Annotated in this window: 198 protein-coding genes, 2 tRNA genes and 2 pseudogenes (2 of these 202 only partly in view); 85 read left to right on the top strand and 117 right to left on the bottom strand. The window is 71.3% G+C overall.

Annotated elements, in window-relative coordinates; translation table 11 throughout:
• From ACH4RC_RS09750 to ACH4RC_RS09740, 3 genes are all read left to right on the top strand, one after another.
• Positions 1-230: the 3' portion of a carbohydrate ABC transporter permease gene (locus ACH4RC_RS09750; RefSeq protein WP_398197533.1), read on the top strand. 640 nt of this gene lie to the left of the window's left edge; only the last 230 of its 870 coding nucleotides appear in the window; its start codon lies beyond the left edge, outside the window; it ends in the stop codon at positions 228-230.
• Positions 227-1,216 carry a zinc-dependent alcohol dehydrogenase family protein gene (locus tag ACH4RC_RS09745; protein ID WP_398197531.1) on the top strand — a complete coding sequence of 330 codons (990 nt, stop codon included), beginning with the start codon at positions 227-229 and terminating at the stop codon, positions 1,214-1,216. The genes ACH4RC_RS09750 and ACH4RC_RS09745 overlap by 4 nt, the downstream gene beginning before the upstream one ends.
• Before the next feature lie 61 nt (positions 1,217-1,277).
• Positions 1,278-1,499: a hypothetical protein gene (locus ACH4RC_RS09740; protein ID WP_398197528.1), complete on the top strand. Its 222-nt coding sequence runs from the start codon at positions 1,278-1,280 to the stop codon at positions 1,497-1,499.
• Positions 1,500-1,514: 15 nt separating this feature from the next.
• On the opposite strand, the gene ACH4RC_RS09735 is transcribed toward ACH4RC_RS09740, so the two are convergent.
• Complete coding sequence (locus tag ACH4RC_RS09735; RefSeq protein ID WP_398197526.1) at positions 1,515-2,780, bottom strand: TerD family protein; 1,266 nt, start codon at positions 2,778-2,780, stop codon at positions 1,515-1,517.
• Positions 2,781-2,957: 177 nt separating this feature from the next.
• Here ACH4RC_RS09735 and ACH4RC_RS09730 point away from each other — a divergent pair, with 177 nt between their 5' ends.
• Positions 2,958-4,433 (top strand): amino acid permease, encoded by a 1,476-nt coding sequence (locus tag ACH4RC_RS09730; RefSeq protein ID WP_398197895.1) that lies wholly within the window; start codon positions 2,958-2,960, stop codon positions 4,431-4,433.
• A gap of 50 nt (positions 4,434-4,483) precedes the next feature.
• On the opposite strand, the gene ACH4RC_RS09725 is transcribed toward ACH4RC_RS09730, so the two are convergent.
• Positions 4,484-5,944 (bottom strand): alkaline phosphatase PhoX, encoded by a 1,461-nt coding sequence (locus ACH4RC_RS09725; RefSeq protein WP_398197523.1) that lies wholly within the window; start codon positions 5,942-5,944, stop codon positions 4,484-4,486.
• Between the two features lie 312 nt (positions 5,945-6,256).
• On the opposite strand from ACH4RC_RS09725, the gene ACH4RC_RS09720 reads away from it, so the two are divergent.
• The 3 genes from ACH4RC_RS09720 to ACH4RC_RS09710 all read left to right on the top strand — a co-directional run bounded on the left by ACH4RC_RS09720 (position 6,257) and on the right by ACH4RC_RS09710 (position 8,183).
• Positions 6,257-6,505 (top strand): hypothetical protein, encoded by a 249-nt coding sequence (locus ACH4RC_RS09720; protein WP_398197521.1) that lies wholly within the window; start codon positions 6,257-6,259, stop codon positions 6,503-6,505.
• A gap of 62 nt (positions 6,506-6,567) precedes the next feature.
• A complete protein-coding gene (locus tag ACH4RC_RS09715; protein ID WP_398197892.1) occupies positions 6,568-7,707 on the top strand; it encodes a hypothetical protein in 1,140 nt (379 codons plus the stop codon).
• 29 nt (positions 7,708-7,736) lie between these two features.
• Entirely contained in the window at positions 7,737-8,183 is a 447-nt protein-coding gene (locus tag ACH4RC_RS09710) for a hypothetical protein (protein ID WP_398197518.1), read from the top strand.
• A gap of 306 nt (positions 8,184-8,489) precedes the next feature.
• Here ACH4RC_RS09710 and ACH4RC_RS09705 read toward each other — a convergent pair whose 3' ends face one another.
• A complete protein-coding gene (locus ACH4RC_RS09705) occupies positions 8,490-9,926 on the bottom strand; it encodes a hypothetical protein (protein WP_398197515.1) in 1,437 nt (478 codons plus the stop codon).
• Positions 9,927-10,199: 273 nt separating this feature from the next.
• On the opposite strand from ACH4RC_RS09705, the gene ACH4RC_RS09700 reads away from it, so the two are divergent.
• Complete coding sequence (locus ACH4RC_RS09700; RefSeq protein WP_398197512.1) at positions 10,200-12,053, top strand: endonuclease/exonuclease/phosphatase family protein; 1,854 nt, start codon at positions 10,200-10,202, stop codon at positions 12,051-12,053.
• Here ACH4RC_RS09700 and ACH4RC_RS09695 read toward each other — a convergent pair.
• Together ACH4RC_RS09695 and ACH4RC_RS09690 are read right to left on the bottom strand one after the other, a co-directional pair.
• Positions 12,050-12,739 (bottom strand): hypothetical protein, encoded by a 690-nt coding sequence (locus tag ACH4RC_RS09695; protein WP_398197509.1) that lies wholly within the window; start codon positions 12,737-12,739, stop codon positions 12,050-12,052. The two genes, ACH4RC_RS09700 and ACH4RC_RS09695, sit on opposite strands and share 4 nt — an antisense overlap.
• Positions 12,736-12,876, bottom strand: coding sequence for a hypothetical protein (locus ACH4RC_RS09690; protein ID WP_398197508.1), 141 nt, complete (start codon positions 12,874-12,876; stop codon positions 12,736-12,738). The genes ACH4RC_RS09695 and ACH4RC_RS09690 overlap by 4 nt, the downstream gene beginning before the upstream one ends.
• A gap of 179 nt (positions 12,877-13,055) precedes the next feature.
• Between ACH4RC_RS09690 and dapA the strand changes: the two genes are divergently transcribed.
• Positions 13,056-13,958 (top strand): 4-hydroxy-tetrahydrodipicolinate synthase, encoded by a 903-nt coding sequence (dapA, locus tag ACH4RC_RS09685; protein WP_398197506.1) that lies wholly within the window; start codon positions 13,056-13,058, stop codon positions 13,956-13,958.
• A 47-nt stretch (positions 13,959-14,005) separates the two neighbouring features.
• Here the strand turns inward: dapA and dapD are convergent, their stop codons facing one another.
• From dapD to ACH4RC_RS09625, 12 genes and pseudogenes are all read right to left on the bottom strand, one after another.
• Positions 14,006-14,995, bottom strand: a complete 990-nt coding sequence (dapD, locus tag ACH4RC_RS09680) for a 2,3,4,5-tetrahydropyridine-2,6-dicarboxylate N-succinyltransferase (protein ID WP_398197504.1) — start codon at positions 14,993-14,995, stop codon at positions 14,006-14,008.
• A 59-nt stretch (positions 14,996-15,054) separates the two neighbouring features.
• Complete coding sequence (locus tag ACH4RC_RS09675; RefSeq protein WP_398197501.1) at positions 15,055-15,630, bottom strand: TetR/AcrR family transcriptional regulator; 576 nt, start codon at positions 15,628-15,630, stop codon at positions 15,055-15,057.
• Entirely contained in the window at positions 15,630-15,950 is a 321-nt protein-coding gene (locus tag ACH4RC_RS09670; RefSeq protein WP_398197499.1) for a DMT family transporter, read from the bottom strand. Before ACH4RC_RS09670 ends, ACH4RC_RS09675 begins: the two co-directional genes overlap by 1 nt.
• Before the next feature lie 57 nt (positions 15,951-16,007).
• A pseudogene (locus ACH4RC_RS09665) lies at positions 16,008-16,288 on the bottom strand (hypothetical protein); the annotation flags it as partial.
• 129 nt (positions 16,289-16,417) lie between these two features.
• Complete coding sequence (locus ACH4RC_RS09660) at positions 16,418-16,756, bottom strand: metal-sulfur cluster assembly factor (protein ID WP_361081375.1); 339 nt, start codon at positions 16,754-16,756, stop codon at positions 16,418-16,420.
• The gene (sufU, locus tag ACH4RC_RS09655) at positions 16,753-17,211 is read right to left on the bottom strand and encodes a Fe-S cluster assembly sulfur transfer protein SufU (RefSeq protein ID WP_398197497.1); all 459 of its coding nucleotides are present in this window, start codon (positions 17,209-17,211) and stop codon (positions 16,753-16,755) included. The genes ACH4RC_RS09660 and sufU overlap by 4 nt, the downstream gene beginning before the upstream one ends.
• 19 nt (positions 17,212-17,230) lie before the next feature.
• Complete coding sequence (locus tag ACH4RC_RS09650) at positions 17,231-18,499, bottom strand: cysteine desulfurase (RefSeq protein ID WP_398197494.1); 1,269 nt, start codon at positions 18,497-18,499, stop codon at positions 17,231-17,233.
• Complete coding sequence (gene sufC / locus ACH4RC_RS09645; protein ID WP_398197491.1) at positions 18,496-19,260, bottom strand: Fe-S cluster assembly ATPase SufC; 765 nt, start codon at positions 19,258-19,260, stop codon at positions 18,496-18,498. The genes ACH4RC_RS09650 and sufC overlap by 4 nt, the downstream gene beginning before the upstream one ends.
• A 7-nt stretch (positions 19,261-19,267) precedes the next feature.
• The gene (locus tag ACH4RC_RS09640) at positions 19,268-19,594 is read right to left on the bottom strand and encodes a non-heme iron oxygenase ferredoxin subunit (RefSeq protein ID WP_398197489.1); all 327 of its coding nucleotides are present in this window, start codon (positions 19,592-19,594) and stop codon (positions 19,268-19,270) included.
• A complete protein-coding gene (sufD, locus tag ACH4RC_RS09635; RefSeq protein WP_398197486.1) occupies positions 19,594-20,775 on the bottom strand; it encodes a Fe-S cluster assembly protein SufD in 1,182 nt (393 codons plus the stop codon). Before sufD ends, ACH4RC_RS09640 begins: the two co-directional genes overlap by 1 nt.
• Positions 20,776-20,836: 61 nt before the next feature.
• Positions 20,837-22,261 carry a Fe-S cluster assembly protein SufB gene (sufB, locus tag ACH4RC_RS09630; protein ID WP_353941863.1) on the bottom strand — a complete coding sequence of 475 codons (1,425 nt, stop codon included), beginning with the start codon at positions 22,259-22,261 and terminating at the stop codon, positions 20,837-20,839.
• Positions 22,258-23,034 carry a helix-turn-helix transcriptional regulator gene (locus ACH4RC_RS09625; RefSeq protein ID WP_398197482.1) on the bottom strand — a complete coding sequence of 259 codons (777 nt, stop codon included), beginning with the start codon at positions 23,032-23,034 and terminating at the stop codon, positions 22,258-22,260. The genes sufB and ACH4RC_RS09625 overlap by 4 nt, the downstream gene beginning before the upstream one ends.
• Before the next feature lie 532 nt (positions 23,035-23,566).
• On the opposite strand from ACH4RC_RS09625, the gene ACH4RC_RS09620 reads away from it, so the two are divergent.
• From ACH4RC_RS09620 to ACH4RC_RS09610, 3 genes are all read left to right on the top strand, one after another.
• Positions 23,567-24,490, top strand: coding sequence for an ABC transporter ATP-binding protein (locus tag ACH4RC_RS09620; protein WP_398197479.1), 924 nt, complete (start codon positions 23,567-23,569; stop codon positions 24,488-24,490).
• A complete protein-coding gene (locus tag ACH4RC_RS09615) occupies positions 24,487-25,254 on the top strand; it encodes an ABC transporter permease (RefSeq protein ID WP_398197476.1) in 768 nt (255 codons plus the stop codon). The genes ACH4RC_RS09620 and ACH4RC_RS09615 overlap by 4 nt, the downstream gene beginning before the upstream one ends.
• A 78-nt stretch (positions 25,255-25,332) precedes the next feature.
• On the top strand, positions 25,333-26,337 hold the full coding sequence (locus ACH4RC_RS09610) for a heme A synthase (RefSeq protein WP_398197475.1): 1,005 nt from the start codon (positions 25,333-25,335) through the stop codon (positions 26,335-26,337).
• Between the two features lie 10 nt (positions 26,338-26,347).
• On the opposite strand, the gene ACH4RC_RS09605 is transcribed toward ACH4RC_RS09610, so the two are convergent.
• From ACH4RC_RS09605 to ACH4RC_RS09595, 3 genes are all read right to left on the bottom strand, one after another.
• Positions 26,348-27,469 (bottom strand): amidohydrolase family protein, encoded by a 1,122-nt coding sequence (locus ACH4RC_RS09605; protein WP_398197472.1) that lies wholly within the window; start codon positions 27,467-27,469, stop codon positions 26,348-26,350.
• Positions 27,470-27,584: 115 nt separating this feature from the next.
• A complete protein-coding gene (locus ACH4RC_RS09600; RefSeq protein ID WP_398197470.1) occupies positions 27,585-27,920 on the bottom strand; it encodes a hypothetical protein in 336 nt (111 codons plus the stop codon).
• 104 nt (positions 27,921-28,024) lie between these two features.
• A complete protein-coding gene (locus ACH4RC_RS09595; protein WP_361081180.1) occupies positions 28,025-28,882 on the bottom strand; it encodes a heme o synthase in 858 nt (285 codons plus the stop codon).
• A gap of 451 nt (positions 28,883-29,333) precedes the next feature.
• Between ACH4RC_RS09595 and tkt the strand changes: the two genes are divergently transcribed.
• Genes tkt through pgl form a run of 5 tightly spaced genes read left to right on the top strand, consistent with a single transcriptional unit; the run spans position 29,334 to position 36,035 of the window.
• Positions 29,334-31,421, top strand: coding sequence for a transketolase (gene tkt, locus ACH4RC_RS09590; protein ID WP_398197467.1), 2,088 nt, complete (start codon positions 29,334-29,336; stop codon positions 31,419-31,421).
• A gap of 34 nt (positions 31,422-31,455) precedes the next feature.
• The gene (gene tal / locus ACH4RC_RS09585; RefSeq protein WP_398197464.1) at positions 31,456-32,574 is read left to right on the top strand and encodes a transaldolase; all 1,119 of its coding nucleotides are present in this window, start codon (positions 31,456-31,458) and stop codon (positions 32,572-32,574) included.
• Positions 32,575-32,578: 4 nt separating this feature from the next.
• The gene (gene zwf, locus ACH4RC_RS09580) at positions 32,579-34,108 is read left to right on the top strand and encodes a glucose-6-phosphate dehydrogenase (RefSeq protein ID WP_398197463.1); all 1,530 of its coding nucleotides are present in this window, start codon (positions 32,579-32,581) and stop codon (positions 34,106-34,108) included.
• Positions 34,105-35,259 (top strand): glucose-6-phosphate dehydrogenase assembly protein OpcA, encoded by a 1,155-nt coding sequence (opcA, locus tag ACH4RC_RS09575; protein ID WP_398197460.1) that lies wholly within the window; start codon positions 34,105-34,107, stop codon positions 35,257-35,259. The genes zwf and opcA overlap by 4 nt, the downstream gene beginning before the upstream one ends.
• Positions 35,256-36,035, top strand: coding sequence for a 6-phosphogluconolactonase (gene pgl, locus ACH4RC_RS09570; protein ID WP_398197457.1), 780 nt, complete (start codon positions 35,256-35,258; stop codon positions 36,033-36,035). Before opcA ends, pgl begins: the two co-directional genes overlap by 4 nt.
• A 44-nt stretch (positions 36,036-36,079) precedes the next feature.
• Here pgl and ACH4RC_RS09565 read toward each other — a convergent pair whose 3' ends face one another.
• The 4 genes from ACH4RC_RS09565 to ACH4RC_RS09550 form a co-directional block, all read right to left on the bottom strand.
• Positions 36,080-36,586, bottom strand: a complete 507-nt coding sequence (locus ACH4RC_RS09565) for a DUF2087 domain-containing protein (RefSeq protein ID WP_398197456.1) — start codon at positions 36,584-36,586, stop codon at positions 36,080-36,082.
• A 73-nt stretch (positions 36,587-36,659) separates the two neighbouring features.
• The gene (gene pgi / locus ACH4RC_RS09560) at positions 36,660-38,327 is read right to left on the bottom strand and encodes a glucose-6-phosphate isomerase (protein ID WP_398197453.1); all 1,668 of its coding nucleotides are present in this window, start codon (positions 38,325-38,327) and stop codon (positions 36,660-36,662) included.
• 117 nt (positions 38,328-38,444) lie between these two features.
• Positions 38,445-39,209: a sugar isomerase domain-containing protein gene (locus ACH4RC_RS09555; RefSeq protein WP_398197452.1), complete on the bottom strand. Its 765-nt coding sequence runs from the start codon at positions 39,207-39,209 to the stop codon at positions 38,445-38,447.
• Positions 39,210-39,284: 75 nt separating this feature from the next.
• The gene (locus ACH4RC_RS09550) at positions 39,285-40,295 is read right to left on the bottom strand and encodes an N-acetylglucosamine kinase (RefSeq protein ID WP_398197451.1); all 1,011 of its coding nucleotides are present in this window, start codon (positions 40,293-40,295) and stop codon (positions 39,285-39,287) included.
• An 83-nt stretch (positions 40,296-40,378) separates the two neighbouring features.
• Here ACH4RC_RS09550 and ACH4RC_RS09545 point away from each other — a divergent pair, with 83 nt between their 5' ends.
• A complete protein-coding gene (locus tag ACH4RC_RS09545) occupies positions 40,379-41,260 on the top strand; it encodes a MurR/RpiR family transcriptional regulator (RefSeq protein WP_398197449.1) in 882 nt (293 codons plus the stop codon).
• A 58-nt stretch (positions 41,261-41,318) separates the two neighbouring features.
• On the opposite strand, the gene ACH4RC_RS09540 is transcribed toward ACH4RC_RS09545, so the two are convergent.
• The 10 genes from ACH4RC_RS09540 to uvrC form a co-directional block, all read right to left on the bottom strand.
• Positions 41,319-41,654 carry an RNA polymerase-binding protein RbpA gene (locus ACH4RC_RS09540; protein WP_003976875.1) on the bottom strand — a complete coding sequence of 112 codons (336 nt, stop codon included), beginning with the start codon at positions 41,652-41,654 and terminating at the stop codon, positions 41,319-41,321.
• 245 nt (positions 41,655-41,899) lie between these two features.
• Positions 41,900-42,130: a preprotein translocase subunit SecG gene (gene secG / locus ACH4RC_RS09535; protein WP_324766249.1), complete on the bottom strand. Its 231-nt coding sequence runs from the start codon at positions 42,128-42,130 to the stop codon at positions 41,900-41,902.
• 146 nt (positions 42,131-42,276) lie between these two features.
• Positions 42,277-43,053, bottom strand: coding sequence for a triose-phosphate isomerase (gene tpiA / locus ACH4RC_RS09530; RefSeq protein ID WP_398197446.1), 777 nt, complete (start codon positions 43,051-43,053; stop codon positions 42,277-42,279).
• Positions 43,054-43,059: 6 nt separating this feature from the next.
• Entirely contained in the window at positions 43,060-44,271 is a 1,212-nt protein-coding gene (locus ACH4RC_RS09525; RefSeq protein WP_398197444.1) for a phosphoglycerate kinase, read from the bottom strand.
• Positions 44,272-44,423: 152 nt separating this feature from the next.
• Positions 44,424-45,434: a type I glyceraldehyde-3-phosphate dehydrogenase gene (gene gap, locus ACH4RC_RS09520; RefSeq protein ID WP_398197441.1), complete on the bottom strand. Its 1,011-nt coding sequence runs from the start codon at positions 45,432-45,434 to the stop codon at positions 44,424-44,426.
• 189 nt (positions 45,435-45,623) lie between these two features.
• Positions 45,624-48,557 (bottom strand): M14 family zinc carboxypeptidase, encoded by a 2,934-nt coding sequence (locus tag ACH4RC_RS09515; RefSeq protein WP_398197439.1) that lies wholly within the window; start codon positions 48,555-48,557, stop codon positions 45,624-45,626.
• A gap of 202 nt (positions 48,558-48,759) precedes the next feature.
• A complete protein-coding gene (gene whiA, locus ACH4RC_RS09510; RefSeq protein ID WP_398197437.1) occupies positions 48,760-49,797 on the bottom strand; it encodes a DNA-binding protein WhiA in 1,038 nt (345 codons plus the stop codon).
• Positions 49,788-50,825 (bottom strand): uridine diphosphate-N-acetylglucosamine-binding protein YvcK, encoded by a 1,038-nt coding sequence (gene yvcK / locus ACH4RC_RS09505; protein WP_398197434.1) that lies wholly within the window; start codon positions 50,823-50,825, stop codon positions 49,788-49,790. Before yvcK ends, whiA begins: the two co-directional genes overlap by 10 nt.
• On the bottom strand, positions 50,822-51,892 hold the full coding sequence (gene rapZ, locus ACH4RC_RS09500) for an RNase adapter RapZ (protein WP_398197432.1): 1,071 nt from the start codon (positions 51,890-51,892) through the stop codon (positions 50,822-50,824). Before rapZ ends, yvcK begins: the two co-directional genes overlap by 4 nt.
• On the bottom strand, positions 51,889-54,282 hold the full coding sequence (uvrC, locus tag ACH4RC_RS09495; protein WP_398197429.1) for an excinuclease ABC subunit UvrC: 2,394 nt from the start codon (positions 54,280-54,282) through the stop codon (positions 51,889-51,891). The genes rapZ and uvrC overlap by 4 nt, the downstream gene beginning before the upstream one ends.
• A gap of 143 nt (positions 54,283-54,425) precedes the next feature.
• Here uvrC and ACH4RC_RS09490 point away from each other — a divergent pair, with 143 nt between their 5' ends.
• Positions 54,426-55,457 (top strand): hypothetical protein, encoded by a 1,032-nt coding sequence (locus ACH4RC_RS09490; RefSeq protein WP_398197426.1) that lies wholly within the window; start codon positions 54,426-54,428, stop codon positions 55,455-55,457.
• A gap of 124 nt (positions 55,458-55,581) precedes the next feature.
• Here the strand turns inward: ACH4RC_RS09490 and ACH4RC_RS09485 are convergent, their stop codons facing one another.
• Positions 55,582-56,013 carry a Rieske (2Fe-2S) protein gene (locus ACH4RC_RS09485; RefSeq protein WP_398197425.1) on the bottom strand — a complete coding sequence of 144 codons (432 nt, stop codon included), beginning with the start codon at positions 56,011-56,013 and terminating at the stop codon, positions 55,582-55,584.
• Positions 56,014-56,292: 279 nt separating this feature from the next.
• On the opposite strand from ACH4RC_RS09485, the gene ACH4RC_RS09480 reads away from it, so the two are divergent.
• The gene (locus ACH4RC_RS09480) at positions 56,293-57,222 is read left to right on the top strand and encodes a carbohydrate kinase (protein ID WP_398197422.1); all 930 of its coding nucleotides are present in this window, start codon (positions 56,293-56,295) and stop codon (positions 57,220-57,222) included.
• 81 nt (positions 57,223-57,303) lie between these two features.
• On the opposite strand, the gene uvrA is transcribed toward ACH4RC_RS09480, so the two are convergent.
• Positions 57,304-60,375, bottom strand: a complete 3,072-nt coding sequence (gene uvrA / locus ACH4RC_RS09475) for an excinuclease ABC subunit UvrA (protein ID WP_398197420.1) — start codon at positions 60,373-60,375, stop codon at positions 57,304-57,306.
• Positions 60,376-60,636: 261 nt separating this feature from the next.
• Here uvrA and ACH4RC_RS09470 point away from each other — a divergent pair, with 261 nt between their 5' ends.
• Both ACH4RC_RS09470 and ACH4RC_RS09465 read left to right on the top strand, forming a co-directional pair.
• The gene (locus ACH4RC_RS09470; RefSeq protein WP_398197419.1) at positions 60,637-61,371 is read left to right on the top strand and encodes a maleylpyruvate isomerase family mycothiol-dependent enzyme; all 735 of its coding nucleotides are present in this window, start codon (positions 60,637-60,639) and stop codon (positions 61,369-61,371) included.
• Positions 61,372-61,380: 9 nt separating this feature from the next.
• Complete coding sequence (locus tag ACH4RC_RS09465) at positions 61,381-62,037, top strand: MBL fold metallo-hydrolase (protein ID WP_398197417.1); 657 nt, start codon at positions 61,381-61,383, stop codon at positions 62,035-62,037.
• 13 nt (positions 62,038-62,050) lie between these two features.
• On the opposite strand, the gene aroQ is transcribed toward ACH4RC_RS09465, so the two are convergent.
• The 6 genes from aroQ to ACH4RC_RS09435 form a co-directional block, all read right to left on the bottom strand.
• Positions 62,051-62,524 (bottom strand): type II 3-dehydroquinate dehydratase, encoded by a 474-nt coding sequence (gene aroQ / locus ACH4RC_RS09460; RefSeq protein WP_398197416.1) that lies wholly within the window; start codon positions 62,522-62,524, stop codon positions 62,051-62,053.
• Positions 62,525-62,833: 309 nt separating this feature from the next.
• Entirely contained in the window at positions 62,834-63,829 is a 996-nt protein-coding gene (locus ACH4RC_RS09455) for a TerC family protein (RefSeq protein ID WP_398197414.1), read from the bottom strand.
• Positions 63,830-64,093: 264 nt separating this feature from the next.
• Positions 64,094-65,995 (bottom strand): TerD family protein, encoded by a 1,902-nt coding sequence (locus ACH4RC_RS09450; protein ID WP_398197412.1) that lies wholly within the window; start codon positions 65,993-65,995, stop codon positions 64,094-64,096.
• Between the two features lie 10 nt (positions 65,996-66,005).
• Positions 66,006-66,572, bottom strand: coding sequence for a TerD family protein (locus ACH4RC_RS09445; RefSeq protein ID WP_398197410.1), 567 nt, complete (start codon positions 66,570-66,572; stop codon positions 66,006-66,008).
• A gap of 189 nt (positions 66,573-66,761) precedes the next feature.
• Complete coding sequence (gene uvrB, locus ACH4RC_RS09440; protein WP_398197407.1) at positions 66,762-68,897, bottom strand: excinuclease ABC subunit UvrB; 2,136 nt, start codon at positions 68,895-68,897, stop codon at positions 66,762-66,764.
• Between the two features lie 60 nt (positions 68,898-68,957).
• Entirely contained in the window at positions 68,958-69,806 is an 849-nt protein-coding gene (locus tag ACH4RC_RS09435; RefSeq protein ID WP_398197404.1) for an MHYT domain-containing protein, read from the bottom strand.
• 270 nt (positions 69,807-70,076) lie between these two features.
• Here ACH4RC_RS09435 and ACH4RC_RS09430 point away from each other — a divergent pair, with 270 nt between their 5' ends.
• The 3 genes and pseudogenes from ACH4RC_RS09430 (at position 70,077) to ACH4RC_RS09420 (ending at position 73,095) form a co-directional block, all read left to right on the top strand.
• Entirely contained in the window at positions 70,077-70,952 is an 876-nt protein-coding gene (locus ACH4RC_RS09430) for a glycerophosphodiester phosphodiesterase (protein ID WP_398197402.1), read from the top strand.
• Between the two features lie 105 nt (positions 70,953-71,057).
• Positions 71,058-71,669 carry a methylated-DNA--[protein]-cysteine S-methyltransferase gene (locus ACH4RC_RS09425; RefSeq protein ID WP_398197399.1) on the top strand — a complete coding sequence of 204 codons (612 nt, stop codon included), beginning with the start codon at positions 71,058-71,060 and terminating at the stop codon, positions 71,667-71,669.
• 128 nt (positions 71,670-71,797) lie between these two features.
• Positions 71,798-73,095 (top strand): annotated as a pseudogene (locus ACH4RC_RS09420) (MFS transporter).
• Here ACH4RC_RS09420 and ACH4RC_RS09415 read toward each other — a convergent pair.
• Positions 73,087-73,491, bottom strand: coding sequence for a cupin domain-containing protein (locus ACH4RC_RS09415; RefSeq protein WP_398197397.1), 405 nt, complete (start codon positions 73,489-73,491; stop codon positions 73,087-73,089). The pseudogene ACH4RC_RS09420 and the gene ACH4RC_RS09415 overlap by 9 nt on opposite strands.
• A gap of 147 nt (positions 73,492-73,638) precedes the next feature.
• Here ACH4RC_RS09415 and ACH4RC_RS09410 point away from each other — a divergent pair, with 147 nt between their 5' ends.
• Both ACH4RC_RS09410 and fdhA read left to right on the top strand, forming a co-directional pair.
• Positions 73,639-73,911, top strand: coding sequence for a GlsB/YeaQ/YmgE family stress response membrane protein (locus ACH4RC_RS09410; RefSeq protein WP_398197394.1), 273 nt, complete (start codon positions 73,639-73,641; stop codon positions 73,909-73,911).
• A gap of 197 nt (positions 73,912-74,108) precedes the next feature.
• Entirely contained in the window at positions 74,109-75,335 is a 1,227-nt protein-coding gene (gene fdhA / locus ACH4RC_RS09405) for a formaldehyde dehydrogenase, glutathione-independent (RefSeq protein ID WP_398197391.1), read from the top strand.
• Positions 75,336-75,408: 73 nt separating this feature from the next.
• Here fdhA and ACH4RC_RS09400 read toward each other — a convergent pair whose 3' ends face one another.
• Positions 75,409-76,248, bottom strand: a complete 840-nt coding sequence (locus tag ACH4RC_RS09400) for a class I SAM-dependent methyltransferase (protein ID WP_398197388.1) — start codon at positions 76,246-76,248, stop codon at positions 75,409-75,411.
• Positions 76,249-76,376: 128 nt separating this feature from the next.
• Between ACH4RC_RS09400 and ACH4RC_RS09395 the strand changes: the two genes are divergently transcribed.
• Positions 76,377-77,504, top strand: coding sequence for a magnesium and cobalt transport protein CorA (locus ACH4RC_RS09395; RefSeq protein WP_398197385.1), 1,128 nt, complete (start codon positions 76,377-76,379; stop codon positions 77,502-77,504).
• An 18-nt stretch (positions 77,505-77,522) separates the two neighbouring features.
• Here ACH4RC_RS09395 and ACH4RC_RS09390 read toward each other — a convergent pair whose 3' ends face one another.
• Positions 77,523-78,167, bottom strand: coding sequence for a uridine kinase (locus tag ACH4RC_RS09390; RefSeq protein WP_398197382.1), 645 nt, complete (start codon positions 78,165-78,167; stop codon positions 77,523-77,525).
• Between the two features lie 254 nt (positions 78,168-78,421).
• Here ACH4RC_RS09390 and ACH4RC_RS09385 point away from each other — a divergent pair, with 254 nt between their 5' ends.
• Positions 78,422-79,108 carry a DUF2293 domain-containing protein gene (locus tag ACH4RC_RS09385; RefSeq protein ID WP_398197889.1) on the top strand — a complete coding sequence of 229 codons (687 nt, stop codon included), beginning with the start codon at positions 78,422-78,424 and terminating at the stop codon, positions 79,106-79,108.
• A gap of 121 nt (positions 79,109-79,229) precedes the next feature.
• On the top strand, positions 79,230-79,715 hold the full coding sequence (locus tag ACH4RC_RS09380) for a DUF1772 domain-containing protein (protein ID WP_398197379.1): 486 nt from the start codon (positions 79,230-79,232) through the stop codon (positions 79,713-79,715).
• Positions 79,716-79,855: 140 nt separating this feature from the next.
• On the opposite strand, the gene ACH4RC_RS09375 is transcribed toward ACH4RC_RS09380, so the two are convergent.
• Both ACH4RC_RS09375 and ACH4RC_RS09370 read right to left on the bottom strand, forming a co-directional pair.
• A complete protein-coding gene (locus ACH4RC_RS09375) occupies positions 79,856-80,128 on the bottom strand; it encodes a DUF397 domain-containing protein (protein ID WP_398197377.1) in 273 nt (90 codons plus the stop codon).
• Complete coding sequence (locus ACH4RC_RS09370; protein ID WP_398197374.1) at positions 80,129-80,998, bottom strand: helix-turn-helix domain-containing protein; 870 nt, start codon at positions 80,996-80,998, stop codon at positions 80,129-80,131.
• A gap of 292 nt (positions 80,999-81,290) precedes the next feature.
• Here ACH4RC_RS09370 and ACH4RC_RS09365 point away from each other — a divergent pair, with 292 nt between their 5' ends.
• The 3 genes from ACH4RC_RS09365 (at position 81,291) to ACH4RC_RS09355 (ending at position 84,355) form a co-directional block, all read left to right on the top strand.
• Positions 81,291-81,761, top strand: coding sequence for an ATP-binding protein (locus ACH4RC_RS09365; RefSeq protein WP_398197371.1), 471 nt, complete (start codon positions 81,291-81,293; stop codon positions 81,759-81,761).
• Between the two features lie 88 nt (positions 81,762-81,849).
• Entirely contained in the window at positions 81,850-82,266 is a 417-nt protein-coding gene (locus tag ACH4RC_RS09360; RefSeq protein WP_398197887.1) for a hypothetical protein, read from the top strand.
• Positions 82,267-82,348: 82 nt separating this feature from the next.
• Positions 82,349-84,355 carry an ABC transporter ATP-binding protein gene (locus ACH4RC_RS09355; RefSeq protein ID WP_398197369.1) on the top strand — a complete coding sequence of 669 codons (2,007 nt, stop codon included), beginning with the start codon at positions 82,349-82,351 and terminating at the stop codon, positions 84,353-84,355.
• Here ACH4RC_RS09355 and ACH4RC_RS09350 read toward each other — a convergent pair.
• Both ACH4RC_RS09350 and ACH4RC_RS09345 read right to left on the bottom strand, forming a co-directional pair.
• Complete coding sequence (locus ACH4RC_RS09350; RefSeq protein WP_398197367.1) at positions 84,276-84,470, bottom strand: hypothetical protein; 195 nt, start codon at positions 84,468-84,470, stop codon at positions 84,276-84,278. The two genes, ACH4RC_RS09355 and ACH4RC_RS09350, sit on opposite strands and share 80 nt — an antisense overlap.
• Before the next feature lie 227 nt (positions 84,471-84,697).
• Positions 84,698-85,387 carry a DUF899 domain-containing protein gene (locus tag ACH4RC_RS09345; protein ID WP_398197364.1) on the bottom strand — a complete coding sequence of 230 codons (690 nt, stop codon included), beginning with the start codon at positions 85,385-85,387 and terminating at the stop codon, positions 84,698-84,700.
• Between the two features lie 656 nt (positions 85,388-86,043).
• Here ACH4RC_RS09345 and ACH4RC_RS09340 point away from each other — a divergent pair.
• Both ACH4RC_RS09340 and ACH4RC_RS09335 read left to right on the top strand, forming a co-directional pair.
• Positions 86,044-86,994: an endonuclease/exonuclease/phosphatase family protein gene (locus ACH4RC_RS09340; protein WP_398197884.1), complete on the top strand. Its 951-nt coding sequence runs from the start codon at positions 86,044-86,046 to the stop codon at positions 86,992-86,994.
• A gap of 171 nt (positions 86,995-87,165) precedes the next feature.
• Positions 87,166-88,053, top strand: a complete 888-nt coding sequence (locus ACH4RC_RS09335) for a serine protease (protein ID WP_398197882.1) — start codon at positions 87,166-87,168, stop codon at positions 88,051-88,053.
• Between the two features lie 233 nt (positions 88,054-88,286).
• On the opposite strand, the gene ACH4RC_RS09330 is transcribed toward ACH4RC_RS09335, so the two are convergent.
• On the bottom strand, positions 88,287-90,062 hold the full coding sequence (locus ACH4RC_RS09330) for an FUSC family protein (protein ID WP_398197362.1): 1,776 nt from the start codon (positions 90,060-90,062) through the stop codon (positions 88,287-88,289).
• Positions 90,063-90,260: 198 nt separating this feature from the next.
• Between ACH4RC_RS09330 and ACH4RC_RS09325 the strand changes: the two genes are divergently transcribed.
• From ACH4RC_RS09325 to ACH4RC_RS09305, 5 genes are all read left to right on the top strand, one after another.
• Positions 90,261-90,797: a 2'-5' RNA ligase family protein gene (locus tag ACH4RC_RS09325; protein ID WP_398197360.1), complete on the top strand. Its 537-nt coding sequence runs from the start codon at positions 90,261-90,263 to the stop codon at positions 90,795-90,797.
• A 118-nt stretch (positions 90,798-90,915) separates the two neighbouring features.
• A complete protein-coding gene (locus ACH4RC_RS09320) occupies positions 90,916-91,266 on the top strand; it encodes a type II toxin-antitoxin system Phd/YefM family antitoxin (protein ID WP_398197357.1) in 351 nt (116 codons plus the stop codon).
• Positions 91,266-91,787 (top strand): type II toxin-antitoxin system RelE/ParE family toxin, encoded by a 522-nt coding sequence (locus tag ACH4RC_RS09315; RefSeq protein ID WP_398197356.1) that lies wholly within the window; start codon positions 91,266-91,268, stop codon positions 91,785-91,787. Before ACH4RC_RS09320 ends, ACH4RC_RS09315 begins: the two co-directional genes overlap by 1 nt.
• Before the next feature lie 66 nt (positions 91,788-91,853).
• Positions 91,854-92,510 carry a GntR family transcriptional regulator gene (locus tag ACH4RC_RS09310; RefSeq protein WP_398197354.1) on the top strand — a complete coding sequence of 219 codons (657 nt, stop codon included), beginning with the start codon at positions 91,854-91,856 and terminating at the stop codon, positions 92,508-92,510.
• A gap of 19 nt (positions 92,511-92,529) precedes the next feature.
• A complete protein-coding gene (locus ACH4RC_RS09305; protein ID WP_398197353.1) occupies positions 92,530-92,940 on the top strand; it encodes a (2Fe-2S) ferredoxin domain-containing protein in 411 nt (136 codons plus the stop codon).
• 9 nt (positions 92,941-92,949) lie between these two features.
• Here ACH4RC_RS09305 and ACH4RC_RS09300 read toward each other — a convergent pair whose 3' ends face one another.
• Together ACH4RC_RS09300 and ACH4RC_RS09295 are read right to left on the bottom strand one after the other, a co-directional pair.
• Positions 92,950-94,092, bottom strand: coding sequence for a nitrate/nitrite transporter (locus ACH4RC_RS09300; protein ID WP_398197880.1), 1,143 nt, complete (start codon positions 94,090-94,092; stop codon positions 92,950-92,952).
• A 103-nt stretch (positions 94,093-94,195) separates the two neighbouring features.
• Positions 94,196-94,948, bottom strand: coding sequence for a uracil-DNA glycosylase (locus ACH4RC_RS09295; protein ID WP_398197350.1), 753 nt, complete (start codon positions 94,946-94,948; stop codon positions 94,196-94,198).
• A 42-nt stretch (positions 94,949-94,990) separates the two neighbouring features.
• Here ACH4RC_RS09295 and ACH4RC_RS09290 point away from each other — a divergent pair, with 42 nt between their 5' ends.
• Positions 94,991-95,449: an RNA-binding S4 domain-containing protein gene (locus ACH4RC_RS09290; protein ID WP_398197349.1), complete on the top strand. Its 459-nt coding sequence runs from the start codon at positions 94,991-94,993 to the stop codon at positions 95,447-95,449.
• A gap of 56 nt (positions 95,450-95,505) precedes the next feature.
• On the opposite strand, the gene ACH4RC_RS09285 is transcribed toward ACH4RC_RS09290, so the two are convergent.
• The 3 genes from ACH4RC_RS09285 to ACH4RC_RS09275 form a co-directional block, all read right to left on the bottom strand.
• Entirely contained in the window at positions 95,506-95,967 is a 462-nt protein-coding gene (locus ACH4RC_RS09285) for a DoxX family protein (protein ID WP_398197346.1), read from the bottom strand.
• A gap of 111 nt (positions 95,968-96,078) precedes the next feature.
• The gene (locus ACH4RC_RS09280; RefSeq protein WP_398197878.1) at positions 96,079-96,759 is read right to left on the bottom strand and encodes a class I SAM-dependent methyltransferase; all 681 of its coding nucleotides are present in this window, start codon (positions 96,757-96,759) and stop codon (positions 96,079-96,081) included.
• An 87-nt stretch (positions 96,760-96,846) separates the two neighbouring features.
• Entirely contained in the window at positions 96,847-97,830 is a 984-nt protein-coding gene (locus ACH4RC_RS09275) for an acyltransferase domain-containing protein (protein ID WP_398197344.1), read from the bottom strand.
• A 68-nt stretch (positions 97,831-97,898) separates the two neighbouring features.
• Between ACH4RC_RS09275 and ACH4RC_RS09270 the strand changes: the two genes are divergently transcribed.
• On the top strand, positions 97,899-98,180 hold the full coding sequence (locus ACH4RC_RS09270) for a DUF6343 family protein (protein WP_398197341.1): 282 nt from the start codon (positions 97,899-97,901) through the stop codon (positions 98,178-98,180).
• Between the two features lie 40 nt (positions 98,181-98,220).
• Here ACH4RC_RS09270 and ACH4RC_RS09265 read toward each other — a convergent pair whose 3' ends face one another.
• From ACH4RC_RS09265 to rpsA, 5 genes are all read right to left on the bottom strand, one after another.
• Positions 98,221-98,583, bottom strand: a complete 363-nt coding sequence (locus ACH4RC_RS09265; RefSeq protein ID WP_398197339.1) for a tetratricopeptide repeat protein — start codon at positions 98,581-98,583, stop codon at positions 98,221-98,223.
• Positions 98,584-98,671: 88 nt separating this feature from the next.
• The gene (gene coaE, locus ACH4RC_RS09260) at positions 98,672-99,271 is read right to left on the bottom strand and encodes a dephospho-CoA kinase (RefSeq protein WP_398197336.1); all 600 of its coding nucleotides are present in this window, start codon (positions 99,269-99,271) and stop codon (positions 98,672-98,674) included.
• Positions 99,272-99,350: 79 nt separating this feature from the next.
• Positions 99,351-100,289 (bottom strand): PAC2 family protein, encoded by a 939-nt coding sequence (locus ACH4RC_RS09255; RefSeq protein ID WP_398197334.1) that lies wholly within the window; start codon positions 100,287-100,289, stop codon positions 99,351-99,353.
• A gap of 102 nt (positions 100,290-100,391) precedes the next feature.
• The gene (locus ACH4RC_RS09250; protein WP_398197875.1) at positions 100,392-101,918 is read right to left on the bottom strand and encodes a flavin monoamine oxidase family protein; all 1,527 of its coding nucleotides are present in this window, start codon (positions 101,916-101,918) and stop codon (positions 100,392-100,394) included.
• Between the two features lie 313 nt (positions 101,919-102,231).
• The gene (gene rpsA / locus ACH4RC_RS09245; RefSeq protein WP_398197332.1) at positions 102,232-103,746 is read right to left on the bottom strand and encodes a 30S ribosomal protein S1; all 1,515 of its coding nucleotides are present in this window, start codon (positions 103,744-103,746) and stop codon (positions 102,232-102,234) included.
• A 402-nt stretch (positions 103,747-104,148) separates the two neighbouring features.
• Here rpsA and ACH4RC_RS09240 point away from each other — a divergent pair, with 402 nt between their 5' ends.
• Entirely contained in the window at positions 104,149-105,015 is an 867-nt protein-coding gene (locus ACH4RC_RS09240; RefSeq protein WP_398197329.1) for a class I SAM-dependent methyltransferase, read from the top strand.
• 4 nt (positions 105,016-105,019) lie between these two features.
• Entirely contained in the window at positions 105,020-107,536 is a 2,517-nt protein-coding gene (gene hrpB, locus ACH4RC_RS09235) for an ATP-dependent helicase HrpB (RefSeq protein ID WP_398197326.1), read from the top strand.
• On the opposite strand, the gene ACH4RC_RS09230 is transcribed toward hrpB, so the two are convergent.
• From ACH4RC_RS09230 to ACH4RC_RS09220, 3 genes are all read right to left on the bottom strand, one after another.
• Positions 107,526-108,518 (bottom strand): DUF3068 domain-containing protein, encoded by a 993-nt coding sequence (locus ACH4RC_RS09230; RefSeq protein WP_398197324.1) that lies wholly within the window; start codon positions 108,516-108,518, stop codon positions 107,526-107,528. The two genes, hrpB and ACH4RC_RS09230, sit on opposite strands and share 11 nt — an antisense overlap.
• A gap of 15 nt (positions 108,519-108,533) precedes the next feature.
• Entirely contained in the window at positions 108,534-108,668 is a 135-nt protein-coding gene (locus ACH4RC_RS09225; protein ID WP_398197322.1) for an SPW_0924 family protein, read from the bottom strand.
• A 170-nt stretch (positions 108,669-108,838) separates the two neighbouring features.
• Complete coding sequence (locus tag ACH4RC_RS09220) at positions 108,839-110,602, bottom strand: lytic transglycosylase domain-containing protein (RefSeq protein ID WP_398197320.1); 1,764 nt, start codon at positions 110,600-110,602, stop codon at positions 108,839-108,841.
• A gap of 226 nt (positions 110,603-110,828) precedes the next feature.
• On the opposite strand from ACH4RC_RS09220, the gene ACH4RC_RS09215 reads away from it, so the two are divergent.
• Positions 110,829-111,650 (top strand): DUF4184 family protein, encoded by an 822-nt coding sequence (locus ACH4RC_RS09215; RefSeq protein WP_398197317.1) that lies wholly within the window; start codon positions 110,829-110,831, stop codon positions 111,648-111,650.
• Positions 111,651-112,108: 458 nt separating this feature from the next.
• Here ACH4RC_RS09215 and polA read toward each other — a convergent pair whose 3' ends face one another.
• Positions 112,109-114,784 (bottom strand): DNA polymerase I, encoded by a 2,676-nt coding sequence (polA, locus tag ACH4RC_RS09210; RefSeq protein WP_398197873.1) that lies wholly within the window; start codon positions 114,782-114,784, stop codon positions 112,109-112,111.
• 259 nt (positions 114,785-115,043) lie between these two features.
• Between polA and ACH4RC_RS09205 the strand changes: the two genes are divergently transcribed.
• Together ACH4RC_RS09205 and ACH4RC_RS09200 are read left to right on the top strand one after the other, a co-directional pair.
• Positions 115,044-117,323, top strand: coding sequence for an FdhF/YdeP family oxidoreductase (locus tag ACH4RC_RS09205; protein ID WP_398197314.1), 2,280 nt, complete (start codon positions 115,044-115,046; stop codon positions 117,321-117,323).
• 83 nt (positions 117,324-117,406) lie between these two features.
• A complete protein-coding gene (locus ACH4RC_RS09200; protein WP_398197312.1) occupies positions 117,407-117,898 on the top strand; it encodes a PaaI family thioesterase in 492 nt (163 codons plus the stop codon).
• Here ACH4RC_RS09200 and ACH4RC_RS09195 read toward each other — a convergent pair.
• A complete protein-coding gene (locus ACH4RC_RS09195) occupies positions 117,876-119,786 on the bottom strand; it encodes a Xaa-Pro dipeptidyl-peptidase (protein WP_398197310.1) in 1,911 nt (636 codons plus the stop codon). The two genes, ACH4RC_RS09200 and ACH4RC_RS09195, sit on opposite strands and share 23 nt — an antisense overlap.
• Before the next feature lie 164 nt (positions 119,787-119,950).
• Here ACH4RC_RS09195 and ACH4RC_RS09190 point away from each other — a divergent pair, with 164 nt between their 5' ends.
• The 6 genes from ACH4RC_RS09190 (at position 119,951) to ACH4RC_RS09165 (ending at position 126,745) form a co-directional block, all read left to right on the top strand.
• Positions 119,951-120,649, top strand: a complete 699-nt coding sequence (locus ACH4RC_RS09190) for a hypothetical protein (protein WP_398197308.1) — start codon at positions 119,951-119,953, stop codon at positions 120,647-120,649.
• A 391-nt stretch (positions 120,650-121,040) separates the two neighbouring features.
• Positions 121,041-122,276 carry a branched-chain amino acid ABC transporter substrate-binding protein gene (locus ACH4RC_RS09185; protein WP_398197305.1) on the top strand — a complete coding sequence of 412 codons (1,236 nt, stop codon included), beginning with the start codon at positions 121,041-121,043 and terminating at the stop codon, positions 122,274-122,276.
• Between the two features lie 137 nt (positions 122,277-122,413).
• Entirely contained in the window at positions 122,414-123,346 is a 933-nt protein-coding gene (locus ACH4RC_RS09180) for a branched-chain amino acid ABC transporter permease (protein ID WP_398197302.1), read from the top strand.
• Positions 123,347-123,351: 5 nt separating this feature from the next.
• Complete coding sequence (locus ACH4RC_RS09175; RefSeq protein WP_398197299.1) at positions 123,352-125,139, top strand: branched-chain amino acid ABC transporter permease; 1,788 nt, start codon at positions 123,352-123,354, stop codon at positions 125,137-125,139.
• 5 nt (positions 125,140-125,144) lie between these two features.
• The gene (locus ACH4RC_RS09170; protein ID WP_398197295.1) at positions 125,145-126,032 is read left to right on the top strand and encodes an ABC transporter ATP-binding protein; all 888 of its coding nucleotides are present in this window, start codon (positions 125,145-125,147) and stop codon (positions 126,030-126,032) included.
• Positions 126,029-126,745 carry an ABC transporter ATP-binding protein gene (locus ACH4RC_RS09165; RefSeq protein WP_398197294.1) on the top strand — a complete coding sequence of 239 codons (717 nt, stop codon included), beginning with the start codon at positions 126,029-126,031 and terminating at the stop codon, positions 126,743-126,745. The genes ACH4RC_RS09170 and ACH4RC_RS09165 overlap by 4 nt, the downstream gene beginning before the upstream one ends.
• 99 nt (positions 126,746-126,844) lie before the next feature.
• Here ACH4RC_RS09165 and ACH4RC_RS09160 read toward each other — a convergent pair whose 3' ends face one another.
• On the bottom strand, positions 126,845-127,501 hold the full coding sequence (locus ACH4RC_RS09160) for an ANTAR domain-containing response regulator (protein WP_398197292.1): 657 nt from the start codon (positions 127,499-127,501) through the stop codon (positions 126,845-126,847).
• A gap of 98 nt (positions 127,502-127,599) precedes the next feature.
• On the opposite strand from ACH4RC_RS09160, the gene ACH4RC_RS09155 reads away from it, so the two are divergent.
• Positions 127,600-127,682 (top strand) — tRNA-Leu (locus tag ACH4RC_RS09155).
• Positions 127,683-127,768: 86 nt separating this feature from the next.
• The gene (locus ACH4RC_RS09150; RefSeq protein ID WP_398197289.1) at positions 127,769-128,545 is read left to right on the top strand and encodes a transcriptional regulator; all 777 of its coding nucleotides are present in this window, start codon (positions 127,769-127,771) and stop codon (positions 128,543-128,545) included.
• 8 nt (positions 128,546-128,553) lie between these two features.
• Here ACH4RC_RS09150 and pyk read toward each other — a convergent pair whose 3' ends face one another.
• On the bottom strand, positions 128,554-129,990 hold the full coding sequence (gene pyk, locus ACH4RC_RS09145) for a pyruvate kinase (protein ID WP_398197287.1): 1,437 nt from the start codon (positions 129,988-129,990) through the stop codon (positions 128,554-128,556).
• 152 nt (positions 129,991-130,142) lie between these two features.
• On the bottom strand, positions 130,143-130,865 hold the full coding sequence (locus ACH4RC_RS09140; RefSeq protein ID WP_398197284.1) for an SIMPL domain-containing protein: 723 nt from the start codon (positions 130,863-130,865) through the stop codon (positions 130,143-130,145).
• A 198-nt stretch (positions 130,866-131,063) separates the two neighbouring features.
• On the opposite strand from ACH4RC_RS09140, the gene ACH4RC_RS09135 reads away from it, so the two are divergent.
• Entirely contained in the window at positions 131,064-132,884 is a 1,821-nt protein-coding gene (locus ACH4RC_RS09135; RefSeq protein WP_398197282.1) for a bifunctional metallophosphatase/5'-nucleotidase, read from the top strand.
• A gap of 13 nt (positions 132,885-132,897) precedes the next feature.
• On the opposite strand, the gene ACH4RC_RS09130 is transcribed toward ACH4RC_RS09135, so the two are convergent.
• The 5 genes from ACH4RC_RS09130 to ACH4RC_RS09110 all read right to left on the bottom strand — a co-directional run bounded on the left by ACH4RC_RS09130 (position 132,898) and on the right by ACH4RC_RS09110 (position 140,043).
• Positions 132,898-134,322, bottom strand: a complete 1,425-nt coding sequence (locus ACH4RC_RS09130) for a lysine N(6)-hydroxylase/L-ornithine N(5)-oxygenase family protein (RefSeq protein WP_398197279.1) — start codon at positions 134,320-134,322, stop codon at positions 132,898-132,900.
• A gap of 276 nt (positions 134,323-134,598) precedes the next feature.
• Positions 134,599-136,029 carry a pyridoxal phosphate-dependent decarboxylase family protein gene (locus tag ACH4RC_RS09125; RefSeq protein WP_398197277.1) on the bottom strand — a complete coding sequence of 477 codons (1,431 nt, stop codon included), beginning with the start codon at positions 136,027-136,029 and terminating at the stop codon, positions 134,599-134,601.
• Positions 136,030-136,212: 183 nt separating this feature from the next.
• Complete coding sequence (gene pepN / locus ACH4RC_RS09120; RefSeq protein ID WP_398197274.1) at positions 136,213-138,750, bottom strand: aminopeptidase N; 2,538 nt, start codon at positions 138,748-138,750, stop codon at positions 136,213-136,215.
• Positions 138,751-138,816: 66 nt separating this feature from the next.
• The gene (locus ACH4RC_RS09115) at positions 138,817-139,149 is read right to left on the bottom strand and encodes a chorismate mutase (RefSeq protein ID WP_398197271.1); all 333 of its coding nucleotides are present in this window, start codon (positions 139,147-139,149) and stop codon (positions 138,817-138,819) included.
• Positions 139,150-139,155: 6 nt separating this feature from the next.
• On the bottom strand, positions 139,156-140,043 hold the full coding sequence (locus tag ACH4RC_RS09110) for a helix-turn-helix domain-containing protein (RefSeq protein ID WP_398197268.1): 888 nt from the start codon (positions 140,041-140,043) through the stop codon (positions 139,156-139,158).
• Positions 140,044-140,590: 547 nt separating this feature from the next.
• Here ACH4RC_RS09110 and ACH4RC_RS09105 point away from each other — a divergent pair.
• Positions 140,591-142,360, top strand: a complete 1,770-nt coding sequence (locus ACH4RC_RS09105) for a beta-galactosidase family protein (RefSeq protein WP_398197266.1) — start codon at positions 140,591-140,593, stop codon at positions 142,358-142,360.
• 344 nt (positions 142,361-142,704) lie between these two features.
• On the opposite strand, the gene ACH4RC_RS09100 is transcribed toward ACH4RC_RS09105, so the two are convergent.
• A complete protein-coding gene (locus tag ACH4RC_RS09100) occupies positions 142,705-145,833 on the bottom strand; it encodes an endo-alpha-N-acetylgalactosaminidase family protein (protein ID WP_398197264.1) in 3,129 nt (1,042 codons plus the stop codon).
• Between the two features lie 238 nt (positions 145,834-146,071).
• On the opposite strand from ACH4RC_RS09100, the gene ACH4RC_RS09095 reads away from it, so the two are divergent.
• Positions 146,072-146,974 (top strand): hypothetical protein, encoded by a 903-nt coding sequence (locus ACH4RC_RS09095; protein ID WP_398197261.1) that lies wholly within the window; start codon positions 146,072-146,074, stop codon positions 146,972-146,974.
• Between the two features lie 14 nt (positions 146,975-146,988).
• Here ACH4RC_RS09095 and ACH4RC_RS09090 read toward each other — a convergent pair whose 3' ends face one another.
• The 6 genes from ACH4RC_RS09090 to ACH4RC_RS09065 all read right to left on the bottom strand — a co-directional run bounded on the left by ACH4RC_RS09090 (position 146,989) and on the right by ACH4RC_RS09065 (position 152,127).
• The gene (locus tag ACH4RC_RS09090; protein WP_398197259.1) at positions 146,989-147,924 is read right to left on the bottom strand and encodes an SDR family oxidoreductase; all 936 of its coding nucleotides are present in this window, start codon (positions 147,922-147,924) and stop codon (positions 146,989-146,991) included.
• Positions 147,921-148,721: an SDR family oxidoreductase gene (locus ACH4RC_RS09085; protein ID WP_398197257.1), complete on the bottom strand. Its 801-nt coding sequence runs from the start codon at positions 148,719-148,721 to the stop codon at positions 147,921-147,923. The genes ACH4RC_RS09090 and ACH4RC_RS09085 overlap by 4 nt, the downstream gene beginning before the upstream one ends.
• 105 nt (positions 148,722-148,826) lie before the next feature.
• Positions 148,827-150,458, bottom strand: a complete 1,632-nt coding sequence (locus ACH4RC_RS09080) for a DEAD/DEAH box helicase (RefSeq protein ID WP_398197254.1) — start codon at positions 150,456-150,458, stop codon at positions 148,827-148,829.
• Between the two features lie 103 nt (positions 150,459-150,561).
• Entirely contained in the window at positions 150,562-150,765 is a 204-nt protein-coding gene (locus ACH4RC_RS09075) for a cold-shock protein (protein WP_005318814.1), read from the bottom strand.
• A gap of 143 nt (positions 150,766-150,908) precedes the next feature.
• Positions 150,909-151,514, bottom strand: a complete 606-nt coding sequence (locus tag ACH4RC_RS09070) for a TetR/AcrR family transcriptional regulator (RefSeq protein WP_398197252.1) — start codon at positions 151,512-151,514, stop codon at positions 150,909-150,911.
• 34 nt (positions 151,515-151,548) lie between these two features.
• Positions 151,549-152,127: a HutD family protein gene (locus tag ACH4RC_RS09065; protein ID WP_398197249.1), complete on the bottom strand. Its 579-nt coding sequence runs from the start codon at positions 152,125-152,127 to the stop codon at positions 151,549-151,551.
• Positions 152,128-152,221: 94 nt separating this feature from the next.
• Between ACH4RC_RS09065 and ACH4RC_RS09060 the strand changes: the two genes are divergently transcribed.
• The 5 genes from ACH4RC_RS09060 (at position 152,222) to ACH4RC_RS09040 (ending at position 159,991) form a co-directional block, all read left to right on the top strand.
• Positions 152,222-153,133, top strand: coding sequence for a rhomboid family intramembrane serine protease (locus tag ACH4RC_RS09060; RefSeq protein ID WP_398197246.1), 912 nt, complete (start codon positions 152,222-152,224; stop codon positions 153,131-153,133).
• A gap of 58 nt (positions 153,134-153,191) precedes the next feature.
• Positions 153,192-153,998, top strand: coding sequence for a chitosanase (locus ACH4RC_RS09055; protein ID WP_398197244.1), 807 nt, complete (start codon positions 153,192-153,194; stop codon positions 153,996-153,998).
• A gap of 76 nt (positions 153,999-154,074) precedes the next feature.
• Positions 154,075-159,204 carry a caspase family protein gene (locus tag ACH4RC_RS09050; protein WP_398197242.1) on the top strand — a complete coding sequence of 1,710 codons (5,130 nt, stop codon included), beginning with the start codon at positions 154,075-154,077 and terminating at the stop codon, positions 159,202-159,204.
• Positions 159,201-159,542 (top strand): hypothetical protein, encoded by a 342-nt coding sequence (locus ACH4RC_RS09045; RefSeq protein ID WP_398197240.1) that lies wholly within the window; start codon positions 159,201-159,203, stop codon positions 159,540-159,542. Before ACH4RC_RS09050 ends, ACH4RC_RS09045 begins: the two co-directional genes overlap by 4 nt.
• Positions 159,539-159,991, top strand: a complete 453-nt coding sequence (locus ACH4RC_RS09040) for a hypothetical protein (protein WP_398197237.1) — start codon at positions 159,539-159,541, stop codon at positions 159,989-159,991. The genes ACH4RC_RS09045 and ACH4RC_RS09040 overlap by 4 nt, the downstream gene beginning before the upstream one ends.
• A 136-nt stretch (positions 159,992-160,127) precedes the next feature.
• Here ACH4RC_RS09040 and ACH4RC_RS09035 read toward each other — a convergent pair whose 3' ends face one another.
• The 3 genes from ACH4RC_RS09035 to ACH4RC_RS09025 form a co-directional block, all read right to left on the bottom strand.
• The gene (locus ACH4RC_RS09035) at positions 160,128-161,588 is read right to left on the bottom strand and encodes a glutamate synthase subunit beta (RefSeq protein ID WP_398197235.1); all 1,461 of its coding nucleotides are present in this window, start codon (positions 161,586-161,588) and stop codon (positions 160,128-160,130) included.
• Positions 161,581-166,194: a glutamate synthase large subunit gene (gene gltB, locus ACH4RC_RS09030; RefSeq protein WP_398197232.1), complete on the bottom strand. Its 4,614-nt coding sequence runs from the start codon at positions 166,192-166,194 to the stop codon at positions 161,581-161,583. Before gltB ends, ACH4RC_RS09035 begins: the two co-directional genes overlap by 8 nt.
• A gap of 340 nt (positions 166,195-166,534) precedes the next feature.
• Positions 166,535-167,266, bottom strand: coding sequence for a VIT1/CCC1 transporter family protein (locus tag ACH4RC_RS09025; protein WP_398197230.1), 732 nt, complete (start codon positions 167,264-167,266; stop codon positions 166,535-166,537).
• 267 nt (positions 167,267-167,533) lie between these two features.
• On the opposite strand from ACH4RC_RS09025, the gene ACH4RC_RS09020 reads away from it, so the two are divergent.
• From ACH4RC_RS09020 to ACH4RC_RS08975, 10 genes are all read left to right on the top strand, one after another.
• Entirely contained in the window at positions 167,534-168,583 is a 1,050-nt protein-coding gene (locus ACH4RC_RS09020) for a LacI family DNA-binding transcriptional regulator (RefSeq protein WP_398197228.1), read from the top strand.
• Positions 168,584-168,602: 19 nt separating this feature from the next.
• Positions 168,603-169,562, top strand: coding sequence for a carbohydrate ABC transporter permease (locus tag ACH4RC_RS09015; protein ID WP_398197225.1), 960 nt, complete (start codon positions 168,603-168,605; stop codon positions 169,560-169,562).
• Positions 169,559-170,407: a carbohydrate ABC transporter permease gene (locus tag ACH4RC_RS09010; RefSeq protein ID WP_398197222.1), complete on the top strand. Its 849-nt coding sequence runs from the start codon at positions 169,559-169,561 to the stop codon at positions 170,405-170,407. Before ACH4RC_RS09015 ends, ACH4RC_RS09010 begins: the two co-directional genes overlap by 4 nt.
• Positions 170,407-171,723 carry an ABC transporter substrate-binding protein gene (locus ACH4RC_RS09005; protein ID WP_398197219.1) on the top strand — a complete coding sequence of 439 codons (1,317 nt, stop codon included), beginning with the start codon at positions 170,407-170,409 and terminating at the stop codon, positions 171,721-171,723. Before ACH4RC_RS09010 ends, ACH4RC_RS09005 begins: the two co-directional genes overlap by 1 nt.
• A gap of 74 nt (positions 171,724-171,797) precedes the next feature.
• Complete coding sequence (locus ACH4RC_RS09000; protein WP_398197216.1) at positions 171,798-172,889, top strand: ADP-ribosylglycohydrolase family protein; 1,092 nt, start codon at positions 171,798-171,800, stop codon at positions 172,887-172,889.
• A 444-nt stretch (positions 172,890-173,333) separates the two neighbouring features.
• Positions 173,334-174,548 carry an ADP-ribosylglycohydrolase family protein gene (locus tag ACH4RC_RS08995; RefSeq protein WP_398197213.1) on the top strand — a complete coding sequence of 405 codons (1,215 nt, stop codon included), beginning with the start codon at positions 173,334-173,336 and terminating at the stop codon, positions 174,546-174,548.
• Complete coding sequence (locus tag ACH4RC_RS08990; protein ID WP_398197211.1) at positions 174,545-175,729, top strand: ADP-ribosylglycohydrolase family protein; 1,185 nt, start codon at positions 174,545-174,547, stop codon at positions 175,727-175,729. Before ACH4RC_RS08995 ends, ACH4RC_RS08990 begins: the two co-directional genes overlap by 4 nt.
• A gap of 8 nt (positions 175,730-175,737) precedes the next feature.
• Positions 175,738-177,090, top strand: coding sequence for an ADP-ribosylglycohydrolase family protein (locus ACH4RC_RS08985; protein WP_398197209.1), 1,353 nt, complete (start codon positions 175,738-175,740; stop codon positions 177,088-177,090).
• Positions 177,087-178,367, top strand: coding sequence for a CaiB/BaiF CoA transferase family protein (locus ACH4RC_RS08980; RefSeq protein WP_398197207.1), 1,281 nt, complete (start codon positions 177,087-177,089; stop codon positions 178,365-178,367). The genes ACH4RC_RS08985 and ACH4RC_RS08980 overlap by 4 nt, the downstream gene beginning before the upstream one ends.
• Positions 178,364-179,200 (top strand): HpcH/HpaI aldolase/citrate lyase family protein, encoded by an 837-nt coding sequence (locus tag ACH4RC_RS08975; protein ID WP_398197204.1) that lies wholly within the window; start codon positions 178,364-178,366, stop codon positions 179,198-179,200. The genes ACH4RC_RS08980 and ACH4RC_RS08975 overlap by 4 nt, the downstream gene beginning before the upstream one ends.
• Before the next feature lie 69 nt (positions 179,201-179,269).
• Here ACH4RC_RS08975 and lgt read toward each other — a convergent pair whose 3' ends face one another.
• The 10 genes from lgt to hisI form a co-directional block, all read right to left on the bottom strand.
• Positions 179,270-180,217 (bottom strand): prolipoprotein diacylglyceryl transferase, encoded by a 948-nt coding sequence (gene lgt / locus ACH4RC_RS08970; protein ID WP_398197201.1) that lies wholly within the window; start codon positions 180,215-180,217, stop codon positions 179,270-179,272.
• Between the two features lie 86 nt (positions 180,218-180,303).
• Complete coding sequence (locus tag ACH4RC_RS08965) at positions 180,304-181,077, bottom strand: DsbA family protein (RefSeq protein ID WP_398197199.1); 774 nt, start codon at positions 181,075-181,077, stop codon at positions 180,304-180,306.
• 101 nt (positions 181,078-181,178) lie between these two features.
• Entirely contained in the window at positions 181,179-181,994 is an 816-nt protein-coding gene (trpA, locus tag ACH4RC_RS08960; protein ID WP_398197198.1) for a tryptophan synthase subunit alpha, read from the bottom strand.
• Positions 181,991-183,280, bottom strand: coding sequence for a tryptophan synthase subunit beta (gene trpB / locus ACH4RC_RS08955; RefSeq protein WP_398197195.1), 1,290 nt, complete (start codon positions 183,278-183,280; stop codon positions 181,991-181,993). The genes trpA and trpB overlap by 4 nt, the downstream gene beginning before the upstream one ends.
• A gap of 331 nt (positions 183,281-183,611) precedes the next feature.
• A complete protein-coding gene (gene trpC, locus ACH4RC_RS08950) occupies positions 183,612-184,421 on the bottom strand; it encodes an indole-3-glycerol phosphate synthase TrpC (protein WP_398197194.1) in 810 nt (269 codons plus the stop codon).
• Between the two features lie 130 nt (positions 184,422-184,551).
• Positions 184,552-184,980: a DUF2752 domain-containing protein gene (locus ACH4RC_RS08945; protein ID WP_398197192.1), complete on the bottom strand. Its 429-nt coding sequence runs from the start codon at positions 184,978-184,980 to the stop codon at positions 184,552-184,554.
• Between the two features lie 121 nt (positions 184,981-185,101).
• Entirely contained in the window at positions 185,102-185,341 is a 240-nt protein-coding gene (locus ACH4RC_RS08940) for an HGxxPAAW family protein (RefSeq protein WP_398197190.1), read from the bottom strand.
• A 101-nt stretch (positions 185,342-185,442) separates the two neighbouring features.
• Positions 185,443-186,093, bottom strand: coding sequence for a TIGR02234 family membrane protein (locus ACH4RC_RS08935; protein ID WP_398197188.1), 651 nt, complete (start codon positions 186,091-186,093; stop codon positions 185,443-185,445).
• Positions 186,094-186,142: 49 nt separating this feature from the next.
• Positions 186,143-187,639: an anthranilate synthase component I gene (locus ACH4RC_RS08930; RefSeq protein WP_398197186.1), complete on the bottom strand. Its 1,497-nt coding sequence runs from the start codon at positions 187,637-187,639 to the stop codon at positions 186,143-186,145.
• 16 nt (positions 187,640-187,655) lie between these two features.
• The gene (gene hisI / locus ACH4RC_RS08925) at positions 187,656-188,030 is read right to left on the bottom strand and encodes a phosphoribosyl-AMP cyclohydrolase (protein ID WP_398197184.1); all 375 of its coding nucleotides are present in this window, start codon (positions 188,028-188,030) and stop codon (positions 187,656-187,658) included.
• Positions 188,031-188,112: 82 nt separating this feature from the next.
• Here hisI and ACH4RC_RS08920 point away from each other — a divergent pair, with 82 nt between their 5' ends.
• Complete coding sequence (locus ACH4RC_RS08920; RefSeq protein ID WP_398197182.1) at positions 188,113-188,748, top strand: TIGR03085 family metal-binding protein; 636 nt, start codon at positions 188,113-188,115, stop codon at positions 188,746-188,748.
• Here ACH4RC_RS08920 and ACH4RC_RS08915 read toward each other — a convergent pair.
• The 11 genes from ACH4RC_RS08915 to hisD form a co-directional block, all read right to left on the bottom strand.
• Positions 188,711-189,985, bottom strand: coding sequence for a PucR family transcriptional regulator (locus ACH4RC_RS08915; RefSeq protein WP_398197179.1), 1,275 nt, complete (start codon positions 189,983-189,985; stop codon positions 188,711-188,713). The two genes, ACH4RC_RS08920 and ACH4RC_RS08915, sit on opposite strands and share 38 nt — an antisense overlap.
• Before the next feature lie 389 nt (positions 189,986-190,374).
• Positions 190,375-192,336: a LuxR C-terminal-related transcriptional regulator gene (locus ACH4RC_RS08910; protein ID WP_398197177.1), complete on the bottom strand. Its 1,962-nt coding sequence runs from the start codon at positions 192,334-192,336 to the stop codon at positions 190,375-190,377.
• Between the two features lie 102 nt (positions 192,337-192,438).
• Positions 192,439-193,323 (bottom strand): alpha/beta hydrolase family protein, encoded by an 885-nt coding sequence (locus tag ACH4RC_RS08905; protein WP_398197174.1) that lies wholly within the window; start codon positions 193,321-193,323, stop codon positions 192,439-192,441.
• A 414-nt stretch (positions 193,324-193,737) separates the two neighbouring features.
• Positions 193,738-194,493: an imidazole glycerol phosphate synthase subunit HisF gene (gene hisF, locus ACH4RC_RS08900; protein ID WP_398197171.1), complete on the bottom strand. Its 756-nt coding sequence runs from the start codon at positions 194,491-194,493 to the stop codon at positions 193,738-193,740.
• The gene (locus tag ACH4RC_RS08895; protein WP_398197169.1) at positions 194,490-194,894 is read right to left on the bottom strand and encodes a RidA family protein; all 405 of its coding nucleotides are present in this window, start codon (positions 194,892-194,894) and stop codon (positions 194,490-194,492) included. Before ACH4RC_RS08895 ends, hisF begins: the two co-directional genes overlap by 4 nt.
• Positions 194,891-195,622: a bifunctional 1-(5-phosphoribosyl)-5-((5-phosphoribosylamino)methylideneamino)imidazole-4-carboxamide isomerase/phosphoribosylanthranilate isomerase PriA gene (priA, locus tag ACH4RC_RS08890; RefSeq protein ID WP_398197166.1), complete on the bottom strand. Its 732-nt coding sequence runs from the start codon at positions 195,620-195,622 to the stop codon at positions 194,891-194,893. The genes ACH4RC_RS08895 and priA overlap by 4 nt, the downstream gene beginning before the upstream one ends.
• Positions 195,622-196,317: an imidazole glycerol phosphate synthase subunit HisH gene (hisH, locus tag ACH4RC_RS08885; RefSeq protein ID WP_398197163.1), complete on the bottom strand. Its 696-nt coding sequence runs from the start codon at positions 196,315-196,317 to the stop codon at positions 195,622-195,624. The genes priA and hisH overlap by 1 nt, the downstream gene beginning before the upstream one ends.
• Positions 196,318-196,325: 8 nt before the next feature.
• Positions 196,326-196,490: a hypothetical protein gene (locus ACH4RC_RS08880; protein WP_398197161.1), complete on the bottom strand. Its 165-nt coding sequence runs from the start codon at positions 196,488-196,490 to the stop codon at positions 196,326-196,328.
• Between the two features lie 2 nt (positions 196,491-196,492).
• Positions 196,493-197,086, bottom strand: coding sequence for an imidazoleglycerol-phosphate dehydratase HisB (hisB, locus tag ACH4RC_RS08875; RefSeq protein ID WP_398197159.1), 594 nt, complete (start codon positions 197,084-197,086; stop codon positions 196,493-196,495).
• Positions 197,083-198,183 (bottom strand): histidinol-phosphate transaminase, encoded by a 1,101-nt coding sequence (locus ACH4RC_RS08870; protein WP_398197156.1) that lies wholly within the window; start codon positions 198,181-198,183, stop codon positions 197,083-197,085. The genes hisB and ACH4RC_RS08870 overlap by 4 nt, the downstream gene beginning before the upstream one ends.
• On the bottom strand, positions 198,180-199,505 hold the full coding sequence (gene hisD / locus ACH4RC_RS08865) for a histidinol dehydrogenase (RefSeq protein ID WP_398197153.1): 1,326 nt from the start codon (positions 199,503-199,505) through the stop codon (positions 198,180-198,182). Before hisD ends, ACH4RC_RS08870 begins: the two co-directional genes overlap by 4 nt.
• 272 nt (positions 199,506-199,777) lie before the next feature.
• On the opposite strand from hisD, the gene ACH4RC_RS08860 reads away from it, so the two are divergent.
• The 5 genes from ACH4RC_RS08860 (at position 199,778) to ACH4RC_RS08840 (ending at position 205,044) form a co-directional block, all read left to right on the top strand.
• Complete coding sequence (locus tag ACH4RC_RS08860) at positions 199,778-201,289, top strand: oxidoreductase (protein ID WP_398197871.1); 1,512 nt, start codon at positions 199,778-199,780, stop codon at positions 201,287-201,289.
• Positions 201,290-201,482: 193 nt separating this feature from the next.
• Entirely contained in the window at positions 201,483-202,457 is a 975-nt protein-coding gene (locus ACH4RC_RS08855) for a hypothetical protein (protein WP_398197868.1), read from the top strand.
• Between the two features lie 5 nt (positions 202,458-202,462).
• Complete coding sequence (locus ACH4RC_RS08850) at positions 202,463-203,257, top strand: LON peptidase substrate-binding domain-containing protein (protein ID WP_398197150.1); 795 nt, start codon at positions 202,463-202,465, stop codon at positions 203,255-203,257.
• A gap of 40 nt (positions 203,258-203,297) precedes the next feature.
• Positions 203,298-203,801: a Cys-tRNA(Pro) deacylase gene (ybaK, locus tag ACH4RC_RS08845; RefSeq protein WP_398197148.1), complete on the top strand. Its 504-nt coding sequence runs from the start codon at positions 203,298-203,300 to the stop codon at positions 203,799-203,801.
• A 268-nt stretch (positions 203,802-204,069) separates the two neighbouring features.
• Positions 204,070-205,044: a dihydrodipicolinate synthase family protein gene (locus tag ACH4RC_RS08840; RefSeq protein ID WP_398197146.1), complete on the top strand. Its 975-nt coding sequence runs from the start codon at positions 204,070-204,072 to the stop codon at positions 205,042-205,044.
• On the opposite strand, the gene ACH4RC_RS08835 is transcribed toward ACH4RC_RS08840, so the two are convergent.
• From ACH4RC_RS08835 to ACH4RC_RS08820, 4 genes are all read right to left on the bottom strand, one after another.
• A complete protein-coding gene (locus ACH4RC_RS08835) occupies positions 205,024-205,710 on the bottom strand; it encodes an SLC41A family transporter (protein ID WP_398197143.1) in 687 nt (228 codons plus the stop codon). The genes ACH4RC_RS08840 and ACH4RC_RS08835 overlap by 21 nt on opposite strands.
• Before the next feature lie 34 nt (positions 205,711-205,744).
• Positions 205,745-206,590 carry an ABC transporter permease gene (locus tag ACH4RC_RS08830; RefSeq protein ID WP_398197141.1) on the bottom strand — a complete coding sequence of 282 codons (846 nt, stop codon included), beginning with the start codon at positions 206,588-206,590 and terminating at the stop codon, positions 205,745-205,747.
• On the bottom strand, positions 206,587-207,567 hold the full coding sequence (locus tag ACH4RC_RS08825) for an ABC transporter ATP-binding protein (RefSeq protein ID WP_398197867.1): 981 nt from the start codon (positions 207,565-207,567) through the stop codon (positions 206,587-206,589). Before ACH4RC_RS08825 ends, ACH4RC_RS08830 begins: the two co-directional genes overlap by 4 nt.
• 139 nt (positions 207,568-207,706) lie before the next feature.
• Positions 207,707-208,945, bottom strand: coding sequence for an NYN domain-containing protein (locus ACH4RC_RS08820; protein ID WP_398197138.1), 1,239 nt, complete (start codon positions 208,943-208,945; stop codon positions 207,707-207,709).
• Positions 208,946-209,229: 284 nt separating this feature from the next.
• Here ACH4RC_RS08820 and ACH4RC_RS08815 point away from each other — a divergent pair, with 284 nt between their 5' ends.
• A complete protein-coding gene (locus ACH4RC_RS08815) occupies positions 209,230-209,406 on the top strand; it encodes a hypothetical protein (protein WP_398197135.1) in 177 nt (58 codons plus the stop codon).
• Between the two features lie 90 nt (positions 209,407-209,496).
• Here ACH4RC_RS08815 and dnaE read toward each other — a convergent pair whose 3' ends face one another.
• Complete coding sequence (gene dnaE, locus ACH4RC_RS08810) at positions 209,497-213,036, bottom strand: DNA polymerase III subunit alpha (RefSeq protein ID WP_398197132.1); 3,540 nt, start codon at positions 213,034-213,036, stop codon at positions 209,497-209,499.
• A gap of 180 nt (positions 213,037-213,216) precedes the next feature.
• Here dnaE and ACH4RC_RS08805 point away from each other — a divergent pair, with 180 nt between their 5' ends.
• The 3 genes from ACH4RC_RS08805 (at position 213,217) to ACH4RC_RS08795 (ending at position 216,201) form a co-directional block, all read left to right on the top strand.
• Complete coding sequence (locus tag ACH4RC_RS08805; protein ID WP_398197129.1) at positions 213,217-214,548, top strand: DUF2252 domain-containing protein; 1,332 nt, start codon at positions 213,217-213,219, stop codon at positions 214,546-214,548.
• 85 nt (positions 214,549-214,633) lie between these two features.
• Positions 214,634-215,314: a hypothetical protein gene (locus ACH4RC_RS08800; protein ID WP_398197126.1), complete on the top strand. Its 681-nt coding sequence runs from the start codon at positions 214,634-214,636 to the stop codon at positions 215,312-215,314.
• A gap of 68 nt (positions 215,315-215,382) precedes the next feature.
• The gene (locus ACH4RC_RS08795; RefSeq protein WP_398197124.1) at positions 215,383-216,201 is read left to right on the top strand and encodes a thioredoxin domain-containing protein; all 819 of its coding nucleotides are present in this window, start codon (positions 215,383-215,385) and stop codon (positions 216,199-216,201) included.
• A 21-nt stretch (positions 216,202-216,222) separates the two neighbouring features.
• On the opposite strand, the gene ACH4RC_RS08790 is transcribed toward ACH4RC_RS08795, so the two are convergent.
• Positions 216,223-216,792, bottom strand: coding sequence for a dienelactone hydrolase family protein (locus ACH4RC_RS08790; RefSeq protein ID WP_398197121.1), 570 nt, complete (start codon positions 216,790-216,792; stop codon positions 216,223-216,225).
• A gap of 62 nt (positions 216,793-216,854) precedes the next feature.
• Between ACH4RC_RS08790 and ACH4RC_RS08785 the strand changes: the two genes are divergently transcribed.
• Positions 216,855-217,967 carry a mechanosensitive ion channel family protein gene (locus tag ACH4RC_RS08785; RefSeq protein WP_398197119.1) on the top strand — a complete coding sequence of 371 codons (1,113 nt, stop codon included), beginning with the start codon at positions 216,855-216,857 and terminating at the stop codon, positions 217,965-217,967.
• Between the two features lie 19 nt (positions 217,968-217,986).
• Here the strand turns inward: ACH4RC_RS08785 and ACH4RC_RS08780 are convergent, their stop codons facing one another.
• The 5 genes from ACH4RC_RS08780 to ACH4RC_RS08760 all read right to left on the bottom strand — a co-directional run bounded on the left by ACH4RC_RS08780 (position 217,987) and on the right by ACH4RC_RS08760 (position 222,873).
• Positions 217,987-219,573, bottom strand: coding sequence for a Na+/H+ antiporter (locus ACH4RC_RS08780; RefSeq protein WP_398197116.1), 1,587 nt, complete (start codon positions 219,571-219,573; stop codon positions 217,987-217,989).
• 403 nt (positions 219,574-219,976) lie between these two features.
• Positions 219,977-220,456 carry a GNAT family N-acetyltransferase gene (locus tag ACH4RC_RS08775; RefSeq protein ID WP_398197115.1) on the bottom strand — a complete coding sequence of 160 codons (480 nt, stop codon included), beginning with the start codon at positions 220,454-220,456 and terminating at the stop codon, positions 219,977-219,979.
• Complete coding sequence (locus tag ACH4RC_RS08770; RefSeq protein ID WP_398197112.1) at positions 220,453-221,394, bottom strand: RluA family pseudouridine synthase; 942 nt, start codon at positions 221,392-221,394, stop codon at positions 220,453-220,455. The genes ACH4RC_RS08775 and ACH4RC_RS08770 overlap by 4 nt, the downstream gene beginning before the upstream one ends.
• 73 nt (positions 221,395-221,467) lie before the next feature.
• Entirely contained in the window at positions 221,468-222,046 is a 579-nt protein-coding gene (gene lspA, locus ACH4RC_RS08765) for a signal peptidase II (RefSeq protein WP_398197110.1), read from the bottom strand.
• 95 nt (positions 222,047-222,141) lie between these two features.
• A complete protein-coding gene (locus tag ACH4RC_RS08760) occupies positions 222,142-222,873 on the bottom strand; it encodes a TraR/DksA C4-type zinc finger protein (protein ID WP_398197107.1) in 732 nt (243 codons plus the stop codon).
• A 614-nt stretch (positions 222,874-223,487) separates the two neighbouring features.
• Between ACH4RC_RS08760 and ileS the strand changes: the two genes are divergently transcribed.
• Positions 223,488-226,625: an isoleucine--tRNA ligase gene (gene ileS, locus ACH4RC_RS08755; RefSeq protein WP_398197105.1), complete on the top strand. Its 3,138-nt coding sequence runs from the start codon at positions 223,488-223,490 to the stop codon at positions 226,623-226,625.
• A gap of 261 nt (positions 226,626-226,886) precedes the next feature.
• Here ileS and ACH4RC_RS08750 read toward each other — a convergent pair.
• Together ACH4RC_RS08750 and ACH4RC_RS08745 are read right to left on the bottom strand one after the other, a co-directional pair.
• Positions 226,887-226,961, bottom strand: a tRNA-Ala gene (locus tag ACH4RC_RS08750).
• 143 nt (positions 226,962-227,104) lie between these two features.
• A protein-coding gene (locus ACH4RC_RS08745) for a DivIVA domain-containing protein (RefSeq protein ID WP_398197103.1) crosses the window boundary here: on the bottom strand, positions 227,105-227,758 show its 3' portion. 561 nt of this gene lie beyond the right edge of the window; 654 of the gene's 1,215 nt are visible here — the last part of the coding sequence; the start codon falls outside the window, past its right edge — the gene reads right to left on this strand; the stop codon is at positions 227,105-227,107.

Here is a 227,758-nt window from a genome sequence, read left to right as displayed (position 1 = left end):
CGCTGATCTGCTTCATCTTCAGCTGGAACGAACTCCTCTTCGCACGGGTGCTGACCGGCGTCGTCGCCGAGACCGCCCCCGTCTTCCTGACCGGCTTCATCACCAGCCAGGGCCTGTTCCTGGCGAAGGTGTGCGCCGCGTCGCTCGTCATCTCCCTGCCGGTGCTCGCCGCGGGGTTCGCCGCCCAGGACAAGCTGGTCCAGGGCCTGTCGTTGGGAGCTGTGAAATGAAGGCCGCGATCGTCGAGTCGGTGGGCAAGGTCGTCGTCGGCGAGGTGCCGGACCCCACACCGGGGCCCCGGGACGTCGTCGTGGAGGTGGCGGCCTGCGGCCTGTGCGGAACCGATCTGCACATCCGGCAGGGCGAGTTCGCCCCTACGCTGCCGGTCGTGCCGGGCCACGAGTTCGCGGGCACGGTGGCCGAGGTCGGCAGCGCCGTCACCGAGGTGCGGGTCGGCGACCGGGTCGCGGTCGACCCCTCGCTGCACTGCCACGAGTGCCGCTTCTGCCGCGCCGGACGCGGCAACCTCTGCGAGCGCTGGGCCGCCATCGGCGTGACCACGGCGGGCGGCGCGGCACAGTACGCGCTGGCCCCCGTCGCCAACTGCGTCCGCCTCCCCGACCACGTACGCACCCAGGACGCGGCCCTCATCGAACCGCTGTCCTGCGCGGTGCGCGGCTACGACGTGCTCCGCTCCCGCCTCGCCTCGCACGTGCTGATCTACGGGTCCGGGACCATGGGGCTGATGATGCTGGAGCTGGCCAAGCGGACCGGCGCCGCGAGCGTCGACGTCGTCGACCTGAACCCGGAGCGGCTCGCCACCGCCAAGCAGCTCGGTGTCTCGGCCTCCGCCGCGAACCCGGACGAGCTGGACCGGCCGGAAGGCTGGGACGTGGTGATCGACGCGACGGGCAACGCGGCGGCGATCCAGGACGGCCTCGGCCGCGTCGCCAAGGCCGGCACGTTCCTCCAGTTCGGCGTCGCGGACTACGCGACCCGGGTGGAGATCGACCCGTACCGGATCTACAACCAGGAGATCACCATCACCGGCTCGATGGCCGTCCTGCACAGCTACGAGCGGGCCGCCGAGCTGTTCGCGGGCGGGGTCCTCGACCCGGAGGTCTTCATCAGCGACCGGCTGCCGCTCGACCAGTACCCGCAGGCGCTCGACCAGTTCGCGTCCGGGGTGGGCCGCAAGATCGTCGTCGTGCCGTAGCCGGTGGGCGTGCCGTAAATCCGGTGTCCGGTCCCGGCACGGCCGGGCTACTCTCCCGACCGTGCCGAGACCTCACGGATTCACGTACACCGAACGCGCCGACGGCAGCGTCACGATCACCCACTCCGGGCGCGACGCGGGCGTGCTGCGTGGCGCGCGGGCCGAGCGGTTCATCGCCGAGGTCACGTCCGGCGACGAGCAGCTGGTCATGGCCCGCTGGACCGGCAACTACCGCAGGGGCAACGAGCGGCAGGCCCGCGACCACCCGCGCAACCAGCGGTAACCGGTCCGAGGAGCCTCAGAGCGCCTGGGCCGCCGGCTTCACCATGCCGCGCACGGTGCGCGACTTCACGAAGTCGCCCATCGCGGTCATCTCCCACTCGCCGGAGAACTGCTTGATGAGCTTCGCCATCATGACGCCGGTCTGCGCCTCCGCGTTCGTCAGGTCGAAGCGGACCAGCTCCTCGCCGCTCGCCGCGTCGAGCAGACGGCAGTACGCCTTGGCGACGTCGGTGAACTTCTGGCCCGTGAACGAGTTCACCGTGAAGACCAGGCCCGTGACCTCCTGCGGCAGCCGGCCCAGGTCGACGACGATCACCTCGTCGTCGCCCGCGCCCTCGCCCGTGAGGTTGTCGCCGGAGTGCTTGATCGCGCCGTTCACGATCGACAGCTTGCCGAAGTAACAGCTGTCGACGTGGTTGCGCTGCGGCCCGTACGCGATGACCGACGCGTCCAGGTCGATGTCCTTGCCGCGGAACGCGGGCTCCCAGCCGAGGCCCATCTTGACCTGGCTGAGGAGCGGCTTGCCGCCCTTGACCAGGGACACCGTCTGGTTCTTCTGGAGGGAGACACGGCCCTTGTCGAGGTTGATCTTTCCCGAGCCGGGCGCGGGCGCGGCCGGGGCCGCGGCGGGCGGCGGGGGCGGCGCGATGCGCGGGTCGACCGGCGGGGTGGTCGGCGCGGGCATGGCGGCGGCCGGACTGGCGGCGGGGGCCGCGACGGGCGGGGCGGCGGGCGCGGGCGTGACGGGCGCGGCAGCAGGCGGCGCGGCGGGTGCCGCGGGCTCCTCGACCGAGACCCCGAAGTCGGTGGCGATCCCGGCCAGGCCGTTGGCGTAGCCCTGGCCGACGGCCCGGGCCTTCCACGCCCCGTTGCGCAGATAGACCTCCATGACGACGAGGGCCGTCTCCGTGCCGAGCTGCGGCGGCGTGAACGTGGCCAGGACCGAGCCGTCGTCCGCACTGCGGATCGTGGCGGTCGGCTCGACGCCCTGGAACGTCTGGCCCGCGGCGTCGGGGCTCGCGGTGACGACGATCTTCTCGATGCCGGGCGGGACGGCGGCCGTGTCGACCGTGATCGAGTCGGGGCTCGCGCCGCCGCCCGACGTGTACGTGACACCGGGGCCCGCGGGCTGGTTGTAGAAGATGAAGTCGTCGTCCGAGCGCACCTTGCCGTCGGCGGTGAGCAGCAGGCCCGACACGTCGAGCCGCACGGGGGCCGAGACGTCCACCGCCACACGCTGCGCCGTGAGCGGGATGTTCGAACCTGGGGTCATTGCTGTCATGCCGGGGATAACGAGCGACTCCGCTTTACCGTTCCCTTACCGAAGGTCTTTTTGCCCGGCCCCTCCCCCGTACGGAGCGCACCCTCCCCCGTACGGACGATACGGACGACACGGCACGGGACCGGTTGCGTAAGCCACCGATCGGCGCCGCACAATGCGAGAGTTCCCGGCGTGAACCTGCACAAAGACTCCGACCCAGGACATTTGCCGGACGATCCCACGGCCGCCGAGGGCGTCGCCGACGCGGGCGACCTCGGCTACAGCAAGGCCCTGAAACCCCGGCACATCAGCATGATCGCGATCGGCGGCGCGATCGGCACGGGGCTCTTCCTCGGCGCGGGCGGCAACCTCGCCAAGGCCGGCCCCGCGCTGGCCTTCGCCTACGCGGTGAGCGGCGTCTTCGCGTTCTGCGTCGTCCGGGCGCTCGGCGAGATGGTCGTGCACCGGCCGTCATCGGGCTCGTTCGTCAGCTACGCGCGCGAGTTCCTGGGCGAGCAGGGCGCGTACATCGCGGGCTGGATGTACGTCCTGAACTGGTCGACCACCGGCATGGCCGACATCACGGCCATCGCGCTCTACGTGCACTACTGGTCGATGTTCACCTCCGTACCGCAGTGGGTGCTCGCGGCGATCGCCCTCGCCATCGTGCTCACGGTGAACCTGATCTCGGTCAAGAGCTTCGGCGAGATGGAGTTCTGGTTCGCCATCGTCAAGGTCGCCGCGATCGTGGTGTTCCTGCTGATCGGAATCTTCTTCCTGGCGTCGCGCCAGGAGATCGAGAGCCATGCGGCGGGGCTCTCGCTGATCAGTGACAACGGCGGATGGTTCCCGATGGGCGTGCTGCCCGTCATCCTCATCACGCAGACGGTGATCTTCGCGTACTCGGCGGTCGAGATGGTCGGCGTGACGGCGGGCGAGACCGCCGATCCGGAGACGATCGTGCCGAAGGCGGTGAACTCGATCATGTGGCGCGTGGCCATCTTCTACGTCGGCTCGGTCGTCATGCTGACGCTGCTGCTGCCGTGGACGGCGTACTCGGCGGGCGAGAGCCCGTTCGTGACGGTCCTGTCGAAGATCGGCGTCCCGGCGGCGGGCGGCATCATGAACCTGGTCGTGCTCACGGCCGCGATGTCGTCCCTCAATTCGGGCCTCTACACGACGGGGCGCATCCTGCGCTCGATGGCGATGGCCGGTTCCGCGCCGTCCTTCACCGCGCGGATGAGCCGCAGCCACGTCCCGTACGCGGGCATCCTGCTGACGTCGACGGTGGCCTTGTTCGGCGTCGCGCTCAACGCATGGCTGCCCGAAGACGCGTTCGGGATCGTCACCAACGTGGCCTCGCTCGGCGTCATCTCCACCTGGTGCATGATCATGCTCTGCCATCTGGTGTTCGTGCGCCGCGCGAGGCAGGGGCTCGTGCGGCGGCCCGCGTTCCGGCTGTGGGGCTCGCCGTGGACCGAGCTGGTGACGATCGCGTTCCTGCTCGCGGTGCTCGTGATGATGTGGTTCGACACGGACGGCCCGGGCCGCGACACCATCCTGCTGCTCGTCCCGATCGCGCTCGCGCTCGTGGGCGGCTGGTTCGCGGTACGGCGAAGGGTCCACCGGATCGCCTCGGAACGGGAGGCGCCTCCGGTGGACCCACTGGGCTGAGGGACCGGACCGAGGGACTGGGCCGACTGGGCCGAGAGCCCGTCCCCGGATCAGCGCTGGCGCTTCCAGGGACCGGTGATCGCCAGCATGATGCCCGGCGTCTGGATGTTGGCGTACAGGGTGCGCCCGTCGGGCGAGAACGTGACGCCGGTGAACTCGCTGTACTCCGGGTCCTCCGCGGAGCCGATGTTCAGCTCGTTGCGCGCGATCGGGTACGTGTTGCCGCGCTCGGTCGCGCCGAACAGGTGCTGGACGCCCTCGCCGTCCTCGGCGATGACCAGACCGCCGTACGGGGAGACGGTGATGTTGTCCGGGCCGTCGAAGGCCCCGTCGACGGACGGGTCCGGGTTGACGCCGAGCAGCACCTTCAGCGTGATCGTGCGGCGCTTCGGGTCGTAGAACCAGACCTGGCCGTCGTGGGCGACGGGGCTCTCGTCACGGGCGAACGAGGCGACGACGTAGGCGCCGCCGTCCGCCCACCACATGCCCTCCAGCTTGCGGGCGCGGGTGATCTCGCCGTCCTTGAACTGCTTGCGGGTCGAGACTGTCTTGGCGTCACGGTCGGGCACGTCCACCCAGTCGACGCCGTAGACCGTGCCGGTCTTCGTGGCACGCGACAGGTCGTCGACGAACCGGCCGCCGGAGTCGAAGCACTTGAACGCCTGGAGGACGCCCGCGTCGTCGGCGAGCGTACGGAGCTTGCCGCGGCCGTGGTGGAAGCCGTGCGGCGGCACCCAGCGGTAGAGCAGGCCGTTGGGGCCCGAGGCGTCCTCGGTCAGGTACGCGTGGCCGCGCTTGGGGTCGATGACGACCGCCTCGTGCGCGTAGCGGCCGAACGCCTTGACGGGCTTCGGGGAGCGGTTGGCGCGGCGGTCGGCCGGGTCGACCTCGAAGACGTAGCCGTGGTCCTTGGTGAAACCGTTCTTGCCGGCCTTGTCCTCGGTCTCCTCGCAGGTCAGCCAGGTGTTCCAGGGGGTGGAGCCGCCCGCGCAGTTGGTGGCGGTGCCCGCGATGCCGACCCACTCGGCGACCTCGCCGCCGCGGCGGACCTCGACGACCGTGCAGCCGCCGGCCGCCATCGGGTCGTAGACCAGGCCGTCGGTGAGCGGCACCGGGTGCGGCCAGCTCGCGCGGGCGCCCGCCAGCTCGTGGTTGTTGACGAGGAGGGTGGCGCCGCGCGGGCCCTCGAAGGCGGCGGTGCCGTCGTGGTTGGACGGCGTGAACTCGCCGGACTCCAGCTTCGTCTTCCCGCAGTAGGTGACGATCTTGTACGAGAACCCGGCGGGCAGCGCGAGGATGCCCTTGGGGTCGGAGCGCAGCGGACCGTACCCGGCGCCGTGGTGGCCATGGTCGTGGCCGTGGCCCTTGCCGGCGAGCGCGGCGTCGTCGGCGTCGTCCGTGGCGGCGAGCGCGCCGGGCGCCGTGGCGAGCGCGCCGACGGACCCGGCCAGGGCGACGCCCGCGCCGGTGGCCGCCGAGCGTACGGCGAAGTCCCTGCGAGTGAGTGACATGTGACTGTCTCCTGCTGACGGTGAACGGGGGCGGGGCCGGGTGGGGTCACGGACCCTGTTTCCGGCCACACGTTCCCGTCCGCGTCTGAACGGAGGTTGAACGCGGCGCTACGTCCCGGGGCCCGCTTCGCCGACTTCCGTGAACGTCCGGGGCGTAGGAAGAATCTTCGTAAAGAAGGTCAACAGGAGCACTTCGGGAGAGAAGCGAAGATTTCACGCGGAACGCCTTGACCCCTTTCCCGAACGGCAATAGACAGGCCCTACCTGCATCACCGCATCACCGCATCACCCGTCTAGGGGGTGGCGAGCCGAGTGGACGCACGCCAGGCACGCGACCTCCATGCCGACCGGCTGCTGCAGCTGGCCAATGTCAATGGGGTCGCCACCGGGAAGGACGAGCACTCGGGCGCGGACGTCATCGTCGTCTTCGTCGTCCGGAAAGTGCCCCGCGACCGGCTCCGTGCGCACGACGTGATCCCCGATGAGCTCGAAGGCGTGCCGGTCCGCGTGCTCGCGGTCGGCGGGCTCGACGCCCAGGACGCAGAGGGCGACGAGCCGTAGGGACCACGTACTCAGGCAAAAGTCAGGGGAAGAGGTGGTCTGGCGTGAGCCAGCCCGAATTGATGCGAGGACCCGCCGGCGGTCAGCTCAGCGACAGCTCCCGCCAGCAGGCGACCAGTGACTTCCTGCGGCGCGAGGCGCCGCTCGCCAACGTCGTCGGCTTCGGCCACGGCGTGAAATGGATCGACGGCAGGCCGACGGGTGAACCGGCCGTCCTCGTCTTCGTGACCCAGAAGGTGCCCGAGTCGCTGCTGCCCGAGCGCGACGTGATCCCGCGCCAGATGGACGACGGCACCCCCACCGACATCGTGGCCGTCGGTCAGATCTCCGCCCAGCGGCGCCAGTCGAGGCCGTCAGGCGCCCGCTCCGAGGAGCCCTTCTCCTACGGGCCCGACGGCGGCGCCTCCCAGCAGTTCGGCCAGTACGGGCCGGCGCTGCACGAGGAGTACGGCTCCATGGCGACGTACGAGCCGCAGCTCCTCGTCCGCCGCATGCGGCCCGCCCCCTCGGGGTTCTCCGTCGGCAACGTGACCGTCACCGCGGGCACCCTCGGCAGCGTCGTCTACGACTTCCTGCCGGGCGCCACCGTCGACCCGCCCGGCGCCGGGCTCGGCACCCCGTCCAAGTTCTACATCCTCTCCAACAACCACGTCCTCGCCGACTCCAACCGGGCTCAGCTCGGCAGCGCCATCGTGCAGCCGGGCACCTTCGACGGCGGCACGAACCCCGCCGACCGGATCGCGACCCTGTCCCGGTTCATCACCATCCAGTTCGCCCCGCAGACCCCGCTCGACCAGCAGAACAACGTGGTCGACTGCGCGCTCGGCGAGGTCCAGTTCCAGGACGCGACCCGCGAGCAGTACTTCAGCGGAGCGCCGCGCGCCTGGCGCCGCAAGGCGAACGTCTCGGTCGGCGACCTCGTCAAGAAGTCCGGCCGCACGACGAACATCTCCTTCGGCCGCATCATCGCGACCGACGCGACGGTGGACGTCAGCTACGGCACGGCCGGCACGGCCCGGTTCAAGGACCAGGTCATGACCACGAACATGTCGGCGGGCGGCGACTCCGGTTCGCTGGTGACCTCCCTCGACAACGTGGCCGTCGGTCTGCTCTACGCCGGCTCGTCGCAGGTCACCATCGCCAACCACATCGAGAACGTACGCGCGCTGCTGCGCGTCGAGATCTCCGAACTGCTCGCCTGACCACCACACCCCCGAAAGGAGGCCGGTCCATGACCACTCAGGCACGCAAGCAGAAGGGCCAGACCCGCGGCGAGCACCGCTTCCACAATCCGCAGGGCGCGGAGGTCAAGACGCGCGACGAGGCGTTCGCCGCGCAGCAGGACGTGTCCGCGGAGGCCGTGTCGGTCGACTGCAAGCTGGAGCTCAACAACGGTGCCGTCACCTTCGCCGTCACCGCGAAGATCGACCCGAACACGCACCCCTACGTGGTGACCGGCGGTCAGATCACCTCCGGCATCTGCGGGGCCCCGTGGGACATCACCGGTGGCTTCATCGGTGACACGATCCGGCTCGACGCGAAGCGCACCGGGCAGGGCTCCTGCGCCAACACGATCACCGTGGTCGGGGAGTACCAGAACCCTCCGGCGTACCGGGGGACGTACGGGTTCGACGGGGCGACGTCGAGCTTCAAGCACACGACGCGCTATCTCTGCTAGCGGGTGTCGGGCGGGCCGGTGAGGGTCTGTGCAGGCCCTCACCGGCCCCGCCAGGGGCGCGGGGAACTGCGCGACCAGCCACGACGAGGCCGGCGGTCGCGCACGCACGCGTGAGGGCAGACGCGTCGGCGTGCAGGTGAACCCAGGGCGAGCTGTGCCCCGCCAGGGGCGCGGGGAACTGCGCGACCAGCCACGTACGGGCCGCACGCGCCGTAACACCTCGCACGGCAGACGCGTCCGCGGCCTTCGTCGTGGCTGGTCGCGCAGTTCCCCGCGCCCCCCAGGGGGGCTGAGCTCAGGGCCCGGTCAACCGGCGGACGCCGACCTCGCCTTGAAGGCGGCTTTGCGCGCTTCCTTCGCCACCTTCTTGTCCGGGTGGAGGCGGCCCATGGCCTCCAGGACCTCTGCCGTGGAGGGGTGGTCGACGCGCCAGGCCGTCGAGAAGAAGCCGCTGTGCTGTGCGGCGAGGCCCTCGACCAGGGACTGGAGTTCGTCGGAGTTGCCCTCCAGGGAGAGCTGCGCGGCGATCGTGTCGATGGTCAGCCAGAAGACGAGGGCCTCGGAGGGCGGGGGCACGTCCGTCGCGCCGTGCTCGGCGAGCCAGACCCGGGCGAGGCCGCCCAGTTCGGCGTCGTCGAGGACCTCGCGGAGCGCGGGCTCGGCCTCGGTGCCGACGAGGGACAGGGCCTGCTGGCAGCGGAGCCGGCGAAGGGGCGCACCCTGGTCGGCACCGCGCGCGGCCGCGAGCAGCTCCCCCGCCGCGCCGAGCGGTTCGCGCCGGGCGAGCCACTGCTCGATCTCGGCCTGCGCGGCGGCCTGCGGGAACGCCGACGTGCTGTCGAGGAGCGTGTCGGCCCCCTTGCCGACGAGGTCGCCGACGGCGGGCGCCGCGACACCCGCCTCCAGCATCCGGGAGCGAATGCCGTACAGGCCGAGCGGAGTGAGCCGCACCATGCCGTACCGGGCGACGTCCGCTTCGTCGACCGGCTCGGCCACCGGCTCGTCCGCGTCGACCTCCGCCATCAGCGCCTCGTCGACCGGCTGGAACTCCACGAGCCCGACCGGTTCGAGCAGCCGGAACTGGTCGTCGAGGCGCATCATCGCGTCCGACACCTGCTCAAGGACGTCGTCGGTGGGCTCCCCCATGTCGTCGGGGACGATCATCGACGCGGCGAGCGCGGGCAGCGGCACGGGCCCGTCCCCGGCGCCCTCGGAGACGGTCAGCAGATACAGATTGCCGAGCACGCCCTCCAGGAACTCGGCCTCCGCCTCGGGGTCCCAGTCGAGCTGCGAGAAGTCGATCTCGCCGCCGCCCTCCTCCAGGGCGCCCATGATGTCGTCGAGGTCGGGCACGCTCGCGTCGGCGAGCACCGTGTCGAGCGCCCCGAGCCACAGCGCGAGCACGTCGGACGGCCCGCCGGAGGCGAGCGTCGCCAGCTCCTCGCCGGCGGTGACGGTGCCCTCCTCCTCGTCGACGACCTCGACGAGCCCTGTGTCGACGGCGGCGTTCCACGCCTCGCTCGCGTACGCGATCCCCTCCTCGTCGTCGCCGAGCCCCAGCTCGGCCGCGGCGGCGGGCAGCTGCTCCTCGACGAGTTCGCCGCCCGCGCCGACGCGCGTGCCGGGCCCGGCCCAGCGGGCGAGCCGCACGGCGCGGGAGAGCAGGGGGGTGGCGAGGGCGTCCCGCGCCAGCTCCGCTTCGGCGGGCAGCCGGACCGGCGGCAGGGGGGAGCTGTCTGACATCGGTTGGTTCTCCTTGGAGGCGTACGGTGCGACCGCTCAGCCTAGACGGATTTGACCCTTTGCTGTCGGGTTCATGTACTCGTCAGATTCCGGCCGCCCCCTATCCATCCGCGGAACCTTGACAACTGCCGGGCGCAGGAAAGAGATTGACGCGCGTAGAAAGCCGCATGAGGTCATTGTCGTCCCGGACCGCGTGCGGCCACCGTCGTCCCGGCTGTATCCAGCCACCCTCGTCCCGGCGCTCGCCACTCGCACGTCCCCGGAGGGATCCCCTTGCCGAGCAAGACCGCGTACCCCCTGCTCTCTGTGTTCTCCCGCTCCCGCCTCGCCGCCCTCGCCGTGACGACCGCCTGCTGCGCGTCGTACGCCGTGGTCACCGCGGGCCCGGCGGACGCGGCCACGACCGCCGCCATCCACGACATCCAGGGCACCACCCGGATATCCCCGCTCGCCGGCCAGCAGGTGACGGGCGTGACCGGTGTGGTGACCGGGGTCAGAACGTACGGCTCGTCCCGCGGCTTCTGGTTCCAGGACACGAAGCCCGACAACGACCCGGCCACCAGCGAGGGCGTCTTCGTCTTCACCAGCTCCACGCCGACCGTGCGGACGGGCGACGCGGTGACGGTCTCGGGCACGGTGACCGAGTACGTGCCCGGCGGCGCCTCGTCCGGCAACCAGTCGCTCACCGAGATCACGAAGCCGACGGTGACCGTGGACTCGTCCGGCAACGCGGTGCCCGTGACGACGATCAGCGCGAAGTCGGTCCCGGCCGCGTACACCCCGGCCGGCGACCCGGCGGCGAACGGCTCGGTCAACGCTCTGACCCTGCGCCCGAAGAAGTACGCCCTCGACCACTACGAGTCCCTGGAGGGCCAGAACGTCCGGATCGGGTCGTCCCGCGTCGTCACCGCCTCCGACCCGTACGCGGAGCTGTGGGTCACGGTGAAGCCCCGTGAGAACACGACCGAGCGCGGCGGCGCCCGCTACGGCTCGTACACCTCGCAGAACACCGGCCGCCTGCAGATCCAGTCGCTCGGCGCGGTCGCCGACTTCCCCGTGGCGAACGTCGGCGACGTCCTGTCGGGCACCACCGAGGGCCCGCTCGACTTCAACCAGTACGGCGGATACACGCTGGTCGCGCGGGAGATGGGCACGCTGAGGCAGGGCGGTCTCCAGCGTGAGACAACCCGGGCCCAGGCGTCGGGCGAGCTGGCGGTGGCGACGTACAACGTCGAGAACCTCGACCCGGCCGACGCCACCTTCGAGGAGCACGCGGCGGCGATCGTGACGAATCTGAAGTCGCCCGACATCGTCTCCCTGGAAGAGATCCAGGACGACAACGGCGCGAAGGACGACGGCACGGTCGCCGCCGACGTCACGGTGAACAAGCTGATCGACGCGATCGTCGCGGCGGGCGGCCCCCGCTACGACTGGCGCTCGATCGACCCGGTCGACAAGCAGGACGGCGGCGAGCCCGGCGGCAACATACGCCAGGTCTTCCTCTTCAACCCGGAGCGCGTGGCGTTCACGGACCGCGCGGGCGGCGACGCCACCACGCCCGTCGGCGTCGTCCGCAGCCACGGCAAGGCCGCGCTCACCGCGTCGCCCGGCCGTATCGACCCCGCGAACGAGGCGTGGAAGAACAGCCGCAAGCCGCTCGCCGGCGAGTTCACCTTCCGCGGCAAGCCGGTCATCGTCATCGCCAACCACTTCGCGTCGAAGGGCGGCGACCAGCCTCTGACCGCACAGTTCCAGCCGCCGGTCCGCAGCTCGGAGACGCAGCGCCACGCGCAGGCGGAGTCCGTGAACGCGTTCGTGAAGGACGTCCTCAAGGTCCAGCGCAACGCCGACGTCATCGCGCTCGGCGACATCAACGACTTCGAGTTCTCCGGCACCACGCAGCGCCTGGAGGACGGCGGAGCGCTCTGGTCGGCGATCAAGTCGCTGCCGCGCGACGAGCGGTACACGTACGACTACCAGGGCAACAGCCAGGTCCTCGACCAGATCCTGGTCAGCCCGTCGATCCGGAAGAAGGGCGCCTTCCGGTACGACAGCGTGCACATCAACAGCGAGTTCCACGACCAGATCAGCGACCACGACCCGCAGATCCTGCGCGTCCGCCCCTAATCGCTGACGCCTGAGGGCCCGTCCCTGCCGCCGATCACGCGGCCGAGGCGGGCCAACTGGTTCTGGAACCAGTCGAGCCGGGCCTGCAACAGGGCGGCCTCGGCGGCCAGTTCCGGTACCCCGGCCGCCGGGGGACCCACGGCCTCGGTGCCGGGCGCGGCGCACACGGCGAGCCCTTCCCCGCCGAGCCGCGCGAACGCGTCGAGGGTCCACCGCCGCCGCCCGCCGACACACCCGGCACAGGCCGCTTCGAGGACCCTCCGCCCGTCCCGCCCCCAGCCGGCGTCGGCGAGGACGGAGGCTGTGGCACCGCACGGGCACGGCCCGACGGTGGCGACCCGCACCCGCTGGCGCGCGTACCGGAAGCCGCGCTCGAACCGGATGTAGGCCCCGAGGACGGCGACCTCCAGCAACACGGCCCTACGGTGCTCGGCGTGCACCAGCAGCCCCTCCGCCGTGCGGCGCTCGTACACGCAGTGGAACCCGCAGTCGCAGCGCCGGTGCGGGGCGCGGTGCCGGCGCCCGTAGACGCAGCGCGCCTCGTCGAGCACGCGGTACGGCGCCGCCGCACCGAGGGAGACCCCGAGGAATCCGGCGCGCCCGCCGTCCGCGTCGAGCACGGGGTGCGCGATCTTGTACCCGGTGGGCGGCTCCGCAGGACGTTCCTCGGGGAGCCGCGCCCTCATCGGACGGCCGGGGCCTCGACGGGTTCGGGCAGCGGCTCCACAACGGCGTCGACCGGCTCCCGATCCGTACGGGCGGCCTCCGTCTCCTGCGGGGCTTCTTCGGCGATCCCGGTGGCGAGTGCTTTGCCGAGCCTCATTGGTGCCTCCCCTGAACGGCCTGCGGTCCGTCCCATGGTGGCGCAGGCGGAATCGCCCAGAAAGACCGGAACGAGCCGTTCGCTTCCCCGGTCACGCAGCCACCTTTCAGCACCGCTCCGCTCGACCTCGTAGCAGATTTAAGTGGAGCTTCACGATGGGTGCGGCCGACACTGCCTCCATGAGCGACACGAGCGACACTCCGCCCTTCGGCCGCGCCCTGTGCGCCATGGTCACGCCCTTCACCCCGGCCGGAGCGCTGGACCTGAACGCCGCCCGGAAGCTGGCCGACCGCCTGGTCACCGAGGGCTGCGAGGGCCTCGTCCTGTCCGGCACGAGCGGCGAGTCCCCGACGACGACGGACGCGGAGAAGGCGGATCTCGTCCGGGCGGTGCGCGAGGCGGTCGACGGCCGGGCGAGCGTCCTCACCGGCGTCAGCACGGCGGACACCCGCCACACCCTGCGCCTGGCCCGCGAGGCCGAACGGGCGGGCGCCGACGGGCTGTTGGCGACGCCCCCGTACTACAGCCGCCCGCCCCAGGCCGCGGTCGAGGCCCACTTCCGCGCTCTCGCGGACGCGACGGACCTCCCGGTGATGCTGTACGACATCCCGGCCCGCACCGGCACCCGGATCGAGCCGGACACCCTCCTGCGCCTCGCGGAGCACCCGCGCGTCGTCGCCGTGAAGGACTGCGCCTACGACCTCCTCTCCACCCAGAAGGTCATGGCCACGACGGATCTCGCCTACTACACCGGCTGCGACGAGTACGTCCTCGCGCTGTACGCCCTCGGCGGCACCGGCTACGTCTCGACGGTCGCGAACGTCGTCCCCGCCGCGTTCCGGGCGATCGTCGACGCCTACGACAAGGGTGAGACGTCGGAGGCGGCCCGCCTCCAGCGACGCACCGTCCCGCTCACCGATCTGATGATGAACGCGGGCCTCCCGGGCGCGGTGACGGCGAAGGCGCTGCTCAGCGAGGTCGGCCTCCCCGGCGGCGGCCCGGTCCGCGCACCACTGCAGCCCGCCGACAGGGATGCGGTCGACGGGCTGCGGGTGGCGTACGAGAAGCTGCTGAGCGCCTAGTCGTGGCGTCAGGCGTGGCTGTCGGGTGTAGCTGTCGGGTGTAGCTGTCAGTTGTGGCTGTGCAGGACCTCGTTGAGGCCGCCCCACACCGCGTTGTTCGGGCGGGCCTCGACCGTGCCCGTCACCGAGTTGCGGCGGAAGAGGATGTTCGAGGCGCCGGAGAGTTCGCGGGCCTTGACGATCTGGCCGTCGGGCATCGTCACGCGGGTGCCGGCGGTGACGTACAGACCGGCCTCGACCACGCACTCGTCGCCGAGCGCGATGCCGACGCCCGCCTCGGCGCCGATGAGGCAGCGCTCGCCGATGACGATGCGGACGTTGCCGCCGCCGGAGAGGGTGCCCATGGTGGAGGCGCCGCCGCCGATGTCGGAACCGTCGCCGACGACGACGCCCGCGGAGATGCGGCCCTCGACCATCGACGTGCCGAGCGTGCCCGCGTTGAAGTTGACGAAGCCCTCGTGCATGACCGTGGTGCCCTCGGCGAGGTGCGCGCCGAGCCGGACCCGGTCGGCGTCGGCGATGCGGACGCCCTTGGGGACGACGTAGTCGGTCATGCGGGGGAACTTGTCGACCGACGTCACGGCCAGGTGCAGGCCCTCGGCGCGCGCGTTGAGCCGCGCCGTCTCGATGCTGTCCACGGCGACCGGGCCGAGCGAGGTCCAGGCGACATTGGCGAGGAAGCCGAACTGGCCGTCGAGGTTCACACCGTGCGGCTTGACCAGGCGGTGCGAGAGGAGGTGCAGGCGCAGGTAGACGTCGTGGGCGTCGAGCGGCTTGTCGTCCACGGAGGCGATGACCGTACGTACGGCGATGATCTCCACGCCGCGCCGCGCGTCCGGGCCGATGGCCTTCGCGGCGCCTTCGCCGAGCAGCTCGACGGCCTTGTCGGCGGAGAGCTTCTCGGTGCCGGCCGGGCCGGGCTCTTCCGTCAGAGCGGGCGCGGGGAACCAGGTGTCGAGAACGGTGCCGTCGGCGGCCACGGTGGCGAGGCCCGCGGCGACGGCGCCGGTGGAACGAGTAGCAGTCGTGTCGGTCATGAGGGAAACCTAACCGGCCCGGGGTTCCCGAGGCCAACCCGCCCCGGCCGCGTCTCGGGCTACGGGATGAGCCGGGCCAGCATCTCGCGCGCGTACGCGGCGTCGTACTCCCCGCCCGTGAGCAGCGCCTGGAGGCAGATCCCGTCCATCAGGGCGACGAGGGCGCGGGCCGTCACCGGGTCCGTGCGCTCGGCCAGCGCAGCGGCCAGGTCCTGGCACCATTCGGCGGCGACGGGGCGCAGCGCGGGGCGGCGCAGGGCCGCCAGATACAGCTCGTACTCCAGCTCCGCCCCTACGCTCCCCCAGCCTTCGGCCGGGGGGACCCCCGTCTCGCCACGCCCGCCGCCCAGCCACTCGCCCAGCAGGCCCGCCAGCTCGTCGGCGAGGTCGAGCGTCGGGTCCTGGAAGGCGGCGCGCGCCGCGACGGCCTTCGCGAACCCCTCGTTCGCCTGCCGCAGCGCGGCCACCATCAGCTCGTCGAGCGTCGCGAAGTGGTACGTGGTCGAGCCCAGCGGCACACCGGCCTCGGCGGCGACCGTGCGGTGGCTGAGCCCGGCTATGCCCTTCTCCCCCACGACCCGGATCGCCGCGTCGATGATCCGCTGCCGCCGCTCGGGGTCGTAGCGGCGCGGCATCAGTGCGCCCCGCCCAGATTCAGCAGCACGACGCCGCCGATGACGAAGACGATCCCGGCGACCTTGGCGAGGCTCAGCCCCTCGCCGAGGAAGATCATGCCGATCGCGGCGATGACGGCGGTTCCGGCGCCCGCCCAGATCGCGTACGCGGTCCCGATCTGCACGGTCTTCAGCGTCTGAGCGAGCAGCGCGAACGCGATCACGTACCCGGTCACGGTGATCAGCGAGGGCCACAGCCTGCTGAAGCCCTCGCTGTACTTCATGGCGGTCGTGGCGGCCACCTCCGCGGCGATGGCCCCCGCAAGCAGCACATATCCCATGCGTACGAGTGTACATATCGCATATCGTTGCGTACGCCCGTACATGACGGACCTCTACGACACGCCGAACCACGCGTACAGGGCGTACGGGTCCGAGTTGTCGTCGGCCGCCCAGCTCCCGGCCACGATCAGGTACTGGTTCGCCGTGTTCTTGCGGATGTCGCGCACGGCGAGGCCGCCCAGGTCCAGCTCGATGGGCGTACCGAAGACGCGAACTCCAGACCCTCGACGTTGAACCCGTCTATCTGCTTGGGCGCCTCGCCGTCCTCGGTCCCGGCGGCGAACCCGTAGCGGTCGCCGTTGCCCTCGTCCCAGTCGACCAGCTCGTCGCGGAGCTCGGCTCCGCAGCGCGGGCGCGACCAGCCACGACAAAAGCCGCGGACGCGTCTGCTCGGTACATGAGCAGACGCGTCCGCGGCTTTTCGCCGGCTGAGCGCGCAGTTCCCCGCGCCCCTGGCAGCGCTGGATCAGACGTTGAACCCAAGCGCGCGCAGCTGCTCGCGGCCGTCGTCGGTGATCTTGTCCGGGCCCCACGGCGGCATCCAGACCCAGTTGATCCGCAGCTCGTTGACGATGCCGTCGGTGGCGGACTTCGCCTGGTCCTCGATGACGTCGGTCAGCGGGCAGGCCGCGGACGTCAGCGTCATGTCGATCGTCGCGATGTTCGCGTCGTCGATGTGGATGCCGTAGATCAGGCCGAGGTTGACGACGTCGATGCCCAGCTCGGGGTCGACGACGTCGTACAGCGCCTCGCGGACCTCCTCCTCGGAGGCCGGCTTCATCTCCACTGCCGTGCTGTCACTCATGCGGTCTTCGCCTCCTCCGCGAAAGCCTGCGCTGTCGCGTCCTTCCACGCCATCCAGCTCAGGAGAGCGCACTTCACCCGGGCCGGGTACTTGGAGACCCCGGCGAACGCGACCGCGTCCTCCAGGATGTCCTCCATCGACTCGTCCGGCTCGATCTGGCCCTTGGACTGCATCAGCTCCAGGAACGTCTCCTGGACCTTCCGCGCGTCCGCCAGCTCCTTGCCGACCAGGAGGTCGTTCAGTACGGAGGCCGACGCCTGGCTGATCGAACAGCCCTGCCCCTCGTAGCTGACGTCCTCGATGGTCTCGCCGTCGTACTTCACGCGCAGCGTGATCTCGTCGCCGCACGTGGGGTTCACGTGGTGCACCTCGGCGTCGCCGTCCCGCAAGCCCCGGCCGTGCGGGTGCTTGTAGTGGTCCAGGATGACTTCCTGGTACATGGAATCCAGCTTCATCAGTCGACCGTCCTGCCCGCTACCCGAAGAAGTTCCGTACGTGCTCCAGGCCGTCGACCAGAGCGTCGATCTCGCCGGGCGTGGAGTACAGATAGAACGACGCTCGCGTGGTCGCAGGAATTCCGTACCGCAGGCAGACCGGCCGCGCGCAGTGGTGGCCGACCCGGACCGCGATGCCCTGCTCGTCGAGGACCTGGCCCACGTCGTGCGGGTGGATGTCGCCGAGCGTGAAGGAGATCGCCGCGCCGCGCTCCTCGGCCGTCGTCGGACCGATGATGCGCAGGTCCTGGACGTCCTGGAGCCGCTTCACGGCGTACTCGGTGAGCGCCTGCTCGTGGCGCAGGACGTTCTCCATGCCGATGGCGCTGAGGTAGTCGATCGCCGCGCCGAGGCCGATGGCCTGCGAGATCGGCGGCGTGCCGGCCTCGAACTTGTGCGGCGCGGGAGCGTACGTCGACGAGTGCATCGACACCGTCTCGATCATCTCGCCGCCGCCGAGGAACGGCGGCAGGTCCTCGAGCAGCTCCTGGCGTCCCCACAGCACGCCGATGCCGGTCGGGCCGCACATCTTGTGGCCGGTGAAGGCCACGAAGTCGGCCTGGAGCGCCTGCACGTCGAGCGGCATGTGCGGCGCGGCCTGCGAGGCGTCGACGAGGACGAGCGCGCCCACCTCCTGGGCGCGGCGCACGATGGCCTCGACCGGGTTGTGGGTGCCCAGGATGTTCGAGACGAGCACGAAGGAGACGATCTTCGTCTTCTCGGTGATGACCTCGTTGATGTTGCTCAGGTCGAGGCGGCCGTCGTCGGTGAGGCCGAACCACTTCAGCTTCGCGCCGGTGCGCTGCGAGAGCAGCTGCCACGGCACGATGTTGGAGTGGTGCTCCATCTCCGTGATGACGATCTCGGTCTCGTGGTCGACCTTGTACGGCTCGTCCGCCCAGCCCAGCATGTTGGCGACGAGGTTCAGCGACTCCGAGGCGTTCTTCGTGAAGATGACCTCGTCGCGGCTGGGCGCGTTGATGAACGCCGCCACCTTGTCGCGGGCGCCCTCGTAGAGCGCCGTGGCCTCCTCGGCGAGGACGTGCACGCCGCGGTGGACGTTGGCGTTGTGCTGCTCGTAGTACTCGTTGAGCACGTCGAGCACCTGGCGCGGCGTCTGCGAGGTCGCCGCGTTGTCCAGGTACACGAGCTTCTTGCCGTCGTGGATCGTGCGATCCAGGATCGGGAAGTCCTTGCGGATCGCCTCGGTGTCGAGGAGGCCGGTGAGCCCCTGGTGGGCCACTGTCACGCGGATACGCCGCCCTTCGTGTACTTCTCGTAGCCCTCGGCCTCGAGGGTGTCGGCCAGCTCGGGACCACCGGACTCGACGATCTTGCCCGCCGAGAAGACGTGCACGAAGTCCGGCTTGATGTAACGCAGGATGCGCGTGTAGTGCGTGATCAGCAGGGTGCCGACCTCACCGGTGTCACGGACGCGGTTGACGCCGTCCGACACCTGGCGCAGGGCGTCCACGTCGAGGCCGGAGTCGGTCTCGTCGAGGATCGCGATCTTCGGCTTGAGGAGCTCCATCTGGAGGATCTCGTGGCGCTTCTTCTCACCGCCGGAGAAGCCCTCGTTGACATTGCGCTCGGCGAAGGCCGGGTCCATCTGGAGCTGCTCCATCGCGGACTTGACCTCCTTCACCCAGGTGCGCAGCTTGGGGGCCTCGCCGCGGATGGCGGTGGCCGAGGAGCGCAGGAAGTTGGAGACGGAGACGCCGGGGACCTCGACCGGGTACTGCATGGCGAGGAACATGCCGGCGCGGGCGCGCTCGTCGACGGACATCTCCAGGACGTCCTCGCCGTCGAGGGTGACGGTGCCCTGCGTGATCGTGTACTTGGGGTGACCCGCGATGGAGTAGGCGAGGGTCGACTTGCCGGAGCCGTTCGGGCCCATGATGGCGTGCGTCTCGCCCTGCTTCACGGTGAGATCGACGCCCTTGAGGATCTCCTTCGTGGCGTTGTCGGCCTCGACGGTGACGTGCAGGTCTCGGATTTCAAGCGTTGCCATGGGTGCCTCAGGACTCCTGGGAGAGGGAGACGAGCACGTCGTCCCCTTCGATCTTTACGGGGTATACGGGGACGGGGCGCGTCGCGGGAAGGCCGGACGGCTTGCCGGTGCGGAGGTCGAAGGCGGAGCCGTGCAGCCAGCACTCGATCTGGCACTCCTCCACCTCGCCCTCGGAGAGCGACACATTCGCGTGGCTGCAGATGTCGTTGATCGCGAACACCTCGCCCTCGGTGCGGACGACCGCGACCGGCGTGCCGTCGAGCTCCACCCGCTTGGGGGTGGAGTCCTCCAGCTCGCTCAGCCCGCAGGCGCGCACGAACGTCGGGTCAGTCATCAGACCGACGCCTCCAGCTCGGTGGCGATCTTGGCGAGCAGGCGCTCCTCGATGTCCGGGACACCGATCTGCTGGACCAGCTCGGCGAAGAAGCCGCGCACGACGAGGCGGCGCGCCTCGTCCGCGGGGATGCCGCGGGCCATCAGGTAGAAGAGCTGCTCGTCGTCGAAGCGGCCGGTCGCGGAGGCGTGGCCGGCGCCGACGATCTCACCGGTCTCGATCTCCAGGTTCGGCACGGAGTCGACGCGGGCACCGTCGGTCAGAACCAGGTTCCGGTTCATCTCGTAGGTGTCCGTGCCCTCGGCGGCGGCCTCGATGAGGACGTCACCGATCCAGACGGCGTGCGCGTCGTCGCCCTGGAGCGCGCCCTTGTAGACGACATTGGACTTGCAGTGCGGGGTGTTGTGGTCGACCAGGAGGCGGTGCTCCTGGTGCTGGCCCGCGTCGGTGAAGTAGAGGCCGAACAGCTCGGCCTCGCCGCCGGTGGCCGCGTAGGTCACGCGCGGGTGCAGGCGGACCACGTCACCGCCGAAGGTGACGACGACGGACTTGAAGGTGGCGTCGCGGCCGACCAGCGCGTTGTGCTGGGCGACGTGGACGGCCTTGTCGTCCCAGTCCTGGACGGAGACGACGGTCAGCTTCGCGCCGTCGCCGAGCAGGTAGTCGACGTTGGCGGCGAGCACCGCGTCACCGGTGTGGTCGATGACGACGACGGCCTCGGCGAAGGCGCCCAGCTCGATGACCTGGTGGCCGTAGGCGGTACCGCCCTCGCCGTGCACGCGGATACGGATCGGCTCGCTCAGCACCGTCTCCTTGGGCACGGAGACGACGGAGGCCTGCTCGAACGACGAGTACGCCTGGGCGGCGACGCGGTCGACGGGCTTGCCGGCCTTGCCGATGCGGGCGTCGTCCCGGCCGACGGCGGCGACGGTGACGCCGGCCGGCGCCTCCACGTCGACCTTGACGCCGGTGCCGGTGGCGGCGGCGGTGCCGTCGTGCAGGCCGCGCAGCCGCTCCAGCGGCGTGAACCGCCACTCCTCCTCGCGGCCGTGCGGGACCGGGAAGTCCTGCACGTCGAAAGAGGGGGGCGCGCTCATGCGCGTGGCGACGGTCGACTCGGCGGCCACCGCGATGGTTCCGGCGGTGGTGGAGCCCACCGGGATGTTCTGAGCCTCAGCCATGGCTGTCGTAGCGCTCGCTTTCATACGTAAGGGGCTTGACGGGTGGGTCGGACGGCTGGGGTCAGCCGACCGAGCCCTCCATCTGCAGCTCGATCAGCCGGTTGAGCTCAAGGGCGTACTCCATGGGCAGCTCCTTGGCGATCGGCTCGACGAAGCCGCGCACGATCATCGCCATGGCCTCGAACTCGCTCAGGCCGCGGCTCATCAGGTAGAAGAGCTGGTCCTCGGAGACCTTGGAGACGGTCGCCTCGTGGCCCATCGATACGTCGTCCTCGCGGACGTCGACGTACGGGTACGTGTCCGAGCGGGAGATCGTGTCGACGAGCAGCGCGTCGCACAGCACGTTCGACTTCGAACCGGCGGCGCCCTCGCCGATCTCGACCAGACCGCGGTAGGAGGTGCGGCCACCGCCGCGCGCCACGGACTTCGAGACGATGTTGGACGACGTGTTCGGCGCCATGTGGACCATCTTGGAGCCGGCGTCCTGGTGCTGGCCCTCGCCCGCGAAGGCGATGGAGAGCGTCTCGCCCTTGGCGTGCTCGCCCATCAGGTAGACGGCCGGGTACTTCATGGTGACCTTGGAGCCGATGTTGCCGTCGATCCACTCCATGGTCGCGCCCTCGTACGCCACGGCGCGCTTGGTGACCAGGTTGTAGACGTTGTTCGACCAGTTCTGGATGGTCGTGTAACGGCAGCGGGCGCCCTTCTTGACGATGATCTCGACGACGGCGCTGTGCAGCGAGTCCGACTTGTAGATCGGGGCGGTGCAGCCCTCGACGTAGTGGACGTAGGCGTCCTCGTCGACGATGATCAGCGTCCGCTCGAACTGGCCCATGTTCTCCGTGTTGATACGGAAGTAGGCCTGGAGCGGGATCTCGACGTGCACGCCCTTCGGCACGTAGATGAAGGAGCCACCCGACCACACGGCGGTGTTCAGCGCGGCGAACTTGTTGTCACCGGCCGGGATGACGGTCCCGAAGTACTCCTTGAAGAGCTCCGGGTGCTCCTTCAGGGCGGTGTCGGTGTCGAGGAAGATGACGCCCTGCTCCTCCAGGTCCTCGCGGATCTGGTGGTAGACGACCTCGGACTCGTACTGGGCCGCGACACCGGCGACGAGGCGCTGCTTCTCCGCCTCCGGGATGCCGAGCTTGTCGTACGTGTTCTTGATGTCCTCGGGCAGGTCCTCCCAGGACTCCGCCTGCTTCTCCGTGGAGCGCACGAAGTACTTGATGTTGTCGAAGTCGATGCCCGACAGGTCCGAGCCCCAGTTCGGCATGGGCTTCTTGCCGAACAGCTTGAGGCCCTTGAGACGGAGCTTGGTCATCCACTCCGGCTCGGACTTCTTGGCGGAGATGTCCTTGACGACGTCCTCGTTGATGCCGCGCTTGGCAGAGGCACCGGCCGCGTCGGAGTCTGCCCAGCCGTATTCGTACTTGCCCAGGCCCTCGAGCTCGGGGTGGGCAGTCTCCTCGATGGGGAGAGTCATGCGGGGTTCCTCCCGGCGGTGCGTGCAGATGCGTTGGTATCGGTCTTCGGGGTGTTCTTGCTGTACTTCACATTGCTCTGCGGGATGAACGTCGTGCAGACGCCGTCGCCGTGAGCGATGGTGGCCAGCCGCTGTACGTGCGTGCCGAGGAGCTGCGAGAACATCTCCGTCTCGGCCTCGCACAGCTGCGGGAACTGCTCGGCGACATGGGCGACCGGGCAGTGGTGCTGGCAGAGCTGCTCGCCCTGTTGCGGGAGGGGCGCGCTGCGGGCCGTAGCAGCGTACCCGTCCGCGCTCAGCGCCTTCGCCAGCGCCGCAGCGCGGTCACCGGCCGGGGCGCCCTCCACCGCCGCGCGGTAGGCCTCGGCCTGCGCGGCGAGCCGGGCGCGGGCGAAGGCGACGACCGCCTCGTCCCCGCCGGGCTGGGACTGGATCCAGCGGAGCGCGTCCGCGGCGAGCTTGTCGTAGGACTGGTCGAAGGCGTCCCGGCCGCAGTCGGTCAGGGCGAACACCTTCGCGGGCCGCCCGCGCGTACGCGCGCCGTAGACCCGCTGCTCGCGCGCCTCGACCACGTCGTCGGCCGCGAGGGCGTCGAGGTGGCGGCGGACGGCGGCCTGGGTGAGGCCGAGGCGTCCCGCCAGATCGGCGACGGTCGACGGGCCGTGGTCCAGGATGGAGCGCGCGACCCGGTTCCGCGTCGAACGCTCCCCGGTCGCGAGCTCTTCCTGAGGGGCCCCCGTGGGTGCCTCCTGAGCCTCGCCGACGTTTTTCACAACGCCATTGTTGCGTAATTCCTCAGACCCTGACAAGCGGAGTCCTCGGCGGATGGCGGTGCGGTACATCACTTAGGCAAGCCTAAGTGGACACGCCGCGTGACCTGGGCAAACGATCTTTGATCGATCATCGCAGGTGGGCGGGGTACGGCCGGAAGGTGCAGGCGAGCCGCGCAGCGCGAAGAGTGACAAACCGTCCCGGGCCACCCAATCAGGCATCGGCCCGACCCCATCGACCGTCCGGCCGTACGGCGGCCCCGGCCTCACCCTTCGATACGGCAGCAACGGCCGACCACGTCGGCCACGGAGCGGGCCCCACCCGTGATCCGACCCTCTCCGGCCACCGCCCATGCACGACCCCCTGCGGACCGGACGGCCAGCCGCCAGGCGGTCCCCGCCCCGGCCGGACCCTCGACCACCGTGTGGTCTCCCGCCCGCTCCAAGCCAGACCACCGCCCGCTCCAGGCCGGGACCCGGTGCCCCCTCCACCCGCGCGCCGAGTGCCGGCGCGGCCTCCCTAGACTTGCTCACCATGCGAAGCGACCCCGTCGTCCGGATCTCGAGTCTGGTCAAGCGGTACGGAGACAAGACCGCGGTCGACGGCCTCGACCTGGAGACCGGCCCCGGCATCACGGCCGTCCTCGGCCCCAACGGCGCCGGCAAGACCACCACCGTCGAGACCTGCGAGGGGTACCGCAGGCCGGACTCCGGCACCGTCCGCGTCCTCGGGCTCGACCCCGTCAAGCAGGCGGCACAGCTGCGTCCCCGCATCGGAGTGATGCTGCAGTCCGGCGGCGTCTACTCCGGCGCCCGCGCCGACGAGATGCTGCGCCACGTCGCCAAGCTGCACGCCCACCCCCTCGACGTGGACGCCCTCATCGAGCGGCTCGGGCTCGAAAGCTGCGGCCGTACGACGTACCGACGGCTCTCCGGCGGCCAGCAGCAGCGGCTCGCCCTCGCCATGGCCGTCGTCGGCCGGCCCGAACTGGTCTTCCTGGACGAGCCGACCGCGGGGCTCGACCCGCAGGCCCGGCGCGCCACCTGGGACCTGGTCCGCGACCTGCGCACGGACGGCGTCTCGGTCATCCTCACCACGCACCACATGGACGAGGCCGAGCAGCTCTCCGACGACGTGGCGATCGTCGCCGCGGGCAAGGTCATCGCCCACGGATCCCCCGAGCAGCTGTGCCGCGGCGGCGCCGAGAACACCCTGCGCTTCTCCGGCCGCCCCGGCCTGGACGTGGCCTCGCTCCTCAAGGCGCTGCCCACCGACTCCGCCGCGGCCGAGCTGACCCCGGGCTCCTACCGCGTGACCGGCAAGATCGACCCGCAGCTTCTGGCGACAGTTACTTCCTGGTGCGCGCAGCACGGCGTGATGCCGGACAGGATCTCCGTCGAGCGCCACACCCTCGAAGACGTATTCCTCGAACTGACCGGCAAGGAGCTGCGCGGATGAGCGCCGGTACGTACACCCCGAGGCCGGGCGCGGCGCCGCTGCCCCGCATGATCGCCGCACAGGCCGTCCTCGAGACGAAGATGCTGCTCCGCAACGGCGAGCAGCTCCTGCTCACGGTCGTCATCCCGACACTCCTCCTTGTGCTGTTCTCCTCGGTCGACATCGTCGACACCGGTGCGGGCAAGGCGGTCGACTTCCTGACCCCGGGCATCCTGGCGCTCGCCGTCATGTCGACGGCGTTCACCGGCCAGGCCATCGCGACGGGCTTCGAGCGCCGCTACGGAGTCCTCAAGCGGCTCGGCGCGTCACCCCTGCCCCGCTGGGCCCTGATGACGGCCAAGACCCTCTCCGTACTCGTCACGGAGGTGCTCCAGGTCGTCCTGCTGACGGTCATCGCGTTCGCGCTGGGCTGGTCGCCGCACGGCAACCCGTTCGCCGTGCTGCTGCTCCTGGTCCTCGGCACCGCCGCCTTCTCCGGGCTCGGCCTCCTCATGGCGGGCACGCTCAAGGCGGAGGCCACGCTCGCCGCCGCCAACCTGGTCTTCCTGCTCCTGCTGGTCGGCGGCGGCGTCATCGTGCCGCTCGACAAGTTCCCGGAGGCCGCCCAGTCGGTGCTCGGCCTGCTGCCCATCTCGGCGCTCTCCGACGGCCTGCGCGACGTCCTGCGCGACGGTGCCGCGATGCCCTGGGGCGATCTGGGCATCCTCGCGGTGTGGGCGGTCGTGGGGCTCGGCGCGGCGGGCCGCTTCTTCCGCTGGGAGTGAGCGCCGAGGCCGTAACGCGCGTCACAGATGGCCCGGATACGTCCCCCTCGTGAAGCCGTGCACAAGCGGCCCCCTACGATGGTGCGCGTGCCCAACGTGACCCGCGCCGACGCCGCCCAGGCGATCCGCAACCCGCTTCGCTTCATCGCCGAGCGCTGGACCCCCACGCAGCGGACGGTCCGGCGAGCGGCCATGTCCGCCGTCCTGATGACCGTGGTGATCGTCGTGACCGGCGGCGCCGTGCGCCTGACCGGATCGGGCCTCGGCTGCCCGACCTGGCCCAAGTGCACCGATCAGTCACTGACCACGACGAGCGAGATGGGCTTCCACGGAGTCATCGAGTTCGGCAACCGCATGCTCACGTACGTGCTGTGTGCCGCGGTCGGCTGGGCGATCATCGCCGCCCGTTCCCGGAAGCCGTGGCGGCGCCCGCTGACCCGGCTCGGCTGGACCCAGTTCTGGATCGTCATGGGCAACGCGGTGCTCGGCGGCATCGTCGTCCTGGTCGGCCTCAACCCGTACACGGTCGCGGCCCACTTCATCCTGACGACCGCGCTCCTCACCGTCGCCGTGCTGATGTGGCAGCGCACCCGTGAGGGCGACGCCGAGGCGCGTCCGCTGGTCGGCGCCGCGATCAAGCAGCTCGTGTGGGTCCTGGTCGTGGTGACGGGGCTGCTCGTCGCGGTCGGCACGGTCGTGACCGGCGCCGGGCCGCACGCGGGTGACTCCAGCGACGTGCACCGGATGCCGCTGGACTGGGAGACGGTCGCCAAGGGCCACGCGGTCCTGGCCTGGGTCGTGGTGACGCTGACCTTCGCGCTCTGGTTCGTCCTGAAGGCCGTCGACGCGCCGAAGGGCCCGCTGCACCGCACCCGCGACCTGTTCCTGATCCTGCTCGCCCAGGGCGTCATCGGCTACGTCCAGTACTTCACGGACCTGCCCGAGATCCTCGTCGGCCTGCACATGCTGGGCTCGGCGCTTGTGTGGATCGGCGTCATGCGCGTCCTGCTGTCGCTGCGGGAGCGCCCGGAGCCCGCCGCCGGCGTCCCGGCCCAGGCGGATCCGGAGCTGTCGGCCGTCTGACCCGGCCCCCTCAGGCGGCGACCGGGTCACCGAGCCCGTAGACCCGCTGCGCCGTCCCCGCCGCGATCATCGACGCCACCCGCTGCGCGTCCACGAGCGACCAGGCGCCCTCCGCGACCCAGTTGCCGAGGACCCGGCCGAGCGCGTCGCAGAACAGGCGGGCGCCGACCACGTGCAGTTCGGGGATGCCGTGAGCCCCGCTGGAGAACAGCAGCTTGCCGAACGGGGCCAGTTCGAGGATCTCCGCGAGGACGGCCGCCGCCCGCGCCCCGGTGCGGGCGAGCGCCGGGCCCAGATCGGCGTAGACGTGCGGCAGGATGCCCGCCAGATGCGCGGCGTGCCGGTGGTACGGGTAGCCGTGCAGCAGGATCAGATCGGTGCCCAGGCCCGCTGTCGCGCGAGCGAAGTCCGTGAGCAGCACCGGGTCCGTCCGGTCGATCCGCAGACCCGGCTCGCCGAGCCCGGCGTGCAGTTGCAGCGGGCGGCCCGACGCGACCGCGATCCACAGCAGGTGGCGCAGCAGGACGGGGTCCGTCAGCGGCCCGCCCACCGCGCGCGCCGCGAGCCAGCGGCCCGCCGCTCCCCGTACCTCGCCGGGCCCCGGCGGCTGCGGCGCGAGCGCGAGTCCGTGCCGTACGCCCGCGACCGAGGTGAAGGCGACCGCGTGCGCGGCGGCGCCGTGCACCGACTCGGCGAGGTTGGCGAGGAAGGACTCGACGGTCCCCGAGGTGTCCGCGACCTGCTCGGCGAGGAGTTCCAGGCGCACGATCTCGTGCGCGTCGGCCTCGGCGGCCCGGCCCAGCTCGGCGGGGTCGGTCAGATCGCCGGGCAGCCCGGTGTCGACGAGGTACGTGGTGATGCCGCTGCCGCGCAGGAGGCGCCGGCCGGCTTCGAAGACGCCGAGTTCGCGGCGCCTGGCCAGGTATCTGGCGGGCGCGCAGTGCGGTTCGAGGCCGAGCAGGGGCGGGCACCAGCGGCGTACGGCGAAGCCGGTCTGGGTGTCGAAGAAGGTGGTGCCGGGGGCGGGCGGGCCCTCGCCGCGGCCGAGGTGGGCCTCGAACGTGCCGAGGCCCAGTTCCGTGCGGAGCACCCCGTGACAGTACTGATCCACCAGGGACGGCGTTTCGATCATCGGGGGCTCCCGTCGGTGGACCGTGCTCCTACGGTCCTAACGGGTCAACCGGCGCCTGGTGTTGCTGAACCGCGGCTCGCACACCTGCGCCCATGACACCGCCGGGGCCCGGCGCTCAGCCACCGAGCTGGATGCCCGCCATGCGCTTCCACTCGTACGGCCCCGTCTCGACCTTGGCGGCGAACTCGCCGTCGAAGTCCTCGTGGACCGTGATGCCGGCCTTCTCGACCGCCTTCTGCGCGATTTCGTACGTACGGGCCATGAGGTCGCCCCAGCCGCCGTCCTCGCCGACGAGGACGATGCGGGTGCCGCGCTCGCCCACGTACGCCAGCTGTCCCTCGGCGCCGCCGTGCGCCTTGGCGAACGCGCCGATGTCCTTGGCCAGCCTGGCCGCCCTGCGCTCGTCCTTCGTGGCCCGACGGGGCTGCTCCACCGCTTGAGTCTCTGCCATGGACAGGATGCTACCGACGAGTAGCCAAACTGGCGATGGGTGGGGTGCGTGGCCTGGGCCACGCACCCCACCCATCGTGCGGATCAGTGCGGATCGGTCGCCGGTCAGCGCAGGAAGGGGTCCACCGCCACCGCGACGAAGAGCAGCGAGACGTAGGTGATGGACCAGTGGAAGAGCCGCATCTCCTTGAGCTTGCCGCCGGTGACCTCGGCCTTGGCGCGGTTCTGCAGACCGTGCGCCTCCCACAGCCAGAAGCCGCCGGACAGGAGCGCGACCACCGTGTAGAACCAGCCCGTGTAGCCGAGCGGCGTGAGGAGCAGCGAGACCGCGACCATCATCCAGCTGTAGAGGACGATCTGCCGGGCCACGACCTTGTTGGAGGCGATGACGGGCAGCATCGGCACGCCCACGCGCGCGTAGTCGTCCTTCACCTTCATGGACAGCGGCCAGTAGTGCGGCGGCGTCCAGAAGAACATGACGAGGAAGAGGATGACCGGCGCCCACGACATCGAGTTGGTCACCGACGACCAGCCGATGAGGACCGGCAGGCAGCCCGCGATGCCGCCCCACACGATGTTCTGCGAGGTGCGCCGCTTCAGGATCATCGTGTAGACGACCACATAGAAGAGGAGCGCGCCGAGCGACAGCCAGGCCGACAGCCAGTTGACCGCGAAGCCGAACAGGAGTGTGGAGATCACGGCGAGAGAGATGCCGAAGACCAGGCACTCGGCCGGGCTCACCATGCCGGTGACCAGCGGACGCTGCGACGTACGGTCCATGAGGGCGTCGATGTCGCGGTCGTACCACATGTTCAGCGCGTTGGCGCCGCCCGCGGACAGGTAACCGCCGAGGCAGGTGATCAGCACCAGCTTCAGATCAGGTACACCCTGTTCGGCGAGGAACATCACCGGCACCGTGGTGATCAGCAGAAGCTCGATGATCCGCGGCTTGGTCAGCGCCACGAACGCCTTGACGCGAGCTCCGAACGGCCGCCGGCCCTGGTTGCTGCTGCTCGTCAGCGCTCCCGCTGGACGGGATTCGACGGCCGTCACGCACACCCCTGACAAAGACTCCAGCGAGTCCCGAGCCGTTCACTTGATGTGAGGTCCCGGTAAAGACTCGCGCGTACCACGCCACTGTAGACGTTGCCTATACCTCGCCCTTCGCGGGGGTGGGGTCGTGTTGAGCGGGTACTCCGGATGAGCTTCACGCCCCCCTTTTGAGCCCCCGTTCGAGCGGTCCCGTATTCACGTGATGACGCGCCTTATTCCCTGTCAGGAGGCGGATGCCGAAGACTCCCGGCAGTCTGGAATGACTCGAAAGAATGCTTGTTCCAGCAAGGGTAGGCTCGACAACAGCCGGTGAGACCGACGTCACCGGTATGAGACATGTGGAGAGGAGCCCTGACCCAGGGTGAGCACCAAGCCGACCACCACTGACCTCGAGTGGACCGATGTGGACCAGCGCGCCGTAGACACGGCGCGCGTCCTGGCCGCCGACGCCGTACAGAAGGTCGGCAACGGCCATCCCGGTACGGCGATGAGCCTGGCTCCGGCCGCGTACACCCTCTTCCAGAAGGTGATGCGACACGACCCGGCGGACGCCGACTGGGTCGGCCGGGACCGTTTCGTCCTGTCCGCGGGCCACTCGTCCCTGACGCTCTACATCCAGCTCTACCTGGCCGGGTTCGGCCTGGAGCTCGACGACCTCAAGGCGTTCCGCACCTGGGGCTCCAGGACCCCCGGTCACCCGGAGTACGGCCACACCACCGGCGTCGAGACCACCACGGGCCCGCTCGGCCAGGGTGTCGCCAACGCCGTGGGCATGGCGATGGCCGCCCGCTACGAGCGCGGCCTGTTCGACCCGGAGGCGGCCCCCGGCACCTCCCCGTTCGACCACTACATCTACGCGATCGCCGGTGACGGCTGCCTCCAGGAGGGCATCTCCTCGGAGGCCTCCTCGCTCGCGGGCCACCAGAAGCTCAGCAACCTGGTCCTGCTGTGGGACGACAACCACATCTCGATCGAGGGCGACACCGAGACGGCCGTCTCCGAGGACACCTGCAAGCGCTACGAGGCCTACGGCTGGCACGTCCAGCGCGTCGACCCGAAGCCGGACGGCGACCTCGACCACGAGGCGATCTACAACGCCATCGCGGCGGCCAAGAAGGTGACGGACAAGCCGTCCTTCATCGCCATGCGCTCGATCATCGCCTGGCCCGCCCCGAACGCGCAGAACACCGAGGCCGCGCACGGCTCGGCGCTCGGCGACGACGAGGTGGCCGCCACCAAGCGCGTGCTCGGCTTCGATCCGGAGAAGTCCTTCGACGTCTCCGACGAGGTCATCGGCCACACCCGCAAGGCCCTCGACCGCGGCGCCGAGGCCAAGGCCGAGTGGGAGAAGTCGTTCCAGGAGTGGCGTTCGGCCAACCCGGAGCGCGCCGCCGAGTTCGACCGGATCAACGCGGGCGAGCTGCCCGACGGCTGGGAGGAGAAGCTCCCGGCGTTCGAGACCGGCAAGGGCGTCGCCACCCGCGCCGCCTCCGGCAAGGTCCTCCAGGCGCTCGGCCCGGTCATCCCCGAGCTGTGGGGCGGCTCCGCCGACCTCGCGGGCTCGAACAACACGACGATCGACAAGACGTCGTCGTTCCTGCCCGAGGGGAACGCGCTGCCGGAGGCCGACCCGTACGGCCGCACGATCCACTTCGGTATCCGCGAGCACTCGATGGCCGCGGAGATGAACGGCATCGCGCTGCACGGCCACACCCGTATCTACGGCGGCACGTTCCTGACGTTCTCCGACTACATGCGCAACTCCGTGCGCCTGTCGGCCCTGATGCACCTGCCGGTGACATACGTGTGGACGCACGACTCCATCGGTCTCGGCGAGGACGGCCCGACGCACCAGCCGGTCGAGCACATCGCCTCGCTGCGCGCCATCCCGGGCCTCAATGTGGTCCGCCCGGCCGACGCCAACGAGACGGCCATCGCCTGGCGCGAGATCCTCGAGCGCGGCAAGAAGGACTACGGCAAGAGCGCGCCGCACGGCCTCGTCCTGACCCGTCAGGGCGTGCCGACGTACGACGCGAACGAGTCCACGGTCAAGGGCGGCTACGTCCTGGTCGAGGCCTCGAAGGAGACCCCGGACCTCATCCTGGTCGCCACCGGTTCCGAGGTGCAGCTCGCCGTCGAGGCGCGCGAGACCCTGGAGGCGGAGGGTGTCGCCACGCGTGTCGTGTCGATGCCGTGCGTCGAGTGGTTCGAGGAGCAGGACCAGGGGTACCGGGAGAGCGTCCTGCCGTCCGCGGTCAGGGCCCGTGTCGCCGTCGAGGCCGGGATCGGCCTGACGTGGCACAAGTACGTGGGCGACGCCGGCCGCATCGTTTCGCTGGAGCACTACGGTGCTTCGGCCGACGGCAAGGTGCTCTTCCAGGAGTTCGGTTTCACTGCCGAGAACGTGGTGGCCAAGGCCCGGGAATCCCTCGCCGCGGCCCAGCGCTGACGCCTCTATACGACACGTAGGAGATGCAATTTCCATGACAGACGCACTGAAGCGCCTCTCCGAGGAGGGCGTCGCGATCTGGCTGGACGACCTGTCGCGCAAGCGGATCACCTCGGGCAACCTCGCCGAGCTGATCGACCAGCAGCACGTCGTGGGCGTCACGACCAATCCGTCGATCTTCCAGAAGGCGATCTCGCAGGGCGACGGTTACGACCAGCAGCTCTCCGACCTCGCCGCCCGCCGGGTCACGGTCGAGGAAGCCATCCGCATGATCACGACGGCGGACGTCCGCGACGCCGCCGACATCCTGCGCCCGGTCTACGACTCGACCGGCGGCCAGGACGGCCGTGTGTCGATCGAGGTCGACCCGCGCCTGGCGCACAACACGCACGCCACCGTCGCCGAGGCCAAGCAGCTGGCCTGGCTGGTGGACCGGCCGAACGCGCTCATCAAGATCCCGGCCACCGAGGCGGGCATCCCGGCGATCACCGAGGTCATCGGCCTCGGCATCAGCGTCAACGTGACGCTGATCTTCTCGCTCGAGCGCTACCGCAAGGTCATGGACGCCTACCTGGCCGGCCTGGAGAAGGCCAAGGAGCGCGGCCTGGACCTGTCCACGATCTACTCCGTGGCGTCCTTCTTCGTGTCCCGCGTGGACACCGAGATCGACAAGCGGCTGGACGGCATCGGCACGGACGAGGCCAAGTCCCTCAAGGGCAAGGCCGCCGTCGCCAACGCCCGCCTGGCGTACGAGGCGTACGAGGAGGTCTTCTCCTCCGACCGCTGGGCCGCGCTCGACAAGGCGCAGGCCAACAAGCAGCGTCCGCTGTGGGCCTCGACCGGCGTCAAGGACCCGGCCTACAAGGACACGCTGTACGTCGACGAGCTGGTGGCGCCGAACACGGTGAACACCATGCCGGAGGCGACGCTGGAGGCCACGGGCGACCACGGGCAGATCACCGGCAACACCATCAAGGGCACCTACGACCAGGCCCGCTCCGAGATCGCCGCGGTGGAGAAGCTCGGCATCTCGTACGACGAGGTCGTGCAGCTCCTCGAGGACGAGGGCGTCGAGAAGTTCGAGGCGTCCTGGACCGACCTGCTCAAGTCGACCGAGGCCGAGCTCAAGCGCCTCGCCCCCTCGGAGGGCTGAAACCTTGACCGCACACGGAGCCAACCCGCTCCGTGACGCCGCAGACCGACGGCTCCCGCGCATCGCGGGGCCGTCGGGCCTGGTGATCTTCGGCGTTACGGGCGATTTGTCACGTAAAAAGCTGATGCCCGCCGTGTACGACCTCGCCAACCGGGGTCTGCTTCCGCCGGGCTTCTCACTGATCGGGTTCGCCCGCCGCGACTGGGAGGACGAGGACTTCGCCCAGGTCGTGCACGACGCGGTCAAGCAGCACTCCCGCACCCCGTTCCGTGAAGAGGTCTGGCAGCAGCTCATCCAGGGCATGCGCTTCGTCCAGGGCAACTTCGACGACGACGAGGCGTTCGAGACCCTGAAGTCGACGATCCAGGACCTGGACAAGTCGCAGGGCACGGGCGGCAACTTCGCGTTCTACCTCTCCGTACCCCCCAAGTTCTTCCCGCTGGTCGTCAACCAGCTCAAGGAGCACGGCCTCGCGGACGCGCCCAAGGGCTCCTGGCGGCGCGCGGTCATCGAGAAGCCGTTCGGCCACGACCTCGCCTCGGCCAAGGACCTGAACGCGATCGTGCACGAGGTGTTCGACCCGGACCAGGTGTTCCGGATCGACCACTATCTCGGCAAGGAGACGGTCCAGAACATCCTGGCGCTGCGCTTCGCCAACCAGATGTTCGAGCCGATCTGGAACCGGTCCTACGTCGACCACGTACAGATCACCATGGCCGAGGACATCGGCATCGGCGGCCGGGCCGGCTACTACGACGGCATCGGCGCCGCCCGCGACGTCATCCAGAACCACCTCCTCCAGCTGATGGCGCTCACCGCGATGGAGGAGCCCGCCTCCTTCGACGCGGACGCGCTGGTGGCCGAGAAGGCCAAGGTGCTCGGCGCCATCCGGCTCCCGAAGGACCTCGGCGAGAGCACGGTGCGCGGCCAGTACGCGGCCGGGTGGCAGGGCGGCGAGAAGGCCGTCGGCTACCTCCAGGAAGAGGGCATCGACCCCAAGTCGAAGACCGACACCTACGCCGCCGTGAAGCTGGAGGTGGACAACCGCCGCTGGGCGGGCGTCCCCTTCTACCTGCGCACCGGCAAGCGCCTCGGCCGCCGCGTCACCGAGATCGCGGTCGTCTTCCAGCGCGCCCCGCACTCCCCCTTCGACCACACGGCGACGGAGGAGCTGGGCCAGAACGCGATCGTGATCCGCGTCCAGCCGGACGAGGGCATCACGGTCCGCTTCGGCTCCAAGGTGCCGGGCACCTCCATGGAGATCCGGGACGTGTCGATGGACTTCGCCTACGGCGAGTCGTTCACCGAGTCCAGCCCGGAGGCGTACGAGCGGCTCATCCTCGACGTGCTGCTCGGCGACTCCAACCTCTTCCCGCGCACGGAGGAGGTCGAGCTGTCCTGGAAGATCCTCGACCCGATCGAGAACTACTGGGACACGCACGGCAAGCCCGCGCAGTACCCGTCCGGCACGTGGGGGCCCGCGGAGGCGGACGAGATGCTCGCACGAGACGGACGGAGCTGGCGCCGGCCATGAAGATCGATCTCACGGACACCACCTCCAGCAAGATCAACAAGGCGCTCGTGAAGGCCCGCCGCGCCGTCGGCACCCCCGCTGTCGGCATGGTCCTCACCCTCGTCATCGTCACCGACGAGGAGAACGCCTACGACGCACTGAAGGCGGCCAACGAGGCGTCGCGCGAGCACCCCTCGCGCACGCTCGTCGTCATCAAGCGCGTCTCCCGCTCCCCGCGCGACCGCACGAAGTCGCGGCTCGACGCGGAGGTGCGGGTCGGCGTCGAGGCCGGCACCGGCGAGACGATCGTGCTCCGCCTCTACGGCGAGATCATCGATCACGCCCAGTCGGTCGTCCTGCCGCTCCTGCTCCCGGACGCCCCGACGGTCGTGTGGTGGGCGGTGGACGCGCCGCTCGACGCCGCCAAGGACCCGCTCGGCGCCCTGGCGCAGCGCCGCGTCACGGACACCTACGCGGCCGAGGAGCCGATCCAGGAGCTGGAGGCCCGCGCCAAGTCCTACGCCCCCGGCGACACGGACCTGTCCTGGACCCGGATCACCCCGTGGCGCTCCATGCTGGCCGCCGCCCTGGACCAGGTGGTCTGCGACGTCACGCGGGTCGAGGTCGAGGGCGAGGAGTTCAACCCGAGCTGCGAGCTGCTCGCCATGTGGCTCGCGGACCGGCTCGACGTGCCGGTGGCCCGCTCGTACTCCTCCGGCCCCGGCCTGACCGGCGTCCGCATGGAGTCCACCTGCGGCCCGATCGTCCTGGACCGGGCCGACGGCATCCTGGCCACGCTCTCCATCGAGGGCCAGCCGGACCGCTCCGTCGCGCTCAAGCGGCGCGAGACGTCCGAGCTGATCGCGGAGGAGCTGCGGCGCCTGGACCCGGACGACACGTACGAGGCCGCGCTGCGGTTCGGCGTGGACCGCCTCGCCGAGTCGGCCGGGCGGGCGGCCTCGGAGACCTCCGCGCCGTCGGAGGCATCGGCCCCGTCCCCCGCCGAGGACGCGCCGGGTCCGGTGAAGAAGGCGGCGGCCAAGAAGGCACCCGCGAAGCAGGAACCGGCGAAGAAGGCCGCGGCCAAGAAGACCGCGGCCAAGAAGGCGCCGGTCAAGGCCCCCGCCAAGAAGGCGGCCACGGCCCCGGTCAAGAAGGCGGCGGCGAAATGAGCGCGGCACCCCAACTCGTCGTCCACCGTGACAAGGAGCTGATGGCGCAGGCCGCCGCGGCCCGCCTCATCACCAAGATCGTCGACGCCCAGGCGGCCCGCGGCTACGCGTCCGTCGTCCTGACGGGCGGGCGCAACGGGAACGGCCTCCTCGCCGCGCTCGCCGCCGCGCCCGCCAGGGACGCGATCGACTGGAGCCGCCTCGACCTGTGGTGGGGCGACGAGCGGTTCCTGCCCAACGGGGACCCGGAGCGCAACTACACCCAGGCCAAGGAGGCGCTCCTCGACTCGGTGCCGCTCAACCCCGACCGCGTGCACCCCATGCCCGCGTCGGACGGCCCGTACGAGGCGGACGCCGCGGCCGAGATCTACGCGGCCGAGCTCGCCACCGCCGCCGGGCCCGAGGACCACGGCGGGGTGCCGACGTTCGACGTCCTGATGCTCGGCGTCGGCCCGGACACGCACGTCGCCTCGCTCTTCCCCGAGCTGCCCGCCGTCCGCGAGACGGAGCGCACGGTGGTCGGCGTGCGCGGCGCGCCCAAGCCGCCGCCCACCCGCATCACGCTCACGCTCCCGGCGATCCGGGCCGCGCGCGAGGTGTGGCTGCTCGCGGCGGGCGAGGACAAGGCGAAGGCGGCCGCGATCGCCCTGTCCGGGGCCGGTGAGATCCAGGCCCCGGCGGCGGGCGCGTACGGCCGCTCGCGGACGCTGTGGCTGCTCGACTCGGCCGCGGCGTCGCAGCTGCCGCCGGAGCTGTACCCGCCGGCGATCGCGTAGGAGCGCTCCACGCGTAAGGCCCCGCATCTTCAAGATGCGGGGCCTTACGCGTGGACCGGGACCCGGTAGTCGGACCCGTCCTTCTCCCGTACGAGGAGACCGTCGTTGACGCAGTAGCGGCGCAGTGCGGCGGTGTCGTCGTGGACGGTGCCGAGAGCCGCGTTGATCTCGCGCTCGCTGTAGGTGCGGTCGGTGTCGAAGAGGGTGTCCGTGAGGTGGACGAGGACTTCGTGGCGCACGGTGGGGCGGACCGGGATCGCGGTCAGCCGGCCGCGCGCGAAGAAGCCGGTGAGGTGGCGCGGGACGCCCGTGGCGGGCTCGGGCGTCCGGGCCCGGCGGAACACCTCGGGCCCGGCCCGCAGCGACCCGTCGTCGAGCCGTTCGACGAGCCCGGCACCGATCAGCCTGCCCAGATGTCTGCGGGCGAGCGGGGAGTCGGCCTCGCGCGGCGGCAGCTCGTCGAGCACGATGCGCGCGTACAGCCTGAGTCTTTCGGGGTCGGCGAGCGCCGACATGAGCTGGTCCACGGGGATGCCTCCCGGCAAGGTCACGGACGGGCAGTCTCACCCGCCGGGCGGCATCCCCGCATCCGATTAACTCGAACGCCCGCGCTGGGCGTAGAACTTACCGGCCGCGCAGCGAGCGGTACTTACTGACGAGTGCCCGGGTCGACCCATCGAGTCCGGGCACGTCGGCGCCCTCGGTGAGGGCCGGTTCGACGCGCTTGGCCAGGACCTTGCCGAGTTCGACGCCCCACTGGTCGAAGGAGTCGATGTTCCAGACCGCGCCCTGGACGAACACCTTGTGCTCGTAGAGGGCGACCAGCTGGCCGAGCACGGACGGCGTCAGCGACTTGGCGAGGATCGTCGTCGTGGGGTGGTTGCCCTTGAACGTCTTGTGCGGGACCAGCTCGTCCGGCACGCCCTCCGCGCGCACCTCGTCCGGCGTCTTGCCGAACGCGAGCGCCTGCGTCTGGGCGAAGAAGTTGGCCATGAGCAGGTCGTGCTGGGCGACGAGCCCCGGCAGCAGATCGGCGACCGGCTCGGCGAACCCGATGAAGTCCGCCGGGATCAGCTTGGTGCCCTGGTGGATGAGCTGGTAGTAGGCGTGCTGCCCGTTGGTGCCGGGGGTGCCCCACACGACGGGCCCGGTCTGCCAAGCGACGTCCTCGCCGTTGCGCTGCACGGACTTGCCGTTGGACTCCATGTCGAGCTGCTGGAGGTACGCCGTGAACTTCGACAGGTAGTGCGAGTACGGGAGCACCGCGTGCGACTGGGCGTCGTGGAAGTTGCCGTACCAGATGCCGAGGAGGCCCAGGAGGAGCGGCACGTTGGTCTCGGCGGGCGCGGTGCGGAAGTGCTCGTCGACGAGGTGGAAGCCGTCGAGCATCTCGCGGAACGCGTCGGGGCCGATGGCGATCATCAGGGAGAGGCCGATGGCGGAGTCGTACGAGTACCGGCCGCCGACCCAGTCCCAGAACTCGAACATGTTGGCCGTGTCGATGCCGAAGTCGGAGACCTTCTCGGCGTTGGTCGACAGCGCCACGAAGTGCTTGGCGACGGCGTCCTGACCGGCCCTCAGTTCGGTGAGGAGCCAGTCGCGCGCGGAGGTCGCGTTGGTGATCGTCTCGATGGTGGTGAAGGTCTTCGAGGCGATGATGAACAGCGTCTCGGCCGCGTCCAGGTCCCGTACGGCCTCGTGCAGGTCGGCGCCGTCGACGTTCGAGACGAAGCGGACCGTGAGGTCGCGGTCGGTGAAGGAGCGCAGCACCTCGTAGGCCATGGCGGGGCCCAGGTCGGAGCCGCCGATGCCGATGTTGACGACGTTCCTGATGCGCTTGCCGGTGTGTCCGGTCCACTCGCCGGAGCGGACCTTGCCGGAGAACGCGGCCATCTTGTCGAGCACCGCGTGCACCTCGGGCACCACGTTCTCGCCGTCGACCTCGACGACCGCGTCGCGCGGGGCGCGCAGGGCCGTGTGCAGCACGGCCCGGTCCTCGGTCGTGTTGATCTTCTCGCCGCGGAACATGGCGTCCCGCAGGCCGAAGACGTCGGTCGCGGCGGCCAGCTCGCGCAGCAGCCGCAGCGTCTCCTCGGTGACCAGGTGCTTGGAGTAGTCGAGGTGCAGGTCGCCGACGTCGGCGACGAGGCTGGTGCCGCGTGACGGATCCGCGGCGAACAGCTCGCGCAGCTGCACGTCGCCCAGCTGCTCCCGGTGCTTGGCCAGCGCCTGCCACTCGGCCGTCTGGGTGAGCCGCGCGCGGCTCTCTGCGCCTGCTTCGAACGCGTTCATCTCGGACTTCAGCTGCCTCTCGTACGTGCGTACGTGCCATGCCCCGCTCTGCCGACCAACCTAATCGATCAGCGGCCGGTATGAGCGGTCTGTCCGAGGCACACGCGGCCGTCCAGCTCAGTGGCCGCCGCGGTGCAGGCGCCCCGCGTAGTGGTCCTCCAGGCGGCCGTTGCGCTCGAAGCCGCCGGGCAGGTTGGCGGAGACGTAGACCGGCGGCTCGTGCCCCTCGGCGAGCAGCAGGGCGACGGCCTCGGCCACGACCATCTGGACGAGCAGCGCCGAGGTGATCGTCGAGACGCCGCAGAGCCTGCCGCCGTCCGGGAGCGGAAGGATGGCGTCGCCGGCCGGGGCGCAGTTGTCGAGGACGGCGTCGGCGTGGTCGGCGAGGCGGCTGCCGCTCGCGTGCAGGGCGGGGACCGAGCGGGTGTGTTCGAGCGAGGTGAGCGCGACCAGGGCGTGCCCCTTCTCCTTGACCAGGAGCGCCATGTCGACGATGGAGTTGTTGACGCCCGAGTTCGAGATGATCACGAACAGGTCCTGCGGGCGTGGGGTGCTGAGTTCGTAGAGCCGGGCGGCGAGCCCGGGGCGGCGCTCCAGGAGCGGGTCGTCGAGCACGGAGCGGTCCTCGCCGCCGCGCAGGACGAGGTCGTGCAGGGCGACGCGGGTGGTGGGGATGAGCCCGCCCGCGCGCCCGGAGATCTCCAGGGCCGTCGCCTGCGAGTGACCGGTGCCGAAGGCGTGCACGACGCCGTCGGCGGCGACGCAGTCCGCGATGAGGCGGGCGGCCGCGGCGACACCCTCCTTGTTCGAGGCGACGGCGCGCTCGACGTGCTCGCGCACCTGGTCCGCCAACACGTCCGCGCCGAGCGGCTGTTCCGTCATGACCCCGACCCCCTCGGTTCATTGATTCAGTGCGATCCGCACAGACGGAAAGACTGAACCACATGGACACCGCCGTCAAGGTGTTCCGGATGCCCCGTCGGCCAGCAGGCGGGCCAGGGCGACCGCGCCGCCGACACCGTCCGGTACGGCCGAGCACCGCAGCCCCATCGGCTCTACGGCCTTGCCCAGCCGCTCACCCAAAGGCCCGCCGGGGCCGAGGAGCCCGCCGGTGACGATCAGCGATTCACCGGGCTCCGGATTCAACGCCCCTACTGTGTCGACGAGTTGGGCAGCGGCCTCGTCGAGCAGGGAGCGCGCCCGGGCGTCCCCGCGCTCCGCCGCCGCCACCACGAGCGGGCTCAACTCGGCCAGCACGATTGGCCGTTGCGCGTACGCCCAGGCCGCTATGTGCTGCTTGAGGCGGTGCCGGCCCGCCCAGTCGAGCGCGGGGTCGGCGCGGCCCGGCACCACCCGGTCGAGCACCAGCGTGACCAGCGGGCCCCACTCCGCGCGGCCGTCGACCGCGCGGAGCGCCCCGCGCAGCGCCTGCCGCCCGAGCCAGAAGCCACTGCCGGTGTCGCCGAGCAGCCAGCCGTCGCCGTCCACGACCCGCACCGTGCGGCGTCCGGCGACCCGGGCCGCCGCCGCGCCGGTCCCGGCGATGAGGACGAGCCCGTCGGCCGGGGCCCCGGGCCCGGAGGCGCAGGCCACCTCCACGTCGCCGTAGACGCGCAGCACCGCGTCGCCGATGCCGAGCCGGGCCAGCGCCTCGGCCAGGCACTCCTCGGCCATGCCGCGCCCGCGCGCCGGGGCGCCGCCCTCCCCCGCGCCCGCGAACCCGCCGACCACCCCGGCCACGGCGCCGCGCAGCTTCTCGGGCACGGCCGATTCCAGCGCCTGTGCCAGGTGCCGGACGAGTGCGGGCCGCTCCACGCTCAGCGCGTTGCCCGGACCGCCGTGCCCGGTCCCGACGAGGCGGCCGTCCGCGTCGGCACAGCGCGCCCGCACCCGGGTGCCGCCGGCGTCGATACCGACGACGAGCGGAGCCACGTACGGACCGGTGCGATCGAAGGATTCAATGAGCACACCGCATGATGATTGATAGATTCACCATCGGACAACACCATCGGACACACCATCGGACAACGTCGTCGGCACGGAAGAGCCCCATGATCACAGCCCGCATCCGCTCCGAACTGCCGACGCTCAGCGGCTCGTTGCGCAAGGTCGGCGCGTACGTGCTCGCCGACCCGGCCGCCGTCGCGGGGACCTCGGCGGCCGACCTCGGGCGGCGGACCGGCACGTCGCAGGCGACCGTCACCCGGTTCTGCCAGGCGCTCGGCCTGGAGACCTACCAGCGGCTGCTCCTCGAACTCGCCAAGGAGCAGGGGGAGAACGACCACGAGGCCGACCGCGGCGGCCAGGAGCGCCCACTCGGCCCCGACATCGGCCCGGACGACGACCTGGAGCACCTCATCTCCGTCGTCGCCCACGCGGATCTCCAGGCGCTGCGCAGCACCCGCGACCAACTGGACCGCGGCGCCCTGGAGTCGGCCGCGCAGGCGCTCGCCAAAGCGCGCCGCATCGACGTCTACGGGGTGGGCGGCTCGGGCATCCTGGCGCGCGAGACCGAGGCCCGCCTCTTCGGCATCGGGATGCCGGCGCGCGGCTGGACGGAGGTGCACGCCGCGGAGACGTCGGCGGCGCTCCTCACCCCCGCCGACGCGGCGGTCGCCCTCTCCCACTCGGGCCGCACCCGTGAGGTCCTCGGCCCGCTGCGCCTTGCCGCCGAGCGCGGCGCCACGACGATCGCGGTCACCGGCGACCCGCGCTCCCCCGTCGCCCAGGCAGCAGCCGTGCACCTGACGTGGACGGCGGCCGAGACGAGCTTCCGGCGCGGCAGCTTCGGCGCGCGCCACTCGGCGCTGCTGATCCTCGACTGCCTCTACGCGCGCGTGGCGCAGCTGACCTACGACCGGGCGACGGCCTCGATCGCGCTGACGTCGCACATCTCCGAGGAGCACGCGGCGCGGACGCGCCGCCGTCCGTGAGAGCGCGGAACAGCGACGGCCGGGCACCTTCAGGGCACCCGGCCGGTTCCTACGGCGTCTAGATCTCGCCCCGCAGTTTCGCGAGCGCCTCGGCGAGGATCGCCTCGCCGTCCGCGTCGCTGCGCCGCTCCCGTACGTACGCGAGGTGCGTCTTGTACGGCTCGGTGCGCGGCGGGTCCGGCGGGTTGTCCCGGTCCTGTCCGGCGGGGAAGCCGCAGCGCGGACAGTCCCAGGTCTCCGGCACCTGCGCGTCGGAGGCGAAGCTCGGCTGCGTCTCGTGCCCGTTCGAGCACCAGAAGGAGATGCGCAGGCGCGGCGCGGACTCGCCGCGCTCGGCCTCGCCCATCGGCCCCGCCCCGACCCGACTTCCTCGGATCGCGTTGCCACTTGCCACGGTCGTAACTCCCTGCGTGATGGTGCCGCGAAGCGTGTCGGCGTCTCGCTTCGTAGCGGAGCGCCTCAGTCTACGTAAGGCCCAACGCGCGTCCAGTGATTGGAGTTACCTCGTCTCGTCTAGACGCAAGCCCCATGATAGGCGGCGCCGTTGGACGCGTACCGGACATGGGGCTTTACGTGAGCTCTGTGCAGTTGTGACGGTTCGAACCGGTAGTTCGAATCAGGGGGCTCGGCCGATGAAAGTCAGTTGTTGATCTTCATCAGGATGCCGAGCACGACGATGCACGCGAACCAGAGCAGACCGAGCACGATCGTGATCCGGTCCAGGTTCCGCTCGGCGACCGAAGAGCCGCCGACGGAGGACTGCATGCCGCCACCGAACATGTCGGAGAGGCCGCCGCCCTTTCCCTTGTGCATGAGCACCAGGAGCATCAGCAGCAGGCTGAAGACGATCAGGGCGATCGAGAACCCCATAACCACGGCTGGACCAACTTCCTCGGACTTTTTCGGACGACGGGGCCGGAGCTCATCAAGGGAGAAGAGCTTCGGCCCCGCAAGGGTACGACGTATCGCCGCTAGCGCATACTCACAGGTCGCGCCACTCGCGAATCACCCGCGAATCACTGCTCGTGGAAGCGGACGATCTTGACGAACTCGTCGGCGTCCAGGGAGGCACCGCCGATCAGGGCGCCGTCGATGTCGGGCTTGCCCATGATCTCCGCGACGTTGCCGGACTTCACCGAACCGCCGTACTGGATGCGCACCTTGTCGGCCACCTCCTGCGAGTACAGCTCGGCGACCTTGCCGCGGATGGCGGCGCAGACCTCCTGCGCGTCGTCGGCGCCGCAGACCTTGCCGGTGCCGATGGCCCAGACCGGCTCGTAGGCGATGACGATCGTCTCGGCCTGCTCGACGGGCAGGTCCTTGAGGCCGCCCTCGACCTGGGTGAGCGTGTGGGAGACGTGGTTGCCCGCCTCGCGCACGTCCAGCTCCTCGCCGACGCAGAGGATCGGGGTCAGGCCGTGCTTGTAGGCGGCCTTCACCTTGGTGTTGACGATCTCGTCGTTCTCGGCGTGGTACTGGCGGCGCTCGGAGTGCCCGATCGCGACGTACGTGCACTTGAGCTTGGCGAGCATGGCGCCGGAGATCTCGCCGGTGTAGGCGCCGGAGTCGTGCGCCGACAGGTCCTGGGCACCGTACTTGATCTTGAGCTTGTCGCCGTCGACCAGCGTCTGGACCGAGCGCAGGTCGGTGAAGGGCGGCAGGACGGCGACCTCGACGGCCTCGTAGTCCTTGTCCGCGAGGGCGAAGGCGAGCTTCTGGACGTGGGCGATGGCCTCGAGGTGGTTGAGGTTCATCTTCCAGTTGCCCGCCATCAGCGGCGTGCGGGTGCTCATTAAGGGTCAGTCCTCCAGTGCGGCGAGACCGGGCAGCGTCTTGCCCTCGAGGTACTCGAGGGAGGCGCCGCCACCGGTCGAGATGTGGCCGAATGCCTTTTCGTCGAAGCCCAGGGTACGGACGGCCGCGGCGGAGTCGCCGCCGCCCACCACGGTGAAGCCCGGGGAGTCGATGAGCGCCTGGGCGACCGCCTTGGTGCCCTCGGCGTAGTCGGGGTGCTCGAAGACGCCCATCGGGCCGTTCCAGAACACGGTCCGCGCGTCGGCGAGCTTCGAGGCGTACAGCTCACGCGTCTTCGGGCCGATGTCCAGGCCCTCCTGGTCGGCCGGGATGGCGTCCGCGGCGACGGTGGTGGGGTTGGCCGACGCCTTCGTCCTGAGGTCGGGGAAGTCCGTGGAGACCAGGACGTCCACCGGCAGGACGAGCTCCACGCCGTTCTTCTCGGCGCGCTCCATGTACTCCTTGACGGTGGGGACCTGGTCCTCCTGGAGGAGGGAGATGCCGACCTCGTACCCCTTGGCCTTGAGGAACGTGTACGCCATGCCGCCGCCGATGAGCAGCCGGTCGGCCTTGCCGAGCAGCTTGTCGATGACGTCGAGCTTGTCGGAGACCTTGGCGCCGCCGAGCGCGACGACGTACGGGCGCTGGACGTCGGCGGTGAGCTTCCTCAGGACGCCGACCTCGGTGGCGATGAGGTAACCGGCGTAGGCGGGCAGCTTCTTCGCCAGGTCGTAGACGGAGGCGTGCTTGCGGTGCACGGCGCCGAAGCCGTCGCTCACGTAGACGTCGGCGAGGGCGGCGAGCCGGTCGGCGAACTCGCCGCGCTCGGTGTCGTCCTTGCTGGTCTCGCCCGCGTTGAAGCGCAGGTTCTCGATGACGGCGACCTGACCGGGCTCCAGGCCGTTCACCGCGTCGTGCGCGGCGGCGCCGACCGTGTCCTGGGCGAAGGCGACCGGCTTGGAGAGGAGTTCACCGAGCCGCTCGGCGGCGGGCTGCAGCGAGAACTGCGGGTCCGGCGCGCCCTTGGGGCGGCCCAGGTGCGAGGCGACGATCACCTTGGCACCGGCGTCGGCGAGCGCCTCGACGGTGGGCAGGACGGCGCGGATGCGGCCGTCGTCGGTGATGCTGCCGTCGGCCAGCGGCACGTTGAGGTCGGCGCGGACGAACACCCGCTTCCCGTCGACCCCTTCGGCGAGAAGTTCCTCGATGGTCTTCATGACTGGACTACTCCTGTAGTGAAGCTGTTCCGGTTGGCGCCCTGGCGCGCCTTAAGGCTGTGAGACTGACGCGCGAAAGGCCCGGACCGACGCGCGGCGTCGCGCGGGTCCGGACCTTCGCTCACATCGAGAGGCTCTGCTGCTCTGGAACCTTAGAGCTGACCACCGACGAAGACCGTCAGGTCGACGAGGCGGTTGGAGTAGCCCCACTCGTTGTCGTACCAGCCGAGGACCTTCACCGTCTTGCCCTCCTGGACCATGGTCATGGCGGAGTCGAAGGTGCAGGAGGCCGGGTCGCTGACGATGTCGGACGACACGATCGGGTCCTCGGTGTAGAAGAGGAAGCCCTTCAGGTCGCCGTCGTCGGCGGCCTTCTTGAACGCGGCGTTGACCTCGTCCTTGGTGACCTCGCGCTGCAGCTCGACCACCAGGTCGGTGGCGGAGCCCGTCGGGACCGGGACGCGCATCGCGATGCCGTCGAGCTTGCCCTTGAGCTGCGGCAGGACCAGGGCGGTGGCCTTGGCGGCGCCCGTCGTGGTCGGGATGATGTTCTCGGCGGCGGCGCGGGCGCGGCGCAGGTCCGAGTGCGGGAAGTCCAGGATGCGCTGGTCGTTGGTGTACGCGTGGACCGTGGTCATCAGGCCCTTGACGATGCCGAAGTTCTCGTCGAGAACCTTGGCCATCGGCGCCACACAGTTGGTGGTGCAGGAGGCGTTGGAGATGACGTGGTGGTTGGCCGCGTCGTACTTGTCCTGGTTGACGCCCATCACGATGGTGATGTCCTCGTCCTTGGCCGGAGCCGAGATGAGGACCTTCTTGGCGCCGCCCGCGATGTGCTTCTCGGCGTCGGCCTTCTTGGTGAAGATGCCGGTCGACTCGATCACGATGTCGACGCCGAGCTCGCCCCACGGGATGTCGGCGGGGTTGCGCTCCGACAGGACCTTGATGGTCTTGCCGTCGACGGTGATGGTGTCCTCCGTGTGCGACACCTCGGCCTTGAGACGGCCCAGGATGGTGTCGTACTTCAGAAGATGCGCGGTGGTCGCGGTGTCACCCAGGTCGTTGACAGCCACGATCTCGATGTCCGCACCCTGCTCGAGCAGCGCGCGGAAGTAGTTGCGACCGATGCGGCCAAAGCCGTTGATGCCTACGCGGATCGTCACGAACCGATCTCCTCGTTGGTACGCCGGATTCGACGCCGGCGAGATGTATTGGGATGTCCCCGACCGCCTTCGACCCTACCTCCCATAAGGGCTTGGGGTGACATCGAGCGGCCCTATGCAGGACACAGCGACCCGTACTCGCCAGTAACGTACGGGTCGCTGCATATTTCCCGGGTATTTCGCCGTCAATCAGTCGCTAATTGAGCGCAGTGCCTTTCTGATGAGCGCATTTCGGTCGGCGGGCGCGGTGACGTGTTCCAGACCGAATCCCAGAAGAACGCTGTCCGGGGTGCTGATCGCGCCGTAGGTCGTGAAGAGGTCCTTCGCGAGCGCCCAGTCCTCGACGGCGGGCGGGCTGCCCGCGGGCGGCCCGGGGACGGTCCAGACGCCCAGGGACGTCTCGAAGTCCTCGTTCTGGGTGACCTGGCCGCCGATGACGACGGCCGCGTTGTCGGCGCGCACGCCCTCGCCGCCGGAGCCGGGGTCGGTCACGTAGGCGAGCGAGACCTCGACGGAGCGGCCCGCGTAGGCGCTCAGGTCGTAGGAGACCGTCTTCCAGTCGTCCGAGGAGCCGGTGAGGCTGTTCCACGCGCCGCTGGTGCCGGTGTTCTGGCAGGCGGCTCCGGACCCGGTCAGGTAGCGCGTGAGCGCCGGGTGGTCGGCCAGGAGGAACCCGGCCTCGCACTCGGTGGGCACGGCGTTGGACGTGAACCCGGTGGTGTCCGGCAGGGTCGTCCAGTCCTCGGCGCCGACCGTGTGCGCCTCCAGGATCGCGTGGTCGTAGCCGGTCTCGGTGTCCCACAGCAGCTGCACACGCAAGGACGGCTGGTCGGCCGCGGTGACGTTCGTGAGGTCGATGGTGCGGGTCAGGCGCTTGTAGGCGTCGTCCGTGTGCACGGCGGCGGCCATCCCCGCGCCCTCGTACTGGCCGGCCCCGGCGCTCGTGAACTGCGGCAGGGTGGCCGAGGTGACCTCGTACAGACCGGCTCCGCCCAGCGGGTTGCCCGGCGCGTCGCCCAGGGCGGCGGTGATGCCGGAGAGCTCGCCCGAGCCCTCGAACCGGGTGGCGACGGGCGCCGCGGTGCGGGAGTAGGCGCCCAGGTAGTACTGGCTGAAGTCGTTGGTCGTGGTGTCGCCGATGTCGACGGAGCCGCCCGCCTTCTCGCCCGCCTCGATCAGCTTGCCGCCCTCGTTGAGGTAGGCGCGCACGGCGAGCTGGGTGGTGAGCCCCGGCCGGTCCGCGTTCGTGTAGTGCACGACCGTCCTGAAGTGGCCGAGGACGCCGAGCGGGTCGGGGGCGCCCTGCTTGGCGACGTTCCAGACCGCCGCCTTCTGCCCGGCCGCCTTCAGCGCGTCCACGTAAGCCGCTGTCTGCTGCCCCGCGGCGTCGTTCTCCGCGAGGACGAGCGTGTCGGCCTTCGGACGCTCGGCGACGGTGTACGTGTAGCGGGCACTGGACGTGGCTTTTCCGGATTTCGTCCGCCCCGTGAACCACACCTCCACCTTGTCGCCCGCATCGGCGCCCTCCACCTTCGCCCGGTACTCGTCGAAGTGGAGATTGTCCTCACCGCCGTAGGTCTCGCCGCCCTTCCAGGCGCGCAATTCCTCGTCGTGCGAACGGCCGCCATTGACGCGGTAGTTCAGCTCCTTGTCGCGTACGGACTTCCGCGCGACGACGGCGACTTCCTGGTCGCCCCCGCGCGCGTACGAGGTCGAGAACGTGGCCGGGGTGAAGTCGGCGGCCTCCAGACCGACCGCGGAGGACGGCTGGTCGGGGTGGTGCGCCGTCTCGGCCAGGGAGAGCGCGAAGGGGATGTTCTTCGCGAACTCGGCCTGGATCAGCTTCTCGTCGTCCGGGAACGTGAAGATCGACGCGCAGTCCTGGGGGCGCCAGGCGTCGTTCGGGTCGACGTTCGAGGCGGTCTGGCAGGTGCTCATCTCGGGGGTGAACATCGAGATGCCGTTGACGTTGCCGGCGTGGCCGTCCGCCTCGCCGTTGGTCGTGTACAGCTCCGAGGAGACCTGCGGGTGGTAGCCGGGGATCGCCGAGTTCGCCGGGGTGCCCGCGAGCGCCTGGTAGAGCACGTCGTCCGGGGTCGGGGTGGCGACCTGCCAGCCCACGCCGTAGAGGAGCAGTTCGGCGGCGGAGTGGTAGTTGATGGCGTAGTCGAAGCCGATGCGCTTCTCGAAGGCGTCGATGGCCTTGGTCTCGGGCTCGGAGCCCGGCCCGGTGCCGCGGTAGGTCTCGCTGGCGGGGCGCGGGGACGAGCCCTCGTCGTCGTAGCCCCACTTGTAGGCGAAGTTGCGGTTGAGGTCGACGCCGTCGCCGCTGGTGATGGCGCCGTCGCCGTTCACGTCGCGCAGGTTCTTGCGCCACTGGCGGTTGGCGGCCGCCTTGTGCGTGAAGTCGTAGCCGTCGGGGTTGGCCGACAGGACGAACCACAGCTCCGTGGAGTCGACGATCTTCTTGATCCGCCGGTCCTTGGCGTAGTTGTCGATGTAGTAGTGCATGAGGCGGCGGGTCATCTCGGGTGTGATCCACTCGCGCGCGTGCTGGTTGGACATGTACAGGACCGACGGCTTGGCGCCGTCCTTGACCTTGGTGGCGCCCTTGCTGAGTTTCAGGGCGAGGATGTCCTGGCCCTGGATCGTCTTGCCGATGGAGACGACCTTCGTGAGGCCGGGGTTCTCCTGCCCGGTGCGGACGATCTCCTCCTGGAGGTTCCCCTTGCCGCTGTACGGGCGGAAGACGCCGTCGCCCGCGGCCTTGAGGCGGGACTCGGTCCTGGCGGCGACCTTGTGCTCCGCGAGTTTCACGCCCTTGCCGCGCAGCGCCTCGGCCTGCTGGTCGGTGAGGTAGACCTCGACGTCGGCGGTGCCCTTCTCCGGCGCCTGCTCACTCAGTTCGTGGGCGTCCTGCCCGGCCTGCAGGAGCAGGGGTATCTGCTCCTTGCTGACCTCGGCACGGAACACCTTGACGGCGTCCGCGCCGGGATCCGCGCTCTTGGCCTCGCTGCTCTGCGGACTTCCGCTGTCCGCCTGGGCGACAGGCGCCAGCGCTGCCCCTCCCACCCCCAGCACCAGTGCTCCGACAGCGAGGATCGATCTCGCTCTTCGTCTCATGAGCCCCCCTTGCAGTTGTCTGCCGCGGTCGTGGCCACTGCCACAGAAGCGAACTGGCGCCAGACTCATGACAGTTCATGGTCAAGTCAAGGGGGCCTGAGGCTCCTCGCGCGGGCAGCAGAAAGCGGTGGCGGCGCCTCCGTGGGCGCCGCCACCGCATCGCCTCCGCGCGCGGGGGCCGTGGGTACCTCTGTGCTGCGGGTCAGCCCGCCATGTTCTCCGCGAGGTTCTCGGCCATCTCCTCGGCCATCTCCTCCACCAGCTCCTCGGCCAGCTCCTCCGTCAGGCTCGACTCCGTGCCGGGGATGCCGAGATCCTGGGCGCGCTTGTCGGCCATGGCGAGCAGGCGCCGGATGCGGCCCGCGACCGCGTCCTTGGTCAGCGGCGGGTCCGCGAGAGCGCCCAGCTCCTCCAAGGAGGCCTGCTTGTGCTCCATGCGCAGGCGGCCCGCGGCGGCCAGGTGCTCGGGGACCTCGTCGGCGAGGATCTCCAGGGCGCGCTGCACGCGGGCGCCCGCGGCGACGGCCGCGCGGGCCGAGCGGCGCAGGTTCGCGTCGTCGAAGTTGGCGAGGCGGTTCGCGGTGGCGCGGACCTCGCGGCGCATCCGCCGCTCCTCCCAGGCCAGCACCGACTCGTGCGCGCCCATCCGGGTGAGCAGCGCGCCGATCGCGTCGCCGTCACGGACGACCACGCGGTCCACGCCGCGCACCTCACGCGCCTTCGCCGCGATGGACAGCCGGCGCGCGGCGCCGACCAGGGCGAGCGCGGCCTCCGGGCCCGGGCAGGTCACCTCCAGGGAGCTGGAGCGGCCGGGCTCGGTCAGCGAGCCGTGCGCCAGGAACGCGCCGCGCCAGGCCGCCTCCGCGTCGCAGGTGGCCCCCGAGACCACCTGCGGCGGCAGGCCCCGGATCGGACGGCCGCGGCCGTCCACGAGCCCCGTCTGGCGGGCCAGCTGGTCGCCGCCCGCGACCACCCGTACGACAAAACGCGAACCGCGGCGCAGCCCGCCCGGCGCCATCACGATCAGCTCCGAGCCGTGCCCGAAGATCTCGAGAATGTCCCGCTTGAGCCGCCGTGCGGCCATCCCGAGGTCCAGCTCCGCCTCGATCACGATGCGGCCGCTCACCAGGTGAAGGCCGCCCGCGAACCGCAGAATCGCCGAGACCTCGGCCTTTCTGCAGCAGGTCCGGGTGACGGGGAGCCGGGAGATCTCGTCCTTCACCGCTGCCGTCATCGCCATGGGCCGATCCTTCCATGCATCCGAAAAATACGGTCGTACGCGGCGGCCAACAGCTCCGGATCATGGATCGGAGTCCCATCGGGCCTGGCCACCGGCGCCAGCTCGACCGCGGCACCGAAACGCTCCTTGGCGGTGTCGGTCAATGACGCGCGGTCGGGCACGGCGGCCTCGTCGGCCAGCACCACGTCCAGGGCGAGTTTAGGGGCGTGTCGTCCCAAAACCTCCAAATGACGCTGCGGGGAGAAGCCATCGGTTTCTCCGGGTTGCGGAGCGAGGTTGAGCGAGAGGACCCGGCGCGCCTTCGTCTCGACGAGCGCGTCGAGCAGTTCGGGGACGAGCAGATGCGGGATCACGGAGGAGAACCAGGAGCCCGGGCCGAGCACCACCCAGTCCGCGTCGAGCACGGCGGCGACGGCCTCCGGCACGGCCGGCGGGTCGTTCGGCACGAGGTGCACGGACTGCACCTCGCCGGGGGTGAGCGCGACCGTCGCCTGCCCCCTGACCGTGTCCACGTCGTCCGGCCGCTCCGGGTCGTGGCCCTTGACCAGCGCCTGCAGCTCCAGCGGCACCGCCGACATGGGCAGCACGCGCCCGTGCGCGCCCAGCAGCTTGCCGACCAGGTCGAGCGCCTGCACATGGTCGCCGAGCTGCTCCCACAGGGCGACGATCAGCAGATTGCCGACCGCGTGTTCGTTCAACTCGCCCGGTGAGTGGAAACGGTGCTGGATGACGCGGGCCCAGGTCTGGCCCCAGTCGTCGTCGCCGCACAGCGCCGCGAGCGCCTTGCGCAGGTCGCCCGGCGGCAGCACGCCCAGCTCGTCGCGGAGACGGCCGCTGGAGCCTCCGTCGTCGGCGACCGTGACGACGGCGGTCAGGTCGCCGGTGATGCGGCGCAGCGCGGCAAGCGATGCGGACAGGCCCATGCCGCCGCCCAGGGCCACGACCTTGGGGGTCGCGCCCCTGCGGCGCATCGCCGGTGCGTTCCTACGGCTCAGCCTGCTGGTGAGCCGTAGCGTGCGTCCTGTCATTCGCGGCCCATGTCCCGGTGGACGACCACGGTCTCCACACCCTGCGACACCAGTTGGGCGGCGAGCTTCTCCGAGGTGGCGACGGAACGGTGCTTGCCGCCCGTACAGCCGACGGCGATGGTCACGTACCGCTTGCCCTCGCGGCGGTAGCCCGCGGCGATCAGCTGGAGCAGCTCGGTGTAGCGGTCGAGGAACTCCTTGGCGCCGGGCTGCGAGAAGACGTAGTTGGAGACCTCTTCGTTGAGCCCGGTGAAGGGGCGCAGCTCGGGAACCCAGTGCGGATTGGGCAGGAACCGCATGTCCACGACGAGGTCGGCGTCGACGGGCAGCCCGTACTTGAAGCCGAACGACATGACCGTGGCCCGCAGCTCCGGCTCCTCCTCGCCCGCGAACTGGGCGTCCATCTTCGCGCGCAGCTCGTGCACGTTGAGGCTGGAGGTGTCGATGACGAGGTCGGCGTCGCCGCGCAGCTCGCGCAGGAGTTCGCGTTCGGCGGCGATGCCGTCGACGATGCGGCCGTCGCCCTGGAGGGGGTGCGGGCGGCGCACCGACTCGAAGCGGCGCACCAGGGCGTCGTCGGAGGACTCCAGGAAGACGATGCGGCGGGTGACGTGCTTGGACTCCAGGTCGGCCAGGGAGTCCCGGAGGTTGTCGAAGAACCGCCGCCCTCGTACGTCGACGACGACGGCGATCCGGGCGACATTGCCCTGCGAGCGGGCGCCCAGCTCCACCATCGTCGGGATGAGCGCGGGTGGCAGGTTGTCCACGACGAACCAGCCGAGGTCCTCCAGGCACTTCGCCGCGGTGGAACGGCCCGCGCCGGACATCCCGGAGATGATCACCAGCTCGGGGATGACGGCTTCCGGGATGCCCGGGGCGTCGATCTTCCCGCTGCTCGTGGCGCTGCCAGTACTGCTGCTCGTCGCGCTGCTCGTGCCGCTGCTCGTGCCGCTACTCACCTGTACTCCGTGCTCCGCTTCCGCCGGTGCGGGTCGGCTGTGCGCCGGGCCGCCGGTATCGCTGCTGCCGCTGATATTGCTGCTTACCTGCTCGTCGTACTCGCTCATGGCTCCTGCCCCCGTCGTTCATCCGAGGCACCCGCCCCAACGGGCGCCTCACCGGCCCGCACGCCTGCCGCGCGCGCCGTGGTGGTGTCCTGGTTGTGCTGTGCGCCGTGCGCCGGGCTGTCTTCTGGGCTGACCTGTGTGTGGTGCTGGGTGTCGCCCGGGGTGTTGTCGCCGGCGTCGCGCTGAGCGCCGCTCCGGGCTCCGTCGTCGGCGTCCCTCGCACCGGCCTGGCGGACGTCGTCGCTGTTCGCGTGCCGGTCCACCGCGGTGTCCTCGGCCGGGGCGTCCTCGGCCGGGGCGTCCTCGGCCGGGGCGTCCGTCCGAGCGTCGGCGGCGGCATCCTGCCGGAGACCTTCGCCGTCCCTCCGGGTGGAGCCCGGCCGTTCGGCGTCCGCCGGGTCCGGGGCCTCGTCCTCCAGGATCTCACCGGTCGTCATGTTCACCGCGGGCGCGGCCGGCTCCGCCTTCGCGAACGCCGCCACGATCGTTTCTGCCGTCTTGCGGCCTATGCCGGGGACCTCACAGATCTGGTCGATCGTTGCGGCGCGGAGGCGTTTGACGGAGCCGAAGTGCTTGATGAGGGCCTGTTTGCGGGTGTCGCCGAGGCCGGGGACGTCGTCGAGGGGGCCCGCGCGGAAGCGCTTGGCGCGCTTGGTGCGCTGGTAGGTGATGGCGAAGCGGTGCGCCTCGTCGCGGACGCGCTGGAGGAGGTAGAGGCCCTCGCTGGTGCGGGGCAGGACGACGGGGTCCTCCTCGCCCGGCACCCACACCTCTTCGAGCCGCTTGGCGAGGCCGCAGACGGCGACGTCGTCGATGCCCAGTTCGTCCAGAGCCCGCTTGGCGGCAGCCACCTGCGGCTGGCCGCCGTCCACCACGACGAGCTGCGGCGGGTACGCGAACTTCTTGGGGCGGCCGTCCTCCTCCGTGAGGGTGGACTCGCTCGGCCCGTCCTCGTCGAGCGGCTCCGCGTCGGACCACTCCCCCGACTTCTCCTGCGCGGAGAGGTACCGCTTGAAGCGCCGGGTGATCACTTCGTGCATGGACCGGACGTCGTCCTGCCCCTCGAACCCCCTGATCTGGAAGCGCCGGTACTCGCTCTTGCGGGCGAGGCCGTCCTCCAGGACCACCATGGAGGCCACGACGTCGTCGCCCTGGAGGTGCGAGATGTCGTAGCACTCGATGCGCAGCGGCACGCTGTCCAGGCCGAGCGCCTCGGCGATCTCCTCAAGCGCGCGCGAACGCGTGGTGAGGTCGGAGGCGCGCTTGGTCTTGTGCAGGGCGAGCGCGTGCAGCGCGTTCCTGTGCACGGTCTCCATCAGCGCCTTCTTGTCGCCGCGCTGCGGAATGCGCAGCGAGACACCCGACCCGCGCCGCTCGGTGAGCCACGCCTGGACGGGCTCGACCGGATCGGGCAGCGCCGGGACCAGGACCTCCTTGGGGACGGCGTCCCCGCTCTCCTCCCCGTAGAGCTGCTGCAGCGCGTGCTCGACCAGGTCGCCGCTCGTGACCGCCTCGACCTTGTCGGTGACCCAGCCGCGCTGGCCCCGGACGCGCCCGCCGCGTACGTGGAAGATCTGGACGGCGGCCTCCAGCTCGTCCTCCGCGAGGGCGATGAGGTCGGCGTCGGTGGCGTCCGCGAGGACGACCGCGCTCTTCTCCATCGCCTTGCGCAGGGCGCCGACATCGTCGCGCAGCCGGGCCGCGCGCTCGTACTCCATGTCCTCGGCGGCCTCCGCCATGTCCTTCTCCAGGCGGCGGATGTACGTGTTCGTGCGCCCGGTCATGAAGTCGCAGAACTCCTCGGCCAGCTCCCGGTGCTCCTCGGGCGTGACACGGCCCACGCACGGGGCGGAGCACTTGCCGATGTACCCGAGCAGGCAGGGGCGGCCGGTCCGCGCGGCGTTCTTGAACACGCCCGCGGAGCACGTACGGACCGGGAAGACGCGAAGGAGCAGGTCGACGGTGTCGCGGATCGCCCACGCGTGCCCGTACGGGCCGAAGTAGCGCACGCCCTTCTTCTTCTGGCCGCGCATCACCTGGACGCGCGGATACTCCTCGTTCATCGTGACCGCGAGGTACGGGTAGCTCTTGTCGTCGCGGTACTTGACGTTGAACCGGGGGTCGTACTCCTTGATCCAGGAGTACTCCAGCTGCAGCGCCTCGACCTCCGTACGCACCACCGTCCACTCCACGGAGGCGGCCGTGGTGACCATGGTGCGCGTACGGGGGTGCAGGTTCGCCAGGTCCTGGAAGTAGTTCGCCAGGCGCTGGCGCAGGCTCTTCGCCTTTCCGACGTAGATCACCCGGCGGTGCTCGTCGCGGAACCTGTACACCCCTGGGGAGTCGGGAATCTGTCCCGGCTTGGGGCGGTAGCTGGAGGGGTCGGCCATGTCAGACACCCTACTGGCGGGGTGTGACAGTCCGGCGCTCCTGGGGACGGGGCTCGCGCACCGGCCGCCCAGGGGGCTTGTCGAGTGCAGGACAACAACGCTTCAATGCCGGGTGCCCCCACGCGCGGACGGCAGGAGACCTGATGCGGCTCGGCGAACGGCACGATCTATATGACCTGCACGACCGGCACGACCGGCATGACCTGCATGACCGGCACGACCGGCTCGATCAGCAGGAACCACACTTACCGGTCGCGCAGGCCCCCGCTCTGGAGGCGGTCCTGCGCACCGGCCCGTTCCACCTCGCCCTGCGCGCCGCGATCGCCGCGCGACGGCTGCCGCTGCACCGGGTCCAGCACCACCTGTCCCGCCACGGCATCAAGGTCGGCGTCACCAGCCTCAGCTACTGGCAGCAGGGCGCCCGGCGCCCCCAGCGCTCCGAGTCCATGCGGGCCGTTCGCGCCCTGGAGGAGATCCTCGACCTGCCCGAGGAGTCACTGATCCGGCTGCTCGGCCCGGCCGTCCCCACGGGCGCGCCCCAGCGGCCAGCGGCGCGCCCGTACCGCTCCCTCGTCGAGGCGTCCGGCGTCCGGGACCGGCTGCTCGCCGACCTCGGGGCCCCGCCGGACGGCGGCCTGCACAGCGTCGGACAGCACGAACGGGTCCGCATCGGGCCGCGCAGGCAACTGCTCGGCAGGGACTCCCAGCATGTCGTACGCGCCCATCGCGACGGGGTGGACCGCTACGTCGCCGTCCACCAGGGCGATCCCGGTTGCTCGCCGGGCGACGTCGCCGTGCACGCCATGGAGAACTGCCGTACGGGCCGGGTGCGCTGGGACGGCGGAACCGGCGTCCTGGTGGCGGAGCTGCTCTTCGACACGCGGCTGCGCGCCGGGGAGACCCATCTGTTCCGCTACGGCTTCGAGGACGGCACGGCCGGTGCCTCGACGGAGTACGTCCGCGGGTTCGGCGGCGCGGGCGGACAGTACGTACTGCAGGTCGCGTTCGCCGACGACGCGCCGCCCCTGCGCTGTCACCGGTTCGCCCAGCAGTCGACGGCCGCGCCGCGCGCCGGCCGCCAGGAGCTGACGCCGGCCGGGCGGCCCCGGTCGGTGCATCTGGTGGAGCAGCCGGTACGGGCGGGGCTCCTCGGGATCGGCTGGGACTGGGAATAGGCCCTGGCCCTGGCCCTGGGCCCGGGACTGGGACTGGGCCTCTCGGCCCGGGAGTAAGCCCCCTGGCTCGGGAGTAGGCCCCTGGCCCAGGAGCAAGCCGCTTAACCCGAATGCGTCGTACTGGCTACTTCTGCGGGCCCGCCACGATCTTCCCGCCCTCGACCTTCACCGACAGCTCCTCCAGCGGCGTCGTCGCCGGGGCGTGCAGCACCCTGCCGGTCGTGGCGTCGAACTTGCTGCCGTGACAGTTGCAGGTCAGCTCCGTGCCCTTCAGCATCCCGATGGGGCATCCGGCGTGCGTGCAGATGGTGCTGAAGGCCCGGTACTGCCCGCCCTCCGCACGGCTGACGACGACATGCTCGTCCTTGTAGAGCTTCGCCCCGCCCTCGGGCACCTCGTCGGCCCTGCCGAGGTCGACCGGCGCGGTGGGCGCGGCCGCCGCGCCGCCGCCGGAGCCGGTGGAGCAGGCGGTCAGTCCGAGACCGGCCGTCCCCGCGACGGCGGCGCCGCGCAGGGCGGTGCGGCGGGAGATACGGGAAGGGGTGGTGCCGGACATCTGGGCTCCATGAACGTGAACGCGCCTGGTCGGACGGGAACGGACGTGCGTGACAGATCAGACGATACCGACGAGCATCCGCCCGCTTCCGACGCCCCCGCACTGCCCGGGGCCACCCGGCCCCGCACTGCCCGAACCCACGGCCCCCGTGCCCGTACCCCCGCCGGACCGTGCCCGTGTCCGGGACGCCTGCTGACCGCCGGGCCAGGACGTTCTACCCTGCCGTCGGCACCCGGGGCGCGCCCCGCGCCGTCCACCCCCCTTCCGAGAGGAACCACCGTGATCGTCGTCGCCGGAGAGGCCCTGATCGACCTCGTCCCGTTGAGCGCGGGCGGTGACGGCGGCGCCCCGGCGCTGCGTGCGCTCGCGCCCCGGCTCGGCGGCGGCCCGTACAACACGGCGGTGGCGCTCGGCCGGCTCGGCTCCGCGACCGCCTTCTGCTCGCGCGTGTCCCGCGACGCGTTCGGCGAGGCCCTGCTCGACGGGGTCCGGGCGGCCGGTGTGGACGTGGCCCCTGTCCAGCGTGGCGACGAGCCGACGACGCTGGCCGTCGCGTCCATCGGCGCGGACGGCTCGGCCGGATACACGTTCTACGTCGAGGGGACCGCCGACCGGCTGTTCGCGGTGCCGGACGCCCTGCCCGCGGGCACGCGCGCGGTGTCGTTCGGTACCTGCTCGCTCGTCCTGGAGCCGGGGGCGAGCGCGTACGAGGAGCTGATGCGCCGCGCCGCCGCGCAGGGCCTGTGCACCGCCCTCGACCCGAACATCCGGCCGGGCCTGATCCCGGACGCGGACGCCTACCGGGCCCGCTTCAAGAGCTGGCTGCCGTCGACCACCCTCCTCAAGCTCTCCGAGGAGGATGCCGAGTGGCTCGGCGGGACGCCCCGGGAGTGGCTGTCGGCGGGGCCCGCGGCCGTCGTGATCACCCGGGGCGGCGACGGGCTCACCGTCCTCACCCGGGACGGCGGCGAACAGTCGGTGCCGGGCGAGCGCGTCGACGTCGTGGACACGATCGGCGCGGGCGACACGGTCAACGCGGCGCTGCTGCACGGCCTCGCGCAGCAGGACGCCCTGTCGCCCTCGGGCGTCGCGGGCTTGAGCGGCGAGGACTGGGCCCGGCTGCTGCGCTTCGCGGCCCGCGCGGCGGCCGTCACGTGCTCCCGGGCGGGCGCCGAGCCGCCGTACGCGTCCGAGGTCGGCGCCGTTTAGCCGGCCGGGTCACTGAACGCAGTGCGCCCCGCGGGAGACTCCCGCGGGGCGCACTGATTGTCAGGCCGGTCAAGCGGCCGCTCAGGCCTTACGAGCCCGAGTCGTCGCCGCCTTCTTCGCCGCGGGCTTCTTCGCGGCCGACCGGGCGGCGGGCTTGCCGGCAGCCGACTTGGCCGTCTTGCTCGCGGCGGCCTTGCCGGAGGCCCTCGCCGTGGCCGTCTTCTTCGCCGGGGCCGCGCTCGCGGCCACCGTCTTCTTCCTCGCCGCGCTCTTGCGGGCCCGGCCGGCCGGCGCGGACGCGTCCGAGACCCGGTCGGCGCCGAGGACGTCCCGCAGGAACTTGCCGGTGTGGCTGGCCGGCTCGGACGCGACCTGCTCCGGGGTGCCCTCGGCGACGACGATGCCGCCGCCGCTGCCGCCCTCGGGGCCCATGTCCACGACCCAGTCCGCCGTCTTGATGACGTCCAGGTTGTGCTCGATGACGATGACCGAGTTGCCCTTGTCGACGAGGCCGGAGAGCACCGTGATCAGCTTGCTGATGTCCTCGAAGTGCAGACCGGTGGTCGGCTCGTCGAGCACGTACACCGTCCGGCCGGTGGAACGCTTCTGCAGCTCGCTGGCGAGCTTCACGCGCTGCGCCTCACCGCCCGACAGGGTCGGCGCGGACTGCCCGAGACGGACGTAACCGAGCCCGACGTCGTTCAGCGTCCTGAGGTGACGGGCGATCGCCGGGACGGCCTCGAAGAAGGCGAGGCCCTCCTCGATCGGCATGTCCAGGACCTCGGCGATGGACTTGCCCTTGTAGTGGACCTCCAGGGTCTCCCGGTTGTAACGGGCGCCGTGGCAGACCTCGCACGGGACGTACACGTCCGGCAGGAAGTTCATCTCGATCTTGATGGTGCCGTCGCCCGAGCAGTTCTCGCAGCGGCCGCCCTTGACGTTGAAGGAGAAGCGACCGGGCAGGTAACCCCGCACCTTCGCCTCCGTCGTCTCGGCGAACAGCTTGCGGACGTGGTCGAAGACACCGGTGTAGGTCGCCGGGTTGGACCGGGGCGTCCGGCCGATCGGCGACTGGTCGACGTGCACGACCTTGTCGACCAGGTCGTCGCCCTCCACGCGCGTGTGGCGGCCGGGAACGGAACGGGCGCCGTTCAGCTCGCGGGCCAGATGCGTGTACAGGATGTCGTTGACCAGCGTGGACTTGCCGGAGCCCGAGACACCGGTGACGGCCGTGAGGACACCGAGCGGGAAGGACACGTCGATGTCCCGCAGGTTGTTCTCCTTGGCGCCGTGCACGGTGAGCTGGCGCGACGGGTCCACGGGGCGCCGGAGGTCCGGGACCGGGATCGCCTTCTTGCCCGACAGGTACTGGCCCGTCATCGACTCGGCGTTGCTCAGCAGCTCCTTCAACGGGCCGCTGTGCACGACCTTGCCGCCGTGCTCGCCCGCGCCGGGGCCGATGTCCACGACCCAGTCGGCGACCTTGATGGTGTCCTCGTCGTGCTCGACCACGATGAGCGTGTTGCCCATGTCGCGCAGCCGGACCAGGGTCTCGATCAGGCGGTGGTTGTCGCGCTGGTGCAGACCGATGGACGGCTCGTCGAGCACGTACAGGACGCCTACGAGACCGGAGCCGATCTGGGTCGCGAGGCGGATGCGCTGGGCCTCGCCGCCGGAGAGGGTGCCGGCCGCGCGGTTCAGCGAGAGGTAGTCGAGGCCGACGTCGACGAGGAAGCGGAGCCGCTCGTTGACCTCCTTCAGGACGCGCTCGGCGATCTTCTTGTCGCGCGCGTTCAGCGTCAGCTCGGAGAGGAAGTCGGCGCAGTCGCTGATCGACATGGCCGAGACCTCGGCGATCGACTTCCCCATGACCGTGACGGCCAGGACGATCGGCTTGAGGCGCGTGCCCGCGCAGGTGGGACAGGGCACCTCGCGCATGTAGCCCTCGAAGCGCTCACGGCTGGAGTCCGACTCGGCCTCGCTGTGGCGGCGCTTCACGAACGGCACGGCGCCCTCGAACGGCGTCGTGTAGCGGCGCTCGCGCCCGTACCGGTTGCGGTAACGGACCTCGATCTGCGTCTTGTGGCCGTGGAGCAGGGCCTTCTTGGCGCGCTGCGGCAGCCCGGCGAACGGAATGTCCGTACGGAAGCCGAGGGCGTCGGCGAGCGCGCCGATGAGCCGCGCGAAGTAGTCCTTGGTGTGACCGTGCGACCAGGGGTGGATGGCACCCTCGTCGAGCGACTTCTCCTCGTCCGGGACGATCAGGTCAGGGTCGACCTCCATGCGCGTACCGATGCCCGTGCAGTCGGGGCAGGCGCCGAAGGGCGAGTTGAAGGAGAAGGAGCGGGGCTCCAGCTCCTCGAACGACAGGTCGTCGTGCGGGCAGTACAGGTGCTCCGAGTACATGCGCTCGCGCTCGGGGTCGTCCTCGGGGAGGTCGACGAAGTCGAGCACGACCATGCCGCCGGACAGGCCGAGCGCGGTCTCCACGGAGTCGGTCAGGCGGCGCTTGGCGGAGTCCTTCACGGTGAGGCGGTCGATGACCACCTCGATGGTGTGCTTCTCCTGCTTCTTCAGCGTCGGCGGCTCGGTGAGCTGGATCGTCTCGCCGTCCACACGCGCGCGGGAGTAGCCCTTGGTCTGCAGGTCGCTGAAGAGGTCGACGAACTCGCCCTTGCGCTCGCGCACCAGCGGCGAGAGCACCTGGAAGCGGCTGCCCTCGGGCAGCTCGAGCACCTTGTCGACGATGGCCTGCGGCGACTGGCGCGCGATGGGGCGGCCGCACTCGGGGCAGTGCGGCTTGCCGATGCGCGCGAAGAGCAGGCGCAGGTAGTCGTAGACCTCGGTGATGGTGCCGACCGTGGAGCGCGGGTTGCGCGAGGTCGACTTCTGGTCGATCGAGACGGCCGGGGAGAGGCCCTCGATGAAGTCGACGTCCGGCTTGTCCATCTGGCCGAGGAACTGGCGGGCGTACGAGGACAGCGATTCCACGTACCGCCGCTGTCCTTCGGCGAAGATCGTGTCGAACGCGAGCGAGGACTTGCCGGAGCCGGACAGACCGGTGAAGACGATGAGGGAGTCACGCGGGAGGTCGAGCGAGACATTCCGGAGATTGTGCTCGCGCGCGCCACGGACGATGAGACGGTCGGCCACGCCGGTCCGTACCTTTCCTTGGGAGAAGTAACAGGAAGCCCTGGGAACAGGAGTCCTGGGGGACAGGAAGCCCTGAGAAGCCTGCCGTTTTGAAGACTAGAGGGAGCCACTGACAACGCGGTCGGCTTCCCGTGTTCGGTGAACAAATCCGGACTTCCAAGAATGCCCGAAGCCGTCCTCGACCTTATAGCACGTACATTCGAATCCGGCGTGGTGTCGACCACCTTCACCCGAACGGGTGGGACCGCTACCGTCTGCGCCATGGATCATCACGAGCGTGACCTGCTGTCTGTACGTGAAGCGACCGAACGGCTGCTCGCCGCGGTCGGCACCCTGGACAACGCCGCTGTGACGCACCCGTCACGCCTGCCCGGCTGGAGCCGAGGTCATGTCCTCGCGCACCTGGCCCGCAACGCGGACGCGCTCGTCGACGTCCTCGCCGGACGCCCCATGTACGCGAGCGCGGAGGCGCGCGACGCCGACATCGAACGAGGCGCTCCGCGCGAGCTGCGCGCCCAGCTGGACGACGTACGGGAGAGCGCGGACCGCTTCCAGGCCTTCGGCGCCCGGGAGGCGGACTGGTCCCGCACGGTCGAGCTGCGCAACGGCATCAAGGACGTCGCCTCCCGCGTCCCCTTCCGGCGCTGGGTGGAGGTCGAACTGCACCATGTGGACCTCGGCATCGGCTACGAGCTGGAGGACCTGTCCGAGGAGTTCACGCAGCTGGAGATCGACTTCCTCGCGCAACGCTTCCGCGACCACCCCGGCCTGCCGCCGCTGCTGATCAAGCAGGACGACGGCCGCATGATCATGACGGGAGAGGTGCACGGCCTCCCCGTGGAGGAGATCGAGGCGGGCGCGGGTGCGGACCCGCAACCGGGCGTGTACGTCATCGAGGGCCGCCGGCCGGACCTGCTCGGCTGGCTGGCAGGCCGCAGGGACGGCGCGGCGCTCTCCGTCGACCGGGGCTCCCTGCCCGCGTTGCCCCCGCTATAGGCTGAGCGCATGACGTACAGCGGAGCGGTGAAGGTCGGCGGCGCGGCGGACGTGCACGAGCTGCAAGACCTGATGATCTCCAAGGTCGCGGTCGGGCCCATGGACAACAACGCCTATCTGCTGCGGTGCCGCGCGACCGACCAGCAGCTCCTCATCGACGCGGCGAACGAGGCGACGACGCTGCTCCGCCTCATCGGTGACGACGGCATCACGGCCGTCGTCACCACGCACCGCCACGGCGACCACTGGCAGGCCCTCGCCGAGGTCGTGGCCGCCACGCGCGCGTGCACGTACGCGGGGCGCGACGACGTCGAGGGCATCCCGGTGCCGACGCAGGTCCCGGTCGCCGACGGCGACACGATCGAGTTCGGCCACATCACGCTCACGGCCCGCCACCTCGTCGGCCACACCCCGGGCTCGATCGCCCTGGTCTACGACGACCCGCACGGCCACCCGCACGTCTTCACCGGCGACTGCCTCTTCCCGGGCGGCGTCGGCAACACGTGGAAGGACCCGGAGGCGTTCACCAGCCTCATCGACGACGTCGAGGCCAAGATCTTCACCCCGCTCCCCGACGAGACCTGGGTCTACCCGGGCCACGGCAACGACACGTCGCTGGGCGCCGAACGCCCGCACCTCCAGGAATGGCGCGCACGGGGCTGGTGACGGCCGCGCAGCACTAGGCCCGCGCCGCCCCCGGTGCCGCCAGCGACGCCACCCGTTCCACCCCGAACGCGTACCCCTGCACACCGCACCCGGCGATCACGCCGTCGGCGCGGAGCGAGATGTAGGAGTGGTGGCGGAAGGTCTCTCGCTGGTGGATGTTGGAGATGTGGACCTCGATCACGGGGAGGCCGTCGCAGGTGTTGAGGGCGTCGAGGAGCGCGACGGACGTGTGGGAGTAGGCGGCCGGGTTGATGACGACGCCGACGTGGTGCTCGCGGGCCTCGTGGATCCAGTCGACGAGTTCGCCCTCGTGGTTGGACTGGCGGAAGTCGACCGTGGCGCCGTGGGCGGCGGCCGCCTTGACGCAGAGGGCCTCGACGTCGGCGAGGGTGTCACGGCCGTAGATCTCGGGCTGGCGCTTGCCGAGGAGGTTCAGGTTCGGGCCGTTCAGGACCAGGATCGGCGCGGTGGCGAGGGTATGCGGCACAAGGACCTCCGTACGTCGGGCGGATGCTCCTCGTGGGTCTATCACGCGGGCGTCAGGGGGTGACCGCCGCCTCCGCGTACGCGGCCGGGATCACCAGGTGCACGCCGCCCCGGAGGGGCGTGGCGCAGCCCACGCAGGGCGGCGATGGTCTCCGGGAGCAGCACGCGCAGCGCGATGATCACGCCATGCGCTGCTCGAACCGGTCGAGCAGCTCCTTCGTCTCCTCCACAAGCAAACACCGGGTGGTGTGCGCGGCAACCTGCCGCCCACACCACCCGGTGCCGGTGATGCCTACGCCCGACGCGGGGGTCAGGCGTCGATGCTGTTGTCCTTGCGGTCACGTGCGGCCGCCGCATCCCGCTCCGCCTGCTTCTTGGAGGCGATGAGGCTGGTGATCGTGGTGATGATCAGGACGCCGCAGATGACGCCCAGGGAGACCGGAATGCTGATCTCCGGTACGTGCACCCCGTTCTCGTGCAGGGCGTGCAGGACCAGCTTCACACCGATGAAGCCGAGGATCACGGACAGGCCGTAGCTGAGGTGGACCAGCTTCTTGAGCAGGCCGCCGATGAGGAAGTACAGCTGGCGCAGGCCCATCAGCGCGAACGCGTTGGCCGTGAAGACGATGTACGGGTCCTGGGTCAGGCCGAAGATCGCGGGGATCGAGTCCATCGCGAAGAGCACGTCGGTCATGCCGATGGCGAGCATGACGACCAGGAGCGGCGTCATGATCTTCTTGCCGTGCTCACGGATGAAGAGCTTCGTGCCGTGGTAGCGGTCGGCGACGCCGAACTTCGTCTCGATGGACTTCAGGAGGCGGTTCTCCTCGAACTCCTCCTCCTCGTCGTCGGCCATCGCCTCCTTGACGAGCTTCCAGGCGGTGTAGATGAGGAACGCGCCGAAGATGTAGAAGACCCACGAGAAGTTGGCGATGACGGCGGCGCCCGCCGCAATGAAGATCGCCCGCAGCACGAGCGCGATCAGCACGCCGAACAGCAGCACGCGCTGCTGCAAATGGGTCGGCACCGAGAACTTCGCCATGATCAGGATGAAGACGAAGAGGTTGTCGACGCTGAGCGACTTCTCGGTGATGAAGCCCGCGAAGAACTCGCCGCCCGCCTGGCTGCTGCCCCAGATGGTCACGCCGACGCCGAAGAGCACGGCGAGTGCGATCCAGACGACGGTCCAGATCCCGGCTTCCTTGATGGATACGTCGTGGGGCTTGCGCCCGATGAAGAAGTCGACCGTGATCAGGGCACACAGACCAAGAATGGTCAGTACCCAAAGGGTCATCGATACGTCCACTGCGCCTCCGGCGTCGTACGGCTACTGATCAGCGTCGTCGCTGCCGGAGGTCTCTTCCACCCGGGCGCGCTGCGCGCCTCGGGCCGACGCCCCGGGATCGACGGCCATCGGGCCGCATCGTCCGTATTGACGGGAACGTCGCGCACGGGAGTACTCCCCTCCGCGTAAAGAAGAGTACTCGAAACACCCATGAAAGGTAAAGGTTTAGGTAAAGGTCATCTCAAAACCGCAGGTCAGACGCGCCTCAAAGGAGCAAAGAGAGGGTCAGAGGCCCCGCTCCTGCCGGGCCCTCGCCACCTCCGCCAGTACCTGGCGCAGGACCGCACTGCCGTCCGGTATCGCAGGCGGCTCGTACGTCCAGGCGTGTCCCACCCAGGGGTCGGCGAGGTGCTCGTCGGGGACCGGGGTCAGCCGCAGCAGTGCCCGCCACAGCGGGTCGAGGAGCGGGCCGTACTCGGCGGCGTCCTCGCGGTCGGCCACGAGCAGCAGGTGCACGCCGACGCGCGGGCCCTCGTCCGCGAGGTAGCGGAGCCGGGTCACCGCACGGTCGTCGAAGCCGTGCGGGAAGTCGTGCACGACAAGGAGTTGCTCGGCGACGTCGAGGCCGGGCGGCAGGGCGTCCACCGCGCCGCTGCGCACCGCCATCTGGACGAGGTCGACCCGCTCGGTCAGCCGGGTCAGCGTCTCGGCGACGCCCGCCGCGCCCCGGGCCACGGGAGCGGCGAGCACCCCGGCGTCGGCGAGCGGGGCGAGTGCGCCGGCCGCCGTGCCCGCCGGGTCGATGACGTGCACGCTGAACTCACCCGCCGGGTAGGCCGCGAGCAGCCGTGCCACCAGCTCGGTCGCCACGCGGGCGGCACGGGCCCGCAGCTCGTCGGCGTCCGCGAGCGCCTCCGGGTCGGACGCGCCCGCGTCGATCCACAGGCCGCGCTCGAGCGGCAGCCGGACCAGCATGGGGATGCGCAGGCCGACGCTGTCGCTCTCGGGCAGCCGCAGCTCGCCCAGGCGGACGGCCATGGGTATCTCCATGGGGCTGCGGTACGCGTGCCAGCACGGGTTGTCCCAGCCCGCGTACGTGGCCGGGAGCGCGGGTTCGACCACCTCGGACTCGGCGACGAGCTGGACCAGGTCCCGGTCGAGCGCCTCCCGCGCGCGGTCGACGAGGGCGGCGTGCTTGGCGGCGGCGGTCTCGCGGGCGGCGTCGGCCTGGCCGCCGATGCGGCTGCGCGGGTCGGAGAGGACCCGATCGAGCTCCTGCTCCATGCGGGAGTCGGCGAAGTCGACGGCGCTGCGGTAGGCGGCGGCGGTGCGGGCCAGGTCCTCGAACATGCCCCACACCTGGTTGTAGAGCCGCTCGTCCATGGACCAGCCGGTCGCGTCGCCGGCGACGGGAGCTGCGGGCCCGCCGCCCGGTCCGGCGACCGGGGCCGGGGCGGGCGGCGGAGGCGCCTGGCGGCCGGGGTGGGTGTAGTCGATGGGGCCGGGCGGGCCGCCGGGAGCCGGTGCGGGGGCGGGCGCGGCGGGCGGCACGGGGCTCGCCGCCTGTCCCGCCGTGGCCGCCGCGCGGACCTGGGGCTCGTCGGCGGGGCTTGGTGCGGGCGCCACGGTGCGGGCCAGGCCCTGGGCGACGGCCTGGTGGACGGCGCCCGCGAGGGCGTGAGCGTCGGGCACCCCCTGGTCGGCGAAGAGGGCGGCGAGCCCGTCGGCGTAGCCCTGGCCGACGGCGCGGACCTTCCAGGCGCCCTGTCTGCGGTACAGCTCCACGGCGGTGACGGCCGACTCGGTGTCGAGGCCGGTGATGGTGTAGCTGGCCACCTCGGCGCCGTCGAGCCCGGTGACCGCGACGTACGGGGCCGCCACCGCGCCGAACCGCGTGGGTCCGCCGGTGCCGAGCGGCAGGGCGAGCAGCACGGTCACGCGGTGCACGTGCTCGGGCATCGCGTCCAGGTCGACGGCGAGCCGGTGGTCGGCGGCGGCCTGGCGCGGCACTTCGAGCCCCGGCAGCGCGGGCGCGCCGGGGTGGGCGACGTGGCCGGGGCCGCGGACGGCGCCCCGGTCGTCGGCGAGCGTGGCGCCCGCGACGACCGGGCGGCCGGCCGACACCCGGATCTCCAGACGGGTCCGGGTCAGCGGGTGGTTCTGGCCCCGCACCAGTTCGGCCGCCATCTCGGGCCCGCTACAGGCCGGGCAGGATCGCGGGCATGAGGTCCTGGAACGTACGGCCGTTGGCCGCCGTGCCCAGGGCCGTCATCTTCCACCCCGCGCCGTCGCGGTGCACCTTCGCCATGATCTGCGCCGTGTACTGGCCGCCGCCGTCGAGCGTGTAGCGGGCCAGTTCCTCGCCGGTGGTCTCGTCGACCAGGCGGCAGAACGCGTTCTGCACTTCCTGGAAGGTCTGGCCGGTGAAGGAGTTGACCGTGAAGACGATCTGGTCGATGTGGACCGGGACGCGCGCCAGGTCGACGAGGATCGCCTCGTCGTCGCCGCCCTGTCCGACGCCGCCGACCAGGTTGTCACCGGTGTGCCGCACCGAGCCGTCGTCGCTGACGAGGTGGCGGAAGAAGACCACGTCCACGGGCTGCTTGTCGGCGAAGAGCACCGCGGAGGCGTCCAGGTCGATCTCCCGGGTACGGGTGCCGAACAGGCCGCGGCGCGGGGCGGCCTGCCAGCCGAGGCCCATGCGCACGGCGGTGAGGGTGCCTCCGCCCTTCTTCTCCAGGCTGATGGCCTGCCCCTTGGTCAAGCTGATGCCAGGACCCTTTGAAAAGTCGGCCGTCACGCGCTGTCCCCTCTCGAACCGTCCCCTGTTGCCGCGTCTTGCGCGCGGTGTGGCAAACCCTATGGGGCCCCACCGACAACGCCGCCACCGCGGTCGGGAATTTGTGGCGGCATTGCAACACAGCACCCACGCCGCCCTGCCCGTCGTGTGAGGTCAGGCGATGCCCGCCTCCCGCATCTGGCGCAGCTCCTTCTTCATCTCGGACACCTCGTCGCGAAGGCGCGCGGCGACCTCGAACTGGAGGTCCGCCGCGGCGGCCCGCATCCGGTCCGTCAGCTCCTCGATCTGCTCGGAGAGCTCGGCGGCGGGGCGGTCGGTGGGGACGGTCTCCGCCGCCTTGCCGCGCTTCTTCTTGCCGGTCTCCGCCTTGCCGAGCGAGGGGACGGGCGCCTTGGCGGGCTTTCCGTCCTTGCCGCCCTTGCGGTAGCCGGTGCCGAGCAGCGCCTCGGTGTCGACGTCCTCGCGCGCGATGGACGCCACGATGTCGTTGATCTTCTTGCGCAGCGGCTGCGGGTCGATGCCGTTCGCCTTGTTGTACGCGATCTGCTTCTCGCGGCGCCGGTTCGTCTCGTCGATGGCCTTCTCCATCGCCGGGGTGATCCGGTCGGCGTACATGTGGACCTGGCCCGACACGTTTCGGGCGGCGCGGCCGATGGTCTGGATCAGGGAGGTGCCGGAGCGCAGGAAGCCCTCCTTGTCGGCGTCGAGGATCGCGACCAGGGAGACCTCGGGCAGGTCGAGGCCCTCACGGAGCAGGTTGATGCCGACCAGGACGTCGTACTCGCCCGCGCGCAGCTCGCGAAGGAGCTCGATGCGGCGCAGGGTGTCGACATCGCTGTGCAGGTAGCGCACGTGGATGCCGAGCTCCACGAAGTAGTCCGTGAGGTCCTCGGCCATCTTCTTGGTGAGCGTGGTGACCAGGACGCGCTCGTCCTTCTCGGTGCGGGTGCGGATCTCGTGCACCAGGTCGTCGATCTGGCCCTCGGTGGGCTTGACCACGACCTCCGGGTCGACGAGGCCGGTGGGGCGGATGATCTGCTCGACGTAGCCGTCCCCGCGCGAGAGCTCGTAGTTGCCGGGCGTCGCCGACAGGTAGACGGTCTGGCCGACGCGCTCCTGGAACTCCTCCCACTTCAGCGGGCGGTTGTCGAGCGCGGACGGCAGCCGGAAGCCGTGGTCGACGAGGGTGCGCTTGCGGGAGGCGTCGCCCTCGTACATGGCGCCGATCTGCGGCACGGTGACGTGCGACTCGTCGATGACCAGGAGGAAGTCCTCCGGGAAGTAGTCGAGCAGCGTGTTCGGCGGGGAGCCGGGCTCGCGGCCGTCGAAGTGCATCGAGTAGTTCTCCACGCCGGAGCAGGTGCCGATCTGGCGGAGCATCTCGAGGTCGTAGGTGGTGCGCATGCGAAGGCGCTGGGCCTCCAGGAGCTTGCCCTGCTTCTCCATGCCGGTGAGGCGCTCGCCGAGCTCCTTCTCGATGTCGTTGACCGCGCGCTCCAGGCGCTCGGGGCCGGCGACGTAGTGCGAGGCGGGGAAGACGTAGAGCGACTGGTCCTCGCTGATGACCTCGCCGGTGAGGGGGTGCAGCGTGGACAGCGCCTCGATCTCGTCGCCGAACATCTCGATGCGGACGGCGAGCTCCTCGTAGACCGGGAAGATCTCGATGGTGTCACCGCGCACGCGGAAGGTGCCGCGCTGGAACGCCAGGTCGTTGCGCGTGTACTGGATGTCGACGAAGCGGCGCAGCAGCTCGTCCCGGTCGATCTCGGCACCGACCTTCAGGGGGACCATGCGGTCCACGTACTCCTGCGGCGTGCCCAGGCCGTAGATGCAGGAGACGGAGGCGACCACGACGACGTCCTTGCGGGTCAGCAGAGAGTTCGTCGCGGAGTGGCGCAGGCGCTCCACCTCCTCGTTGACCGAGGAGTCCTTCTCGATGTAGGTGTCCGACTGCGGGACGTACGCCTCGGGCTGGTAGTAGTCGTAGTACGAGACGAAGTACTCGACCGCGTTGTTCGGCAGCAGCTCGCGGAACTCGTTCGCCAGCTGGGCGGCGAGCGTCTTGTTCGGGGCCATCACCAGGGTGGGGCGCTGGAGCTTCTCGATCATCCACGCCGTGGTGGCGGACTTGCCGGTGCCGGTCGCACCGAGCAGGACGACATCCTTCTCGCCTGCGCGGATGCGCTTCTCCAGCTCGGCGATGGCCGTGGGCTGGTCGCCGCTGGGCTGGTACGGGCTGACGACCTCGAAGGGTGCCACCGTGCGTTCGATCTTCGTTACGGGCCGCATGAAATCAACCGTACGACCCGCCACTGACAACCGGGTGCGATCCGCCTCCGGACCGCCGCGTCACCAGCCGTGCGGGGCGCGCGGCGCCTGCCGCTCGGTGACGCCGCGGGGCCGCGGCACGCCCGCGCGTGAGAGGCCCTCCCGCTCCGCCTCCAGGGCGTCGCGCCAGTCGGGGCGGCCCATGACCATCAGCGGGTCGAACATGACGACGACGCCGGCCAGGAGCAGGAAGCACAGCGGGCCGATCAGCATCGGCGCGAGTATCCCGGTGGCCGAGTCGCCGCCGGGGGCGCCGGTGACGTCGCCGTGCGGGTGGACGCTGACGGCGGCCATCCCCATGTAGTGCATGCCGGAGACGGCGAGCCCCATGATCAGGCTCGCGCCGAGGCTCCACAGGATGCCGCGGACCTGGACGGCGGCCCACAGCGCGGCGGTGGCGGCCACCATGGCGATCACGACGGAGGCGCCGACGACGAAGGTGTTGTACTCGATCGTCGCGTGCAGCCGCATTCCGGCCATTCCCAGGTAGTGCATGGACGCGACCCCGAGCCCGGTGATCGTGCCGCCGGTGAACAGGGCGGGGCCGGTCGCGCCCTTGTAGCCGACGATGAAGACGCCGATGCCGACCATGACGATGGCGAGGCCCAGGCTCGCGAACGTCAGCGCCTTGTCGTAGTGGATCGGCACGTCCTCGACGGTGAAGCCCATCATGGCGATGAAGTGCATCGTCCAGATGCCCGAGCCGATCGCCGCGGAGCCGAGCGCGAGCCAGCCGGCGCGCCAGGTGCTGGCCACCCGGAGCGACCGTGTGGTGCACCGCAGCCCGAGGGCTCCGCCGAGGCAGGCCATGAAGTACGCCACCAATGGCGTAACCAGCCCATAACTGAAGCCGTCGACCGTCCCTTGCATGTGCCGCAGCCCTTCCGCCCGATTCCGTGCCCGAGATATCCGGTATGTTCCCTGTCAACGACCACTGGGGCGGCCGTGGTTGAGGCTGAGATTAAAGCGCACCCCGGAACGTCCGATTGATTTTCCGGCAAAGAAATCCGCGCTTCGAACGCGGGGTGGGTCCCTGTTGAGTAAATCCGTTCAACTTATGACCATCCTTCGCCTGTGTTCTGTTGGCCACTCCCTGTCAGTCTCGTCCCGTCCGTGTCTCACCACGCACGAGGAGCAGATGTGTACGTACGCGCAGTAGCCGCCCTGGCCACCGTGACCGGCTCCGCGGTCATCGGTGTCCTTGTCCTGCCCGCCGCCGCACAGGCCACCACCCGGCACGACAGTCCCGTGATAATCGCTCACCGCGGCGCCTCCGCCTACGCTCCCGAGAACACCCTCGAAGCCGTCGACGAGGCCGACGACCTCGGCTTCGACTGGGTCGAGAACGACGTGCAGCGCACCAAGGACGGCGCACTGGTCATCATCCACGACACGACCCTGAACCGGACGACCGACGTCGAGGAGCTCTACCCCGACCGCGCGCCCTGGAACGTGAAGGACTTCACCGCCGCCGAGATCGCCAAGCTCGACGCGGGCAGCTGGAAGGGCGCCGAGTTCGCCGGTCAGCGGGTGCCGACCCTGCATCAGTACCTGCGGCGCGTGGACCACAACCGCCAGAAGCTGCTCATGGAGATCAAGTCGCCCGAGCTGTACCCGGGCATCGAGGCGCAGATCATGCGCGAGCTGCGCAAGGACGGCTGGCTGAGCCGGGGGCACGTCAAGCGCCGCCTGGTGATCCAGAGCTTCAGCGCGGACAGCGTACGGACGGTCCACACGCTGCGCCCGGACATCATCACGGGGTTCCTGGGCACGCCCGCCGTCGCCGAGCTGCCCTCCTACGCGGCGTTCACGGACCAGATCAACCCGAGCAACACCACGCTCTCCGCGGACTACGTGAAGGCCGTGCACGCCCTCAAGGGTGTGCACAAGAAGCCGCTCGAGGTCCACACCTGGACGGTCAACGACGCGGCGACCACACAGCGGGTGGCCGGGTACGGCGTCGACGGGATCATCACGAACGCGCCGGACGTGGTGCGCAGGGCCCTCCGCGGCTGACGCCCTCCGGGTGCGCGGCGGGCGTTGTCGGTCGGCGCCCGGACCACGACCGCCGGAAACCGGGGATCGGCGTCGATGTCAGTGGCCGGCTCTAACGTGGTCGGTATGGACGCCACTGGGCAGGATTCCGCTGAGCAGCGGACCGTCGGTCAGGACACCACCGTCGGTCACGACGCCGTCGGCCGAGGCCGGGTCGTGTGGGCCGTCATGCCCAGCGACATCGGGCCGCTGCTGCTCGCCGCCACGGAGGAAGGCCTGGTGAGCGTGGTCTTCCACGCCACCGACGCGGTACGGGACGACATACTCGGCCGGCTCGGCGCCCGCTTCGGGGCCGCGCCGGCCGAGGCCCCGGACGCACCGCTCGTCGCGGCGGCGCGGGGGCAGCTCGCGGAGTACTTCGCCGGGCGGCGCCGCGCCTTCGACCTCCCGCTCGACTGGTCGCTGATCGCCGGGTTCAACCGGGAGGTGCTGCGCGCGCTGGCGTCCGGGGTGCCGTACGGGGCGGTCGTCGGGTACGGGGAGCTGGCCGCGCGGGTCGGGCAGCCCGGGGCCGCGCAGGCGGTCGGCGCCGCGATGGGGGCGAATCCCCTGCCGGTCGTGGTGCCGTGCCATCGGGTGGTGGAGCGGGACGGAGGGATCGGGGGGTTCGGGGGCGGGCTCGAGACCAAGCGGAAGTTGCTCGCGCTGGAGGGGGTGTTGCCCGAGCCTCTCTTCTGAGAGGGTCCGGGCGGGTCCTTCGAACGCCGTCGCGCCGTTCGGGCTCCGGCTTCACCGGCGGCTTTCCGTCGCGTGGTGGTTGCCCGCGCAGTTCCCCGCGCCCCTGGCGCGGCTCAGGTGGGTGAGGGGTGGTGGAGGTGGGGGTGGTCGACGGTGTGGCGCTCGGGGGCTTGCAGCGGCGTACTCAGCGGGTGCTCGTCGCCTCGCAGATTCTCGGGGGGCTCGGCACCGCCACCGGGATCGCGCTCGCCGCTGTGCTGGCCAAGGAGGTCAGCGGCGACGAGGCGCTGTCGGGGCTCGCCTCGACGGCCAGCGTCGCCGGGACGGCCGTGCTCTCGATGCCGCTCGCCGCGCTGATGAACGCGCGCGGACGGCGCGCCGGGCTCGTGCTCGCCTATGTCGTCGGCGCGCTCGGCGCCGTCCTGACCGTGCTCGCCGCCGCGGCCGGGAACTTCCCGCTGCTGCTCGTCGGGCTCGCCGGGTTCGGCGCCGCGTCCTCCGCCAACCTCCAGGCCCGCTACGCCGCGGCCGACCTGGCCGCGCCCGACCGGCGGGCCCGCGCCATCTCCACCGTCGTCTGGGCCACCACCATCGGCGCCGTCCTCGGCCCGAACATAGCCGCGCCCGCCGGCCGCAGCGTCGCCGGGCTCGGCATACCCGCCGAGTCGGGCCCCTTCGTCTGGGCGGCCGGGGTGTTCCTCATGGCCGCGGCCCTGGTCCACCTCACACTGCGCCCCGACCCGCTCCTCACCGCGCGGGGGCCCCCGCCGAGGAGCGGACCCGCGAGGCCCGCTCCCTGCGGGCGGGGTTCGCCGCGGTCTCCGCGTCGCCGCGCGCCCGGCTCGCCCTGGTGACCGTCGCCGTGTCGCACACCGCGATGGTGTCCGTCATGTCGATGACGCCGGTGGACCTCGAACACCACGGCGCCGGAATCGAGTTGATCGGCCTGGTCATCAGCGGGCACATCGCCGGGATGTACGCGTTCTCGCCGGTGATGGGGCGCCTCGCGGACCGGTACGGGCGGCTGACGGTGATCGGGCTCGCCGTGGGGCTCCTCGCCTGCGCGGCGCTGCTCGCCGGGACCGCGGGCGGCAGCCACGCGCAGAGCGCCGCCGGCCTGTTCGTGCTCGGGCTCGGCTGGTCGGCGGGGCTCGTCGCGGGCTCCGCGCTGCTCACCGACTCGGTGCCGGGTGCCGCGCGCGCCGCGGCGCAGGGCCTCTCCGACCTGACGACCAGCCTGTCGGCGGGGATCGGCGGCGCGACGGCGGGTCTGGTGGTGGCGACGGCCAGTTACGCGTGGCTGAACCTGGCCGCGGCGTGCCTGTTGCTGCCGCTCGCCGCTTTCGCCCTCTTCACCACCCGCATCGGGGCGCCCGACCGGACGGACCGGGTGTCCGGCCGAACGGACGGCGTCGGCTCAGCGTGAGAGCGTGAGGTGATACGCCTTGCGGAGCGTCTCGTGCACCGTCCACGTCGTACGGTCGCCCGCCCGTAGCACAGCCGCCGTGCCCGGGGCCAGTTCGAGGACCTCGCCGCCCTCGACCTCCACGGTGGCGCGGCCGCTGACGACCACGAACAGCTCGTCCGCCTCGGTGTCGGTGACGACGCCGGGCGTGATCTGCCAGACGCCGCGCACCTGCTTGCCGTCGGCCGACTCCCACAGCACGGCGCCGGTGACGACCGGGTCGCCCGAGACGATCCGGGCCGGGGCGAGGGGCTCCGGTTCCAGCTCCACGCCGGGGACGCGGACGGCGAAGGAGGGCGGCGAGGCGGAAGCGGGCTGGTTCGCCGACGCGGAAGCGGGCTGGTTCGTGGTGGTCATGAGCCGTCACCCTAGGGTTCCCGCGCCCCTCCCTTCACTGGACGCCTCGTACCGCGTCCGCCCCGACGACTGGACGGCCCGTACAGGGGCAGACGCTCCTCAGACGTTCCTCAAGCGTTTTGTCGACATGTCATCGGGAGGCAGGGCATGGAGATCTCGGGCATTGTGAGCGCGATCGTGATCGGCATCGTCATCGGTGTGCTCGGCCGGCTCGCGCTGCCGGGCCGGCAACGCATCGGCATCCTCCCGACGGTCCTCGTCGGCGTCGTGGCGGCCTTCCTCGGTTCGGCGATCGCCGCGGGCTTCGGCGTCCAGGAGACGAACGGCGTGGACTGGATCGAGTGGCTGATCCAGATCGGTCTCGCGGCGCTCGGTGTCTCCCTGCTCGACCGCGGCCGCGGCCGCCGTGTGCGCCGCTGAGCGACGGCCGACCGCGCGCCACCGCCGCTCCCTCCGCCGTTCCCTCTTCAACGACCCGGCCCGCCGGGTCTCCTCAGGACGCCCGTTCAGTAGCAGACTCCGCCGTGCGCACAGCCGGAACATCCGCCGTACGGCGCGTCGCACGCCGGGCCGTACGCGTACGCCGCGTCACTGAGCCGAAGGGACGGCGATCAGGCATGAGCGGGAACAAGGCAGTCGCTTATCTCAAGCCGGGTGCGGTCGAGATCAGGACCATCGACCACCCGACGCTCGAACTGAAGGACGGGCCGGGGGTGGCGTCGGCGAACATCGGCCGCACGTGCCGGCACGGCGTGATCCTGAAGGTCCTCGCCACCAACATCTGCGGCAGCGACCAGCACATGGTGCGCGGCCGTACCACCGCGCCCGAGGGCCTGGTCCTCGGCCACGAGATCACCGGCGAGATCGTCGAGAAGGGCCCGGACGTCGAGTTCCTGGATGTCGGGGACATCGTCTCGGTGCCGTTCAACATCGCGTGCGGCCGCTGCCGCAACTGCAAGGAGCGCAAGACCGGCATCTGTCTGAACGTCAACCCGGCACGGCCCGGCGCCGCGTACGGCTATGTCGACATGGGCGGCTGGGTCGGCGGGCAGGCCGAGTACGCCATGATCCCCTACGCGGACTTCAACGCCCTGCGCTTCCCCGACCCGGAACAGGCGCGCGAGAAGCTGCTCGACCTGACCATGCTGTCGGACATCTTCCCGACCGGTTTCCACGGCGCGGTGACCGCCGGGACGCAGGTCGGCTCGACGGTCTACGTCGCGGGGGCCGGGCCCGTCGGCCTCGCTGCGGCGGCCTCCGCGCAGCTGCTCGGCGCGGCCGTGGTGATCGTCGGCGACCTCAACGCCGAACGGCTCGCGCAGGCGCGGAGCTTCGGCTGCGAGACCGTCGACCTGACGCGCGGCACGGTCGAGGACCAGATCGCCGAGATCCTCGGCGTGCCCGAGGTGGACGCGGCCGTGGACGCGGTCGGGTTCGAGGCGCGGGCGCACGGCCCGGACTCCGGCGAGGCGCCCGCGACCGTCCTCAACTCCCTGATGGGCCTCACGACGGCCGGTGGCGCGCTCGGCATCCCCGGCCTCTACGTCACCGAGGACCCGGGCGGCGTCGACCAGGACGCGCGCACCGGGACGCTGAAGGTGCGGCTCGGGCTCGGCTGGGCCAAGAGCCACCGGTTCACGACCGGGCAGTGCCCCGTCATGACGTACCACCGGGGTCTGATGATGGCGATCCTGCACGAGCGCGTGCACATCGCCAAGGCCGTCAACGCGACGGTGATCGGCCTGGACGAGGCGCCGCGCGGCTACGCCGAGTTCGACCAGGGCGCGAGCAGGAAGTACGTCCTCGATCCGCACGGCGCGCTCAACGGCGTACGTCCGGTCTAGGAGAAGCGCCTGTGTCAGGAGGGGGAGGGGCCGCACGCGCGCGTGCGGCCCCGCCCCCTCCTGACACAGGCGCTTACGGCTTCCTCCCCCACGCGGAGATCAGCGGCGCCGTCGCCAGGTCCATCGAACCTTGCGCCACATTGTCCAGGTGCCGGTCGATGTCCTCGTCCGTGGCCAGGCCCGCCTCGACGAGGGTGGCCCGGATCTGCTGGACCGTCGCCGTCTCCAGAGCCGTACAGGCGGGCGAGGTCAGCGGGAAGTACGCGTCCGCCTCCACCCGCTCCAGGCCCGCTTCCCGCAGCAGCCGCGGGAGCTTGCGGCCGTACGACAGGTCGGCGCCGCGCTCCTTGAGCAGCGCGCGGAAGCCGTGGCGCAGCCGGTTGGCCAACTCCTGCGCGGGGCCGTGCTCGTCGGGGCAGAGCAGCGGCTGGAGGGCCGGGTCGGCGTCCTCGACGAGGAGGTGCCCGCCGGGGCGCAGGGCGTCGGTCATGGTCCGCAACGCGCGGTCCCGGTCAGGGACATGGACGAGGACGAGCCGGGCGTGCACGAGGTCGAAGCGCTCGGCGGGCGGCTCGTCGGCGCCGATGTCGTGGCGGCGCACCTCGACGGGGGCGGCCGGTTCGGCGGGGGCGGCCGGTTCGGCGGATACGGCCGGTTCGGCGGTCTGCCAGGACGTGTCGATGTCGGTGGCGAGAACTCGCCCGCTCGGCCCGGCCTTCCGCGCGAGCCAGGACACGACCGATGTGCCGCCCGCGCCGACCTCCCAGCAGCGCGCGCCCGCTCCGATGCCGAGGCGCTCGATGTGCCGGAACGTCGTCGGGTCGAAGAGGACCGCGAAGGCGTCGAAGCGCCGGCCCGCCTCGGGCTGCCGGTTGTCGAGAAGGGAGGCCTGGCCGTCGTCGGAGCGCGTCATGGGGGCATCGTCGCAGCCGTTGTCGGTGGCGGCTGGCAGACTGGCCCGCCACGTACGGGAACACGTACGGGAACACGTACGGGAACACGTACGGGAACACGTACGGGAACGGGCGCAAGGAGCCGAGCATGTCGATGGCGGGCAACCTGCGGAGGGTCGGTGGGCTGCGCGGGGTGAGCGGGCTGCGGAAGGTCGCGCGCCTCGCGCGGCGGCGGCCCCGGGTCGATCTGAGCCACCCGGCGCGCTCCCCTCTCGGTTCGGCGGTCGTCAACTGCGTGACGTACCGCGACGGCGTGCGCGAGCGCGGCGGCCGCGATCTGGTCGAGGCGGTACGCGCGGTCCGCAAGTCGGACGACGGGTTCGTCTGGCTGGGCCTGCACGAACCGACCGAGGCGGAGATCGCGGACATCGCCGAACTGTTCGACCTGCACCCGCTGGCGGTGGAGGACGCGGTCCACGCGCATCAGCGGCCGAAGGTCGAGCGGTACGGGCAGACGCTGTTCGCGGTCCTGAAGACGGTCTGCTACGTGGAGCACGCGCAGCTGACCGCCACCAGCGAGGTCGTCGACACCGGCGAGATCATGGTCTTCGTCGGGCGGGACTTCGTGATCACGGTGCGGCACGGGCGGCATGGTTCGCTCGGGCCCGTCCGCGAGAACCTTGAGGCCGCCCCCGAGCAGCTCGCCAAGGGGCCCGCCGCCGTGCTGCACGCCATCGCGGACAGCGTCGTCGACGACTACCTGACGGTGATCGACGAGGTCCAGGCGGACATCGACGAGGTCGAGACCGACGCCTTCGCGCAGAACGGGGCGCGGGCCGACCCCGGCCGCATCTACCAGCTCAAGCGTGAACTCCTGGAGCTGAAGCGGGCGGTGTCGCCGCTGGCCCGCCCGGTCATGGAGCTGGCCCAGCGCCCGTACCAGGCCGTGCCGCCGGAGATACAGGCGTACTTCCGTGACGTGTCGGACCATCTGCTGCGCGCGGTCGAGCAGATCGCGGCCTTCGACGAGCTCCTGAACTCGATTCTGCAGGCGCATCTCGCGCAGGTGACCGTCGCGCAGAACGAGGACATGCGCAAGATCACCGCGTGGGCCGCGATCATCGCCGTGCCGACGATGGGGTGCGGGATCTACGGCATGAACTTCGACCACATGCCGGAGGTGCACTGGCGGTTCGGTTATCCGCTGATGCTGTCCGTCATCGCCGTGATCTGTGTCGTCGTCCACCGGGGGTTCAAGCGCAACGGCTGGCTGTGAGGGACGGGACCCGGCCGGTCACCGCCGGGCCCAGGCAGGGTGGCGGGGATCGTCCGCGCGGATCACGATGTCCGCCTGCTCGGCCGGTGCCGTCTCGTCGTCGTAGCGGGCGAAGGCCGGCAGTGTCCACCGCTCCTCGTCGGGCGTCCGGCGGCGCAGCGCGCCCGGCGTCAGGCTGACGTGGACCGTCAGGTCGAACGGGAACCAGTGGTTCAGCAGGAACGGGCCGTGCAGCAACAGGACCCCGGAGGGCGGGAGTTCGACGTACGGGCTGCGCGTGGCGCGGTCCGTGGCCGGATCCCACAGGTCGGGCAGGACGCGGCCGGTGCCGTCCGGTTCGAGGGGCCCGAACACCTCGCGCCACAGCGCGCCCGTGTCGAACCAGCCGCCGTAGTACGAGTCCGGGTCCTTGTGCCCGAACTCGTAGCGCAGGGAGGCCGGGCGCAGGAAGCCGTCCGTGCCGACCGGCAGCGAGGAGCGGCCGCGGACGCGCAGGGCCTCGGCGACGCGCACCGCGAGGTCGCCGGGGCGGGCGGCCGGGGCGCCGTCGAAGGCGACCTTCGGCCAGGGCCCGTCGTCGCCCGCCTTCAGATCGAGCAGGCGCTCGGCGAGGGCGTCGCCGAGCCGTTCCCAGGTGATCGGTTCTAGTCGCACGGGATCCATGATGCCGGGCGGTGGCGAGGGCACCGGGTGGTGCGGTGGCCAGGCGACCGGGCGGTGCGGTGACGACGGCTTCCGGGGCGGCGCGGTGACGAGGGCGTCCGGACGGCGCGGTGACGGAGGCTTCCGCGCGGCGTGGTGGCCAGGCGACCGGGCGGCGCGGTGGCGGAGGCTTCCGCGCGGCGCGGTGGTGGAGGCTTCTGCGCGGGCATGACGTGCGTATGACCAGCACGACGCCACCCTCCACGCCACCCTCCATGTCCCTCTCCACACCTCCTTCCCCGCAGCCCGCGCACGGGCCCGTCGTCTTCCGGCCGGTCAAACGCAGGCGGTGCGGCGCCTGCCGCGCGGGCCCGCTCCCCCTCCTCGTCATGGCGGAGGGGCAGCCGCGCTGCCTGGACTGCGCCGACCTCGGCCACCTGGTGTATCTGGCGCGCGGCGACACCGCGTTGACCCGCAGGTCACGAGAGGAGAGCGGGCTCTCGGCGGTCGTCGTACGGTTCCACCGGCGGCGCGGGCGGTACGAGCGTCAGGGCGTCCTCGTCGAGGAGGCGGCGCTCGTGCGGGCCGAGGCGCGCTGCCTCGCGGACGCCGAGGCGCGGGCCCGGCGCCGGGAGCGGGACGCGGCGTACCGCGCGACCCAGGACGTGCGCTTCGAGGCGGCGTTCGCGGCGGAGATCCTGCGCCTGTTCCCGGGCTGCCCACCGGAGCGGGCGGCGGCCGTCGCCCGGCACGCGGGGGCGCGGGGCAGCGGACGGGTCGGACGCAGCGCGGCGGGCCGGGCGCTGACGGAGGGCGCGGTGACAGCGGCGGTGCGGGCCGCGATACGCCACGTCGACACTCCGTACGACCGGTGGCTGATGGAGGGGGTAAGCCGGCCGGAGGCGCGGGCCCGGGTGGCGGGGACGGTGATGACGGTGCTCGAGTCGTGGCGGGCGGGCTGAGGACGCACCCGAAGGCGCCCGCCCCGGCGCGAGAAAGCGCTGCCATCTCATGGCTTCTGCGAGATGATCCCCTGCACCGGGGCGTACTGCCGTACAGGTGTTCTGAGGGGGCGGGTCGGCGATGATCGAGGGACCGTATTTCGTGCTCGTCGTGTGCGGGGCGTTGTGGTGCGGGCTCGTCGCGGGGGTGTTCGTCGCGTTCTCCACGTTCGTGATGCGCGGGCTCGGCGCGCTGCCCGCCGCGCGCGGCATCGCGGCGATGAACGCCGTCAACGTGGCGGCGCTGACCCCGGCCTTCATGGTGGTCTTCCTGGGCGCGGCGCTGCTGTGCGCGGTGATCGCCGTGGTCACCTTCGTGCTCTGGCCCGACGAGAACACTGTGGAGCTGCTGCTCGGCTGTGCGCTGTACCTGGTCGGGTCGTTCGGCGTGACGATCGCGGCGAACATCCCGCGCAACACCGCCCTCGCGGCGCTCGCCGGGGACGAGGAGTCCGAGAGCAGCGCCGCGTACTGGCGTACGTATCTGCGGGAGTGGGTCCTGTTCAACCACGTGCGGAGCGCGGCCTCGCTCGCCGCGTCGGCGTCGTTCGTGCTGGCCCTGACCTAGGGCCTGCCGACTGGACGCGCACGCTCGGAGCTCCGGACGTTTCGCGACAGAAAGAGCCTCTGGGGAAACGCCGGAGTGGGGGTCAGGTCAAGAGGAAACGCCGGTGCGGGGGTCAGGGCGGCAGCAGGCCCGGCAAGGGTTCAGGACAGCAGGAAGTCCGCTGCCCCCGACTTGGCTCCCTCGATGAACGCGTTGATCTCGCCCGGCGTGTAGATCAGCGCGGGCCCGTCCGGGTCGGAGGACTGGCGCACCGCGACCCGGCCGTCGGCCAGCTTCATGGCTTCGAGACAGTTGCCCCCGTTGCCACCGCTCCACGGCTTGTGCCAGCCCTCGGTGCCGAGGTCGCGCGCGGGCATGCCGTTGTAGATCGGCTCCCCGTCGACGCCTCGTATCCGGTCCTTGATCCGGTCCATTCACAGCTCCTTGCGGAGATCGCGGAGGATCTCCTTTGTGCGTTGTGCCGTCGCGGCCTGCGCCGCCATGCGGTCCATGACCTCCAGGTGGGTGGCCACCTCGGGGCGCGCGTCCAGGTAGACGGCGCCGGTCAGGTACTCGCTGTAGACCATGTCCGGCAGTTCTGACATGGCAAATCGGAACAGGACGAAGGGTCCGAACGTGCCCGGGTGGGGGCCCGTGGCGAACTCCGCGACCTGGAGCGTGACGTTGGGCCGCTCCATCACCTGGAGCAGCCGGTCGATCTGTCCGCGCATGACGTCCGCGTCGCCGACGGGCCGGCGCAGCGCCGTCTCGTCCATGACGACCCAGAGCCGGGGCGCGTCCTCACGGGTGAGCAGGTTCTGGCGCTGCATGCGCAGGGCGACGTGGCGCTCGACGAGGCCGGGGTCGTCGGCGAGGGCTCTCCCTATCGCGCCGGATCTGAGCACCCCGCGCGCGTAGTCCTCGGTCTGCAGCAGGCCGGGCACGAAGTGCGGCTCGTAGGACCTGATGAGCGCGGCGGCGCCCTCCAGGCTCACGTACATGGAGAACCAGCCGGGCAGGATGTCGTGGAACCGCTGCCACCAGCCGGGCTTGTTGGCCTCCTCCGCGAGCTGCACGAACGCCTCGGCCTCGGCGTCCGTGACGCCGTAGGACTTCAGGAGGAGCTGGAGGTAGGGAATCTTGAGTCCGACCTCCGCGGTCTCCATGCGACGAACGGTCGCCGCGGTTACACGGAGTACTTTCGCGGCCTCTTCGCGCTTGAGTCCGGCGCTCTCGCGAAGGTCCTGGAGGCGTCGGCCCAGAACGACCTGGCCGACCGTCGGCGCGGACCGCGGTTCGCTCACGCCCGTTACCTCCCACTGGTCGAGTCTCCGAATTGCAGCCGCGGAGGAAAGGCCCGGCGAGGTCGTTCACCGGCGGTTTCCCCGCGGCACACCCGCGATGGGCGCCGCGCGGCGAGCTGTTTGGAGCAGTGTGCCATGTCCCCTCGCCGCGGCACACTGCACTCTGCACTTTCCAGAGTGGCTCTTGCCAAGTGTTCACGACGGGGAGATAGTGGCAAGCGTGATTCCGTCCGCGCCTTTAGGAACAGAAGCCGGCGAGGCTACGCTGCGTGACCGTCCGGGCACCCCCGAGGTGTCCGCGACCCGCCGCAGCACCTTCGAACTGGCTCCCCACCCGGGCTCCGCCGCACAAGCCCGGCGCATGACACGTGCCCATCTCACGGGATGGGGGGCGTGCGAGGACACCTGTGACGCCGCGGCGCTCGTCGTCTCCGAGCTGGTCACGAACGCGATCGTGCACACCGCCAGCAGACGCATCCACTGTGAACTGCACGAACTGCGCGACGACGCCGGTGAGCGGGTGCGGATAGCCGTCCGCGACGAGGGCTGCATACCCGACGACCCCCGCACCGGGGGCCGTATCGCCCCCGAGGAGGAGCACGGCCGGGGACTTCTTCTCGTGGCCGCCGTCTCCACGGCGTGGGGCGCGCAGGAGACCGGACCAGGACTGCTCGTCTGGGCGGAGCTGCCGCGGGACGCGCGGGCCGCGTCCGGCCCGGCGCCCGCGGCGGACGCCATCGGCGGCGTCGGCTGGGCCTGGTGAGCGAAGCCCGCCCTTGACCATGGCGGGCGTGGAACGACGAACGTGCGATGCGGGAACGGATGGGCGTGGCGTGGTGACGACGCGGACGATGCACCTGGATTCGCTGGCCGGGCTCGCCCGGCGACGGCGCGACCTCCGCCCGGCCGGGACCATACGACTCAGCGTGCCGGACGGCATGACCGTCCCCCTCGGCTGCGACGCGGTGGCGGTTCCCGAGGCCTGCGGCCGCGCGATGACGCGGCGGCTGCCGCGCATGGGCTGCGTCTACGCCGACGAGGCGCACTGGTGGTGGCTGGTCCCCTCGGACTCGGACGTGGCCCTGGAGTGGCCCGCGCCCGCGCGCTACACGGCCGGCATCCTCGTGCCGGACGCCGACCGCGCCCCCGACCTCATCCACTGCCCCGACAGCTCCGTGCCGTACACCCCGCCCATCCCCCTGTATCTGGCGCTGTGCCGGGTGACCGGAACGACGCCTTCCTGGTCCCGCCCGCTCAGCGCGTCCTGACTGCACCGCTCCGTTCCGCGTAGAGGGCGCCGAAGCCGGGGATGTCGCCGGTGGCGGACTCACACGGGGACGGGGTGGTCCGATGATGGCCAGGAAGAGGCCGGGCACCGAGCCGGAGCTGGACGCACCGGTGACATCGGAGTCGGAGGAGCTGCTCTTCGGCGGCCCTCTTCGGTACGACATCGGCTGGTCGGCGCATGACGACGCCTTCCTCCAGCTGAACTTCAAGGCGATGCTGACGCGGCTGCCCGCACTGCTCGCCTTGAGTTTCCGGCTCGCCCGCGACGCGGACCGGCGCGCGGCCGGCATGGTCCTGGTCGCCGAGTCCGGCCGGGGCGTCGCGCAGGCGGTGAGCCTCCTCGCCGTCAACAGCGTGCTCGCCCGGCTCGTCGCGGGCGGCACGATGGCGGAGCGGTTGCGTGGCGCCGCGCCCGCACTGATCACCATGGCCTCCGTACTCCTGATCGCGGCGCTGCTGCGCGCGGCGTCGACGTACGCGACGGGCCGCCTCGAACCCAAGGTCGAACGGCTCGCCACCGAGCAGTATCTGGAGCGGGCGGCGACCGTGGAACTGGCGGCGATCGAGGACGACGCGTTCCACAAGCTGCTCGACACCGCGCAGTACGGGGCGCAGTCCGCGCGCCGGATGATCACCATTGCGACCCGCGTGGTGAACGCGCTGATCTCGCTGATCGCGGCGGCGAGCGTGCTTGCGGTGCTGCATCCGGTGCTGCTGCCGCTTCTCGTGACGATGGTGCTGCCGAGCGCGTGGGGCGCCCTGACGATCGCGCGGCGCCGCTATCGCTCGTTCCACGTGTGGGTGCAGCACGTACGCGCGGGACGGCTGATCAGCAGCCTGCTCATCGACACGGCGGCGGCGCCGGAGATCCGGGTGCACGGCGTCGGCCCGTTCCTGCTGCGCCACTTCCGCTCCATGTCCCAGACGCAGGAGGCCGAGCAGGAGCGGCTCGCCGGGCTCGCGGCGCGGACCGGCCTGGTCGCCGCCGCGTGGACGGGCCTGGCGACGACGGCGACGTACGCGACGCTCGGACTGCTCCTGCTGACCGGCGCGATGGCCCTCTCGGTGGCGGGTACGGCGGTCATCGCGATCCGCACCGGTTCGCAGAGCCTCGACACGCTCGTTCTGGAGATCAACTCCCTGCACGAGGACGCCCTGTTCGTCGGCGACCTCGAACGCCTTTACGTGGAGGCGGCGCGGCGCGCGATCCCGACGGGCGGGGCGCGACTCCCGTACGAGCCGAAGGAGATCAGCTTCGAGCACGTCACGTTCGCCTATCCGGGCAGCGCCGCGCGCCCCGCGCTCGACGACGTGACCCTGTCCGTGCCGACCGGCCGCATCGTCGCGCTCGTCGGCGAGAACGGGTCGGGGAAGACGACCCTGGTCAAGCTCCTCGCCGGGCTCTACGCCCCGCAGCAGGGCCGCATCCTGTGGGACGGGGTCGACGCGGCGGGCGCCGACCGGGTGCAGCTCGCCGAGCGGGTCGCGATGGTGGCGCAGGACTTCAAGCGCTGGCCGTTCACGGCGCGCGTCAATGTCGGTATCGGCCGCGCCGCGTTCGAGCCGACCGAGGAACGGATCGGCGACGCGGTCGCGCAGGCGGGCGCGGGTGAGGTCGTACGGGATCTGCCGCGCGGCATCGACACGTTGCTCGCGCGCGCGTTCAGCGGCGGGCACGAGCTGTCGGGCGGTCAGTGGCAGCGGCTCGGCATCGCGCGCGCCGCGTACCGCAGGGGCAGCATCCTCATCGTGGACGAGCCGACGGCGGCGCTCGACGCGCGGGCCGAACTGGAGGTCTTCGAGAAGATCCGGTCGCTGGCGGGCACCGGCCAGACGGTCATCCTGATCACGCACCGGCTCGCGTCGGTCCGCCACGCCGACCTCGTCCACGTCCTGGACCAGGGCCGGCTCGTCGAATCCGGCTCGCCCGAGGAGCTGCTGGCCGCGGGCGGGATCTACGCCGAGCTGTACGGGCTCCAGGCGGACCAGTTCACCCGACAGGCTCCGGAACCGCCTCCGGCTCCGCCGCCCGCACAATCACCAGGAACGCGTCCGTCGCCAGGTCCATGACCACCTCGGCCGCCTGGCCCTCCAGGCGGCGCAGGTTCGCGAACTCCTCGGCAGGCCAGGAGCCGCGGGGCCCACCGGCCGGAAATCGTCGCAGTACCACTCGTCCGTTGATCATCGTTCTTCCTTGCCCCCGTGATCGTGCCGATGTGCACGGCGCCGGAACGGTCCGACGCCTCATGGGGGAGAACGCTGACAGGGCGGGTCCGGACTCGCAACGTGACGATAATGACACCATCTTGGTACGGGGTTGGGCCGGATGGAGGCGGATCGGAGCCGGATCGGTGGGGGGCGGTGCCGGATGGGTGCCGGATGGGTGCCGGATGGGCCCCTCCCGTCCAGGTCTCAGTCGTCGTACTCGTCGTGGTACCGGACGCCCTCGCTGCCCGCGGGCGCGCCGAGGGCGGAGGCGCGGCCGGCCGGCTTCTCCCACTCCTCCTGGCGGCCGAGGGCGGTGAGGTCGAGGAAGTTCGAGGTGAACCCGAGGTGGTCCAGGCCGCGGTCGAACGCCGAGTACGTGTGGAAGACCCGCTCCCCTTCCCGCAGGAAGCAGCTGAGGGCGGGACGCTCCTGGGGCCCGTCCCCGTTCTCGAAGGTGGCGCCGAAGTCCTGGTTGAAGTCGCTCAGGTTCGAGGAGTACCAGGGCACGGTCCACCCCATCCGGGCCTTGAACTGCAGGATCTTGGTGAACGGAGCGCGCGAGACCGCGGCGAACGCCGTCCCCCGGGCACGCAGATGCGCCAGATGGCCGATCTGGTCGAGGAACCCCGAGCAGCTGCGGCACCCGGCGTCCCACTCGGGCGCGAACATGAAGTGGTAGATCACGAGCTGGTCCCGCCCCTCGAAGAGGTCGAGCAACTCGGCCTTTCCGTCCGCCCCTTCGAACAGGTACGTCTTGTCGACCTCGACCATGGGCAGCGCACGCCGCTTGGCGTTCAGGGCGTCCCGCGCCCGGGTCGCCGCCTTCTCCAGGACGAGCAGCTCCTCCCGGGCCACGCGCCATTCCTCCCGCGTGACCGCTTCGGGCAGCCCCATGGTTCCTCCTCTGGTCGGGTCTCCGGCCGGGTCTCCGAACGGGTCTCTGGGAGGGGGGACCGAACCCGCGGGCGGAACTCATCGCTCCCGGCGCCACTTTTTTCCGGACCCGGACCTGGCCCCGGCCGGGACCGGGGGCGGGGGCGGGGCGCCGGGGCCGGGTCCGAGGCCAGGGCCGGGCCGGGGAACGGCCGGAGCCAAGGCCGGGGACACGGCCAGGGCCAAGACCAAGGCCAGGGCCAGGGCCAGGGCCAGGGCCAGGGCCGGAGCCAGGGCCAAGGCTAGGGCCAGGGCCGGAGCCAGGGCCAAGGCCAAGGCAGGGCCAAGGTCAAGGCCAGTGCCAGGGCCGGGGCCAGGGCCAGGGCCAGGGCCAGGGCCAGTGCCAGGGCCGGGGCCGGGGCCAGGGCCAAGACCAGGGCCAGGGCCAAGGCCAAGGCTCGGTCGAACCTCGGTTCCTTTCGGGCCTGGCACGACCCCGGCCGAACCCCGGCCGGGTCTTCGGACGTGCCGTACGTCCGGCGGACCACCGCCCCGTCCTGCGTCCCGCCCACCCCGACCGCGCATCGGGGCCGCCCCCTGTTCCCCCGGCGGGACCACTGGCACGCTGGCGGCCCCCGGCCCCGGACGGGCCGGATCATCCGAGGATGGAGTTCGCCATGCTCGTCGGCACCTGGAACCTGGAGAACCTCTACCGGCCCGGAGGACCGTTCGGGCCACACGACAAAGCCGCGTACGACGCGAAACTCGCTTCACTCGCCGCCACTGTCAACCTACTGCGCCCGACGCTGCTCGGCCTCCAGGAGGTCGGCGACCCGCAGGCGCTCAACGACCTCGTCGAACTGCTCGACGGCCAGTACACCGTGACGCTCTCGCGCTTCCCCGACGAGCGCGGCATTCGGGTCGGCTTCCTGAGCGACCTGCCGGTGAACGTCGTCGCCGACACCGCCGCGTTCCCCGACGGCCTGCGGCCGGTGCAGGTCGACGACAGCGGCCGTACGACGGACCGGGCGGGCCGGGGCGTGCTGGCCGTCGAGTTCTCAACGCGGGTGACCTGGCTGACGGCCGCCGTGTGCCACCTCAAGTCGAAGCTGCTCAGCTACCCCGGCGGCCGGTTCGCGCCGCACAACGAGGGCGAACGCGCCCGCTACGCGACGTACGCCCTGCACCGCCGCGCGGCGGAGGCCGCGGCCGTACGCGTCCTCGCCGACACCCTGCTCGGCGACGACGGCCGCCGCGCCCGCGTCGTCGTCCTCGGCGACTTCAACGACGAGGCCGGCGCGGCCACCACCCAGATCCTGCAAGGCCCGCCCGGCTCCGAGATCGGCACGCCGGGGTTCGAACGCCCGGACCGGGGCGACGCGAAACGGCTCTGGAACATCGCGCCCCTCATCCCCGAGGAGCAACGCTACTCACGCGTCCACGCGGGCCGCCGCGAACTGATCGACCACGTATTCGTGACCCGGGACATGATCGACCGCATCACGCACGCGGGCACGGGCCTGCCGCACGACGCGGCGCTGCTGCCGTCGGTGGGCGAGGACCCGGACGCGCGCCGGGACGCGCCCGGCTCGGACCACGCGCCTGTGTGGATCGTGCTGACGCGGTGAGAGATCCGGGATTCGGTCCCGTTCGCTGAGAAGGCGCTGTTGTCCGCTGAGCCGTACGCCATCACAATGCTCATGCCAAACATGGCGTACGCCCCACCCGGTGCACCACCCTCAGCACGGGAGAGGACCCCCCACATGAAGCCCCACGTGAAGCCCGGCAAGAAGCCTCACCTGAGAAAGACGCTCGTCGGCGCGGCCTTCGGCACACTCCTCTGCGCGGCCACAGCGGTCCCCGCCGCCACGGCGCACGCCTCGACGGCCGCCCCGGCGCACGCGCCGACGGCCGCCACGGCGCACGCGTCGACAGCCGCCCCGGCCAGAGCCCAGGCGGTCTCCTTCGCCGGAACCGTCGCGCTCAGCAACTGTTCCGGCTCCGTCGTCCGCGTCCCGAGCTCCAGGCCGACCGACCCGGCACTGGTCATGTCCAACGGCCACTGCCTGGAGACCGGCTTCCCGGGCCCCGGCGAGGTGCTCGTCGACCGGGCCTCCAGCCGCACCTTCAGCCTCCTCAACGCGGCGGGCAGCAGGGTGGCCACACTGCGCGCGAGCAAGATCGCGTACGGCACGATGACCGACACCGACGTCTCGCTCTACCAGCTCACCACCACCTACCAGAGCATCGAGAACTCCTACGGCATCAAAGCCCTGGAACTCTCCTCAGCGCACCCCGTCAAGGGCACGGCGATCAGCGTGGTCTCCGGCTACTGGAAGCGGACCTACAACTGCGCGATCGACGGTTTCGCGTACCGCCTGAAGGAGGGCGAGTGGACCTGGAAGGACTCGGTCCGCTATACCTCCGCCTGCCAGACCATCGGCGGCACCTCCGGCTCCCCGGTCCTCGACCAGGCGACGGGCAAGGTCGTCGCGGTCAACAACACCGGTAACGAGGACGGCGGACGCTGCACGGACAACAACCCGTGCGAGGTGGACGAGTCCGGCCAGGTAACGGTCCGCCAGGGCATCAACTACGCGCAGCAGACGTACGGCATCGTCGCGTGCGTGACAACAGGCAACAAGATCAACCTCTCGGCCCCGGGCTGCACACTGCCCAAGCCGTAAGAAGGCTCCTGACGGGGCGCAGGCCACCCCGCGCCCCGCCAGGGGCGCGGGGAACTGCGCGACCAGCCACGACGAAGCCGCAGCCGACCAGGGGCGCGGGAAACCGCGCGCCCAACCACGACGGCGCGGCGGCCGACGAGCGATCCCTGCCCCATCAGGGGCGCGGGGAACTGCGCGACCAGCCACGACGAAGCCGCACCCGCCGGAGCACCTCGCGCCCCGCGGCGTCGGCGCTAAGCCGCCAGCTCGGCCTCCGCCAGAAGCCTCCGCATCCGCGCAGCGTCCCGCGCCGACAGCCCCCCGTTCTCATCCACCCGCACCGCATACGCCGTAGCCGCGTCGACCAACCGCTCAAGCACCGCGGTGACCCGCCGCGACCCGTCCGAGTGCCGCGCCAGCACAGGCAGCTCCGCGGCGGCCAGCTCAACCGCCGCGGACGCCTCCGCGAGGGCCCGGTACGCCTCCCGCCGCAGCGCCCACCGCCCGGCCCGGTCGATACCCGCGTCCTCGCTAAGCACATGCGTCGCATACACACGCGCGGCCTCCCGCGCGACAGCGATCCGCATCCGCACGCCGCCCCCGTGGTGCCCGCCGGGCCACGGCAGATGTCCGGCGACGAGTACGAGGGCGCAGGCGAGCAGCGTCTCGTAGATCCGGCTCCACGAGGCCTGGGGCTCCCCGCCGACCATGACCAGGGCCAGGACGAGGACGGTGATCACGGCGGTCTGCGCCGCGAAGTGCCGCAGGGAGACGGGGATGAGCGCCCCGGCCACGGCCACGAGGGCGACCAGGCCGAAGGGGTGCGGCAGCAGCATGGCGAGCCCGGCGAAGAGCAGCGCCCCCGCGACGGTTCCGGCGGCCCGGCACAGGACGCGGGAGGCCAGCGGCCCGAGATCGGGCTTGACGAGGAAGACGGCGGTGACGGGCAGCCAGTACCAGTGCACGGGCTGCAGGGCCTGGGCGACGGCGGCGCTGGCCCCGAAGGAGAGCCCGACGCGCACCCCGTACTCCCGCCCGGCGGGCCCGGCCATCCTGCGCACGCCCACTCGGAAGGAGCCGCGGCGCGCGATCTCGCTCCCGGCGCCGCTCCCCCGGTCGAACATCTCGGCGGCCCGCAGCAGCGCGTCGTCCAGGGCCCGCAGCCCCGCACCGGTACGCGCCGGCGCGGGCAGCGGTCCGACCGGCGCCCCGGACCGTACGGCGGCGGCGAGCCGCGCGGGCCCCTCCGCCGCGCGCGCCGGTACGGGCGCCCCGGCCCAGGCGAGCGCGGTGGCCGCCTCGGCGAGCGGCAGCGCGGCCCCGAGCTGCGCCCGCAGCCGCCGCGTCCCGGGCGGACGTCCGCGCAGGGCGTCCTGCGCCTGGTCGAGCGCGGCGGTCAGGGCCACACGACGCGCACGGGCGTCAGGCCCACCGGCGGCCTGGAGCAGCGCGGCGACGGCGTCGTACACCGCGGCGACAGCGGCACGCTCACCGTCGTACAGATAACCGAGCCGCTGCCCGCGCACGGGCGACGGCAGCACCAGCCGCAACAGGATCAGCCAGGCGGCACCGCACAGGAACAGCCCCGCCCGCTGCCACCCGCTCTCCGGCAGCGGCATTCCCGCGCTCATGGCGGCGGTCACCAGCAATTGCGTCACGGCGGCGGACGCGACGGGCCCGGCCGCGCTGACCGCCCCGCCGATCAGCCCGAGCACGACGAACGCCCCGACGATCACCCATCCGCTCCCGGCGAGGCAGCTGCCGAGCACCATTCCGAGCGCCCCGGCGAGCGCGGGCCCGCCGAGCCTGGTGAGGGCGGCGCGCCGGGTGCCCGGCCGGTCGATGTTCCCGGCGAGCATGGCGCCGAGGGCGAGCAGCACCCCGCTGGACGCCTGCCCGGCGAGCACCCCGGCAAGGAGCAGCGGGCCGGCGGCGAGCGCCCCGCGCACGACGGCCGGCCACGGCACGGGCGCGCGCTGGGCACGCAGGGCATGGCTGAGCCAGGGCGGAAGGGTGTGCGGACGGATCATGACGGTGCGCAGACTCCTGTCGTACGAGGACGCGGTGGCGCCGGACGACATCGGCCAGCCCGAAACAAGAACGGGAACTGAAACTGGAATCAGTGCCTCAACGGTACTGGACGGTGCGGAAGGTGCGGGAACGCCCACGTTTCCGCAATGTGACACTTGGCCGTGCCCGTGAACACCGCGCCGGTAGAGGCTGTGCCCGTGAAGACTGCGCCCGCGACCACATCAGCGGACGGCTGGCCCGACGCGCCGGGCGACACTGCCCTGACGATCCATGTCCCGGAGGCGGACCCGCTGGTCCGCACGGGTTCACGTGCCCACGTGACGGTGCTCTACCCGTTCCTTCCGGTGACCCGCATCACCCCCGGGACGGAATCGGCCCTACGCGCACTCGTGGCCGCCGTCCCACCCTTCACCTGCACGTTCGCCGAGGTCCGCCGCTGGCCCGGAGTCCTGTACCTGCACCCGGCCCCGGCGGACCCGTTCCGTACGCTGCTGAAGACCCTGCGCGAACACTGGCCGGAGGCGGTCCCCTATCGGGGAATCTTCGGCGACGAGGGCCTGGACCCCCACCTGACACTGGCGAGCGGCGCGGGCACCGACGCGATCCCGGCGGCCACGTTCGCGCGCGCTCTCCCCCTGCGCTCGGAGATCCGCTCGGTCCGCCTGATCGTCACGGACGGCGCGGGAACGGGCTGGCGGGACGCGGCGGACTACCCGCTGACGGGGCCCTGCTGACGGGCGGCGACGACAACGACAGCGACGACGACGGCGACGGCGACGGCGACGGCGACGGCGACGTACGACGGAATCCCGGCACATCGCCTTGCTGAGTAGTTTTCTGTACAGTTTCGCCATGACGATATTGCGCGACGCCCAGGAAATGTCCGTCACAGAGGCCTCGCAGCGCGGTCTCGCCAAGCTGGTCAGCGAGGCCGAGCAGGGCTCCGATCTCGTCGTCACCCGGCGTCACAAGCCGGTCGCCGCCGTCGTCGGAATCGACCGGCTCACCGAGCTGGAGCGCGCCGCCTCCGACCTGAACGATCTCGCACTCGTCCTGTCCCGCGGCCTCACCGACCCGGGACGGCGGACCTCTCTCGATGACGTGCTGGCCGCCTTCGGGCAGACCCGCGAAACGCTCTCCGCGCAGGATGACGACGAGACCGACAACCACCCGGCCGGCCGCTCCTCGCACCAGGACGGCTGATGGCGGAGATCTGCTTCACCGATGCCGCCCTCGACGACCTACGCCGCATCGGCCCCGAGGCAGTGCCCAAGGTTCTGAAGAAGGTGCTGCTGCTGGAAGAGAGTCCACTGGCCGGGTATCCGCTCGGCAGCGGGCTCACCGGATACCGCAAGCTGATCATCGGCCGCAATACCTGGCGCGTGGTCTACCGCCTCACCGAGGACAAGACCGTCGAGATCTGTGAGGTGTGGGCCATCGGCGAGCGGGCCGACGCCGAGGTGTACGGCGAGGCCCTGGCGCGCATCCGCGAGGCCAAGGACGACAAGCCGGAGTTGGTGCAGTTCGTCGAGGTCGTCCAGCGCATGGGCAAGCTGGCGGGGGACATCGCCGTACGCACCGAGGAAGCCGATCGGGAGCCGGTGCCCGACTGGCTCGCCGACCGTCTGGTGCACACCGTCGGCATGCCACGTGAACAAGTCGCCGCACTGGGACTCGAAGAAGCCGTGGACACCTGGACCGCCCACATGACCGGCAAGCGGTAGCAATCGGGGGCAGGGGTTGCCGACCTGCATGGTCATCGGTGCTCTCGTATCGGCGAAGATGGACCCATGTCAACGGTCGAACCCCTGGGCGCGGTGCGCGAGCGCGTGCTCGCCACGCTGCGGCAGGACATCATCAGTGGCCGTCTGCGCCCGGGTGACCGGCTCGTCGAGCGGGAGCTGGCCGAGCGGTTCGGGGTGTCGCGGGTGCCGGCGCGGGAGGCGATCAGAGCGCTGCTCGCCGAGGGGTTCGTGACGTTCGAGACGCCGCGCCGGGCCGTCGTCCGTACCCTCACCCGCACCGACGTCGCCGAACTGTACGAGCTGCGCGAGGCGTTGGAGGTCTACGCGGCCGGGCTCGCCGCCGAGCGGGCCGACAAGGAAGACGTGGCGCGGCTCGCGGAGTTGCTCGACGAGGCGGCGGCAGCCACCCGTACCGGCGACGACGAGACCATCGCCGACATCAACAGCCTCTTCCACGACCGGCTCCTCGCCATGGCGGGCAACGGCCTCCTCATCGGCGTCATGCAGCCCGTCGACGGCCGTCTGCGCTGGCTGACCCGGCGCAACGAGGCGTGGTCGCTCCAGCTCGACGAGCACCGCAAGCTGTACGACGCCGTGGCCGCCGGTGATCCGGAGCGGGCGCGGGCCGTGGCTCTGGGGCACGTACGCACCAACTACCGTTCCACCGTGCGTCATCTCTTCGGTGACGACGACACCCAGTAAGAGTCCACGTAGGAGCACCGTGCCCACCCTCATAGGCGCCGCCCGTACCCGCCCCTGCACGCTCGTCGTGTGCCGGGGCTGCTGCTGTGGTGACGCCCGCAAGTACCCCGGTTACGACCATGACTGGCAGCTGGAGCGGTTGCGCGCCGCGGCCGCTGCCTCCGGGGGGCGGCTCGCCGTGCGGGTCAGCGACTGTCTCGGGCCGTGCGACCAGGCGAACGTCGTCGTGGTGCAGCCGTCGGGGCAGGGGCGCGCCCGGGGCGGGCGTGCCGCGTGGGTCGGCTGGTCCATGGGAGACGACGCCACCGATGAGATTCTCGCCTGGGCGGAGGCGGGGGGACCTGGGGTCGCGCCCGCCCCTGCCACCCTGGAATTGCAGTTCATCGAGGCCCAAGGTGAGCGCGTCCGGCGGCGCGGCCGGAAGCGGTGAGCCCCGCCCTCACGCCGCCTTCGTCGTGCGCATCCGCCCCAGCGCGTACACACATCCCGCGAGCGCCAGGTCGGACAGGAGCATGAAGCCGATCGAGTACGAGTCCTTGGCGCTGTAGATCGCGCCCATGACCAGCGGCGGGACGAAGCCGCCGAGGCCGCCCATCGCGCCGACGATGCCGGTCACCGAGCCGACTTGCGGCTGCGGGGTGACCTGCGAGACCAAAGCGAAGACGCTGCCGCTCGAGGTGCCGAGGCCGGCCGCCATCAGCAGGAAGCAGATCGTGCCCATGGGGTTCAGGGAAGGGTCGAAGGCCTGGAGGATCGCGAACACGGCGACGAGGGCGAGCGCCCACGCCGTGACGGTCGCCGGGTGGATCCGGTCGGAGAGCCAGCCGCCGACCGGTCGGAAGACGACCGTGACGAGCGCGAATCCGGCCGCCTTGGTGCCCGCGTCCGTGGGGCTCAGCTCGTACCAGGTCTTCAGGTACGTGGGCAGGTACACGCCGAAGGCGACGATGCCGCCGAAGCCGATCGCGTACAGGGCGGACAGTTCCCAGGTCACGCGCAGTTTCCCGGCCGCGCCGAGCCGCTTGCCCAGAGATGTCGTGGGGATCTTCCGGTCCGGGTGGTCCGTGATGAGGACGGCCGCGATCACCGCGTAGACCGCGAGCGCGATGGCGACGACGACGAAGGGGAGGTTCTCGCCGTGCTTGGCCATGCGCGGCGTGAGGTACCCGGACAGCGCCACACCGCCCATGCCCATGCCGAAGATGCCCAGCGCGAGGCCGCGGTGCGCGGGCGGGAACCAGGAGTTCACCAGCGGGATGCCGATGGCGAAGGTGGTGCCGCCGAGGCCGAGCAGGAACGCCACGACGATCATCGCGCCGAAGTTGTGCCGGGCGGGGATCACCAGGAGTACGGGGATGATCGTCAGCGCCGAGATCAGCGGGAACAGCAGCCGGGCGCCGTAGCGGTCGGTGAGCGCGCCGACCGGGATGCGGCCGAGCGAACCGACGAGCACGGGCACGGCGACGAGGAACGACTGGGCGAACGAACTGAGGTCCAGGTCCGATCCGAAGACCCCGGCGAGCGGCGCGATCAGGTTCCAGGCCCAGAAGGTGAGGGCGAAGCCGACCGTCGCCACGATCAGGTTGCGGTAGGCCGCGGCCGGCGGGCGGTCGCCGCTTGTCTGCGAAGCCGGAGTGGAGGGCGTCTTCGGCGCAGAAGAAGGTGTCGTCGTCACCTTTTTCAGGCTAGGAAGCGCGGGGAGGTGGCTCCAGATCTGTTGCGCCGAACGGGGACACGTCCAGCCCGGCGGCGATGGCGGCGGTGCGCAGCACTCCGCGCAACATGTTCGGGGTGAGGCGGCCGGTGAAGGTGTTGCGCTGGCTGACGTGGTAGCAGCCGAAGAGCGTGATGCCGCCGAGGTCCACGCGAGCGCCGTGGCCGAACACGGGGCGCGGGCGCGGCACCGTCCAGCCCGCCTCGGTGAACGCGGGCAGCGCCGCCTGCCAGCCGAACCCGCCGAGCACGATGACGGCGCGCAGGGTGGGCCGCAGCAGTTCCAGCTCGCGCACCAGCCAGGGGCGGCAGGTGTCGCGCTCGCCCGTGGTCGGCTTGTTCTCGGGCGGCGTGCAGTGCACGGGGGACGTGATGCGGACGCCGTGCAGGGTGAGGCCGTCGTCCAGGCCGATCGCGTCGGGGCGGGACGCGAGCCCCACGTCGTACAGCGCCTGGTAGAGCACCTCGCCCGAGCGGTCGCCGGTGAACATGCGGCCGGTGCGGTTGCCGCCGTGCGCGGCGGGCGCGAGGCCGATGAGCAGCAAGGACGCGTCATGCGGTCCGAAGCCGGGCACGGGCCTGCCCCAGTACGTCTCGTCGGCGAAGGCCGCGCGCTTTGTCCGCGCGACCTCCTCGCGCCAGTCGACCAGGCGGGGGCAGGCCCGGCAGTGCGTGATCCGCTCGTCGAGCCGTCCGAGCCCGTCTTCCCGAAGTCCGTCGTTCATCTCTTCGACCATAGGCCCCGGCGCGAGTAATAAGGTCGACGCATGGCATCGGAGACATCGGAGACGCAGGCGCAGACGCAGAGCGTACGGGTCGACAGCTGGATCTGGGCCGTACGCCTGGTCAAGACGCGTTCGGCGGGCGCCGCGGCCTGCAAGGGCGGCCATGTCAAGGTCAACAACGTCAGCGTGAAGCCCGCGCACGCGCTGCGCGTCGGCGACGAGGTGCGGGTGCGCCAGCCCGGCGGGCGCGAGCGCCTGGTCGTGGTCAAGCGGCTGATCCGCAAGCGCGTCGGGGCGCCGGTGGCCGCCGAGACGTACGTCGACAACTCGCCGCCGCCCCCGCCGCGCGAGGTGATCGGCCCGGTCGGCGTCCGCGACCGCGGCACGGGCCGCCCGACGAAGCGGGACCGCAGGGAGCTGGAGCGGCTGCGCGGCGTCTTCGGCCAGGGCCCTGGACAGGACTCGGGACAGGGCCCCGGGGTGGAGTCCGGGCAGCACTGAACCGGGGTCCACCGCGGTGGGCCCCGGCCAGGGCGGGAGCTACGGGCCCCGCACCGTCAGGCGCCGGCCCGCTCCGTGGCGGCGGTGCGGCGCGTCAGCAGGGCCACGAGCTCCCGGTTCCGGCCGCGGTGCGCCCAGGCGAGGGCGACCAGCGGGACGAGCAGGACGACCGGGGTCGCCGCGTTCTCCCCGTCGAACGCGACGACCTGCATGAAGAAGGCGCCGACCATGAGCGTGCTCAGGCCGATCGGGGCCAGGCCGGCCAGGACCGGGACGACCAGGCCGATCGCCCCGGCGACCTCCACCGCGCCGATCGCGTACATGCCCAGCGCACCCCACCCGATCGAGTCGAACGCCTCCACCGCGGCAGGGGCGGCGAAGAGCTTGGGAAGCCCGCTCGCCGCGCCGAAGAACAGGGCGAGCACGATCGCCGTCGTGTGCAGCGCGATCCGGGCGCGCCGGGAGCGGACGGGGACGGTCGCGGAGGCGGCGGGAGCGGTAGCGGCGAGGTTCGTCATGACGGTCTCCTGTGAGCGGTGCGAAGCGGTGTGCTGCTGTCACCGGATAAGACCGGCGCCGCCACCAGAACTCATCGCGCCGTCAGCACGCACACCGCATCGGGCGACCGGTCACACGGGAACCGCACGCACCCAGCTCTGGTCCTCCGTCAGGTACCGGTCGACCCGCAACCCGGTCTCCGCCAGCGCCCGTTCGAACTCGGCCACGATCATCGGCCGGATCCGGTAGGTCTGCGTCCACACCGCGTCCGGGAACTCGTACTCCACCCGCACCGACCGCACCCCGTCGCCGCCCACGAGCTCCGACGACACCTTGCGGACGACGGCCCCGTCCGGCAGGACATGTTCGCGCGGCAGCCCCTCGTGCACCCCGTCGCGCTCCCGCTGGATCACCACGCAGCCGTCGGCGGCGACATGGCGCCGGCACGTGTCGAGCATGCCGCGCCGCACCGCCGCGTCCCCGGTGTTGACGAGGATCGAGCCGAGCAGCACCACGTCGAACTCCTCGCCGAGGTCGAGCCCCTCGATGGTGGAGCGCACGGTACGCGCACCCCGCACCCGCTCCAGCATCTCCGGCGACTCGTCCACCGCGGTCACCCTGAACCCGCGCTCGACCAGCGGATGCGTCACCCGCCCCACCCCGCACCCGAGTTCGAGCAGCGTCGCGCCCGCGGGCACCGCCTCCGCGACGACGTCCGGCTCGCCCTCGACGGGCAGTCTCGAGTACAGCTCCACGGCGCAGCCGTCGGGCGTGATCGCGCCCGGTCCGGTCCCCTCGTACCCCGCACGCATCTCAAGGCTCATGCGGGCAGAACGAACCGCCCGCCCCGGCCGTTCCCCGCACTCGTACGCCCCGTACGCCCCGTACGCCCCGTACGACTACAGCCGGAACCAGCCGTGCCCCGGATGCCAGTGCCCGCCCGCGTCCAAGTGGTCGAGCACGGCCCGCTGCACGCTCGTCCGGCGCGGCAGCCGCTCGCGCGGCGTCTCGGTGCCGCCGAACACGAACACGACCGGGGTGTCGTCCTCCGCCGCCTCATCCACGTACGTGATCTCGAACCGGTCCTGGAAGCGGAGAATGTTGGACTCGGCGGGCAGGTACCGCCGCAGCTGCGGGTCCAGGAGCCAGGAGTGGCAGACCGCCACCTCGGCCGGTTCCCCGGGGAAGTGCCGGGCGAAGAACTCCCGTGCCCGCGCCACCGAGTCGTCGCACGCCTCGGGCGTCATGGGCCCGCGGAAGTCCGGGATGTGCACGCCTAGCACCAGGTCGCCGGGCCCGACCCCGGCACCCGAGGAGGCGAGCCGCTCCCCCGTGCGCCGCCCGAGCCGCCACCGCTCGAACTGGAGTCGCCCCAGCTGATACAGCTCGCCGCGGAAGTGCCGGGTCAGCCACCAGGGCACGGAGAGGCCCGTCGTGGCGAACCGTCTGCGGTGCAGGGCGAGGTTGCGGCCGAGGTCGGCGAGGGTGCGCCGGGAGACGTCGTCCGGGATGCCGCGCTCGCGGTGGAAGGCGCGGGTGTGCGGCAGCGCCGCGGCGAACACGAGGACGGCGAAACAGCGCCCCATCGCCCCGGCCGCCGCGGGGAACAGCGGCAGGCCCGTGCCCTTCCCCGGCTCGCCGAGCCGCCACAGCAATCCGCTGACCGCCCGCTCGAGCAGATCCCGCAGCTCGGGCGAGGCCGGCAGCTCAGCGCGCAAGCGCACCAGCTCGTTGACGTCCTCGTGCGGCACGGCCAGGTCGAGCAGGACGTCGGGCAGGTCGAGGGCATGGGGCAGCTCGGCGGCGAGGCGGGGTATCGCCGGGTCGTCGAGCGCCGTCAGCCACGCGCCACAGGCCGCGTCGCCCCTGAGTAGGTCCAGCACGCCCGCTCCTTCGCTCGTGGTGGCACCCTGGGAAGGGGAGCCTCTCGTGGCCCCCTCGTCCTGAGGGGATGGTGCCCATGCGTCTGGCGCGTCAGGTGCGTACGGGTGACGAGCCGGTCACCGCGCGCAGTCCCCTGCGGCTGCGGCTCGGGCTGGCCCTGTTCGGCTTCGCCTGGACCGCCTTCGGCACCGTCGCCTTCGCGCTGACCGACCGACCCTGGTGGGCGGTGGCCTGCGGAGCGCTGGCGCTGATCACGGCGGTCGACGTCGTCATGATCGGGCGCCACATCCGCCAGGGTCCGCACTATCAGCCCGGCCGCGACGTCCCACCGTACCGAAAGGCCCCATGAGGGACCGGTCGCGGGACCAGTCGCGGGATCGGTCGCGGGATCAGTCGTCGAAGCGGGCCGCGGCCAGGTACTCCGGCTGCGGGTCGAGCGCGGCGGCGAGCCGGAAATGGCGGCGCGCCTGCTGCGGCTTCGACCACCGCTCGTAGGTCCTGGCCAGCGCGAAGTGCGCGAACGCGTTGTCCGGCTCGCGCTCCAGGACGATGGAGAACTCCAGCTCGGCGGCGCGCAGTTGCGCGGCGGCGAAGAACGCGCGCGCCCGCAGCAGCCGGGCCGCCGTGTTCTCGGGGTGCACCGCGATCACGTCGTCCAGGAGCTTCACCGCGCCGCGCGGATCGCGCGCGGCCAGCAACTGCTCGGCCGCGCGGTAGTCGATGACGTGCGTCTCCGGGGTGGAGTCGGACACGGTGAACTCCCTTCTGGCGTCGGCCTGACGCTCACACGGCTCATGTCGAGATCACCTTCGACCGGATCAACGGCGCGCACCACACGGCCTATTCCTGCGCTCTGCGACGCAGATCCGCCCACACCGCGTCGACCTGCTCGACGAGGCGCTCCAGCGGTACGTCGTTGTCGATCACGACATCGGCGATCTCCCGCCGCTTCTCGCGGGTGGCCTGCGCGGCCATCCGTGCCCGAGCGTCCTCCTCGGTCATGCCACGCAGCCGGGTCAGCCGGTCGAGCTGGGTCCCGGGGCTCGTGTCGACGACGATCACGACGTCGTAGAGCGGGGCGAGCCCGTTCTCGGTGAGCAGCGGGACGTCGTGGACGACCACGGCGTCGGGCCCCGCGGCGGCCTCCAGCTCGGCGGACCGGGCACCGACGAGCGGATGCACGATTTTGTTGAGGACGGCCAGCTTGTCGGCGTCGGCGAAGACGATCGAGCCGAGTCTCGGCCGGTCGAGCGTGCCGTCGGCGGCGAGCACCTCCTCGCCGAACGCCTCGACGACGGCCGCGAGCCCCGGCGTACCGGGCTCGACGACCTCACGCGCGATCTTGTCCGCGTCGACGAGTACGGCTCCGCGCTCCACGAGCAGCCGGGACACTTCGCTCTTCCCGGCGCCGATACCGCCGGTCAACCCCACCTTCACCATGGGCAGCAGCTTAAAGCCCCCGGCTCGGGCACCGTCCAGGCACCGCTCAGGCACCACCCAGGCGTCCCTCAGGCGCCGCTCAGGCGTCGCCCTCCCGCTCGGCGAGGAACTTCTCGAACTCCAGGCCGATCTCCTCGGCGGAGGGGATGTCGGCAGGCTCGGCCAGCATGTTGCCCCGGGACTCGGCACCCGCGGCGGCGTCGTACTGGTGCTCGAGCCCCTGGACGAGCGCGACCAGCTCCTCGTCGCCCTCCTGGATCTGCCGGTCGATCTCCGTCTGCGTCCGGTGCGCCTCGGTGCGCAGACCGTGGGCGATGCCCGGCAGTACGAGCCCGGTCGCGCCGGTGATCGCCTCCAGGACGGTGAGCGCGGCGTCCGGGTACGCGGAGCGCGCGATGTAGTGCGGGACGTGCGCGGCGACACCGAGGACGTCGAACCCGGCCTCCATCAGCCGGTACTCGACCAGCGCCTCGGCGCTGCCCGGCACCTGCGCCTCGTCGAACGGGCTGATGTGCCCCGGCACCAGGTCCGTACGGTTGCCGTGCGGGGTGAGGCCGACCGGCCGGGTGTGCGGGACGCCCATCGGGATGCCGTGGAAGTTCACCGCGAGGCGTACCCCGAGACGCTCGACGATCTGCTGGACGGCCGCCGCGAATCGCTCCCACTCGACGTCCGGCTCGGGCCCCGCGAGGAGCAGGAACGGCGCGCCGGTGGCGTCCTGGACGAGCCGCACCTCGATCGAGGGCACTTCGTAGGAGGTCCAGTGATCGCCCTTGAAGGTGAGCAGCGGGCGCCGGGCCCGGTAGTCCACGAGCCGGTCGTGGTCGAAACGGGCCACGACCTGGTGGGGCAGCGAGTCGAGCACCCGGTCGACGATCTGGTCGCCGGTCTCACCCGCGTCGATGTATCCGTCGAAGTGGTAGAGCATGACAAGGCCGGCGGACTCCTGGGCGAGCGCCATGTCCACCACGGCAAGGCCCTTCGGCTCCCATGTGTACAAATCCTGCGCATCAAGCACTGTGACCGCTCCTCCTCGTGTTCATCGGAAGAACGCGCGGGGAGGGCGCGGGCATTCCCGCCCGCGCCCTTTCTCAGCCTTCTCTTACCAGGGACGCCGCTCTCACGTGGCCATCACGCGCGCGTGCAGCTTGGTGACGGCCCGCCGCGCCGAGGTGAACGCGCCGTGCTGCCAGGCGTCGGTGTAGCTCAGCCAGTCCCCGGCGAAGTAGACCCGCCCGGCCGGTTCGTTCAGCGGCTTGTAGCGCGGGTCGTCGGGGCCGCCCGGGGTGTTGTGCCAGGCGGCCTCCAGGTGCGGGGTCTGCCGCCAGTGGTGCGAGAAGGACGAGGCGAGTTCCGTGCGGTACTTCTCGCCGTAGATCTTCACGCCCTGCGCGACGGCCCGGGCCTCCCGTGCCTTGGGCGTCAGCTTCGCGTACGCGTCGGCGTCCGCGCCGTAGTTGTAGTAACCGATCATGACGCCGCGTTCGCCGTTGAAGCCGTACGAGGGGTGCCAGATGTGGCTGAGGTCCATGTCGGTCTCGGTGATGCCGCCGTAGATCCGGTGGTCCAGCTCCCACCAGCGCGAGGCGTACTCCAGGCCGATCTTCCCCGCGGACTGCGGCGTGATGGCCTCCAGGGCGCTCTGCACACCGGCGCCGAGGTTGTGCGGAACCTTGGCGAGGATGTTGGGCGGGAGCGCGCCGACGCAGAAGTCCGCCTCGACGACCCGGGTCCGCCCGCCCTGCCGGTAGGTGACCTGTACGCGGTCGCCCTGGTCGGTGATGCGGGTGACCACGGCGCCGGTGCGCACCCGGTGCCCGCCGACGGCCCGCGTCAGCGCCTGCGGTATCCGGTCCATGCCGCCGACCGGCTGGAACATCAGCATGGCCTGGTCGTAGCCGAACTCGAAGGAGAAGTAGCGTCCGACGCCGCCGGCGAAGACCTCGGAGGCGGAGGGCACGTCACCGAGCAGCACGCCCGGCGTGCCCGTGGCGGCCGGGACGGTGGTGTAGCCCCGCCGCTCCCCGCCCTCGTACGTCAGCTTGTCGCCCAGTTCGCCGAAGTCCTTCAGGAACTCCACGAGCCGGTCCCGGTCGGCGGCGGTCAGTTCCTGGTCGAGGGCGCCCTTGTCGGACGCCTTGGCGAGGAGTTCGGACACGTAGCCGTAGACGTCGGCCTTGGCAGTCCTGTGGCGCATCGGCCGGGTCATGCCCGCGGACTCGTTGAAGAGATAGGCGTCGGCGTTGGTGTTGGTGAAGACCTCGATGGGGACGCCGAGTTCGCGGCAGTAGTCGAGCGTCACCATCCACTGCGGCAGCCGGGCCGGGCCCGCGTTCATGTACTGCCCGTCGCTGAAGCGCGCGGTCTGCTTGTTGCCGTACAGGTCGACGGTGGCGTCACCGCCCCGCACGGTGAAGTTGCGGCCTCCCGTGCGGTCCCTGGCTTCCAGGACCGTACAGTCGTAGCCCGCCTTGCCCAGCTCGTAGGCGGTGGCGAGCCCGGCGATGCCGCCGCCCACGATCACCACCTTCGCGGCGCCCCGCCCGGTCAGCGCGAAGTCCCCGGACCGCGGCGCGCGGTAGGGGAGGTCACGCTGGGCGGCCTGTGCGGTGGGGGCGAGCCCGAGGGCCCCCATCGTGGCGAACATGGCGCCCGCGCCGCCCGTGAGGCCGACGTTGCGAAGAAAGGCCCGCCGACTCGCCCCGGTACCCGCCGCCTGCTGTGCTGCCATCTGCCCGGCTCCCCTCAAGGTCACACGATCTTGCATGACCCGGGGATCCTGGCAACGGCCTGTTACGGCACGGGAGTTACTCGTGTATCCGCCACGTTTCTCTCCGCGCACAGCCGGTCAAGGGGCGCACACCGGCACATAGCAGGGGGCGCGGCGGCGGAGACGGCAGTGGGGCCCGCACCTGACGGTGCGGGCCCCACTCTTCACCTACCTGCTAGCGCAGAGCGTTTCAGCTCTGGCCGCCGGCCAGCTTCTCGCGAAGCGCGGCGAGCGCCTCGTCCGAGGCGAGCGCGCCGGAGTTGTCGTCCGACTCCGAGGAGTACGAACCGCCGCCGCCGCCGCTGCCACCGGAGGCGGCCGGAGCCGCACCCGTGGTGGACGCGCCCTCGGCCTCGGCCTGAGCGTCGGCCTCGCGGCTCTTGATGACCTGGGCCTGGTGCTGCTCGAAGCGCTGCTGCGCCTCGGCGTACTGGCCCTCCCAAGCCTCGCGCTGGGTCTCGAAGCCCTCGAGCCAGTCGTTCGTCTCGGGGTCGAAGCCCTCGGGGTAGATGTAGTTGCCCTGGTCGTCGTAGGACGCGGCCATGCCGTACAGGGTCGGGTCGAACTCGACGGCCGACGGGTCGGCGCCGAACGCCTCGTTGGCCTGCTTCAGCGAGAGGCTGATGCGACGGCGCTCGAGGTCGATGTCGATGACCTTGACGAAGATCTCGTCGTTGACCTGGACGACCTGCTCCGGGATCTCCACGTGGCGCTCGGCCAGCTCGGAGATGTGGACCAGACCCTCGATGCCCTCGTCCACGCGGACGAACGCACCGAACGGAACCAGCTTCGTGACCTTGCCGGGCACGACCTGGCCGATCTGGTGGGTGCGGGCGAACTGCTGCCACGGGTCTTCCTGCGTCGCCTTCAGCGACAGGGAGACACGCTCGCGGTCCATGTCCACGTCGAGAACCTCGACGGTGACTTCCTGGCCGACCTCGACAACCTCGGACGGGTGGTCGATGTGCTTCCAGGACAGCTCGGAGACGTGCACCAGACCGTCGACGCCACCCAGGTCCACGAAGGCACCGAAGTTGACGATGGAGGACACGACGCCGGAGCGGACCTGACCCTTCTGAAGGGTCGTGAGGAACGTCTGGCGGACCTCGGACTGGGTCTGCTCGAGCCAGGCACGGCGGGACAGGACCACGTTGTTGCGGTTCTTGTCCAGCTCGATGATCTTCGCCTCGAGCTCCTTGCCCACGTACGGCTGGAGGTCGCGGACGCGGCGCATCTCGACAAGGGAGGCCGGCAGGAAGCCACGGAGGCCGATGTCGAGGATGAGACCACCCTTGACGACCTCGATGACGGTGCCGGTGACGATGCCGTCCTCTTCCTTGATCTTCTCGATGGTGCCCCACGCACGCTCGTACTGCGCGCGCTTCTTCGAGAGGATCAGTCGGCCTTCCTTGTCCTCCTTCTGGAGAACCAGGGCCTCGATCTCGTCGCCGACCGCCACGACCTCGTTCGGGTCGACGTCGTGCTTGATCGAGAGCTCGCGGCTCGGGATGACACCTTCGGTCTTGTAACCGATGTCGAGGAGAACCTCGTCCCGGTCAACCTTGACGATGACGCCGTCGACGATGTCGCCATCGTTGAAGTACTTGATCGTCTCGTCGATGGCGGCGAGGAAGGCTTCCTCGTTACCGATGTCGTTGACCGCAACCTGCGGGGTGGTGGCGGTGGTCTCGGTGCTGCTCGTCATGTGGGAAAGGGCTCCGGCGGACATTGAAAGTCGGTGGGTACTGCTACGCCGTGAACCTGTTTCGCACCGAAGAAGCCGGACAGCCTAGGAAGCGCCGAACCCAAGGTCGCGTTTCCACGACCGTGGCGGCGCCTCGACAACCGAGGGGACATGCAACAGATGCGAGCACAGCCTGCTATGTCTGAGGTGCGCAGGCCCGCAGCGCAACTTGTAGCATACGGGGGCCGCCGGGCAGGGTCAATGTCGCGAAGGCGCACACCGGGGGCGGAAGGCCGCATACCCGGCACAAAACCTGTCGCACGAGGCTACGCGGGCCGCAAGGCGCGCTGTGGACACCCTCCCCTGTCGCGGGTTGGACGGAAGAGTACGACGAGGGAGCCGATCATCCAAGAGTCCGGAGCAATGGAAACGCACGAGCCCGACGGAACGGGCGGCCCGTCGGTGGACGACGAGTCGACGGCCACGCGGCGCGACGCCGACATCACGGAGAGTTCGCGGGCCAACCGCGGCTGGTGGGACCGCAACGCCGACGACTACCAGGTCGAGCACGGCACGTTCCTCGGCGACGACCGCTTCGTCTGGGGCCCCGAGGGCCTCGACGAGGTGGAGGCCGAACTGCTCGGCCCCGCCGAGCGGCTGGAGGGCAAAGACGTCCTGGAGATCGGCGCGGGCGCCGCCCAGTGCTCGCGCTGGCTGGCCGCCCAGGGCGCGCGGCCCGTCGCCCTGGACCTCTCGCACCGCCAGCTCCAGCACGCGATGCGGATCGACGGCGGCAAGGTGCCGCTCGTCGAGGCCGACGCGGGCGTCCTGCCCTTCAAAAACGCCTCCTTCGACCTGGCCTGCTCCGCCTACGGGGCGCTGCCGTTCGTCGCCGACCCCGTACAGGTGCTGCGCGAGGTGCGCCGGGTGCTGCGGCCCGGCGGCCGCTTCGTCTACTCCGTCTCGCACCCCGTCCGCTGGGCGTTCCCCGACGAGCCGGGCCCCGAGGGGCTCACCGTCTCGGCCTCCTACTTCGACCGCACCCCGTACGTCGAGCAGGACGACGAAGGACGCGCCGTCTACGTCGAGCACCACCGCACCGTCGGGGACTGGGTGCGCGCCGTCGTGGCGGGCGGCTTCCGCCTGGTGGACATCGTGGAGCCCGAGTGGCCGGCCTGGAACACCCAGGAGTGGGGCGGCTGGTCCCCGCTGCGCGGCAACCTGATCCCCGGTACGACGATCTTCGTCTGCGAGCGGGACGCGGCGCCCGCCGGAGGTGCTGGAGACTGAGCGGGTGATCCGCGCCGACTCCCTCGACCAGCTGCCCGTACGGTCCGCCCTGCCCGCCCTGCGCACCGCGCTCGACGCGGGCGGGGCGGCCGTCCTCGTCGCCCCGCCCGGCACCGGCAAGACGACGCTCGTGCCGCTGGTCCTCGCCGGGCTTCTCGACGCGGACGCGCCCGCACGCCGGGTCGTCGTCGCCGAACCCCGCCGGATCGCGGCGCGGGCGGCGGCGCGCCGGATGGCGTGGCTGCTCGGCGAGAAGGCCGGGGAACGGGTCGGCTACACGGTGCGCGGCGAGCGGGTCGTCGGCCCGCACACGCGCGTGGAGGTCGTCACCACGGGCGTGCTGCTGCAACGGCTCCAGCGCGACCAGGAGCTGACCGGCATCGACGCCGTCATCCTCGACGAGGTGCACGAGCGGCACCTGGACGCGGACACCGTCACGGCGTTCCTGTGCGACGTACGGGCGGCGCTCCGGCCGGAGCTGCAGCTGGTGGCGGCGTCGGCGACGACCGACGCGCAGGGCTGGGCCGGGCTGCTCGGCGACGCCCCGGTCGTCGAGGCGGCGGGCGTCACGCACCCCGTCGACGTGGTCTGGGCGCCGCCCACGCGCGCGGTGCGGCCACCGCACGGGATGCGGGTGGACCCGGCGCTCCTGACCCACGTGGCGGCGACGGTGCGGCGCGCCCTCGCGGAGCGCACCGGGGACGTCCTGTGCTTCCTGCCGGGCGTGGGCGAGATCGCGCGCGTCGCGAACCAGCTGGGGGCGATCGGTGACGTGGAGGTCCTCCAGGTCCACGGGCGCGCCCCGGCCGCGGTGCAGGACGCGGTGCTCTCGCCGGGGTCGCGGCGGCGCGTGGTCCTTGCCACGTCGGTCGCGGAGTCGTCGTTGACGGTGCCCGGGGTGCGGATCGTGGTCGACTCGGGCCTGGCCCGTGAGCCCCGCGTGGACCACGCGCGCGGGCTGAGCGCGCTGACGACCGTACGGGCTTCTCGCGCGGCCGGGGCGCAGCGTGCCGGGCGCGCCGGGCGGGAGGCCCCGGGCGTCGTGTACCGCTGCTGGGACGAGGCGGAGGACGCACGCCTCCCGCGCTTCCCCGCCCCGGAGATCAAGGTGGCCGACCTGACGGCGTTCGCGCTCCAGGCCGCCTGCTGGGGCGACCCGGACGCCTCGGACCTGGCCCTGCTCGACGCGCCGCCGGCCGGCGCGATGGCGGCGGCCCGCACCGTCCTGACGGCGATCGGCGCGGTGGGGCCGGGCCCCGGCCGGGTCACGTCCCGGGGCGCCCGCCTCGCCCGCCTCGGCCTCCACCCCCGTCTCGGCCGCGCCCTGCTCGACGCGGCCCCGGAGGTGGGCACCCGGCGCGCGGCCGAAGTGGTCGCCCTGCTGAGCGAGGAACCGCCGCGCGAGTACGGGGACGACCTCGCCGGGGCGCTGCGGACGGCCCGGCGCGGGGGCGACGCGTACGGCGCCCGATGGCGGCAGGAGGTGCGGAGGCTGTCCGGCCTGGCCAAGCAGCCGGACGAGCGGCAGGAGGGGCGCGGCGGGGCCTCGGACGACCACGTCGCCGGGCTCGTCGCCGCCCTCGCCTTCCCCGAGCGGGTCGCCCGGCGGGACGGCGGGTCGTACCTGATGGTGTCCGGGACGCGGGCGGAGGCCGGGGACGGGTCGCCGCTGCGGCATGCGGAGTGGGTGGCCGTCGCCGTGGCCGACCGGCCGGTGGGGGCCGGGCACGCGCGCGTGCGGCTCGGGGCGGTCGCCGACGAGGAGGTCGCGCGGCGGGCGGCCGCGTCGCTGTTCGCCGAGGGCGATGAAGTGGCCTGGTCGGACGGCGCGTTGGTGGCGCGCAATGTGACCCGGCTCGGGGCGGTCGAGCTGACCGTGCGGCCGCTCAGCAAGGCCGCGCCCGGCCTCGTACGGGAGGCTCTGCTCGAAGGGCTGCGGCGGGAAGGGTTCGGGCTGCTGCGCTGGGACCGGGACGCCGAGGCGCTGCGGCAGCGGCTCGCCTTCCTGCGGCGGCGGATCGGGGAGCCGTGGCCCGACGTGAGCGACGAAGGGCTCCACGCGCGCGTGGACGAGTGGCTGGAGCCCGAGCTGAGCGCGGCGCGGCGCCGGGCGGATCTGGGCCGGATCGAGGCCGGGCAGGCGCTCAGGCGGCTGCTGCCGTGGGCGAGCGGCGACGCGGCCCGCCTTGACGAACTGGCCCCCGAGCGGATCGAGGTGCCCAGCGGGTCGCGGATCCGGGTGGACTACGCCGACCCCGGGCAGCCTGTCCTCGCCGTCAAGCTCCAGGAGATGTTCGGGCTGGACGAGACACCGCGCCTCGCCGGGGTGCCAGTGCTCGTGCACCTCCTCTCCCCCGCCGGGCGGCCCGCCGCCGTCACCGCCGACCTGGCCTCCTTCTGGCGGGACGGTTACCGCTCCGTACGCGCTGACCTGCGCGGCCGCTACCCGAAGCACCCGTGGCCCGAGGATCCGGCCGCGGCGGAGCCGACCCGGTTCACCAACGCGCGGCTCAGGCGCTGACCGGCTCCGGCTCCCGCGCGCCCGTCTCCTCCGGCTCCCCGGGGCGCCTGCCGCGCGCCTCCAGCCACAGGGCGAGCGCGAGGAGCAGCACCCCGAGGACCAGGAACCCCCAGGGAAGGTAGGCGGTGAGCAGGAGGACGACGGTGCGCTGGGACTTGACCAGGTCGACCGTGGACCTGATGTAGTCCTCGCGCATCTTGACGTCGCCCTCGAACGCGGTGACCTTCTTGCCGTCGCCGAGCAGCGTCCCGCCGCGCATCTCCTCCTTGTGGCGCTCCTCTCCGTAGACGGGCGCGCCGGTCGTCGGGTCGACCAGGAAGGTGCGGACCGTCGTGTACCACATCTGCGTACCGGTCTGGGCGAGGGAGTCCGCTGTGACGCCCTCGACCGGCAGCTTCTTGGGGAAGGGGACCTTCGTCCAGGGGACGGTCTGCTCGAACCGGTAGATCTCGACGCCGCGGAACGTCTCGGTCCCCTTGTAGTGGATGGGGCGGGTGACGCGGGCCCGCGCGTCGAAGTACTCGTAGTCCCGCTTCTCCGTCAGGAACGGCCACTTGAACTCGATGCCCTCGCGCCTGACCGGGTCGCCGTCGACGGACTCGCCGGTGGCGTGCACGGGCTCCTGGCTGTGCGCGTCGAAGATGTAGCGCTCGGGGACCTGGGAGACGAACTCGCCGTCGGGGCCGACGATGTAGCTGAGCCCGTCCCAGACGACGACGTCACGCCCGGCGCTCTTCTCGATCTTCTCCGACTCCTCGACATTGCCCTTGAGGGTCTGCACGACCGTGAGCCTCGGGACGGTCTCGGCCCGCATGGAGCCGTAGTCGATGAGGGTCGCGTCCTTCGCCTCCAGGACCATCGTCTGGTACTGGCTCGGCGGGACCTTCGCCAGGCGCGGGTACGCGTACCAGCGCACCAGCGGGGACAGCGCCGCGAAGAACACGGCGACGGCGAGCAGGATCAGGCTGGCCTTGCGGCGCATCTCGGCGGCCCCTCGCTACGGGTGGTCGGGGACGGTGGTCAGGAGCGGCTTCGGGGACGTCTCGCCCGGCGGGGCGCCGAGCGCCGTGAGGGCGAGGGCCAGGGCGACGGCGAGGACGAGTCCGCTCGCGGCGGCGATGAGGGCGCGCATGTCCGACCTCCCTGCGGCCGTGCCGTGCGGCACACGGGATCTGATGAGGCGTCAGGCCTCTGGGTCGGGGCACCGTAGCAACGGCGGGGTGAGATGAGAACAGGTGCGGCACGCGCCCGCGACGAAGCCCTCCGGTCCCGACAGGACCGGAGGGCTTCGTACGGCGCCGGTTACGCGGACGGGCTCGGGCTCGGGGACTCCGCCGGGGCTTCGGTCACCTTCAGTTCGACGAGGAGCGTCGCGCCGCCCGTCGTCTCGACCCGCAGCAGGAACGTGCCGACGGCGTCGTCCGCGTACAGCTTCGGGAGCGTGAGCAGGCCGTCGGCGTCGGTCTTCAGACCCTTGAGGCTACGGATCTTGTTGCCGTCCGCGTCCTCGAAGTAGGGGCCCTTCTCCGCCTCGGCCGGGTCGTCCTCCGCCTTGACCAGGGTGGCGGTGGCCGCGACCCCGTCGGCGACGGCGCCCTTGTACGTGGCCTTGAGCTGGACGGCGTCCGCGAACTCCTTGCCTGCGACGCAGGTCAGCTCCTGGTCGCCGGTGCGGGCCAGCGCGTCGGCGGCGCGCGCCGTGACGGTCGCCGTGTGGTCCAGGGCGGGCAGGGAGCGGCCCACGACGACGGCGCGGACCGTGAACTCGCCGGTCTTCTCGCCCGCGACGAGCTTGGGCGCGGTGGCCACGCCCGCGCTGTTCGTGACGGCGACGGCGCTGTCCTCGCCGCCCGCGAACCGCGCGTCCGTCCCGCCGACGAGCGTGAACCGTACGCGGACCTTGGCCACGCCCTTGCCCTTGGCGTCCTGCGGGCGCACCGCGACCTGCTCGGCGAAGGTGTCGCCGGCCATGGCGGTCAGCTTGCCGGTGCCCGCGTCGGTGATCTTGGTGACGGATTCGGTGGGGGTCGGCGTGGGCGGGGTCGTGGGCGGTGTGGTGGGGGGCGTGGTCGGCGGGGTGGTGGGCGGCGTGGTCGGCGTTCCCGAACCACCCGCACCGCCTGTACCGCCCGATCCGCCCGGCGAGGCGGGCACGTGCGGGGACGACGGTGACGTGCCGGGCGACGGGGAGCCCGACGGGGTCGGGGTGATCGTCGGCGAAGGGGACGTGCCGCCGCCGACGGGGGCCGTCGGCCGGACGCCGGAACCGTTCGGCACCTCGTGCGTGCCCTTGCGGTAGTACTCCAGCCAGGACAGGACGGTGGCGAGGTAGTCCGAGGAGTTGTTGTAGCTGAGGATCGCCGCGTTCAGGTACGAGGCGTCGGACAGGTCGCGGTCGGCCCGGCAGAGGTAGTGGCCGGCGGCGAGGGCCGCGTCGTAGATGTTGTTCGGGTCGCGCCTGCCGTCGCCGTTGCCGTCACGGCCCGCCCACTCCCAGGTGGAGGGGATGAACTGCATCGGGCCCACGGCGCGGTCGTGGACCGTGTCGCCGTCGTAGGTGCCGCCGTCGGTGTCCGTGATGAGCGCGAAGCCCTGGCCGTTCAGGGCCGGGCCGAGGATCGGCTTGATCGTCGTGCCGTTCGCGTCGACGTTGCCGCCGCGGGCCTGGTTCGACTCGACCTTGCCGATCGCGGCGAGCAGCTGCCACGGCAGGTTGCAGCCGGGCTTGCTCGTCGCCAGCTCGGCCTCGGCCTTCTTGTACGCGTCCAGAACGGTGGCGGGGATACCGGCCTCGGCGGCGCCGGTGCCCGCGCTCGGTCCCGCGGAGGCGGACGGGTCGGCGGTGGGGCTGTCCAGCGGCGGCAGCTCGGTGTAGTAGTCGGGGCCCGTCGCCCCGTCGGTGGCCGGGTCGTCGGAACGGTCCGCCGCGCTGTGGCCGCCGCCGGCGTCCGTCCGCGGGGCGGTCACGCCCGGGGCCTGTGACGCGGAGAGCGCCGCCACCGCCGCGGCGGCAACCGCTGCCGTCATCGCGCTCCTGCGCAGCCTCCTGCCGATTACCGCCGCCATGCGCCGAACCCTCCCGTGTCGCCCGCCAACTTGTCCGCCAACTTGTCCGTCAACGCCGCTTCCCCTGCGCTCCCCAGCGCATGGACCCCGCCGACACTACGACAACTTCCGGCGCGCATACACCCGTTCGTGACCGTTATTAACCGATTGGCCATGTACGCGTTGTCGTAGGCTCGCGGCCTCCACGCTCGCACGTACTTGCACGTAATCGAACCCGGGAGGCTTAGTGCCGTTCACCATCAGCCACGCCGCGGCGGTGCTGCCGTTCGTGCGCAGGGACGGTACCGGGCGGGGACGGCTCGTGCCGTCGCTGCTCGTCGCCGGGTCGTTCGCGCCGGACGTCACGTACTTCGCCGCGAGCGCGGTGCCCGGGGCGATGGAGTTCGGCGACGTCACGCACTCCTTCCCCGGCGTCCTCACGGTGGACGTCCTCATCGCGCTGGCGCTCGTCGCCCTGGAACGGCTGATCCGGGAACCGGTCCTCGCGCTGCTGCCCCGGCGGGTACGCGGCCGGGTCGGGGCGCTGCTCCGGGGGCGGCCCGGCGGGCGGTGGCGGCCGGGATGGTGGTACGTGTCCGCGGTGCTCGGCGGGCTCACGCACGTGGTGTGGGACGCGTTCACCCACCCCGACCGCTGGGGGTCGCGGATCTTCCCCGTCCTCGGCGAGAAAGTGGCCGGTTCACCGCTGTACTGGTATGTGCAGTACGGGAGTTCGGCGATCGCGCTGGGGGTGCTCGGGGTGTTCCTGTGGCGAGCGCTACGGACTCCGTCGGACCCGGTGGTGGGGCTGGTCGGCGTTTCTGCGCGGCGGCGGTGGGCGGCGTTCTTGCTGATCGGTGGCTGCGCGTGCGGATGCGGGGCGGTGCGGGTGGCGCGGTGGCTCTCGTACGTGGACGAGTCCGGCCTCGCCTGGAAGCCCTGGGAGATCGTCCCGACGCTGTGCTTCGGGGTGGGGGCGGGCTTGGTGCTCGGGGCTGTCCTGTACGCCCTGGCCGCGAGGGCCCGCCCGGACCGAACCGTGCGGGCGCCCGCGGATCTGGTGGGCTAGCCCTCTCGCGGCTGCCCGGGACGCGCCACCTCGTGCACCGGGCCGGGTTCTCGTCGCCGACCGCGGATACGCCGGGGCCGGCCGCGCCGTTCCCAGCGCCCCTGAGCGGGATGCGGCTCCATCGACACGTGCGAATACGCCCGGGCCGGCCGCGCCGCTCCCAGCGCCCCTGAGCGGGATGCGGCTCCATCGACACGTGCGGACACGCCCGGGCCGGCCGCGCCGCTCCCAGCGCCCCTGAGCGGGATGCGGCTCCATCGACACGTGCGGATACGCCGGGGCTGAGCGCGCAGTTCCCCGCGGCCCTGGGATGCGCACTGCGTGCGCCGTCCCAAGGGGTGCCAGGGCACCCCAGAAGGCGCGAAGGCGCGGCGGAGCCGCAAGCCTCCAGGGGCGCGGGGAACTGCGCGACCAGCCACGACGCGCCCGCGGCCGACCATCCACCCGACCGCCGGAGGCTAATGCGCGGCGGACTCCCAGTCCCTCCCCAGCCCCACCGAAACATCCAGCGGCGCCCGGAGGGCAACCGCCCCGGCCATCTCCCGGCGGACCAGCTCCTCCGCGGCCGCCGCCTCCCCGGGCGCGATCTCGAGGACGATTTCGTCGTGGACCTGGAGCAGCATCCGGGACGTGAGCCCCGCCTCGTTCAACGCCCGGTCCACGTTCAGCATCGCGATCTTGACGATGTCCGCCGCCGTGCCCTGGATCGGCGCGTTGAGCGCCATCCGCTCGGCCATCTCCCGGCGCTGCCGGTTGTCCGAGTTCAGGTCGGGCAGGTACCGGCGGCGCCCGAGCATGGTCTCCGTGTAACCGGTGGCCCGCGCCTCGTCCACGGCCCGCCGCAGATAGTCCCGTACGCCTCCGAACCGCTCGAAGTACGTGTCCATGAGGACCCGCGCCTCCCCCGGCTCGATGTTGAGCTGCCCGGAGAGACCGAACGCCGACAAGCCGTAAGCCAGCCCGTACGACATCGCCTTGATCTTGCGACGCATCTCCGCGTCGACCGCGTCCCGGCCGACCCCGAACACCTGCGAGGCGACCGTGGTGTGCAGGTCCTCGCCGGAGCTGAACGCCTCCAGGAGGCCCTCGTCCTCCGAGAGGTGTGCCATGACGCGCAGCTCGATCTGGCTGTAGTCGGCCGTCATCAGCGACTCGTAGCCCTCGCCCACCACGAAGCCGCGCCGGATCGCCCGGCCCTCGTCGGTGCGGACCGGGATGTTCTGCAGGTTCGGGTCGGTGGAGGACAGGCGGCCGGTCGCGGCGACCGTCTGGTTGAACGTGGTGTGGATGCGGCCGTCCGCGGCGATCGTCTTGATCAGGCCCTCGACGGTGACGCGCAGCTTGGCCTGCTCGCGGTGGCGCAGCATGATCACGGGGAGCTCGTGGTCGGTCTGCTGGGCGAGCCAGGCGAGCGCGTCCGCGTCCGTGGTGTAGCCGGTCTTGGTCTTCTTCGTCTTCGGGAGGTCCAGCTCGCCGAAGAAGACCTCCTGGAGCTGCTTGGGCGAGCCGAGATTGAACTCGTGGCCCACCGAGGCGTGCGCCTCCTGCACCGCCTGCTGGACGGCGCCCGCGAACATCTGCTCCATGTCCTGGAGGTGCGGGCGGTCGGCGGCGATGCCGTACCGCTCCATGCGGGCGAGGAGCGCGGAGGTGGGCAGTTCGATGTCGGTGAGCAGCTCGCCGGCGCCGACCTCCTTGAGGCGCGTACCGAACGCCTCGCCGAGGTCGAGGATGGCGCGGGCCTGCACCATGAGCGCGTCGGCCTCGGCCTGCTCGTCCTCCTCGCTGCCGAAGGCGAGCTGTCCGTCGGGGGCGCCGGCGGGGGCCAGCTCTCGGCCCAGGTACTCCAGGGTGAGCGCGTCGAGCACGAAGGAGCGGCGGCCCGGCTTGACCAGATAGGCGGCGAGCGCGGTGTCCATCGTCACCCCGTCCACCGTCCAGCCGTGCTCGGCGAAGACGCGCATGACCGCCTTGGCGTTGTGCAGCACCTTCGGCTTGGCCGCGTCGGCGAGCCACGCCGCGAACGCCTTCTCGTCGGCCTCGTCGAGCAGCGACGGGTCGAACCAGGCGGCCTGTCCCGTGGCGGCGGCGAGCGCGACCTCGGTGACCGAGCCGGTGCCGAGCGACCACGTGTCGACGGAGGCGAGCCCCAGTGCCGCGTCGGCGGTGCCGTGCTCGGCCAGCCACGGCGCGACCTCGCCCGTGGTCAGCACCGTCCCGTCGACGTCCACGCCGGGCTCGGCCGGCGCCTCCTCGGCCTCGGCGGCGCCCGGGTCGACGGCGAAGAGCCGCTCGCGCAGCGAGGGGTTACGGATCTCCAGGGTGTCCAGGATCATCGCGATCGCCGTGCGGTCGTACGCCGTGCGCTCCAGGTCACCGACGGTCTTCGGCAGCTCGACGTCGCGGACCATCTCGGTGAGGCGGCGGTTGAGCTTGACGGCCTCCAGGTGCTCCCGAAGGTTCGCGCCCGCCTTGCCCTTGACCTCGTCGACGCGCTCGACCAGCTCGGCGAAGGAACCGAACTGGTTGATCCACTTCGCGGCCGTCTTCTCGCCGACGCCGGGGATGCCCGGCAGGTTGTCCGACGGGTCGCCGCGCAGCGCCGCGAAGTCCGGGTACTGCGCCGGGGTCAGGCCGTACTTCTCGAAGACCTTCTCCGGCGTGAAGCGCGTCAGCTCGGAGACGCCCTTGGTCGGGTAGAGCACCGTCACGTGGTCCGAGACGAGCTGGAAGGAGTCGCGGTCGCCGGTGACGATCAGGACCTCGTACCCCTCCGCCTCGGCCTGGGTGGCGAGCGTGGCGATGACGTCGTCGGCCTCGAAGCCCTCGACGGCGAAGCGCGGCGTGTGCATCGCGTCGAGCAGCTCGCCGATCAGCTCGACCTGGCCCTTGAACTCGTCCGGGGTCTTCGACCGGTTCGCCTTGTACTCGGTGAACTCCTCCGAGCGCCACGTCTTGCGCGAGACGTCGAACGCCACCGCGAAGTGCGTGGGCGCCTCGTCGCGCACCGTGTTCGCCAGCATCGACGCGAAACCATAGATCGCGTTCGTCGGCTGACCCGTCGCCGTCGTGAAGTTCTCCGCGGGCAGCGCGAAGAACGCCCGGTAGGCCAGGGAGTGCCCGTCCATGAGCATCAGCCGGGGGCGCCCACCTGCACCGCCGCCGGTCGCCTTCGTCGCCGTCGTCTTCGCCGTCTTCGCTGCTTTCTCTGCCACGTCCCCGATCCTGCCACGCCCCACTGACAGCCCGGCCCACCCCCGACCGGCCGGGGCCCCTGTCAGTCGTACGTGCGAGGATCGACAGGCGCGCTTCACAGCAGTGAGCAGACGCGCTTCACCGCAGCGGAAGCGCTGCGCCGCACGCTCGCAGGACCAGCTCGAAGGGGAGCCAGCCATGGCCAGCAAGCCGCCCGCGTCGGATCCGGTTCAGGACGCACCGCAGGTCACGGCCCCGCAGCACCATGCCGCGGGGATCCCCGCCGTCCGGCAGTCCCTCAAGATCGCCCGCGAGCAGATGGGTGTGAAGCGCACCGCCCTGACGCTGCTGCGGGTCAATCAGAAGGACGGCTTCGACTGCCCCGGCTGCGCCTGGCCCGAGCCCGAGCACCGGCACGCGGCGGAGTTCTGCGAGAACGGCGCGAAGGCGGTCGCCGAGGAGGCCACCCTGCGCCGGGTGACCCCCGAGTTCTTCGCCGCGCACCCGGTCGCGGACCTCGCGACGCGCTCCGGGTACTGGCTGGGCCAGCAGGGCCGCCTCACCCACCCCATGTACCTGCCCGAGGGCGGCGACCGGTACGAGCCGGTGACGTGGGAGCGGGCCTTCGACATCATCGGCGACGAGCTGGCCGCGCTCACCTCGCCCGACGAGGCGGTCTTCTACACCTCGGGCCGCACCAGCAACGAGGCGGCGTTCCTCTTCCAGCTCTTCGCCCGCGAGTTCGGCACGAACAACCTGCCGGACTGCTCGAACATGTGCCACGAGTCGTCCGGCTCCGCGCTGACCGAGACGATCGGCATCGGCAAGGGCAGCGTCCTCCTGGAGGACCTCTACAAGGCGGACCTGATCATCGTCGCCGGGCAGAACCCGGGCACGAACCACCCGCGCATGCTCTCCGCCCTGGAGAAGGCGAAGGCGGGCGGCGCCCGCATCATCTCCGTGAACCCGCTGCCCGAGGCGGGCCTGGAGAAGTTCAAGAACCCGCAGACCCCCAAGGGCCTCACCAAGGGCGCCTCCCTCACCGACCTCTTCCTCCAGATCCGGCTCGGCGGCGACCAGGCCCTCTTCCGCCTCCTCAACAAGCTCATCCTGGAGACGGAGGGCGCGACCGACGACGCCTTCATCACCGAGCACACGCATGGTCACGAGGAGTTCGCCGCGGCCGCCCGCGCCGCCGACTGGGACGAGACGCTGAAGGCGACCGGCCTGTCCCGCGCGGACATCGAGCGCACCCTCGAACTGGTCCTCGCCTCCAAGCGCACCGTCGTCTGCTGGGCGATGGGCCTGACCCAGCACAAGCACTCCGTGCCGACCATCCGCGAAGTCGTCAACTTCCTGCTGCTTCGCGGCAACATCGGCCGCCCCGGCGCCGGTGTCTGCCCGGTCCGCGGCCACAGCAACGTGCAGGGCGACCGCACCATGGGCATCTTCGAGCGCCCCGCCCCCGCGTTCCTGGACGCCCTGGAGAAGGAGTTCGGCTTCGCGCCGCCGCGCGAGCACGGCTTCGACGTCGTCCGCGCCATCCGCGCCCTGCGCGACGGGGACGCGAAGGTCTTCTTCGCCATGGGCGGCAACTTCGTCTCCGCCTCGCCCGACACCGAGGTCACCGAGGCTGCCATGCGCCGCGCCGCCCTCACCGTCCACGTCTCCACGAAGCTCAACCGCTCGCACGCCGTCACCGGCGCCCGCGCCCTGATCCTGCCCACCCTCGGCCGCACCGAGCGCGACGTACAGGGCAGTGGCGAGCAGTTCGTCACCGTCGAGGACTCCATGGGCATGGTCCATGCCTCGCGCGGGCGCCTGGAGCCCGCGAGCCGCCACCTGCTCTCCGAGCCGGCCATCGTCGCCCGCCTCGCACGCCGTGCCCTGGGCGCCGACTCGGCCACCCCGTGGGAGGAGTTCGAGAAGGACTACGCGACGATCCGCGACCGCATCGCACGCGTCATCCCCGGCTTCGAGGACTTCAACGCGCGCGTGGCGGACCCGGCCGGATTCGCACTGCCGCACGCCCCGCGCGACGAGCGCCGCTTCCCCACGGCCACCGGCAAGGCCAACTTCACGGCCGCGCCCGTCGAGTACCCGCACCTGCCCGAGGGCCGCCTCCTCCTGCAGACCCTGCGCTCGCACGACCAGTACAACACCACGATCTACGGCCTCGACGACCGCTACCGGGGCATCAGGAACGGCCGCCGCGTCGTCCTGGTCAACACCGAGGACGCCAAGGACCTCGACCTCGCCGACGGCGCCTACGTCGACCTCGTCGGCGAGTGGAGCGACGGCGTCGAGCGCCGCGCCCCCGGCTTCCGCGTCGTGCACTACCCGACGGCACGCGGCTGCGCGGCCGCCTACTACCCGGAGACCAACGTCCTGGTGCCGCTGGACGCCACCGCGGACACCAGCAACACCCCCGCCAGCAAGTCCGTCGTCGTCCGCCTGGAACAATCGGCCACCGACTGAGCGTTTGCTCAGCCAGCCACACGGCAGCAGCCACACGGCACACAGACACAGGAACGCAGGCACGACGGACGGAGCCGGGCCCCATGGGCGAGCAGAACCACGTGAAGTTCCCGCAAGAGGTCATCGACGAGTACGCGACGCTCGGCGTCGACCTGCCCGCCCTCTTCTCCGCCGGGCACCTCGGCACCCGGATGGGCGTCGAGATCAAGGAAGCCGCCGCCGACCGCGTCGTCGGCACCATGCCCGTCGAGGGCAACACCCAGCCCTACGGGCTGCTGCACGGCGGCGCCTCCGCCGTCCTCGCCGAGACCCTCGGCTCGGTCGGCTCCATGCTCCACGGCGGCCCGGGCAAGATCGCCGTCGGCGTCGACCTGAACTGCACGCACCACCGCGGCGCCCGCTCCGGCCTCGTCACCGGCGTCGCCACCCCCGTACACCGCGGCCGCACCACCGCCACGTACGAGATCGTCATCACCGACGAGCAGGACAAGCGGGTCTGCACGGCCCGCCTGACCTGCCTCCTCAAGGACGCCCCCACAGCCCCGGCAGCGCCTACGGCGCCGTCGGCAGCGTGAGCGACGCGGACCCGGCGCGCACCGTCATCCTCGTGCCCGCCGGGTACCGCAGCGTGTAGTCGTGATCGGTCGAGATCAGCACCACACCGAGCCGGTGCCCGGCCTCGAAGACATAGTCCTCGGGCTGCATGTCCCACCGCAGCCGGTACTCACGGCCCTCCACGACCCTGCTCTGGTGTGCAGTTGAGTGCCGGTTACGGGCGTCGAGCCAGCCCCGCGTCACGATCTTGAAATCGGCCGTCTCCGTCGCGTGCCTCGTCCGGTACGCGCACCCGGTCTCGCCCGGCAGATCAGGCACCCCCTCGCCGTAACAGACCTGCCGCGACGTGTCGGTGACCGTCCCGGACGTCGCCCGCGTGGCGCGCCCGTAGTCGACGAGCAGCGCGGTCACGTACGGCGACGTACCGGCGAGTGACGACCGGATGTCGATCCCGGGCACGCCGTTGAGGCGCAGATCGCGCGCCAGCGGTCCCGTCGTGTACGCGAGCCGGTTCGGGTTCGCGCTGTCGGGCGCGGTGACGAGCCGCTCGGCGGGGACGGTACGGCCCGCGTCGGTCAGACTCTGCACGCGCTGCGGGCCCGCGAGACGCCCCAGCGTCCCGTCTGCGCGCAGCCGCAGCGTGAGGTCACGCGTCCCGGGCGCCGGCCAGTCCGGCTGCTGACGCCAGCCGAAGTCCGCCTGCTCGACGTCGACGCGGGGCTCGTCGAGCACGCCGTTGCGGATGCCGTAGAGCCAGTGATCGAACCAGTGGTGGACCTGGCCGAGCCACTCCTCCATCCGCAGCGGCATCGGATTGGCGTGCCCCGCCTGGTGCAGCCACAGCTTGCGCGGGACATGGTTCCTCTTCAGCGCCTCCCACAACTGCCCGGCGTTCTTCGTCTTCACGTTCCAGTCGTTCAGGCCGTGGACGACGAAGACGCCCGCCTTGATCCTGCGCACGTCCTTCAGATAATCCCGCTCCTGCCAGTACGGCGACCAGTCGCCCGTCACCCGGTCCTGGTCGCGCTCCAGGGCGTCGAGCACCGGCTTGCAGATCTCCTGGTCGGCGCGCGAGTACACGTACCGGGCGAGCACGTCGGTGTCCTCGCCCTGGAAGGTGCCGGGCGCGACGACACCACCGTTCGCCCGGTAGTAGTCGTACCAGGACGAGATCCCGGAGATCGGCACGATCGCCTTGAGACCCTTCACGCCCGTGGCGGCCACGGCGGTCGGCAGCGTGCCGTTGTACGAGATGCCCATCATCGCCGCGTTGCCGGTCGACCAGTCGGCGCGCACCGGATTCCCGTCGAGGTCCCAGCCCTCGGCCCGGCCGCCCAGCCAGTCGATCGCGGCCTTCGCGCCGAGCGTCTCGTTGCGGCCACCCGAGGTGGGACAGCCGGTGGAGCCGCCCGTACCGAGACTGTCGACCTGCGCCACGGCATAACCGCGCGGCAGGAAGTAGTTGTCGTAGTAGCCGGAGTAAGCGACCGCAGGACCGGTCAACCCCGGCCTCTGCACCGCCGGTTGACGAGGCGGCCCGGCGACCGGCAACCCGTCCTCGTCGAGGTCCACATTGTGGTTCGGCACGTCGTTGCCGCCCGCCCAGTACGGGCTCGCCTCGACGATCGTGGCGACCTTCAGCCCCGCCGCCTCCGTCTCCTTCGGCCGCAGGACGCGCATCCGTACGGTGTCGCGCTCGCCGTCACCGTCGCTGTCGGCCTCCGTCTGGACATCGACCTGCTGCAGCACGGCGTCGGCCCGGGAGAAGACGGGTTGCGTCTCGTGCCCGGCTATCCGCAACTCAGCGCGTCGAACGGGCTGTTCAGCGGCGTACGCGGACGGCGGCGCGGCCAGCACCGCCGCCAGCGCGCACACCGAAGCCGGACCGCGCAAGCGGCGTGCTCTCATACCGGTGGATCTCACCATCGTGCCTCCAAGGGCGCGAGAAGGGAGTGCACTCGCGGGACGCGGGTATTCCACCGCGCCCCACCCCGACCCGCCAGAGGGCCTCCCCAACACCGCCGCCAAGCACGGGCGTTGGCAAAGCGAAGGGCACCGGCCTACCGTCAGGCATGACCGGCACCGGGCCCGTCGAGCCGTACGAACCGACCGACTCCACCCCTGCCCCCGGGCTCGACACCCTCGACACGTTCGGCCCCGACTCCCCACTCCTCCGGGAGCGCTGGGCAGCCATACCCGTCCGGCGGCGCCGCACCGCCCTGCTGCTCGCCGCGAGCGCGGTCGCGGTCGCGATCCTCCTCGGAGCCCTGCACACCCTGCGGCCCACCCCGGACGTCACCACGCCCTCACCCTGGCCCGCACAGGCCACGACACTGCGGTACCACGGCCCCGCCCCGGAGAACGGCGCCTTCCGGTTCACCGTGCGCGTCAGCAGCGGGAGCCCCGTGAGCATCCGGCAACTGGAAGCGGGACTGCCCCAGTTGGGCGCCTCGACCACGCCCCGGCTGCCACTGACAGTGAGGCCCGGCCGGCCCCGTACCGTCACCGTCTGGCTCGCCGTCTACGCCTGCACGGGCCTGCCACGCGCCATCGACCTGCCGCAGCTCGATCTGGACCTGCGCAACGAGCGCGCACAGCAACGGCACAGCTTCCTCTTCGGCGGCGCGTTCGCCCGGGACCTGCGGACGTTCCTGCGCGCCAACTGCGGCCCGGCACTGCCGAGTCCGCTGTCCGCGCCACCCGCCAGGAACCCGTACGGGCCGCCGGGAACGATCACACGTGTAGGTAACACACAGTTACCCCCGCCGTAACGAGGCGATGCGAGCCTCGCGAGGCCGGGCGCACGGCTTCCACACCGTTCACACACCGTCGGCCCACACACCCCGGCAGCCCGCCCCGCGGCGTTCAAGATCAACTCAAGTTCCGTAGCGGAACTGCGAGTTCTCGCTATGTGAACAACTGGATGCCTAGGGCCGCTATCCCCATACGCCCCAATCGTCCGCACTGCACCCACGCGAATCCGCCCCGGCATAACAAGAGCGTCACAGCCTGCCCTCGGCTACTCCCCCATCCCCTACCTGCGCTTATAGTCACGGCCAGTCACCGCGCCGCCGGGCGCGTCCATTGCACGGCCCCTGTACCACTCAGTACGGCCCGGCGAGACTCACGGCCCCCGTCCCGGGGGCCGCGCCAGGGAGAGGAATGATCGTGCGACACCGTTCTCTGCTCATACTCACCACCGTGCTCACGACCGGAGCACTCACGCTCACCGCCTGCGGATCGCGCGACGACAAGGGCAGCGACGACAGTGGCGGCAGCAACACCACGGTCGTGATCGGCGTCGACGCGCCCCTCACGGGCCAGAACTCCGCCACCGGCCTCGGCATCAAGTCCGGTGTGGAGATAGCCGTCAAGGACGCCAACGACAAGAAGCTCGTCCCCGGCGTCACCTTCAAGGTGTCCGCCCTCGACGACAAGGCCCTGCCGCCGACCGGCCAGCAGAACGCCTCGCAGCTCGTCGCCAACAAGGACGTCCTCGGCGTCATCGGCCCCCTCAACTCGGGCGTCGCGCAGACGATGCAGAAGGTCTTCGCCTCCGCCAACCTCGCCGAGATCTCGCCTTCCAACACCGCCCCTGAACTCACCCAGGGCAAGAACTGGGTCTCCGGCACCAAGACCCGCCCCTTCAAGACCTATTTCCGCACCGCCATCACCGACGAGGTACAGGGCGGCTTCTCCGCCGACTACGTCTACAAGACGCTCAAGAAGAAGAAGGTCTTCGTCGTCGACGACAAGCAGACCTACGGCGCCGGCCTCGCCGGCATCTTCGCCAAGAAGTACAAGGAGCAGGGCGGCAAGGTCGTCGGCACCGACCACGTCAACGTCGGCGACAAGGACTTCGCCACCCTCGTCACCAAGATCAAGAACTCCGGCGCCGAACTGCTCTACTACGGCGGCCAGTACGACGAGGCGCAGGTCCTCACCAAGCAGCTCAAGGACTCCGGCGCCAAGATCCCGCTCATGGGCGGCGACGGCATGTTCACCCCGACCTACATCAAGACCGCCGGCGCGGCGGCCGAGGGCGACCTGGTCACCTCCGTCGGCGTCCCCGTCGACACCCTGCCCGCCGCCAAGGAATTCATCGACAAGTACAAGGCCGGCGGCTACAAGGGCGACTACGGCACCTACGGCGGCTACTCCTACGACGCCGCCACGGCCGTCATCAAGGCCATCGGCGCCGTCGTGAAGGACGGCAAGGTCCCGTCCGACGCCCGCCAGAAGGTCGTCGACGAGCTCCAGAAGATCAGCTTCGAGGGCATCGCGGGCCCCGTCGGCTTCGACGAGTACGGCGACACCAAGAACAAGCAGCTCACCCTGTACCAGGCCACGAAGGGCGAGTGGAAGTCCGTCAAGACCGGCACCTACGACGCCGGCTGACACCCACTCACCACCCACGGCACCGCGTAACACCAGCACCACGCACCACCAGGGCCGCGCGGCCACGACCACCCGTCACCGCGCGGCCCGCGCTCTCTCCCCCCGTTCACTCTCCGCACCCACATGGAGGCCATGCGGTGCACACCCTGCCGCAACAGCTGGCCAACGGGCTGATTCTCGGCTCGATGTACGGGCTGATCGCCATCGGCTACACGATGGTGTACGGCATCGTCCAGCTCATCAACTTCGCCCACGGTGAGATCTTCATGACCGGCGGCTTCGGCGCCCTCACCGTCTACCTGATCCTGCCCGGCGGCACATCCATGTGGGTCGCCCTCCCCCTCATGCTGATCGGCGGCGGCCTCGTCGCCGTCCTCATAGCCGTCGGAGCGGAACGGTTCGCCTACCGACCACTCAGAGGCGCACCACGCCTCGCACCCCTCATCACCGCCATCGGCCTCTCCCTCGCCCTCCAGCAGGCCGTCTTCAACTGGTACCCCGAGGCCGACAACGCCCGCAAGTTCCCGCAACTGCCCGGCGGCCCCTTCAACATCACCGACAACCTCAAGATCCAGTCCGGTGAACTCTTCGTCCTCGTCGCCGCCCCCGTCTGCATGGCCGCCCTCGCCTTCTTCGTCCGCACCTCCCGCACCGGCCGCGCCATGCAGGCCACCTCGCAGGACCCGGACACCGCCCAGCTCATGGGCATCGACACCAACCGCATCATCGTCATCGCCTTCGCCATCGGCGGCTTCTTCGCCGCCGTCGCCGGCATCGCCTGGGGCTTCCGCGTCGGCAGCGTCAACTACGACATGGGCTTCGTCGCCGGACTCAAAGCCTTCACCGCCGCCGTCCTCGGCGGCATCGGCAACATCTACGGCGCCATGCTCGGCGGCCTCGTCCTCGGCCTCGCCGAAGGACTCGCCACCGCCTACATCTCCGACATCCCCGGCATGGACCAGTTCGGCGGTCAGGGCTGGGCCTCCGTATGGGCCTTCATCCTCCTCATCCTCGTCCTCCTGTTCAGGCCACAAGGCCTACTGGGAGAACGCGTAGCGGACAGGGCGTGAGCGGCATGACCGACACCACCGCCCCACCCGCCGAGCACACCCCGCTCATCAAACTGCCCCACAACGCCGCCCGCATCCTCGTCGCCGCCGGCGCCGTCGCCACCATGGCGAGCACCATGCTCGCCTGGACCTGGACCTCCGCCTTCCCCGGCGACCTCACCGTCAACGGCTACCCCGCCGGCCTCCAGCTCCTCACCCTCACCGGCGGTATCCTCACCCTCCTCTACGCCCTCACCCTCTGGAACGTACGAGGACTGCGCTGGCTCAACCCGGCCCGCTCCAACGCGCCCGTCTTCCTCATGGCCCTGGCCGCCTTCGCCGTCACCTGGTACACGGTCCTCGCCATCGCCATCGAGTTCGGCGGCCTCGCCAACCTCGAACCCGGCGGCTTCCTCGCCGCCATCGCCTCCGCCCTCCCCGTCGTCGGCGCACTCGCCCTGCCCCGCCCCGGAGACACCTGGAAGTCCTACTTCAAAAAGGCCGACCACGTACCCCCGGCCGCCGCCGTACCCCCCTGGGCCGAACGCCTCATCATCACCGGCGCACTCGCCGTCGGCCTCATCGTCTTCACCTACGGCATCGGCACCCCCGACGACGAATACGGCGAGACCTTCAGCGGCTACATGCTGCTCGTCATCTTCGCCGCCTGGGCCCTCGTCAGCGCGGGCCTCACCGACCGCTTCTCCGCGCTCAACGCCCGCCACAAGGGATTCGCCACCTCCATGGCCTTCCTCGCCGCGGCCGTCTTCCCCTTCACCCAGGCCGAGGACCACAACGCCAACATCGGCGTCAACATCCTCATCTTCGCCACCGTCGCCCTCGGCCTCAACATCGTCGTCGGCCTCACCGGCCTCCTCGACCTCGGCTACGTGGCCTTCCTCGGCGTCGGCGCCTACGCCGCCGCGCTCGTCTCCGGCTCCGAGTACTCCCGCTTCTCCGGCACCCAACTCCCCTTCTGGGGAGCCGTACTCGTCGGCATGGGCGCCTCCCTCATCTTCGGCGTCCTCATCGGCGCACCCACCCTGCGGCTGCGTGGCGACTACCTCGCCATCGTCACCCTCGGCTTCGGAGAGATCTTCCGCATCGCCGTCAACAACCTCGACGGCTCCTCGGGCCCCGACATCACCAACGGCCCCAACGGCATCGCCAACATCCCCGACCTCGAAATCCTCGGGTTCAACTTCGGCGAAGCCCACCAGATCGGTTCCTTCACGCTGGGCCGCTTCGCCAACTACTTCCTGCTGATGCTCGTCTTCACGGCCATCGTCGTCCTCGTCTTCACCCGCGCCGCCGACTCCCGCATCGGCCGCTCCTGGGTCGCCATCCGCGAGGACGAGACCGCCGCCACCGCCATGGGCATCAACGGCTTCCGCGTCAAGCTCATCGCCTTCGCCCTCGGCGCCGCACTCGCCGGCCTTGCCGGCACGGTCAGCGCCCACGTCAGCTACTCCGTGGTCCCGACCCCCTACCAGTTCGCCGGCGCCGCACCGCCCAACTCCGCCTTCCTCCTGGCCGCCGTCGTCCTCGGCGGCATGGGCACGGTCAGCGGCCCGCTCCTCGGCGCCAGCCTGCTCTACCTCATCCCCGAGAAGCTCAGCTTCCTCAAGAGCTACGAACTCTTCGCGTTCGGCATCGCCCTCGTCCTCCTCATGCGGTTCCGCCCCGAAGGCATCATCGCCAACCGGCGCCGCCAGCTCGAGTTCCACGAGACCGGCCAACTCGACATCCCCGAACAGCAGAGCCTGCCCGAAGGCACCATCGGCGCCACCAAGGCGCACAAGGCAGGGGCGTGACCACCATGACCCAGACCACGACCCGGACCGTCCTCGAAGCCAGCGACGTCACCATGCGCTTCGGCGGCCTCACCGCCGTACGCTCCGTCGACCTCACCGTCAACGAGGGCGAGATCGTCGGCCTCATCGGCCCCAACGGCGCCGGGAAGACCACCTTCTTCAACTGCCTCACCGGCCTCTACATCCCCACCGAGGGCAAGGTCTCCTACAAGGGCTCCGTCCTCCCGCCCAAACCCCACCTGGTCACCCAGGCCGGCATGGCCCGCACCTTCCAGAACATCCGGCTCTTCGCCAACATGACCGTCCTGGAGAACGTCCTCGTCGGCCGCCACACCCGTACGAAAGAAGGCCTCTGGTCGGCTCTTCTCCGCGGCCCCGGCTTCAAGAAAGCCGAAGCCGCCTCCGAGGAACGCGCCATGGAACTCCTCGAATTCATCGGCCTCGCCCACAAACGCGACCACCTCGCCCGCTCCCTCCCCTACGGAGAACAGCGGAAACTGGAGATCGCGCGCGCCATGGCGAGCGAACCGGGCCTGCTCCTCCTCGACGAGCCCACCGCCGGCATGAACCCGCAGGAGACCCGCGCGACGGAGGAGCTGGTCTTCGCCATCCGCGACAAGGGCATCGCCGTCCTCGTCATCGAGCACGACATGCGCTTCATCTTCAACCTCTGCGACCGCGTCGCCGTCCTCGTCCAGGGCGAGAAACTCGTCGAAGGCACCAGCGAGGTCGTCCAGGGCGACGAACGCGTCATCGCCGCCTACCTCGGCACCCCCTTCGAAGGCGCCCCCGAGGACACCGCGCTCCAGGACGTCCAGGCAGCCGAGGCCCACGCGGCGGAAGGCGCGACAGAAGCCGCGACGGACGGCTCTTCGGAAGGAACGGAAAAGTGACCGCCCTGCTGGAGGTCGAGGACCTCAAGGTCGCCTACGGCAAGATCGAGGCCGTCAAGGGCATCTCCTTCACCGTGGAGGAGGGCCAGGTAGTCACCCTCATCGGCACCAACGGTGCGGGCAAGACGACAACCCTGCGAACGTTGTCAGGCCTCCTCAAGCCCCTGAGCGGCAAGATCACCTTCAACGGGCAGCCCCTGACCGGAGTCCCGGCGCACAAGATCGTCGCCATGGGCCTCGCCCACTCCCCCGAAGGCCGGCGCATCTTCCCGCGCCTCTCCATCCTGGAGAACCTGCAACTCGGCGCCTTCCTCCGCAAGGACTCGGCAGGCATCGAGAAGGACCTCCAGAGGGCCTACGACCTCTTCCCGATCCTCGGCGAACGCCGAAAGCAGGCGGCCGGAACCCTCTCCGGCGGCGAACAGCAAATGCTCGCCATGGGCCGCGCCCTCATGTCCCAGCCCAAACTCCTCATGCTGGACGAGCCCTCCATGGGCCTCTCCCCCATCATGATGCAGAAGATCATGGCGACGATCGTCGAACTGAAGGCCCAGGGCACGACGATCCTCCTCGTCGAACAGAACGCCCAGGCGGCGCTCTCCCTCGCCGACCAGGGCCACGTCATGGAGGTCGGCTCCATCGCCCTCTCCGGGACGGGCCAGGACCTCCTGCACGACGAGTCCGTCCGCAAGGCGTACCTGGGCGAGGACTGACCCGGTTCGTCTCTGTGCTTGTACGTGGCTGAGGCCCGCGCCCCGAGATCGACTCTCGGAACGCGGGCCTCAGCGCTGCTTGCTCTGACGTGCGGCCTCTCAGCCCTTCGACGCCTTCTTCTCCTCGGCGTCCTGGATGACCGCCTCGGCCACCTGCTGCATCGAGAGCCGCCGGTCCATCGACGTCTTCTGGATCCACCGGAACGCCGCCGGCTCCGTCAGCCCGTACTGTGTCTGCAACACCGACTTCGCCCGGTCCACCAGCTTCCGCGTCTCCAGGCGCTGCGTGAGGTCCGCGACCTCCTTCTCCAGCGTCTTCAACTCCGTGAACCGGGACACGGCCATCTCGATCGCCGGCACGACGTCGCTCTTGCTGAACGGCTTCACCAGGTACGCCATCGCGCCCGCGTCCCTCGCCCGCTCGACAAGGTCGCGCTGCGAGAACGCGGTCAGCATCAGCACCGGGGCGATCGACTCCCCCGCGATCTTCTCGGCCGCGCTGATGCCGTCCATCTTCGGCATCTTCACGTCGAGGATCACGAGGTCCGGCTTGTGCTCACGGGCCAGCTCGACGGCCTCTTCGCCGTCACCGGCCTCGCCCACTACCGAGTAGCCCTCCTCCTCAAGCATCTCCTTGAGGTCGAGGCGGATCAGGGCCTCGTCCTCGGCGATGACGACACGGGTCGTCAGCGGCGGGACGTGCGACTTGTCGTCGTCGGCGTCGTCTACGGGCTGGGGCGACTCGGGGGCGGTCACGGGGGCGCTCCTTGGTTGAGCAGGCTGGGGGCTGCACCTAGAGCCTACCTAGCTGCAGTGCAGTCCCGTGAACCGGTACACTCCTCTCGGGTTATCTGGCCGGGTTGGCGGAATGGCAGACGCTGATGTCTCAAACACATCTGTCCGAAAGGACGTGCGGGTTCGACTCCCGCACCCGGCACGCAGACCAGTAAGCGGATGTCCACATTCTCGTGAACATCCGCTTACCGCCGTACGGCCCGCTGCTCGTCCTTACAGAGTGGCTACATGTACGACATGGACACCCGCAAGCAGGCCCTCGCGCTGGTCGCACAGGGGCGCAGTCTCAACTCCGTCAGCAGGGAGACCGGGGTCTCGCGGACCGCGATCCGTTCCTGGCAGACGCGTGTCGAGCCACTCGGCTGGAGCCGCGCCACCCCCTGCCCGCGCTGCCAGGAAACGCCCGAGCCGCCCCCCGACCCCAACGCCTACACCTACCTGCTCGGCCTGTACCTCGGCGATGGTTGCATCAGCCACCTTCGGCGCGGCACCTACTTCCTCCGCATCACCTGCGCCAACGACTGGCCCGGCCTGGTCGACGCTTGCGCCGAAGCTATACAGGCTGTCCGGCCCTCCAACAAAGTGTTCCGCGTACAACGCCAGGGCTGCCAAAACGTGACCTGCTACAGCAACCACTGGCCTTGCCTGTTCCCGCAACACGGCCCTGGCAAGAAGCACAGCCGCGAAATTGCTCTCGCGTCGTGGCAGCAAGAACTCGTCGACGCCCATCCGTGGGAGTTCATCCGTGGGCTGATCCACTCCGACGGGTGTCGGATCACGAACTGGACCGAGAAGACGGTCGGCGGCGTACGGAAGCGCTACGAGTATCCCCGCTACTTCTTCAGCAACAAGTCCGATGACATCCGGAAGCTGTACACCGACACACTCGACGCCGTCGGCGTCGAGTGGAGTTCGCTGGCGCGCGGCGTCGACCCGTTCAACATCTCGGTCGCCCGCAAAGCCTCCGTAGCCCTCATGGACAAGCACGTAGGCCCGAAATACTGACCCGGGGCCTACTTGGGCGCGTCGTCCTCGCCGATGTGATGCACGCGGACCAGGTTCGTCGAGCCGGCCACCCCGGGCGGGGAGCCCGCCGTGATGACCACGATGTCGCCGCGCTCGCAGCGGCCGATCTTCAACAGTTCCTCGTCGACCTGGGCGACCATCGCGTCCGTGGAGTCGACGTGCGGGCCGAGGAAGGTTTCCACGCCCCACGTCAGGTTCAGCTGCGAGCGCGTGGCCGCGTCGGGCGTGAAGGCGAGGAGCGGGATCGGTGAGCGGTAGCGGGAGAGGCGGCGGACCGTGTCTCCGGACTGGGTGAAGGCGACGAGGAACTTGGCGCCAAGGAAGTCGCCCATGTCCGCCGCCGCGCGGGCGACCGCGCCGCCCTGGGTGCGGGGCTTGTTGCGTTCGGTCAGCGGCGGCAAGCCCTTGGCCAGGATGTCTTCCTCCGCCGCTTCGACGATGCGGGACATGGTCCTGACCGTCTCGATCGCGTACTTTCCGACGCTGGTCTCGCCGGAGAGCATGACCGCGTCGGTGCCGTCGATGACCGCGTTGGCGACGTCGCTGGCCTCGGCGCGGGTCGGCCGGGAGTTTTCGATCATGGAGTCGAGCATCTGGGTGGCGACGATGACCGGCTTGGCGTTGCGCTTGGCGAGCTTGATGGCGCGCTTCTGGACGATCGGCACCTGTTCGAGGGGCATTTCGACGCCGAGGTCGCCGCGGGCGACCATGATGCCGTCGAAGGCGGCGACGATGTCGTCGATGGCTTCGACGGCCTGGGGCTTCTCGACCTTGGCGATGACGGGGAGGCGGCGGCCCTCCTCGTCCATGATGCGGTGGACGTCCTCGATGTCGCGGCCGCTGCGCACGAAGGAGAGGGCGATGATGTCGGCGCCGATGCGCAGGGCCCAGCGGAGGTCGGCCTCGTCCTTGTCGGAGAGGGCGGGGACGGAGACGGCGACGCCGGGGAGGTTGAGGCCCTTGTGGTCGGAGACCATGCCGCCTTCGACGACCTGGGTGTGGACGCGGGGTCCGTCGACGCCGGTGACCTGGAGGCTGACTTTGCCGTCGTCGACGAGGATGCGTTCACCGGGGGTGACGTCCTCGGCGAGGCCGCTGTAGGTGGTGCCGCAGCGCTGGCGGTCGCCTTCGACGCCGTCCTCGACGGTGATGGTGAACTCGTCGCCGCGTTCAAGAAGTACGGGGCCTTCGCTGAAGCGGCCGAGGCGGATCTTCGGGCCTTGAAGGTCGGCGAGGACACCGACGCTGCGGCCGGTCTCCTCGGCGGCCTTTCGCACGCGCTGGTAGCGCTCCTCGTGCTCGGCGTAGCTGCCGTGGCTGAGGTTGAAGCGGGCTACGTCCATTCCGGCTTCGACGAGTGCCTTGATCTGCTCGTACGAGTCGGTCGCGGGGCCCAGGGTGCAGACGATTTTTGCTCGGCGCATGGTTCGAGCCTAGGGCTTACCGGCGGGTAGAGAATTGGCCGGGGGCGACTACTCAACAACCGTTGTGTGAAGGGCTATTGACAAACATCGACATGTTTTGAATATGCGCGCGCTGCCGCTCTGATGAGCACAGAAATGGGGTGGGCCGGGGTTCAGAGGGTCGGTGGGTGAAGGGTGAAGGCGGCGCTGACGGTGGCCTGGATGTGCTGGCGCTGGGGTTCGAGGTTGAGGGCGGGGGCGGGTTCGTCGTCGGGGGCTTTGGCGAAGGAGGCGCGGGTCCAGCCGCGGGGGCTTTCGTGGTGCGTCCAGTCCTGGGGGTCGGTGCCGGTGTCGGAGAGTTCGAGGAGGGCGGCGACGGTGGTGCCGAGGGCGTCGGCGTATTCGCGGGCGCGTCGGACGGCTTCGCGGACGGCTTGGGTGCGGGCCTGGGCGTGGACGGGTGAGGTGCGGCGCAGGGACCAGTGGGGGCCGTCGACGCGGGTGAGGTCGAGGTCGGCGAGGCGGGTGGCGAGTTCGCCGAGTGCGGTGAAGTCGGTGAGTTCGGCGGTGAGGGTGGTGCGGCCGTGGTAGGTGCGGACGCGTTCGCCGCGGCCGTGTTTGGCGTATTCGGGGGCGAGGGAGAAGGTGCCGGTCTCGACTTTGTCGACGGCTTCGCCGTAGGACTTGATGAGGTCGAGGGCGGTGCTGTTGCGGCGGGTGAGGTCGTCGAGGGTGGTGCGGCGGTCGGTGCCGCGGGCCTGGACGGTGACGCGGATGCGGGCGAGTTCGGGGTCGGCTTCGAGGTGGGCTTCGCCGCGGACGGTGATGCGGGGTACGTCGGGGGTCCCGTACGGGGTGGGTCCGTGGGGTGTGGGTCCGGTGGGGGTGGTGGTCATGCGCCTCACTGTCGCACCGTTGCCCCGGTCCGGTCAGCGTCCGGTCATCGGATCGCAACCTGTGGGGGGTGTTGCGGAGGTGTGTTCTGAGCCAGAATCCAGGATCTACGCGCGTTACAGACGCGTTGCTACAGACGCGTTGCTACAGACGCGTTGCTCAGATGCGTTGACCCGTGGTGCCCTCCGAGGAGTACAGAGATGCCGTTGAACCGCCGAAGGTTTCTGGGACAGTCCGCCGCGACGGGTGTGGGGGTGGCGCTGACGGGTGCCGTGGCCGCGCCCGCCGCGGAGGCGTCCTCGCACCACCACCCCAAGCCGCACCCCCAGAAGCCGAAGGGCAAGCGGTACTCCTTCACCGTCATGGGCACGACGGACCTGCACGGTCACGTCTTCAACTGGGACTACTACAAGGACGCGGAGTACACGGACGCGGCCGGTAACGCGCAGGGGCTTTCGCGGATCTCGACGCTGGTCAAGCAGGTGCGGGAGGAGAAGGGGCGCGGCAACACGCTTCTGGTCGACGCGGGTGACACGATCCAGGGCACGCCGCTGACGTACTACTTCGCGCGCGTGGAGCCGATCACCGCCAAGGGTGGTCCGGTGCACCCGATGGCCCAGGCGATGAACCAGATCGGGTACGACGCGGCGGCGCTCGGCAACCACGAGTTCAACTACGGCATCGACACGCTGCGCAAGTTCGAGTCGCAGCTGAGGTTCCCGCTGCTCGGGGCGAACGCGGTGGACGCGAAGACGGAGAAGCCGGCGTTCCGCCCGTACGTCATCAAGAAGATGCGGACGCCGCACGGCCGGGACGTGAAGGTGGCGATCCTGGGTCTGACCAACCCGGGCATCGCGATCTGGGACAAGGCGTACGTACAGGGCAAGCTGAAGTTCCCGGGGATCGAGGAGCAGGCCGCGCTGTGGGTGCCGAAGCTGCGGTCCATGGGCGCGGACGTGGTGGTCGTGTCGGTGCACTCGGGTGCGTCGGGGACGTCGTCGTGGGGTGACCAGCTGCCGTACGTGGAGAACGCGGCGGCGACCATGGCGGCGAAGGTGCCGGGGATCGACGCGGTCCTGGTCGGGCACGCGCACGTCGAGATCGAGCAGCAGGTGGTGAAGAACGAGAAGACGGGCAGGTCCGTCGTGCTCGCGGAGCCGCTGTGCTACGCGGAGCGGCTCGCGCTGTTCGACTTCGACCTGGTGTGGGAGAAGGGCCGCTGGTCGGTCGAGTCGGTGAGGTCGAAGCTGCTGAACTCGGCTTCGGTGAAGGACGACCCGAAGATCACGAAGCTGCTCGCGGACGAGCACGCGCTGGTCGTGAAGTACGTGAACCAGGTGGTGGGTCAGGCGACGACGACGCTGACCACGGTGGACGCCCGTTACAAGGACGCGCCGATCATCGACCTGATCAACAAGGTGCAGGCCGATGTGGTGACGGAGGCGCTGAAGTCGACGCAGTACGCGTCGCTGCCGGTGCTCTCGCAGGCGTCGCCGTTCTCCCGTACGTCGGAGATCCCGGCCGGTGACGTGACGATCCGGGACCTGTCGGGTCTGTACGTGTACGACAACACGCTGGTGGCGAAGTTGCTGACGGGCGCGCAGGTGCGGGCGTACCTGGAGTTCTCGGCGCAGTACTTCGTGCGGACGGCGGCGGGTGCGGCGGTGGACGTCGAGAAGCTGACGAACGCGGAGAACCGGCCGGACTACAACTACGACTACGTGTCGGGCGTGACGTACGACATCGACATAGCGCAGCCTGCGGGTTCGCGGATCAGGAACCTGAAGTTCGGGGGTGAGGACCTGGACGACGCGGCGCAGTTCGTCCTCGCGGTGAACAACTACCGGGCGAACGGTGGTGGTGCGTTCCCGCATGTGGCGTCGGCGCAGGAGCTGTGGTCGGAGTCGACGGAGATCCGGACGCGGATCGCGGAGTGGGTGACGGCCAAGGGTGTCCTGGACCCGGTGGACTTCGCGTCGGTGGACTGGCGGCTGACGCGGGACGGGACGCCGGTGTTCTGACCGTGCGTCGTCGCTAGCTTCGCAGTTCGATGAGGGGGCCGCGCTCTCCTGCCTGTTGTTCGGGCCGGGGGGTGCGGCTTTCGTCGTGTGGCTGGAGGCCGAAGGTGGTGAAGGCGGTGCGGCGGGGCTGCGGGTAGGGCTCGTTCTTGGTGAGGGTGTTGAGGATGGTGGCGCTGCGCCAGGCGGCGAGGCCGAGGTCGGGGGCGCCGACGCCGTGGGTGTGGCGTTCGGCGTTCTGTACGTAGACGGAGCCTTTGACGGTGTCGTCGAGGACGAGGCGGAACTGTTCGTCGACGCGGGGGCGTGCGGAGCTGTCGCGGCGGAGGTGGGGGTCGAGGCCTGCGAGGAGCTGGTCGAGGGGGCGTTCGCGGTAGCCGGTGGCGAGGACGACGGCGTCGGTGGTGAGGCGGGAGCGGGTGGACTGGCGGCGGTGTTCGAGGTGGAGTTCGACCTTGGCGGCGCCGACGCGGCCTGCGGTGCGGACGCTGACGCCGGGGGTGAGGGTGGCGTCGGGCCAGCCGCCGTGGAGGGTGCGGCGGTAGAGCTCTTCGTGGATGGCGGCGATGGTGTCGGCGTCGATGCCCTTGTGGAGCTGCCATTGGGCGGGGACGAGGTGGTCGCGTTCGGCTTGGGGGAGGTGGTGGAAGTAGCGGGTGTAGTCGGGGGTGAAGTGTTCGAGGCCGAGCTTGGAGTACTCCATGGGGGCGAAGGCCTCGGTGCGGGCGAGCCAGTGGATCTTTTCGCGGCCTGCGGGGCGGGCGCGGAGCAGGTCGAGGAAGATCTCGGCGCCGGACTGTCCTGATCCGATGACGGTGATGTGGTCGGCGGTGAGGAGTCTTTCGCGGTGGGTGAGGTAGTCGGCGCTGTGCAGGACGGGCACGGTGGGTTCGTGGGCGAGGGGTTTCAGGGGTTCGGGGATGTGGGGTTCGGTGCCGACGCCGAGGGCGATGTTGCGGGTGTAGGTCCGTCCCAGTGCCTCGGCTTCTCCGTCGGCGTCGAGCTGGGTGTGGTCGACCTCGAAGGCGGCGCGGTCGGGGTTCCAGCGGACGGCGTCGATCTGGTGGGAGAAGTGCAGCGCGGGGAGGTTCTCGCTGACCCAGCGGCAGTAGGCGTCGTACTCGGCGCGCTGGATGTGGAACTGCTCGGCGAAGTAGAAGGGGAAGAGGCGGCCCCGGGTGCGCAGGTAGTTGAGGAAGGTCCAGGGGCTGGTGGGGTCGGCGAGGGTGACGAGGTCGGCGAGGAAGGGGACCTGGAGGGTGGCGCCGTCGATGAGGAGGCCGGGGTGCCAGTGGAAGGCGGGGCGCTGGTCGTAGAAGACGGTGTCGAGGTCGGGGAGGGGGTGGGCGAGGGCGGCGAGGGAGAGGTTGAAGGGGCCGATGCCGATGCCGACGAGGTCGCGGGGTGTGTCGGTGGGGCGTTCGGCTGGCACGGCGTTCATCGGGGTGTCCTTCCACCGGGGGCGAGTGCGGGGGCGGGTTCGGGTCCGGGGGGCGATTTCGGGGGCGAGCGAGGTCGTGAGGCGGGGGCGCGGGGGTCGACTCGGCGGGTTTGTCGGGCGGGCGTTCCGGCTCGGCGGGCCTGTCGGGCGGGCGTTCGGGGCTCGGCGCGGCGGGTCCGTCAGGGGTTCCGGCACCGCGCGGCGCGGCGGGTCTGTCGGGGGTTGCGGTACCGCGTGGCTCGGCGGGTTTGTTGGGCGGGTGTTCGGGGCTTGGGGTCAGTGCGGGGTGTGGCCCTCCACCAGTTTCAGGAGGGCGGACAGGTCGCCGGGTTCGGTGTGCGGGTTGAGGAGGGTGGCCTTGAGCCAGAGGGTGCCGTCGTCGGTGCGGGCGCGGCCGAGGACGGCGCGGCCCTCGGTGAGCAGGGCGCGGCGGATCGCGGCGATGGAGTCGGCGCCGGCGCCGAGGGGGCGGAAGAGGACGGTGGAGAGGGTGGGGGTGTCGTACAGCTCGAAGCCGGGGTGTACGTCGACGAGTGCGGCCAGGTGGTGGGCGAGGGCGATGACCTGGTCGGTGAGGGCGCCGAGTCCGGTGCGGCCGAGGGCTTTGAGGGTGACGGCGATCTTGAGGATGTCGGGGCGGCGGGTGGTGCGCAGGGAGCGGCCGAGGAGGTCGGGGAGTCCCGCTTCGGTGTCGTCGTCGGCGTTGAGGTAGTCGGCCTGGTAGGTGAGGGCGGCGACGTCGGCGGGATCGCGTACGGCGAGGAGTCCGGCGGCGACCGGCTGCCAGCCGAGTTTGTGCAGGTCGAGGGTGGTGGTGTGGGCGCGGTCGAGGCCGGCCAGGAGGGCGCGGTGCCGGGTGCTGAAGAGGAGGCCCGCGCCGTAGGCGGCGTCGACGTGGAGGCGGGCGCCGTGGCGTTCGCAGACGTCGGCGATATCGGGGAGGGGGTCGATGAGGCCGGCGTCGGTGGTGCCCGCGGTGGCGGCGACGAGTGCGGGGCCGGGAAGGCCGGTGAGGGTCGCGTCGAGGGCGGCGGGGTCGAGGGTGCCGCCCGGGGCGGGCACGGTGAGGGGGGCGGGGAGGCCGTAGAGCCAGGTGGCGCGGGGGAGGCTGTGGTGGGCGTTGGCGCCGACGAGGAGTTGGACGGGTTCGGGGTGGGGGTTGGTCTCGCGGGCGAGGAGGACGGCGAGCTGGTTGGCTTCGGTGCCGCCGGTGGTGACGAGGGCGTCGGCGTGCTGCGGGGGGCTGGTGGCTGCGTGGGCCTCAGCGGCGGCGGTGCTCGTGGCGCCGTAGACCTCGTGGGCGAGGGCGGCGGTGACCAGGTCTTCGAGGGCGGAGGCGGCGGGGGCCTGGTCCCAGGAGTCCATGGAGGGGTTGAGGGCGCTCGCGGCGAGGTCGGCCGCGGCGGCGACGGCGAGCGGCGGGCAGTGCAGGTGGGCGGCGCACAGGGGGTCTGCGGGGTCGGCGGCGCCTTCGGTGAGGGCGGTGACGAGGGTGCGCAGGGCGTCGTCGGCGCCGGTGCCCTGTGCGGGGAGCAGGGGTCCGGCGTGTTCTCGGAGCAGGGCGGCGACGGCGTCCGGGCCACCCGCCGGGAGGGGGCCGTCGCGGCGGACGGCGCCTTCGTGGAGTGCGTCGAGGACGGTGTCGAGCAGCGGCCGCAGCGCGGCGGGTCCCTGGGTGCCTCCGGCGAGGGGCGGGGTGCTGCTCATGGGCGTCCTTCGGTCCGGTGACGGGTGCGGTGGGCGCGGCCGGGTGAGCCGCGCCGCACCAGTCTTGGACCTCAGGTAAGGGTGCCTTTACCGAATGGATGGAGGGCAACCCGAAAGGGGTACTCGTGTACGGGAGAGGGGTGTTGGTGGTGTATAGGGCGTACGGGTCTGTTGTGGGTGGCGTTACGGGTGGCGGGGTGCGCGGACCTTCAGGGCGCGGGTGAGGTCGTCGAGCTGGTCGACGAGTTTGCGGCGCAGGGCCGGGGTGGGGGCGCCCGCGGTGAGGCACTGCTCGCCGAGGCGGAGGGTGTCCTCGTCGATGGCGTGCGCGGGGAAGGCGTAGCGGCCGGCTGCTTCGGCGATGGCGGGGCCCCGGCGGGTGGCGAGGGCGGTGGCGTCGTCGAAGTAGCGGGGGACGTAGCGGCGCAGGAGGTCGGTCTGTTCGGGTTGCCAGAAGCCCTGGGCGGTGGCGGTGAACAGGTAGTTGGAGAGTTCCTGGCCGGGGTCGGTGGTGAACAGGGCGGTCCAGGCGGCTTCCTTGGCCTGCGGGTCGGGCAGGGCGGCGCGGCAGCGGGCGGCGCCTTCCTGGCCGGTGGCGCTGGGGTCGTGGGCGAGTTCGGCCTCGATGACGGCGTCGTCGATGGCGCCGAGGAGGCTGAGCCGGCCGAGGATGCGCCAGCGCAGTTCGGGGTCGAGGTCGGGGCCGCCGGGGACGGCGTTGGCGTCGAGCCAGCCGCGGATGGTGTCGGCGTGCTGGGCGGCGCCGATGAGGTGGCGTACGGCGGTGAGGCGCAGGCCGGGGTCGGTGCCGTTCTCGGTGCGGCGCAGCAGGTTCTCGCCGAGGGTGGTGAGGAGGGTGAGGGCGGCGGGGCGTTCGGCGGGGGTGCTGTAGCGGTCGGCGATCTCGGTGCGGGCGAAGGCGAGGACGCCCTGGACGAGGGCGAGGTCGGTCTCGTCGGGGAGGTGGGCGGCGGCGGTCTCCAGGTAGGCGGCGGGTTCGAGTTCACCGTCGCGGACCATGTCGCGCAGGGTGTTCCACAGGACGGCGCGGGTGAGCGGGTCGGGGATGCCGGAGAGGCCGCGGAGGGCCGCTTCCTCGGAGGCCGGGTCGAGGCGGACCTTGGCGTAGGTGAGGTCCTGGTCGTTGGGGACGATCAGCGCGGGGCGGGGCCCCGGGAACGTACGGGCCTCGCCCGGCACGTCGACGTCGACACGTTCGCGCAGGACGAACCGCCGGCCGTCGCCTTGGTCGCGGTCGTAGAGGCCGACGGCGATGCGGTGGGGGCGGTTGCCGGTGCGGTCGAGGGCGAGGGTCCAGCTCTCGGTGTCACGGCCGGCGGGGCCCGTGTCCGTGGCGGGCTCCGTGACGCGGGCCGTCAGTGTGTCGACGCCGGTCGTGCGGAGCCAGGCGTCCGCCCAGGCGTGGACGTCGCGGTCCGTGCCGGAGGCTCCCGAGGACAGGGAGTCGATGAAGTCCGCGAGGGTGGCGTTGGCGAACTTGTGGCGGTGGAAGTGGGTGTTGATGCCGGTGAGGAAGTCTTTCTCGCCGAGCCAGGTGACGAGTTGACGCAGGGCGCTGGCGCCCTTGGCGTAGGAGATGCCGTCGAAGTTGAGGAGGGCGGAGGCCGTGTCGGGGACGGCTTCGGGGGCGACGGGGTGGGTGGAGGGGCGCTGGTCGGCGTCGTAGCCCCAGGCTTTGCGGGCGACGCCGAAGTCGACCCAGGTGTCGGTGAAGCGGGTGGCTTCGGTGAGGGTCTGGTAGCCCATGTACTCGGCGAACGACTCGTTCAGCCAGATGTCGTCCCACCACTGGAGGGTGACGAGGTCGCCGAACCACATGTGGGCCATCTCGTGGGAGATGACCATGGCGCGGGTCTGCCGCTCGGTGTCGGTGACGGCGGAGCGGTAGACGAACTCGTCGCGGAAGGTGACGAGGCCGGGGTTCTCCATGGCGCCGGCGTTGAACTCGGGGACGAACGCCTGGTCGTAGGAGTCGAAGGGGTAGGGCTCGTCGAACTTCTCGTGGTAGCGGTCGAAGCACGCGCGCGTGATGTCGAGGATTTCGTCGGCGTCGGCGTCGAGGTGGGGCGCGAGGGAGCGGCGGCAGTGGATGCCGAAGGGCAGGCCGCGGTGTTCGGTGCGCACGGAGTGCCAGGGGCCTGCCGCGACGGCGATGAGGTACGTCGAGAGGAGGGGGGTGGTGGCGGCCCGCCACTTCCCCTCCCCCAGGTGCTCCGTGACCGAGTTGGCGAGGACGCTCCAGCCTTCGGGCGCGGTGACGGTGAGGTCGAAGACGGCCTTGAGGTCGGGCTGGTCGAAGGCGGCGAAGACGCGCTGGACGTCCTCCATGAAGAGCTGGGTGTAGACGTACGTCTCGCCGTCCGTGGGGTCGGTGAAGCGGTGCATGCCCTCGCCGGTGTGCGAGTAGCGCATGGCGGTGTCGACGCGCAGTTCGTGGGCGCCCTCGGTGAGGCCGGTGAGCGGCAGCCGGTTGCCGTCCAGAGCGGCCACGTCGAGGGGGTGTCCGTCGAGGGTGACGGAGCGCAGCTCGGCGGGCTTGAGCTCGACGAAGGTGTCGCCCGGGGTGCGGGCGGTGAAGCGGATCACGGCGCGGGAGTCGAAGGTGTCGCTGCCGCGGGTGAGATCGAGGTCGACGGTGTACCGCTGGACGTCGATCTGTCGGGCTCGGGTCTGCGCTTCGTCGCGCGTCAGTACGGGCATGGGCTCATGCTGCCGTACGCCTCGGACATCGGGACAGGGTGATCCCGATCGGTCCGGTCGGCCCGGTCAGCGCTTGCTGTCCTCGGCGATCTGTTCGTGGTGGCGGATGACCTCGCTGATGATGAAGTTGAGGAGCTTCTCGGCGAAGGCCGGGTCGAGTTTCGCGCTCTCGGCGAGCTGGCGCAGTCGTTCGATCTGCCGGGCTTCGCGCGCGGGGTCGGCCGGGGGGAGCGCGTGCTCGGCCTTGAGGTGGCCGACCTGCTGGGTGCATTTGAAGCGTTCGGCGAGCATGTGGACGACGGCGGCGTCGATGTTGTCGATGCTGTCGCGGAGGCGGTCGAGCTCGGCGCGGACGGCCGGGTCGACGGGCGGCTGGGATGCGGGCGTACCTGAAGTCATGACAGGTCAGCCTACGTGGAGCATGGGTGGGTCGTCAGGGTCGGGGATGCGGTCGGACCAGCCGCCGGGCACGGCGCGGCCCTGCTGCTCGCGGAAGCGGACGGGTGCGGTGCCGACGCGGCGGGTGAAGAGGCGGGAGAAGTAGGCGGGGTCGTCGTAGCCGACGCGGCGGGCGACGGCGGCGACGGGCAGTTCGGTGGCGGCGAGGAGTTCCTTGGCTCGGCCGAGGCGGATGCCGAGGAGGTAGTCCTTGGGGCTGCAGCCGGCTCCGCGGCGGACGGCGGTGCGCAGTTCGGCGGGGGTCATGCCGTGCCGGGCGGCGTGTTCGGCGACGGACAGCGGCCGGAAGGCGTCGCGGGCGAGGGCCTGGAGGACGGGGTCGCCGTCGGGGGCCATGTCGGCGCGGGCGCGGCGCAGGGCGACGAGGAGTTCGTGGACCGCGGCGCCGGTCTCGACCTCCAGGAGGGGGTTGCCCCGGCGGGCGGCGCGGGCGATGCGGCCGACGACTGCGCGGGCGGCGGCCGCCTCGGAGAGCGGGACGAGGGGCCGGTCGGCGTCGATGTAGCCGAGTTCGGTGTACGTGGCGGTGGCGGGGCCGGTGAAGTCGACGAAGCACTCGTCCCAGCCGGTGTGCGGGTCGGCGCCGTAGTGGTGGGAGGTGCCCGGGGTGAGCCAGAGGAGGGCGGGGGCGGTGACGGGGGCCCGCCGGCCGTCGGGCAGCTCGATCCAGCCGCTGCCCGCCGTGACGACGACGGCGACGTGGTGGTCGAGGGTGCGGGGGCCGACGGCGGGCAGCAGTCCGTGCTGGAGTCCGACGCCGAGGCAGACCAGGCCGAGGCGGTGGTGGACGGGGCTGGGTGTGAAGTACCGCATCCAGGTGTGGTACGTGGACATGTGTCCCCTCCCGTGGTGTTTCGTGCGGGTGGCCTCGGGCCGTTCTTCCGGGGCTCCCCGCGGTGTTCTTCCAGGATTCCTCGTGGCTTCCCGAGGGCTCCTCGTGGCTCTGGTCTTCTGCGGGCTTCCCGTGGCTCTGGTCTTTTGCGGGCTTCCCGTGGCTCTGGTCTTCCGAGGGCTCCTCGCGGCTCTGCTCTTTTGCGGGCTTCTCGCGGCTTCGGTCTTCCGAGGGCTCCTCGCGGCTGCGGTCTTTTGCGGGCTTCCCGTGGCTCTGGTCTTCCGAGGGCTCCTCGCGGCTCTGGTCCTTTGCGGGCTTCCCGTGGCTCTGGTCTTCCGAGGGCTCCTCGCGGCTCTGCTCTTTTGCGGGCTTCTCGTGGCTCCGGTCTTTTGCGGGCTTCTCGTGGCTTCGGTCTTTTGGGGGCTTCTCGTGGTGTCGCGTGGCTCCCGTCCAACACCAGCCGATCTTTGTCCATGGACCCCGTCGCCCGCCAGAGGTGACAGTGGCGGCCGGTGGGTGAGGTGCCCACCAGGCACGAAGGAGCACGTCATGGCCGAGTTCAGGGTGGGCGAGGACGATTTCGAGGTGGACGGCCGTCCGGTGCGGCTGCTCTCGGGCGCCCTGCACTACTTCCGGGTCCACGAGGAACAGTGGGGGCACCGGCTGCGGATGCTGCGCGCGATGGGCCTGAACTGTGTGGAGACGTACGTGCCCTGGAACCTGCACGAGCCGCACGCGGGCGAGGTGCGGGACGCGGCGGCCGTGGGCCGCTTCCTCGACGCGGCGCGCGATGCCGGGCTGTGGGTGATCGTGCGGCCGGGCCCGTACATGTGTGCCGAGTGGGAGAACGGTGGGCTGCCGCACTGGGTGACAGGTGCTCTGGGCTCGCGGATCCGTACCCGGGATGCCGAGTTCCTGGTGGCGGTCGAGCGGTGGTTCCGGGTGCTGATGCCGCACATCGTGGAGCGGCAGGTCGACCGGGGCGGCCCGGTGATCATGGTCCAGGTGGAGAACGAGTACGGGAGCTACGGCTCGGACGCGCGTTACCTGCGGGCGCTGGCTGACCTGTTGGCCGATACCGGTGTGACAGTGCCGCTGTTCACCTCGGACGGGCCCGAGGACCACATGCTGACAGGCGGCTCGGTCCCCGGCGTGCTCGCCACGGCCAATTTCGGCTCCCACGCGCGCGAGGCTTTCGAGACGTTGCGCCGGCACCGGCCGACGGGGCCGTTGATGTGCATGGAGTTCTGGTGCGGCTGGTTCGACCACTGGGGTGCCGAGCACGTCGTACGGGATCCGGGGGACGCGGCGCGGGCGCTGCGCGAGATCCTGGAGTGCGGGGCGTCCGTCAACCTGTACATGGCGCACGGCGGCACGAGTTTCGGTGGCTGGGCCGGGGCGAACCGGGGTGGCGACCTCCACGACGGGCCGCTCGAACCCGACGTCACCTCGTACGACTATGACGCCCCCATCGACGAGTTCGGCCGCCCCACCGAGAAGTTCTGGCTGTTCCGGGAGGTGCTCGGCGCGTACGCGGAGTCGCCGTTGCCGGATGTTCCTGTGGCACCGGCGGTGCTTACGGGTGCGGTGACCGCCGAGTTGGGGGTGTTCACGCCGCTCGATGAGGTGCTGGCGGCGCTCGGTGGGCCGGAGTCGGAGCACGCGGTGCCGCCGTCGTTCGAGGAGCTCGACGTGGACCGGGGTCTGGTCCGCTACGCGGTGACGGTGCCGGGGCCGCGCCGGCCGTACCCCCTCCGGGCCGACGGGCTGCGGGACATCGCCGTCGTGTACGTCGACGGAGAGCGGGCCGGGGTCCTGACGGAGGAGGAACCGGTGCTCCCCGAGCCGGTCGCCGGGCACGCGCGCGTGGAGCTGTGGGTGGAGTCCCTGGGCCGGGTCAACTACGGCCCGCGTACGGGCGAGCGGAAGGGGATCACGGGTGGCCTGCTGCACGAACGCCAGTACCTGCACGGCGTCCGGGCGCGGGGGCTCCGCCTCGACCGGTTCGTGCCTGAGGAGGTCGCTGCGCTGGCGCGGGTTGTGCCGGGGGGCGGGGGCCGGGGTCTGTACCAGGGGGGTTTCGAGGTGGCCTCGGACGGGGTCGGGGATGCGGTGCTCGAACTGGGTGCCGGGTGGACGCGGGGCCTCGTGTGGGTGAACGGGTTCTGCCTGGGGCGGTACTGGGAGGTCGGGCCGCAGCGGGGCTTGTACGTGCCGGGGCCTGTGGTGCGGGCGGGCGGTAATGAGGTGTGGGTGCTTGAGTTGGAGCGGGCGGGTGAGCTGAGGGGGTTGCTGCGCGCCCCCGCGTCCGCCGGATGACCGAGCGCGGGCCCGTCGTGGCTGGTCGCGCCGTTCCCCGCGCCCCTGAAAGACCACAGCCCCTGCCGGGTGACCGCGCATGGACGAGTGCAGATGCGTCGCGGCTGAGCGCGCCGGTCCCCTTCCCCGCGTGCCTGAGGAATCTCGCGGCGTGCTGCCGTGTAGGCCAGCGCTCGTACCTCGTGGGCGGGGGTGCGCCCCTGGGAGTTGTGGCTTTGCCGCGCTTCTCTGGGGGAAATGGCGCACGCAGTGCGCATTTCAGGGGCGCGGGGAACTGCGCGACCAGCCACGACGCACGCGCACGCGCCGACGCGCAGTCACTCGGCGGACGGTCGGCCGGGACCTCAGGTCACATCGAGCTCGGTCACATCGACCTCGGTCACCTCGAACCCGTCCAGCACGAACTCCGCCGTCCCGTGGTCCCCGACCTTCCTGAGCCCCACCCAGGCCTCCCCCTCCGCCGGCGCAGCGAACTCGTACCGCAGTGTGCCGGGCTCCACGGCCACAGGCAGCCCCCGGCGGCTCAGCTCCGTGGCCCCGGGCCCGTCGACCCCGGTGACCCAGGCGTACTGGCCCGCCAGTTCACACTCGTACCGCAGACGCACCCGGTACCGCCGGCCCGGCAGGAAACGGACGGTGTGCGGGACCGTGCGGTAGACGAGGCCCTCGTTCTCGCCGCGGGATTTGAGGGACTGCGTGCCGTCGATGACGTCGTCGATGGTCTTGCCGTTCCAGCCGCGCTGGGTGAAGGGGGCATGGCGCTGGGCGATGTGGGTGCGCGGGTCGGTGGAGCCGCCCGCGTCGCCCTTCACGAAGGGGCCCCAGCCCTGCGGGACGTGCTCGAAGGTCTCCGCGACCACCACACCCGGCCGCTGAACCGGGCGCTCGGCCCTCACCACCCGGACGTTGTCGAAGCGGACCCGTGCCTGCCCGGCGTCAGCGCGCAACGACAGCACCGTGGCGCCGCCCCCCTGCGCCACCGTGAAGTACACGAACATCCGCTGGAAGCGCGTTCCGTGCTTGCGGTCGGCGGCGACATAGTTGCCCGCGGTCGACGTGTCCGTCCAGTTCGTGGCGGACACGCCGTCGGCCGTGCGCACCTCCAGGGAGGCCCGGCGGCGCTCCCCCGCCGACGCACCCACCTCGACCTGGACGGACGCGGCGTACGTCCCCGGGGCGAGCCGGCTCAGGCGCTGCGCGACGGTCGCCGCGGCGCCGGGTGCGACGACCAGTTCGTAGTCGCCGAGGTCGCTGCGCACGACAGAGGCCGGGCCCGTCACCTGCCAGCCCTTCAGTGAACCCGCGTGGAAGCCCGGGTCGTGCAGCGGCGTGCCCTCGCCCCAGGCCGGGTCGCGGGTCAGATCGGTGCGGCGGCGGTACACCACGTAGGGCTGGTCGGCGTCTGCGGTGAGCGTGACCTTGCCGTCGGCTACGGGGACGTGGGAGACGAAGACGCGGCCCTGGTCGGTGAGGCGGTACAGGGCGACGCGGGACAGCCGCGCCCACGCGCGTGGGAGCTGCCACGCGCTCGTCCCGCCGGCCGGGTTGTAGTGGTACAGCTTCGCCGGGTCGTCCGCTGTGCGGGGCTCCCAGGGCAGCAGATACGTGCCGTCGTCGTAGACGAGGCGGCCGTCGGTGGTGATGCGGCGGGCGCCCTGCGCATCGCTGACCGAGGTGCGCTCGTCGCCGAAGAACGTGATCTCGTGGTCGGCCCATGTCCTGACCGGCCGCGCCTGGAGGTACTTCGCGGGGAGCGCGTGCGTCCAGATCAGGCGGTAGAACGCCGTCCAGTCCGTCTTCCCCGTCCAGCCCTCGAAGTTGCCCATCCGGGCGGCGCCGAGGAGGGTCGGCCATTTGTCGGCGAAGACGTCCTTCTGGTGGTGGCGGACGAAGCGGATGAGCTGTGAGTTGATGCCTCGGGAGGTGTCGGGGCCGTAGTCGGTCTCGGTCGCCCAGTGCGACCACAGGGACGAGCGTTCGAAGCCGTGGCCCCATTCGGACGTGACGTTCCACCCTTGGTCGCGGAAGGCGCGCTGGAGGCGGTCGGAGGTCCAGCCGGACTCGCGGAACACGTCGATGTAGAGGGTGTTGAGGGCGGGCTCGGTGTCGCGGCGCAGGGCGGCGAAGCGTTCGATGATGTCGCCGGAGACGAGGTCGCGGCGCTGGTCGATGCGGTAGCTCTGGTCGAGCCAGTCCCACTGTTCGTTCGTCTTGTCGACCAGGGTCTCGGAGAAGGCGTGGGCGACCGGGTAGGACTCGGTGGCGTTGACGTGCACGCCGAAGTCGCTGTTCCACTCGGCGCCTGCGCGGACCAGGGTGTTGAGGTCGGGGAGGCCGCCCGCGCGCGTGTTGTAGTTCCCGGCGTAGTCGGGGTGGGCGGAGTCGTGGCCCTCGGACTGGTAGCCCTTGAGGAGCGTGTACTGGCGCAGGCCGTCGGTGGCGAGCGAGATGCGTTTGACGTTGTCGAGGGTGGCCAGGAAGGGGTTGGTCGCCTGGGAGGCGAAGTTGAACGGGATGTGCGGGACGACCCGCAGGTGCTGTGTTTCGGCGCCGCGGGGGGTGACGGCGATGGACCGGAAGGCGATGGCGGCGTCCTGCCAGTCGACGCGGCCGTCACCGTTGCGGTCACCGGTGATGATCACGGTCGCGTACGGGAGGGGTTCGGTGGCGTCGACGGGGGCCGTGGCGGCGCGGTGCGTCCACTGGCCGGGCGCGAGGCGCACCTCCGTGTACCCGTCGGAGGCGCGCACGACGGTCTCCCGCCACAGGCGGCCGTTCTCCCAGGTCGCGCCGCCGGTCGGCTTGTCGTGGACGGTGTTGGTCTCGATGGCGCCGCCGAGCGTGTCGTGCGCGAGCACGGCGTAGGCGCAGCCGGTGGGCGCCTCGGCCGGGCTGTCGGGCTTCGGTGCGACGAGGGTGTCGCCGCTCTGCGCCTTGTCGAGCTGGACCCTCGCGGCGAGCAGCGCCGCGCCGGGCTGGTCGCTGCGTACGGAGAGCAGGGCGAGCCCGGGGATCTGGAGGGTGCCGACGCGCAGGGCGGCGGTGTCGTGGATGCGGGTGACGCGCCAGTCGACGCGGTGTCCCTCGACCGTGATCCGTACGTCGATGGTGGCGGCGGCGCCGGGGAAGGTGAGCCGGTAGTCGGCGTGGTCCCGGCCGATCCGGGACGTCACCTCGGGGGTGTGGGCGGCACCGTCGACGAGCACCGTGGTGACCGGGTCGGGCGTGCCGTGCAGGACGGCGCCGGTGGCGCGGTCGGTGTAGGAGACGACGGCCGGGAAGCCGGTGGCGACTCGGACGGTGAGGTCCGGGGAGCGGAGCACGGCGGCCGGGTCCCGGGTGTCGGCGCCGTGGGCGGTGGCGGCGCCGGTGAGGCCGAGCGTCAGGCTCACGCCCGTGGCGGCGCCCGCGGTGACGACGGCCCTGCGGCTGGGGTGCTGCTCGGACTCCTCTGACGGATCGGTGGGCGGCACGTGGCACTCCTTACGGGGGTACGGGGAGCTGAGGGCCTGGCTTCGGACGAGGTGCCGATCACCATGCGCCGCGTGGGGCGGGGGCGCCCATGGACAAAGGAGGGACAGGTGTTGGACTAACGGACGCGCGACGGCGTCCGGGCCCGTACGGGAGCGGGCGGGCGGCCTTACGCTGGGAGCGCCGGGTCCGGGGGCGGCCCCCGGGGGTGCATGGCCCGGCGGCCCCTGGGGGTGCGCGGTGAACGGCGGTCCTGTGGTGCACGGCTATCCGCATCTGGAGACCGTGCGGGCGGCGGTCACCGCGCTGTACAAGCGGCTCTCGTACGACACGGTGCACACGTTCGCGACGAGCGTCGCCCCGGCCGACGTGGCCTTCGGCGACCAGGACGATCTGCACCTCGGTGCGCAGCGCGTGGCGCGCGAGCTGGTGCGCCACTACCACCTGCCGGACGCGCGGATGATCGTCGGGTTCCGGGAGATGGAGCACGCGGCGAGCGTCGAACTGGCGGCGGGGCCCGAGTACTTCATCGAGCTGAACGACCGTTTCCGTACGCACCGCCGGGACATCGGCGCGGCCCTGGCGCACGAGATCATGCACGTCTACCTGCACCGTCTGGACCTGTCGTTCCCGGGGACGCGGGACAACGAGATCCTCACCGACACCGCCGCCACGTATCTCGGCGCGGGCTGGCTGCTCCTGGACGCCTACCGGGAGGACGCGGCGTCGTCGCAGAAGCTGGGCTATCTGACGCCGGAGGAGTTCGGGTACGTCCTGGCGAAGCGTTCGCTCGCGTTCGGGGAGGCGCCGGAGACGTGGTTCACCAGCGCGCAGGCGTACACGGCGTACACGAAGGGGCTCGCGCAGGCGCGCCGCGACGAGCAGCAGCCCCCGCTGACGGCGGCGGGCTGGGCGGGCCGCCGCCGCTACGCGAAGGACCGCCGTTACGCCCAGGACCACGGTGCCCGGGGGCCCGCCCCCGCGGGCCCGTACACCTTCTCGGCGGACGGCCCGCAAGGCCGGGCGGGGCTACGGGTGTCGTTTCCCTGCCCCACCTGCCACCAGCGGATCCGGGTGCCGGTACGGGGGCGGGTCAGGGCGCGGTGCGGGTTGTGCCGGACGGTGCTGGAGTGCGACACGTAGAACCGGGCTGTTCCTCACGACGCCCCGTACACCGCCCCCGGCGCCTGTGCCCGCGCCAGCAGCTCCCGTACCGCCGCGCCCGCCCCCGCCGGAGTCCACCGTTCCGCCTTGTCGACCGTCGGCCCGGGGTGCCAGCCCTCCATGACGGTGATGCGGCCGCCCTCGACCTCGAAGACGCGGCCGGTGACGCCGTCCCCGGTGGCGGCGGAGCCGAGCCAGACCACGAGCGGGGAGACGTTCTCCGGCGCCATCGCGTCGAAGCCGCCGCGCTCGGGGGCGGCCATCGAAGCGGCGAACGTCGCCTCGGTCATCCGGGTGCGGGCCGCGGGCGCGATCGCGTTGACCTGGACGCCGTACCGGCCGAGTTCGGCGGCGGCCACGAAGGTCAGGCCGAGGATCCCGGCTTTCGCCGCGCTGTAGTTGCCCTGCCCGACCGATCCCGACAGCCCCGCGCCGGACGATGTGTTGACGATCCGGGCCGCGACCGGCCGCCCCGCCTTGGCCTGGCTCCGCCAGTACGCCGCCGCGTGCTTCAGGGGCAGGAAGTGCCCTTTCAGATGGACGCGCATCACGGCGTCCCAGTCGTCCTCGTCCAGGTTGACGAGCATCCGGTCGCGCAGGAACCCGGCGTTGTTCACCAGGGTGTCGAGCCGGCCGAAGGTGTCGACGGCGGTGGCCACGAGCGACGCGGCGCCCTCGCTGGTGGCGACGTCCCCGCCGTGGGCGGTGGCCTCCCCGCCCGACGCCCTTATCTCGCGGACGACTTGAGCGGCCGGGCTCTCCGCCCCCGGTGCGCCGTCGAGGCCCACTCCCAGGTCGTTCACGACGACCTTCGCGCCCTCGGCCGCGTACGCGTGGGCGTGTGCGCGCCCCAGTCCACGACCGGCACCGGTGACGGCCACGACCCGCCCCGCGCACAGCCCGCTCCCGCCGGCCTTCGCCTCGCTCACGTCACGCCCCCTTTGCCGCCCGTTCTTGTCGGCCGTTCTCGTCGGCCGTTCTTGTTGACCGTCGCCGCGTCCAGGAACGCGGGGCGTTCGCCGCCGCCGTGCAGGAGCAGGCTGGCTCCGGTGATGTACGAGGCCGCGTCCGAGGCCAGGAAGACAGCGGCGGCGCCGATCTCGCGCGGCTCGGCGAGGCGGCCGAGCGGGACGGTGGCGCCGACCGCCGCGATCCCGGCCTCGTCCCCGTAGTGCAGGGCGGAGAGTTCGGTGCGCACCATGCCGAGCACGAGGGTGTTGACGCGGATGCCGGGGGCCCACTCCACGGCCATGGACCGCGCGAGGTTCTCCAGGCCCGCCTTGGCCGCTCCGTACGCGGCCGATCCTGGCGAGGGGCGGGTCCCGCTGACGCTGCCGATCATGACGATGGAGCCGTGCGCGGCGGCCAGTTGTTCGCGGGCGGCGAGGGAGGCCGTCAGGGGCGCGGTCAGGTTGAGCTCGATCACGCGCGCGTGGCGCTCCGCGTCGCTGTCGCCGAGCAGCCGGTACGGGGTGCCACCCGCGTTGTTGACGAGGACGTCGACGCGGTCGAGCCGGGCGAAGAGGTCCTGGACGGCGGTCGCGTCCCGCAGATCGACCGGGAGGAACTCGCAGCCGGGAAGGGGCCGTTCGGGCGGGCGGCGGGCGCAGACGACGACCCGGGCCCCGGCGCGTACGAACGCGTCGGCGATGCCCGCGCCCACGCCCCTGGTGCCGCCGGTGACGACGGCGGTCCGTCCGCTGAGGTCCGCGCCGACAGCCGTCATACAGCCCTCCCTCCCACCAAACAAACGTTAGGTGGGAGGGAGGGTGCGCGTCTAGGCCGCGGCCTTACGGCGTCTCTGCCTCTGGGCTGCGGCCTTGTGGCGTCTCTAGGCCGCGGCCTTACGGGGTCCGCGCGGGCCCTGACCGCGTCGGCTGGAGCCCGACGCCGTACCGCTCGCCGCACCGGCACCCGCGCCCGTACCCGAGCGGCGACGGCCACCGGACGCGCCCTGGCCGGAGCGCTGACCCCCCTGGGCCGAGCGCTGGCCCTCGCCGCGACCGGAGCGCTGACCACCCTGCGCCGAACGCTGGCCCTCGCCGCGACCGGCCGCGGGGGAACCTCCACGGGAGCGGCGCGAGGAACGGCGCGGCTTGCCGGCCGACTCCGCCGTGGCCTGCTCGGGCACGGAGATCGTCACGGCCACGCCGGAGGGCTCACGCGCGCCGGTGATGGTCACCAGCTCCTCGTCGGTGGAGCGGACCTGGGTCGTGCGGGGCTGCACCTTGGCGTCCCGCATGAGCCGCTGCACGTCACGCTTCTGCTCGGGGAGCACGAGCGTGACGACGCTGCCGGACTCACCGGCGCGGGCGGTACGGCCGCCGCGGTGCAGGTAGTCCTTGTGCTCGGTGGGCGGGTCGACGTTGACGACCAGGCCGAGGTCGTCGACGTGGATGCCGCGCGCCGCGACGTTCGTGGCGACGAGTGCGGTGACCCGGCCGTCCTTGAACTGCTCCAGGGTGCGGTTGCGCTGCGGCTGGCTGCGGCCGCCGTGCAGCGGCGCGGCGAGCACGCCGCTCGCGAGGAGCCGCTTGGCCAGCCGGTCGGCGGAGCGCTTGGTGTCGACGAAGAGGATGACGCGGCCTTCACGGGCGGCGATGCGCGCGGTGACGGCCTTCTTCTCGGTCTCGTCGAGGACGTGCAGGACGTGGTGTTCCATCGTGGTGACGGCGCCCGCGGACGGGTCGACCGAGTGCACGACGGGGTCGGTGAGGAACTGCTTGACGAGCCGGTCCACGTTCCGGTCGAGCGTCGCCGAGAAGAGCATGGTCTGGCCGCCGTGCGCGACCTGCTTGAGCAGGGCGGTGACCTGCGGCATGAAGCCCATGTCGGCCATCTGGTCGGCCTCGTCGAGGACGGTGATCCGGACCTGGCCGAGGGCGCAGTCGCCGCGCTCGATGAGGTCCTTCAGACGGCCCGGGGTGGCGACGACGACCTCGGCGCCGCGGCGCAGCTGACCGGCCTGGCGGCCGATCGACATGCCGCCGACGACGGTGGCCATGCGCAGGTTGAGCGCGGTGGCGTACGGGGTGAGGGCGTCGGTGACCTGCTGGGCGAGTTCGCGCGTGGGGACGAGCACGAGCGCCAGCGGGGTCTTCGGCTCGGCCCTGTTCCCGGCGGTGCGGGCGAGCAGCGGGAGGCCGAAGGCGAGGGTCTTGCCGGACCCGGTGCGGCCGCGGCCGAGCAGGTCGCGTCCGGCGAGGGAGTTGGGCAGCGTCGCGGCCTGGATCGGGAAGGGCGCGGTGACGCCCTGTGCCGCCAGGGTCTTCAGGAGCGCGGCGGGCATGTCGAGGGCGGCGAAGTCTTCGACCGGGGGCAGCGCGGGGCTGCTGTTCTCCGGCATGGTGAACTCGCGGGGCGGCGTGGGCTGCTGCCGGCGCTGCTGCTCGGGGGCGCGCCGCCTGCCGGCTGATGCGGGGCGGGGACTGCGACGGCTGGACGGGCGGGCTGAGCTGGCCATGCGGCATGCCTTCCGGGGGGATCTCCGGGGGTCCGGGGGGTGGGGACAGCGCGAGCCGGGGCCCGCACCATGACGGTGCGGGCCCCGGCCCGGTGAAGCTGGATCAGGCGGGGAGGATGTTCTCCGCCTGCGGGCCCTTCTGGCCCTGCGTGACGTCGAAGGTCACCTTCTGGCCTTCCTGGAGCTCGCGGAAGCCCGAGGTGGCGATGTTCGAGTAGTGGGCGAAGACGTCAGCGCCGCCGCCGTCCTGCTCGATGAAGCCGAAGCCCTTTTCCGAGTTGAACCACTTAACGGTACCGGTGGCCATGAAATTCTCCTTGAAACAGGTAGCAGCCCCCCATTCCGAGAACGCCCCGGCAAAACAATAATGCGCCTGAGGAACATTCCCGTCAGGCGCACATAAAGTCTATGGGTACCAAAACTGCAACACGCTGAGCGTAGCACGCTTTTTCAGCTGGCCGCGAGTCCGTCCAGGACCATGGTCAGGTACTGGCGGGCGATCTCGTCCGGACTGTGCTGTCCGCCCGGGCGGTACCAGGAGGCGGCGACCCAGACGGTGTCGCGGACGAAGCGGTAGGCGAGGCGGAGGTCGAGGTCGGCGCGGAAGACCTGGTCGGCGACGCCGCGCTCCAGGGTCGTCAGCCACGTCCGCTCGAAGCGGCCCTGCGACTCGGTGAGGAACGCGAACCGCTCCTGCCCGGCAAGCTGCCTGGCCTCGCGCTGGTAGATCGCGACGGCGGCGCGGTGCCGGTCGATCTCCCGGAAGGACTCGGTGACGAGCGCCTCCAGGGTCTCCCGCGGCCCGAGACCGGCGTCGAGCACGGTGTCGTAGCCGGCCCACAGCTCGTCGAGGAAGGTCCGCAGGATCTCCTCCAGCATCGATTCCTTGGAGTCGAAGTGGTAGTAGAGGCTGCCGGCGAGCAGGCCCGCCTCGTCGGCGATCTTGCGGACGGTGGTGGCGTCGTAGCCCTGGGCGGCGAAGACCCCGGCGGCGGTCTCCAGGAGTTCGCGGCGCCGCTCGTCGGGGGCGACCTGTGGCTTCTTCTTCGTAGGCACACCCCTATTGTGGTCCGCCGTCACAGCCCGCCCGTCACAGCCCGCCGACGACGGCCACGGGGCCCCGCGCGTGCAGCGTGCCCGCCCCCTCGCCCGCTCCCTCGCCCGCTCCTTCGACGAGTACGGCGTCGTAGCGGCCGAGCGCGTACCCCGCGACCTGCGCGCCTTCCCCGGTGAGGGCGACGACGAGAGTGGTGCCGGGCGCGAGGGTCAGGCGGCCTCGGACGACGGCGACGGCCGGGGGCGCGGGGAGGGCGGTCCGGCGCCACATGACGTTGAGGTTCACGACGGGCCCGCCGAGGAGGCGGCAGCCGGTGGCCACGTCACCGGCGAAGTCCCGGGGTTCGCGGAGGGAGCCGACGAGCGCGGGGCGGCCGTCGACGGTCAGCTCCATTCCGTCGCCCTCGACCATGGTGAGCGTCCGGTCGACGCCGGGGAACGCGGAGAACGGCCCGTCCGCGGCCACCTCGGCGAGGCTGACCCGCCAGCCGAACCCGGCCATGTCCGCGCCCCGCGGCGAGCAGGCGATCTCGCGGGTGACGCCGCCGCCGTTCTTCCAGGCGACGGCGGTGCGGTCGGCGGCGGGCAGCACCCGCACGGCAGTGGCGATCATGGTCGCCGAGGGTACGCCGGGACACCCGCGCCGACCAGGCACGCGGCGTTGGCTATGTTGTTCGCGCCTACGTTGATGACCTCAGGAGCCGGCCGTGGAGCCCACCTCTCAGTCCGCCGCGACACCGATGTGCTATCGCCACACCGACGTCGGGACGCACGTCACCTGCACGCGCTGCGACCGGCCGATATGCCCCGACTGCATGCGGGAGGCCTCGGTCGGCTTCCACTGCCCGGAGTGCGTGCGCGAGGGGTCGCGTTCGGTGCGCCAGGCCCGCACCGTGGCCGGGGGCCGGATCTCGGCCGTGCCGCTGGTGACGTACGCCCTGATCGCGGTGAACGTCCTCGCGTACGTCGGTGAGATCGTCCGGCCCGGCATCGTCGAGCAGTTGCAGATGCTCGGCCGGGGCCTGGTCGGTCCCGACGGGGCGCGCTACGTCTACCAGGAGTACTACCCGGCGGGCTTCCACGCCGACGGTGTGGCCGCCGGCGAGTGGTACCGGCTGCTGACCGGTGCTTTCCTGCACCTCCCGCCCGGTGACAACCCGTTCGCGTTCCTGCACATCCTGCTCAACATGGCCTCGCTGTGGAGCCTCGGCCGGATCGTCGAGGCCCAGCTGGGCCGTGCGCGCTACCTCGCGCTCTACCTCGTCTCCGCGCTCGGCGGCTCCGTCCTGGTGATGCTGCTCGCGCCCGAGACCCCGACGGTCGGCGCGTCCGGCGCGATCTTCGGCCTCGGCGCCGCGTACTACGTGGTCATGCGGCGGCTCGGGACGGACATGCGCCAGGTCAACCAGTTCATGGCGTCCTTCCTGCTGTGGATGCTGCTCTCCATCAGGTTCACGTCGTGGCAGGGCCACCTGGGCGGCCTGCTCACGGGCGCGCTGGTGACGGCTGCGCTCGTCCACGCGCCGCGCGAGCGCAGGAACCTCGTGCAGGGGCTGGCGTGCGGGGCGGTGGTCGCGCTGCTCGTGGTGCTGACGGCGGTGAAGGTGGCCGCGCTCTAGATCGACTCGGCTGATCGACTCGGTCAACCCGGCGGCGGGGCCCGCATACGCTGTCCCCATGAACCGCGCGGGCCGCCTCCTCCTCTCCTTCCTCGCCGTGGCCTCGCTGTCCACGGTGGCGGTCTCCTGCCGCCCCACCGAGGCGAAGCCCGCGCACGGCGCCGCCGCGTCCGGGCTCGCCGCGCCGGACAAGAAGGAGCTGGCGCAGCAACTTGTCTCCAGCGCGGAGAACTCGACGCTGAACTGGCGTGGCCAGTACGGGTACATCGAGGACATCGACGACGGCCAGGGCTACACGGCGGGCATCATCGGCTTCTGCACCGGCACCCACGACCTGCTCGCGCTGGTCGAGCGGTACACGAAGGCGCACCCGGACAACGGTCTGGCCCGCTATCTCCCCGCGCTGCGCGAGGTGGACGGCACGGACTCCCACGAGGGGCTGGACCCCGGTTTCACGGCGGCGTGGAAGGCGGAGGCGAAGGTGGCCGCGTTCCGCGAGGCGCAGGACGAGGAGCGCGACCGCGTCTACTTCGACCCCGCGGTCCGCCTCGCCGAGGGCGACGGCCTGGGCACGCTCGGCCAGTTCATCTACTACGACGCGATGGTCATGCACGGCCGCTCCGGCCTCCACGACCTGCGCGAACGCGCGATGAACGAGGCGGACACCCCGGCCGAGGGCGGCTCCGAGAAGGGGTACCTCGACATCTTCCTGGACGTCCGCACCGAGCGGATGAAGACCGAGAAGGCCCACCGGGACACGTCCCGTGTGGAGACCGCCCAGCGCACGTTCCTGTACGACGGCAACCTGTCCCTGCGCACACCGCTGACGTGGCAGGTGTACGGGGAGACGTACCGGGTGCCGTGACCGAACCGGCCCCGCGCATCGGCCTCTTGTTGCGATAATCGAGGTTTCGCAGCCGTGTGTGCGACAGGAGGGGTGGATGACAACCGGACAGCCGGGTGGGACGGGAACCCGCCGCGCCCTGGTGGTCGGCGTCGGGCAGACCCAGGACCTGGGAAGGTATCCCGAACTCGCCGCCCGCTTCCCACCGTTGGAGTCCGCGGCGACGGACGTGGACCTGGTGGCCACGGCGCTGCGCCAGTCGCGTTACGACGTACGGCGCCTGCATGACGTCGGCGGGGCGCAACTGCGGGGTGAACTGGTCGAGTACTTCACGTCCTGCGAGCCTGGTGACACCGCCCTCGTCTACCTCTCAGGGCACGGTACGACGCTGAACAACCGGTCGTATCTGCTGCCTGCCGACGCCCAGTCACGCCCCGGGCCGCCCGGCGGCGAGCGCACCCTCTACGACGCCACCCTGATCCCCGCCGACCCGGAGGGCCTGCTCACCGGGCTGCCCTCCGGTGTGACGGCCGTGATCTGCCTGGACATGTGCCGGACGGACGGCGGTGGCCCGATTCCGACTCAGCGCCACACCGTGCTGGCCGCCGACCAAGAGGTGTACTGGCTGTACAGCTGCGCGCGCGGCGAGCAGGCGTACGCCGATGCCCAGAGCGGCAGCTGGTTCGGCCGTGCCCTGGCCCACGCCCTTACCCCGACCACCCGGCCGACGACCTTCGAGGAGATTCTCGCGCACACCCGGGCCACGGTGCGCGACGCCGCCACCCGCGCCGCGCTGCCCCCACCGCAGATCGAGCCGCAGCGCCCCTACGGCCGTCCCGCGGGTGCGTCCGATCCCGTCCTGTGCGACGGGGCGCAAGAGGCGTACCGGTGGACGACCATGATCGAGCAGTCCTCGCTGTGGCGGTTCACGTCCGGCGGCGAGGCCACGCACGAGCGGGTGAAGAAGGCGCTGGGCGAACTTGTCGAGCATGTCGTCGACGCGCTGGCCGGGGCCGGTGCGCACCGCGACGACCCGTGGGCCGATCCCACCTATCCGGTGCGTGTCGTGGAGCGGCTGTCCGCTCTTGTCGAGCGGGCCGCGCCGGGCGGCCGGGACCTGCTCTCGCCTGCCGAGACCGCGGTCCTGTTGGCCGCGCCCGTGGTGCACGAGGGGGTCGTCGCCCTGGCCCTCGACGAGTTGTGCCGCGTCGCGCCGGAGCGTCTGGACCGGGGCGTCACGACGGCGGAGGGCCACACCCAGCTGGTGCGGGACGCCGCGCACGACGTGTGCCGCGCGCACTCCCAGGTGCGGCGCGCCGCCGCGACCCTGCGCCGCCGCCGTCTCCCCGACCGGGCCCTGGCCGCCGACCACTGGCTGCGCCACCGCTTCATCGCTGAGTGGGACCTGCTGTGGGAGCGCACCGGCGCCTACCCGGACGTGGACGGCATCGTCGATCTGACGGTGAGCGCGGTCCTCGCCGCGTCCCAGGACACCTCGGCGGGCCGGTTGCGGGACGAGACCCGGCTCACCGTGGACCGTCAGCTGAGGCAGGTGCTCGCCCACCTGACGGTCCAGCCCAGCGTCAGCCCGCGGATCAACGACCCCGGGCTCGGCGACGAATGGAACCTCTACCCCCCGGTGCCTGGCAACGGCTGGCGGGCGCCCGACCTGGCCCGGCTGCTGTGGACGGCCGCGCTGCTCGCCGCCGATCCGCGCCGGATGTCGAGCGTCCTCGTCGACCACTTGGGCGCCCACAAGCCGCTCGACCCCGCCGAGGTGGTCGCGACGCTCTCGGCGGACTTCGGCTACGACCCGGTGGAGCCGGAACGGAGTGACGACGGCTACGAACTGGCCGTACGGTTCCTGTGCCCGCACCCCGCACTGCATGTCGCCGTCGAGGAGCTGGTGGCGCGTGTCAACGCGAGCCTGCAGCCCCTGCGCACCGACCGGCACGGACAGCGCACCACCGCGCCCACCCTGCTGCGCGGGCTCCCCGGGCGGGTCACCAGTGCGCAGTTGATCCCTCTTGAACGCCGCTATCAGCAACCGCTGGAGCGGTTCCGGCTCGCCGAGGACGAGATCCGGCCCCTGCTGATGGGCACCCAGCTGTACGGCGACCGCATGCTGTCCGTGCGGGAGCTGTACCAGAACGCCCTCGACGCCTGCCGTCACCGGGACATGCGCCGCCTGTACGGTGCGACGCAGGGGCGGGGCGGGCCCGACTGGTCCCCGAAGATCCTCTTCACCCAGGGAGTGGATGAGGACGGGCGGCCCTACATCGAGTGCCAGGACAATGGCTCGGGCATGTCGCGCGCCAAGCTCACGTCGATGTTCGCGCGGGCCGGAAAGCGGTACGAGCAGGACCCGGAGTTCATCCAGGAGCGGCGCAACTGGCGACGTGCGGGGCTCCACGAGATGCCCCTCAACTCCCGTTTCGGCATAGGCGTGTTCAGCTACTTCATGCTGGCCGAGGAGGTCGTCGTCTGGACCTCGCCGGTCGACCGGTACGGCCGTCCCAAAGAGCCGGAGCCGCTGCGCGCCGACATCCAGTCGGGCTCGGGCCTGCTGCGGATCGGCAAGGATCCGCGGGTGTCCCTGGACGGCGGCACGCGGGTGCGTCTGTACCTCGGGGACGACGAGAAGCGGCCCCCGTCGATGCTGGACGCCCTGGAGTCGCAGCTGTGGGTGGCGGATTTCGAGGTGGAGGCGGTGGAGTACGCCGTCGGCGACCCGGACAGGGCTCCGCGCCGGGCCCGTTGGAAGGCGGGCGAACTGCGCGAAGCGAACCTGGAGCTGAAAGGGGAAGGGCGGACCGCACAGGGCTCCGCGGATGTCTGGCTGATCCAGGGCAAGGGGAAACTCCTGCTCGACGGAGTGGCCATCCGGTCCGGCACCAGCTCCCGCCCCGACGTCTTCGGGTATGTGTTCAACCTGCGGGAGCGGCACCGGCCCGAGCCTCGGGTGGACCGCAACCAGCTCCGGTCCTACGACGTGGACGCTGTCCAGCGTGAACTGCTCACCGTGGCCGAAACGGCCGCCGCTCAGTGGAACACCGTCTCCCTGCGATGGCTGTGGGAACTCGCTTCGCAGGAGCCGCTCCTGGCCGTGAAGGTGCTCGACGCCCTGCCGCCCGGGGCGAACGTGGTGCTGCGCCCCGAGGACTTCCCGATGGGGGAACTGCCGTTTCCCCGACAGGCCCCTATCGCCAGCACCGGGTGCCTGCCCTTCGACAACCCGAACAAGACCCGGAACGCTGGGCCCGGCCACCTGCCCACGGACGGCCCCCACGAGAACGGGATCGCGCGCCTGTGGCAGCAGTCCCGGTTGCGGACGCTCACCGGAGGCCAGCCCTTTCTGCCTCCGGGCTATCCCGAACCGGACAGTCTCGACGCCCTCCTCTTCCGTACGACTCCGCGCGGATGGTCCAGCGCGTTCGACACCGCGGCGGCCGGCCAGGTGTCGCTCGGGCAGGTCCTCCGCGCTTGGCGTCGTTACGCGATCGTGGGCTTCGAGGTACCGGCCGCCCAGGACATCCGGGCACTGCGCGACACCGCGCCCGACGCCCTCATGGCGCAACTGCACGCGTCGTACGCGTCCGCGTCGAGCGACGCCGCGCTGCACGCCCCCCTCCTGGCCGCGGGGGCCCGGTGGCGGAAGCCGCTGGGCGAGGTGGCCGAGGTCCTGCGGACTCTGCGCACACTCGACCCCACGCTCCCGCAGCCTCCCGCGCTCGATGCCGCCCTGGCCGCCGAGGTGCCCACACCGTCGGACCGCCGCTCTCTGTTCCGCAGCGTCCAAGGCAGGGTGTCCCGGCACCAGGCGGAGCTGCGCACCTTCTCCCTGTTCCGGCAGACCAGCGGCGGCCAGGCCATGGCCGATGTCCTGGACCGGGCACGGCACTTCGCGCCGCTCGGCTGGTCGGTCCCCGACGAGATCCCTGCGACGCTCTGGAAGCAGGCCCCCCTGGACACCACCACATGGCTGATCCTCTCCCGGGACCATGACGGCAACGAGCCCTGGTTCGAGGAGGCCTACCCCCTGGCGGCCTTCCTCTCGCGAGCCGCCCTGCTCCAGGTCACCCCCGGGCGCCTGCACGAGCTGATCGGGGAGACGGCCGCGGTTTTGGGGATCACCCTCCCCAAGATTCCGGAGGGGCTTGCGGACTGGGTACCCTCGCGGCTGGTCATCGACGCGCTCAACAGCGTGGAGGACGGCCGCGAGGACCGTATCGGCCCCTGGCAGTTCACGCTCTGCGTGGCCGAGAGCCACAGGTACCACAACGACACCGGTGCGGTGACCGAGCTGCTGCGCAGGGATCTCCACATGCTCGACCTGTGCGGTGTCCTCACCCCCGACTGTGCCGACCGCATCGAGGACGTACTGAGCCAGCTCGAGGTCGGGAGCGTGCTGCTCCGGCTGGTCGACGAGTTGCCGATGTCCGAGGAACAGGCCGCGCTGGGCCAGGCCCTTGACCGGCACGGAGTGTCCCTGGCCACCCTCATGTTCCTCAGCATGACCGACAACATCAGCCTGGGTGCCGCTCTGGACACCCTCACAGCGGAGGAACGGACGCTCCCCCTTGCCCTCCCCCAGCTACCTGACGCCGCTCGTGACCTGCGGATCGACTACACCGACCGGGCCATGCTCCTGCTCACCCCGCTCGAGACGGTGACCACCTTCTCCCTCTCCCGCCTGCTGGACTACGCCCGCTCACTCCGCCGCCCTCTCGCCGCCGCCCTCGACCGCCTCGCCACCTTCACTGTCCTCGGCATCCCCGCTCCTCCGGGCGACTTCTCCGGACCCGACGCCGAGGCCCTCGCCGACTTCGAACCTGACGACTTCGATCTGGCCGCCTTCGACCGCGGGCTCCTCGGACCCGGCGCCCTCGGCACCCTCGAACTCGTCCGCGTAGCGGGCAGATTCGGGCGGTCACTCGCGGCGACCTACGAGCGCTACGCGCCCTTCCGCTGCCTGGGCCTGGAGGTCACCGTCGACGCTCCGAGCGGCGACGAGGCCGGTCTGATCCCCGACTGGCGCGACCTGATCCTGCTCACGGAGCAGCTCACCGGCCGCCACCCCGCCCTCACCGGCGATGTCGCCCCCGATCACCTCACGCTCTGCGCCGAGGAGACCGACCTCACCGTGCCCGAGGTCCGCGCCCGGCTCGCCCGCTACGCCCGGCTGTTCTCCCTGACCCTGCCGCCCGAAGGAACCCCCGCCTCATGACCGCACCCGTCTCCTACGACGCGGACATCGTCCACGCCCCCGTACTCACCTTCCAGTGGATGGTGCGGGTCGACGGCGACGACACCACCTACGAGGCCTCCGGCGCCTGCCCGGTCTGCGGCTGCACGATGACCCGGAGCTGGACCTTCGGACAGCCGCCCGTCGCCAAGGGCGGTTTCCTCGGCCGGCGCAAGGAGCCGGGGCCCGAGCCGTACTACACCGAGTGCCGGTGCCGCTCGCTCCACATGAACCGGCCCGTCAGCGAGGAGTTCGGCTGCGGGGCGCTGCTCGCGATCGCCCCGCCCACCGTCCCCCCGCAGAGCGGCGGCACCCCATGACGTATCTCCCCACCCCGCGCCAGCTACGCGAAGCGGACCGCCGCATCCCCGAACTGACCTTGCCACACCGGCAGTTGGCGGAGGCGCTGCGTCAGGCGGAGGGGTACCGGAACTTCCTCTCCACGCTCACCGGGCTGCTCGCCGCCGTCTTCGTCCTCAAGGGGCAGGAGGATTTGAGCAAGTTGGCCGACGGCCCACGCTGGAGCGTGATCGGGCTGCTTGTCACCGGGTTCGCCGCCCTGCTCCTTGCTTCCTGGCTGGGCGTCGTCGCCGTGCACGGGCGCCCCGGAGAGGAGATCCTGATGGAGGCGGGCCGGATCGTACGCTATGAGCACCGGCGTACCCGCACCATCTGGAAGCTGGTCGAAGCGGCCCGCTGGCTCGGCCTTGTCGGTGTGCTCGCCGTGGCCGTTGCTGTCGTCGTCACGTGGGTGGCCCCCACCAAATAGCCCGCCGCGAGCCGCCGGAGGCGGACGCGCCGCGACGCCCGCCCTGTCGTCCGGTCGGGGACAGTTGGGCGGGCGTCGCGCTCAGTTCCGTACGCCGTTGTACGGGACGTTCAGGGGCGGATCGTCACATCATGAGTCACACCATGAGGGAGCGGTCCGTCGGGCGGATCGGGGCCGGGAGTTCCGAGACGCCGGTCAGGAAGCTGTCGACGCCGCGGGCGGCCGAGCGGCCCTCCGCGATGGCCCAGACGATGAGGGACTGGCCGCGGCCCGCGTCACCGGCGACGAAGACGCCGGGGACGTTGGTCTGGAAGTCGGCGTCGCGCTCGATGTTGCCGCGGGCGTCGAGGTCCAGGCCGAACTGGGAGACGAGGCCGTTCTCCTGGTCGGTGCCGGTGAAGCCCATGGCGAGGGTGACGAGCTGCGCGGGGATCTTGCGCTCGGTGCCGGGCTTCGGGGTCAGCTTGCCGTCGATGAACTCGACCTCGGTGAGGTGCAGCGCCTGGACGTTGCCGTCCTCGTCGCCTTCGAAGTGGGTGGTGGAGACGGAGTAGACGCGCTCACCGCCCTCCTCGTGCGCGGAGGTGACCTTGTAGAGCATGGGGAAGGTCGGCCACGGCTGGTTGGCGCTGCGGTCCTCGCCCGGACGCGGCATGATCTCCAGCTGCGTGACGGAGGCGGCACCCTGGCGGTGGGCGGTGCCGACGCAGTCGGCGCCGGTGTCGCCGCCGCCGATGACGACGACGTGCTTGCCCTCGGCGGTGATGGGGGGCTGCACGAAGTCGCCCTCCTGCACCTTGTTGGAGAGCGGCAGGTACTCCATGGCGAAGTGCACGCCGTTCAGCTCGCGGCCCGGAACGGGCAGGTCGCGGGAGACCGTGGCGCCGGCGGCGATGACGACGGCGTCGTAGCGCTTGCGGAGCTTGGCGGCGTCGATGTCGCGGCCGATCTCCACACCGGTGCGGAACTTGGTGCCCTCCGCGCGCATCTGCTCGATGCGGCGGTTGATGTGGCGCTTCTCCATCTTGAACTCGGGGATGCCGTAGCGGAGCAGGCCGCCGATGCGGTCGGCGCGCTCGTAGACGGCGACCGTGTGACCGGCCCGCGTCAGCTGCTGGGCGGCGGCGAGACCGGCCGGACCGGAGCCGATGACGGCGACGGTCTTGCCGGAGAGCCGCTCCGGGGCCTGGGGCGCGACGTCGCCGCGGTCCCACGCCTGGTCGATGATCGAGACCTCGACGTTCTTGATGGTGACGGGCGGCTGGTTGATGCCGAGCACGCACGCCGACTCGCACGGAGCGGGGCACAGGCGGCCCGTGAACTCCGGGAAGTTGTTCGTGGCGTGCAGCCGCTCCTGCGCCGCCGACCAGTCCTCGCGGTAGGCGAAGTCGTTCCACTCGGGGATCAGGTTCCCCAGCGGACAGCCCTGGTGGCAGAACGGGATGCCGCAGTCCATGCAGCGCGACGCCTGCTTGCTGATGATCGGCAGCAGGGAGCCGGGAACGTAGACCTCGTTCCAGTCCTTGACGCGCTCGCCGACGGGGCGGGTCTCGGCGACCTCGCGCCCGTGGTTGAGAAAGCCCTTGGGATCAGCCATTGGTCGCCGCCTCCATCATCTTCTCGGTGATCTCGGTCTCGGTGAGACCGGCTCGCTCGGCGGCGTCCTTGGCGGCGAGCACTGCCTTGTACGTGCTGGGGATGATCTTGCTGAAGCGCTCCACGGACACGGTCCACTCGGCGAGCAGCTTCTCGGCGACCGTCGAGCCGGTCTCCTCGGCGTGGCGGCGCACCACGTCGTGCAGCCACTGCTTGTCGGTGTCGTCCAGGGGTTCGACGGCGCCCTGGCTGGTGACGTTGACGTTGTCCGGGTTCAGGTCGATGACGTAGGCGATGCCGCCCGACATGCCGGCCGCGAAGTTGCGGCCCGTCTCGCCGAGGACGACCGCGTGGCCGCCGGTCATGTACTCGCAACCGTGGTCGCCGACGCCCTCCGAGACGACCGTGGCACCGGAGTTGCGGACGCAGAAGCGTTCGCCGGTGCGGCCGCGCAGGAACAGCTCGCCGCCGGTCGCGCCGTACGCGATGGTGTTGCCGGCGATCGTCGAGAACTCGGCGAGGTGGTCGGCGCCGCGGTCCGGGCGGACGATGATGCGGCCGCCGGAGAGGCCCTTGCCGACGTAGTCGTTGGCGTCGCCCTCGAGGCGCAGGGTGACGCCGCGCGGCACGAACGCGCCGAACGACTGGCCCGCGGAGCCGGTGAAGGTGATGTCGATGGTGTCGTCGGGCAGGCCCGCACCGCCGAACTTCTTCGTCACCTCGTGGCCGAGCATGGTGCCGACCGTGCGGTTGATGTTGCGGATGGCGACCTGGGCGCGGACCGGCTGGGCGTCGGTCTGGTCGTTGGCGGCGAGGGCGTCGGCGGCGAGCTTGATCAGCTCGTTGTCGAGCGCCTTCTCCAGGCCGTGATCCTGCGTGGTGATCTGGTGGCGGACGGCGCCGTCCGCCAGCTCGGGCACGTAGAACAGCGGCTCGAGGTCGAGGCCCTGCGCCTTCCAGTGGTCGACGGCGCGCTCGGTGTCGAGGAGTTCGGCGTGGCCGACGGCCTCCTCGATGGAGCGGAAGCCGAGCCCGGCGAGGAGCTCGCGGACCTCTTCGGCGATGAACTCGAAGAAGTTGACGATGTACTCGGCCTTGCCGGAGAACCGCTCGCGCAGCGTCGGGTTCTGCGTGGCGATGCCGACCGGGCAGGTGTCCAGGTGGCAGACGCGCATCATGACGCAGCCGGAGACGACGAGCGGCGCGGTGGCGAACCCGAACTCCTCGGCGCCGAGCAGCGCGGCGATGAGCACGTCGCGGCCGGTCTTCAGCTGGCCGTCGGTCTGGACGACGATGCGGTCGCGCAAGCCGTTGAGCAGCAGCGTCTGCTGGGTCTCGGCGAGACCGAGCTCCCAGGGACCACCGGCGTGCTTCAGCGAGGTGAGCGGCGAGGCGCCCGTACCGCCGTCGTGACCGGAGATGAGGACGACGTCCGCGTGCGCCTTGGACACACCGGCCGCGACCGTGCCGACGCCGACCTCGGAGACCAGCTTCACGTGGATCCGCGCCTGCGGGTTCGCGTTCTTCAGGTCGTGGATCAGCTGGGCGAGGTCCTCGATGGAGTAGATGTCGTGGTGCGGCGGCGGCGAGATGAGGCCGACGCCGGGCGTCGAGTGACGCGTCTTGGCGACCCACGGGTAGACCTTGTGGCCGGGCAGCTGGCCGCCCTCGCCGGGCTTGGCGCCCTGCGCCATCTTGATCTGGATGTCGTCGGCGTTGACCAGGTACTCGCTCGTCACACCGAAGCGGCCGGAGGCGACCTGCTTGATGCTGGAGCGGCGCGCGGGGTCGTACAGACGGTCCGGGTCCTCGCCGCCCTCACCGGTGTTGGACTTGCCGCCCAGCTGGTTCATGGCGATGGCGAGAGTCTCGTGGGCCTCGCGTGAGATGGAGCCGTAGGACATGGCGCCGGTGGAGAACCGCTTGACGATCTCGGAGACCGGCTCGACCTCGTCGATGGAGATCGGCTCGCGGCCCTCGCCCTTGAAGCCGAACAGGCCGCGCAGCGTCATGAGGCGCTCGGACTGCTCGTTCACGCGGTCCGTGTACTTCTTGAAAATGTCGTAGCGGCGCGAGCGCGTGGCGTGCTGGAGGCGGAAGACCGTCTCCGGGTCGAACAGGTGCGGCTCGCCCTCGCGGCGCCACTGGTACTCGCCGCCGATCTCCAGGGCGCGGTGCGCGGGCGCGATGCCGGTGACCGGGTACGCCTTGGCGTGACGCGCGGCGACTTCCTCGGCGATGACGTCGAGACCGGCGCCGCCGATCTTGGTGGCGGTGCCGTTGAAGTACTTCTCGACGAAGGCTTCCTGGAGGCCGACGGCCTCGAAGACCTGGGCGCCGCGGTAGGAGGCGACGGTCGAGATGCCCATCTTGGACATGACCTTCAGGACGCCCTTGCCGAGCGCGTAGATCAGGTTGCGGATGGCCTGCTCGGGGCTGCCGTCCTCGTCGCCCGCCAGGAAGGTGCCCGCGCGGACCAGGTCCTCGACGGACTCCATTGCCAGGTACGGGTTGACGGCGGCGGCGCCGAAACCGATGAGCAGGGCGACGTGGTGGACCTCGCGGACGTCACCGGCCTCGACGAGCAGACCCACCTGGGTGCGCTGCTTGGTGCGGATGAGGTGGTGGTGGACGGCCGCGGTGAGAAGGAGCGACGGGATCGGCGCGTGTTCGGCGTCGGAGTGCCGGTCGGAGAGCACGATCAGGCGGGCGCCGGCCTCGATGGCGGCGTCGGCCTCGGCGCAGATCTCGTCGATGCGGGCGGCGAGGGAGTCACCGCCGCCGGAGACGCGGTAGAGGCCGGAGAGCGTCGCGGCCTTCATGCCGGGCATGTCGCCGTCGGCGTTGATGTGGATGAGCTTGGCCAGCTCGTCGTTGTCGATCACCGGGAAGGGCAGGGTGACCGAGCGGCAGGAGGCGGCCGACGGCGCGAGCAGGTTGCTGCCCGGGCCGAGGGAGGAGCGCAGCGAGGTGACCAGCTCTTCGCGGATGGCGTCCAGCGGCGGGTTCGTGACCTGCGCGAACAGCTGGGTGAAGTAGTCGAAGAGGAGGCGCGGGCGCGCGGAGAGGGCGGCGATGGGCGTGTCCGTGCCCATGGAGCCGATCGGCTCGGCGGCTGTCCTGGCCATCGGCGCGACGAGGATGCGCAGCTCTTCCTCGGTGTAACCGAAAGTCTGCTGGCGGCGCGTGACGGAGGCGTGCGTGTGCACGATGTGCTCGCGCTCGGGCAGGTCGGACAGCTCGATCTCACCGGCTTCGAGCCAGTCCCCGTACGGGTTCTCGGCGGCGAGGCCGGCCTTGATCTCGTCGTCCTCGATGATGCGGTGCTCGGCGGTGTCGACGAGGAACATGCGGCCGGGCTGGAGGCGTCCCTTGGTGACGACCTTCGCGGGGTCGATGTCGAGGACGCCGACCTCGGAGCCGAGGACGACGAGGCCCTCGTCGGTGACCCAGTAGCGGCCCGGACGCAGACCGTTGCGGTCGAGAACGGCGCCGACCTGGGTGCCGTCGGTGAAGGTGACGCAGGCCGGACCGTCCCAGGGCTCCATCATCGTGGAGTGGTACTGGTAGAAGGCGCGCCGGTCCGGGTCCATGGAGGTGTGGTTCTCCCACGCCTCCGGGATCATCATCAGGACGCTGTGCGGAAGCGAACGTCCACCCAGGTGGAGCAGCTCCAGCACCTCGTCGAAGGACGCGGAGTCGGAGGCGTCCGGCGTACAGATCGGGAAGATCCGCTCCAGCTTGTCGCCACCGAACAAGTCGGAGGCGAGCTGCGACTCACGGGCCCGCATCCAGTTGCGGTTGCCCTTGACGGTGTTGATCTCACCGTTGTGCGCGACGAAGCGGTACGGGTGCGCGAGCGGCCACGACGGGAACGTGTTGGTGGAGAAGCGCGAGTGGACGAGCGCGATGGCCGAGGCGAAGCGGCGGTCGGACAGGTCCGGGAAGAACGGCTCCAGCTGCCCGGTGGTGAGCATGCCCTTGTAGACGAGGGTGCGGGCGGAGAGCGACGGGAAGTACACGTCGGCCTCGCGCTCGGCGCGCTTGCGCAGCACGAACGCCTTGCGGTCGAGGGCGATGTCCTTGTTGACACCGTCGGCGACGAAGATCTGCCGGAAGACGGGCATGGTCGAGCGGGCGGTCGCACCGAGCAGTTGCGGCGCGACGGGAACCTCGCGCCACCCCAGAACGGTGAGCCCCTCCTCACCGGCGATCGTCTCGAGCTGCGAGACGAAGGACTCGGTGTCGTCCTCGGGCAGGAAGGCGATGCCGACGGCGTACGAACCGGCGTCGGGGAGGTCGAAGTCGACCACCTCGCGCAGGAAAGCGTCCGGAACCTGGGACAGGATGCCCGCGCCGTCGCCCGAGTCGGGCTCGGAGCCGGTGGCACCGCGGTGCTCCAGGTTGCGCAGAACCGTGAGCGCCTGTTCGACCAGCGTGTGGCTCGCCTCGCCGGTGAGGGTGGCCACGAAGCCGACGCCGCAGGCGTCGTGCTCGTTGCGCGGGTCGTACATGCCCTGGGCGGCAGGGCGAGCATCCATGTGCGACCGGTTCATGAGGTTCCGGCCGTTGTTGGAATGCTGGGACGGCTGGCGCGGCGTACGCATCGGCTCTCCCGTCGTCGTCGTGGCATTTGCGTGCCGAGGGACGACGTTGGCCCTCTGCGAAAGTTCATGCTGCTGCAAAATTTCGTGCAGGTTACATGATGGAACGAATCTCGAAAACTGGATACTTCGTTCCAACATGCGGACACCGCGGTGGCGGTGGAGGGAGGACCCTGGCGGGTGGATGGGTGACCCGGGGGCCGATACGTCGTAGGGCGACGTGGGCCTCATTGCCCACAGCGCTTACGGCTCATGCCCCGTGGTCAAACAGTCGAAACAGTCCAGTAACGACTAGTTATGCAAGGCCCTGTATAGCCATCTTCCGGCCGTGACCGGCGAACCGTCAACCTATTGCGGTACCGAAAAGACTGCCCAGGAGATACGTCACACCCGCCGCGGCACCGCCCAGGGCCAGCTGCCGCAACCCGCTGAACCACCACGAGCGGGCCGTCACTCTGGCCACGACGGCACCGCAGGCGAAGAGCCCGATGAGCGCGAGCACGACGGCCGGCCACAGGTCGCTCGCCCCCAGGAGATAAGGGAGTACGGGCAGCAGGGCGCCCAGCGCGAAGGAGCCGAACGAGGAGACCGCGGCGACCATCGGCGAGGGCAGATCGCCCGGGTCGATGCCCAGCTCCTCGCGCGCGTGGATCTCCAGAGCCTGCTCGGGGTCCTTGGACAGCTGCCGGGCGACTTCCGCGGCCAGCTCCGGCTCGACGCCGCGCGAGACATACAGCTCGGCGAGTTCGCGCTCCTCGTCGGCGGGGTGCTTGCGCAGCTCACGGCGCTCGACGTCCAGCTCGGCCTCGACCAGCTCCCGCTGGGAGGCGACGGAGGTGTACTCACCGGCGGCCATGGAGAAGGCGCCGGCGGCAAGACCGGAGAGACCGGTGATGACGACGGTCTGCTGCGAGACGGCCCCGCCCGCGACACCGGCCATCAGGGCGAAGTTGGAGACGAGCCCGTCCATCGCGCCGAAGACCGCGGGACGCAGCCAGCCGCCGTTGACGTCACGGTGGGTGTGGTTGTCCCGGTGCGCGTCGTGCAGTGCTGCCTCGGTCTCGATGATGGCCATGCTCGTGAACCCCACTCCCCTAGGTCGTTTACACAGTCGAAAGTACGCGCGGAGATCGACCCTCGCTAGCAAGGAAGGCCGTACTTACCTGCGGTTTTGCACCCTGCGCAACGCGCCTGCCACCCCCTGACCTCGATCTTCCCGCGCTCGCCCGTGAGATGGATCACAAGGGGCAGCGGTTGACGGATCTCCGGCCAGGATCAACGATCTGTAAACGTTTCCAGCTTCCGGAAACGTTTACAGCAATCACCACAAGGGGGTGCGAAGGTGCCGATACCAGCGGCGTCGTCACCGCAGCGGGGCCAGCCCACGATCGTCTCCATCGCCGAACGGGCGGGTGTCTCGATCGCCTCCGTCTCGCGCGTCCTGAACGGCCTGGGCGCCCGCCGCGACACCGTGGAACGGGTCGAACGCGCCGCCGCGGAGCTGGGCTACGTACCCAACGCGGTGGCCCGCTCCCTCAAGGACGGCCGCACCCGCCAGCTCACCTTCGCGATGCCCGACATCGGCAACCCGGTCTATGTGGCCATGGTCCGCGCCATCCAGACGGTGGCGAAGGCGGCGGGCTACCGCCTGCTCCTGCACTCCACGGACGCCGTGGTCGACGACGAGCTTGCCGTGCTCCGCAGCCTCGGCGACCGCACCAGCGACGGCCTCATCATCTGCCCCATCCGCATCACCGACGCCCATATCCAGGCGCTGAGCGACGCGGCGGGCCCCGTCGTGGTCATAGGGTCCCTGCCCGAGGACGTGCCCGTGGACAGCGTGCGCGCCGACTCCGTCGCGGGCGCCGCCCTCGCCGTACGCCACCTGTACGAGACCGGGCGCCGCCGCATCGCCTTCGTCAACGGCCCCAGCGACACGGTCCCCGGCCGCAACCGCGACGAGGGCTACCGCGCGGCGCTGGCCGGCTGCGGCCTGCCCCACGACCCGGCGCTGGTCGTGCACACGGACTTCGGCATCGACTCGGGCGCCGAAGCGACCGCGCAGCTCCTGCCCCACTCCCCCGACGCGGTCTTCTGCGCCAACGACCAGCTGGCGCTCGGCGCGGCCCGCGCCCTGCACGCCCGCGGCCTGCGCATACCCGAGGACGTGGCCGTGGCCGGCATGGACGACAGCATGCTGGCGCAGGCCGGCTGGCCCCCGCTGACCAGCGTCGACCTCGGCTCGACCGAGCGCGGCAGACAGGCCGCGGAGCTGCTCCTGAAGCGCCTGGACGCGAAGGGCCCCGACCCCACCCGCACCCCCCTCTCCATGACCGCCCCGCCCCGCCTCGTCGTCCGCGCCTCCACGGGCCGGGCGGCGCACGACGCTTGAGAGTCACGAGGTTCGAGCCATGAGTCTCACCGCCTCCCGGGACAGTGCCGTCCCGGGCAGCCGCGGCACACCGCCACCCCGCACCCCCGGCCGGCGCAGAACAGCGCTCGGCCTGGACCAGGGCGCCTGGTTCCTGCTGCTCCCCGCGCTGATCCCGATCCTGATCCTCAGCGTCGGCCCCCTCCTGTACGGCCTGTCGCTGGCGTTCACCGACTCGCAGGCGGGCCGCACGGCCCCCACCCAGTTCGTGGGCCTGGACAACCTCCTGGACCTGCGCCACGACAGCCTGTTCTGGGAGTCGTTCCGCATCGGCCTGGTCTGGGCGGTGTCCGTCACGGCACTGCAGTTCGTCCTGGCCCTGGGCCTGGCCCTGCTCCTGAACCAGAACCTGCGTTTCCGCTGGCTGGCCCGCACGCTCGCACTCGTACCGTGGGCGATGCCGGAGGTGGTGGTCGGCATCATGTGGCGCCTCGTCTACCACTCGGACGCGGGCATCCTGAACAAGACACTCACGCAACTCGGCGTGATCCACGAGAACGTCGACTGGCTCTCGAACCTCTCCTACGCGCTGCCCGCCGTGATCGTCGTAGGCGTATGGGCGGGCATGCCGCAGACCACGGTCGTCCTGCTCGCGGGCCTCCAGAACGTCCCGCACGAACTGCGCGAGGCGGCACAACTGGACGGCGCGGGGCTGTGGCGCCGCTTCACCACGGTCACCTGGCCGGCCCTCAAACCAGTGGTCCTGGCCGTGACGGCACTGAACTTCATCTGGAACTTCAACTCGTTCGGCCTGGTCTACGTGCTGACGCAAGGAGGCCCGGGCGGCCAGACCCGACTCCCGATGCTGTTCGCGTACGAGGAAGCCTTCAAGTACGGCCAGTTCGGCTACGCCGCCGCGATGGGCCTGGTCATGATCGCGGTGATCGCGGTCCTCCTCACCCTGTTCCTGCGCAAGAAGCTGAAGGAGGACGCGGCATGAACGCGAGCCGGGCACTCCCCCGAGCGGCGGGCAGAGCGGGCCAGTACGTGGCGCTCCTCTGCTACCTGGTCTTCCTGGCCTTCCCGCTGCTCTGGCTGCTGTCGACATCGTTCAAATCCGCCCGAGAGCTGGGCTCGATCGACCCGACATGGCTCCCGGTCCACCCGAGCCTGGACAACTACAGGGCGGCGTTCGACGCGCAACCGCTGCTCCACTCGGCGCTGAACAGCCTGATCGTGGCGGTGAGCGCGTCGCTGATCTCGGTGGCGATCGCGGTCCCGGCGGCGTACGTGATGGTCCGCCACAAGACGCGGGTCGGTCAGGCGGGCACGGCGTGGATCCTGGTCAGCCAGATGTTCCCGTTCGTCCTGGTGATCATCCCGCTGTTCCTGGTCCTGAAGAACCTGCACATGATCGACAGCATCCCCGGCCTGATCATCGTGTACGTCGTCTGGAACCTGCCCTTCTCCCTCTGGATGCTGCAGGGCTACGTGAAGTCGGTGCCGACCTCGCTCGAGGAGGCGGCGGCGATGGACGGAGCGGGCCGCCTGCGCACGCTCACCAGCGTGGTCCTCCCTCTCCTCGCCCCCGGCCTGGTGGCGACGCTGATGTTCAGCTTCGTGACGGCCTGGAACGAGTTCTTCTTCGCCCTCGTCCTGCTCAAGTCCCCGGAGAACCAGACGATGTCGGTCATCCTCACCCGCTTCCTGGGCGCCGAGGGCGTCGCGGACCTCGGCCCGTTGGCGGCGGCCTCCGTCCTGGCCACGATCCCCAGCCTGGTCTTCTTCGCGCTGCTCCAGAAGAAATTGGTGGGCGGAATGCTCAGCGGGGCGGTGAAGGGCTGATGAAACGAATCCACAGGACCATGCCGATGGCGGCGACGGCGCTGACGCTCACCCTCCTCGCCGGCTGCGGCGGAGAGGGCGACGGGAATTCGAACGGAAAAGTCACTGTCGAATTCCTGAGCCTGGCCTGGCAGAAGGAATCGGTGGACGCGAACAAAAAATTGGTCAAACAGTGGAACGACACCCATGCCGACGTGAAAATCAAATACGTACAAGGCAGTTGGGACAACATCCACGACCAGCTCCTCACCTCCTTCGAGGGCGGTGAGGCACCGGACATCTTCCACGACGACGCCTCGGACCTGACGGACTTCGCGAACGGTGGCTACCTGGCCGACCTGTCGCCCTACCTCCCGCAATCCCTGCGCAAGGACATCCCGAAAGCCTCCTGGGAGACGACCACCTACGACGGCGGCAAGACCTACGGCGTCCCGTTCCTCCAGGAACCCCGCGTACTGATCGCGAACACGAAGCTGTTGAAGAAGTCCGGAGTCCGCATCCCCACGGCCGGGCATCCGTGGAGCTGGTCGGAGTTCGAATCGGTGACGAAGAAACTGACGCACCCGAAGACCGGGAACGCGCCGGCCACGTACGGAGTGGCCTGGTCGATGAAGGAACCGGTGAGCCAGTCCGTCAACCTCTCCTTGTCCACCGACGGCAAGATCTTCTACAAGGACGAGGACGGCAAGAACGAGATCCGTTACGACGCGAAGGACTCGGCCGTAGCGCAGCTCATCAACCGCCAGGTCAACGAGGACCACACCGCGCCCAGATCGGGCCTGGGCATGTCGGGCTCGGACACGCTGCCCGGATTCTTCGCGGGCCGCTACGCGATGCTGCCGCTCAACTTCTCCTACCGCCAGCAGGTCCGGCAACAAGCCCCGGAGAACTTCGACTGGACGGTGCTTCCCATGCCGTCGGGCGCGGGCGGCCTGGCCCAGGGCACGGCCCCGCAGACCCTCTCCGTCTCGGCCGACAGCAAGCACAAGAAGGAGGCGGCCGCCTTCGTCGCGTACCTCACCCAGGCGCAGCACCAGGTCCAACTGGCCCGAGGCGACTGGCTGTTGCCGACGAGCAGCGAGGCCCTCGAGGCGCCGTCCCTGACGACGGAGAAGAACGGCTGGAGGACGGGGGCCGAGATCGCGACGGCGCTGCGCCCGTCCCCGGTCCTCGGGGTGCGCGGCTACGCCGAATGGAAGGACAAGATCGCCACTCCGGCCTACCAGGAGTACTACAACGGCGCGTTCGGGATCGACGAGCTCCGCGAGCGCCTGTCATCGGACGGCAACCACATCCTCGACCGCTACCAACGCTGAACCGAGCACGACGACGCACCACCAGGCACCACCGAGCACAACCGCGCACGACCCCAGAAAAGAGCACGAGCACCATGAGCGTCAGCGTCGACCCGGACAAACCCGCGGACGACAGCGCGAGCCGCAGACTCGAGCCGGTCCCCCCGCCGCCACCACCGCCCGGCGTGATCGCACCACGGGACCGGGCCAGGGGCGCGCTCCTCGGCCTCGCCATCGGCGACGCGCTCGGCGCGCCCGCCGAGAACATGAAGCCGTCCCAGATCCGTGAACGCTGGGGCCGCATCGAGGACTTCGTCGCCGACAACCCGGCCGGGACGGACGACACCGAGTACGCGATCTTCTCCGGGCTGCTCCTCGCCGAGCACGGCTCCGCGCTGACCCTCGCGGATGTCGAGGCGGCGTGGCACACGTGGATCGCGGACCGGGACGAGGGCCCGTTCAAGGGCGCGGGGTTCAGCGAACGCGGCACGCTGGAGAACCTGCGCCGCGGCTTGGCGGCCCCCATCTCGGCACAGCACCGGCACGCGTGGAGCGACGGGTTGGCGATGCGGGCGGCGCCCTTCGGGGTGTACGCGGCGGGCCGCCCCGCCGAGGCGGCCCGCCTGGTGTCGATCGACGGCACGGTGTCGCACGACGGCGAGGGCATCCACGGGGGCCGGGCGGTGGCGGCGGGCGTGGCCGCGGCGATGGTCACCCACAACCCGGACGCGGTGGTCCAGGCGGCGCTCTCCGTGGTGCCGGACGACTCCTGGACGGCGCGCTCCCTGCACCGGGCGGTGCAAGCGGCGCGGCGGGCTCGCCGGGACCCGGACGGTACGCAGCTGTCCATGGAGCGGGCGGTACGCAAGGCCGTCGTCATCGGCGGCTATCCCTGGACGGATCTCGCACCCGAGGCGGTCGGTCTGGCGTTCGGGGCGTTCGCGGTGGCCCGCGGCGACTTCCGGGAATCCGTCCTCACGGCGGTGAACATGGGCCGGGACGCGGACACGACTGCGGCGGTGGCGGGCGCCCTGGCGGGTGCGTTGCGCGGGGAGACCTCGATCCCGGCGCCCTGGGTGGCGGCGATCGGTCCCGTCCGAGGCAGCTGCCTCCCCTCCATGGCGGGCCGCCACGTCCTGGACGTGGCGGAAGCGTTGGCTCCGCCGAGTGAGGGGGCAGCGGCGTGAAGTTCCCCGCCGGGGCGGTACATAGGAGCGCCGGGTCCATGTACGGGCCTGTCCGCCGGGGCGCCGCCCTGCGGGCCCCCCGGACGGAGCCTGAGGAAGGCAGATCGCCCAAGGCAAAGCAAGAGGGGACGGGACGCACCCTCGTCCCACCGGAATGGCCCACCGGAATGGCCCACCGGGGTGCACACGCGTGTCGGCCGGAGGGGACGTGTCGGGGTGCCCCCGCAGGACTCCGCCGGAACTCGGCCCAGGACGACTCGCCCATGGCGGACCGAGGGGGACGAGGCCCATCCGGCCGAGGAGGCACCCCGGCACGGCCCCGCCCACCACACGACCGACCGCGCGCTACAGCGCCCAGGCAGGTACCCCGCGACACGGCCGACGGCGCACGACAGCACCCCCACCCCCACCCCCACCCCCACCCGCACCACCGAGAGGCTCCCCATGAGCAGCACCGTCAGAGGCGGCGCCGGCGCCCCGGCCGACATCGCCGCCCGCATCGAAGGCCTGCTCCTGGGGATCGCCGCCGGCGACGCGGCCGGCTGGCCGTCGGGACGGCACCGCGCGGCACGGCTCCCCGACTGGACCCGCCGCCTCACCCGCGAACTCGACACCTTCGCCGAGCAGAACGCCACCACCACCCTCCCCGTCCCGATCGCCCTGAACCAGCCCCCCGAACCCCTCCGCCTGGGCCCCTCCGACGACGCGGAATGGGCCGCGTTCACCGCGACCGCCGTCCTCGACGCGTACGCCGACGGCCTGGGCGACCTCCCCGCTGACCACCGCGTCCGCTCCGCACTGGCCCTCGCCTGGAACACCCTGGCCGACGAGATCGCCGCGGCAGCGGCCCGCGCCGACGAGATCGAGTCGGCGGAGATACCGCTCCGGGCCCGCATCTCCGTACGGGCAGGTCTCGGCAACCTGGCCGCGGGCCTGCGCCCTCCCGCGACGGGCCACGACAACCCCCACTACTTCGACGACGCGGCCTGCGTACGTGCGGCGGTCCTCGCGACGGTCCACCCGTCGGACCCGCACAGCGCGGCGGACCTGGCCGAGTTCGACGCCCGCTACACCCAGGACGGCGACGGTGTGCACGGCGCGCGAGCGGTGGCGGCAGCCGTGGCGACGGCCCTCGGCGGCGCCCCCGTGGAGACCTGCGTGGACGCGGCGCTGGCCCAGCTCCCCGAGGGCACGGAGATCCACCGCAACGCACACCGCGCCGTGGAGCTCGGCAGGGCGACCGCGGCCGCCCGCCCGGGCCTGCCGGGCAACGCGTTCGCACTCGTCCCGGTACTCGAGCACGAGATCGTCGACCACGTCTACAGCTACGGGATCGCGGCCGCGGAGACGGTCCCCGTGGCGCTGGCGGTGGCGACGGCGGCGGCGGGCGCGGTCACCGAGGCGGTGCCGACGACCGCGTGCCTGTCCCGGGTGGCGGACTCGGCCCCCGCGCTGGCCGGTGCGCTGACCGGCGCGATCGGCGGCGCGGACGCGCTCCCGAGGAGCTGGCGGGAGGCGTGCCGGACGCTGGCGGGCTGCGCGCTGCCCCGCTTGGCGGGCACGGACCTGACGGAGCTGGCGGCACGCCTGGCGGCAACTCACACAACGACGCGCGACACCCCCTCCCCCAGTCCCACCCCGGAAGGAACCCAGAAATGACCCCGACGTCCACCCCCACCAACCCTTCCCTCCCTTCCCTCCCTTCCCTGGCGGACCGCACCACAGGCGCCCTGGTGGGCGCGGCGGTGGGCGACGCGCTCGGCGGCCCGGTCGAGGGCTGGACGCCGGAGGCGATCGCGGAGCGGCACGGCGGCAGGGTGCGCGGCATCGTGGAGCCGTTCTACAAGGACGAGTGGAGGACGGCCCGCCCGATCGCCCCGTACCACAAGGGCGACGGCCACGTAACGGACGACACGCTCATGACCCACGCGCTGATCCGCGTCTACGAGAAGGTCCGCGACCACCTGGACGCGTACGCCGTGGCGGACCACCTCGTCCCGGATCTGATCACGACACCGCGCTGGATCCCGGAGCTGGAGGCGGAGGCGCTCCCCCTCCAGCGCATCTTCCTGGCGGAGAAGTGGATCGTGGCGCGGATCCACTACGGCCACGTGGACCCGCGGGAGGCAGGTGTGGGCAACATCGTGAACTGCGGCGCGGCGATGTACATGGCGCCGGTGGGCGCGGTGAACGCGGGCAACCCGCTGAAGGCGTACGAGGAGGCGCTGGACGTGGCGGGCGCGCACCAGAGCTCCTACGGCAGGGAGGCGGCGGCCGTGTTCGCGGCGGCGGTGGCGGCGGCGTACAAGCCGGACGCGACGCCCCACACGGTGGTGGAGGACGCGCTGTCCCTGGCGAAGGACGGCACGAGGTCGGCAATAGAAGCGGTCTGCGAAACAGCGACCCGCTTCACCGACTTCGAGGAGGCCCTGGCCCCTCTCCGGGAGGCGGTCACCCCCTTCGACACGGTCGGCCCCGACTACCGCAAGCCGTCGCTCGGCGCCCGCCGCCCCTCCCGCCTGCACGCGATCGAGGAACTCCCGATCGCGCTCGGGATGCTGCTTGTCGGAGCGGGCGACTTCCGGCAGACGGTGCTCGGTTCGGTCAACTACGGCAGGGACTGCGACTCGATCGCGACGATGAGCGGCGCGATCGTGGGGGCGCTGTACGGGGAGGGCGCGGTGCCGAAGGAGTGGAGCGCGGAGGTGGCGCGGGCCAGCAAGCTGGACCTGCACGCCCCGGCGGCGGCCCTCACCCGGGTCACCCGCGAGGTCCACATCCGGGACCTGGAGCGGCGCCGCGCCCACGAGTCGGCGTTCGCGGCGATCGCGGGGCTGTGAGGACGGCGATGCTACGTCTGACCTGGGTACAGCCCGAGGATCTGCTGGGCCACGAACTGCGCCGGGCGGCACAGGACGGCAGGGACGCGTCGGAGATCGAACAGCGCTGGCTGAAGGCGGGCGGCCACCTGGCGCCGGACCGGGCGGGCGCGTCACAGGCGACCGGCGACCCGGCGCTGCGCGACCTGGCCGGGGCTTTGCTGGACGAACTTGCCTCGCTGCCGTCCCCCCTGGCATCCGCCGAACCCACCGGCCTCGCGGCGATCAAGGCGGCCTGCCCGGACTGGCCGGCCCTCCCCCTTTCATCCACCTCGTACGACGCGCTGCACGCGGCATGGCTGGGCCGAGCAGTGGGCTGCCTTCTGGGCAAACCAGTCGAAAAGCTCCCACTGCATGGCATCCGGGCGCTGGCGAGATCCACCGGCAACTGGCCTCTGACCACCTACTTCACAGAGATCGGCCTCGACCCGGAAACGGCGGCCGCCCACCCCTGGAACCGCCGTTCGGCCCCCACGTCCCTGGCCGAGAACATCGACGGCATGCCCGAGGACGACGACCTCAACTACCCGTTGCTCGGCCTGCTCCTGCTCCAGCGCCACGGCCCGGACTTCACCACCACCGACGTGGCGAAACTGTGGCTGGACGAGCTCCCGGCGGGCCGCACGTTCACCGCGGAGCGGGTGGCGTACCGCAACCTCCTGGACGGCATCGAACCGCCCGCGACCGCCACGTACCGCAACCCCTTCCGCGAGTGGATCGGCGCCCAGATCAGAGCGGACGTCTTCGGCTGGACGAACCCGGGCGACCCGGCGCGAGCGGCCGAACAGGCGCACCGTGACGCGGTACTGACGCACACGGCGAACGGCGTCTACGGCGCGATGTTCACGGCGGCGGTGATCGCGTCGGCGGCCACGGGCACGACGACCGTCCACGAAGCGCTCCGCACGGGCCTGACGGTCATCCCCCCGGCGAGCCGCTACGCGCGGGCGATCGCTCTCGGCATCCGACTGGCCGACGAGCACCAGCACTTCGACGAGGTCGTGGACGCCCTGCACGCCACGTACGCCCCCACCCACCACTGGGTCCACGTCCTCCCCAACGCGGCCCTGCTCGCCGCGGCCCTCACCCACGCCGACGGCGACTTCGAGGGCTCGATCTGCCGTGCGGTGTCGGGCGGCTGGGACACGGACTCCAACGGCGCGACGGCGGGCTCGATCGCGGGCCTGCTGGCAGGCGTCCCCGCGGCGCTCGGCGAGCGATGGACAGCGCCGCTGAAGAACCGCTTGGCGACCACGGTCGCCGCTTTCGACGGCATCGGCTTCGACGAACTGGCCAGGCTGACGCAGGAGGCCACACCATGACTGAGAACACCCCCCGACCACGCGAACCGCACGAAGCCCACGAAGCCCACGAAGCCCACGAAGCCCACGAAGCCCACGATCCACGAAACAACGAGGGCCCGTTGAAGGGCCTACGCGTCCTGGACCTGGCCACCCTCTTCGCCGGCCCCCTCTGCGCCACGATGCTCGGCGACTTCGGCGCCGAGGTCGTCAAGATCGAGCACCCGCGCAAGCCGGACCCGTCCCGCGGCCACGGCCCGTCGAAGGACGGCGTGGGCCTGTGGTGGAAACACCTGGGCCGCAACAAGAGGAACCTCACCCTCGACCTCTCCCTCCCCGAAGGCCGCGAGGTCCTCCTCGGACTGGCGGCGGAATCGGACGTCGTCATCGAGAACTTCCGCCCCGGCACGCTGGAGAAGTGGAATGTGGGCTGGGACGAGCTGAGCGCCGCCAACCCGGGCCTGGTCCTGGCCCGCGTGACGGGCTTCGGCCAGTTCGGCCCGTACGCCCGCCGCCCGGGGTTCGGCACGCTCGCGGAGGCGATGAGCGGCTTCGCGGCGATCACGGGCCAGCCGGACGGCCCGCCGACGCTCCCCCCGTTCGGCCTGGCCGACTCGATCGCGGCGCTGGCGACGTCGTACGCGGTGATGGCGGCGCTGCGCGCCCGGGACGCGACGGGCCGCGGCCAGGTCGTCGACATGGCGATCATCGAGCCGATGCTGGCGATCCTCGGCCCGCAGGCCACCTGGTACGACCAGCTCGGCTACGTCCAGCCGCGCACCGGCAACCGCTCGACGAACAACGCGCCCCGCAACACCTACCGCACGAGCGACGACAAGTGGGTCGCGGTGTCGACCTCGGCGCAGTCGATCGCGGAGCGGGTGATGCGCCTGGTGGGGCGCCCGGAGTTCATCGAGGAGGACTGGTTCGCGACGGGCTCGGGCCGGGCCGGGCACGCGGACGAGCTGGACGCGGCGGTCGGCGGCTGGATCGCGGCGCACACCCGGGACGAGGTGGTGGCGGCGTTCGAGGAGGCGCAGGCGGCGATCGCCCCGGTCTACGACATCCGCGACGTCCTCCAGGACGAGCAGTACCAGGCCCTGCGCACGATCACGGAACTACCCGACCCGGACCTCGGCACGGTCAAGATGCAGAACGTGCTCTTCCGCCTCTCCGAGACGCCGGGCGCGATCCGCTGGACGGGCCGCCCGCACGGCGCGGACACGGACGAGCTCCTCGCCGGCCTCGGCCTGTCGGAGGCGGAGATCGCGTCCCTGAGGGAGGCTGGTGCGGTATGAGCTGTCCGTACCTGACGTGGCTGTACGTCCCCGGCGACCGCCCCGACGTGGTCGCTAAGGCGCTGCGCTCCCGCGCCGACGTGATCCTCGTCGACCTGGAGGACGCCGTCGCCCCCGACCGCAAGGCGTACGCGCTCGACGCGACGGCGGAGCTGCTCACGGGCCGCCCCCCGCTGCCGGTGCACGTCCGCGTGAACGCCCTGGACGGCCCACTGGCGGAGCGGGAGGTACGCCGCCTCGCCCCGCTCCCCGGCCTGGGCGCCCTGCGCCTGCCGAAGGTGCACGACCGGGAGACCTTGACCAAGGTCGCGAACTGGGCCGACGCGGCCGCCCCACCCCTCTACGCCCTCCTCGAATCCGCGCTCGGCGTCGAGCACGCCTACGACATCGCCTCGCACCCGGCCGTGCACGGCGTCGCGCTCGGCGAGGCGGACCTCCGCGCCGACCTCGGTGTCGCGGACGCGCGGGGTCTCGCCTGGGTGCGCGGCCGCGCCGTGGTCGCCGCCCGCGCGGCGCATCTGCCGCCGCCGCCGCAGTCGGTGTACCCGGACGTCCGTGACGCGGAGGGCCTGGCCCGTTCCTGCGCGGAGGGCCGTGCGCTCGGCTTCTTCGGCCGTACGGCGATCCACCCGCGCCAGCTCCCGGTGATCGAGGAGGCGTTCCGCCCGACGTCGGCGGAGGTGGCGGCGGCCCAGGAGATCGTCCAGGCCGCGTCGACCGACGCGGGGGCGCTGGCGCTGCCGGACGGACGGTTCGTGGACGCGGCGGTGGTGGCGGGCGCGGAACGGGTCCTGTCGCTCGCGGAACGCGCCCGGAGCCGCTCCGGCGTCTGAGGGGGGCCGACAAGAGAGGGCGCCGGACCGACCGGCCCGGCGCCCTCATCCACGTACGACCGACAGCCCTCAGGTCTTCTCGGCGTCAGCGGTGTCCTTCTTCCCCAGGTCCTTCTCCCCCAGGTCCTTCTCCGCGGCCGGGTCCTCGGCGTCGGCGTCCTCTTCAGCCGCCTCGGCCTCGGCCTTCTCAGGCGCCCCAGGCCTCTCCGGCTCGACGATCTCCTCGCGCCCCGGCCGCGTCCTGGCCGAAACCACGAGGTAAACGACGGCGAGCAGGAAGACGAGAAGTGCCGTCCAGTTGTTGAGACGCAGCCCGAGGATGTGATGGGCGTCGTCCACGCGCATGTACTCGATCCAGAAGCGCCCGACACAGTACGACGCGACGTAGAGCGCGAACGCCCGCCCGTGCCCGAGCTTGAACCTGCGGTCGGCCCAGATGACTAGGACAGCGACGCCGATGCACCACAGGGACTCGTACAGGAACGTCGGGTGGTAGGTGTCGGGCACCCGCCCGTCCGTGTTCGAGGTGATCTTGAGAGCCCACGGAAGATCGGTCTTGCGGCCGTACAGCTCCTGGTTGAACCAGTTGCCCCAACGGCCGATGGCCTGGGCGAGGGCAATGCCGGGAGCGAGGGCGTCGGCCCAGGCGGGGAGCGGGATGCCACGGCGGCGGCAGCCGATCCAGGCGCCGACCGCGCCGAGCGCGATGGCGCCCCAGATACCGAGGCCGCCTTCCCAGATCTTGAAGGCGTCGACCCAGTCGCGGCCGTCGCTGAAGTACAGCTCGTAGTCCGTGATCACGTGGTAGAGGCGCCCGCCGACCAGGCCGAACGGCACTGCCCAGACCGCGATGTCGGCGACCGTGCCGGGCTGCCCGCCGCGGGCGACCCAGCGCTTGTTGCCGAGCCAGACGGCCACGAAGACGCCGATGATGATGCAGAACGCGTAGCCGCGCAGCGGGATGGGCCCGAGGTGGACCACGCCCTGCGACGGACTGGGGATGTAGGCAAGTTCCATGGCAGGGTCGACGCTACCGTGCCGGGCCGGGGACACGTCCGCCAGCCCGGCTACGTCTCCATAACAAGCACCTGGGGAGCGAGCGGCTACTCGGCGGCGTCCTGAACCGTCTTCTTCAGCTTGGCCGGGGTCATGGACTGGTCGTCCATGAGGTTCTTGCCGTTGAGCAGCACCGTCGGGGTGCCCTTGTGCCCCGCGTCCTGGAACGCCTTGTAGGACTTCTTGATCCAGCCGTCGTGCCTGCCGTCGTTCACACAGGACTTGAAGGAGTCCGTGACCAGGCCGTCGACCTTTCCGGCCAGGTCGATCAGCTTGCCGTTGTCCGAGAAGGTGTCGTCGGTCTCCTTCGGCTGGTTCTCGAAGAGCACGTCGTGGTACGCGGTGAACTTGCCCGCGTCCTGCGCGCACGCCGCCGCGTTCCCCGCGCGCAGGGAGCCGCTGCCGCCCATGTTCGAATCGATGAGCGCGACCGTGTGGTACTCGGCCTTCAGCTGTCCGGCGTCGGTCAGCTCATTGATGGTGGAACGGAATCCGTCCTCGAAGGACTTGCAGGCGGGGCAGCGGAAGTCCTCCCACACCGTGAGCGTCGACTTGGCGCTGTCCTTGCCGACCGGGACCGCCAGGCTGTTCTTGCCCGCGGCGCCCTTGGGTGCCGCGACCGAGCCGGACGACTCCCCGGAACTGTCGTCGCCGGAATTGGCGGCCACGACGCCGATCACGGCGGCCAGGCCGAGCACGCAGACCACGGCCGCGGACACGATCAATGTGCGGCGCCGCTTCTCGGCGACTCGTCGCTTCTCGCGCTCCTCGGCCAGCCGGTCCCGGGCCGCGCGCTTTCCCTCACGGTTCTTCTCGCTCACACCTGCGCCAACGAACCGGGGAGGCACGAGCGTGCCTCCCCGGCCCACTTCCACCCATACGGGTGACATCACCCATATAGCGACCAAGGTGATGAAGGCGACTAAGCGTTGCCCCTGACGCCCGCCGCGAGTTCACCGGCGAGCTCCCGGACCGCCTTGAGGCCCGACGCCTCGTCCTCGGCGTCGAGCAGCCGCTTCACGAACGCGGAGCCGACGATGACGCCGTCGGCGAAGGAGGCGACCTCCTTGGCCTGCTTGGCGTCGGAGACGCCGAGGCCGACGCAGACCGGCAGGTCCGTGGTGGCCTTGGTGCGGCGTACGAGGTCCTGGGCCTGGTTGCCGACGGACTCGCGGGTGCCGGTGACGCCCATGAGCGAAGCGGCGTAGACGAAGCCGGAACCGGCGGCGGTGATGGTGGCGAGCCGCTCGTCCTTGCTGCTGGGCGCGACGACGAAGACGGTCGCGAGACCGTGCTTCTCCGCGTGCTCGCGCCAGGTCGCCGACTCCTGCACGGGCAGGTCGGGCAGGATGCAGCCGGCGCCGCCCGCCTCGGCGAGCTCGGCGGTGAACCGCTCGATGCCGTAGCGGTCGATGGGGTTCCAGTACGTCATGACGAGGACGGGCTTGCCGGTGGCCGCGTGGGTCTCGCGGACCGTGCGCATGACGTCCTTGATCTTGAGGCCGCCCCGCAGCGCGATGTCGTCGGCGGTCTGGATGACCGGCCCGTCGAGCACCGGGTCGGAGTGGGGCAGGCCCACCTCGACCACGTCGGCGCCGCCGTCGAAGGCGGCCTTGATGGCCTCGATGCCGCCGTCGACCGTCGGGAACCCGGCGGGCAGGTAGGCGATGAGGGCGGCGCGGCCCTCGGCCCTGGCGCCGGCCAGGGTGTCGTTCAACAGCTGGATGTTCCCGCTCACTTGGCGTCCCCCTCGATCTCGGCGGTGTCGGCGGCGTCGGCCGCGACTTCGGCGTCGGCACCCTCGTCGTAGAGGCCGAAGTAACGGGCGGCGGTGTCCATGTCCTTGTCACCGCGACCGGACAGGTTGACGACGATCAGCCCGTCCGGGCCCAGCTCCTTGCCGACCTCCAGGGCCCCGGCGAGCGCGTGCGCGGACTCGATGGCCGGGATGATGCCCTCGGTGCGCGAAAGCAGGCGCAGGGCCCGCATCGCGGCGTCGTCGGTGACGGCGCGGTACTCGCCGCGTCCGCTGTCCTTGAGGTAGGCGTGCTCGGGGCCGATGCCCGGGTAGTCCAGGCCGGCCGAGATCGAGTACGGCTCGGTGATCTGGCCCTCCTCGTCCTGGAGGACGTAGGAGCGGGAGCCGTGCAGGATGCCGGGGGCGCCCGCGGTCAGGGTCGCCGCGTGCTCGCCCGTCTCGACGCCGTGGCCCGCGGGTTCGCAGCCGACGAGGCGGACGTCCGCGTCCGGGATGAAGGCGTGGAAGAGGCCGATGGCGTTCGAGCCGCCGCCGACGCAGGCGATGGCGGCATCCGGCAGCCGTCCGGCGCGCTCCAGGATCTGCCGCCTGGCCTCGACGCCGATGACGCGGTGGAAGTCGCGGACCATGGCGGGGAACGGGTGCGGTCCCGCCACGGTCCCGAAGAGGTAGTGCGTGCGGTCGACGTTGGCGACCCAGTCGCGGAACGCCTCGTTGATGGCGTCCTTCAGCGTGCGGCTGCCGGACTTCACGGCGATGACCTCGGCGCCGAGCATGCGCATACGGGCCACGTTCAGCGCCTGGCGCTGGGTGTCGATCTCGCCCATGTAGATGGTGCATTCGAGGCCGAACAGGGCGCAGGCGGTGGCCGTGGCGACGCCGTGCTGGCCCGCGCCGGTCTCGGCGATGACGCGGGTCTTGCCCATGCGCTTGGTCAGCAGGGCCTGACCGAGCACGTTGTTGATCTTGTGGGAGCCGGTGTGGTTCAGGTCCTCGCGCTTGAGGAAGATCCTGGCTCCGCCGGCGTGCCCGGCGAACCGGGGCACCTCGGTGAGGCTGCTCGGGCGGCCGGTGTAGTTGACCATGAGGTCGTCGAGCTCGCGGGCGAACTCGGGGTCGTTCTTGGCCTTGTCGTACTCGACGGCGACCTCGTCCACGGCGGCGACGAGCGCCTCCGGGATGAACTTGCCGCCGAACGCGCCGAAGTAGCCTTCGGCGCTGGGGACCTGACCGTCCGGGTCGGGGTGGAAGTACTCGCTGGGCATGCCTCAACCTCGCATGGCGTGATGGGGTGATCATGGGATGCGATCGACCCCGCCAGGGGCGCGGGGAACTGCGCGAGCAACCCCCCGCCGGGGGGAGGACGGCTACGCGCCGTTGATGGCAGACGATTCGTCCGACTGTCGCGACGTCGTGGCTCGTCGCGCCGTTCCCCGCGCCCCTAGCGGGGCGCTGGCCATCGCATCCCGTTCACTTGGCCCGGCTCGTCGCCGATGACATAGCGCACCCGGCGACCATGCACGCGCCGCGCAGGCGCCCGGCAGCCGCGGGGGCGGCAGCCGGGGGCGAGGCGGGCGGCGATGGGCATCGTGCGGGTCAGCCCCGTCCGTGGCGGAGGGCCGGGTGCGCGCCCGCGGCGACGAGGTCGGAGACGGCGGAGCGCGGGTCGCGGCCGGTCACCAGGGACTCGCCGACGAGAACGGCGTCCGCGCCCGCGTTGGCGTACGCGATGAGGTCGTGCGGGCCGCGCACGCCGGACTCGGCCACCTTGACGATGTGGTCCGGGATGTCCGGGGCGACGCGCTCGAAGGTGCCGCGGTCCACGGACAGGTCCTTGAGGTTGCGGGTGTTGATGCCGATGACCTTGGCCCCGGCGTCGACGGCCCGCTCCACCTCGTCCTCGTCGTGCGCCTCGACGAGCGGCGTGAGGCCGATGGACTCGGCGCGCTCGATGAGGGATTCCAGGGCCGGCTGGTCCAGGGCGGCGACGATCAGCAGGGCGAGGTCGGCGCCGTACGCGCGGGCCTCCCACAGCTGGTACGAGGTGACGATGAAGTCCTTGCGCAGGACCGGGATGTCCACCTTGGCGCGGACGGCCTCCAGGTCGGCGAGGGAGCCGCCGAAGCGCCGCTGCTCCGTGAGGACGGAGATGACGGCGGCGCCGCCCGCCTCGTAGTCGGCGGCGAGGGCCGCCGGGTCGGCGATCGCGGCGAGCGCGCCCTTGGACGGGCTGGACCGCTTGACCTCGCAGATGACCTTGACGCCGTCGCCGCGCAGCGCCGCGACCCCGTCCTTGGCGGCGGGTGCCTTGGCCGCGCGCTCCTTGAGCTCGTCGAGGCCGACCCGCGCCTGCCGTTCCGCGAGGTCGGCACGGACACCGTCGATGATCTCGTCGAGCACACTCACGCGGGCGGACTTCCTTTCCTGCAATTCGGTTCTTTGAGCAACCGACCGGTCACTGTGATGGTATCCGCAGGAGCGCCGAGGCTCCGCATCCGGTTGACCGCACTCTCACTACCTGGACAAATGTCGGTGATCAAGGGCGTAGGAAGCCACCGGGGGGCAGGTTCCGGACAACGGTGAAGACGGTGACGACGGCGCCGAGCGTCCACAGGTGCACGCGGGAGAGGGCGAGGCCGACGGGCCGTCCGCGAGCCGCGCGTGTCACCCATACGGCCCACACCACGACGAACAGCGCGTAGCCGACGACGGCGAGGGCGTTGGCGGCGAGGGCGCCGCCCAGGTCGCCGTGGACGAGCGCGTGGGCGCTGCGCAGGCCACCGCAGCCGGGGCAGAGGACACCGGTGGCGGCCAGGAGCGGGCAGGCGGGGTAGTGGCCCGCCTCGCTGGGGTCGACGGCGCCGACGTAGGCGAAGGCCGCCGCGACACCGGCGAGGATGCCAAGCGGGACCGCGGTGCGGCGCAGCGGGCCGAAGCGGGCGGTGCGGGTCGTCTGCACGGTCACCCGGAGATTGTCCTACGGGACCGCGCGCTCCGCCCCCCGGCGACACACGAAAGGGGCGGGCGGCGATCGTGTCGCCGCCCGCCCCTTTTCCGCGGCGGAGGTGCCGGATGTGTCCGGCGTGTCAGCCCTGCGAACCCACGGCGTGGCCCGCGACATCCAGCTCGGCGCGCTTGGGCTTGCCGAGGCCCACCATGCTCATGATGCCGCCGACGACCGCGGCGAGGAGCAGCAGTGCCATGCCGACCCAGAAACCCACCACGTTGGCCATCACCATGAAGGTGCCGGCGACGATGAACCCGATGAAGGCGATGATGACACCGGTCCAGGCGGCCGGGGTGTGTCCGTGGCTCTTGTCCGCCATGGCTTGCTCCTCGTTGCTTATGGCCTCTGCGTACGCAGGGCGTACGGCTCTGCTCTCCGGTTCCATTCTCCCGCACGCGCGCGTGCGGGACTAACCCGGGGTCAGGCAGTGCCCGTCGGGTCCTCGCCGCGGTCCAGGGCCTTCCAGAGGTCCTCGGGGCGGTCCGGGTCGAGGGCCTTCTGCCTACGGGGGCGAGGGGTGCCGTCGCGTTCGTAGCGGCCGCCCATCGAGGGCCAGGCGGCGCCGTAGACGACGGCGAGGATCCCGGCGATGAGGAGGAGGGCGCCGCCGCCGGCGGCGACGTAGGGCCAGGCGGTGTGGGAGAGGGCGTCGATGCCGGTCGTCGCGCCGCCGGAGGCCTGGGCGGCCTTCTCGTCGAGGGCGGCGCTGTCGTCGGCGCCGAGGACCGCGGCGGCCACGGCGCCCGCGCCGCTCAGCGCGAGCAGGGCGGCGACCAGGACGCGGCCCGCCTTGCGCACCGCGAAGACGGCGACCAGGGCGGCGAGGCCCACTATGGCGAGGGCCGCGGGGACGCCGGTGACGTCGCTGCCCTTGGCGGTCAGCGGCAGCTTCCCGCCGGCGACGGCGGCGACGCCGGAGCACCACTCCTGCCGGGACGCGAGCAGCGCGACCGCGGCGCCCGCGGCACCGAAGAGCAGGGCGATGCCGAGGCTGCGGCGGCCGTTCTTGCTCGGCCCGGCGGTCTCGGCGGCTTCGGTTCGGGGGTGCGGTACAGCAGTCACGTACTCCACTATCGCCTGTCCGCACACCTGTGTGTGTACCGGGAGCGGGAGGCGTGGGTCACTTCACACCGGTTCCCACGGTGCCCATGCGGTTGGCGGTGTGGACGGCGCGGAGCACGGCGGCGGCCTTGTTGCGGCACTCGGTGTCCTCGGCGACGGGGTCGGAGTCGGCGACGACACCCGCCCCGGCCTGCACGTACGCGGTGCCGTCGCGAAGGAGGGCGGTACGGATGGCGATGGCGGTGTCGGAGTCCCCGGCGAAGTCGAGATAGCCGACGCAGCCGCCGTACAGACCGCGCCGGGAGGGTTCGAGTTCGTCGATGATCTGCATCGCGCGCGGCTTGGGGGCGCCGGAGAGGGTCCCGGCCGGGAAGCAGGCGGTGAGCACGTCGAAGGCGGTGCGGTCGGCGGTGACCTGGCCCGTCACCGTCGAGACGATGTGCATGACGTGCGAGTACCGCTCGATGGACATGAAGTCGACGACCTCGACGGAGCCGGGTTCGCAGACCCGCCCGAGGTCGTTGCGGCCGAGGTCGACGAGCATGAGGTGCTCGGCGCGCTCCTTGGGGTCGGCGAGCAGCTCGTCGGCGAGCGCCTGGTCGCCCTGCGGAGTGGCGCCGCGCGGCCGGGTCCCGGCGATGGGATGGAGAAGAGCACGTCCGTCCTCGACCTTGACGAGGGCCTCGGGCGATGAGCCGACGACATCGAACCCGTCGAACCGGAAGAGATACATGTACGGGGACGGATTGGTGGCGCGGAGCACACGGTAGACATCGAGCGCGCTGGCGGTGCACGGCGTCTCGAACCGCTGCGAGGGCACGACCTGGAACGCCTCACCGGCCCGGATGCGCTCCTTGATGTCCTCGACGGCCTCCTGGTACTGCTCGCCGCCCCACAGCGCGGTGAAGTCGGGCAGTTCGGAGGGCGGGAGCGCGGCGGGGGCGGTGTGCGCCGGCTTGCCGAGATCGGCCTCCATGGCATCGAGACGGGCCACGGCATCGGCGTAGGCCTCGTCCACACCCGTTTCGAGGTCGTTGTGGTTGATGGCGTTGGCGATGAGCAGGACAGAACCGTCCCAGTGGTCGAGGACCGCGAGATCGCTGGTGAGCAGCATGGTCAGTTCAGGGAGTCGCAGGTCGTCCCGCTCGCCGGGGCCGATCTTCTCCAGGCGGCGCACGATGTCGTAGCCGAGGTAGCCGACCATGCCGCCGGTGAACGGCGGGAGCCCTTCGTAGCGCGGGGTGTGCAGGGCCTCGATGGTGGCGCGCAGGGCGGCGAGGGGGTCGCCGTCGACGGGGACGCCGACCGGCGGAGTGCCCAGCCAGTGGGCCTGCCCGTCCCGGGAAGTGAGCGTGGCGGCGGAGCGGACTCCGACGAAGGAGTACCGGGACCAGGAGCGCCCGTTCTCCGCGGACTCCAGGAGGAACGTGCCGGGCCGCTCTGCGGCGAGCTTGCGGTAGAGACCGACGGGCGTGTCGCCGTCCGCGAGGAGCTTGCGGCTGACGGGAATCACTCGGCGGTCGGTCGCGAGCTTGCGAAAGGTCTCGAGATCCATGGGAGGAGCTTAGGTCTTACGCGGCAGGGGAGATCACTGGCAGCTGATCGGCGTCGAAGCAGGTACGGGCGCCGGTGTGGCAGGCGGCCCCCACCTGGTCGACCTGGACGAGCACCGTGTCGGCGTCGCAGTCGAGGGCCACGGATTTCACGTGCTGGAAGTGGCCGGAGGTGTCGCCCTTGACCCAGTACTCGCGGCGGCTGCGCGACCAGTAGGTGCAGCGGCCCGTGGTGAGGGTGCGGTGCAGCGCCTCGTCGTCCATCCAGCCGAGCATCAGGACCTCGCCGGTGTCGTACTGCTGGGCGATGGCGGGAACCAGGCCGTCGGCGCTGCGCTTGAGGCGGGCGGCGATGGCGGGGTCGAGACTGCTGGACCGGGACGTGTCGCTCATAGGGCCATTGTGCCGCGCTGTGACGGGACTCCCCCGGGGCGTCCACTGTCCGGACGGTGCGGGCGGTCGTAGGGTTGCGTCCATGTCGACCCATGCCAAGCGTGAACGACTTCTCCTCGCCGATCTGTTGGAGGCCGCGGGCCCTGAGGCCCCCACCCTGTGCGAGGGCTGGACCGCCCGCGACCTGGCGGCGCACGTAGTGGTGCGCGAGCGCCGGCCCGACGCGGCCGGCGGCACCCTGGTCAAGCAGCTCGCCCCCCGCTTGGAGCGGGTGCAGAACGAGTTCGCGGAGAAGCCGTACGAGGAACTGATCCAGCTGATCCGGACGGGACCGCCGCGGTTCTCGCCGTTCGCCCTCAAGCAGCTCGACGAGGCGGCGAACGTGGTCGAGTTCTACGTCCATGCCGAGGACGTGCGGCGCGCTCAGCACGACTGGTCGCCGCGCGAGCTCGACCCGGTCTTCTCCGAGGTGCTCTGGTCCCGCCTGGAACGAATGGCCCGGGTGATGGGCCGCAAGGCACCGGTCGGCCTGGTCCTGCGCCGCCCGGACGGCCAGACGGCGGTGGCGCACCGGGGCGCGCCGGTGGTGACGGTGACCGGCGAACCGTCGGAGCTGCTGATGTACGCGTTCGGCCGCCAGGACGCGGCGAACGTGGAACTGGACGGCGACAAGACGGCGATCACCCAGCTGAGCGAGACGAAGGCGCTGGGCCTGTAGCGACGGACCCGTCCGCCCGCAGCCGATGGGCGTGCAGGGCGAGCGCCAGCTCCACGAGGTCGGTCGGACGGGTGAGGCTGCGCCCGGTGAGCTGTTCGCAGCGGCGCAGCCGGTTGAGAACCGTGTTGCGGTGACAGTAGAGGCGGGTGGCCGCGCGCTGGGCCGACCCGTCGCAGTCCAGCCATGCGGTGAGGGTGTCGAGCAGCAGGGCGCCGTCCACGGGGGGCAGGGCGCGCAACGGGCCGAGCACCTGGTCGACGAGGAGCGTGCCGAGCGCGGGGGCCCCGGCCACGAGCGCGGCGGGCAGTTCGTCGTCGAGGAGTACGGTGCCGCCGCCCGCGGGGCAGATCCGCAGGGCGGTCTCGGCGAGGCGCCGGGCGACGCCGACACCGGCGAGCCCTTCGACGGCGGAGCTGATGCCGATGCGGACGCCTGCGCCGGGGGCGGTCGACCCGCGCCAGCGGGCGGCGAGTTCCCGTACGTCGTGGGGGCCGAGGGCGACGATGCCGCGCTCGGCGTCGGGGCTCGGGTGCCAGACGGTGCGGGTGCCGTCGGCGAGGGGCGCGACGGGCTGGCCGCCGGCGACGAGCACGACGGCGTAGCGGCCTTGCTCGGGCAGGCCGAGGGCGGCGGCGGCCTCGGGCAGGTCGGCGATGCGGGTGGCGCCGTCGAGCAGGGCGGCGGCCGTGAGGCGGCGACGGTTCTCGCGGCGCCAGGTCAGTTCGTGCTCGGCGCGGTGGTAGGCGTCGGTGACGCAGGCGCAGTGCTCGTCGACGAAGCCGCGTACGTCGGCGGCGAGGTGGACGAGGAGGTGCGCGTCGCGCGGGTGGTGCCGGGTGACCTCGTCGACGAGGGCCTGCCAGACCAGGGCGCCGCCGAGCCGGAAGGCGTGCACCAGGGCGTCGAGGGGGAGGCCGCGGGCGGCGCGTTCGGCGCCGATCCGGGCGGTGCAGGCGCGGGCCGCTTCGCGGGAGCGGGCGGGGTCGAGCAGAGAGGCGACGCTGTGCCGCAGGGAGCGCTGCACCTCGCGGCGTACGTCGCCGGGGTCGGTGTCGATCGCGGTGCGGTAGGCGGGCACCCTGGCGTACAGCTCGGCCGTCAGCCGGTCGGTGAGTACGGGGATCTGGCCCATGAGGGGCAGCGCGGCGCGGCGCAGTACGGCGATCGGGTCGGTGCCGGCGGTTGTGGCTCCGCCGGTCCGGGGGTGGGGGCGGGGGCGTACGAGGTGCGCGGGCATCACGGTCCTCCTCGGATCAGCTCACCAGGACGTGCCGGAGCGGTCCTGGCCCCGAAGAATGACATACCGTCTGGTCGGTCTCCAGCCCCCTGGGGATAACGACATGGTGAAACGGCCGACGGGGTCGCTGCGCGGGCCGAGTCGCGTCCGGCGACAGGACGGGGCACCGGGGCGCACCCGCGTTGCTACCGGAGGGGACGTGCCGGGGTGCCCCCGCAGGACTCCGCGGGAATTCAGGGCCGGGCGACCCGCCTATGGCGGACCGAGGGGGATGAGACCGATCCGGCCGAGGAGGCACCCCGGCACGGCCCCGCCCCACCGCACGACAGAGCGCGCCCTACAGCACCCTCGTGGGCACGGCCCCGCCCCACCGCACGACGGAGCGCGCCCTACAGCGCCCTCGTGGCCTCCGCCCGGTCCACCAGGCGGGCCAGTTCCACGCGGGAGCGGACGCCCAGCTGGGCGAAGACGTTGCGGAGGTGGTGGTCGACCGTTCGGGGGCTGACGGACAGGCGGGAGGCGACCTCGCGGTTGGTGGCGCCGTCTGCGACGCAGTGGGCTATGCGGAGTTGCTGCGGGGTCAGCTCCGACAGCCTGCCCGGGGCCTCCGGGTGGGACGGGGCGTCCCCAGTCGCCCGCAACTCCGCCGCGGTACGGACCGCCCAGACCGACGCACCGCACCGCTCGAAGGCGACCAGCGCATCGCGGAGCAGCACGCGCGCGCGAGCGGGCCGACGCGCGCGACGCAGCCATTCACCGTGCAGTTCGGCGGTACGGGCCCGCTCGAAGTCCCCGCCCGCCCGCTCGTGCCGGGCCAGCGCCTCGGTGAAGCGGGCGTCCGCGCGGACCGGGTCGCCGGCGGACAGCAGGGCTTGGCAGCGGGCCAACAGGGCCCCGGCCTGCGGGTCGTAGCCACGGTCGGCCCAGACGTTGAACTCTGCGACGGCCGCCCGCGCCGCCCCCAGGTCACCCGCGGAAACCGCCGCCTCCACGAAACAGGGCACGGCAAGCATCCGCACCGCGAAGTGCCCCTGGCGCGGCCCCGGACGGACGAGCGGCCCGAGCCGGGCCGCCGCCTCCGCCGCCCGCCCCCGGGCCAGATCGGCGCGGGCGAGTGCCCACTGGGCGAGCGTGGCGGCTTGGACGAGACCGTGCCGGGCGGCGATGTCCTGCGCGGCCGCCGCGTGCCGGGCGACGGTGTCGGCGTCGCTGTCGAGGGAGGCGACGAGGGCGAGGATGGCGTGCTGATGGGCGAGGACGTTGCGCTGCCCGGCGGCGCGAGCGGCCCGCAGACCTTCCTCGGCGTGCGTACGGGCCCGGGCATGGCGCCCGGCGCGCAGCTCGCCGTACGCGAGCAGCTCGAGGGCGCGCGGCAGCTCGGGCCGCGCGTCGAGGGCGCGGGCGGCGGCCAGGGCCCGGCTGCCGAGGCGGCAGGCGGCCTCGACGTCCCCGGCGACGAGCGCGGCGGCCCCGGCCCGCAGCAACGCGTCGGGGGCCCCGGCGCCGGCCGCGTCGGCGACGACCCGGCGCAGGGTGACCCGCCCGGCCGCGTACCGGTCGTCGAGCGCGGCGGCCATCCCGAGCCCGAAGGCGCGGGCGGTGGCGGCGCCGGACAGCTGCCCGGCGACGGCCTCCTGGTACGCGAGGGCGTCCCCCAGGGCCCAGGCGGCCTCCGCGGCGGCGAGCCGGGCGTCGAGGGCGCGCTCGCCGGGGCAGAGCCGGGCGGCGAGGAGGAGCGAGGCGCGGGCGTCGGCCATGGGCCCGTCCCGCAGGGCGAGCAGCCCCCGTACGAGGGCGGCGGCGCCCCGCACCGCATCGGTCGGGGTCAACTCGTCGATGCGGCCCAGGAGTTCGCGGGCCCGGTGCGGCCGACCGGCGAGCCGGGCCTGGTCGGCGGCGGCGACGAACCGCCCCGCACGCACCTCCGGATCGGCGGCGAGCCCCGCCGCGTGAGCCAGAGCGGTGGCCCGCTCCCCGTGCGAGGGGCCGGGCAACCGCGCGGCGGCGGCGAGTTCGGTGCCGAGCGCGCTGTCCGGGTAGGGCGCGGCGAGCGCCCGGTGCAGGAGACCTGCCGGCCGAAGCCGCTCCCCCAGGGCGGCTTCGGCCAGCAGGCGATGGGCGGCCCTGCGCCGGGCGGGGTGCGCCGCCTCGTACACGGCGCGTCGGCCGGGGAGCCGCAGCCGTCCGTCGGGGCTGCGTTCGAGGCCCGCGCGTTCGGCGGCGTCGAGGGCGGAGGGGCCGAGACCGGCGCGCGCGGCGGCCCGCAGCACGAGCCCGCCGTCCACCCACGGCCCGTCCGGGTCGCTCGCGTAGGCGGCGGCCGTCAGCAACAGGACATGTCTCGCGGTCACTTACGTCACCGTACGAGCGATGCGCCGCGCCCGCAGCGCCGGTTGGGAGCGGACCCAACCGGCGCCGGGGGACACTGTGCTCACGCACAGGGCGTCATACCGTCACGAGGTGTGCGGGCAGTTGCCCCGGTACTCCGCGATGGTCAGGCTCGCCGACGGCAGCGGGCAGAGGAACTGCTCGTAGCGGGTGTCGTTGTCGATGAACCGCTTCAGCCACGAGATGCTGTACTTCGCGATCGTGGTGTTGGAGCTGTTCGGGGTGAAGTGCGTGGCGCCGCGCAGCTCCAGGTAGGCCTTGTCGAGGGAGCTCGGCAGGTTCCGGTAGAACGGCTCGGAGTGGGTGGCGACCGGCGCGATGGTGTCGCCGTCCGCGCCCACGACGAGCGTCGGCGTCCTCACCTCGGGCCAGGTCGTGTCCGTGTTCCAGCCGGTGAGCGGGATCGCCGCCTGCAGCGAGGTCCTGCTCTTGGCGGCTTCGAGGGTGCCACCGCCGCCCATCGAGTGCCCCATGACCCCGAGCCTGCTGCTGTCGATCCGGCCGCGCACCGAACTCTGCTGCGTCAGGTAGTCGAGTGCGGAGAGGAGTTGACGGCCCCGGCTGTCGGGCTGGTCGAGGGTCGTGTTCGTGTCGATGGTGAAGACGACGAACCCCTGCGAGGCGAGGCGCGGGCCCAGCCAGGAGATCGACGACTGGTAGGCGGTGAAGCCCGGGGAGACGGCGATCGCCCCGAAGGTGCCGTCCGCCGTCGACGACGGGTAGTAGATCGTTCCCCCGCCGAAGCCGGAGACGCTCAGCGACGACACGCTGGTCTGCGACACGGAGTACGGGCCGCGCAGTGCTTCGATGCTCGACGTGGTGGGGGCGGGGCCGCGCTCGTAGGGGTTGTCGGCGGTGGGGGCGGCCTGGGCTGTCACGGCCTGCGATGTGGCCAGGCCGCCTATGGCCAGCAGGGTGGCGAGGCCTGTTCTGATCAGACGGGTTCGCATCTTCAGCACGATGCGGGTCCTCTCGGGGGGGAGGGTGGCGCCCGTCCCGGGGTGCCACCGTGGTCTCTGACGACGTCCACGGTGGGGGGTGACCGGTTGGTTGTGCATCGGCGAAATCACCGGTCGAGGCCTGCTGGTCGGACGCGGATCCGTCTGCGGGGCGGGGTCTCGTTCGCCGCCGCGGGCCCGGTGGGGGCTGGTCGCGCAGTTCCCCGCGCCCCTGGGATGCGCACTTCGTGCACCATCCCAGGCCGGAGACGCCGCACGCAGGCCCACCACCCGACGAAGGCGCGGCCCGCAGACGCACCGCCTGATGGAGGCGCGGCGAAGCCGCAGCCTTCAGGGGCGCGGGGAACTGCGCGACCAGAAACGACGAGAGCCGCGCCCGGCGGTGAGACCTACGAGGCCACGGCGCTATCGCACCGGCTGCCCCGCCGAACGCAACGCCGATTTCACGTCCCCGATCCGCAGATCCCCGAAGTGGAAGACCGACGCCGCGAGCACCGCGTCCGCCCCCGCCCCGACAGCCGGGGCAAAGTGCTCGAGCCGCCCCGCGCCGCCCGAGGCGATCACCGGTACGGACACGTGCCGACGCACCGCCTCGATCATCTCGATGTCGTAGCCGTCCTTCGTGCCATCGGCGTCCATCGAGTTGAGCAGAATCTCGCCCGCGCCCAGCTCGGCGGCCTGGTGGGCCCATTCGACCGCGTCGATCCCGGCGGACCGGCGTCCGCCGTGGGTCGTGACCTCGAACGAGCCGGACTCGGTGCGCCGCGCGTCGACGGAGAGGACGAGCACCTGCCGCCCGAAGCGCTCCGCGATCTCCCGGATCAGCTCGGGACGGGCGATCGCGGCGGTGTTGACGCCGACCTTGTCCGCCCCGGCCCGCAGCAGCTTGTCCACGTCCTCGGCCGCGCGGACGCCACCGCCGACCGTGAGCGGGATGAAGACCTGCTCGGCGGTGCGGCGCACCACGTCGTAGGTGGTCTCGCGGTTGCCGGAGGAGGCGGTGATGTCGAGGAAGGTCAGTTCGTCGGCGCCTTCTGCGTCGTAGACCTTGGCCATCTCGACGGGGTCGCCGGCGTCGCGCAGGTTCTGGAAGTTGACGCCCTTGACGACGCGCCCGTTGTCGACGTCGAGGCAGGGGATGACGCGTACCGCCAGTGTCATGACGCGTCAGCTCCCCGGTACGCCTCGACCTCGACCTCGACGACCAGGCTGGGGTCGATGAACCCGGAGACGATGAGCATGGACGCGGCGGGCCGCACCTTGTCGAACAGCTCCTTGTGGGCGCGGCCCACATCGTCCACGTCGCGCGCGTGGGTGAGGTACATGCGGGTGCGTACGACGTGCTCGCGGCCGAGGCCGACCGACTTCAGGGCGTCGAGGGCGACGCCGAAGGCGTTGAGCGCCTGCTCGTAGGGGTTGCCGGCGTCGATGACACCGTTGACCACGGACGTGCAGCCGGAGACGAGGACCAGGCCGTTGGGCAGTTCGACGGCGCGGGAGTAGCCGATGGCCTCCTCCCACGGGCCGCCGGAACCGATCCGCCGCACAGGCCGCTCGTTCATGACGACGCCACGGCGGCGAGCGCCTCTTCCAGGGTGAACGCCTTGGCGTAGAGCGCCTTGCCGACGATGGAGCCCTCGACGCCGAGCGGGACGAGCTCGGCGATGGCGCGCAGGTCGTCCAGGGACGACACGCCACCCGAAGCGACCACCGGGCGGTCGGTCGCCGCGCAGACGTTCTTCAGGAGCTCCAGGTTGGGGCCCTGGAGGGTGCCGTCCTTGGCGATGTCGGTGACGACGTAGCGGGAGCAGCCCTCGGAGTTCAGGCGCTCCAGGGTCTCGTAGAGGTCGCCGCCGTCGCGGGTCCAGCCACGGCCGCGCAGCGTGGTGCCGCGTACGTCGAGGCCGACGGCGATCTTGTCGCCGTGCTCGGCGATGACCTTGGCGACCCACTCGGGGGTCTCCAGGGCGGCGGTGCCGAGGTTGACGCGGGTGCAGCCGGTGGCGAGGGCGGCGGCGAGGGTGTCGTCGTCGCGGATGCCGCCGGACAGCTCGACCTTGATGTCCATCGCTTCGGTGACCTCGCGGACCAGTGCGCGGTTGTCGCCGGTGCCGAACGCGGCGTCGAGGTCGACGAGGTGCAGCCACTCGGCGCCGGCGGACTGCCAGGCGAGGGCGGCCTCGAGGGGGGAGCCGTAGGAGGTCTCGCTGCCGGACTCGCCGTGGACGAGGCGGACGGCCTGCCCGTCGCGGACGTCGACGGCGGGGAGGAGTTCGAGCTCGGTAGCCATCAGAGGGTTCCGATCCAGTTCTTCAGCAGCTGGGCTCCGGCGTCGCCGGACTTCTCGGGGTGGAACTGGGTGGCCCACAGGGGGCCGTTCTCCACGGCGGCGACGAACGGCCCGCCGTGCGTGGCCCAGGTGACCTGCGGGGCGCGCAGGTGCGGGTTGCGCACTTCGAGCTGCCAGTCCTGGACGGCGTAGGAGTGCACGAAGTAGTACCGCTCGTCGGCGTCGAGGCCGGCGAAGAGGCGGCTGTCCCCGGGCGCGCGGACGGTGTTCCAGCCCATGTGCGGCACGACGTCGGCCTTGAGGGGTTCGACGGCGCCGGGCCATTCGTCGAGGCCCTCGGTCTCGACGCCGTGCTCGATGCCGCGCGCGAAGAGGATCTGCATGCCGACGCAGATGCCCATGACGGGGCGGCCCCCGGAGAGGCGGCGGCCGACGATCCAGTCGCCGCGGGCGTCCTTGAGCCCCCGCATGCAGGCGGCGAAGGCGCCGACGCCGGGGACGAGCAGCCCGTCGGCGTTCATGGCCTTGTCGAAGTCGCGGGTGATCTCGACGTCGGCGCCCGCGCGGGCGAGGGCGCGCTCGGCGGAGCGGACGTTCCCGAAGCCGTAGTCGAAGACGACGACCTTCTTGCTGGAGGAACCGGTGGAGGAACTGGTGGAGGAACTGGTGGAGGAATTGGTGGAGGAATCAGTCATGACTGTGGTCAATTCCAGTAGTCGAGCCGCAGCACGCCCGCGATCAGGCACATGGCCGCGCCGATGGACAGCAGGGTGATGAGGCTCTTGCCCATGCCCTGCTTGGCGAACGAGTAGACGCCGCCGAGCAGGAACAGGCCCACGAGGATGAGGACGGTCGCGAGGCCGTTCACGGCTAGAGGGCGCCCTTCGTCGAGGGGAGGATGCCGGCGGCGCGCGGGTCGCGTTCGCTGGCGTAGCGCAGGGCGCGCGCGAGGGCCTTGAACTGGCACTCCACGATGTGGTGCGCGTTGCGCCCGTACGGCACGTGGACGTGGAGGGCGATCTGCGCCTGGGCGACGAAGGACTCCAGGATGTGCCGGGTCATCGTCGTGTCGTACTCGCCGATCATCGGCGCCATCTTCTCGGGCTCGGTGTGCACGAGGTAGGGGCGGCCGGAGAGGTCCACCGTCACCTGGGCCAGCGACTCGTCCAGCGGGACGGTGCAGTTGCCGAAGCGGTAGATGCCGACCTTGTCGCCGAGCGCCTGCCTGAAGGCGGCGCCGAGGGCGAGGGCGGTGTCCTCGATGGTGTGGTGGGAGTCGATGTGCAGGTCGCCCTCGGTCTTGACCGTGAGGTCGAAGAGGCCGTGGCGGCCGAGCTGGTCGAGCATGTGGTCGTAGAAGCCGACGCCGGTCGCGACATCGACCTTGCCGGTGCCGTCGAGGTCGATCTCGACGAGGACCGAGGTCTCCTTGGTCTTGCGCTCTACACGTCCTACGCGGCTCATCGGCCGAACTCCTTCTTGACTTCGCGGGCCGCGTCCAGGAACGCGTCGTTTTCGTCCGGCGTGCCGACGGAGACGCGCAGTCGTCCCGGTACGCCGTTGTCACGGATGAGGACGCCGCGGTCGAGGATGAACTGCCAGACGGCGTGCGGGTCCTCGAAGACGCCGAACTGGATGAAGTTGGCGTCGGCGACGGTGACGTCGAAGCCGAGGCCGGTCAGCTCGGCGACGATGCGGTCGCGTTCGCCCTTGAGCTGCTCGACGTAGCCGAGCAGGGTGTCGGTGTACTCCAGGGCGGCGAGCGCCGTGGCCTGGTTGACGGCCGACAGGTGGTAGGGCAGGCGCACCAGCTGGACGGCGTCGACGACGGCCGGGTCGGCGGCGAGGTAGCCGAGCCGCAGCCCGGCGGCGCCGAACGCCTTGGACATGGTGCGGGAGATCACGAGGTTGGGGCGGCCCTCGATCAGCGGCAGGAGCGATTCTCCATGGCTGAACTCGGTGTACGCCTCGTCGACGATCACTATCGCGCGCCGGCCCGCGGCCTCGTACAGGGCGAGGACGTCGTCGGCCGCGACCGCGTTGCCCGTGGGGTTGTTGGGGCTGGTGATGAAGACGACGTGGGGTTCGTGCGTCCGGATCGCGTCGATCGCGGCGGGCACGTCGAGCGAGTAGTCCGCGGTGCGCGGGGCGCTGATCCAGCCCGTGTTGGTGCCCCGGGCGAGCAGCGGGTGCATGGAGTACGAGGGCTCGAAGCCGAGGGCGGTGCGGCCGGGGCCGCCGAACGCCTGGAGCAGCTGCTGGAGCACCTCGTTGGACCCGTTGGCCGCCCAGACCTGCGCGGTGGTGACCTTGAAACCCGTGGTCCGCGTCAGATACGTGGCCAGTTCGGTGCGCAGCTCGACCGCGTCCCGGTCCGGGTAGCGGTTGAGGTCGCGGGCGGCGTCGGCGACGCGCTCGGCGATCCGCGCGACGAGCGGCTCGGGCAGCGGGTACGGGTTCTCGTTGGTGTTCAGCCGGACGGGCACGTCGAGCTGGGGTGCGCCGTACGGGGACTTGCCGCGCAGCTCGTCCCGTACGGGGAGGTCGTCGATGCCGGTCACTTGGGGGTCGGGACCTTCCAGTCGAAGCGGGCCTTGAGGGCCGCGCCGTGCGCGGGCAGGTCCTCGGCCTCGGAGAGGGTCACCACGTGCTTGGTGATCTCGGCGAGGGCGTCGCGGCTGTAGTCCACGACGTGGATGCCGCGCAGGAAGGACTGCACGGACAGGCCCGAGGAATGGCAGGCGCAGCCGCCGGTGGGCAGGACGTGGTTCGATCCGGCCGCGTAGTCGCCGAGGGAGACCGGGGACCAGGGGCCGACGAACACGGCGCCCGCGTTGCGGACCTTCCCGGCGACGGCGGCGGCGTCGGCGGTCTGGATCTCCAGGTGCTCGGCGCCGTAGGCGTTGACGACCGCGAGGCCGTCGTCGATCGAGTCGACGAGGACGATCGCGGACTGCCTGCCGCCGAGCGCGGGCTCGATGCGCTCCTCGCGGTGCTTGGCGACCGCGACCTGCGCCTGAAGCTCCTTGTCCACCCCGGCCGCCAGCTCCTCGCTGTCGGTGACGAGGACGGAGGCGGCGAGCGGGTCGTGCTCGGCCTGGCTGATCAGGTCGGCGGCGACGTGCACCGGGTCGGCGGTGGAGTCGGCGAGGACGGCGATCTCGGTGGGCCCGGCCTCGGAGTCGATGCCGATGACGCCGGTGAAGTAGCGCTTGGCGGCGGCCACCCAGATGTTGCCGGGGCCCATCACCATCGGCGCGGGCGGGCAGGACTCGGTGCCGTACGCGAACATCGCGACGGCGGTGGCGCCGCCCGCCGCGTACACCTCGTCGACGCCGAGCAGCGCGCAGGCGGCCAGGATCGTCGGGTGCGGCAGGCCGCCGAACTCCTTCTGGGCGGGCGAGGCGAGGGCGATCGAGGGGACCTCGGCCTCCTGCGCCGGGACCACGTCCATGATCACGGAGGACGGGTAGACGGCGCGGCCGCCCGGCGCGTACAGGCCGACGCGGTCCACCGGAACCCACTTCTCGGTGACGGTGCCACCGGGCACGACCTGCGTCGTCTCCGTCGTACGGCGCTGGGCGCGGTGCACGATCCGGGCGCGCCGGATCGACTCCTCCAGGGCCGCCCGGACGTCCGGGTCCAGGGTCTTCAGGGCGTCGGCGATCGCCTCGGCCGGGACGCGCACGCTCTCCAGCGTGACGCCGTCGAACTTGGCCGCGAAGTCGATCAGCGCCGCGTCGCCACGATGATGTACGTCCTCGCAGATCGGACGCACCTTCTCCAGGGCGGCCGTGACGTCGAAGTCGGCACGGGGCAGCAGCGAGCGCAGGGCCTGACCCTCGGGGAGGGCGGCGCCGCGCAGATCGATTCGAGAGATCACGCGCCAATTCTCTCAGACGCCGGATCTCGGCCGATGGCCCGTATCAGTGAGTGATACACGTCCGTTTTCGGCCGTTGTTGGTCGGGTCTCCCGCATACCTTCACCGTCGGCTTTCAGACGGTCACGCACCGGGCATGAACGGCTGTACGAACCCAGGAGTAACACGGGCCAGGAGCAGTCACGAGCAGGGAGAGGCGCACGGCTTGAACGACCCGACGACCGGCAACAACGACGGAGAGGTACCGGAAGGACTGAGCGCGGCCGAGGTCGGCATGTGGCTGGCGTTCCGCAACGGCACGGTCTACGACCTGCGCAGCGGCAACGCGGCCGTGGACGACCCGCACGGCGGACACGCCTGGGGGCCCGAGCGCAGCGTGCGGGCGCGCATCGTGGCCTGGCTGCTGCTCGACGGCCCGCCCGCGCTCTCCGGGCGTGTCTCGTCCCTCAAGCTCCAGGGCATCCAGATCACGGACGTGCTCGACCTGGCGGGCGGCACGGTCAGCCCGTACGTGGAGCTCCAGCAGTGCCGGTTCGAGAAGGAGGTGCTGCTGCCCGAGGCCCGCTTCACGACGGTCCGCTGGGTCGACTGCTCCGTGCCGCGCCTCGAAGCGGCCCGGGTGCACACCGAGGGCGACCTGCACCTGCCGCGCTGCCGGTTCCACCACGGCATCCGGCTCACCGACGCCCAGATCGGCACGGACCTGCTGCTCAACCAGGCCGTCGTCTTCCGCGACCGGCGCGGGAAGTCCCTGATGGCGGACGGCCTGTCGGTCGGCCAGGACCTCCAGGCGGAGATGGTGCAGACGCACGGCGAGGTCAGCCTGCGCGGCGCCACCATCGGCGTGTCGCTGTCCCTGCGCGGCAGCCGCCTCAGCAACACCCAGGGGCGGCGGGCCCTGAACGCGCCGCAGCTCAGCGTCGAGCGCACGCTGTACCTGACCCCGGCGGGGCTGAACCCGTGGCAGACCCGGGGCACCACGCCCGCGCTGGGCACGCGCGTGCAGAGCTTCCAGTGCGTCGGCGGGGTCCGGCTGGACGACGGGCGGTTCGGCGACGCCGTCGACCTCGACTCGGCGCGCTTCGTCCTGGAGAACGACCAGGAGGTCTCGCTGCGCCGCGTCCAGACCCCCGAGCTGCGCTTCCTCGGCGAGCGGCCGGAGCGCGGGAGCGTCGTGCTCTCCGGCGCGAAGGTCGTCAACCTCGTCGACCAGGCGGTGAGCTGGCCGGGGCCCGGGCATCTGCGGATGAGCGGCTTCGCCTACGAGAGCCTGATCCCGCTCGGCCCGTTCCCGCTCCTCCGGCGCCTCGAATGGCTCTCGGCGGCGACCCCCGAGTACAACCCGGAACCGTACGAGCGGCTCGCCTCGGTGCTCCGCAACAGCGGCGAGGACGCCGACGCGCGCGAGGTGCTCCTCGCCAAGCAGCGGCGCCGCCGCGAGACCCTGCCGGCCGCGGCGAAGGTGTGGGGCTACCTCCAGGACTGGACGGTGGCCTACGGGTACCGGCCCGGCCGGGCCGCCGTGTGGATGGCCGTGCTGTGGGCGGTCGGCGCGTTCGCCTTCCGGCGCGCCGCCCATCCCCCGATGAAGCCGGGCGAGGGCCCGCAGTGGGACTCGACCCTGTTCGCCCTCGACCTCCTCCTGCCGGTGATCGACCTCGGCCAGGCCAGCAGCTGGCAACTGCGGGGCGGCTGGCAGTGGGCGGCGGCGGTCATGGTGATGCTCGGCTGGACCCTGGCGACGACGGTGGCGGCGGGCGCGACGCGGCTGCTGCGCCGGAACTAGGCCGGACCGGGTCCGAGGTGTGCGCGCGAGGCGAAGGTCAAGGTGAGAATGGCGACACTTGCTCCGGGGCAACCATTCGCTCACCCGGGCCGTCATCCCAGCGCCATCCACCGGTGCAGGCCCCGGCCCCGCCCCTACCCGTACGCAGAGGAGCACCGTGCCTTTCCTGCGTGCCTTCGTCCGCACCGCCCGCATGATCCGGCACACCGGGGCCCTCGCCGCCGGCCTGCCGCCGGACGACGAGGTGCTGCTCGACGCCGCGGACGAGCGGCTCGCCCCCGCCCTGGTCGCGGCGGGGCGCGGCGCGTACGGCCCGGCCGCCGAAGTGCTCGCCCACACGCGCGGGGCGGCCGAATGGGAGAACCGGGACCGCTACGTGCTGCACCTCGCCGCGTTCGCCGCCTTCCGCACCGAGTGGTTCGACGCCTGGCAGGCCGCGGCCCCACACGACCCCGACCTGCTGCTCGTCAAGGCCGAACTCGCGGTGAACCGGGCTTTCGGGTCACCGGCCCGCGCCGAGCTGCTCCGCGACGTCACCCCGCTGATCACGGCCGCGGCCGGGGCCGAGCCCTGCGACCCGGTCCCCTGGCGCGTGGCCCTGGACCAGGCACGCGGCACGAACGCCCCGCACACCGACTTCGAGGAGCTGTGGGCGCAGGCGGTGCGCCGCTCCCCGCACCACTACGGCTGTCATGTCGCGGCGCTGCGCTACCTGTCGGCCGCCTGGCACGGCTCGCACGCCGAGTGCTTCGACTTCGCCGAGCGGGCGGCGCAGGACGCCCTGCCCGACTCCCTGCTCCAGGCGCTGCCGGCCCGCGCGGCCTTCGCGTACCTGACGGCGCCCGCCCCGCGGGGCGTCGCGCGCGCCCGTCTGGACGCCGCCGCGGACCTCGCCGTCGCCCTCTCCCGGCGCTACCCGGCCGCCGATCCGTGGCCCGCGGAGGTGCGCAACGTGCTGGCCTGCGTCCTGGCTGAGCTGGAACGCTGGCCGGACGCCCTCGGACAGCTCCGCCTGCTCGGCCCGTACGCCACGTCGTTCCCCTGGGACCGGCTCTCGGAGGACCCGCTGGGCCGCTTCCTGGAGCTGCGGGAGACCGTCCGTCTGGAGGTCGCGGCACAACTGCCGCTGCGCGGCGGACCGGGCGGCTCCGGCGCCCATTACGCTTGACCGTCGTGACCACCGTCCGGCTTCCGCTCTTCCCGCTCAACTCGGTGCTGTTCCCGGGGCTCGTCCTCCCGTTGAACGTGTTCGAGGAGCGCTATCGCGCCTTGATGCGCGACCTGTTGAAGGCGTCCCCCGATGACCCGCCCGCCCTTCCCGGCGACGACACCGATCCGTCGGTCTCGGACGAGCCGCGCCAGTTCGTCGTCGTCGCGATCCGCGACGGCCACGAGGTCGCGCCGAGCGCGTCGGGCATGCCGGACGACGTCACCACCAAGGAGGCGGGCGCGGGCCCCGCGGCCGGGTTCGGCGACGACCCGCTGAAGTCGTTCCACGGGACGGGCTGCGTCGCGGACGCGGCGACGATCCGCGAACGCGCCGACGGCAGCTTCGAGGTCCTGGCCACCGGCACCCGCCGGGTGAAGCTGCACTCCGTGGACGCCTCGGGCCCCTATCTGACCGCCGAGGTCGAGGAGCTGCCCGAGGAGGACGGCGACGAGGCGGGCGCCCTGGCCGAGGGCGTCCTGCGCGCGTTCCGTGCCTACCAGAAGCGGCTGGCCGGGGCCCGCGAGCGGACCCTCGCGACCGGCGCGGAGCTGCCCGACGAGCCGTCGGTGGTGTCGTACCTGGTGGCGGCGGCCGCGGTGCTCGACGTGCCGACCCGGCAGCGGCTGCTCCAGGCCCCGGACGCGGCGTCCCGGCTGCGCGACGAGCTGAAGCTGCTGCGCGCCGAGACGGCGATCATCCGGCACCTGCCGTCGCTGCCCGCGACGGAGCTGACGCGTCAGGCCACCAGCCGCAACTGACGGCAGTATGTACAGTCACTCAGCGTAAGGAACGGGCACGTTGGCGAAGAAGGCCAGGAAGCAGCAGCAGTCCGGGGGCACGCCCGCCACGGTGGCGCTGACCGCCGCCGGGACCGCGTTCACGGTCCACTCCTACGAGCACGACCCCGCCCACCCCTCGTACGGCGAGGAGGCGGCCGAGGCGATGGGCGTCTCTCCCGACCGCGTCTTCAAGACGCTCGTGGCGGACGTCGACGGGCAGCTCACGGTCGCGGTCGTGCCGGTGGCGGGCCAGCTCGACCTCAAGGCGCTCGCCGCCGCGGTCGGCGGCAAGCGCGCCGCCATGGCCGACCCCGCCCTGGCCGAGCGCACGACCGGCTATGTACGCGGCGGGATCTCCCCGCTCGGCCAGCGCAAGAAGCTGCGTACGGTCGTCGACTCCTCGGCCGGGCTGCACGCGACGATCTGCGTCTCGGCGGGCCGCCGGGGCCTGGAGGTCGAACTGGCGCCGAAGGATCTGGCGGCGCTGACCGACGCGGTGCTCGCCCCCGTCGGGCGTGCGTGACCCCTCGACGGACCGGGCCGCTTCGGCTAAGCACCAAGGGCATGTCGAAGAAGACGCGCAAGCGGAAGTGGCGGATCAAGAAGGGCAAGGCCAACCACGGACGACGCCCCGCCTGAGGCGCGGCGGGCACGCCGGTAGGGACCCTTCCCGGGCCCTTGACACCGATGTCGTCGGTACCGCACTGTCACGAGCAAGGTGGGACGTCCCACGTCCTACCTGTCACCATGTTCAGCCGTGCTGTGCCGAGCCGCTCCGGGAGACCACCGCCATGCCTCTCCGCGCCCCGTTCCCCGCCCCGCTCCGTGGCGTCGTCCCGCCCCTGATCACGCCGCTCACGCCGGAGGGCGAGGTGGACGCGGTGTCGGTGCGGCGCCTGGCCGAGCACCTCATCGGGGCGGGCGTGCACGGCCTGTTCCTGCTCGGATCGAGCGGCGAGGCGGCGTTCCTCACCGACGTACAGCGCCGCGCCGCGCTCGAAGCGGCGGTGGAGGCGGCGGCCGGGCGGGTCCCGGTGCTCGCGGGCGTCATCGACACGACGACCCCGCGCGTCCTGGAGCGGGCGGAGGACGCGGTGAAGGCGGGCGCGGACGCGCTCGTGGCGACGGCCCCGTTCTACGCGCGCACGCACCCCGCCGAGACCGCCGACCACTTCCGGCGGCTGCGGGCGGGCGCCGACCTCCCGGTGTTCGCGTACGACATCCCGGCCGCCGCGCACACCAAGCTGGGCCGCGACACCGTTCTCGCCCTGGCCGCCGACGGCACGCTCGCCGGGCTCAAGGACTCCAGCGGCGACGAGGGCTCCCTGCGCCGCCTGCTCGCCCCGCTGCGCGCCGCCGCCCCGGCCTTCTCGGTGCTCACCGGCTCCGAACTCACCGTGGACGGCGCCCTGCTCGCGGGCGTCGACGGTGTCGTGCCGGGCCTCGGCAACGTGGACGCGCACGGCTACGTACGGCTCTACGAGGCCGCCCGCGCCGGGGACTGGGACGCCGCCCGGCGTGAACAGGACCGGCTCGCCGCGCTCTTCGCGATCGTCGACGCCGGGGACCCGGCGCGGATGGGCGGCTCGTCCTCCGCGCTCGGCGCGTTCAAGGCCGCCGTCCACCGCCAGGGGATCATCGACTGCCCGGCCACCGCCGCGCCGCAGATCGCACTGGACGCGGCCGAGTCCGCGCGCGTACACCGTGGCCTCGTGGCGGCGGGGCTGCTCCCCGCCGCGGACGGCTCAAGCCTTGCTGTCGGGTGACTCCCGCGCGGGCCGCGGCGTGTGCTCGTAGTAGCCCGCGTACGGGTCGGGGTCGCGCGGGCCGAGCAGGCCCGTGAGCGCGAGGTGGACCACGAGCGCGGCCAGCGGCCAGGCGAGCAGCGCCCCCTTGGCGTTCAGCTCGAGGGGTGCGTCGAAGACGACTCCCTTGCCCGCCTCCTTGGCGTGCGCGGCCACGTCCTGCGCGGGCCCGAGCCAGATGCCGAAGCGCCAGGCGAGCAGGCCGCCCAGAATGCTGCCGAGCGCGAGCCCCACGACCAGCGGGACGCCGCCGCGCCTGCGCCACAGGAAGACGACGGCGCCGGTGACCGCGCCGAGCGCGAGGCCGAGCAGAGTGAACGTGCCGTCGACGCCGATGGCCTGCTCGCCCTCGGTGTCCTTGAGGTAGACCGCCGTGCTGTCCGAGACGAGCGGCACCCGCGGCGCCAGCCACAGCCACAGCGCCCCGAGCAGCAGGCCGAGGAGCGCGACACCCACCGCCACCACGGCGGCCTCGCGCACCTCGGTCCGCAGCCCGGGTCCGTCGTCCGAGGCGGTCGACGGCGCGGGGGGCAGGTGCTGCGTCATGGGGTCGGGGGCCTGCCACGGGTCACTGTGCCCGTTGTTGTGCGGGGGCTGATGGGGCGGCGGCGTCAGCGGTGCGGTCACCCTGCCATCGTGCCAGGCGTACCTGTCGGGCGCGTCACCGGACGGCGGCCCGCCGGTACGCCCAGGCCGCCACGGCGAGCGAGGCGACGCCGACGGCGGCGCAGACGCCCAGGTCGAGCAGGACGGCCGGCCAGTCGGGGTGGTCCCCGAAGGTTCGTGCGAAGGCCTCGACACCGTACGTGGAGGGCAGCAGGTCACGGGCGTACTGCACGATCTGCGGCATCCGGTCGGCGGGCAGCACGCCGAGGAGGAGCGCCGCGGACATGCCCAACTGGCCGAGCAGGGTCGCCAGTTCCGGGCGGGGCGCGAGCAGCCCGAGGGCGGCGCCGAGCCCGGCGAGGGCGGCCCCGGCCAGCGGGATCACGGCGACGAGCACCCACAGGTGCGTCAGCGGCAGGTCGAACATGACGCAGCCCGCGACGGCGGTGACGACGGTGCCGGGCACGGTGAAGGAGGCGTAGGCCCCTGCCGCGCCGAGCACGACGGACGCGGGCGGCACCGGCAGGGTCGCGTAGTGGTCGAGCCCTCCGGCGGCGCGGAGCTGCCCGAAGTACTGGGCGAGCAGGTTGAGCGCGACGAAGGCGACGACGAGCACGGCGGAGCCCGCGACGACGGCGCGCGCCTCGGTGCCGCCCTCGTCGACCACGCCGCGCATGAGGATCATGATGCCGATGGACTGGAACGTCGCGACGAACAGCAGCGGGATGCGCGCCACGCGCGCGCGGGAGAGCTGCGCGCGGTAGACGGCGGCGAGCGAGGGCAGGAAGCGGGCGCGGGGCGCGAGCCCGTCGTCGAACGGCACGGCGGACGGCCGGGACCCCGCTCCCTCGACGGGCTGCCGCACGGTGTCGGCGGGCGGCTCTGCGGATACGACGGTCATGCCTTCACCAGGCCCTTCACGCTGCTGCGGCTGCCGCCGAGCGCCAAGTACACGTCCTCCAGGCTCGGGGTGGCGAGCGTGAAGTCGTCGAGGAAGTCGAAGGCGGGGCCGCCGGTGACCGCGGCGACGGCGGTGCGGGCCGCGTCCGGCGCGAGCCGCAGCGACCAGCGCCGTCCGGCCTCCACGGCGTGCTCGCGCAGCCGGGCGACTTCGGCGAGGTGCAGCGGGGCCTTCTCCCGCCACACCAGTTCGACCCGCACCTCTCCGGCGACGCGGTCCTTGAGTCCGGCCGGGGAGTCGCAGGCGATGACGCGTCCGGCGTCGAGGACGGCGACGCGGTCGAGGACGGTCTCGGCCTCGATGACGTTGTGCGTGACCAGGAGGACGGTCGTGCCGCGCTCGGCGCGCCGCCGGTCCACCGCCGCCCACACCGCGCGCCGCGCCACGGGGTCCATGCCGGTCGTCGGCTCGTCGAGCACGAGCAGCGGCCGCTCGCCGACCAGCGCGGCGGCGAAGCACGCGAGGCGCCGCTGTCCGCCCGAGAGCTTCTTCAGGGGCCGCGAGGCGAGCGGGGTGAGCCCCAGCTCGTCCAGGACTGCGTCCCGTTCGACGCGCGCCTCCTTGAGCGGGAGCCCGCGCAGGCGTCCGGTGGTCTCGGCGGCGAGCGACACGGTCAGCTCGTCGAGCGCGGTCGACTCCTGGCCGAGGTAGGCGAGGATCCGCGCGGCCCGCTCGGGGTGGCGCACGATGTCGTGCCCGAGGATCTCCACGCTGCCCGCGTCGGGCCGCATCAGGCCCGTGAGCTGCCGTACGAGGGTGGACTTGCCGGCGCCGTTGGGGCCGAGGAGGCCGAAGATCTCGCCGCGCCCGATGTCGAGCCGGACGTCGTCCGTGGCCCGTACGGGCGGGGTCGCGGGCGCCCCGCGCCGCCCGCGCACGGCGGGATAGGTCTTGCGCAGGCCCCGTACCGCGCACACGACAGCGTCCCGTTCATGGATCGGGGCAGCATCATCGGTGCGCGTACTCACGAAGAACGAGAGTACGGGGTCCGGCGGCCCCCATTGCGCGCGGGGCCGGACAAATGAGGCGGGCGGCAGGTACCGCGCACGCGCGGTGTCACTCCCCCGCCGTCGCGTGTTCGGCGGTCCGCACGTCGATCTCGCGCCAGAAACCGGCCCGGATCGCGTACCGGTCGTGCTCGTCGATCTGGTCGTCCTTGTGGGCGAGGAGGCCGAACCGGGCCGCGTACCGCAGCAGCTCCCCGTCGATGCGGTGCGGCACGCGCGGGTACATGGTCGCCAGTTTCTGGAGTTGCACGGGGTCGGCGAGGCGCGCCATCCACCGGCGGGCGAACACCTGCCCGACCTCGTAGGGATCACCGCTGACCGTCGTGATGTCCTCCTCGCGGTCCGCCCACCGCTGCTCGGCCGTGGTGAGCTGGGCGAGCGTCGGCAGGGACGCCGCCTCCGGGGGCTCGCCCCCGCCGCTGGGGCGCTCGACCCAGCCCTTGTCGCTCGACCAGCGCAGCGTCGCGCTCGTGGGCTGGTGGGGGGCGGGCGGGGGCATCGTGCCGGGGCCGCGCAGAGCGGCCAGGTCCTTCGGGGTGGGGACGCCCTTGGCGGCGTTGGTGCGGTCCTCCGCGTCCCCCTCGGACCGGGCGGCCGGCGGATGCTGGGCGGGCGCCGCGTCCACCTGGTCGTCCACCGGTCGTCCGGCGGCGGCCGGCGCCGACTCGGGCAGCGGCGCGGACAGGATGGCGGCGATCTCGGGGCGCGGCACGGGCTGCGGGGCGCAGATTCCGCCGAGCTCCTTGGCGCGGACGGCCTTGGTGATCCAGATGCGGTCGAGGACGCGCCGCTCGTCGGCCTCGGCGACCAGGTCCTCCGACTGGTTGTAGTCGCCGTCGGCGGCCTGCACGGCCCAGAGGTGGACGGCGACGCCGTGCTCCTTGGCGGCCATCATGCCGGGCAGCAGATCGCCGTCGCCGGTGACGAGGACCACGTCGGAGCAGGCGCGGTTGCGGGCCAGCTCGGTCAGCTCGGCGTGCATGGCGGCGTCGACGCCCTTCTGCGCCCAGCGCCCGTCGCTGCGGGTCAGGGCGCCGAGCCGGACGGTGACCCGGGGCATGACGCGCAGCCTGCGGTGCTCCGGCTGCGGCACCCGGTCGGGGGCGCCGTCGAACCAGTAGATACGGAGCAGCTGCCGCTCGGTCTCGGACTCGGCGCGATCACGCAGCCCCTGGATGAGGGCGGCGTGGTCGACGTGGATCCGGGAACGGGAGGGCTCGCCCGCGAGGAGGCTCGCGGCGGCCCCCAGGAGATATCCGGCATCCACCAGGACGATGCAGCGGTCCACGCGATCCACCCTCTTTCGCCGACTTACGACAGTCCGGACGCGCTCACGGGGCGGTACCCGTGGATTCGCTTCGGGTTTCCTTCGAGTCTGCCCGACCCGGCGGGGGTTAACGGCCCGAACTCGATCTTCGGCGTGGCGGATGAGGTGAAGGTGGTATGCGCGCGCCCTCGATCCGCGCGTAACGGACGGTGATTGCCCGATATGCGATCTTTCACACCCCGTGTGACTCTGAACGCGTCTGGCCCCGAGATCTCCCAATCTCCCCCCATAGGAGGCAGATCAATATGGCCAAGAACAAGAATCGCAAGCAGAACAGCGACCTGAACCGCGCGTCCGTCACGGAAGAGACGCAGGAGCAGTCCAGGTCGGCGGCGACGGACACGCGGTCGACGGAGCCCGCGCTCGCGGGCAGCCCGTCGGACGTCGCCCGTAAGCACCAGAAGCGCTTCGGCCACAACTGACGCCCGGCGCCGCACCATTGCAACGCCTGAGGGGCGCACCCAGGATCCGGGGTGCGCCCCTCTAAACGTTCATGACGTACGGCTCCGGCGTCAGCCCGCGAGGCACGCCGGGCCGAGCAGCACCTTCAGGTCACCGAAGAGCGCCGGGTCCGGCTTCACGCGGTGCCGGTCGAGGCGGAGCACGGTGGTCTTGCGCGGGCCCTGGAGCCTGATGCGGACCTCGCTGTCGCCCCGGTGGTGGGTGAGGATCTCGCCGAGGCGGCTGATCATCGGGGGGGTGACCTTGAGCGCCGGGATGGTGAGGATCACGGGCGCGTTGGTGCCCGCGTTCGACAGGTCCGGGACCTGCATCTCCATGGCGACCAGGCGCGGCACGTCCTCGCGCTTGTCCAGGCGGCCCTTGACGAACACCACGGCGTCCTCGACCAGTTGGGTCGAGACGAGCTGGTACGTCGCCGGGAAGAACATGCACTCGATGGAGCCTGCGAGGTCCTCGACGGTGGCGATCGCCCACGCGTTGCCCTGCTTGGTCATCTTGCGCTGCAGGCCCGAGATGATGCCGCCCACCGTGACCACGGCGCCGTCGGAGAAGTCGCCGCCGGTCAGCTGGCCGATGCCCGCGTCCGCCTTGTCGGACAGGACGTGCTCGAGCCCGAACAGCGGGTGGTCGGAGACGTAGAGGCCGAGCATCTCCCGCTCCTGGGCGAGCAGATACGTCTTCTCCCACTCGTCGGAGGAGAACTCGACGTCGAGCCCGAACCCCGGCTCGTTGCTGTCCTCGTCGCCCATGCCGCCGAAGAGGTCGAACTGGCCCTCGGCCTCCTTGCGCTTCACCGCGACCACGTTGTCGATCATCGGCTCGTACTGCGCGGTGAGGCCCTTGCGGGTGTGTCCCATCGTGTCGAACGCGCCCGCCTTGATGAGCGATTCGGTGGTCCGCTTGTTGCAGGCGGCGGCCTCGACCTTGTCGAGGTAGTCGGGGAACGACTCGAACTTCCCCTTCGCCTTGCGCGAGCGGATGATCGAGTCCACCACGTTGGTGCCGACGTTGCGCACGGCCTCCAGGCCGAAGAGGATCACGTCGTCGCCCTGGGCCGCGAAGTTGTGCACCGACTCGTTCACGTTCGGCGGGAGCACCCGGATGCCCATGCGGCGGCACTCGTTGAGGTAGACCGCCGACTTGTCCTTGTCGTCCTTGACGGAGGTCAGCAGCGCCGCCATGTACTCGGCCGGGTAGTTCGCCTTCAGGTAGGCGGTCCAGTAGGTGACCAGGCCGTACGCGGAGGAGTGCGCCTTGTTGAACGCGTAGCCGGCGAACGGCACCAGGACGTCCCACAGCGCCTGGATCGCCGCGTCCGAGTAGCCGTTCTTCTTCGCCCCCTCCTGGAACAGGACGAAGTTCTTCGCCAGCTCCTCGGGCTTCTTCTTGCCCATCACGCGGCGCAGGATGTCGGCCTCGCCGAGCGAGTAGCCGGCGATGATCTGCGCGGCCTTCTGCACCTGCTCCTGGTACACGATGAGGCCGTAGGTCAGGCCGAGCGTCTCCTTCAGGGGCTCCTCGAGCTCCGGGTGGATCGGCGTGATCTCCTGGCGGCCGTTCTTGCGCTCCGCGTAGTTCGTGTGCGAGTTCATGCCCATCGGGCCCGGCCGGTACAGGGCCGAGACGGCGGAGATGTCCTCGAAGTTGTCGGGCTGCATCTGGCGCAGCAGGGAGCGCATCGGTCCGCCGTCGAACTGGAAGACGCCGAGGGTGTCACCGCGGCAGAGCAGTTCGAAGGTCTTCGGGTCGTCGAGCGGGAGCGAGAGCATCTCCAGGTCGATGCCCTTGTTCGCCTTCACCATCTTGACGGCGTCGTCCATGATGGTCAGGTTGCGCAGGCCCAGGAAGTCCATCTTGAGCAGGCCGAGCGACTCGCACTGCGGGTAGTCCCACTGCGTGATCGTGACGCCGTCGGTGTGGCGCACCCAGATCGGGGCGTGGTCGACGATCGGCTCGCTGGACATGATCACGCCGGCCGCGTGCACGCCCATCTGCCGGACCAGGCCCTCGACGCCCTTGGCGGTGTCGATGACCTTCTTCACGTCCGGCTCGTTCTCGTACATCCCCCGGATCTCGCCCGCCTCGCTGTAGCGCGGGTGCTTGGGGTCGGTGATGCCGGAGAGGTCGATGCCCTTGCCGAGGACGTCGGCGGGCATCGCCTTGGTCAGGCGGTCGCCCATCGCGTACGGGTAGCCGAGCACGCGCGCGGAGTCCTTGATCGCGTTCTTGGCCTTGATCTTGCCGTAGGTGCCGATCATGGCGACCTTGTCGGCGCCGTACTTCTCGGTCACGTACCTGATCACCTCGACACGCCTGCGCTCGTCGAAGTCGATGTCGACATCGGGCATGGAGACGCGCTCGGGGTTGAGGAACCGCTCGAAGATCAGTCCGTGGGTGATCGGGTCGAGGTCGGTGATGCCCATGGCGTACGCGACGATCGAACCGGCCGCGGAGCCTCGGCCGGGACCCACCGCGATGCCGTTGTTCTTGGCCCACATGATGAAGTCGGCGACGACCAGGAAGTACCCCGGGAACCCCATCTGGATGATGATGTCCATCTCGTACTCGGCCTGCTTCTGCCGGTCCTCGGGGACGCCGCCCGGGTAGCGGCGGTCCATGCCGACCCGGACCTCCTCCTGGAACCAGGTGACCTCGGTGAAGCCCTCCGGGATGTCGAACTTCGGCATGAGGTCGCGCTTCTCGAACATGCCGGTGGTGTCGATCTGCTCGGCCACCAGGAGCGTGTTGCGGCACCCCTCCTGCCAGGCGTCCGAGGAGTCGACCGCGTACATCTCGTCGGTCGACTTCAGGTAGTAACCGGTGCCGTCGAAGCGGAAGCGGTCCGGGTCGGAGAGGTTCTTGCCGGTCTGGATGCAGAGCAGGGCGTCGTGCGCGGTCGCCTCGTGCGCGTACGTGTAGTGCGAGTCGTTGGTCACGAGCGGCGGGATGCCGAGCTTCCTGCCGATCTCCAGCAGGCCGTCGCGGACCCGGCGCTCGATCTCGATGCCGTGGTCCATCAGCTCCAGGAAGTACCGGTCCTTGCCGAAGATGTCCTGGTACTCGGAGGCGGCCTTCAGCGCCTCGTCGAACTGGCCGAGGCGCAGACGCGTCTGCAGCTCACCGGAGGGGCACCCGGTGGAGGCGATCAGGCCCTCGCTCCACTGGGAGATCGTCTCCTTGTCCATACGGGGCCACTTCTGCAGCCAGCCCTCGGCGTACGCGTCCGAGGACAGCTTGAAGAGGTTGTGCAGCCCCGTCTTGTTCGCCGCCCAGATCGTCTTGTGCGTGTAACCACCCGAACCGGACACGTCGTCGCGCTTCTGGTGCGGCTGGCCCCACTGGATCTTGCGCTTGTTGCGCCGCGACTCCGGGGCGACGTACGCCTCGATACCGATGATCGGCGTGACGCCCGCCTTCTGCGCCGAGTGGAAGAAGTCGTACGCCCCGTGCAGGTTGCCGTGGTCGGACATCGCGATGTGCGTCATGCCCATTTCATTGCACGCGTTGAACATGTCCTTCAGGCGCGCGGCACCGTCCAGCAGCGAGTACTGGGTGTGGACGTGCAGGTGCGTGAAGGGCGGCTTTGACACGGTCTGGGCTCCAAAGGCGAACAAGCGGCGACAGGACGGGGACGACTTGGAAGTCTACGACCGTGTGGTGACAGCCGACGGGCACTCCGGAGTACGGTCGGGCGTTGGACGGGACAGAGGAACACCCGTCCTGCGTGTCACACGAGCCCACGCACCACCTGTACCAGGAGGCACCCGGCGATGTCGGTCCCGCAGCCCACCGCTGAGCAGCGCGGCGAGGAGATCCTTGCCGTCTTCGACACCGCGTTCGGCGAGCTCCTCGCCGCGGACCCCGCCGCGTTCCGGGTGAAGTTCCGCAAGATGGCCGCCTCCGCGTTCGCCTTCTACCGGGGCACGGCCTGCCTCTTCTACCAGGACATACAGCGTGAGCAGCACGGCGGCCCCTACCTGGACGACCGCACCAGCCGGGTGTGGATCCACGGCGACCTGCACGCGGAGAACTTCGGCACGTACATGGACGCCACGGGCCGGCTGATCTTCAATGTGAACGACTTCGACGAGGCGTACGTCGGCCCGTTCACCTGGGACCTCAAGCGGTTCGCCGCCTCCGTGGCGCTGATCGGCTACTCGAAGGCGCTGGCCGACGACCAGATCACCGAGCTCGTGCGCACATACGCGGCTGCCTACCGCGAGCGCGTCCACGCCCTCGCGACGGGCGCCAAGAGCGACGAGGTGCCGCCCTTCACCCTGGACACGGCCGAGGGCCCGCTGCTCGACGCCCTGCGCGACGCGCGCTCCCTGACCCGGTTCGGGCTGCTCGACTCCATGACGGTGATCCGCGACTTCGAGCGCCGGTTCGCCGACGACGGCGGCGCCATCGAGCTGGACGCGGCGACGCGCTACAAGGTCCTCGCGGCCTTCGACGGCTACCTGGAGACGCTGCCAAACTCGTCGCTGACCCGCCCGGACTCGTACCGCGTGAAGGACGTCGTGGGGCGCCGCGGCATCGGCATCGGCTCGGCGGGCCTGCCCTCGTACAACATCCTTCTCGAGGGCAACAGCGACGCCCTGGAGAACGACGTCGTGATCTACATGAAGCAGGGCCAGACCCCCGCGGTCTCCCGGCACATCACGGACGCGTCGATCCGCGACTACTTCCAGCACGAGGGCCACCGCACCGTCATCTCGCAGCGCGCCCTCCAGGCCCACGCCGACCCGTGGCTGGGCTGGACCGAGCTGGACGGCTCGGGCCAGCTCGTCGCCGAGGTGTCGCCGTACGCGGTCGACCTGGACTGGGGCGACATCGACGACTACGAGGAGATCACCGCGGTCGTCGCCGACCTCGGCCGGGCCACGGCCGCCATGCACGCGGCGGCGGACGACCTCTCCGGCCAGTCCCTCGTCCCGTTCTCCACGGAGCGCGCCATCGACGCGGCGATCGCCGCCGACGAGGACGGCTTCGCGGGCCTCCTGGTCGACTTCGCGCACAGCTACGGGGCACGCGCGCGCGGGGACCACCAGATCTTCGTGGACCTGTTCCGCAACGGCCGCATTCCGGGCCTCACCGCCTGAGGACGCGTGGGCGAACCCACGATTCCATAACGCACAGGTGCCCTTTAGCCATCGCCTACAGCGACCCATGGCAAACTCCAGGGCGATGGACGACATATCCGGGACCCAGCTCAGAGCCGTGCGCGCGGCCCTCTTCACGGCGCTCGCCGTGACGCTCTCCGCCGCGTCGCACGTCCTGCTGTCCCGGGTCCCGCTGCCGCTGACGACGGTCGCCGTGACCGCCGTCGCCGTCTTCGTGATCGCGTACGCGCTGGCGGGCCGGGAGCGCCGCTTCGGCCGGATCGCGGCGCTGCTCGTCCCGCTGGAGCTGGCCGCCGACACGGTCTTCACCACCGGCCAGCACGTCTGCTACGGCGAGGCGGGCGGCCCGGTCGCCGGGCCGCTGCGCCACCTCGGCTTCGACGTGCTGTGCGGCGGGACCGTCGGCACGCCCCTCGCCCGGATGACCGGCGGCACCGGCGACAAGGCCGCCGCCCTCCTCGCTCACAGCGACCCGGCGGCGTCCTGGCTGCTGCTCGGCGCCCACGTCACCGTCGGGCTGCTCGCGGCCGCCTGGCTGCGCCGCGGCGAGCAGGCCCTGGCGCAGTTGCTGCGCGCCGTGGCCGCGTTCGCGTTCCGCCCGCTGCTGATCGCGTTCACCGCGGTCACCGTGCACCTGGGGCCGGCTCCGCGCCGCCCGCGCCCGAGCACGCGCGCGTGGGTCGCCCGGACGCGGACCGGACTGCCCTCCGTGGGACGGCGCGGACCGCCGTGCCTGGCCGCCTGAGCCGGCCACCACCTGAGCCGGAGCACGACAGTCCCCATCCTTTTCACGTATTCACGGAGCGACAGATCATGAGCAAGCGCAACAGTCAGCAGGCGAAGTCGGCGGCCCGCGAGCGGCTGCGGATCGAGCGGGAGCGCCAGGCCAAGAAGGACAAGGCGAAGCGGACAGCGATCGTCGCGAGCTCCATCGTCGGCGTCCTCGCGATAGCCGGCGTCGCCAGCTACCTGGTGATCCAGGGCAACAAGCCCTCCCACTGGGACGCGGCGGCGGACGACGCCCTGGTCGCACCGAAGAACACCAGCGGCAAGAACAACACCACGGTGGTCCTCGGCAAGGACTCGGCCAAGAAGACGATCATCGCGTACGAGGACTCGCGCTGCCCCGTCTGCGCGAGCTTCGAGCAGACCGTCGGCCCGACGGTCAAGAAGGACATGGACGCCGGCAAGTACAAGATCCAGTACGTCGGCGCGACCTTCCTCGACAACAACCTCCAGGGCGAGGGCTCGAAGAACGCGCTGAGCGCCCTCGGTGCCGCCCTGAACGTGTCCAAGGACGCCTTCTGGGACTACAAGGAGGCCCTGTACTCCACGAAGTGGCACCCCGAGGAGACGACCGACAAGTTCAAGGACGACTCGTACCTGATCAAGGTCGCGAACACGGTCCCCGAGCTGAAGGACAGCAAGACGTTCCAGAAGGACGTCAAGGACGGCACCTTCGACAAGTGGGCCCTGGAGATGTCGAAGAACTTCGACGACAACAAGTACGGCGTCCAGGGCACCCCGTCCTTCGTCGTCGACGGCAAGAAGCTCACCAGCCCGGGCAGTGACAACGCGCCGAGCACCGTCGCGGACTGGAACACCGCGGTGGACAACGCCCTCAAGGGCTGACCACGTCCCGTAGGTGAGCCCCTACAGGGTCTCGAGGAAGCCGAGCGCCACCCGCCAGGTGGCCTCGGCGGCCTCCTCGTCGTAGTCGTCCAGGCCGGGGTCGGTGTAGAGGTGGCCGGCCCCGGCGTAGCGGTACACCTCGACGTCCGCCCCGGCCCGGCCCATCTGCAGGTACCAGGCGGTCAGCCAGTCGTCCGTCTCGAACGGGTCGGGCTCGGCGACGTGCAGCTGGACGGGCAGCCCGTCCACCGACGCGTTCTCCGCGAGGTCGGACGTGCCGTGCAGGAGCAGCAGCCCCTTCGCCTTCTCGTCGCCCAGGGCGAGCGTCTGCGCGGTCGCGGCGCCGAAGGAGAACCCGGCGTAGACGAGGCCACGGTCCGAGTAGGGCGCGGCGGCGAGCACGGCCCGCTTCAGGAGTTCGTCCTTGCCGATCTCGTCGCGGTGGGCCATGCCCTCCTCGACGGTGTCGAAGGTCTTCCCTTCGAAGAGATCCGGGGTCCACACCGTGTGCCCGGCGTCGCGCAGCCGGTCGGCGGCGGCCTCCACCGCGGGCCGCAGTCCGAACGTGGAGTGGAAAAGCATGATGTTCATGGTGGCCATGGTGCCAGGAACGCCACAGGTTAGACGCGGCTGATCCCGGTTACCGTCGAGGAATGGAGAACGTACTGCGCCCGCTGATCGTTGTCGGTGGCTCGGTCGTGCTCACACTCTTCCTCGGGTGGGCCGTCGACCGACTGCTGCAACGAGCCGACCGACGTCACCACGAAACACCGCTGTGGGGACTGCTGCGCCGCTGCCGCCTGCCTCTGCAACTGGTGCTCTGCGCGGCCCTGCTGCGCGGCACCTACGACCACGCGGAGATCAGCAAGGAGCACTCCGCCGGAATCGGCCAGGTCCTCAGTCTCGTTCTGATCGGCGCCACCGCCTGGCTGATCGTGCGGATCGCCACCGCCGTCGTCGAGTCGTCCTACGCCCGCTACGCCACCAGCCACCGCGACGCCGCGCGGGTCCGCCGGGTCCGCACCCAGGTCACGCTGATCCAGCGCATCGTCATCGCGGTCGTGGGCGTCGTGGCGGTCTCCGCGATGCTCCTCACGTTCCCGGCGTTCAAGACCGCCGGCGCCTCGCTCCTCGCCTCCGCGGGCATCCTGGGCATCGTCGCCGGTGTCGCCGCCCAGTCGACGCTCGGCAACCTCTTCGCCGGGTTCCAGATCGCATTCGGCGACATGGTGCGGATAGGCGACACGGTCGTGGTCGACGGCGAGTGGGGCACCATCGAGGAGGTCACCCTGACCTACCTCGCCGTCCGCACCTGGGACGAGCGCCGGATCACGATGCCGGTGTCGTACTTCACATCGAAGCCGTTCGAGAACTGGTCGCGCGGCGGCGCCCAGATGACCGGCACCGTCTTCCTCCACCTCGACCACAGCGCGCCCGTCCCGCAGATGCGCGAGAAGCTGCACGACATCCTGCTCGACTGCGCCGCCTGGGACGGCCGCGACTGGAGCCTCGCCGTCACCGACACGACGCCCAGCACGATGCAGGTCCGCGCCGTCGTCACCGCCAAGGACGCGGACGACATCTGGACGGTACGGGTCCAGGTGCGCGAGCAGCTGCTCCGCTGGCTGACCGAGCACCACCCCTACGCGCTGCCGCGCATCAACACGGCGACGGCGCTGATCGCCCCGAACGAGATCGGCACGTCGCTGCCGGACCATCACGTCCTGATGCGGGACGGCCGCGCCCCGCGCACGGGCCGCGGCTGAGCCCCGCCCTCGTACGGGGTCACCGCAGACTGCGTACGTCGAGCTGCCGCAGCACCCGGTCGACGACCTCGGGGTCGGCGCCGGGCTCGCTGCGGGCGGCGAGCACCTCGTGGCGGGCGGCCGACAGCATCTCGTTCTGGATCCGCCGCACGCGCTTGATGCGGGCGTACCGCTTCTCGTGCGTCGCGCGCCGCTCCTCGGCCCCCATCTCGGGGTTGATCCGCAGGCCGATGTCGTAGGCGCGCCGCACCATCTGCTCCTGCACGTCCTCCGGCAACTCCTCGACCTCCTCGATCTCCTTGAGCCGCCGCTTCGCGGCCTTCGCGGCGCGCAGGGCGAGGTCCTTCTCGTACTCCTGCTCGATCTCGGTGTCGGCCTGGACGCCAAGCTTCCGCACGAGCCAGGGCAGGCTGAGCCCCTGGATGATCAAGGTCGCCATGATGACCCCGAAGGCGATGAAGATGATCTCCTCGCGCTTCGGGAAGGCCGACTTGTCGTCCATGGTCAGCGGGATGGCGAGGGCGAGCGCCACGGAAGCCACGCCCCGCATCCCGGCCCACCACATGATCACGGTCTCGCGCCAGCTCACCGGGATCTCCTCGGCGACGTCGCGCCGGGCGTGCAGCCGCTGGGTCACCCAGGTCATCGGCATCAGCCACAGCAGGCGTACGACGATGACGACGCCGACGACCGCGGCCGACCAGCCGAGCATCTCGGCCCAGTGGCCCTCCGCCGTGCGGACGACGTTGTGCACCTCCAGGCCGATGAGACCGAAGGCGACGCCGGTGACGAGGGTGTCGACGACGTCCCAGAAGGCGCGTCCGGTCAGCCGCGTCAGTACGTCATCTGCGTCGAAGGCGCGTTCGGCCAGGAACATGGCGACGGTCAGGACGGCGAGCACGCCCGACCCGCGCAGCTCCTCGGCCAGGACGTAGGAGGCGTACGGGACCAGGAGGGTCAGGCTGATCTGGAGGGTGGCGTCACCGAGGTACCCCATGAGCCGGTTGGCGGCCCAGCCGAGCGCGACGCCGACGGCCACGGCGACGACGGCGGACTGGAGCAGTTCGAGCGCGGCGTGCGGCAACGAGAAGCTGCCGCTGACGGCGGCGGTGATCGCCACGTGGTAGAGGGTGATCGCGGTCACGTCATTGAACAGTCCCTCGCCCTCCAGGATCGACACCAGGCGCCGGGGCAGACCGAGTTGTCCGGCGACGGCGGTGGCGGCGACCGGGTCGGGCGGCGCGACGAGCGCGCCGAGCGCGACGGCGGCGGCGATCGGCAGACCGGGCACGACGGCGTTGGCGACGACGGCGACAGCGGCGGTGGTGACGAACACGAGCGCGACGGCCAGCAGGAAGATGGGCCGTTTGTTGGCGGCGAACTGCCGCCAGGACGTTCGGTGCACGGCCGCGTAGAGCAAGGGTGGCAGCACCAGCGGCAGGATCAGATCAGGCTGGATGTCGACGTTCGGAACGGCGCGGATCAGGGCGAGGACAATGCCGAGCAACGTCATCAGCACCGGCGCGGGCAGCCCGAGCCGGTCGCCGAGCGGCACGCTCAGCACGGCCCCGAGCAAGAGCACGAACAGCAGGGCCAATTGATCCACGGGTGCTCCGACCAAAGTCGACGATCAAGGACTTCTGGTCTCCAGAGTGCCACGCGCATCCGCTTTGATACCTGATCGGCTGATCCGCGCCTGGGCGTGCGCCGCGCTCCGCCCCTGGGCGAGGCGCGCCACCGTCGTGGCTGGTCGCGCAGTTCCCCGCGCCCCTGAAATGCGCACTGCGTGCGCCATTTCAGGGGCGCGTCCTCATAAAGGGGCTGCGGCGGAGCCGCATGCCGCAGGGGCGCGGGGAACTGCGCGACCAGCCACGACGGAACCCGCGCGTCCCCCACGAACCGCTGATGAGATCGCGCACGCAGTGCGCATCTCCAGGGGCGCGGGGAACTGCGCGCTCCACCACGACGGAACCCGCGCACAGCCACGAGCCGAAGAGGGGGCCCGCCCGCTAGCCCAGAGACTTCCTCATCGCGAGATGGGGGATCCCCGCGTCCGGGAACTCGGCCCCGTACGCGACGTACCCCAACCGCTCGTAGAACCCCAGCGCATGAGTCTGCGCATGAAGATCGACCGCGGTCATCCCCCGGCCCCGGGCGGCCTCCTCGACGGCCCCCACGAGCGCGGCCCCGACACCAAGCCCCCGGGCGGCCTTGAGCACGGCCAGCCGGCCGAGCGCCCCCACATCCGACGCCCCGCCGTTCTTCACCGCCGCGGCCTCACCGGTCAGCAACCGCCCGGCCCCGAGCGGCAGCCCGTCATCCCGTACGGCCAGTACATGAACCGCCCCGGCGTCGTACGCGTCGTACTCCAACTCCTCCGGCACACCCTGCTCGTCGACGAAGACCTCCCGCCGCACGGCGAAGCAGGCTTCCCGGTCCTCGTCGCTCTCGGCGACCCGCACGACGACCCCCTGCCCGGCGGAGCTCATTCGCTCTCCGCCCGCACCCGGTCGAGCGCGACCTGAAGATCCTCGGGGTACTCACTGGCGAACTCGACCCACTGCCCGTCGGCCGGGTGCTCGAACCCGAGCCGCACCGCGTGCAGCCACTGCCGGGTGATCCCGAGCCGCTTGGCGAGCGTGGGATCGGCGCCGTACGTCAGGTCGCCGACACAGGGGTGCCGGTGCGCGGACATGTGCACGCGGATCTGGTGCGTACGCCCGGTCTCCAGCTTGATGTCGAGCAGCGACGCGGCGCGGAACGCCTCGATGAGGTCGTAGTGCGTGACCGAGGGCTTGCCCTCGGCGGTCACGGCCCACTTGTAGTCGTGGTTCGGGTGGCGCCCGATCGGCGCGTCGATGGTGCCGCTCATCGGGTCGGGGTGCCCCTGCACGAGCGCGTGGTAGCGCTTGTCCGGCACGCGCTCCTTGAACTGCCGCTTCAGCGACGTGTACGCCCGCTCGGACTTGGCCACGACCATCAGGCCCGACGTGCCCACGTCGAGGCGGTGCACGATGCCCTGCCGCTCGGCGGCGCCGGACGTGGAGATCCGGTACCCGGCGGCGGCGAGCCCGCCGATGACGGTCGTCCCGGTCCAGCCGGGGCTCGGGTGCGCGGCGACCCCGACGGGCTTCACGATGACCACGATGTCGTCGTCGTCATGGACGATCTCCATGCCCTCGACCGGCTCGGCGACGATCTGCACGGGCGCGGGCGCCTGCGGCATCTCGACCTCCAGCCAGGCCCCGCCGTGCACGCGCTCGGACTTGCCGACGACCGACCCGTCCACCGTCACCTTCCCGGCGGCGGCGAGCTCGGCGGCCTTGGTGCGGGAGAAGCCGAACATGCGGGAGATGGCGGCGTCGACGCGCTCGCCCTCCAGTCCGTCGGGCACGGGCAGGGTTCGGATCTCGGGAATGGTGCTCACGCATCGAGTATGCAGGAGCGCACCGACAGCCTCGTACGCCAGCCCCGTACGCCGGCCCGGCCGGTCAGGGCTCTCAGTCCTTGTGGACGGTCCCGTCCGGGTCGATGCCGCGGAAGGAGAGCAGCACGATCAGGATGCCGCCGCACACGATGGCGGAGTCGGCGAGGTTGAAGACGGGGTAGTTCTTCGGCGCGATGAAGTCGACGACGGCGCCCTCGAAGACGCCGGGGGCGCGGAAGATCCGGTCGGTGAGGTTGCCGAGCGCCCCGCCGAGCAGCAGCCCGAGCGCGACCGCCCAGGGCGTGCTGTAGAGCTTCTTGGCAAGGCGTGCGATGACGACGATCACCGCCGCCGCGATCACCGTGAAGACGATCGTGAAGGCCTCGCCGATGCCCCAGGCGGCCCCGGGGTTGCGGATCACGTCGAGCCGCAGCCAGTCCCCGAGGACCTGGATGGAGTCCCGGTGCTCGAGCTTGGCGACCACGAGAAGCTTGCTGCCCAGGTCGAGGGCGTACGCCAGGGCTGCCACGACGAACAGCACGGCGATCCGCCGCCTGCCCCGGGGGCTCTTCTCCGGCTCGGGCTCCGCTGCTGCCCCGGTTTCGGATTCCGGGGTGTCCGGCGTACCGATGATGCGCTCCGCCTCTGCCACGTGCGTCCCTCGACCTAGATACCTGACTGACGACGAGAGTACGGCACACGCGCGCGGGAACCCATGGACGGTACGCCCCCGGCCTCCCCCGGAGCTCAGTAACGCCGCTCCTGCTTCTGCTTGCACTCCACGCACAGCGTGGCCCGCGGGAAGGCCTGCATCCGCGCCTTGCCGATGGGGTTCCCGCAGTTCTCGCAGAGCCCGTACGTACCGGCGTGCAGGCGCTCCAGGGCCCGCTGGGTCTGCAGCAGCATCTCGCGCGCGTTGGCGGCCAGCGCCATCTCGTGCTCGCGGGTGATGTTCTTCGTCCCGGTGTCGGCCTCGTCGTCCCCCGCCCCGTCCCCGGAGTCCCGCATCAGGCCCGCGAGCCCTGCCTCCGCCGCCTCGATCTCGCTGCCGAGCCGCATGGTCTCGCTCTGCAGCTCGGCGCGCGCCTCCGCCGCCTCGTCCGGCGTCCAGGGGTCCTCGCCGGGCCGTACGGCCAGCTCACCGGCTTCCACGGCGGACTCCCGCGCTTTGGGAACCCCGCCGGGCTGCTGCGCCGCCGTGGCCGTGCCCTGACTCTTCTTCGCAACCACTGTCGTGGCTCCCGTCGTCTTCGCGGCATCGGCCGCGCCCTCGGCCGCGGAGGCGACCGACTTCTTCACCGCACTGTTGCGTCCGGCGGCCTTCTCGGACGCGCCGGCCGCCTTCTTGGACGTACGTTTCCCAGATCCGGCCTTCTCCGCACCCGCTGCCGGGGCCACGTCATCGCCTTCCGCCGCCCCGGTGGCCGGGCTCGCCTTCGCCTTCGCAGGGGTGCTCCCCGTGGTCTTCTTCGCCACCATGGCCGCGGCCCCTTCACAAAGCGTGATCTTGTACGTGAATCGTGCTGGGACGATAAATCGACTCCGGGCCCGCGGCAACGGGGCGCACGGGCCGATCCCGCCGTCTCACCGCCTCCGCGCGACGGATCCGCGGACGACCTGCCCTGGTCGGCGCCGGGTGGGCCCTGGAATCCCCCCGCAGCGCGGCCCCGCCGGGCGACCGACCGGGATCAGTCACCGTACGTATCGCCATTCGGGTCACCGCGCGCAGTCGCCCGCCGCGCCCCGCGACCGCCGCGAAAAGCGGTCGGCCGCCGTTGTCCGCGCGCCGTACACTGGGCGGAGCGAGAGGCATGGATGGGGCCGAGTAGCGGCGTACGCAGCCAAGAGCGATCCGGGGACGGTGGGAGCCCGGAGGCGAGCGCGGCGCGAAGATCACCCCGGAGCCGTCGGAAGAACACCGCCACGCACGCGTGGCGGCCAGTAGAACCGGCATCGCGACCCCAATGAGGGGGCTCACCGGAGCACACCAGGCACCGGGGGCCAAGGAGGGTGGTACCGCGGGAGCGCGCCGCACACGGCGCACGGCTCTCGTCCCTCCGACGGAGAGAAGCACGTCCGCCGGAGGAAGACTGATGACGCAGTACCGCCAGGTGCCCGCCCAGGTCGACCTGCCCGCCCTCGAGCACGCCGTGCTCGACTTCTGGGCCGAGCAGAAGATCTTCGCCAAGACCCTGGAGCAGTCCGAGGGGCGCCCCGAATGGGTGTTCTACGAGGGCCCGCCCACGGCCAACGGCATGCCGGGCGCCCACCACATCGAGGCCCGCGTCTTCAAGGACGTCTTCCCCCGCTTCCGCACCATGCGCGGCTACCACGTGGCCCGCAAGGCGGGCTGGGACTGCCACGGCCTGCCCGTGGAGCTGGCGGTCGAGAAGGAGCTGGGCTTCAGCGGCAAGAAGGACATCGAGGCGTACGGCATCGCCGAGTTCAACGCCAAGTGCCGCGAGTCCGTCCTGCGCCACACCGACGCGTTCGCCGAGCTGACGACGCGCATGGGGTACTGGACCGACCTCGACGACCCCTACGTCACGATGGACCCCGAGTACATCGAGTCGGTCTGGTGGTCGCTGAAGGAGATCTTCGACAAGGGTCTGCTCGTCCAGGACCACCGCGTCGCCCCCTGGTGCCCGCGCTGCGGCACCGGCCTCTCCGACCACGAGCTGGCGCAGGGCTACGAGACGGTCGTCGACCCCTCGGTCTACGTCCGCTTCCCCCTCACCTCCGGACCGCTCGCCGGCCAGGCCGCGCTCCTGGTCTGGACGACAACGCCCTGGACGCTCGTGTCCAACACGGCGGTCGCCGCGCACCCCGAGGTCCGCTACGTCGTGGTGACGGACGGCGAGGAGAAGCTCGTCGTCGCCGAGCCGCTCGTCGGGAAGGCGCTCGGCGAGGGCTGGGAGGCGACCGGTGAGTCGTACACCGGTGCCGACATGGAGCGCTGGACGTACCAGCGCCCCTTCGAGCTGATCGAGTTCCCGGCCGAGGCCCACTACGTGGTCAACGCCGACTATGTGACGACCGAGGACGGCACGGGTCTGGTCCACCAGTCCCCCGCCTTCGGCGAGGACGACCTCAAGGTCTGCCGCGCCTACGGCCTCCCGGTCGTCAACCCGGTCCGCCCCGACGGCACCTTCGAGGAGGACGTCCCGCTCGTGGGCGGCGTCTTCTTCAAGAAGGCCGACGAGGCGCTCACCGAGGACCTGGGCGCCCGCGGCCTGCTCTTCAAGCACCTCCCGTACGAGCACAGCTACCCGCACTGCTGGCGCTGCCACACGGCGCTGCTCTACTACGCGCAGCCGTCCTGGTACATCCGCACCACCGCCGTCAAGGACCGTCTCCTGCAGGAGAACGAGAAGACCAACTGGTTCCCGGAGACAGTCAAGAACGGCCGCTTCGGCGACTGGCTGCACAACAACATCGACTGGGCGCTCTCCCGCAACCGCTACTGGGGCACCCCGCTGCCGATCTGGCGCTGCGAGGAGGGCCACCTCACGTGCGTCGGCTCCCGCGCGGAGCTGTCGGAGCTGACGGGCACCGACCACGGGCAGCTCGACCCGCACCGCCCGTACATCGACGACATCTCCTTCACCTGCACCCACGAGGGCTGCTCGCAGACCGCGGTGCGTGTGCCGGAGGTCATCGACGCCTGGTACGACTCGGGTTCGATGCCGTTCGCGCAGTGGGGCTACCCGTACAAGAACAAGGAACTGTTCGAGGCGCGTTACCCCGCGCAGTTCATCTCCGAGGCCATCGACCAGACGCGCGGCTGGTTCTACACGCTGATGGCGGTCGGCACCCTGGTCTTCGACAAGTCCTCCTACGAGAACGTGGTCTGCCTGGGCCACATCCTCGCCGAGGACGGCCGCAAGATGTCCAAGCACCTGGGCAACACCCTGGAGCCGATCCCGCTGATGGACCGGCACGGCGCGGACGCGGTGCGCTGGTTCATGGCGGCCGGCGGCTCCCCCTGGGCGGCCCGCCGCGTCGGCCACGGCACGATCCAGGAGGTGGTCCGCAAGACCCTCCTGACGTACTGGAACACGGTCGCCTTCCAGGCCCTGTACGCCCGTACGTCCGCGTGGGCGCCCAGCGCGGCCGACCCGGCCCCCGCCGAGCGCACCGTCCTGGACCGCTGGCTCCTGTCCGAGCTGCACCAGCTCACCGACGAGGTCACCCAGGCCCTGGAGGCCTACGACACCCAGCGCGCCGGCAAGCTCCTGTCCGCGTTCGTCGACGACCTGTCGAACTGGTACGTGCGCCGCTCGCGCCGCCGCTTCTGGCAGGGCGACAAGGCCGCGCTGCGCACCCTGCACGACGTGGTCGTCACCGTCACCCAGCTGATGGCCCCGCTGACCCCGTTCATCACCGAGCGGGTCTGGCAGGACCTGGTCGTCCCGGTCACCCCCGAGGCGCCCGAGTCGGTCCACCTCTCCTCGTGGCCCGAGGCCGACCGCTCGGCGATCGACCCGGCCCTGTCGACGCAGATGGCGCTCGTGCGCCGCCTGGTGGAGCTGGGCCGCGCCACGCGCGCGGAGTCGGGCGTCAAGACCCGCCAGCCGCTCTCCCGCGCCCTGATCGCCGCCTCCGGCTTCGAGGCGCTCTCTCCCGAGCTGCGCGCGCAGATCACCGAGGAGCTGAACGTCACCTCTCTGGCCACGCTCGCGGAGGTCGGCGGCTCGCTGGTGGACACCACCGCCAAGGCGAACTTCCGGGCGCTCGGCAAGCGGTTCGGCAAGCGCGTCCAGGACGTCGCCAAGGCGGTCGGCGCGGCCGACGCGGCGGCGCTCTCCCTGGCCCTGCGCGAGGGCACGGCGTCGGTCGACGTGGACGGGGAGACGATCACGCTCGCCCCGGACGAGGTCATCATCACCGAGACCCCGCGCGAGGGCTGGTCGGTGGCGTCCGACTCCGGCGCGACGGTCGCCCTCGACCTGGAGCTGACCGAGGAGCTGCGCCAGGCGGGCCTCGCCCGTGACGCGATCCGCCTGATCCAGGAGGCCCGCAAGAACAGCGGCCTGGACGTCGCGGACCGCATCGCCCTGCGCTGGACCTCGACGGACCCGGCGGTGATCGCGGCCCTGACCGAGCACGCGGCCCTGATCTCGGACGAGGTCCTGGCGACGGACTTCGCCCAGACCGAGGCGGACGACACGTACGGTGAGCCCTTCACGGACGAGGGCCTGTCCCTGACGTTCCGCCTCCGCAAGGCGTAGCCGCACCGCACGGCGGTGGCAGGCCTGTCCGCCCGCCACCGCCGTGGACGGCGCTCCACACGCCACCACTGCGGCCAGGCGCCCCACGACCACTGTGGGCAGGGGTTCCGCACGGTGGAACGGGTGGGCACAGCCCCCAGCGCGGGCACCGTCTTGGGGGGCCACCCGCTACAACTCGACTGCGAAAGGGGTCGGCCCCGCCGGAGTCTCTCCGGCGGGGCCGACCCCTTCGGTCTTTCGACCGGCCGGCGGCGGACGCGCCGGGGCGGGCCGGATTCGAACCGGCGTCCTCCTACATGCCGTGAAGGCGCGACAAGCCACTGCGCTACGCACCCCGGCGCTGCCCGCACAGTAGTTTCCGCCCGACGGCCGGCACCAGCGAATTCCGGGACGGACAAGGCCGCGGCCCGGATCGCTGAACACGATCCGGGCCGCGGCCTGAATGAACGCCGACGCCTGCTGTACAGGCGCGGAGCGCCTTAGTTGTCGTCCTCGTCGATGAGGAACCCACGCATCGGCGAGGGCGCCTGCTGCATCGGCTGCGGCGCCTGCGGCCGCACCGGTGCCATCGGCTGGGTCATCGCGGGCGACATCTGCTGCTGGCCGCCCCCGTAGGAGGGGCCACCGCTCTGCTGGTTGCCGCCCATGCCCTGGTTGGAGCCGTAGGACGGGGCACCCGCGCCGGCCGGGGCCATGGAGGGCGCCGGGGACGGCGGCAGCGAGGCGGTCGCCGGGGTCCGCGGCGGGGCGAGCGAGTCGTCCGCCTGGGTCTCCAGCTGGCGCAGCTGCGACTCGAGGTACGACTTCAGGCGCGTACGGTACTCGCGCTCGAAGCCGCGCAGGTCCTCGACCTTGCGCTCAAGGGTGGCGCGGGCGGACTCCAGGGAGCCCATCGCGACACGGTGCTTCTCCTGCGCGTCCCGCTCCAGGGCGTCGGCCTTGGCACGGGCGTCCCGCTCCAGACCCTCGGCGCGGCTGCGGGCCTCACCGACGATCTTGTTGGCCTCGGAACGGGCCTCGGCGATCGCCTGGTCGGCGGTCTGCTGGGCCAGCGAGAGGACCCGGGCGGCGCTGTCGCCACCGGGACCGCCCTGGCCGGGCTGCTGCATCTGCGGAGGACCGCCGTGGCCGCC

This window comes from Streptomyces sp. NPDC016845 (assembly GCF_044332585.1).
Classification (GTDB): Bacteria; Actinomycetota; Actinomycetes; order Streptomycetales; family Streptomycetaceae; genus Streptomyces.
Note: the sequence above shows the minus strand (reverse complement) of the source record. Positions and strands in the feature narration are given on the sequence as shown.

What these genes read in the sequence shown, in the direction of transcription:
- ACH4RC_RS08895 (WP_398197169.1), bottom strand. Translation starts at nt 194,894, where the DNA reads ATGAACGAGCGGCCTGTGCGGCGGATCGGTTCCGGCGGCCCGTGGGAG.
- ACH4RC_RS08855 (WP_398197868.1), top strand. Translation starts at nt 201,483, where the DNA reads ATGATCCGGCACACCGGGGCCCTCGCCGCCGGCCTGCCGCCGGACGAC.
- ACH4RC_RS08860 (WP_398197871.1), top strand. Translation starts at nt 199,778, where the DNA reads ATGTGGCTGGCGTTCCGCAACGGCACGGTCTACGACCTGCGCAGCGGC.
- ACH4RC_RS09105 (WP_398197266.1), top strand. Translation starts at nt 140,591, where the DNA reads ATGGCCGAGTTCAGGGTGGGCGAGGACGATTTCGAGGTGGACGGCCGT.
- secG (WP_324766249.1), bottom strand. Translation starts at nt 42,130, where the DNA reads ATGGGGTTCTCGATCGCCCTGATCGTCTTCAGCCTGCTGCTGATGCTC.
- ACH4RC_RS08930 (WP_398197186.1), bottom strand. Translation starts at nt 187,639, where the DNA reads ATGGATCTCGAGACCTTTCGCAAGCTCGCGACCGACCGCCGAGTGATT.
- ACH4RC_RS09125 (WP_398197277.1), bottom strand. Translation starts at nt 136,029, where the DNA reads ATGAGCAGCACCCCGCCCCTCGCCGGAGGCACCCAGGGACCCGCCGCG.
- ACH4RC_RS09425 (WP_398197399.1), top strand. Translation starts at nt 71,058, where the DNA reads ATGGACGCCACTGGGCAGGATTCCGCTGAGCAGCGGACCGTCGGTCAG.
- ACH4RC_RS09000 (WP_398197216.1), top strand. Translation starts at nt 171,798, where the DNA reads ATGAGCGTCAGCGTCGACCCGGACAAACCCGCGGACGACAGCGCGAGC.
- opcA (WP_398197460.1), top strand. Translation starts at nt 34,105, where the DNA reads ATGAAGATCGATCTCACGGACACCACCTCCAGCAAGATCAACAAGGCG.
- ACH4RC_RS08980 (WP_398197207.1), top strand. Translation starts at nt 177,087, where the DNA reads ATGACTGAGAACACCCCCCGACCACGCGAACCGCACGAAGCCCACGAA.
- ACH4RC_RS09735 (WP_398197526.1), bottom strand. Translation starts at nt 2,780, where the DNA reads ATGACAGCAATGACCCCAGGTTCGAACATCCCGCTCACGGCGCAGCGT.
- ACH4RC_RS09240 (WP_398197329.1), top strand. Translation starts at nt 104,149, where the DNA reads ATGGAAACGCACGAGCCCGACGGAACGGGCGGCCCGTCGGTGGACGAC.
- ACH4RC_RS09670 (WP_398197499.1), bottom strand. Translation starts at nt 15,950, where the DNA reads ATGGGATATGTGCTGCTTGCGGGGGCCATCGCCGCGGAGGTGGCCGCC.
- ACH4RC_RS09675 (WP_398197501.1), bottom strand. Translation starts at nt 15,630, where the DNA reads ATGCCGCGCCGCTACGACCCCGAGCGGCGGCAGCGGATCATCGACGCG.
- ACH4RC_RS09690 (WP_398197508.1), bottom strand. Translation starts at nt 12,876, where the DNA reads ATGAGGCTCGGCAAAGCACTCGCCACCGGGATCGCCGAAGAAGCCCCG.
- ACH4RC_RS09005 (WP_398197219.1), top strand. Translation starts at nt 170,407, where the DNA reads ATGAAACGAATCCACAGGACCATGCCGATGGCGGCGACGGCGCTGACG.
- ACH4RC_RS09185 (WP_398197305.1), top strand. Translation starts at nt 121,041, where the DNA reads ATGATCGTGCGACACCGTTCTCTGCTCATACTCACCACCGTGCTCACG.
- ACH4RC_RS09040 (WP_398197237.1), top strand. Translation starts at nt 159,539, where the DNA reads ATGACGTATCTCCCCACCCCGCGCCAGCTACGCGAAGCGGACCGCCGC.
- ACH4RC_RS09470 (WP_398197419.1), top strand. Translation starts at nt 60,637, where the DNA reads ATGGATCATCACGAGCGTGACCTGCTGTCTGTACGTGAAGCGACCGAA.
- ACH4RC_RS09025 (WP_398197230.1), bottom strand. Translation starts at nt 167,266, where the DNA reads ATGGCCATCATCGAGACCGAGGCAGCACTGCACGACGCGCACCGGGAC.
- ACH4RC_RS09415 (WP_398197397.1), bottom strand. Translation starts at nt 73,491, where the DNA reads ATGACCACCACGAACCAGCCCGCTTCCGCGTCGGCGAACCAGCCCGCT.
- ACH4RC_RS09055 (WP_398197244.1), top strand. Translation starts at nt 153,192, where the DNA reads ATGAACCGCGCGGGCCGCCTCCTCCTCTCCTTCCTCGCCGTGGCCTCG.
- pyk (WP_398197287.1), bottom strand. Translation starts at nt 129,990, where the DNA reads ATGCGCCGAGCAAAAATCGTCTGCACCCTGGGCCCCGCGACCGACTCG.
- ACH4RC_RS09515 (WP_398197439.1), bottom strand. Translation starts at nt 48,557, where the DNA reads ATGAGACGAAGAGCGAGATCGATCCTCGCTGTCGGAGCACTGGTGCTG.
- fdhA (WP_398197391.1), top strand. Translation starts at nt 74,109, where the DNA reads ATGAGCGGGAACAAGGCAGTCGCTTATCTCAAGCCGGGTGCGGTCGAG.
- ACH4RC_RS09620 (WP_398197479.1), top strand. Translation starts at nt 23,567, where the DNA reads ATGCGAAGCGACCCCGTCGTCCGGATCTCGAGTCTGGTCAAGCGGTAC.
- uvrB (WP_398197407.1), bottom strand. Translation starts at nt 68,897, where the DNA reads ATGCGGCCCGTAACGAAGATCGAACGCACGGTGGCACCCTTCGAGGTC.
- ACH4RC_RS08840 (WP_398197146.1), top strand. Translation starts at nt 204,070, where the DNA reads ATGCCTCTCCGCGCCCCGTTCCCCGCCCCGCTCCGTGGCGTCGTCCCG.
- pgi (WP_398197453.1), bottom strand. Translation starts at nt 38,327, where the DNA reads ATGAACGCGTTCGAAGCAGGCGCAGAGAGCCGCGCGCGGCTCACCCAG.
- whiA (WP_398197437.1), bottom strand. Translation starts at nt 49,797, where the DNA reads ATGGCGATGACGGCAGCGGTGAAGGACGAGATCTCCCGGCTCCCCGTC.
- ACH4RC_RS09130 (WP_398197279.1), bottom strand. Translation starts at nt 134,322, where the DNA reads ATGAACGCCGTGCCAGCCGAACGCCCCACCGACACACCCCGCGACCTC.
- ACH4RC_RS09615 (WP_398197476.1), top strand. Translation starts at nt 24,487, where the DNA reads ATGAGCGCCGGTACGTACACCCCGAGGCCGGGCGCGGCGCCGCTGCCC.
- ACH4RC_RS09395 (WP_398197385.1), top strand. Translation starts at nt 76,377, where the DNA reads ATGTCGATGGCGGGCAACCTGCGGAGGGTCGGTGGGCTGCGCGGGGTG.
- ACH4RC_RS09225 (WP_398197322.1), bottom strand. Translation starts at nt 108,668, where the DNA reads ATGCGCGCCCTCATCGCCGCCGCGAGCGGACTCGTCCTCGCCGTCGCC.
- ACH4RC_RS09290 (WP_398197349.1), top strand. Translation starts at nt 94,991, where the DNA reads ATGGCATCGGAGACATCGGAGACGCAGGCGCAGACGCAGAGCGTACGG.
- ACH4RC_RS09195 (WP_398197310.1), bottom strand. Translation starts at nt 119,786, where the DNA reads ATGAGAGCACGCCGCTTGCGCGGTCCGGCTTCGGTGTGCGCGCTGGCG.
- ACH4RC_RS08775 (WP_398197115.1), bottom strand. Translation starts at nt 220,456, where the DNA reads ATGAGCTCCGCCGGGCAGGGGGTCGTCGTGCGGGTCGCCGAGAGCGAC.
- tal (WP_398197464.1), top strand. Translation starts at nt 31,456, where the DNA reads ATGACAGACGCACTGAAGCGCCTCTCCGAGGAGGGCGTCGCGATCTGG.
- ACH4RC_RS09705 (WP_398197515.1), bottom strand. Translation starts at nt 9,926, where the DNA reads ATGTCAGACAGCTCCCCCCTGCCGCCGGTCCGGCTGCCCGCCGAAGCG.
- ACH4RC_RS09545 (WP_398197449.1), top strand. Translation starts at nt 40,379, where the DNA reads ATGATCACAGCCCGCATCCGCTCCGAACTGCCGACGCTCAGCGGCTCG.
- ACH4RC_RS09200 (WP_398197312.1), top strand. Translation starts at nt 117,407, where the DNA reads ATGGGCGAGCAGAACCACGTGAAGTTCCCGCAAGAGGTCATCGACGAG.
- ACH4RC_RS09295 (WP_398197350.1), bottom strand. Translation starts at nt 94,948, where the DNA reads ATGAACGACGGACTTCGGGAAGACGGGCTCGGACGGCTCGACGAGCGG.
- ACH4RC_RS09355 (WP_398197369.1), top strand. Translation starts at nt 82,349, where the DNA reads ATGATGGCCAGGAAGAGGCCGGGCACCGAGCCGGAGCTGGACGCACCG.
- ACH4RC_RS09170 (WP_398197295.1), top strand. Translation starts at nt 125,145, where the DNA reads ATGACCCAGACCACGACCCGGACCGTCCTCGAAGCCAGCGACGTCACC.
- ACH4RC_RS09745 (WP_398197531.1), top strand. Translation starts at nt 227, where the DNA reads ATGAAGGCCGCGATCGTCGAGTCGGTGGGCAAGGTCGTCGTCGGCGAG.
- ACH4RC_RS09710 (WP_398197518.1), top strand. Translation starts at nt 7,737, where the DNA reads ATGACCACTCAGGCACGCAAGCAGAAGGGCCAGACCCGCGGCGAGCAC.
- ACH4RC_RS09435 (WP_398197404.1), bottom strand. Translation starts at nt 69,806, where the DNA reads ATGCAAGGGACGGTCGACGGCTTCAGTTATGGGCTGGTTACGCCATTG.
- priA (WP_398197166.1), bottom strand. Translation starts at nt 195,622, where the DNA reads ATGGCTACCGAGCTCGAACTCCTCCCCGCCGTCGACGTCCGCGACGGG.
- ACH4RC_RS08805 (WP_398197129.1), top strand. Translation starts at nt 213,217, where the DNA reads ATGTCGGTCCCGCAGCCCACCGCTGAGCAGCGCGGCGAGGAGATCCTT.
- ACH4RC_RS08795 (WP_398197124.1), top strand. Translation starts at nt 215,383, where the DNA reads ATGAGCAAGCGCAACAGTCAGCAGGCGAAGTCGGCGGCCCGCGAGCGG.
- ACH4RC_RS09410 (WP_398197394.1), top strand. Translation starts at nt 73,639, where the DNA reads ATGGAGATCTCGGGCATTGTGAGCGCGATCGTGATCGGCATCGTCATC.
- yvcK (WP_398197434.1), bottom strand. Translation starts at nt 50,825, where the DNA reads ATGACAGGACGCACGCTACGGCTCACCAGCAGGCTGAGCCGTAGGAAC.
- ACH4RC_RS08785 (WP_398197119.1), top strand. Translation starts at nt 216,855, where the DNA reads ATGGAGAACGTACTGCGCCCGCTGATCGTTGTCGGTGGCTCGGTCGTG.
- tpiA (WP_398197446.1), bottom strand. Translation starts at nt 43,053, where the DNA reads ATGAGCACCCGCACGCCGCTGATGGCGGGCAACTGGAAGATGAACCTC.
- polA (WP_398197873.1), bottom strand. Translation starts at nt 114,784, where the DNA reads ATGCTCATGGACGGGCACTCCCTGGCCTACCGGGCGTTCTTCGCGCTG.
- ACH4RC_RS09610 (WP_398197475.1), top strand. Translation starts at nt 25,333, where the DNA reads ATGGTGCGCGTGCCCAACGTGACCCGCGCCGACGCCGCCCAGGCGATC.
- ACH4RC_RS09190 (WP_398197308.1), top strand. Translation starts at nt 119,951, where the DNA reads ATGACCGGCACCGGGCCCGTCGAGCCGTACGAACCGACCGACTCCACC.
- ACH4RC_RS08815 (WP_398197135.1), top strand. Translation starts at nt 209,230, where the DNA reads ATGGCCAAGAACAAGAATCGCAAGCAGAACAGCGACCTGAACCGCGCG.
- ACH4RC_RS08940 (WP_398197190.1), bottom strand. Translation starts at nt 185,341, where the DNA reads ATGGCGGACAAGAGCCACGGACACACCCCGGCCGCCTGGACCGGTGTC.
- ACH4RC_RS09715 (WP_398197892.1), top strand. Translation starts at nt 6,568, where the DNA reads ATGCGAGGACCCGCCGGCGGTCAGCTCAGCGACAGCTCCCGCCAGCAG.
- ACH4RC_RS09135 (WP_398197282.1), top strand. Translation starts at nt 131,064, where the DNA reads ATGCCGTTGAACCGCCGAAGGTTTCTGGGACAGTCCGCCGCGACGGGT.
- ACH4RC_RS09075 (WP_005318814.1), bottom strand. Translation starts at nt 150,765, where the DNA reads ATGGCCACCGGTACCGTTAAGTGGTTCAACTCGGAAAAGGGCTTCGGC.
- ACH4RC_RS09555 (WP_398197452.1), bottom strand. Translation starts at nt 39,209, where the DNA reads ATGACGGAACAGCCGCTCGGCGCGGACGTGTTGGCGGACCAGGTGCGC.
- trpB (WP_398197195.1), bottom strand. Translation starts at nt 183,280, where the DNA reads ATGCCCAGCGAGTACTTCCACCCCGACCCGGACGGTCAGGTCCCCAGC.
- ACH4RC_RS08760 (WP_398197107.1), bottom strand. Translation starts at nt 222,873, where the DNA reads ATGGTGGCGAAGAAGACCACGGGGAGCACCCCTGCGAAGGCGAAGGCG.
- ACH4RC_RS09660 (WP_361081375.1), bottom strand. Translation starts at nt 16,756, where the DNA reads ATGAGTGACAGCACGGCAGTGGAGATGAAGCCGGCCTCCGAGGAGGAG.
- ACH4RC_RS09035 (WP_398197235.1), bottom strand. Translation starts at nt 161,588, where the DNA reads ATGGCTGATCCCAAGGGCTTTCTCAACCACGGGCGCGAGGTCGCCGAG.
- ACH4RC_RS08985 (WP_398197209.1), top strand. Translation starts at nt 175,738, where the DNA reads ATGCTACGTCTGACCTGGGTACAGCCCGAGGATCTGCTGGGCCACGAA.
- ACH4RC_RS09285 (WP_398197346.1), bottom strand. Translation starts at nt 95,967, where the DNA reads ATGACGAACCTCGCCGCTACCGCTCCCGCCGCCTCCGCGACCGTCCCC.
- pepN (WP_398197274.1), bottom strand. Translation starts at nt 138,750, where the DNA reads ATGCCCGTACTGACGCGCGACGAAGCGCAGACCCGAGCCCGACAGATC.
- ACH4RC_RS08990 (WP_398197211.1), top strand. Translation starts at nt 174,545, where the DNA reads ATGACCCCGACGTCCACCCCCACCAACCCTTCCCTCCCTTCCCTCCCT.
- ACH4RC_RS09350 (WP_398197367.1), bottom strand. Translation starts at nt 84,470, where the DNA reads ATGATCAACGGACGAGTGGTACTGCGACGATTTCCGGCCGGTGGGCCC.
- sufC (WP_398197491.1), bottom strand. Translation starts at nt 19,260, where the DNA reads ATGGCAACGCTTGAAATCCGAGACCTGCACGTCACCGTCGAGGCCGAC.
- sufB (WP_353941863.1), bottom strand. Translation starts at nt 22,261, where the DNA reads ATGACTCTCCCCATCGAGGAGACTGCCCACCCCGAGCTCGAGGGCCTG.
- ACH4RC_RS09010 (WP_398197222.1), top strand. Translation starts at nt 169,559, where the DNA reads ATGAACGCGAGCCGGGCACTCCCCCGAGCGGCGGGCAGAGCGGGCCAG.
- sufU (WP_398197497.1), bottom strand. Translation starts at nt 17,211, where the DNA reads ATGAAGCTGGATTCCATGTACCAGGAAGTCATCCTGGACCACTACAAG.
- ACH4RC_RS09220 (WP_398197320.1), bottom strand. Translation starts at nt 110,602, where the DNA reads ATGGCGGCGGTAATCGGCAGGAGGCTGCGCAGGAGCGCGATGACGGCA.
- ACH4RC_RS08975 (WP_398197204.1), top strand. Translation starts at nt 178,364, where the DNA reads ATGAGCTGTCCGTACCTGACGTGGCTGTACGTCCCCGGCGACCGCCCC.
- hisB (WP_398197159.1), bottom strand. Translation starts at nt 197,086, where the DNA reads ATGAGCCGCGTAGGACGTGTAGAGCGCAAGACCAAGGAGACCTCGGTC.
- hisH (WP_398197163.1), bottom strand. Translation starts at nt 196,317, where the DNA reads ATGACTGATTCCTCCACCAATTCCTCCACCAGTTCCTCCACCAGTTCC.
- coaE (WP_398197336.1), bottom strand. Translation starts at nt 99,271, where the DNA reads ATGGTGAAGGTGGGGTTGACCGGCGGTATCGGCGCCGGGAAGAGCGAA.
- dapD (WP_398197504.1), bottom strand. Translation starts at nt 14,995, where the DNA reads ATGACCGACACGACTGCTACTCGTTCCACCGGCGCCGTCGCCGCGGGC.
- ACH4RC_RS09320 (WP_398197357.1), top strand. Translation starts at nt 90,916, where the DNA reads ATGACGATATTGCGCGACGCCCAGGAAATGTCCGTCACAGAGGCCTCG.
- ACH4RC_RS08920 (WP_398197182.1), top strand. Translation starts at nt 188,113, where the DNA reads ATGTCGACCCATGCCAAGCGTGAACGACTTCTCCTCGCCGATCTGTTG.
- ACH4RC_RS09345 (WP_398197364.1), bottom strand. Translation starts at nt 85,387, where the DNA reads ATGGGGCTGCCCGAAGCGGTCACGCGGGAGGAATGGCGCGTGGCCCGG.
- ACH4RC_RS09525 (WP_398197444.1), bottom strand. Translation starts at nt 44,271, where the DNA reads ATGAAGACCATCGAGGAACTTCTCGCCGAAGGGGTCGACGGGAAGCGG.
- ACH4RC_RS09400 (WP_398197388.1), bottom strand. Translation starts at nt 76,248, where the DNA reads ATGACGCGCTCCGACGACGGCCAGGCCTCCCTTCTCGACAACCGGCAG.
- ACH4RC_RS09605 (WP_398197472.1), bottom strand. Translation starts at nt 27,469, where the DNA reads ATGATCGAAACGCCGTCCCTGGTGGATCAGTACTGTCACGGGGTGCTC.
- ACH4RC_RS09695 (WP_398197509.1), bottom strand. Translation starts at nt 12,739, where the DNA reads ATGAGGGCGCGGCTCCCCGAGGAACGTCCTGCGGAGCCGCCCACCGGG.
- ACH4RC_RS09490 (WP_398197426.1), top strand. Translation starts at nt 54,426, where the DNA reads ATGCGGCTCGGCGAACGGCACGATCTATATGACCTGCACGACCGGCAC.
- hisI (WP_398197184.1), bottom strand. Translation starts at nt 188,030, where the DNA reads ATGAGCGACACGTCCCGGTCCAGCAGTCTCGACCCCGCCATCGCCGCC.
- ACH4RC_RS09330 (WP_398197362.1), bottom strand. Translation starts at nt 90,062, where the DNA reads ATGATCCGTCCGCACACCCTTCCGCCCTGGCTCAGCCATGCCCTGCGT.
- pgl (WP_398197457.1), top strand. Translation starts at nt 35,256, where the DNA reads ATGAGCGCGGCACCCCAACTCGTCGTCCACCGTGACAAGGAGCTGATG.
- ACH4RC_RS08790 (WP_398197121.1), bottom strand. Translation starts at nt 216,792, where the DNA reads ATGAACATCATGCTTTTCCACTCCACGTTCGGACTGCGGCCCGCGGTG.
- ACH4RC_RS09270 (WP_398197341.1), top strand. Translation starts at nt 97,899, where the DNA reads ATGGTGCCCATGCGTCTGGCGCGTCAGGTGCGTACGGGTGACGAGCCG.
- ACH4RC_RS09250 (WP_398197875.1), bottom strand. Translation starts at nt 101,918, where the DNA reads ATGTTCGCCACGATGGGGGCCCTCGGGCTCGCCCCCACCGCACAGGCC.
- ACH4RC_RS09050 (WP_398197242.1), top strand. Translation starts at nt 154,075, where the DNA reads ATGACAACCGGACAGCCGGGTGGGACGGGAACCCGCCGCGCCCTGGTG.
- ACH4RC_RS09230 (WP_398197324.1), bottom strand. Translation starts at nt 108,518, where the DNA reads ATGCGCCGCAAGGCCAGCCTGATCCTGCTCGCCGTCGCCGTGTTCTTC.
- ileS (WP_398197105.1), top strand. Translation starts at nt 223,488, where the DNA reads ATGACGCAGTACCGCCAGGTGCCCGCCCAGGTCGACCTGCCCGCCCTC.
- ACH4RC_RS09065 (WP_398197249.1), bottom strand. Translation starts at nt 152,127, where the DNA reads ATGATCGCCACTGCCGTGCGGGTGCTGCCCGCCGCCGACCGCACCGCC.
- ACH4RC_RS08905 (WP_398197174.1), bottom strand. Translation starts at nt 193,323, where the DNA reads ATGCGAACCCGTCTGATCAGAACAGGCCTCGCCACCCTGCTGGCCATA.
- ACH4RC_RS09380 (WP_398197379.1), top strand. Translation starts at nt 79,230, where the DNA reads ATGATCGAGGGACCGTATTTCGTGCTCGTCGTGTGCGGGGCGTTGTGG.
- ACH4RC_RS09340 (WP_398197884.1), top strand. Translation starts at nt 86,044, where the DNA reads ATGCTCGTCGGCACCTGGAACCTGGAGAACCTCTACCGGCCCGGAGGA.
- ACH4RC_RS09600 (WP_398197470.1), bottom strand. Translation starts at nt 27,920, where the DNA reads ATGGCAGAGACTCAAGCGGTGGAGCAGCCCCGTCGGGCCACGAAGGAC.
- ACH4RC_RS09640 (WP_398197489.1), bottom strand. Translation starts at nt 19,594, where the DNA reads ATGACTGACCCGACGTTCGTGCGCGCCTGCGGGCTGAGCGAGCTGGAG.
- ACH4RC_RS09015 (WP_398197225.1), top strand. Translation starts at nt 168,603, where the DNA reads ATGAGTCTCACCGCCTCCCGGGACAGTGCCGTCCCGGGCAGCCGCGGC.
- ACH4RC_RS09140 (WP_398197284.1), bottom strand. Translation starts at nt 130,865, where the DNA reads ATGACCACCACCCCCACCGGACCCACACCCCACGGACCCACCCCGTAC.
- dapA (WP_398197506.1), top strand. Translation starts at nt 13,056, where the DNA reads ATGAGCGACACGAGCGACACTCCGCCCTTCGGCCGCGCCCTGTGCGCC.
- lgt (WP_398197201.1), bottom strand. Translation starts at nt 180,217, where the DNA reads ATGGAACTTGCCTACATCCCCAGTCCGTCGCAGGGCGTGGTCCACCTC.
- ACH4RC_RS09725 (WP_398197523.1), bottom strand. Translation starts at nt 5,944, where the DNA reads ATGTCACTCACTCGCAGGGACTTCGCCGTACGCTCGGCGGCCACCGGC.
- ACH4RC_RS08915 (WP_398197179.1), bottom strand. Translation starts at nt 189,985, where the DNA reads ATGCCCGCGCACCTCGTACGCCCCCGCCCCCACCCCCGGACCGGCGGA.
- ACH4RC_RS09110 (WP_398197268.1), bottom strand. Translation starts at nt 140,043, where the DNA reads ATGTCCACGTACCACACCTGGATGCGGTACTTCACACCCAGCCCCGTC.
- ACH4RC_RS09465 (WP_398197417.1), top strand. Translation starts at nt 61,381, where the DNA reads ATGACGTACAGCGGAGCGGTGAAGGTCGGCGGCGCGGCGGACGTGCAC.
- ACH4RC_RS09315 (WP_398197356.1), top strand. Translation starts at nt 91,266, where the DNA reads ATGGCGGAGATCTGCTTCACCGATGCCGCCCTCGACGACCTACGCCGC.
- ACH4RC_RS09115 (WP_398197271.1), bottom strand. Translation starts at nt 139,149, where the DNA reads ATGACTTCAGGTACGCCCGCATCCCAGCCGCCCGTCGACCCGGCCGTC.
- ACH4RC_RS09450 (WP_398197412.1), bottom strand. Translation starts at nt 65,995, where the DNA reads ATGGCGGCCGAACTGGTGCGGGGCCAGAACCACCCGCTGACCCGGACC.
- ACH4RC_RS09045 (WP_398197240.1), top strand. Translation starts at nt 159,201, where the DNA reads ATGACCGCACCCGTCTCCTACGACGCGGACATCGTCCACGCCCCCGTA.
- ACH4RC_RS09080 (WP_398197254.1), bottom strand. Translation starts at nt 150,458, where the DNA reads ATGGCCAGCTCAGCCCGCCCGTCCAGCCGTCGCAGTCCCCGCCCCGCA.
- ACH4RC_RS08995 (WP_398197213.1), top strand. Translation starts at nt 173,334, where the DNA reads ATGAGCAGCACCGTCAGAGGCGGCGCCGGCGCCCCGGCCGACATCGCC.
- ACH4RC_RS09280 (WP_398197878.1), bottom strand. Translation starts at nt 96,759, where the DNA reads ATGCGTGCGGGGTACGAGGGGACCGGACCGGGCGCGATCACGCCCGAC.
- rpsA (WP_398197332.1), bottom strand. Translation starts at nt 103,746, where the DNA reads ATGACGAGCAGCACCGAGACCACCGCCACCACCCCGCAGGTTGCGGTC.
- uvrC (WP_398197429.1), bottom strand. Translation starts at nt 54,282, where the DNA reads ATGGCCGACCCCTCCAGCTACCGCCCCAAGCCGGGACAGATTCCCGAC.
- ACH4RC_RS09085 (WP_398197257.1), bottom strand. Translation starts at nt 148,721, where the DNA reads ATGACGGCTGTCGGCGCGGACCTCAGCGGACGGACCGCCGTCGTCACC.
- ACH4RC_RS09375 (WP_398197377.1), bottom strand. Translation starts at nt 80,128, where the DNA reads ATGGACCGGATCAAGGACCGGATACGAGGCGTCGACGGGGAGCCGATC.
- ACH4RC_RS09360 (WP_398197887.1), top strand. Translation starts at nt 81,850, where the DNA reads ATGCACCTGGATTCGCTGGCCGGGCTCGCCCGGCGACGGCGCGACCTC.
- rapZ (WP_398197432.1), bottom strand. Translation starts at nt 51,892, where the DNA reads ATGAGCGAGTACGACGAGCAGGTAAGCAGCAATATCAGCGGCAGCAGC.
- ACH4RC_RS09310 (WP_398197354.1), top strand. Translation starts at nt 91,854, where the DNA reads ATGTCAACGGTCGAACCCCTGGGCGCGGTGCGCGAGCGCGTGCTCGCC.
- sufD (WP_398197486.1), bottom strand. Translation starts at nt 20,775, where the DNA reads ATGGCTGAGGCTCAGAACATCCCGGTGGGCTCCACCACCGCCGGAACC.
- gltB (WP_398197232.1), bottom strand. Translation starts at nt 166,194, where the DNA reads ATGCGTACGCCGCGCCAGCCGTCCCAGCATTCCAACAACGGCCGGAAC.
- ACH4RC_RS08800 (WP_398197126.1), top strand. Translation starts at nt 214,634, where the DNA reads ATGGACGACATATCCGGGACCCAGCTCAGAGCCGTGCGCGCGGCCCTC.
- hisF (WP_398197171.1), bottom strand. Translation starts at nt 194,493, where the DNA reads ATGACACTGGCGGTACGCGTCATCCCCTGCCTCGACGTCGACAACGGG.
- ACH4RC_RS09150 (WP_398197289.1), top strand. Translation starts at nt 127,769, where the DNA reads ATGTACGACATGGACACCCGCAAGCAGGCCCTCGCGCTGGTCGCACAG.
- ACH4RC_RS09205 (WP_398197314.1), top strand. Translation starts at nt 115,044, where the DNA reads ATGGCCAGCAAGCCGCCCGCGTCGGATCCGGTTCAGGACGCACCGCAG.
- ACH4RC_RS09485 (WP_398197425.1), bottom strand. Translation starts at nt 56,013, where the DNA reads ATGTCCGGCACCACCCCTTCCCGTATCTCCCGCCGCACCGCCCTGCGC.
- ACH4RC_RS08830 (WP_398197141.1), bottom strand. Translation starts at nt 206,590, where the DNA reads ATGACCGTCGTATCCGCAGAGCCGCCCGCCGACACCGTGCGGCAGCCC.
- ACH4RC_RS09385 (WP_398197889.1), top strand. Translation starts at nt 78,422, where the DNA reads ATGTCCCTCTCCACACCTCCTTCCCCGCAGCCCGCGCACGGGCCCGTC.
- ACH4RC_RS09390 (WP_398197382.1), bottom strand. Translation starts at nt 78,167, where the DNA reads ATGGATCCCGTGCGACTAGAACCGATCACCTGGGAACGGCTCGGCGAC.
- ACH4RC_RS09175 (WP_398197299.1), top strand. Translation starts at nt 123,352, where the DNA reads ATGACCGACACCACCGCCCCACCCGCCGAGCACACCCCGCTCATCAAA.